This window comes from Bradyrhizobium sp. LjRoot220 (assembly GCF_964252915.1).
Lineage (GTDB): Bacteria > Pseudomonadota > Alphaproteobacteria > Rhizobiales > Xanthobacteraceae > Bradyrhizobium.
Map to the genome: position 1 here is coordinate 566,219 of NZ_CAXUPS020000003.1, position 224,378 is coordinate 790,596.

Sequence of the window (224,378 nt, forward strand, 5' to 3'; positions counted from 1 at the left end):
CCGAGGGCCGGCAGTCCTACGCGGTGCTGCTGTTCGCGCCGTCGACAAAGCCGTTCGACCTGTTCGACCAGGCGCGTAAGGGCAAGGTGAAGCTCTATGTCCGCCGCGTCTTCATTGCCGACGACGCTGATTTATTGCCGGCCTACCTGCGCTTCATCCGCGGCGTGATCGACAGCGAGGACCTGCCGCTCAATATTTCGCGCGAGATGCTGCAGAACAATCCGCAGCTCGCGCAGATCCGCAAGGCCGTCACCAGCCGCGTTGTCACCGAGCTGGAAAACCTCGGCGACAAGGAGCCGGAGGCATTCGCAAAGATCTGGGATTCGTTCGGGCCCGTGATCAAGGAAGGCATCTGGGAAGATTTCGAGCGGCGCGAGAAGCTGCTGGCGCTGTCGCGCTTCACCACCACGACGGGCGAGAAGCGTTCGCTGAAGCAATATGTCGAAGCCCTCAAGCCGAACCAGACCGAGATCTATTACCTCACCGGCGACAGCATCGAGCGCCTGAAGTCCAACCCAAAACTCGAATCCGCGTCGGCTCGCGGCATCGAGGTGCTGCTGCTGACCGATCCGGTCGATGCGTTCTGGACCGCGGCGCCGCTCGATTTCGGCGGCAAGCCGCTGAAGTCGCTGAGCCAGGGCGATATCGATTTCGGGCTGATCCCGCTGCTGGACGAGAAGGCCGACGGCAAAAAGGAAGAGAGCGCCACCGACGAGGCCGCGACCATCGCCGTCATCAAGGACACGCTCGGCGAACGCGTCTCCGACGTGCGGGCCTCGCAGCGGCTGACGTCGAGCGCGTCGTGCCTGGTGGCCGGCGGCGACGGCCGCGACCGCCAGCTCGAGCGGTTGCTGGCGATGCAGAACCAGGGCGCGGTCACCAAACCGGTCCTCGAGATCAATCTGCGCCATCCATTGGTGGCGGCAATCGCCGGGGCCAAGGACGCGGCTGCGGATTTGTCGTTCCTGCTGCTGGAGCAGGCGCAGATCCTCGATGGCGAGCTGCCGGAAGACCCGGCGGCGTTTGCCAGCAGGCTCAACCAGTTGGTGCTGCGGGGCGTCAAACTGTAGCAGCAGCGAACCCGAATGCGGGGCAGGCCGTAGCTGTTACATGGCTTCGGAAAACGGGGTAACTTGCATCGCAATGGCCACGCCCGAGGGCACCGACATCTTCTACGGCGGCATTCCGGTCTTTCGCGGCTTCACTAGCCTGATGGACCCGTCGCTGTATTCTCCGTTGCCGGACGATTGGTCCATCGGTGTCGCCGACATCGTGGAATCGACCAAGGCGATCGCCAACCAGCGCTACAAGGCGGTCAACATGGCCGGCGCCGCCGTGATCGCCGCCGTCACCAATGCGCTGGATGGACGTGAGTTTCCGTTTGTGTTCGGCGGCGATGGCGCGAGCTTCGCGGTGGCGCCCGCCGATCTCGCCCGCGCGCGCGCCGCGCTGGCGGCGACCGCGACCTGGGTGAGGGACGACCTTGATCTCGCAATGCGGGTGGCGCTGGTGCCGGTGAAAGCCGTACGGGCGCAGGGCCTCGACGTCCGCGTCGCGCGTTTCGGGCCGTCGCCCAATTTGTCCCTTGCGATGTTTTCCGGCGGCGGGCTCGGCTGGGCGGACGCGGCGATGAAGCGCGGCGAGTTTGCTGTAGCCGCGGCGGCGTCCGGCGAGCAGCCTGATTTGTCCGGCCTGTCGTGCCGCTTTGAGGAGATTCCGTCCACCCGCGGCCTTATTCTTTCCGTGCTGGTGGTGCCGGCAAAGGGCGCCGATCCCTTCGCCTTCCGTAAAGCCATCGAGGACATCATCGACCTCGTCGAGCGAAGTCCCGATGCCGGACGGCCGGTGCCTGCGGGCGGCCCCGAGATTCGTTTTCCGCCGGCGGGCATCGAATACGAGGCGCGTGCCGCGCGACGCGGGTCGTTGTTGCGGCGACGCGGCTCCGCGCTGGCCATCGCGCTGTGGGCCTATGTCGTGCTGCGCTTCGGCATCAAGGTCGGCAATTTCGTTCCCAAAACCTACATGCAGCAGGTGGTGGAGAATTCCGACTTCCGCAAATATGACGACGGCTTGCGCATGATCCTCGATTGCACGCCCGAACTCGAGCAGGCGCTGACGCAGCGGCTGGCGCTGTCGGCCTCAAGCGGCATCGTGCGCTACGGCCTGCACCGGCAGGACGCGGCGATGATGACCTGTTTCACGCCGTCAGTGATGCGCAGCGACCATGTGCACTTCATCGACGGCGCCCGCGGCGGCTATGCTTCGGCGGCCACCGCGTTGAAGGCCATGGCGGCGTAGGTGTTCTCATTCCTCATGGTGAGGAGGCACACTTGCGTCGTCTCCGGACGATGCTTCGCATCGCCGGGCGAACCATGAGAGCCCCGATGCGGCCATCCTTCGAGACGCGGCGAAGTCGCCGCACCTCAGGATGAGGGAAAAACCGCTCAGTGCCCGACCCTGGTCCAGGTCTCGCCGCCGCAGAACGCGCCCATGCAGCCCTCGACCCGCAGCGTGTCCGGTCCGGTGACCGAAACGTTGCTTGCGTAGGTGCTGCCGTCGTCGGCGTTGTAGATCTGGCCCGACCATTTGCCGGGGCCGGCGGCGTGCATGCCGCTGAACAGCGGCAGCCCGATCATCGGGCGTTTTGCCAGCGCCGGATTGGGGTTCTTGTCGTCGACCTGCGGCTTGCCGGTGGCGGGATCGACCGGCTGTTTCAATCCGACGATGACGCCGCAAATACCGCCGCCGCATTTGGTGACGCGGACGCGGGCGTCGCCTGCCTGCGTCAGCCAGATGCCACCGGGCTCGCCGGCGCCTTGCGCACGTGCGGAGGGCGCGGCCAGCAATGCCGCGAGAAGCGCAACGATGAACCCCGTCTTGCAGGCCATGAATCATTCCCCGGAAAAATCAGGCGCCTGCATAGCAATAAATCAGATTTGTGCAACGCCGGATCGCGCCGCGCGGAGGCTCATTTGCCCCAGCGCGTGAAGCGAATGAAGAGCATGGTGGAGAGGCCGAACACCACCATCGCGGCGCCGACCAGCGCGAACAAGGTCCAGGTTGGCGCGCCGGATGACGCCAGCCACCAGCCGCCAAGTCCCACCAGCAACAGCCGGATGGTCCCGGCCATGACAGGGCCGCCGACTTTCGCCGCGCCCTGCGAAGCGAAATAGAGGCACACGCCGGTGCCGAAGAAGCCGAACGCCGGACCGGCCCAGGCCAGGTAAGACGAGGCAGCAGCGGTCACGCCGGGATCATTGGTGAACAGCGAGATCCAGAGCACCGGCTTGACCGCGACGACCAGGCCGATCAGTCCGACGGTCAGGCCTGCCGCGGCGCCCGCGGTCCAGGCCACCTGGCGCGCCCGCGCCACGAGGCCGGCGCCGACAGCCATGCCGACCATCGGCACCGAGGCAACGCCGAACGCGAAGGCAAGCGGGACCAGCAGGAATTCCAGCCGCGAACCCATGCCGTAACCGGCCAGCGTCTCGGTGCCGAGGCCGGCCACGATTTTGGTGAAGATCAGGATGGTCAGCACGGTTTGCAGCGGCGACAGGCAGGAGACCGCGCCGACCTTGAGGATATCGACGAACATGCCGCGCTCGAATCGGAAGGCGGCGAAATTCAGCTTGAGCCGGCTGCGGCCGCTGGCGAGGTACCACGCCAGGAATATTGCCCCCAACGTGAACGCGGCGAGTTGGCCCGCGGCGACCCCGGGCATGCCGAGTTTCGGCAGGCCGAATAGTCCAAGACCAAGGCCGCCGCCGACCGCGACCTGTACGATCGCGACGGCGATCAGCACGGCTGAAGGGATGCGCATGTCGCCGGTGCCGCGCACCACCGAGGCCAGCGTGTTGACCAGCCAGATCGATATCGCGCCGGAGAACAGCACTTGCGAATACTGCATCGCCTGTTCGAGCACGCCGCCGCGGCCGCCGAGAAACGAATAGAACTGCCGGCCGAGCGTCAGCATCATCACGGTGAAGAATAACCCAGCGCAGGTGCCGATCATCGCCGCATGCAGCGTCAGTGTTGCGGCGCGCTCGCGATCGCCGGCGCCGAGCGCGCGGCTGATGGCGGACGAAACGCCGCCGCCCATCGCGCCCGCCGACATCATCTGCGTCAGCATCACGAACGGAAACACCAGCGCGATCCCGGCCAGCGGCTCGGTGCCGAGCCGGCCGATATAGGAGGTCTCGGCGACCGCCACCAAAGCGGTGCCGAACATCGCGATCGCGTTGGGGAGCGTGAGCTTGAGCAGCGTCGGCAGGATCGGCGAGGTCAAGAGGTTGTTGACCGGGGCGGTCAGCACGGCTGCGGGGCGCGCGTCAATCGGAGCGTCAATGGTCATTGCGTCACCGGTTCGTCGGCCACGAGATATATCGGGGCCGATATATTACGGTTGACATATTATTGCGCGGGCCCGGCGCAAGCCACCCATCGCCGCGCAGGGGTCACCATGGCAGGCCGCATAGGTCGATGATGCCGTCGCGCGGAGCGCGGGTGAAGTCGAACACGAACGGTGCCATCGCCTCGAAGCGGATGCGTCCTTCCGGCTGCTCGGCATGGATCTCGCCGGTGAAGGGATGCCAGCCGCGTGCCTGGTAGAAGGCATAATTGTGCGGCTCGCAGAACAGCAGCGCGAACTTGATCGCTTCATGGTCGCGCATGGTCTGGACCGCAGCGCCGAGCGCGACGCTGGCAAGCCCTTGTCCCCGGCAATCCTCGCGGGTCCCAACCCCGCCGATACCGCCGATATCGACCTTGCGTCCGTTCCATGTGACGGTGCGGAAGTAGATGCCGACATGGCAGGCAAGGCCAGGTTTTGACGATTCCTCTGGCGCCTCGATCAGCACACGCAAATCGGCCTGGGCCCATTTGACGTTACGCCATGACACTTTTTCCATGAGTTCGGGCGGCCAGACCGCATCCATCAGCGGTTTGACCCGCGGCCATGAAGCGTCCGCGTTCAGAACGTCGATCTCGATGCTCATTTTTTTACCCCGTGAAGCCGTATGTCCCCCGTCATACGCTGGACGCGCAGCATCGTTACCGAAGAACCCGCCCGCTTTATCAAATTGCGGTGTTTAAGCGCGATGGAACCTTCTATAAGGGTTCCCGTTAGACCACGTCTCCCATCATTTTCGGACATCACCCCATGACCTTCACGCTATCCGATCTTCCCTATGCCCATGACGCCCTTGCCCCCTATATGTCCAAGGAAACGCTGGAATTTCACCACGACAAGCATCACCAGGCTTACGTGACCAACGGCAACAACGCGATCAAGGGGACCGAATTCGAAGGCAAGTCCCTCGAGGAGATCGTCAAGGCTTCGTTCGGCAAGAACCCGGCCGTGTTCAACAATGCCGGCCAGCACTACAACCATCTGCATTTCTGGAACTGGATGAAGCCCAATGGCGGCGGCAGCAAGCTGCCCGGCCGTCTGGAAAAGAAGATCACCGAGGACCTCGGCGGGCTCGACAAGTTCAAGACCGATTTTGCCGCCGCCGGCGTCGGCCAGTTCGGCTCCGGCTGGTGCTGGTTGTCGGTCAAGAACGGCAAGCTCGAAATCTCCAAGACACCGAACGGCGAAAGCCCGCTGGTTCATGGCGCAACCCCGATCCTCGGCTGCGACGTCTGGGAGCATTCCTACTACATCGACTATCGCAACCGCCGCCCGGACTATCTGAAGGCGTTCGTCGATAGCCTCGTGAACTGGGAATATGTCGACCAGCTGTTCGGCAAGGCTTGATGCTCTGTTTGTCATTCCGGGGCGATGCAATGCATCGAACCCGGAATCTCGAGATTCCGGGTCTGGTCCTTCGGACCATCCCGGAATGACGTAAAACAAATTTCAAGGGCGGCAGTGCAAACTGCCGTCCTTATCTTTTGCACTTGCCTATGGCCATCCTTGCAGCCGTCGCAGGCTTGCGGCACAACGGCTTACCGGGTGATTTCGCGATGTGGAAAATGCGGCGATGAGCTATTTGCTGGTCTTCTTCGGCGGCGGCCTCGGCGCGTCGTTGCGCCACCTCGTCAATCTCACCTGCGCCCGCGCCATCGGCACCGGATTTCCCTGGGGCACCTTCATCATCAACATATCAGGATCGACCGTGATGGGGCTGATCGCGGGCTATCTCGCCTTCAAAGGCGGGGCCTCGCAGCCGTGGCGGCTGTTCGTGATGACGGGCATTCTCGGCGGCTACACCACCTTTTCCGCGTTCTCCCTCGATACCGCGCTGCTCTACGAACGCGGCGAGCTTGGCCTGGCGGCGGCTTACGTCCTTGGCTCGGTCGTGCTCTCGATTGCCGGCCTGTTTGCCGGCCTGGCGCTGGTGCGCCATCTGACCTGAGCAAAGCGTGATGGCCCGGCATGGCCATCCCCGGGAGGCGCATGGATAGCGCCGTTGTTCCGTTTGCGTGAGGCACCAGCCGGGACTAAGCAGGGTTGAGACGTAACACCTGCAGATCACTTGCCGATTCATTGCATTGTCAGAACCTCCATTGAAACAGCCGCCGCCGGCCGACGATAGCGCGGAGGCCGAAGCGGCGCCGCGGCGCAAGCGCAAGCCGGTCGGCTGGTCGATGATCTTCATCGCCGTGCTGGTCGCGGTCAGCGCCACGCTGGTCTATCGCCGTGACGGGCTCGACGGCGTGCTGAAAATTCTCACTCATGATCTCGCGCTGTTCGGCGAGATCCTGCCGCGCGTGCTGGCCGGCTGCCTGCTCGGCGCCTTTATCGCCGAAATTCTGCCGCATGAAAAAGTGTCGCGCTCGCTCGGGCCGAACTCGGGCCTGAAGGGATTGCTGATCGGCACGGCGTTCGGCGCCATCCTGCCGGGCGGGCCGTTCACCGCCTATCCGGTGGCGGCGGCGCTTCTCACGGTCGGCGCGGATTTCGGCGCCACCATCGCCATGGTCGTGAGCTGGACGCTGATCGGCTATGGCCGCGCGGTCGCTTGGGAATTGCCAATCCTCGGCACCGATTTCACGCTGTGGCGCATCGTGATTTCGCTGCCGATCCCGGTCCTGGCCGGCGCGCTCGGGCGCTTCGTCTATGTGCGGATGTACCCGAAGGGCGAGCCGACATGAAGGGCGAGCCGTCGTGACGCTGAGTGCGCTCATCATCGACATCAGCCTGTGGGGCTCCGTGCTGGTGCTCGGCTTCATCGCGTTCCGGCGCGGCCGCGTCGTAGTTGTTTCGGCGGCGCGCGAAGGCGCGATGGATTTCCTCAACATCGTGCCGCGCATCGCGCTCGGCGTGATCGGTTCCGGCTTTATCGCCGCGGTCATTCCCCCTGAAGTCATCACCGGCTGGCTGGGCCCGGATTCCGGCTGGCTCGGCGTCCTGACCGCCGTGATCGCGGGCGGGTTGACGCCGGGAGGGCCGGTGGTCGGCTTTTCGATCGCCGCGGTGGCGTTGAAGGTCGGCGGCGGTTCGCCGCAAGTGATCGCCTATGTCGTCGCCTGGGCGCTGTTCGCCTTCCAGCGCATGATCCTGTGGGAAATCCCGTTCATGCCGGCGCGTTTCGTCTGGTTCCGGGCCGCGGTGTCGGTGCCGTTTCCGTTCCTGGCGGCGGCGCTCGCCATGGCGATCGGGAAGCCTTGAAGCAGGGCGCTTCGGTGGACTCAGGAAATGTTATAATATAACATCTTTGGATGCCTCACGCCCATTCCCACGACCATGCACAACCCCATGCCCACAGCCATGGGCACGCCCACAGCCACGACCCCTCGATGCCGCATCCGGCGCAGCCGGCGCCGTGGTCGATCTTGCGCATGACGGTGGCGGCGCGGCTTGGCGCGGCGCTGGCGGTCAGCGCCTGTCTTTGGGTGGTCGTGCTGGTGGCGATGAGGTGAGCATGGCGGTTCAGGACAAAGCGCAGGTAAAATTCAGTAACGTCACGCTCGGCTACGACCGGCATCCGGCGGTGCATCACCTCAACCTCGAGGTCGCCAAGGGTGCGCTGGTCGCGGTGATCGGGCCGAACGGCGCCGGCAAGTCGACGCTGTTTCGCGGACTGGCCGGCATCCTCAAGCCGCTCTCCGGTTCGATCTCGCTGGGCGGGCTGGACAGCAAGGATATCGCCTATCTGCCGCAGACCGCCGACATCGACCGCAGCTTTCCAATTTCGGTGTTCGATTTCGTCGGCACCGGGCTGTGGCGGTCTACCGGTTTTTTCGGCGGCATGGGCAAGGCCGAGCGCGGCAGGATTTTGGCGGCGCTTGCCGCCGTCGGCCTCAACGGTTTTGAAAATCGCCCGATCGGCACGCTGTCCGGCGGACAGATGCAGCGCATGCTCTTTGCGCGGGTGCTGTTGCAGGATGCGCGCCTGATCGTGCTGGACGAGCCGTTCAACGCCATCGACGCCAAAACTTCCGCGGACCTGATCGCGCTGGTCAAGCGCTGGCATGGTGAAGGGCGCACCGTGCTGGCGGCGCTGCACGATTTGGAAATGGTGCGTAACCATTTCCCCGAAACGCTGCTGCTGGCACGTGGCCCGGTGGACTGGGGCGCGACCGCGCAGGTGCTGACCCCGGAAAACCTGCTGGTGGCGATGAAGATGTGCGAAGCCTTCGACGACCGGGCCACCGCCTGCGCCGCAGACGCGCCGTCGCGCGCGGCCTGACTGCAATGCTCCATGACGCGCTGATCGCGCCTTTCACCGAATTCGAGTTCATGCGCCGCGCACTGGCGGCCGTGATCGCGCTGTCGCTCGGGGCGGCGCCGATCGGCGTGTTCCTGATGCTGCGGCGGATGAGCCTGGTCGGCGACGCCATGGCGCATGCGATCTTGCCCGGGGCAGCGATCGGTTTCCTGGTCTCGGGCCTCAATCTGTTCGCGATGACGACCGGCGGCCTGATCGCAGGCTTTACCGTCGCAATCCTGGCCGGTGTAGTGGCGCGCACCACCGAGCTGAAGGAAGACGCCTCGTTGGCGACGTTCTATCTGGTGTCGCTCGCGCTCGGCGTCACCATCGTTTCCATTAAAGGTACCAATATCGACCTGCTGCACGTGCTGTTCGGCAACATCCTGGCGATGGACGACCAGACCCTGCTGGTGATCGCCTTCAACGCCACCATCTCGCTGCTGGTGCTGGCGGTGATCTATCGCCCGCTGGTGATCGAATGCGTCGATCCGGTGTTCCTGCGCACCGTGAGCCGCGCCGGCGCCCCGGCGCATCTGGCGTTCCTGGCGTTGGTCGTGATCAACCTCGTCAATGGTTTTCACGCGCTCGGAACCCTGTTGGGCGTCGGGCTGATGATCCTGCCCGCGGGCATCGCGCGGTTCTGGTCGCGCGACATCACCGGCATGATCTGTATCGCGGTGGCCAGCGCCATGGTCTCGGGCTATGCCGGGCTGGTATTGTCGTTCCAGACCAAAATTCCCTCCGGCCCTGCGATCATTCTGGTGGCAGCGGGGATTTATGTGGTGTCCGTGCTGTTCGGCAATGTCAGCGGCCTGGTCCGGCAGATGTTCCCCGGCCGGCATCTCGAGGCATAGCGATGCAGCGATTGTTCGGGCTCATCTGTCTGGTGCTGATCGCGACGGCCGTTCCAGCGAGCGCGCAGGAGCGCCTTAAAACTATCGCCAGCTTTTCCATCCTCGGCGATTTCGTCCGCAACGTCGGCGGCGACCGCGTCAGCGTCACGACGCTGGTCGGTGCGGACGGCGACGCGCATGTCTATTCGCCTACTCCGGCCGATGCGAAACGGATTGCCGATGCCAAATTGATTTTCATCAATGGCCTTGGTTTCGAGGGCTGGCTGCCGCGGCTGGTCAAGTCGGCCGGCGGCAAAGTGACCATCGTGACCGCGACGGCGGGCATCGCGCCGCTGAAGCTTGGCTCGCATGCCGACCCACACGCCTGGCAGTCGGTCTCCAACGCAAAAATCTATATCGGTAATATCCGCGACGCCCTTGTGGCCGCCGATCCCGCCTCAGCCCAAAGCTTTCGCGCCAATGCGGAGGCCTATCTGGCGAAACTCGACATCCTGGACCGCGAGGCGCGCGAAGCCATCGCAAAGCTCCCGCAAGGCCGCCGCAAGGTGATTTCGACCCACGACGCCTTCGGCTATTTCGCCGCCGCCTACGGCGTCGAATTCATTGCGCCGGTTGGCGTGTCCACCGAATCCGAGGCCAGCGCCCGCGATATTGCGGGTATTATCACCCAGATCAGGTCAGCCAAGATCCCCGCGGTTTTTCTGGAAAATATGAGCGATCCGCGCCTGATCCGCCGAATCTCGGCCGAGACCGGCGCCAGGATCGGCGGGACCCTTTATTCGGACAGTTTGACGGCTGAAAAGGGCGATGCCCCCACTTACATTGACATGGTCAGGCACAATATAAAGGCGCTGACCAGCGCGCTTGGCGATTAGGTCAGGGGCCACCCTGCCGTCCAGCGCGCCAGCATGATCCGGAAAAGTGGATACCGGTTTTCCGGAAGATCATGCTCCACTAAATAATTGCGCGTCCTGTCAGGACGCGCAATATTTCTGCCCGGAGTGATTATGTCTGATTTGACCGCCCAAAAAATTCCAGTGACCGTGCTGACGGGTTATCTCGGCGCCGGCAAGACCACGCTGCTCAACCGTATCCTGTCGGAAAACCACGGCAAGAAGTACGCCGTCATCGTCAACGAATTCGGCGAGATCGGAATCGACAACGACCTGATCATCGGTGCCGATGAAGAAGTGTTCGAGATGAACAATGGCTGCATCTGCTGCACCGTGCGCGGCGACCTCGTGCGCATCCTCGACGGCTTGATGAAGCGAAAAGGCAAGTTCGACGCCATCATCGTCGAGACCACGGGCCTCGCGGATCCGGCGCCGGTGGCGCAGACCTTCTTTGTCGACGAGGATGTGCAGAAGAACGCGCGGCTTGATGCCGTCGTGACCGTGGCCGACGCCAAATGGCTGAGCGACCGGCTGAAGGACGCCCCGGAAGCCAAGAACCAGATCGCATTCGCCGACGTCATCGTGCTCAACAAGACCGATCTGGTCTCCAGGGCCGAACTCGCCGAAGTCGAGGCCCGCATCCGCGGCATCAATCCTTACGCAAAACTGCACCGCACCGAGCGCTGCAAGGTGGCGCTGTCGGACGTGCTGGAGCGCGGCGCGTTCGATCTCGATCGCATCCTGGAGATCGAGCCGGAATTCCTCGATGCCGGCGACGGCCATGACCACCACCATGATCACGATCATCACCACGGCCATGACCATCACCATGATCACAGCCACAGCCACAGCCATGCCGGGCTGAAGCATTACCACGACGAGGAGATGCAGTCGCTGTCGCTGCGATCGGACAAGCCGCTCGATCCCAACAAATTCATGCCGTGGTTGCAGAACCTCGTCGCTTCCGAGGGGCAGAAGATCCTGCGCTCCAAGGGAATCCTCTCCTTCACCGACGACGACGACCGCTACGTGTTCCAGGGCGTCCACATGATGCTCGAGGGCGATCATCAGCGTAAGTGGAAGGATGACGAACGCCGCGAGAGCCGCCTTGTCTTCATCGGTCGCGAATTGCCGGAGCAGATGATCCGCGACGGTTTTGAGAGCTGTATCACCACGTGATGAAACAGTTTGATCCGGGCGAAGGCCCCTCTATCGCTTCGATCACCGACAAGGTGCGGCCGCTTGCGGTCGGCATGCCGGTATCGTCCGTGTATTTTCTCGGCGAGACCGCGGTCTTTGTCGGTGCCGAGGAGAGTGCGGCGATCGTGGACGCCGCGGGCGAGATTTCGCGGGTCGAGATCCATGGCGGTGCGGTGCTGTGCGCGGCGTCCGATGGCGCGCGAGTCGTCAGCGGGGGCGACGACGGCAAGCTGGTCGCGCTCAACGCCAAGGGCGAGGTCGATGTACTCGCGACCGACGCAAAGCGGCGCTGGATCGATAATGTCGCGTTGCATCCGGATGGCGCGGTGGCGTGGTCGGCCGGCAAGACCTCGTATGTCCGCAGCAAGGGCGAGGAGAAATCCTTCGACATGCCCTCGACCGTTGGCGGACTGGCGTTCGCGCCAAAGGGCCTGCGGCTGGCGGTCGCGCATTACAACGGCGTGACGCTGTGGTTTCCCAATATGGCGGCGAAGCCGGAGTTTCTGGAATGGGCCGGCTCGCATCTTTCCGTCACCTTCAGCCCGGACAACAGGTTTCTGGTGACCGGGATGCACGAGCCGGCGCTGCATGGCTGGCGGCTCGCCGATAACAGACACATGCGCATGAGCGGCTATCCCGGCCGCGTCCGCTCGATGTCGTGGAGCGCCGGCGGCAAGGCGCTGGCGACCTCGGGCGCCGACACCGTGATCATGTGGCCATTCGCCAGCAAGGACGGGCCGATGGGCAAGGAGCCGGCGATGCTGGCGCCGCTGCAGGCGCGCGTCTCCGCGGTCAGCTGTCATCCGAAGCACGATATCCTGGCCGCCGGCTACAGCGACGGTTGCGTGCTGATGGTGCGGATCGAGGATGGCGCGGAGATCCTGGTGCGCCGGCGGGGCAACGCCGCCGTTTCGGCGCTGGCCTGGAGCCCCAAGGGATCGCTGCTCGCCTTCGCGACCGAAGACGGCGACGCCGGCTTGGTGGAGTGGTAGGCGCTGTCCTCCCTCGCCCCGCTCTTCGCGGGGTCGAGACGAGCGAAGCTCGCTCTTAGAGGGTTGGGGTGAGGGGCTCTATCCGCTAATACCGGCATCAATTGATAGACCTGTACCCCTCACCCGGATTGCTTCGCAATCCGACCTCTCCCCGCAAGCGGGGCGAGGTTGGCTGAACGCCGGCACCGATTCATTTCAAGGTCGTCAAGCGCTAGGCCACCCTACTTCGCTTTCCTGCCCGCTTTGACGTAGGCCTCGATGTGGTCAAACGTCTTGCCGGCCGGTTCGAGATTTTCAAAGGCCGAAGCGGCCTTGCTCATGCTCTCAGCGGTTTTATCGCGATCCTTCGGATCGGGCTTGAAGACGGCGAGCATGGTGAGCGCCGTCATGTAATTTCCGAACGCCGCTTGCTCGGCCGCGAGCAGGTTTTTCAGGCGAGGATCATTCGCAAAAAAACCGGTGAACGTCTTCTTGATGCCGTCGTCGGTTGATGCCAGCGACTGCAATGCCCAGAATGCGCTCGACAATGTCAGCACGCGAAAGAATTTGGCGGGTTCGGTTTTGCACTGATATTTGTCGCAGGCCATCTTGGCCATTACGTTGTCCCGGCCTTCTGCGGTCATATTGGGTCCGAACTTGCTCTTCATGAATCCCATGCGCATGGCAATGCCCGCCATGTCGTCATCTGCGCTGACGAAGTTGGCAAGAATTCTTTCAATGAAGCTGGTGTCGCCCGACGCCATATACGCGCCGATCAGAAGATCATTGTCGGCGGCATTCGACGACGGCCGCACCACGGCAAGTTTTGCGGGTTGGTTCTTTTCGATTTTCTGCAGCGTGGCTGCGATCTGGTTTTCCTCGGCAAATTTCTGCGCGTCTTCCGTGAGGCCGGCGCCGTAGAGCGCCACCAGCTTCACCGATTTGACGTATGAGGAGGCTTCAAGCTGCAAGATGCGCTGCTTTTCCGCGGGCGACGTGCTGAAGATCTGCGCCAGGAATCCAATGACACTGGGATCGGCGTTTGGGCCGGCTCGCATTTGCGACAATACGTTGTCGACGCAAGCGGGCTGCTTGGTGCGGTAATAGCCGGTCATGCAGTTCTGGTCGGCGGCGGCGGGCGCGCATTGAATGCAAAGCAGCCCGATCGCGGCATAAAGCAATCTCTTCATCACACTTCCCGATAAATTACCTGAATATGTTCAGTCCATTACTGCATCCAGCGTCATTGCCCTCAGCGCCAGGGATCGTTGCTCGCTTCGGAGCCGGCGCCCGTTAGTCGCCGGAACGGGCCAACTCGTTCAGGCCGTGATAGATTCGTCACTTCTCTGCCCTAGAGAAGTGACATGCGCTTCCTGACCACCTTCCAGATCGCCGATTTCCTCGACACCCTGGTCAGCCTGACCGCGGCATTCATTCTGGGCACCCTGATCGGCGCCGAGCGGCAATACCGGCAGCGCACCGCGGGCCTGCGCACCAATGTGCTGGTTGCCGTCGGCGCGGCCGCCTTCGTCGATCTTGCGATGCATCTGAAGGCTGCCGAAGGCGCGGTCCATGTGATCGCCTATGTCGTCTCGGGGATCGGCTTCCTCGGCGCCGGCGTCATCATGAAGGAGGGCATGAACGTCCGCGGCCTGAACACCGCGGCGACGCTGTGGGGATCGGCCGCGGTCGGAGCCTGCGCCGGCGCCGACTTGGTTGCCTAGGCGGCGGCGCTGACCGTGTTCGTGGTCGCCGGCAACACCTTGCTGCGTCCGCTGGTGAACGCCATCAACCGTATTCCGATCGACGAGCGCTCGTCGGAGGCGACCTATTACTTCAAACTTGCGGTCACCGCGGAGGCATTGCCTGACATGCGCGACCATCTGGTCGAGCGGCTGGAGCATGCAAAGTATCCGGTCGCTGAAATCAACGTGGTCGAGCATGGCGACGACCTGCTGGAGATCGTCGCAACTCTGGTCTCCACCGCGATCGATCCCAACGAACTGAACGCGGTCGTGACCGATCTGCAGCGACAGCCCGGCGTTCGCCACGCCACCTGGGAAGTCTCGACCAAGGATTAGTACGGACCTTTCCCCCGGGGTTCGTCCGGTTCCACACCCGCGGTGCCCGGAACAATCCTTCGTGCCGGCCGTTGATATCGCGAACAATTTTTCGCGGTGAACGATATGTCGGCCGATCTTAGCAAGCGCAGTTACCGGATCGATTTTATCATCGCGGCCGCGCTGGTCACGACCGGGCTCGTCATTTCAGGCGTGTCTGTGATGGAACTGCGCTCGCGCAGTTCGCAGCAACTGGCGCAGGCGACCCAGCCGCTGCAGTCGACGCCGGGGGCGGAAACCAAACAGGAGGCGCCCGCCGCCAAACCGGCCGCGCCCGCCGAGCCGACGACCACCGGCACCCGGCCGCCCGATGTTCCGCCGCAGCCGGCGCGGCCTGACCCCGAAGCGCAGAAGTCCGGCGCCCAGCCCGTGCTGCCGCCGGCGCCAGCGGAAAAGACCGCGCCGCCGATCAAGGAAAGGTAGTTATTTGTATTCCGGGATGCGCCGCTTGGCGCAGACCCGGAATCCATACTCACGATCGTGATTGTGGATTCCGGACTCGCGCTTCTCGCGCCCCTGAAGGACGCACGAGTTTTCACTCCACTTGCCGGTTTTACAGTCTCGCCTGCGTCATCCCGCTGCTCCATACTCGCATGATCCGCGCGACAGCGCCGGCGACAGATGGGGCAGGCCATGAAGATCGACGACGTCAGGCGAACCGCATATTCCATGCCGCTGACCAACCCGTCGTTCCCGCCGGGGCCCTATCGTTTCTTCAACCGCGAATATTTCATCATCACCTACCGGACCGATCCCGAAGCCCTCGCCGCCGTGGTGCCGGAGCCGCTCGAAATCGCCGAGCCGTTGGTCAAGTACGAATTCATCCGCATGCCCGATTCGACCGGCTTCGGCGACTACACCGAAACCGGGCAGGTAATCCCGGTCCGCTTCAAGGGCGAGGAGGGCGCCTACGTCCACTCGATGTATCTGGACGACGAAGGGCCGATCGCGGGCGGACGCGAATTGTGGGGTTTTCCGAAGAAGCTGGCGTCGCCGAAGATCGCCGTCGAGAGCGACGTGCTGGTCGGCACGCTGCATTACGGCTCGGTGCTCTGCGCCTCCGCCACCATGGGCTACAAGCATCGCCAGGTCGATCATGACGCGGTGCTGAAGGCGATGCAGGCGCCGAACTTCATGCTCAAGATCATTCCGCATGTCGATGGCAGCCCGCGCATTTGCGAACTGGTGCGGTATTGTCTCGAGGACATCACGCTGAAAGAAGCCTGGAGCGGCCCCGCAGCCCTCGGGCTGTTCCCGCATGCCCTCGCCGACGTGGCGCGGCTGCCGGTGCGCGAGGTGGTCTCCGCGCTGCATTGCAAGGCGGATCTCACGCTCGGGCTTGGCACGGTGGCGTTCGATTATCTGGCGAAATGAAGCGCCGGGCGCTTGCCGCTCAGTAAGCGCCCTTGAGCGAGCACGACGTCGAGCAGGTCGTCATCACGCCGCGCTGGCAGGCGAGGCACACGGCGACGCACTGCTTCATGTCCTTGGGATTGTACGAGCTGTAGAGCTTGCGGGCGCAGTTATCGATCGAGCCGGTGATGTCGTTGTTGTTGTCGGGTTTGCACCCGGCCAAAACGACCGCCGATAGCATGATTGCGATAATGGCACGCATGTCCATCGCTCCACCGAGGACGCTGCTGCGAAGAGACGCAGGGCGGCTCAAGGCCCTCGCAAAAGAGGTACCTTTCAGGATGGCCCGATTTCATTAAACGAGCGTTACGTTGGCCGGAGCCCCCTGATGCTGCAACGCAGCAAGGGACGGGAACCAATATCGAAAACAACTCATGCAAAGAATGAACGCGCCCCGGCCCGCAGAACTCCCAACCGCTCGCGTGGGGGCCGCGGTCCAACCTGAACCTCAGCGCACCAGAACGTTCCGGAACTGCCAGGGATCGCTCGTGTCGATGTCTTCCGGGAACAGGCCCGGCCGGTCCGTGAGCGGGGTCCAGTCGGTGTAATAGCCCTTCACTGGCCCGAGATACGGCATCTGGATTTCCAGCAGACGATCGAAATCCATCTCGTCGGCTTCGACGATGCCTTCGTTCGGGTTTTCCAGCGCCCACACCATGCCGCCGAGCACGGCGGAGGTCACTTGCAGGCCGGTGGCGTTCTGATAGGGCGCGAGTTGGCGGGTCTCTTCGATGGAGAGCTGCGAGCCGTACCAGTAGGCATTGTTGTCATGGCCGAATAGCAGCACGCCGAGTTCGTCGATGCCATCGACGATTTCGTTCTCATCGAGGATGTGGTGCTTTTCCTGCATCTTCGCCGCGCGGCCGAACATTTCATGCAGCGATAGCACTGCATCGTCAGCCGGATGATAGCCATAGTGGCAGGTCGGCCGATAGATCGCCGTGCCCGATGCGTCGCGCACGGTGAAGTAATCGGCGATCGAGATCGACTCGTTGTGGGTAACGAGGAAGCCATACTGCGCGCCGCGGGTCGGGCACCAGGTGCGCACGCGCGTGTTGGCGCCGGGCTGCATCAGATAGATGGCGGCGCCGCAGCCGGCCTGGTGGGTACGTGCATTCTCGGGCATCCATTTTTCATGGGTGCCCCAGCCGAGTTCGGACGGCTGCACGCCTTCCGACAGGAAACCTTCCACCGACCAGGTGTTGACGAATACGTCCGGCTCTTTCGGCGACTTGGAGCGCTGGGTGTCGCGTTCGGCGATGTGGATGCCCTTGATGCCAGCCTGCCGCATCAAGTCCGCCCATTCGGCTTTGGTCTTCGGCTTGGGGGCATTGAGCTTCAGATCAGCGGCGACATCGAGCAGCGCCTGCTTGACGAAAAACGAGACCATGCCGGGATTGGCGCCACAGCAGGAGACGGCCGTCGTCGAGCCCGCCGGGCGCGCCTTCTTGGCGGCCAGCGTCGCTTCGCGAAGCGCGTAGTTGGAGCGCGCTTCCGGACCTTTCGAAGCATCGAAATAGAAGCCGAGCCAGGGCTCGTTGACGGTATCGATGTAAAGCGCGCCGAGTTCGTTGCAGAGCTCCATGATGTCGGTAGAGCCGGTATCGACCGAGAGATTGACGCAAAAACCCTGGCCGCCGCCTTCCGTGAGCAGCGGGGTCAGCAGTTCGCGGTAATTGTCCCTGGTCACGCCCTGCTGGATGAATCTGACATTGTGCTTTTCGCAATGTGCCTTGCGGCCTTCGTCCTTGGGATCGATCACGGTGACGCGCGACTTGTCGTAATCGAGATGCCGCTCGATCAGCGGCAGCGTGCCTTTGCCGATGGAGCCGAAGCCGACCATGACGATGGGACCGGTAATCTTCGCGTAGATCTGCGAGGCGGGGCTCATGGGATGGTTTCTCCGAAAAGTACTGGCGGGCAAATGGTGAGGGTGAATCAAGCGGTACGGCGCTTGGCGGTCACTTCGATCTCGATCTTCATCTCGGGCTTGTAGAGGCCGGCGACCACCAGAAGCGTCGCGGCCGGGCGGATGTCGCCGAGAACTTCGCCGCAGACTGCGAAATGGGCGTCCGCGTCCTTGACGTCGGTGATGTAGTAGGTCGCGCGGACGATGTCGGCCATCGCGAAACCGCCTTCTTTCAAGGCGGCCTCGATGGTCTTGAAGCAGTTCCGTGACTGGCTCGTGACATCGGCCGGCATCGTCATGGTGGTGTAGTCATAGCCGGTGGTGCCGGCGACAAAGGCGAAATCGCCGTCGATCACGGCGCGGCTATAGCCGGCGGTCTTCTCGAACGGCGAACCGGTGGAAATCAGACGGCGGGGCATCAGGACCTCGATTTTCAGCTTGATCCGGACAAGCGGGATTGGCGCGGTTTAAGGGCTTTTCGCCAGCCCACGCAACCCCTCTGGGCGACGGCTCAAGCCGCGTGCGGCACGGCCTGCGGCGCCTTGTTGGCGCGCGCTTTTGCCTTGTGCAGCGGCGCGCCGGTCGCCGCGATCATGCCCCGGGCGCCGCCCAGCGCGCCCTCCCGCAGCTCGAGGCCGAGCAGGCGGTCGCGCTCGAACGGGCCGGGCAGCGACAGCTCGCCGGTCTTCAGGTTCGAGAACCCGAACCTGATATAATAGGGCGCGTCGCCGAGCAGGATCACCGCGCCATGGCCGCGTTGTTTTGCGATCATCAGCGCCTGTTCCATCAGCGCCGCGCCGACGCCGAACTTGCGGCTGTCGGCGTCGACCGCGAGCGGCCCGAGCATCAGCGCGGGCACGCTCCCGGCGTTGACGTGCCACAACCGCACGGTGCCCACCAGTTTCCCTCGTGCCACGGCCGACAAGGCAAGGCCTTCGGCGGGCGCACGTCCGTCGCGCAGGCGCTGGCAGGTGCGGTTAAGGCGATTTGCGCCAAAGCAGGCATCCAGCAGCGCTTCACGCGCGACGACGTCCGAAGCCCGCTCCGCACGGATCGCGAACGGAGCAGCGTCGGGGGTGAGGGCAGCAGTGGTCTTCCGCAAAGCAGTCATGGCACGTCAGTCCTCACTCCAGCGGCAAATCACGCCGCGGAGCGTTGTCTAAAAAATTGGATGTATGGAAAAAGCCGGCGCACCGGCTTCCGCTCTATCGCTCCCTCTCCCGCGCTTACGGGGGAGGGCGGGGAGGGGGTGCTTCCGCAGGCACCGATGCCAGCGGAGAGAGCCCCCACCCGGCGCACGCGGCTACCTCAGATGTGGTAGGTCCGCAGCGGCGGGATGCCGTTGAACGCCACCGACGAGTAGGTCGACGTATAGGCGCCGGTGCCTTCGATCAGCAGCTTGTCGCCGATCTCGAGCGTCACCGGGAGCGGATACGGCAGCTTCTCGTACAAGACGTCGGCGCTGTCGCAGGTGGGCCCCGCGAGCACGCACGGCGTCATCTCCGCACCGTCATGCGGGGTGCGGATGGCGTAACGGATCGACTCGTCCATCGTCTCGGCGAGACCGCCGAACTTGCCGATGTCGAGGTACACCCAGCGCACCTCGTCCTCGTCGCTCTTCTTGGAGATCAGAACGACTTCGGTCTCGATGATGCCGGCATTTCCGACCATGCCGCGTCCCGGCTCGATGATGGTTTCCGGGATCTGGTTGCCGAAATGCTTGCGCAGCGCACGGAAGATCGACCGGCCGTATTGCAGGACCGGAGGAACGTCCTTGAGGTACTTGGTCGGGAATCCGCCGCCCATGTTGACCATGGAGAGGTTGATCCCGCGCTCGGCGCAGTCACGGAACACCGACGAGGCCATCGACAGGGCCCGGTCCCACGCCTTCACCTTGCGCTGCTGCGAGCCGACATGGAACGAGATGCCGCACGGCTCCAGGCCCAGACGCTTGGCGAGGTCGAGCACGTCGACCGCCATCTCCGGGTCGCAGCCGAACTTGCGCGACAGCGGCCATTCGGCGCCTGCGCAATCATAGAGGATGCGGCAGAACACCTTGGCGCCGGGCGCGGCACGGGCGACTTTCTCGACCTCGGCGGCGCAGTCGACCGCGAACAGGCGAATGCCGAGCGCGAAGGCCCGCGCGATGTCGCGCTCCTTCTTGATCGTGTTGCCATAGGAGACGCGGTCCGGCGTCGCACCGGCGGCCAGCGCCATTTCGATTTCGGCGACCGTTGCGGTGTCGAAGCACGAGCCCATCGAGGCCAGCAGCGACAGCACCTCCGGCGACGGGTTCGCCTTCACCGCGTAGAACACGCGGCTGTCCGGCAAGGCCTTCGCGAAGGTCTGGTAGTTGTCGCGCACGACTTCGAGGTCGACGACGAGGCACGGCTCGGTGTCGTGGCCCTCGCTGCGGCGGTTGCGCAGGAATTCCTGAATACGTTCGGTCATAGCACCCTCCAAACGGCCCAGCGACGGGACCCGTTCAAATGTAAATCTCGGCCATAAGTGCTTCGGCGCAGTCGCACGATGGAGACGCGACTGGGCCTTGGACTCAGACCGAATTGTGCTGCCGTGGATTGGTTGGGAAAATTTCCCGCCCGCACACCTGGCAATGAAGGACAAGCCTTTTCAGTAGCCCGCGCCGGCGTTGGAATGCCGGTAGAGACCAAAAAAGCCCGATCCGTCGTTGCTTTAAGTCGCGTCCCCCGTTGAGAGCGGGGTGCGCCGGTTCGCCTCCGGCTGCCAGTCACGGTTGCAAAGGATGCAGAGACCTTCAACGGCATCTCTTGAGAGAGATGCTGGCCTCTCAGGTTTTCACCTAAGCGACCCTCGGTTCTTCATCCCTTGGCGGCTGTCCGGCCTCTTGTCCGGATACCTACCGACTGACACACGACCACAGGCACGTGCGAAATTGGGCAAGGCTGGAAATAAGGCTTTTGATTCTGCTTCGCAACATTTTTTTTAGGCTGGGGACAAATTTCCGCGCGCGTCCTTACAAAAGCGTTTTCGGCACGCGCTGGCGACGTCAAGAGACGCGCCGGCGTCGCCAAACATGAACGGCTGTTAAGATTTTTCGGAGGAATTACGAAGCGGTGCTGCGTGAAGTGCGATCGCGAAAGCGCCTGTGCCGCAGCGGTTTCTTGAGCGCGCTGATCAGTGACGTTTCCAGAACGGCTCGATGCGCTGCGCCCCGCGGACGAAGCCGACCATGATCACGACGCCGATGCCGAACAGCACCGCCTGCAGGATGTGCGCGCCGGTGTCGGAGAGTCCGAGCAGGATCGCGAGCGCCCAGCCGCCGGCAAAGGCCGCGCCGAACACCTCGGCGCCGATCAGGATCGCCGCCGAGATGACGGTGATGACACTCTGCCAGACGATCTCGCGCTTGGCGGAGGAGGGCTGCATGCTCATGAAAAAAGGTCCTGTTGACGGACGCAATCTCTCCGAAAAGGTCCCCACTATCAAGCTTAAAAGGCCCAAAAAGGCCTTATGGCGTGATATAGATTGACGCATCTATTCAAGGCGAAAACGGGATTTGTGATGTCGGAAACCCAGCAAAATGCGACCCCTCCAGCAGGCGAGGCAAATCCGCTGCTCCGGGCGTGGCAAACGCCGTTCGAGACGCCGCCCTTTGCCGAAATTCTCCCGGAGCACTTCCTGCCGGCGTTCGAGCAGGCCTTTGCCGATCACGCCGCCGAGATCGCGGCGATCACCCATGATCCCTCGACGCCGGACTTTGCCAACACCATCACGGCGCTGGAGCGCTCCGGCAAGCTGCTCTCGAAAGTCTCCGCGGTGTTTTACGATCTGGTGTCGGCGCACTCCAACCCGGCGATCCTGGAGATCGACAAGGAAGTGTCGCCGCGGATGGCGCGGCACTGGAATCCGATCATGATGAACGCGGTGCTGTTCGGCCGCATCGCCCTGCTGCATCACAATCGCGCCACACTTGGCCTGACGGGCGAGGAGATGCGGCTCCTGGAGCGAACCTACACCAACTTCCACCGCGCCGGCGCCGGCCTCGACGAAGCCGCCAAGGCGCGCCGGGCCGAGATCAACGAGCGGCTGGCCGAGCTCGGCACGTCGTTCAGCCACCATCTGCTCGGCGACGAGCAGGACTGGTTCATGGAGCTCGGCGAGGACGACCGTGGCGGCCTGCCCGAGGCGTTCGTCGCCGCCGCCAAGGCCGCCGCCGAGGCGCGCGGGATGGCCGGCAAGGCGATCGTGACGCTGTCGCGGTCTTCCGTGGAGCCGTTCCTGAAGAGCTCCGATCGCCGCGACCTGCGCGAGAAGGTGTTCCGGGCCTTCACCGCGCGCGGCGACAACGGCAACGCCAATGACAACAACGCCACCCTCGTGGAGATCCTCAGCCTTCGCGAGGAGGCCGCGAGGATCATGGGCTACCCGACCTATGCGGCCTACCGCCTGGAGGATTCCATGGCCAAGACGCCCGAGGCGGTGCGCAGCCTGCTGGAGCGGGTCTGGAAACCGGCGCGGGCCCGGGCGCTCGCCGACCGCGACGCGCTGCAGTCGATGATCGCAGCAGAGGGCGGCAATTTCGCGCTGGCGCCGTGGGACTGGCGCTACTACGCCGAAAAGCTGCGCCAGGTCCGCGCCAATTTCGACGACGCGGCGATCAAGCCGTATCTGGTTCTCGACCACATGATCGACGCCGCGTTCGACTGCGCCACCCGGCTGTTCGGCGTCACCTTCACCGAACGCAAGGATGTGCCGGTCTGGCACCCGGACGTCCGGGTCTGGGAGGTCAAGGGCCGCGACGGCAAGCACAAGGCGCTGTTCTACGGCGACTACTTCGCCCGGCCGTCAAAGCGCTCTGGCGCCTGGATGACCTCGCTGCGCGACCAGCAGAAGCTCGACGGCGAGATCGCCCCGCTGGTGATCAATGTCTGCAATTTCGCCAAGGGCGCCGACGGTGAGCCGTCGCTGCTGTCGCCGGACGACGCGCGGACCCTGTTCCACGAGTTCGGCCACGGCCTGCACGGCATGCTGTCCAACGTGAACTACCCCTCGCTGTCGGGCACCTCCGTGTTCACCGATTTCGTCGAGCTGCCCTCGCAGCTCTACGAGCACTGGCAGGAGCAGCCGCAGGTGCTGCGGCAGTTCGCCCGGCACTACCAGACCGGGGAGCCGCTGCCCGACGAGTTGCTCCAGCGCTTCCTCGCCGCGCGGAAATTCAACCAGGGCTTTGCTACCGTGGAGTTCGTTTCCTCGGCGCTGATCGACCTGGAATTCCACACCCAGCCGGCCTCGGCCAGCCGCGACGTCGGCGCGTTCGAGAAGGCCGAGCTGGAGAAAATCGGAATGCCCGCCGAGATCGCGCTGCGCCACCGGCCCACGCAATTCGGCCACATCTTCTCCGGCGATCATTATGCCTCGGGTTATTACAGCTACATGTGGTCGGAGGTGATGGACGCCGATGCGTTCGGCGCCTTCGAGGAGGCCGGCGACATCTTCGATCCCGCCACCGCCAAACGCCTGCACGACGACATCTATTCGTCGGGCGGCTCGCGCGACCCTGAAGATGCCTATGTCGCCTTCCGCGGCAGGGAGCCGGAGCCCGACGCGCTGCTGCGCCGGCGCGGTCTGCTTGAAACGCCAGAGGCCGCCTGAGTTCCTCGTCGTCCCTGCCTGGTGCGCAATTGCGCACCGGCGCAGGGACCCATAACCACTGATGTTCGTTGTAAAGGAACGCCTTTGCCACACTGCCAAAACGAGACGACACGGCGTATGGGTCCCTGCGTTCGCAGGGACGACCTCATGCGTGTACTATTCGGCTTCCTCGGCTTGATCGTCGCGTCGCTGCTCGGCGCGGCCCCCGCAGTGGCCCATCCGCATGTCTGGATCACCGCCAAGAGCGAGGTGGTCTATGCCGCCGACGGCACGATCTCGGGCGTGCGCCACGCCTGGACCTTTGACGACATGTTCTCGACCTACGCGCTGCAGGGCGTCGCGACCAAGACCAAGGGCGTCTACAGCCGCGAGGAACTGGCGCCGCTGGCGCAGACCAACGTCGAGTCGCTCAAGGAGTTCGGCTTCTTCACCTTCGCCAAGGCCGACGGCAAGAAGGAGAAGTTCGTCGATCCGGTCGACTACTACCTCGAATTCAAGGACGACGCGCTGACGCTGCATTTCATGCTGCCCGCCAAGGCGCCGTTCAAGGCCAGGCAGACCGCGCTCGAAGTGTTCGATCCGGCGTTCTTCATCGACTTCAAGTTCGACGAGAAGGACCCGATCAAGCTGGTCGGCGCGCCTGCCCAATGCAAGCTGCAGTTCCAGCGACCCAATGACGGCACCGCCAACGCCCAGCGGCTCAACGAAAACAATTTCATGAACGGCGACAATTCCAACTACGGCGCGATGTACGCCAACAAGATCCTGGTGGATTGCCCGTGAGGCCGGGCACAAGCGTTGCCCACGCGCTCCTGATCGGGATTGTCGCGCTCGCCGCCATTGTCGCGGTCGACGGCGCCCTGCATGCGCTGTTGGCGCAAAACCCGTTCGGCGGGCCGCGGCCGGCCCAAGCGCCCGAGCCGCAAGTCGGCGGCATCGTCGGCTGGCTATTGGCAAAACAATCGGAATTCTACCGCGAGATGTCGGCGACCATCCGTGCCGCCAAGTCCGACGGCTCGGCGGTCTGGACGCTGCTCGCGATCTCCTTTGCCTACGGTGTCTTTCACGCCGCCGGCCCCGGCCACGGCAAGGCGGTGATTTCGTCCTATCTGGTCGCCAACCAGGAAACCGCGCGGCGCGGCATCGTGCTGTCGTTTGCATCCGCGATGCTGCAGGCGCTGGTCGCGGTGCTGATCGTCGGGATTTTCGCCTGGCTGCTCAACGCCACCGCCAAGACCATGTGCGGGACCGAGAAGGCGATCGAGATCGTAAGCTACGCCCTGATTGCAGCGTTCGGCGCCCGGCTGGTCTGGACCAAGGGCGGCGGTTTTATGCGCGCGCTGCAGGCCAAGCCCGCCCTCGCGCCCGCGATGGCGGTCGCGCATCACGATCACGGTCACCACCACCATGGCCATGATCGGCATGACCACGCCCATGGCCATGGTCACCACGATCATGGTCATCACGGCCACGATCACCACGACGGCCACGTCCATGACGAGCACTGCGGCCACTCCCATGGCCCGACGCCGGACCAGCTCGCCGGGCCCGGTGGCTGGCAGCGCGGCTTAGGGGCGATCTTCGCAGTCGGCCTGCGGCCCTGTTCGGGCGCGATCCTGGTGCTCGTGTTCGCGCTGGCGCAGGGGCTGTTCTGGGCCGGCATCGCCGCGACCTTCGTGATGGGGCTCGGCACCGCGATCACAGTCGCGACCATCGCCGTCGTCGCGGTGTCCGCGCGAGGCCTCGCGCAGCGCCTCAGCTCGGGCCGCGAGGGCGGCGGCGCGCTTGTTATGCGCGGCATCGAATTCGGCGCCGCGGGACTGGTGCTGCTGTTCGGCCTAGGCCTGCTGTTCGGCTATCTCGCGGCAGAGCGGGTGACGTGTTTGTGAGCTTATGACGGCGGCGGCTTCAATCGGTGTACGGGGTCCGGATCGCTTCGTGATCGCCGAAATCGAAAGACGTGGAACCAGCCGCCCGGATTTGCTACAATATTGCTATGGAACGCGATGAAGCCATTAGCCGGTTGCGGCAACACGAAGCCGATTTGAAGCGGCTTGGCGTCGAACATCTTTACATGTTCGGCTCGACGGCGCGTGGCGAGGCTAATCACGATTCCGACGTGGACCTCTTTTTCGACTATCAAAGGGGTAAGCTCGGCGTATACGAACTGATGGACGTGAAAGAATACGCCGCCAGTATTCTCGGCCGGAAGACGGATATCATGACGCGCGATAGCCTGCACAAGGCGCTGCGGGAAGCGATAGAAGCAACAGCCGTCCGCGTGTTTTAATGGTAGCACGTTCGCTCATCCCCCGTTTGACGGATATCATCGAGGCGATCGAACGCGTCAATGGCGTATTGGCGGATGTGTCGCTCGAAGCATTCGAAAACGATTGGCAGCGACAATGGCTTGTCGAGCGCGGTGTTGAGATAATTTCCGAAGCCAGTCGTCATCTTACGGATGACCTGAAGGCGCCCAATCCGGAAATCCCATGGCAGAAAGTTGCGGGAATCGGCAACGTGCTGCGCCACGACTACGAGAGTATCGCCGCACCCGTCCTGTGGAAGCTGGTGCAAGCTGATTTACCAGTATTGGAAAAAGCCTGCCGCTCTGAGCTCGCCGCGGAAGCGCGGCGTCTTTCCGGGAAATGAATCAATGTCACGCGAGCAGTTCTGGTTCTTCCACCCGTTTCGGGTGCGCTATTCCGAGATCGACGGTCAGGGCGTTGTCTTCAACTCGCACTACCTGACGTACTTCGATACGACCATCACCGAGTATTTCCGCGCGCTCGGCTATGACCAATACGCCGATTCCAGGCATACCGGCATCGACTTCCACATCGTCAAATCGCTGATCGAATACAAGGCGCCGGTGCTGTTCGACTGGGAGCTCGACGTCGGCGCGCGGGTGGCGCGGATCGGCAATTCAAGTCTTGCATTCGAACTTGCGATCTTTCGCAAGGGCGGCAATGAGGCGCTGGTGACCGGCGAGGCCGTCTGGGTCTATACCGATCAAAAATCCCATCGTCCGGTCCCGATCCCGAAATCGATGCGGGACCTGATCGCAACGCGCGAGCGGCATCTGGTTTAGAAGGAATTGAAGACGATGATCGCGATCGCCAGGATGAGCAGAACCCACCATATCTGGACCGCGATGGCGGCGGTGCCGAGGACGGCCGCGATGCCTGCCAGCAGTCTCTCTTCTTTCATGATGACCGCGACGACCGCAAGCGTGATGGCAAGCACGCCCAGCGAGGCGGCTGTCATTGAAAGCACCTCGTTCCAGGTTGCCTGGCCGACGAGGACGGCAAGATAAGTCCCCGGCAACAAATGCGTCAGCGCCGAGACCAGCAGCGCCACCAGCCCGACAAGGCTTCCGATGACGCCGAGGCGGCGGGATTGTTTGACAGTATCCATCGCATGAAAACTCTGTGCGCCCCCGGGAGTGGGTAACGCGCTATGCAGCCTTGGTGCGATCCGGCCACTTCAAGGTTCAATGTGAACGAAACGCCTTGGCCCCGATGGGACCGCATCCGGTCAATGCGGCCACAGCCTGTGGCTGCGACAAAATAGCCCGACGGGCAAATCATTTTGATTTTCGGAAATTGTGTCAAGCCCAAGAATAAAAAATATTTCGCTTTTACGGAAGGTAGACTCAGGGGCATATATTGGCCATCCCGTCCTAGTCAGAAGGGCGTCGGCCGTGGTCACGGACGTTGGACGGGGTTGCGGTGGACGTGACGGTGCCCTTGACCAAAGGCGCCGAAGCGTACGGCAAAGACGTGTGGTCCTGACGTCGCGGTGCTGGCGTCAATGCACCTGGAGGCAATAGCTTCCGGGGCGCTACGGAGGCAAAAGAGCCGTTCTCCGGGGAGAGCTCGTTATAAGCCGTAAAGCCATTGCGCAGGGAAGGCCGGGTGTTCTCCGCTGGACCTGTATGCTCGTGTGCATTTTTTCTATGCAAACCGCACACGGGACCGCGGGTGCAGCGCGCACCCGGTCTTCCCTGCGCCCTCTTGTTGAGAGGGCGGGAAGTTTCCAGCAAACCTCGGGCGCGATGCGTCGCGAGATCGCGAACACACATTCAACTGTCATCGCCCGGCTTGACCGGGCGACCCAGTATCCAGAGACGCCGATGATTGAACCGACAGGCCGCGGCGTACTGGATCCCCCGCTTTCGCGGAGGATGACAGCGGTGGATGGGTTTCCTGATGCGCAATTTGCGCATCTGAGTTCGCAAGGACGACGAGAGGCTTTGCCTACCCCGGCAAATATCCCTTCACCGCCGGCAGGAAGAAGATCGCAACGTTGATCGCAAAGCCGAGGTTCCACAGGATTGATCGCAGCGTCGGGCGATCACCAAGATATGTGAAAACGTAGGCAATTCGCACGATCAGGAACAGCATGGCCAGCTCATTGACCAGATTTTGCGGGGCGCCTCGAAATTCGGCCAACAGAATGGCGGCCGCGAAGAAGGGAAAGCTTTCGATGCCGTTGATGTGTGCGCCGAGCGCGCGTGCCCGAAGCGGGTCCTGGAAGAATGCGGGATCACGCGGCTTTGAATTGTCGAAGGTGCGACCCGCCGCGGCCTTAAAGGGTGCAATGGTCAGCAAGTAGAGCATCACCGCCCCAAATATACACCATTCGGCAATCGTCATGGCACCCTCCACGCACGCACTACCCGACAGTACCGAACCGGCCGTTATCTTGACAAGGATGCTGCAACGCGCGAAGCCACGGAAATCATGTCGAAAGTCGTTCCCATAGGAAGCACGAGGCCTGCTTCGGAGGCAAAGCCGGAGCGCGTCGGCGTGTTGCTGGTCAATCTCGGCACGCCCGATACGGCCGACACCCGCGGCGTGCGGGTCTACCTCAAGGAATTCCTCTCCGACCCGCGCGTGATCGAGGACCAGGGGCTGCGCTGGCAGCTGATCCTCAACGGCATCATCCTGCGCATCCGTCCCCGCCGCAAGGCGCGCGACTACCGCAAGATCTGGAACGTCGCAAACAACGAATCGCCGCTGAAGACGATCACACGCGCACAGGCCGAAAAGCTGGCCGAGGCGATCGCGGACCATGAGCATGTCGTGGTCGACTGGGCGATGCGTTACGGCAATCCATCAATTCGCTCGCGCATCGATGCACTGACCGCGCAGGGCTGCGACCGTCTGCTGGTGGTGCCGCTTTATCCGCAATATTCCGCGGCGACCTCGGCCACCGTGTGCGACGAGGTTTTCCGCGTGCTGGCCGGCATGCGCGCGCAGCCGATCTTGCGCGTGACGCCGCCTTACTATGACGACCCAGACTACATCGATGCGCTGGCGGTCTCGATCTCTGCGCATCTGGCGACCTTGCCGTTCCAGCCTGAATTGATCGTCGCCTCGTTTCACGGCATGCCGCAAAAGTATGTCGACAAGGGCGACCCCTACCAGGCGCAGTGCGTCGCAACAACGGACGCGTTGAGGAAGCGGATGGGGCTTGATGCGACCAAACTGCTCCTTACATTTCAATCGCGCTTCGGCTTCGACGAGTGGCTGCAGCCCTATACCGACAAGACTATCGCGCGGCTCGCGAAGGATGGTGTCAAGCGCATCGCCGTGGTGACCCCGGGCTTCTCCGCCGATTGCCTGGAGACGTTGGAAGAGATCGCGCAGGAAAACGCCGAGATTTTCAAGCACAATGGCGGCGAGCAATTCGCGGCGATCCCCTGCCTCAACGACTCCGAGCCCGGCATGGACGTGATCCGCCAGCTGGTGTTGCGCGAGCTTCAGGGCTGGATCTAAGAACCGCTGGATTTGCGAGCGACAGGATCTGGTATTCCCCCATTCGGTCGTCAACCATCTGGCGGCTGTCAAACGGCTCCCTACGTAATCAGTGCTTGAGAACAGCCGGGCTGAACCGGCGGTGCCGCCGGGCAGACATACGGAAGACCGCGTCCGGCAACGGCTCTTGCCGGTTTTGGAGGGAATTTATGACTGGTTTCGATATTTTCGCGATTGCCCTTTTGCTGCTCGTCATTGTCACCCTGTTCGCCGGCGTCAAGACCGTGCCGCAGGGTTTTGACTGGACCATCGAACGGTTCGGCAAATACACCCGCACGCTGGCGCCGGGGTTGAACATCATCGTTCCCTATTTCGACCGCGTCGGCCGCAAGGTGAACATGATGGAGCAGGTGATCAACATTCCCGAGCAGGAAGTCATCACCAAGGACAACGCCACCGTGACGGTCGACGGCGTCGCGTTCTATCAGGTGTTCGACGCCGCCAAGGCCAGCTACGAAGTCTCGGACCTCAACAACGCGATCATCGTGCTGACCATGACCAACATCCGCTCGGTGATGGGCGCGATGGATCTCGATCAGGTGTTGTCGCACCGCGACGAGATCAACGAGCGGCTGCTGCGCGTGGTCGATGCCGCGGTGTCGCCATGGGGCCTCAAGGTCAACCGCATCGAGATCAAGGACATCGTGCCGCCGGCCGACCTTGTGGAAGCGATGGGCCGGCAGATGAAGGCCGAGCGCGTCAAGCGCGCCGACATTCTGCAGGCGGAGGGCCAGCGGCAGTCGGAAATCCTGCGCGCGGAAGGCGCAAAACAAGGCCAGATCCTGCAGGCCGAAGGCCGCAAGGAAGCCGCGTTCCGCGACGCCGAGGCGCGCGAACGTTCCGCGGAAGCCGAAGCCAGGGCGACCCAGATGGTGTCGGACGCGATTTCCAAGGGCGACGTTGCCGCGCTGAATTACTTTATCGCGGATAAATACATCAAGGCGTTCGGCCAATTGGCTGAATCGCCGAACCAGAAGATCCTGATGTTACCGATCGAGGCCACCAGCATTTTGGGCTCGCTCGCCGGCATCGGCGAGATCGCCAAGGCCACGTTCGGTGACGCCGCGACCGCGGCAGCAGCCGCGCGGCGTGGCTCGGTGCCGAACACCGGTCCGACGCCGCCGCCACCGCCGCCGCCACCGTTCTCGCCGCAGCGGTAGAGTTCGTTTGATGACTGGGGCACTGGCGCATGTGAGTCACCCTCTCCCGCTTGCGGGGGAGGGTGCCGAGCAAAGCGAGGCGGGTGGGGGCTCTCTCCACGAGTCGTATCGCGGAGAGAGCCCCCACCCCGACCCTCCCCCGCAAGTGCGGGAGAGGGGGCCTACCGCCGTTGCGTTGTCGAGTTCGACTTAAAAGACAGAGGTCGTGTCATGGCCGATATATTTGCTTCCCTGGGCACCTGGAACTGGCTGATCTTCGGCTTCATCCTGATGGCGCTGGAGTTGCTGGCGCCGGGTGTCTTCCTGTTCTGGCTCGGGCTTTCCTCGCTGCTGGTCGGGCTGGTGTCGTTTGCGATCAATCCGTCCTGGCAGGCGCAGCTCCTGATGTTCGCGGTGTTCGCCGCCGCCGCGGTGCCGGCATGGCGGCATTTTGCCAGGAGCGCCGGCAGTAGCAGCCAGAGCAACCCGTTCCTCAACCGGCGGACCGAAGCCATGATCGGCCGCGAGTTCACGCTGGAAAAGCCGATCGTCGGCGGCACCGGCACGGTGCGGATCGACGACACCATCTGGCGCGTCGCTGGCCCCGATGCGCCGGCCGGCAGCCGCGTCAAGGTCGTGCAAGTCGACGGTGCCAGCCTGACGGTGGCGGCGGCTTGAATCGGTCGTTCGATTCAGTCTTGCATGTGCTTGCTCCACCGCTCGGCAAAGCGGTGCAGCGGAAGGAAGGTCTCGATCAGCTCCAGGCCGAGCCCGGTCAGGCTATAGCCGTCGCCCGGCAGCAGGTCGATCAGCCCGGCCGCGCGCAACTCGGTCAATCGGGTCTGCATCACAGTCGGCGAGGCCTCGTCGCAGGCGGTACGCAGGGCGCGAGAGGTCAGCGGTCCCTCGCGCAGCTCCCACAGGATGCGCAACGTCCAGCGCCGGCCCAACAGGTCGAGCAGCGCCATGATCGGCCGGCCGGTCCGGGAACCGCGGACCGCGCGTTTCTTCATGGCAGGGCGCTGTTTCGGCATCGGAAAGCCTCTTGCGGATTGCTACATAAAGCGTAGCGTTGCTACGATTATTGTAGCACAGGATGAACCGATGCCACAGCCCGCGCCCCGCATCGCGCCGTTGCAGCCGCCTTATCCACCCGAGATTCAAGGTCAATTCGACCGCATCATGCGCGGCGCGCCGCCGCTGGCGCTGTTCCGGGTGATGGCGGGCCACGCCCGCGCCTGGGAGAAATTCCGCGCCGGCAGCCTGCTGGACCGCGGTCCCCTGAGCTTGAGGGAACGCGAGATCGTGATCGACCGCACCTGCGCGCGGACCGGTTGCGAATACGAATGGGGCGTGCATATCGCGGCGTTCGCGGAGGCCGCCCAGCTGACCGACGAACAGGTCCGCGCCACCGTGCTCGGCGATGCCAGCGCCACCTGCTGGTCGGCGGCCGAGCAGGCGCTGATCGCAGCGGTCGACGCGCTGCACGAGCGCGCCACGCTTGGCGAGGCCGAGTTCAAGGCGCTGTCAGCGCATTATGAAGATGCGAAGATACTCGAAATCATCCAGCTCTGCGGATTCTATCGCACGGTGTCATACCTGGCGAATGCGCTGGCGCTGCCGCTGGAGCAGACGGCGGCACGATTCCCGAGGTGAGCACTCGGAATCGTAGGGTGGGCAAAGCGCAGCGTGCCCACCATTCACGGCGATGATCTGGATGGATGGTGGGCACGGCGCAAGCGCGCCTTTGCCCACCCTACGAACTGACGTCATTGCGAGGGAAGCGAAGCAATCCATCGTGCAGCATAAGGAAAGAATGGATTGTTTCGTCGCTTCGCTCCCTTGCACAAACGCTTCGCGTTTGTTGCAGGCAATGACGGGGAGGGAGTTGGGATTACGCCACGCCCGCGCGGAGCAAATCATGCAGATGCACGATGCCGACGGGCTTGTTGGCGTCGGTGACGATCAGCGCGGTGATCTTCGACGAATTGAGGATCTCCAGCGCCTCGCCCGCGAGCAGGTCGCGGCCGATGGTCTTGGGATTCTTGGTCATCACCTCGTCGACAACAGCCGTCATCAGATCGGGCCGCATGTGGCGGCGCAGATCGCCGTCGGTGACGATGCCGACGATATGTCCGCGGTGATCGGTGATGCCGACGCAGCCAAAACCCTTCGACGTCATCTCGACCAGCGCGTCCGACATCTGGGTGCCGAGCGGCTTCAGCGGCACGGCGTCGCCGGCATGCATGAGGTCGCGGGTGTATTTCAAGAGCGCGCCGAGCTTGCCGCCGGGATGCAGCACGCTGAAATCGACCGAGGTGAAGCCGCGGCCTTCCAGCAGCGCGATCGCCAGCGCGTCGCCGAGCGCCAGCATCATCAGCGAGGAGGTGGTCGGCGCCAGATTATGCGGGCAGGCCTCGCGCGCCTTCGGCAGTGTCAGCGCGATGTCGGCGGCCTTGCTCAGGGTGGATTCCCGGTCCGCGGTCATCGCGATCAGGGCAATGCCAAAGCGCGTGGCATAGGTGATGAGATTCCTCATCTCCGGCTGCTCGCCGGACCATGACAGCGCCAGGATGACGTCGTCGGCGGTGATCATGCCGAGATCGCCGTGGCTGGCTTCCGCGGCATGGACGAAGAATGCCGGTGTGCCGGTGGAAGCAAATGTTGCCGCGACCTTGCGGCCGATATGGCCCGACTTGCCGAGCCCGGTCACGATCAGCCGGCCCTTGGCGTTGCCGATGCGATCGACGGCCGTCATGAACGGCGCACGGAGATCGGATTGCAGCGCTGCGGTGATGGCGGCGATGCCGCCGGCCTCGGCATCGAGCGTGCGCAGGGCCGATTCGATGGCGGCATTGGCGTGGTCGGTGCCGGTTGAATTTGCCATCAGCGGTTTCGGATTGGCCATGTCTCAAGTCCAGGGAGTGAGGGGCACAGCCCCGGACCCCTCCTTAGCATGGCCCATCCGGCGATGCGACGCGGGCGGCCGGCTCTCAACGGGTCATTAACCATAATTGTTTTAACTCCATTAACGACGTTTTCCCCGCGCGCTCGGAATGCGTCGAATAAGTAGCTGACGTTGTTGGAGTATTTTCATCGTGATGGCAGGTCCAGTAAGGGGCCGAAGCAGGCGCGCGACAATGTTCCGCGCGGCTTTGCCATGCCTTGCGCTGATCGCCCTGACCGGGACCACCGCGCAGGCCCAGACCGTCACGCCTGACCTGTTCAGCCCGACCCGCAGCAGCCAGCTGATGCCGACGGATTCGCCGTTGCGCCGGACCAGTGCCGAGGCCAACGACAAGACCGGCGATGCCGCCAACGAGGCCCGGCTTCGCGACAAGGAAAAGCCTGCGCCCTCGCGCATCGGGGCGATCCCGCGCTATGGCCTGCCCGCCGCCAGCGGCGCCTCGAGCTCCGGTTATGACTCGCTGAACCGCAAGCTTCAGAAGCCGAAATATTATCCGGGCCAAGCCAGGCCGAAGCCGGCGCCGGGACCCGGCAGCCGGCCGCCGCCGATGTCGAACACGCCGCTGCGGCTTTCGATTCCACCGTCGCAGACCGCCAACAAGGCGCCGATCCCGCCTGCGATGGCCGGCACGGTGGTGGGTCAACCCGCGCGCAAGCGGCTCAAGATCGACGACGATCCGTTCGGCGCGGTCGGCGATTATGCCGGCAGCTTCCTGATCAAATCGGCGGTCGAACTGCGCGGTGGCTACGACACCAATCCCGGCCGAACGGTCGTGCCGCGAGGCTCACCATTTTATGTCATCGCGCCGGAATTCGTCGCCTTCTCCGACTGGGAGCGACACGCGCTGGTGGCCGATCTCAAGGGCTCCTTCACCGGCTACGCCAATACCTTCCCGCCGGTGGACGGCGTGGTGTCGTCGGCGCCGACCAATGTCGATCGTCCGAATTTCAACGGCCATGTCGATGGCCGTCTCGATGTCTCGCGCGACACGCGGCTGCTTGGACAGGCCCGGCTGCTCGTCGCCACCGACAATCCGGGCAGCCCCAATATTCAAGCCGGCCTCGCCAGATTTCCCGTCTACGCGACATTCGGCGGGACCTTTGGCCTGGATCAGAATTTCAATCGGCTGCAGCTTTCCGCCGGCGCATCGGTCGACCGCACGGTCTACCAGAACTCGCAGCTGACCGACGGCACGTCGACCACCAATGACGACCGCAACTACAATCAGTTCGGCGGTGTCGGGCGTGTCAGCTACGACCTGATACCGGGCCTGAAGCCATTCGGCGAGATCGAAGGCAGTGTCCGCTCGCATGACCTGCTGGTCGATCGCAGCGGCTATCAGCGCAATTCCAGCGGCGGATCGGTGCGGGCCGGCACCACCTTCGAATTCTCGCGGATCTTGACCGGCGAACTCGCGGTCGGCTGGGCGGCGCGCACCTACGAGGATCCGCGGTTGCTGCCGCTGCAGGGACTGCTGACGTCGGCTTCGCTGGTGTGGGTCGCCACGCCGCTGACCACGGCGAAGTTCTTTGCCACCACGACGATCAACGAGACCACCGTGCCCGGCGTCTCCGGCGTGCTGACGCGTACCTACATCGCGGAGGTCGATCACGATTTCCGTCGCTGGCTGACCGGCATCGGCAAATTCACCTGGGGCACGCAGGCCTACCAGGGCGATGACCGTTTCGACCGGTTCTATTCGCTTTCCGGCGAGCTGATCTACAAGATGAACCGCAATTTGTGGGTCACCGGCACACTGCGCCGCGACTGGCTGGATTCCAATCAGCCCGGCAACAGCACCGCCGCAACGATCGTCATGCTCGGCGTGCGCCTGCAGCATTGATCACGTATGCGCTGCGGTCTCCGCTTCCCGTCGGGATCCACCTTTACCGCCAAAGCGTGTGGCGCAGTCGAGACCCATCAAGCAGGAGCGCTCTTCGTCGTGTCGGATTCATGACGCCTCCCTGCGACATACTGTCAATCCGACATTTGATCAGGGTATGGCTTGACCCGGGAGGCAACGCGGCCCAATCGTGCTCGTCTCACTGAAGGGAGATTCAATGGCTTACAGCAAACCTGGGCACCGCTCCGTTTTATCGCGTACGTTGGCCGCGTTGATTTTGACCGGCATTTACTGCTTCAGCATCATCGGCGTGTCGACGCTGCTGGTCGGAGCATCGAGCACGTCGGCGTTCGCGCGCGGCGAGGGACGTGGCGGCGGAGGCCGAGGCCGAGGTTCCAGCCGCGGCGGCCGTGGCCGCGGTCACTACCACGGTCACCGCGGGCGCGGCTATGGTTACGGCCGTGGCCGTGGGTATGGCTATGGCGGCGGCTATGGCTATGGCAGCGGTTACTCCGCCTGCTATTATGTTGCCGGCGTTCGGGTCTGTCCGTAACACCGACATTCCGCAGGACTGAGAATTGCAAGAATGGTGCAGCGTGCGCGGGCGCGCTGCACCATTTTTGTTTTCGTGTCGTTCAATTGCAGCTGGCTCCGCCTAGCGCGGCAGCGTGGTCGTCCCCATCAGATACTGGTCGATGGCACGGGCGCAGAGGCGGCCTTCGCGGATCGCCCACACGACAAGCGATTGGCCGCGGCGCATGTCGCCGGCGGAGAACACGTTCGGCACTGACGTCTGGTAGTCGGTCAGGTTGGCGCGGACGTTGCCGCGCTGATCGAGATCGACGCCGAGTGTCTTCAGCATGCCGTCATGGACCGGATGCACGAAGCCCATCGCCAGCAGCACCAGCTGCGCGTCGAGTTCGAATTCGGTGCCGGCGATCGGCTGGAATTTGTCGTTGACCTGCACGCAATGCAGCCTCTGCACCTTGCCGTCGACGCCTGAGAATTTCTGCGTCAGCACCGCAAACTCGCGCTTGGCGCCCTCGGCCTGGCTCGACGAGGTCCGCATCTTCAACGGCCAGTTCGGCCAGCTCAGGCCCTTGTCTTCGTGCTCGGGCGGCGCCTGCATGATTTCGAGTTGGGTCACGGACTTCGCACCCTGCCGGAATGAGGTGCCGATGCAGTCCGAACCGGTATCGCCGCCGCCGATCACGACCACATGCTTGCCGCCGGCGAGGATGTCCTTGACGTCTCCGAGCGGCTCGGACGAGACGCGGCGGTTTTGTTGCGGCAGGAAATCCATCGCGAAGTGGATGCCGTCGAGGTCGCGACCCGGAATCGGCAGATCGCGGCCGGCCTCGGCGCCGCCGGTCAGCGCCACCGCGTCATATTGCCGGTGCAACTCGCGCGGATCAATCGCGCCCGGTGCAGAGCCGCCGACATGGACGCCGTAATGAAAGGTCACGCCCTCGGCTTCCATCTGCGCCACGCGGCGATCGATGATGTGCTTTTCCATCTTGAAATCGGGAATGCCATAGCGCAGCAGGCCGCCGGCCTTGGCGAACTTCTCGTAGACATGGACGTCATGGCCGACGCGCGCGAGCTGCTGCGCGGCGGCAAGGCCCGCAGGTCCCGAACCGATGATCGCGACCTTCTTGCCGGTCCTGGCGGCGGCGATTTCCGGCTTCACCCAGCCATTGTCCCAGGCGCGGTCGACGATCGCGCATTCGATGGTCTTGATGGTGACCGGATTGTCGTCGATGTTGAGCGTGCAGGAGGCCTCGCACGGCGCCGGACAGATGCGGCCGGTGAACTCCGGAAAATTGTTGGTCGAATGCAGGTTGCGCGAGGCTTCCTGCCAGTTGTCCTGATAGACGAGGTCGTTGAAGTCGGGGATCTGGTTGTTGACCGGGCAGCCCGGCGTGCCCGGCTGAACCGAACCGGTGCCGTGGCAATAGGGAATGCCGCAATTCATGCACCGCGCGGCCTGGTCGCGGGTGTCTTTCTCACTCAGGGGAATGACGAATTCGCGATAGTGCTTCACGCGCTCGGCGACCGGCGTGTACTTGCGTTCGTTCCGGTCGATCTCGAGAAAACCTGTGATCTTGCCCATTAAACCCAACGTTCCTGCAACCTGCTATCCACTCGTTCCGCCGTCATCCCTGCATAACGGCTTCACCGTTATTGCTGGAGGTGCGCGCCCTTGCGCGCCTCGAAGGATGAGCAGCAAGCACCTGTTCCTGTCATCCTTCGAGGCTCGCCTAAGAGGGCTCGCACCTCAGGATGACGTCTGCCTCAGTAAGCCCCGATCGCGATTTTCGGCTCGGCGTCCGCGTGAGCCTTCAATTCCTTCAGCGCGCGGCGGTATTCCACCGGCATCACCTTGCGGAATTTCAAAATATAGCTCTTCCAGTTCGCCAGAATCTCGTCAGCCTTCTTCGAACCGGTCAGCTTGGCGTGGCGCGTGATCAGGACGTGCAGCCGCTCGACGTCGGAGTTGAGCAGGTTCTCGAACACATCGACCCTGCCATGGGCCTCGAGATCGCCGGCGTGGTGATAGGTGTTCTGGTTGATCATCTCTTCCGAGAGAACGGGCTCCAGTTCGACCATCGCCATGTTGCACAGCTTGGCGAAGTCGCCGGCCTCGTCCAGCACATAGGCGATGCCGCCCGACATGCCGGCCGCGAAGTTGCGCCCGGTCTTGCCGAGCACCACGACGATGCCGCCGGTCATGTATTCGCAGCAATGGTCGCCGGCGCCCTCGACGACCGCGATCGCGCCGGAGTTGCGTACCGCGAAGCGTTCACCGGCGATGCCGCGGAAATAGCATTCGCCTTCGATCGCGCCGTACATCACGGTGTTGCCGACGATGATGGATTCTTCCGGCACGATGCCGGAATTGCGCGGCGGCTTGACGATGATGCGTCCGCCGGACAGGCCCTTGCCGACATAGTCGTTGCCTTCGCCTTCGAGTTCGAAGGTGACGCCGCGTGCCAGCCACGCGCCGAACGCCTGGCCCGCGGTGCCCTTGAGGCTGACATGGATAGTATCGAGCGGCAGGCCGTTATGGCCGTAGATCTTGGCCAGCGTACCCGACAGCATCGCACCGGCGCTGCGGTCGGTGTTGTTGATCTCTTCCTCGATCTTGACCGGCGCGCCGCGGTCGATCGCGGCTTGCGCCTTCTCGATCAGGCGGCGGTCGAGCACGGCTTCGAGATGATGGTTCTGCTTTTCGGAATGATAGATCTTCTGGCCCGGCAGTTCCTTCTGGCGCACGAACAGCTTCGAGAAATCGAGGCCCTTGGCCTTCCAGTGCGCGACCAGCGTCGACTGGTCGAGCATCTGGGTCTGGCCGACCATCTCGTTGAAGGTGCGGTAGCCGAGTTGGGCCATGATCTCGCGGACTTCCTCGGCGACGAAGAAGAAATAGTTGATGACGTGCTCGGGCTGGCCGGTGAAGCGCTTGCGCAATACCGGATCCTGCGTCGCGACGCCGACCGGGCAGGTGTTGAGATGACACTTGCGCATCATGATGCAGCCGGCGGCAATCAGGGGGGCGGTGGCAAAGCCGAACTCGTCGGCGCCCAAAAGCGCGCCGATCACGACGTCGCGTCCGGTGCGGAAGCCGCCGTCGACCTGGACCACGATGCGGCTGCGCAGCCGCTCGCGCACCAGCGTCTGGTGGGTTTCGGCAAGGCCGATTTCCCATGGGCTGCCGGCATGCTTGATCGAGGTCAGCGGCGAGGCGCCGGTGCCGCCCTCGAAACCTGCGATGGTGACATGGTCGGCGCGCGCCTTGGCGACACCCGCGGCCACCGTGCCGACGCCGATTTCGGAAACCAGCTTGACCGAGACCTGGCCGTCCGGATTGACGTTCTTGAGGTCGTAGATCAGCTGCGCCAGATCCTCGATCGAATAGATGTCGTGATGCGGCGGCGGCGAGATCAGGCCGACGCCGGGGGTCGAATGCCGGACCCGCGCGATCACGGCGTCGACCTTGTGGCCGGGCAATTGTCCGCCTTCGCCGGGCTTGGCGCCCTGCGCCATCTTGATCTGCATCATATCGGAGTTGACGAGATATTCCGTCGTCACGCCGAAGCGGCCCGAGGCGACCTGCTTGATCGCCGAGCGCATCGAATCGCCGTTCGGCAGCGGCTTGAAGCGATCGGCCTCTTCGCCGCCTTCGCCGGTGTTGGACTTGCCGCCGATCCGGTTCATCGCGATCGCCAGCGTGGTATGCGCCTCGCGCGAGATCGAGCCAAAACTCATCGCGCCGGTGGCGAAACGCTTGACGATGTCCTTGGCGGGCTCGACCTGGTCGAGCTTGATCGGCTTGCGCTTCTCGTCCTCGGCGGTCTTGATCCGGAACAGTCCGCGCAGCGTCAGCAGCCGCTCGGATTGCTCGTTGAGGATTTTGGCGAACCCCTTGTAGCGCTCCAGCGAGTTGCCGCGCGCGGCGTGCTGCAGCATCGAGACCGATTCCGCGGTCCAGGCGTGGTCCTCGCCGCGGGTGCGGTAAGCATATTCGCCGCCGACATCGAGCGCGGTCTTGTAGACCTGCGCGTCGCCGAACGCCTCGCCGTGACGGCGGCAGGTTTCCTCGGCGATTTCGGCCAGGCCGACGCCTTCGACGCGGGTATGCGTGCCGGCGAAATACTTGGCGACAAACTCCGCCTTCAGTCCGACCGCGTCGAAAATCTGCGCGCCGCAATAGGACTGGTAGGTCGAGATGCCCATCTTGGACATCACCTTCAACAGGCCCTTGCCGATCGACTTGATGTAGCGCTTGACGATCTCGTAATCGTCGAGCGAACCCGGCAGGCGGTCCTTCATCGCGATGATGGTTTCGAACGCCAAATACGGGTTGATCGCTTCGGCGCCGTAGCCGGCCAGGCACGCAAAGTGATGCACTTCGCGCGGTTCGCCGGATTCCACCACGAGGCCGACCGAGGTGCGCAGGCCGGTGCGGATCAGATGGTGATGCACGGCGGCGCAGGCCAGCAGCGAGGGAATCGGAATCCGGTCCGAGCCGGCCATACGGTCGGACAGGATGATGATGTTGACGCCCTCGCGCACCGCGCCTTCGGCGCGCGCGCAGAGTTCGTCGAGCACCTGTTCGAGGCCCGCCGCGCCGAAGCCGGCATGGAAGGTGGTGTCGAGCGTGCGCGACTTGAAATGGCTGTCGGCGACATCGGAGATCGAGCGGATCTTTTCCAGATCCGCGTCGGTCAGAATCGGCTGGCGCACTTCCAGCCGCTTGGTCGAGGCGAGGCCCTGCAGGTCGAACAGGTTCGGCCGCGGCCCGATGATCGAGACCAGGCTCATTACCAGTTCTTCGCGGATCGGATCGATCGGCGGGTTGGTGACCTGGGCGAAGTTCTGCTTGAAGTAGGTGAACAGCGGCTTCGGCCGGTCCGACAGCGCCGAGATCGGCGTGTCGTTGCCCATCGATCCCGCGGCCTCTTCGCCGGTCGAGGCCATCGGCGTCATCAGGATGGTGACGTCTTCCTGGCTGTAGCCGAACGCCTGCTGGCGGTCGAGCAGCGGCAGGTTGGAGCGCATGCCCTTGCTGGCAGCCTCGGGCAAATCCTCGAGCTGGATCTGGGTGCGATGCAGCCAGTCGCTGTAGGGATGACTCTTGGCCAGATCAGCCTTGATCTCGTCGTCGGGAATGAGCCGGCCCTGTTCGAGGTCGACCAGCAGCATCTTGCCAGGCTGCAGCCGCCACTTGGTGATGATCTCTTCCTCGGGAATCTTGAGCACGCCCATTTCGGACGCCATCACGATGCGGTCGTCCTTGGTGACGAGATAGCGCGCCGGCCGCAGGCCGTTGCGGTCGAGCGTGGCGCCGATCTGGCGGCCGTCGGTGAAAGCGATCGCAGCGGGGCCGTCCCACGGCTCCATCATCGCGGCGTGATATTCGTAGAAGGCGCGGCGCGTCTCATCCATCAGGGGATTGCCGGCCCAGGCTTCCGGAATCATCATCATCACGGCGTGCGGCAGCGAGTAGCCACCCTGCACCAGGAATTCGAGCGCGTTGTCGAAACAGGCGGTGTCGCTCTGGCCCTCATAGGAAATCGGCCACAGCCGCGAGATGTCCTTGCCGTACAATTCGGAATGCAGCGACGCCTGGCGCGCCGCCATCCAGTTGACGTTGCCGCGCAGCGTGTTGATTTCGCCGTTGTGGGCCACCATCCGGTAAGGATGCGCCAGCGACCAGGCCGGGAAGGTGTTGGTGGAGAAGCGCTGATGCACCAGCGCCAGCGCGCTCTCGAAATCCGCCTCATGCAGATCGGGATAATACTTGCCGAGCTGGTCGGCGAGGAACATGCCCTTGTAGATCACGGTCCGGCACGACATCGAGACCGGGTAATAGCCGGCAAGCCCGCGGTCGCGGCGCTGATAGATCGCCTGCGAGATCGACTTGCGCAGGATATACAGCCGGCGCTCGAAATCATCCTCGGTCTTGGTCGCGCCGTTGCGGCCGATGAACACCTGCATGCAGGCGGGCTCGGTCGGCTTGACGGTTTCGCCGAGCGAGGAATTGTCGGTCGGCACGTCGCGCCAGCCGAGCAGCAGCAGGCCTTCTTCCTTGATCTGTTCGGCGATGATGCTCTGGATCACTTTGCGCCACGCCGTCTCCTTCGGTAGGAACAGCGCGCCGATGGCGTATTCGCCCGGCTTCGGCAGCTTGAAGCCGATCTCGGCGGCCTTGCGCGCGAAGAAGGCGTGCGGGATCTGCACCAGGATGCCGGCACCGTCGCCGGCGCGCGGGTCGGCACCGACAGCGCCACGATGTTCGAGGTTGCAAAGAATGTTGATCGCGTCATCGACGATCTGGTGCGATTTCCTCCCCTTGATGTTGGCGATGAAGCCGACGCCGCAGGAATCCTTTTCGAGGCTGGGATCGTAAAGTCCCTCGGCCGGCGGACGCCAGCTGAACTCGCGCTGCGGTTCTTCATGCGAAGGCTCTGAATGCAAATGCTCTGAATGCAAATGCGCGGCGTCTTCCGGTTTCGAGATAGCGGTCGCCGACAGCATTTCTGTCACGATGTTTTGGCGCTCGAATTCCGACCCGCTCATCTTAGTCCTCTCAATCAGGTCAAGGGCCTTAACCGTCACCGGCGCACCTTGGGCGCTTGCGGCACCCACCGGGCCACCGCTCGTCCGCCGCGAGCCGAAATTTTCTAAAGTCAGGCCAGGGCGTTCAACGTCCCCTGAGGAACGGCCTTGCCTGTTACTTGCCTGGAGCCCAAAGCCGCCAGACTTTCGTTGCAATCCCTGTGCCGGGAATGCCCCACAATTGAGACAGTGATGCTGTCCTAACTCCCGACCATGCCAAATTTTTCTGTATCACACAAGCGCGTGAAAGTCCCGGCCCGCATGGCTGATCCGTGCCTGTCGGCGTCGAAATTGGGCCGCCCGGCTTGCCGAAACAGACTGCCCCGGATTTAGGGCAAACACGCCGCGATCCGGCCCAAGGACCGCCGGATTTCACAATGAAGTTCGGTTCCGGGCGGCCGGCAAGAGAGCGAACACGCTCCGGGGCAGGGGCTAACAGGAGCGACGGATGATGAAGTTCTTCACAGGATGGGTTTTCGCGGCCGGGCTTACGCTGGCCACGACGGCCGTGCAGGCGCAGGTACCGGCGCCCTACGAGGCCGGACGCTCGCCATACTATTCGGTGTCCGATATCGGCGACCCCTATTACCCGCCGCCGCGTTATGCGCCGCCTGCGCAATACCCCGGGTTTGCGCCGCCGGCACACGACCCCGGGTTTGCGCCACGGGCGCAGTATCCCGGGCCGCGCTACGGCTACGGGCAGGCGCCGATGCTGCTGCCGCCGACCGAGGTCTACACGGTGCTGCGCGAGAGCGGGTTTTCGCCGCTCGGCATCCCGCAGCAACGCGGTCTGGTTTACACGATTTCGGTGATCGACCGCGGCGGCGACGACGGCCGCCTGATCATCGACGCGCGCACCGGCCGGATCATCCGCTTCATACCGGCGCACCGGATCGGCGATAATTTCAACGACGATCTGACCATGAATTACGGCCCTCCCGGACCGCTGCCGCCGACCCACGTCCGGGGCGCGCCGCGGCCGTCGAAGCCGGCCCCGCAGGTCGCGAGCCGCACCGTGCCGGTGCCGAAGCCGAGCCCGCTCGCCACCGCCAGGCCGGCCACTCCTGAGCCTGCGGCCAAGGCTGTGGCCGCCAGGCCGGCTGCCGTCGCGCCCGCGGCCAAGCCTGCAGCCCCGACGGAACCGGTTCAGCAGCCAACGGTTCAGCCAGCACCGGTCCAGCAAGCACCGGTTCAGCAATCAGCGGCGGCTCAGCCGAAATCGGCTGAAGCGCAAACGCCGCCGCCCGCGGCCCCGACGACAGGTGCGGTCCAGGCCCACCCCGCGCCGCCGATCGCCCCGACCCAGGACATGCCGACGATGCAGGGGCTGGAGTAGGGACAGCCGTCATTCCGGGGCGAGGCGCAGCCTCGAGCCCGGAATCCATTTCAAAGCTTGCGCCGCGGCTCAACGGATTCCCCGATGCGCAATTGCGCATCTGAGGTCTGCGCCAAGGGGCGCATCCCGGAATGACGAAGGGGGAGCGACAAAACAGCCCCGCAATTACTCCTACTCCTTGCGGCCCGCAGCCGCCAGGATCAGGTCGGCGATCTCTTTTGGATGCGACACCAGCGACAGATGGCCGGCGTTGAGTTCGACCGTGGTCGCATTCATGCGCCTGGCGAGAAACCGCTCGAGGTCGGGATTGATGGTCTGGTCCTGTCTGGAGACCGCATACCATGATGGCTTGGAGCGCCACGCGGCCACCGTGGTTCGCCCGGCAAAGAGGGAAACCGCGGTCGGCTCCTGCACCGCGTAGAGCACCTCGGCCTTTTTCGGCTCCACGCCGTTGGCGAAATATTTCAGGAACGAATCTTCCGACAATTTGGTGAAGCCGTCATGCTCGCGAATGCCGGCGCGCACCGGCCCGGCCGGGAATTTACCGGAGAGGGCGACGAAATCCTCGCCCGCATCCGGACCGCGCGCGGCGACATAGACCAGCGCCGATACTTTCGGATCGGTGCCGGTCTCGCTGATCACGGTGCCGCCCCAGGAATGCGCGACCAGCACGGTCGGCCCGTCCTGCATCGCCAGCGCGCGGCGGGTCGCGGCAACGGAATCGGCCAGCGACGTCAGCGGATTCTGCACCGCGGTGACCTTCAGGCCGGCCGCCTGCAGATAGGGAATGACTTCCGACCAGCTCGAGCCATCCGCCCACGCCCCGTGCACCAGCACCACATTGCGCGCCACCGGCGTGGCCGTCTTGGCCTGCGCCGGGAGTGTGCCAAGCGATCCCGCAAATGCCGCGACCGCAAGTGCCGTTACCAACTGAACCATCCTCATCGAACCAACTCCGTGATCTCCTTGCGAGCGTGATGCGCTGCCCTTGAGGGGAGTTTCGGCTCGGGGGCGTGCCACGTTACAGCGCTCACGGCACTGTGACGCTGCGAGCGCGCGAAAAAAACGCCCCGGTTTCCCGGGGCGTTTTGCATTCAGCCAATATCTGCTGAAAGCCTGATCGCGTCAGGCTGCGACAGCCGCGCTGTCGACGACCTTCGGGGTCGGCGAGCCGTTGCTGATCGGAATGCTGCGCGGCTTCTTGGCCTCGGGAATCTCGCGCACGAGATCGACGTGGAGCAGACCGTTCTCGAGCGAGGCGTTCTTGACCTGCACGAAATCGGCAAGCTGGAAGGCACGCTCGAAGGCACGCGCGGCGATGCCGCGGTACAGCACCTCGGATTTGTCCTGGGCGTTCTCGTTGGCTGATTTCTCGCCCTTGATCGTCAGCGTGTTTTCCTTGGCGACGATCGAAAGCTCGCCTTGCGAGAAGCCGGAGACCGCGACGCTGATGCGGTAGGCGTTCTCACCGGTGCGCTCGATGTTGTAGGGCGGATATCCCGGGCTGCCGTCCGACGCGGCCTGATCGAGCAGGCTGAAGAAGCGGTCGAAGCCGACGGTGGAACGATAAAACGGCGTGAGATCGTAGGTACGCATAGGGTAGTCCTCCATTGAGCGACTGTTTCAATTAACCCGCCCGCCATCGGGCCGGGCTTTCATCGATGTGCAGCCTTGTGTCTTGAACCCAGAACGCAGTGCGTTTCGATTCCGAAACACTGGTAGCGGCCTGCACAGAAGTGATATGGGAGGGGCTGAACATCGTTCAAGAGGGGCCAAAACAGGTCCCTTTTTTGCTACCCCCGCCTTGATTTTCAGTCCCCTTCACCTAGCCGGTTCCCCCCATGACGCTGGTCTCGATCCCCGCCAATCCGGTCCCGGAGGATGTCGTCAGCGGCACCATCAAGACGCCTGACGGCGCCGAATTGCGCTTTGCGCGCTGGGCGCCGCCGGCGGGCCGCAAGGGCACGGTCTGCGTCTTCACCGGCCGTAGCGAGCAGATCGAAAAATATTTCGAGACGGTGCGCGATCTGCGCGATCGCGGCTTTGCGGTGGCGATGATCGACTGGCGCGGCCAGGGTCATTCCTCGCGGCGCCTGCGCGATCCACGCAAGGGCTATGTCCGTGATTTCTCCGATTTCGAAATCGATGTCGAAACCTTCGTGCAGCAGGTGGTGCTGCCGGATTGCCCGCCGCCCTATTTCGCGCTGGCGCATTCGATGGGCGGCGCCGTCCTGCTGCGGGTCGCGCATGCCGGCAAGCGCTGGTTCGACCGCATGGTGCTGTCGGCGCCGATGATCGATCTGCCGGGACACCGGACCTCCTTTGCGGCACGCGCAATGTTGCGGGTGCTGCGGCTCGCGGGGCAGGGCGGCCGTTACGTGCCGGGCGGCAGCGACGCGCTGACCGGCACCGAGTCCTTCATCAACAATCCCTTCACCAGCGATCCGGTGCGCTTTGCCCGCAACGCCGCGATCCTGGAGGAAGATCCGACGCTTGGCATCGGCTCGCCGACGGTCGCCTGGGCCGACACGGCGTTTCGCGCGATGCACGGCTTTCGGGCCTCGAACTACCCGTCCGAAATCCGCCAGCCGATCCTGATGCTGGCCGCCAGCAACGACAGCATCGTCTCGACCGCGGCGATCGAGGAATTCGCCTATCATCTGCGCGCCGGTTCGCACCTGGTGATTGCCGGATCCAAGCACGAGATCCTGCAGGAGCAGGACCGCTACCGCAGCCAATTCTGGGCCGCATTCGACGCCTTCGTGCCGGGCACGCCGCTGTTCAAGTAACAGCGTTTTCGAGCGAAAGCCTGCCTCCGCGCTCGATTACCAATCGTGGTATGAAAGGCTCAAATCTCGGTCATGACCGTCTAGCTCGCTCGGAGGAATCATGCTGGCGATCGGGGAGGCAGTTTCATGCGCCTGTTGATCCTAGGCGGGAGCCAGTTCCTTGGGCGCGCGATTGCTGCGCATGCTTGCGCTGCCGGTCATGACGTGACGTGCGCTGCACGGGGGCTCGCGGGTCCGATTGCGTCCGGCGCCAGCTTTGTTGCCATCGACCGCGACGTTTCAAATGGTCTTGAGCCACTTGCGCGCCTGGCGTTCGATGCTGTCGTGGATGTATCGCGTCATCCGGGCCAGGTGCGCCGCGCGGTCGCCGCGCTCAAGCGGCAGGCCGGGCATTGGACCTTCGTCTCGACAGTGAGCGTTTATGCGGACAATCGCACTCCCGGGCAGCGGGCGGACACGGCCCCATTGCGGGCGCCCACCGCCCCGGAGGTCGAACATAGCAGTGACGAAACCTATGGTGCTGCCAAAGTCGCGTGCGAGCAGGCCGTGGGTGAAGACGCTTTCATTTGCAGGGCGGGTCTTATTGTCGGTCCGGAGGATCCGACGGGTCGCTTCACTTATTGGCCAGCGCGGCTTGCCCGGGGAGGCGAAGTGCTGGCGCCCGGAAGTCCGGAGGATGCCGTTCAGTTCATTGACGTGCGCGACCTCGCCCAATGGATCGTTCATGCCGCGCAAGCCCGCCTGACTGGTATCTATGACGGAATTGGGCCAACGCGCAGCCGCGGCGAGTTGCTGGCCGAGTGCGCGGCGGCGCTGGATTCATCCTGTACGTTTACATGGGTCAATCGTGCCTTCCTGGAGGAGCACGACGTCAAGCGTTGGGCAGGCCCTCGATCGTTGCCGTTGTGGCTGCCTTTGCCGGACTTTGCTGGCTTTGCCACCCGCGACACGACGCCGGCGCGCAATGCCGGCCTCAACTTGCGGGCTCTTTCAGAGACCGCGCGTGACACGCTTGGCTGGTTGCGTACGACCAACGGTCCCGTCGTCGGTTTAACCGTCGATGAAGAAAAGGAAGTGCTTGCCGCATGGCATGCGAGGGGCCGGCATCCTGCCGGCCAATGACGACATGATCAATCTGTGTGACTGCACGGCCTAAATCGCGATGAAGTTAAGTAGAATCGGTGGGGCCGCAGATTCGCTGTACCTCTCCCGCTTGCGGGGGAGGTCGCCACGCTCGAAGAGCGCGGCGGGTGGGGGCTCTCTACACACGATGACTCGCGGGGACACCCCCACCCCAGCCCTCCCCCGCAAGCGGGAGAGGGAGCGCACCTGCTTCGCGGCTCGCAATCAGACCTAAACTTATCACGCTTTAGCTACGTGGCGCGGGCAGCCGGTCGGTGATGCGGCTGGGAAACTTGCAGTCGACAAACAAAGTGCGGACTTCGGCGACGCTGAGATAGCGCGCCTCGCCCTCGCCCTTGCCGAGAATGTCGAGCAGGACCGGCCATTCGCCCTTCATCATGATCGGATAGGTCCAGCGCGCCGCGTCGCCGGCGCGCTTCAAATTATCCGCCATGTAGGCCTCGATCTGCCTGGCGTTCAGTCCAGGCTCGGTGCCGCCATCGGGATTGGGGTATTCCTGGCCGAAACTCGCAAAACGGTCGATCTGCTCTTGATGTACATGACCTTCGGCGTCGAGGATGCGTGAGCCGGCGCCGTGCTTGTCGAGCGGGCCGTTGCGCAATTCGTCGAGCACCGCGCCGGACGTCGCGCTCCTCAAGGGGTGGCCGTTCGCGATCATCGCAATGCCGTAGGTGAGCACCTTCGCCCGGATCAAACCCATTCCGGTTTTGCCGGTCGCCAGCCCGATGTCTTCGGTCAGCGTGCCGAGCGGCACGATGTGGCCATCGACATAACCGTTCGCGACCAGTGCGCGCAGGAACGGGCAGGGATTATTCGGCGAGACGGCGATCTGCGCAGGCGGTGCTTGGTCTGGCATGGATCCAAATCCTAAATGGCAGCGAGTATGAAAAAGGCAATCGCCCTTTGTCTGAAGGGGAGCGGATTCGAAAAGTGAATCCGTCGGTGGCACACTACTTCAGGATGCGTCGAGTTTTCGCCGGATTCGAAGCCGTGTCAACCAAAGGCCGAAGACGCGCCTGCCGGGATGACAATTCGACGCAAACGACGCCTGTTCAGGAATCCGCGGCAAGCTTCGGCGAAGACTCGACGAGCGTCAATTTGGCGGAGGGAACGCCGGCCTTCACCAGCCCGTCACGGTAATGGGCGATGTCATCTGATTTTTTCCAATGGAAATTGCTCAAATGCCGTTCAACGGTGAGGTTCGGATAGTTGTGCAGCAGGACTTCGGTGGCGTTGGCTGCTTCCTCGGCGCGCCCGAGCTGGGCGAGCGCCGCCGCGCGGATCGCGAGCGCCTGAAGATGATTGGGATTGAGATATAGTTGCTCGCGCGCCCAGGACAGCGACGCGTCGTATTGCCCGACGAGATAATGGCTGAACGCGTTGACGCCGGCCCATTGATAGCGCGGGTCGGAGTTGCCGCGCTGTGCCGCCATTGAAATCAGCTCGATCGCCTTGCGGTGTTCGCCGGTGTAGAAATAGCAAAAGCCGAGCACGCCGCGGGCGCCCATGTCGTAGGGGTTGAGCCCGACCGCCCGGTTCGCGGCATCCATCGCAACCTCGTAATGTCCTTCCAGGGCGTGCAGATAGGCGACGATCTGGAAGGCAAAGGACGAGCGCGGATCGAGCCGGACGCTGCTCTCGGCGAGATCCATCGCCGTGGTCCACAATTCGCGCGTGCTCTTGATCCATCCGAACTGGATGCTCTGCATCATGATGGTGGCGAGATAGGCCCGCGCAATCGACAGCGTCGGGTCGAGCACGATCGCTTCCTTGAACAGGCCGATCGAGGTTTCGAAATCGGCTTTGGTCTGCAGGTAGTAATGGGAAAGCCCCTTCAGGAAGCGGTCCCACGCCGTAATGTCGTTCGACGACGGCCGCGGCGGGGCGGATGCCTCGGCCCGGTAGATCTCGGCCGCCACCGCCGCCGACAGGCTGGTAGTGATCTCGTCCTGCATCGCGAACAGGTCGCCCATGTCGCGGTCGTAGCGGCCGGTCCATAATTGCTCGCCGGTCTCCGGCGCGATCAATTCGGCGGTGACGCGGATCTTGCTGCCGGCGCGGCGCACCGAACCCTGGACCAGGTAGCTCGCGTCGATCTCGCGCGCGATCAGCCGCGTGCTCACATTCTTGCCCTTGAAGGAGAATGTGGAGTTGCGGCTCAGCACCCGGTAGAACGATTGCAGCGACAGCGCGTGAATCAGGTCCTCGGTGAGGCCGTCGGAAAAATATTCGTCGGCGCTCTCGCTCAAATTGGTAAACGGCAGCACGCCGACGATCGCGGTCCGGTACTGGGCCGGAAGATTCGCAGTGTCCTTGGCCTCACGGCCGCGGGTGTCGGCGCCTGCGGGCTCCCAGGTCCAGACGCTGACCGGTTCTTCGATGTTCTTGAAGCGGTGCGGACCGGCATCGACCAGCGGGATGCTGAGGCGCTTGCCGGCCTCGCCATAGGCCTTGCCCGACACCGCCACGCCGCCGGGGGCGGCCACCGATTCCAGCCGGACGGCGATGTTGACGTCGTCGCCGAACACCTCGTCCTCGTCGGCCATGACGTCACCCATATGGATGCCCATACGGAATTGCATCACGCGCTCGGCGGGCAAATGGTGGTTTCGTTCGGCCATCATCATCTGCATCGCGACCGCGGCCTCGATGGCGCCGACGATGCTGGGAAACTCCAGCAGGAAGCCATCGCCGGTGTTCTTCACCAGGCGGCCGCCGTGATTGAGGATGATCGGGTAGATTGCGGTCCGGTGCGCCTTGAAGGTGGCATGCGTGCCCGCCTCGTCGGCCCCCATCATGCGGGAATAGCCGGCGACATCAGCGCAAACGATGGCGGCTAGCCGTCTTTCCATGTCTTCCTAAAACTCCCGCGTTTGCATACCACTATGTGGTCGGCCAAGCGATTCCAATGATAATAAAATACGGTGTATCCGGCAGAAGGCCGATCCAGAAGTGATAGTAACGCAATCCAATTAGGATCGGCATGCGCTGGGTCAACGGATACTCGCAAGGGAACTGGTCAAAATCATGGGCGAAATGCTCGGCATAAACGAACTCTGGTTGTTCATCCTCTCCGGGTTGCTGCTCAACGTCACGCCGGGGCCGGACACCGCCTATATCATCGGCCGCAGCATCCAGTTGGGCTGGCGCGGCGGGGTGGTTGCCACGGTCGGGATCACCTGCGGCTGCCTGGTTCACGTATTTGGTGCTGCGATCGGGCTGTCGGCGCTGTTGATGACGTCATCGGCTGCATTCGCGGTCGTTAAGCTGGTTGGAGCAGTCTATCTGCTCATCACGGGCGTTCAGATGCTGCTGGCGCGTCCGCAGCCGGTCGTGGACGTCACCGTGCCGGGCGGTGCCATCCCCCTTCGCCGCGTGTTCTGGCAGGGGGCCCTGACCAACGTCCTCAATCCGAAGGTGGCGCTGTTTTTCCTGGCGTTCCTGCCGCAATTCGTCGCGGCTGATTCGTCGCACAAGACGCTGGCTTTCGTGGTTCTTGGCCTGATCTTCATCTCAGGCGGCGTGCTTTGGTGCCTTGGCGTCGCGGCTTTTGCGGCGAAAGCCGCCTCGCGTATCCGGCACTCCCAGGGCGTGATGGTCTGGATCAACCGGGTGCTCGGCGGGATGTTCGTCTATCTCGGCATTCGCGTGGCGATGCTGCAGACCCGCTGAGCTACCTCGTTTGGGTGATAGCGTTTTCGAGCGAAGTGGTACCGGTTCGCGCCAGGAAAACGCGTCAAAACAAAAAGCTAGAACCCGGTTCAGATGCAATCAGAACCAGGTTCTAGCCGTGAATTTTCAAAAACCCGCCAAGGGCAAGATAGAGCCCGAGCAAAATCATCGCGATCAGGAACCAGCGGCGGAACACTTCCGGCTGCATCCGCGTCCGCACCGCCTGGCCGATGAACATGCCGGCAAAGGACGCCGCCATCGCCACCGCGCCCGGCAGCGCCGTCGCGGCCGTCAGCAGGCCCGCCGCGGTGATGTTGAAGGCGAGCGCCACGGTGGCGACCGTGAAGAACACGCCGAGCGCCTGCACCAGTTCGTCCTTCTGCATGCCGATCGCCTGCATGAACGGCATCGACGGGATGACCTGAACGCCGGTCGCGGCCGAGATCACGCCGGTGACAAGGCCGACGATGCCGCCGATCCACGGCTCGTCGCGGCGCGCGACCTTGAAGCTGAATTTGCACAGGCCCACGATGGCGTAGATCACCAGCAGCACGCCGAGGATGACGGTGCCATAGGCCGCGTAGGGCCCGGTCAGTAATCCGCCATTGAGCCAGATGCCGATCACGGTGCCGACCATCAGCGGCCACAGCCGCCGCATGATGTCGCGCAAATAGGGGCCGCCAAAGGTCTGCCAGATATTGGTGACGATCGCCGGAACGATCACGATCGCGATCGCCTGACCGGGCGCCATCGTCAGCGCGAGCAGGCCCATCGACACCGTCGGCAGCCCGAGCCCGATGACCCCCTTGATGAAACCGGCGAGCAGGAACGCGGCCGCGATGAGAATGAGCATGGAATCGATCATGCGGCGACATTGACCGATCGCGCCATCAGGCACAATCTGGAGATTACGGAGACAGCATTCGGTTTGAACGAAGGCAGGCTTCACAAACAACCTCATCCTGAGGAGCCGCCAAGCGGCGTCTCGAAGGATGGGCCACGGGCCACATGGTTCGAGACGGCGCTGAAGAAGCGCCTCCTCACCATGAGGGTCGAGGAAACAATGATGCGCTTCGATCTGGTCGATCTACAGCTCTTCATCGCGGTGGCCGAGACGCGCAGCATCACCAATGGCGCGAATCGGGTTCACCTGGCGCTGGCCTCGGCGAGCGCGCGGATCAAGCATCTGGAAGCCGCACTCGGCGTTTCGCTGCTTGAGCGCGGCCGGCGCGGCGTCGAGCTGACGCCGGCCGGCGAAAGCCTGCTCGATCATGCCCGCATCGTCATGCACAATGTGGAGGCGATGCGCGGCGATCTCGCCGCGTTCTCGCGCGGCGTCAAGGCCACCGTCCGCTTTCTCGCCAATACTTCGGGCCTGTCGGAATATCTGCCGAAGGCGCTGGCCGCGTTCCTTAGCCAGCATCCGCATATCTCGATCGACGTCGAGGAGCGCGAAAGCGCCGACATCGCGCGCGCCATCGCCAGCGGCGCCGCCGATCTCGGACTCGCCGCCGAACACGCGCTGCCCGACGGCATCGAGCGGATTCCCTACAGCGAAGACCGCCTGGTGCTGGTCACCGCGCGCCAGGATGAGCTTTCGAACCGGCGACAGGTCGATTTCCGCGAGGTGGTGGAGCGGGATTTCGTTGGCCTGATCACCTCGAGCGCGCTGCACGCCCATGTCACCGGCCACGCCGCGCGGCTTGGCGCGCGCTTGCGGTTTCGCGCCCGGCTGAACAATTTCGATGCGATCGGACAAATGGTCTCTGCCGGCATCGGCGTTGCCGTGATGCCTGAAGTGGCGGCCAAGCGCTGCGCGCGGTCGATGAAAATCAATGTGGTCAAGATCAGGGATCCCTGGGCCAACCGCAGGCTTGCGATTTGCGCCCGCAGCTTCAAGGCGCTGCCGAAACCGGCGCAGCAGCTGGTCGAGCATTTGCGCAAGATGGCGCCGAAGGGTAGGCCTTTTGATTGACGCGTTTTCTTTACGCGAACCGGTACCCGATTCGCTCGAAAACGCTATGGTGGAGAAGACAGCAATGCTCAAGGTCTGGGGACGCCGCAGTTCGTTCAACGTCCAGAAAGTCATGTGGCTGATCGGCGAGCTCGACCTTGGCCATGAGCATATCGACGCCGGCGGTTCGGCCGGCGGGCTCGATGCGCCGGCATTTCTCGCGATGAATCCGCATGGCCGCGTTCCCGTGATCAGGGACGGCGAGGCCGTGGTGTGGGAATCGCACGCCATTCTCAGATATCTGGCCGCGCGCCACGGCGCTTCGCGCTTCTGGTCCGACGATCCCGCCGCGCGTGCCAATGTCGACGGCTGGATGGACTGGTCGCAAACCGCGCTGCAGCCGGATTTCCTGGGTGGCGTGTTCTGGGGATTTTACCGGACGCCGGAAGGCAAGCGGAACTGGCCGGCGATCAAAGCCGCGCTGGCGCGTTGTGCCAAACATTTCGGCAAACTGGATCGCTTGCTGGAGGGGCGCAGCTTCCTGCTCGGCGAGACCTTGTCGCTCGCCGACATCACCGCCGGGACGTCGCTGTATCGTTACTTCGAACTGGAAATCGACCGCCCGCCCTTGCCGCAGGTCGAGCGCTGGTACTGCACGCTGCAAGGGTGCGACGCGTATCGGACCCACGTCATGATCCCGTTCGGCGAATTGTTCGGACGGCTCGATTACTGAGGGTCTGTGCTCATAAGCTAAATCGAGCTTGGCCATCGCGGTCTGCTGGCAGCGAAGGCGGAATGGTGAGCTGGATTTCCGGACATGCGCGTCGTTTAACTCGATGCGACCGAGCATCCCGGGACCGTGCAAGAGCACAAGATCATGTCCGCGCCCGGAATCGTCATCGACGGTGAACTGGCTTATACTGGGAGCGTCGGCGAGACTGTCCACCAAACTGAAGGAGAGTCCGATGAAATCGCTTTTGCTGCTTACAGCGAGCGGTCCGCTGCTCATTCTCACGTCGCACGAGTCCTTGCACGATCCGAAGCTCCTCGAGGAGCTTAGGCACAAAGGGATTGGCAAGTTCGTCGCCTTTGAGGTTCCAGTGTCGCTCGCCAGGCAGCGCTACGGCGGGCATTTTCAAGCTGTCGAAAGCGGTCTGCACGAGACCGATGATTTGAGAGTGCTCGACTTCAACGGCCAGCGGGTCTTTCAGCTCTTTCGTTTCGATGAACTCGGTGCGCCGATCCTTCAAGAACAGCTGTGATCTGGTTTTGTCTTGAAGCATGATCCGAAGGCAGCCTGGGACTTTCCAGTCCGAGCAATCGCAAGAACGCGTGTTGCGAGCCCGGGCTTTAGTCGAGGTCGGCACGAAAACCGTTCGAATTTCGGCTGGTGATCTATGAATAGCTGTGGAGCTTAATGCTTCAGAGAGGGACGGCTCGCGCTCGCCAAGCCGCGCTTTCGTTGGTTACGATCGACGTAATCCAGCACGCCGCTGCAGTTCTGAGCGTCACCTCAACGAGCGCTGAAGGTGAGGCCGGCGCGCTCCGTCAGACGCTTGCGCAACGCCGGACCCATCAGCGCGCCCGGCGTCCAGGTGCCGCCCTCGCCCTGCACGTCGCGCACGAGGCAGAGAGCGCTCTCGGCGATCATCTTGCTGGTCGAGCCGTAGCCCGGATCGCGATCGCCCGTGACTACCGCCTCGACCCGTCCGCCATCCGGCAGCTCGCCCAGGAAGAGGATGTCGTAGAAGCCCTTTTCGCGCTCTTCCTGAGTCGGGCCTGCGCCGGGTTTGAGACCGCCGGTCGCGACCAAGGAAACCATCGTGGCGAACGTCTCCGTCGTCACGCGAGCGAGTTCCCCTAATCCCGGCGCGACCATCATCTCGTCGTAAACGAAGTCCGTGCCGTAGGGATGACCCAACAGCAAATTCGTGCGGTGCACGTTCTTGGTGTTGATCGGCGCCATGGGGAACGGCACGAGCCACACGTTCATGCGCGGGTCGTATTCGGGGATGAGGCCCGACGGCTGAGGCGGCCCGGTGAACCCCGGCGTCAACGCGAAGGGATCGGTCAGCAGCCGCATCAGGGCCGGGTCGCGCGCGGCGGCGGCCAACGTCGCCCTGGCGCTCGCCGCGGTGCCGCCAGACATGCCACCTTTCACGTTGCGCAGGCGGGCTTTGACCCGCCGCGCCGGGCGTCCGAATTTCTCGCGCGCCTTTTCCTGCAACGTGAGCACGCCGAGATCGAACGGGATGGAATCGAAGCCGCAGGAGAAGACGATGCGCGCGCCGGTCCGTTTCGCCTCTTCGTGATGGGCGTCGATCATGCGCCGCATCCAGGCCGGTTCGCCGCACAGATCAACATAGGCCGTGCCTGTGGCCGCGCAGGCCGCCACAAGCTCGGGACCATGGAGCTGATAAGGCCCGACCGTCGTGATGATCACGGCCGCACGCTCGCACATCGAACGCAGGCTGGCCGGCTCGGCGGCATCCGCCTTAACCAAAGGCAAATCGTCTGGTGCGCCGATGTCGGCGCGCACCTTCTGGAGCTTGTCGATCGAGCGTCCCGCGATCGCCCAGGACGGAGCATCGTCGCCGCGATAGGACTTCGCCAGATATTCGGCGATGAGACGGCCAGTGTAACCCGTCGCGCCGTAGACGATGAGGTCGAGGTTCCGCTTCATGACGTTGGTCCTCCTCGAGACCCGGAAGAGCTATCTTCAGATCACTTCGCCGTCTCCAACCGGGCGTCCTTGATCACCTTCGCCCACTTCCTGGTTTCAGAGTCGATGAAGCCGCGGAAATGTTCCGGCGTGTTGCCGGCGACCGTGAGGCCCTGATCGGCGAGCTGTGCCTTGATGGCGGGATCGGCCATCGCCTCGTTGGCGCTGCGGTTCAACTCGGCGATGATTTTCTCCGGCGTTCCCGCCGGCGCGATCATGCCGTACCAGTTTTCGATCAACAGATCCGGCATGCCGACTTCGGCTGTGGTCGGCACCTCGGGCGCGGTCGGCGCGCGCGTGGGCGCGCCCAGCGCAATCGGGCGCAAGGCGCCCGCTTTGATGTGCGGCAGGATCACCGGCAGATCGAGGAACGTCATCTGCACCTGCTGGCCGAGCAGATCGTTGATGGCCGGCGCCGCGCCGCGATAGGGCACATGAACGATGTCGAGCTTTGCGGTCAGCTTGAACAGTTCACCGGCCAGATGCGGCAGGCCGCCGACGCCGGCGGAGGCAAAATTGAGCTTGCCGGGCTGCGCCCTGGCGAGCGCGATGAGTTCGGCCATGTTGCTCGCGGGAACGTTGCTCGCAACCACCAGCATTTCCGGCACGGTCACAACAAGCGTCACCGGAGCAAGGTCCTTGCGCACGTCGTAGGGAGTTTTTTCCATGGAAGGGTTGATGACGAGCGAACTGGCGCTGGTGATGCCGATGGTGTGGCCGTCCGGCGCGGCCTTCGCGACCGCGTCGGTGCCGAGCACCCCGGCCTGTCCGCTGCGGTTTTCGATCACGATCGGCTGCTTGACCAGTTCCGACATGCGCTGGCCGACCACGCGGGCGATGATGTCGTTCGGCCCGCCCGGCGGGAACGGCACGATCAGTTTGATCGGCTTGGTCGGAAAATCCTGCGCCGTACCGGCGGCGGGCAACAGCAGAAGCGACAATGCGGCCGCCAGCGCGCCCCAAATCCTCATGCAAGCCTCCCTGCGCAGATGTCTGAGCGTCTGTCGCGTTGAGCCGGTATAGCAGATTTTTTCGTCCGACGTTACGTCATGGCGTCGGTCAAGGCAGCAGTTCGTCGGTGGCCGCGAGCTGGACGGGTTTTCGGGAGATGAGATTGCACCAGACCCAATGATGGTGGCGCTTGACGCTGACCGCGTCGAGATGAGGGCGGTCGCTCAAGGTGTGGGCATCGGTCACCACGACAACGTTGTGGTGGTTGGAGACGGCGGATCGGACGGTCGCGTCGACGCACAGATCGGTGGCCCAGCCGGTTACCAGCACGCGATCCGGCGCGATCCTGCCGAGCCGCGCCTGCAGCTCGGCGCCGGCGAAGGGATCGTTCATGTGCTTCTGAACGACGACATCGGCGGGATCACGCACCAGTTCGGGAAGCAGCTCCCAGCCCGGCGTTTGCGGCTCGAAATCGTCGCCGGTGTCGCCGCAATGTTGAATGAAAATGACGATGCCGGACTGCGCGCGCACGCTGGCGGCGAGGCGGTTGATGCGGTCGATGACGGCGGGCAGATCGTGCTTGGGGTCGCCCTTGAGCAGCCCGACCTGCATGTCCACGATCAGCAGTGCGTCCATGCGGTGCCTTCGGTGGCCTGGAGCAGGATCCCCGGGCAAACCCTTGGTGCTTAGACCCTTGGCGCCCGACGATCCCGTCGAAACAAGAATGCGCTAGCTGTTGAGTAGTTTCATCGCCGCCTCGTGCACGCGGGCGTCGCCGGCGGCGATGATGCGGCCGCCGCTCTGGGCGGGCTTGCCGTCCCAGGTGGTGACGATGCCGCCGGCGCCGGTGATGATCGGAATCAGGGCCGCGATGTCATAGGGCTTCAGCTCGGTCTCGACCACGAGGTCGAGATGACCGGCCGCCAGCATGCAGTAGGAATAGCAATCGCCGCCATAGCGCGTCAGCTTCACCGCCTCCTCGACCCGGCCGAAGGCGGCGCGGTCGGCGGCGTTCATCAGCAGCGGGCTGGTGGTGTAGGAGGTCGCTTCCTTCAGCGAGGCGCAGCGCCGCACCGACAGCTTGCGCTCGCCGGAGGGGCCGGAATAGTGCGCCGAGCCGCTGTCGCCGGAAAAGCGCTCGCCGATATAAGGCTGGTGCATCATCCCGAACACCGGCGTGCCCCGGTGCATCAGCGCGATCAGCGTGCCCCAGATCGGAAACCCCGCGATGAAGGATTTGGTGCCGTCGATGGGATCGAGCACCCAGACATATTCGGCGTCCTCGCGCTCGCTGCCGAATTCCTCGCCGACGATGCCGTGCTGGGGAAAGTTGCCCTTGATCAACCGGCGCATCACCGCTTCGGCGGCGCGATCGGCTTCGGTGACGGGATCGAAATCCTTGGCGCTCTTGTTGTCGATGGAAAGCGAGGTGCGAAAGAACGGCAGGATGGTTTCGCCGGAGGCGGTGGCAAGGCGGCCGATAAAGGCTGTGAAATCGATGACCGTCACGGCTGGTCCTTGAACGAGGGGAAGGGTGTTGAAAACCTGGCCCTCTTGCCTAGCTCAATCCTGCGATGGGCGCACGATTAACGGAGCGTTATTCCCATCAGATCGAATCAGCGGGCCGTTTGCTGCTTTCGTATCGGGTTCGTTTAGGCATGCATTTTTGGTGACACCGCTATTCACAAGGTCGAGATTTGTGAATTGTGGCCGCTTCGTAACACCGGGTTCCCACGGATTTTTTCCCGTAAGCTACTGAATATACATAATAAAAAATAATTTAACTGACCTGTTGCATAACCGCCAGTCTGGCCGGGATTACGCCGGGAAAATTTCGAAAGCCCTTGCGTTTTGTGCAGCGCGGCCGCATATTGTTGCGGTGCGGTAGGGCCTCGCCCTATCGCTGCCCTCCTTGGGCGTTTCCTCCCTAGACTTGGGCCGCTTGTTCATTCAAGCGGCCCTTTTTTCTTGCCGTCGTCATTCTCCGATGCGCAATCGCGCATCGGAGAATGACGACTTACTCCGCCGCGGCCTGGAACGGGCCGAGGTCGCCGAGCGGCACCGCGGCGAGTGCGTCGGCCAGTGCGGCGAAATCGGCTGCCACCTGGGCAAAGCGCGGTGAACGCTCGCGGCGGCGTTCATCCATGTAGATCGCGCGGTTGAGTTCGAGCTGCACGGTGTGCAATCCGCTCGCCGGGTTGCCGTAATGCTCGGTGATGAATCCGCCGGCATAGGGCTTGTTGCGGCCGATCGAGTAACCGAGCCCGCCCATGACTTCCTCGACGATTTCGGGCAACAGCGCGGCGCAACTGGTGCCGTAGCGGTCGCCGATCACGATGTCGGGCCGCCGCGGCTCGTCGCGCGATACGCCGATCGAGGGCATCGAGTGGCAGTCGACCAGGATCACGGTGCCGAAGGCCTGATGCGCCTTGTTGATCAGCCGCCGCAGTGCGCGGTGGTAGGGCTTGTAGAGCGCCTCGACCCGGCCCAGCGCCTCATCGACATTGAGTCGCTCGCGGTAAATCTCCTGCCCGTCGCCGACCACGCGCGGGATGGTGCCGAGACCGCCGGCGACCCGCATCGAGCGGGTATTGGCAAAGCTCGGCAGCCGGCCGGTGAACATGCGCGGATCGAGCTCATAGGGCTCGCGGTTGACGTCGACATAGGAGCGGGGGAAGTTGACCCGCACCGTCGGAAAGCCGCGATCGCTCAAATCGGCGATCAGTTCGTCCATGAACGAATCCTCGGAGCGGCGCAATGCTGCCAGATCGATCCGGGACGCGTTGAGGAATTCCGGCGGATAGACCGAGCCGGAATGCGGGGAATTGAAGATGATCGGCGCCCGCCAGGTGGCCGGCTCCACGATCTCGAACGGGGGCGACAGTTCGCCATCAAACTGGGTCATCGTCGGGCGCCGTCCCTTGGATCCGTGCTTCCCAGGCAGTCGATCAAGACAATCGATGGAGCAACCGATTCTGCCGGAAAACCAGAGATTTTATCAGGAGGCATTGTCGGTAATCGCAATCATTCTGCCAAGTGAAAAAAGCCGCAAAGCTGCCGGAACACATCTTAAATGCGGAAAACGCCTGCCTTGATTGATCTATGGCGCGTTCCGGTACAGAACTAGCGCCGCGCTCCGCGACCCCCACACTGCAGCCTTTCACCCGATCTTTACCGTCTGTCGGGCTTAGTGTGCGGACTGACCCTCCAAGCCGGATTCGACGACAGAACGCCATGCACAAAATCCTCCTCGCCGAAGACGACAACGACATGCGCCGTTTCCTGGTCAAGGCGCTGGAAAACGCCGGATTTCAGGTCTCGCCCCATGACAACGGCCTGTCGGCCTATCAGCGGCTGCGCGAGGAGCCGTTCGAGATGCTGCTCACCGATATCGTGATGCCCGAAATGGACGGTATCGAGCTGGCGCGCCGCGCCTCGGAACTCGATCCTGACATCAAGATCATGTTCATCACCGGCTTTGCGGCCGTTGCCCTCAATTCCGATTCGGAGGCCCCGAAAAACGCCAAGGTGCTGTCCAAACCGGTCCATCTTCGCGAATTGGTCAGCGAAGTGAACAAGATGCTGGCGGCCTGATTCGCCTCTATTATTCCCTCCAAGCATCCTTGCCGGGGCGCTTTGGAGCCGATATACGGACCCCACCCAAACGATCAAAGCTGGAGCGGGATACGGTCATCCCATTCCAGGGCGCGTAGCTCAGCGGGAGAGCACTACCTTGACATGGTAGGGGTCACAGGTTCGATCCCTGTCGCGCCCACCAGCCTTCGCTCGCTTCGCGAGCTACGGCTAGGCAAGCCGGAACGTACCCTATCGTAGCGAAGCGAGCGAAGGCTGCCACGCCGAAGCCGCTTGGCGTAGGCGGGCCTGTCGCCGCGAGCTAGGCCAAATTCTTCACTACCGCTGCCACTGCCGCGCCGACCAGCATGGCGCTGAGCGCGCTGCGGGTGACGGCGGCCACGATGGCGGCGGCCGCGACAGCAAGCCAGACCCGCGGCGCCGCGGCCAGCGTCGCCGGAACGACGATCGAAATCAGCACCGATACCGCCATGTATTTGAGGAAGGCCTCGATGCGCGGCGTGATTTTGACGTAGGACATGATCCAGACGCCGCCGACCCGCGTTGCCATCGTGATCAATGCGAGAACGAGGACGGCGGCAATCGCCGCAACGGTATCAACCATGGCGCCAGGTTCCGACGATCCCGCCGGCCAGGGCGCCCGCGATGATGTGCCAGCCCGGCGGCAGAACATAGGTCCCGATCACGGCGACCGCGGCGGCCGCGAGGCACGGAAACAGGTCTTTGGCCCCCTTCCATTGGCCGACAACGACGGCCGCGAAATACGTCACCATGACCGCATCGAAGCCGAAGCGCGTGAGATCGCCGAGAAATGAGCCCGCAAGGGCGCCGACCGCGGTGCTGGCGGTCCAGATCAGCCACATCGCCGCGCCGCTGCCGAACAGAACGCCGGCGTCGATTTCTCCCCGCTCGCGCGCCGACATGGCATAGGCGAAGCTGGCGTCGCTGAGCCACAGCAGCGCCGCCAGCCGTCGCATGATCGGAATCTGCAACAGCCACGGCGCGAGCGCCGCGCCTAACAGAATGTGCCGCGCGTTGACGGCCAGTACCGTGAGCGCGAGCGTCGCCAGCGGCAACGGCGCATACCAGAGGTCCAAGAGCGCAAACTGCGAAGCGCCCGCACAGATCGCGATGCTCATCAGGACGCTGACTTCGGGCGGGATGCCTTTGGCGGAAGCGGCGACGCCAAACGCGATCCCGAACGGGATGACGAACATGGCGATGGGCGCGATTTCGACGCAGCCACGCCAAACGCCTTTCGCGGTGAAGCACGGACGTTGTGCCTTGTCGTTTACCGTTGCTTGTTCCGCCATGCGGCCATTTGAAAGCGAAGCGCCGGTTTGGTCAATTGGGTGGGCGCATCCGTTACACTTGAGCCAGACTCTTGCGTAGTTGACGCAGGTCGTTGGATAGAGTTTCGACAAGCTGCTCCAAACTGGCTCGAACAACTCCCAAGTTTTCTCTGGACGGCTTGTTACCGGTAACAAGATTCCCGACGGCGATCTCCCGTGGCCTCAAGCTGCTCGTTTGAATCTTCATGAGAGCTTGTCGAACTCCATCAGGGTTAGTCAGCTCTCGAATTTGGCCGCCTAGTTCCGGGCGCAGAGTCGCATCGAACGAGATCACCGCGGACGACGCATCTCTAACGATCGTCAGGAGACCTGCAGCTTCAGATTGCACCGATCTCCAGTTGGCATCGCTAGGATCTCGCTGGTAAGCGTCCATCGCTGGAAACAATCCCAAGCTCTTCTTGCTCAAGACCAGTGCAAGCTTTCCGCTAACGCGATCAATTGTCTCCAGCGACAATGCCTTGGCTTCATCGCGCGTAAGATTGCACTTTGTGGTTATCGCCGGAGGGCTCTCAACATAAACGGGCGCGCAACTGGCGGTGATCTTGGATGCGTGGATTTTGTAAGCGGATTTGAAGGCGAGATAAGATGTATCGCTACGATTGCTCGGCTTTGCAATCGAAATGTGGTCAGCGATTACCGGGTCCAAACGCTCAGTGCAAAGATTCGTCGCGCTCGAGATGTTGACAACCATTTTGACGAAAGTTGGTTGTGTCTCGTAAGCGCAAAACGATGGAATTCTCAAACCGGCGGCGAGCCAGTTGCTTTGCAGAGTGGCCAAGTAGCTAGTCGAAGCCGCATCCATCGGTTTCATGTCGAACAGCGACGGATTGGTTGAAAACAACCCCGCAAGCCCAACCAGATCGGACCCGGTCGTTGGGGTCGACAAAAACGTGATGAATTTCGTCTTTGCCGCAACCGCACGGTACTTCAGCAAGTAGGCTCTGACGACAAGGCCGCCCATGCTGTGTGTGACGAACATAATCTCCGCGTGAGACGGAATATCATCGGAATCAAAAACAAGCCGTGCATTATCCGTGATCTGGTCGATGGAAAAATTTCCACCCCGGAACTGCGACGGATAGTCATAAACATAAATATCAGAAGCATCGAACGTTGCGTCGCCTTTAAGCAGCTCCGGCCAATACGCCCCATTGCTGTTCTTCCAGGTCGATGCTGCATTTCCCAGTATGCCGTGTACAAAAACGATAACTGATTTGGCTCCAGGAGTGCGCCGGATGTATTGGGACTCCGCGGAGGCGAAATCTGCGGCTAGCAAGACGAAGGCAAGGGCAAGTAACGCCGCAATTCTATTGAACATATAGACCCCCCGACGAATGCGATCACTATCGTTGTGCTCAAAATTCTAAAGTAGCTTGCAATTAAAGCAGGCCGTCCTCCCGCCGTCCATTAGATTGTTCGATTCTATGCAAGCATCTTCCGCGTGTGATTGGCGTTGACGCTGGGGGCGCCGGGTAGCGCGCGCGATGTACCCGTCACGCCATAACCAAACGTCAATGCCGGGCCGAGCGTGATGCCGGCGCCGGGAGAATTGCCGCCCATGATGCTCGCCATGTCATTGTCGATAGCGTAGAGACCCGCGATCGGCTGGCTGTCGGCATCGAGCCCGTGCACGTTCGCATCGGTCCTAATGCCGGGCAGAGGTTCCGAGATCGCCGATCACTCTGATCGCATAGAACGTCCTTGAGCGGCGCGATGTCGGGATTGCGAGCCGTTCACGGGCTCTGCAAATCCAGCAGCGCGCCGAGAACGGCCGGCGAATGGAGGACGGCAAATTTCTCGCGCGGGCTGAGGAATCCGGCCGCCTCATCGAAGCTTTCGGCATCCTCGATTTTGGCGCGCGCAATCGCAAGATGCGGATCGACCTCGCCCCGATTCCGCAGCCCCGGACCGGACAGATTATTGAAATGCGCCTCGCGCAGGCCGGCGTTGCCGCGAAGTTCGAGCAGCGGGCAGGAAATCTGCCGGTGCGAGGCGTTGGCGAGTTCGTTGGCCCGCAGCAAGACCTGCGGCGGCGAGGTCTCCTCTGGCGTCCTGAACAGGCTGGAAGCCGTCCCTGCGCTTGCCGAGGAAGACAGCGTGGCAAGCGGAATGGCGAGCAACAGGCCGAGAATGACCGGCATCATCCACAGCAGCAGCGGCAAAGACACCACATAGGCGCTGACCGCCATGGCGACGCCAAACAGCGTCGGAACCGAATATTTGCGAAGCGTGTCTTCGCGCGACACCGCGCCGTCGTCGCGGCGCTGAACCTGCCACCCCGCGTCGCGCCCCAGCAGAATCCCTCCGACCGCAGACGACTGGAAGATCATCATGACAGGCGCGGTCAGGCCCGACAGCAATGTCTCGGCCAAGATACCGGCAAGGACGCGAAAGCCGCCGCCGAACTTTCTTCGCTCGTCGCCATGGGTGAGCATGACGATCCAGGCGAGCAGTTTGGGCAGGATCAGCATGCCCATCGTCGCAACGAAGACCCAGGCCGCCAGGATCGGGTCTTGCGCGGGCCAGGTCGGGAACAGCGAAAACCCCTTCGGAAAATACTCGGGCCTGACAAACTGTGCCTGCAAGGAGACCAGGATTCCCAGGACCAGAAAAATGAACCAGAGCGGTGCGGTCAGGTAGGATCCGATCCCGGTCAAGAGATGCAGCCGCGAGACCCAGTGCAGGCCGCGCGCCGGAAGCAGTGCCAGGTGTTGCAGGTTGCCCTGACACCATCGCCGGTCGCGGGCGGCGAAATCCAGCAGCGACGGCGGGCATTCCTCGTAGCTGCCGCGCAGCGTGGGCGCCATATGAATCGCCCAGCCGCCACGCCGCATGAACGCAGCTTCGATGAAATCATGGCTGAGGATATGCCCGCCGAACGGCTTGCGGCCCTTCAATTCGGGAAGTGCGGCGTACCGGGCAAACGCGCGGACCCGGATGATGGCGTTGTGTCCCCAGTAGTTGCCTTCCGAGCCGTGCCACCAGGCAATGCCGGCGGCGATCAGCGGACCGTACAGCCGCCCGGCAAATTGCTGCCAGCGCGCAAACAAGGTGCGGGCGTTGACCACGATCGGCAGTGTCTGGATCAGCGCTACGTGTTGATGCTGTTCCATCGCGGCGACCAGCCGCACGATGCTGTCTCCGGTCATCAGGCTGTCGGCATCGAGGATGAGCATGCATTCATAGTTGGAGCCAAACCGCTTGACCCAGTCTTCGATGTTGCCGGATTTGCGTGCGGTGTTTTGCGGACGGTGACGATAGAAAATTCTGACGTCTTGCCCCAGTTCGCGCCGAAGTCGAAGGAAACACGCTTCTTCGGCGATCCAGACGGCGGGATCGGTCGTGTCACTCAGAACAAACCAGTCGAACCTTGCAGCGCATCCGGTTTCCTCGACCGATTCGCAGATGGCGCGCAGCCGGGCCAGGACGCGATAGGGGTCCTCGTTATAGGTGGGCAGCAACAATGCAGTCCGGCTTTCGATCGCCGGCAGGGCCGCCGCGGAATCGATGCCGAGTTTGTCCTTGCTTCGAAACAGCAGCACGAAGAAGCCGGCAATGGCCGACGTGAAGGAAAAGGCGATCCATGCGAACAACAGCACGAACAGCACGAGGATGATCCACTCCAGGATCGTCACGCCTCCGACCTGGAGCACCTGGTACATTTCGTAGCAGCCCGCCAGGGTCAGCAAGACGGTGCCGGCAAGGATGCATGCGCGCCTGGGCCAGGCGGTTGCGAATTCCGAAGCCTGAATTTGCGGTTGGCGCGCCCGCAGCGGCTGGACCGCCATTTCCATTGGCGATTCCAGGGGAAGGAATTGATTCTGGTGAGGATCGCCGCGCCAGGACGATCCGTGGACTTTCCCTACGGTGTCCATCGATATACCCAGATTTCCGATACCGCCTCGTTCTCCTGCATCAGCGACGCGCGTAGTTCGACGGGATTCTTCTCCTTCAGGAGTTCGAAACTCAAACGCCAGCCGCCGGTCATTGGATTCGGCTGGGTGACGATGTTCTGGATCTTGGCCTTCTCTGCGCTCACAACGCCGCGCAGGATCTTTGGATCGATGGACTTCAACCGGTCGCCGATCACATCCAGCACGAACAGCGTGGCGTTATCGCCTCTCGCGCCGATGCCGGATCGGGAAAATCGCGCCAGCGCGGTCGGCTTCGGGACGTCAGGTCCCCAGTTCAGCCGATAGGTGTAGGTGTGCTCGCCCTTGGCTTGCAGGGCCGCCTTGGGCTGCCAGAAGCTGGCAATATTGTCGTGAATTTCTTCCTTGGTCGGAATTTCAATCAGCTTGACCGCACCTTCGCCCCAGTTGCCAATCGGCTCCGCCCATAGACTTGGCCGGCGCTCGAAACTGGATTCGAGGTCCTGGAAGGCGCGAAAGTCCCTTTGACGCTGCATCAACCCGAAGCCATGCGGGTTGAGGTCGGCGAAGGCGCTGATCTGAAGATCCTTCGGGTTATGAAGCGGCCGCCACAGCTCCTCGCCGCGGCCGTTGGACACGAACAGCCCATCGGAATCATGGACCGACGGACGGAAGTCGTCGACGTCCCTGCGGTCGTTCGGTCCGAAAAAGAACATGCTCGTCATCGGCATCAGGCCGGCGCGCTCCAGATCTACGCGGGGATAGATCGCCATTTCCACGTCGAACACGGTGGTATCGCCGGGCCGGATGGTGAAGCGGTAGGCTGCCGCCGCGCTCTCGCTGTCGAGCAGGGCGTGCACCACGATGGATTTGGCGTTGGCTGCCGGCTTCTCGATCCAGAACGCCTTGAATGCGGGAAACTCCTCGCCCTTGGCTTCGCCGGTGTTGATCGCAAGCCCCCGGGCCGACAGCCCATACAGTTGGCCCTTGGCGACGGCCCGGAAGTAGCTCGCGCCGAGAAAGACGCACACCTCGTCGTAATAGTCTGGTTTGTTGATCGGGGCATGAAGCCGAAAGCCGGCAAAGCCGAGATCGACGCCGGCGCCGGGCGGCGGCAGGTCGCCGAATGAAAAGAGATCGGGTTGATAGGGGAATTTCGTCGCCTGGCCGTTCTTCACTTCAAAGATGTCGACCCGGTTGGTATAAAAAAATCCGCGATGAAAGAACTGCGCCTCGAACGGCAGCTTTTCGCCGCGCCACAGCGCGCGGTCCGGCGAAAACCGTATCGCCCGGTAACGGTCGTAGTTCAGGTCCTTCAGATTATCCGGCAGTTTATTGTCGGGCGCCTTGAACGCCTTGCCGGCCAGATCACGCGCCATTTGCCGCACGACGGCGCGGTCGAACGGCGCCGGCTGCGCGCGAGCGGAGGCCACCAGTCGTGGCGCTGCGATGGATACGAGCGGCAGTGCGGATGCTGCAAGAAAATGTCTGCGATTCAACGGAATGGTCCCCGCGGTTATTGACCGTGACCATCGCCAACGCAATGCAGCAACATGGGTTCCTACTGCAGGAACTTGATTGCTATTTATTCCTGCATCGCCTGGAATTTAAGCACCTGCCGCAGCTCGCTCGCGAATGCTAGTTGGCCAATGTGTGGCTTATTCGAGTGACCACGTGGTCCCATTGCCGCTTTTCCGCGGCGGGATAATTGATCATGACGCAATTCATAGTGCGGGCCGACCGGTTGCAGCGGTTGTACCAAATTCGTTCGTTGCGGATGCTGGACACCACGAAGAAGTTCGGCGTCACCCTTTTGTAGATGATGCCGGGCGGCGGATTCTTCTTCGCCAGAAAAATTGCGGGCGAGTCGTTCTCGGGATTTGCAACCGATTGGACGGTCAAATCAGCGCGGCGATCGTCAGTAAAGAAGCGCCGCCCGGTTCCGCCATCCGGCAGTTCGGCATCCCCAGTGAAAATCGTCACGGGAATTTCGACATTGGTCCCGGTGCTCGGGATTACATATCTCTGCCACTCGGCGCTGGCCGCAACGACCGTCGCCGGCGCCAGGCTGATAACGAGGACAGCGAGCAGCCGAAACATACCCACGCGGAATCTCCCGTTGGATCGACACAATCGCATTCGATCCGCATTCGTTCCATGACAGATGGCGTTTTTACCTGAAGGGCCTCGCCTCGGCGCACGGCGCCAGTCCCGGCTGGCTCAAGCTTGCCCCGCGATGTGCCTCCCCGCGATATACCCAAACGTCAGCGCCGGTCCCAGCGTAATCCCGGCGCCGGGATAATTGCCGCCCATGATGCTGGCCATGTCGTTGCCGACGGCATAAAGGCCCACGATCGGCTGGCCGTCGGCACCGAGCGCCTGCGCGTTGGCGTCGGTCCTGATGCCCGCATAGGTGCCGAGATCGCCGATCACCATCTTGATCGCATAGAACGGCCCGTCCTTGATCGGCGCGATGCAGGGATTGGGGCCGTGCAGCGCGTCGCCCTGGTAGCGGTTGTAGGCGCGCGAGCCTTTTCCGAATGCCGGGTCCTGCCCGTCGGCGGCGAATTTGTTGAATTCGGCGACTGTCGCTTCGAGTCCCTTGGGGTCGATGCCCGCTTGCGCCGCGAGTTCCGTCAGCGTCGCGCCGCGCTTGAGATAGCCGGTGCGCAGATGATGGCCGAGCGGCATCGGAAACGGCGGCACGCATCCGAGGCCATATTTGCGCAACGCGCGGTGATCGCACAGCAGGAACGCCGTGATCTCCTCGCCGGGCTTTGCCACTCTCATCATGTCCTGCACGAAGTCGTGGTAGGAATTGCCTTCATTGGCAAAGCGCACGCCGTCGCGCGTTACCGCGATCACGCCGGGCTTGGCGCGGTCGATGAAATGCGGCATCACGCCCTTGCTGCCGTCCTTGCGCGTGGTGATCGAGACCGGCACCCAGGCCGCGGCATTCGGCAGCGAGTCCTCGGCGCGGCCGCCGGCGGCTTCCGCCAGCCGCAAGCCGTCGCCGGTGTTGCCGGTCGGGCCAGGCGAATAATGCTCATGGCCGGTCGGCGCATGCGGGAACATCGCCTTGCGCCTTGCCACATCATGCGGATAGCCACCGCAGGCGAGGATCACACCGCGCTTTGCATTGATGCTGACCTTGCGTCCGTCACGCTCGACGATGGCGCCGCGCACCGTGCCGTTTTCGGTGATCAGTTCGCGCACCGGCGACGCCAGCCATAACGGGATCTTCAGGTCGAACGCCGATTTGGCGAGACGCCCGGCCAGCGCATTGCCGTTGGTGAGGTTCATGCCGCGGCCATGGCGGATCACGTCGACCAGATGCTTCGACAGCCGTTTGGCGACAAACAGCGCCGAGGTCAGCGATTTCGTCGCGCGCATGAAATGGACGATCTCCTTGCCGGAGCCCAGCATCATACCGAACACGGTGAGTTCGGGCAGGGGACTACCGATATCCTTGAGATGCTCGCCGAGTTCACGGCCGTCGAACGGCCGCGTCACCATCGAGCGGCCGCCCTGCGTGCCGCCGGGCGCCTCGGCGTGATAATCCGGAAAGGTCAGCGGCATGTCGAAACGCACCGCGGTTTTGCTGATGAAGAAATCCACCGCCTCGGGACCGGCGGCGAGGAACGCGTCGACGCGGGCAGCATCGTAAGAATTGCCGGCTTCATGCCGCAGATAGGTCCGCGCCTGCTCGGGGCTTTCGACGATGCCCCAGTTGCGCGCCAGCGAGGTGCCGGGGATCCACAGCCAGCCGCCGGAGCGCGCGGTGGTGCCGCCAAAGCGCGGCTCCTTCTCGACGACCAGCACCTTGAGCCCTTGATGCCCCGCGGTGACCGCCGCCGACAGGCCGGCACAGCCCGAGCCCACCACCAGCACGTCGCATTCGTGGTTTTCTTGTTCGTTGCCGCCCGCCACGCGATCTCCCCGTTTTCTTGTTCTGGGGCGGACATTGGATGGGGATCGATTTGTCTGTCAATCGCGCTGGCCGCGCACGCGGCGTCGATGCGCTTCCCGGACAGGGCAGCCATCCAGCCAGCGACCACCCAATTCAAAACCCAAGCTTGCTGGTGACATCAGCTGAATTATAGTATATCTATTATAAATGGATCGCCACGGTTGTCGTTCTGGCTGGTAGCGGATGGTACTAACGGACACGCCGCTGGAATTTGTCGGGTCGTCGAGAGACGACCTGTCCAATTTCCCGGACGATGTTAAGCGATGTATTGGCCTCGCGCTAAGAACGGCCCAGAAGGGCGGCAAACACCCTGATGCGAAGCCCCTGAAAGGGTTTAAGGGGGCCGGTGTTCTCGAGATCATATCTGATTTCGACGGCAACACTTTCAGGGCGGTCTACACTGTCAGATTGCGCGGCATCATTTATGTGCTCCACGCCTTTCAAAAGAAATCTCGCAAGGGAATCAAGACACCCCTGAACGAGATCGCAAAGATCAATTCAAGACTCAAGGACGCTGTAGCGCTGCACCAAACCGCCATGGAGGGCAAAGATGAAAAAACCAGTCAGCACAAAAAGCAGCGGTAACGTCTTTGCGGACATTGGTCTTCCGGACGCCGACGTCAGCCTCCTAAAGGCCGACCTGGTTATCAGCATTGCCGGCCTCATCAAGGAAAAGGGGCTGACGCAAGCTCAGGCCGCCAAATTGATGGGACTGGCGCAACCCGACGTTTCGAAACTCATGCGGGGACACTTTGCAGGCTTCTCCTATGAACGTATTTTCGGGTTTCTCACCGCCTTGGGCGAAAATGTCACGATCCGGGTGAGGGAAGCCAAGACCAAGAAGCAGGCGCGCGTGGAACTGGAATTGGGCTAGTTGGAGGTCGATCTCGGCCGGCAGCCAGCCGCGTGATCGGCACCGTGCTCTATTTTGCGAACGGGTTCTGCCAGCCTCCGCGACCCGCCGGCGCGCGCGGGGGATAGGCCGCCTCGAGATAGCCCAGCACCACGGCGCGATCCTTGTCATCCAGCGGCGGCATGTTGTGACGGCGGATCATGAGGTTGATCGACTCGTCCCACTGCGCGCGCGTCATGCCTTGCTGGGCCACGAGCTTGAAACCATGGCAGGCGGTGCAGGCATAGAAGGTCTCGTCGCGGCCGGGCCCGGGGCTAAATTCCTCCGGGCTTTCGTCACGCGGCGTGAAGGCGGTTTGGGCGATCGCCGGCGCCGTCCACAGCAGGGCGGCGATCGCTATTGCCATCGATCGCAGCATCAGCCCACCAGCACCGCGATCCGGTGCATGGCGTTGCCGCCATAGCCTTGCGGATTCCAGAAGCCGGCCTGGTGCGGCTGCATCGCTCCTTTTGAATCGGTCGCGCGGGTCCAGATTTCAAAATAGCCATCGGACGCCAGCTTCACGTTCGCGGTCCAGCGCTGCCAGTCATATTTGTTTTTCGGCTTCTCCAGCTTGGCCCGCTGCCAGCTCGCCCCGAAGTCGGTCGAGATATCGATCTGCTTGACCGTAAGATCGCCGGCCCACGACGCGCCGCGCAGTTTCAGCTCCTTCGTTCCCGCCGCAAACTTTGCGCCGTTCGCCGGGCTGGTGATGATCGAGCGAACCGGCATCGATTCCAGGATCCGGAAATTCGACGGATCGCCCTTGTCGCCCGGGATCATCGGCTTGATCGCGAGGCGATAGGAAAACTCGGTCATTCCCGGCCCGTCATGCTCCCTGTCGCGGATGGTGATGCGCGTCAGCCATTTTTGCGATGCCGAGCCGGCCCAGCCCGGCACGATCAGGCGCACCGGCCCGCCATGAATATTCGGCAGCGGCTGGCCGTTCATGCCCCACACGATCAGCGTGTTCGGATCCATCGCCTTTTCGATGCGCACGCCGCGCGAGATGGTCGGCTTGCTGGCGTCGCCGGACAGATGCAGGTCGGCGGCATAATGCGCGGTGTATTTCGCGCCTGGCTTCAGCCCCGCGCTCTTCAGCACGTCAGCCAGCGGCACGCCGGTCCATTCGGCGCAGCCGACGCCGCCATTGGTCCACTGATTGCCACGCGCCGGCGGCGAGAACGCCGCGCGGCCGTTGCCGCCGCACTCCAGCACCATGCGCCGCGTCACCGCCTTGTATTTCGATTTCAACTCGCCGAGCGTGATCTCGATCTTGTTGTTGACCTCGCCGTCAACAGTGATCTTCCAGGCGGCCGGATTTTTCGTCTCTTCGGGGATCTGCCCGTTGTTGCGGATGTAGAACTTCTCGATCGGGGTGGTGTCGTCGTCGAGCAGGCTTTCCGGCGTCTCCGCAACCAACGGCCGGTCGCCGAGCACAACGAGCCCGGCATTTTTGCCAGGAAATTTCAGATATTGCGGTCCCTTCGCGGGTGCGGCCGCGGGCGCGCCTTGGGCATAGGCGGCGGCAATGCCGGCGCCGCTGCCGGAAATGCCGAGGGTGACCCCGAAGGCAGCAAGACCCGTCGTACCCAGGAACCTGCGTCGGTCGATCTGCATGCTGTTCTCGCTACTGGCGGCCTTCCGCTCCGTATGCGCCATAACGTTTCTCCCCGGTCGCTGTTTCCTGCGGGTTCAGCCGGATCTTTCCCGGCCCCGCTTGACGCCGAGTATTTGCGCTTTGCCGCCATGCCGCAAGACCGCGGAAATCCGCGCATCGCAGCGCGTCAAAATCTGCTCCTATCCGGTCGCGGAGGAACGCGGCAAAGAACTGGCCAAAGGTCTTGAAGACCTCGAGAAGGGCCCCTATGTGGCCGAGACCTTTCCGGTCCATGTCGAGGACAGCTACGTCGTCATCATCATCGAGACCTGAACCGTCCCAACATTTTTTCCCGACCCCACCCGAAGGAAACATCCCATGACGCACGCCATCCGTTTTCACGCAACCGGCGGTCCCGAAGTCCTACGCTGGGAGGAAGTCCAGGTCGGCAAGCCCGGTCCGGGCGAGGCGCGTATCCGCCACACCGCGGTCGGTTTGAACTTCGTCGACATCTACAACCGTTCGGGGGTCTATCCCGTGCAATTGCCGAGCGGGCTCGGCAGCGAGGGCGCCGGCGTGGTCGAGGAAGTCGGCAGCGGGGTCACCGATCTGAAGCCGGGGGATCGCGTCGCCTACGGCGCCTCGCCGCTCGGCGCCTATTCCGAGGCGCGGCTGATTCCGGCCGATCGGCTGCTGAAGCTGCCCGATGGCATCGATGACAAGACCGCGGCCGCGATGATGCTGAAAGGCCTGACGACGCAATATTTGATCCGCCAGACCTATCGCGTCAAATCCGGCGACACCATTTTGTTGCATGCCGCCGCCGGCGGCGTCGGCCTGATCCTCGGCCAGTGGGCCAGGCATCTCGGCGCCACCGTGATCGGCACCGTCGGCAGCGAGGAAAAGGCAAAACTCGCGCAAGCCCATGGTTGCGCCCACACGATTATTTATACCAAGGAAGATTTCGTCAAACGCGTCGACGAAATCACCGGTGGCGCCAAGGTGCCGGTGGTCTACGATTCCGTCGGCAAGGACACGTTCCTGAAATCGCTCGATTGCCTGGCGCCGCTTGGGGTCGCCGCGCTGTTCGGCGCGTCCTCCGGCGCGGTCGAACCGCTCAACCTCGGCCTGCTGGCGGCGAAGGGATCGCTCTACGTCACCCGTCCGACGCTGTTCACCTACGCCGCCAAGCGCGAGAATCTCGTCGCGATGGCCAACGAATTGTTCGAGGTGGTGAAATCAGGCGCGGTCAAGATCGAAGTGCACCAGACCTATCCGCTCAAGGACGCAGCGAAAGCCCACGCCGATCTCGCCGCGCGCAAGACCACGGGATCGACGGTGTTGACGGTGTGAGGAGCGCGTAGGGTGGGCAAAGGCGCACTTGCGCCGTGCCCACCATCTATCCGCATTGCTGTCCGGAGTGGTGGGCACGCTATCGCTTTGCCCACCCTACGATTCGATACAATTTTACTAAAATCCGACTTCACGTCCGCACCGCCCCTCAATGCCTCCTGTGTATCTCTGGTCGCGAGAGCTCAGGGGGCTGAGATGACGGATTTCTGGATCGTTGGTGGCTTGATGTCGGGGGCGTTCGTCTCGCCGCTGTATTTTCTCGTCATGCGGTGGTTGACCAAATCGCAGCGGATCATTTTCTTTGTCCTGATCGGCGCGCTTCTGCTGGCGATTTCAGCGCAGATCTACAACCGTTCGATCGCGGGACATTATTTGTCGCTGGCTGAAATCCTGGCGATGTTCCGGCCGCTCTCGTTCCTTGCGCTCACGCTGGGCTGGTTCGTGTGCGGTTTCTTCCATGCGCTGGCTTGGCTTGGCCGGGCGTGGCCGCCGCCACTGGCGCTGCCGGCATCGTTGCGAGACTAGCTCAGCCCCTTCACCATCGCCCGCACAATAACCGCGATCTCCGCGCGCAACGCCTCGACCGGCACCGCGATCAGCTTCTGTTCGAGGCCGAGCAGCACCATGCCGTGCACGGCGGAAAAAAGACTGCGCGCGGTGACGCCGAGTTCTGCGGCCGATCGTGACGGCAGCAATGCCGCGAGCGGTTGGAAGATGTGTCGGAACAGATCCATCTGCTCGCTGACCGCCCATTCCGGTATCGGTTTGCCCGGCGTCATGCGGTGTTCGAACAGCGCGCGCCAGAGTTCGAGATTTTCGGCGGCGAAATCGCAATAGGCCACGGCAATGCGCACCAGTTTTTCGGTCGGCGAGGGGGGACCAGCGCTCTCTGCCTCGTCAAGCGCCGCATCGAGCCTTCGTAGCGTGCGCGATCCCACCAGCAGCACCAGTTCGTCCATATCCTCGACCAGATTATAGACCGCGCCGTTGGCGCAGCCGATTTCCCGGGCCAATTCCCGCGTCTTCAGGGCCGCCAATCCGCCCGCGGAAATGCTCCGTTCCGCCGCCAGGATCAAATCTTCTCGTAATTTGGCTCGTCTTTCCAATGTCTTAGACATTCTTCACCTTTTTTTATGAGCGATGCTCAAATATTTCTTGAACGTTGCTCACGCTGGTGCTACTAACGTTCATGAGCAACGCTCATAACACAGGGAGTTACCAATGTTCAAAACTGTTTTGACGCTCTTCCGGGGTAGCGTGGCTGCAGCCGGAGAAGAACTTGAAGACCGCAGCGCGCTTCTGATCCTCGACCAGCAGATGCGCGACGCGGCAACCGCCGTCGAGCGCTCCAAGCGCACGCTGGCGCTGGCGATCGCGCAGGACCAGCAGGAAGGCCGCCGGCTCGACGCCACCAACGCCCGCATCGCCGATCTCGAAGTCCGCGCCACCGCGGCGCTCGAGGGCGGCCGTGAGGATCTCGCCCGCGAAGCGGCGCAGCAGATCGCCAATCTCGAAGCCGACCGCGACGCCGCGATGACCGCGCGCACGCTGTTTGCCTCGGAGATCACGCGCCTGAAGCGCCAGGTCTCGGGCGCCGAAGCGCGCATCACCGATCTCGATCGCGGCCGTCGTCTGGCCCGCGCCTCAGAAGCGGTGCGCGCCCTGCGCCGCGGCGGTGTCGAAGCGGCGCGCCCCTACGAAGCCACGCTGCCCGAAGCGGAACGGACGCTGAAGCGTTTGCGCGAACGGCAGATCGAAGCCCAGGCCGCCGACGAAGCCCTGATCGAACTCGATACCGCGTCAGGACCGCTGGCGACCGCCGAAAAGCTCGCCGAACAGGGTTTTGGACCACGCCTGAAATCAACCGCGGACGACGTGCTCGCGCGGCTGAACGCCAAACGCACGCAAACGACCTGAACTGACTTTTTGAACCAAGCCCAATCAAACTTAGTTCTGTAACACCCAAACTTCAAACATCCACACAGGAGACTATCATGAACCAGAATGTCCAACCCCACAGTTCCGCCTGGGTCACCTTTACCTACGTTTCGTTCGCTGCCTCCACCTTCATGGTCGCCGTCGGCCTGTTCTATCTGCCGATCGATCTCTGGATGAAGGGCTATCTCACGATGGGCATCATCATGATGGTGCAGTGCTGCGTCACCCTGACCAAGACGGTCCGCGACATGCACGAGAGCGGCAAGCTGGTGAACCGCATCGAGGACGCCAAGGCCGAGCGGCTGCTGATGGAGGTTTCAAAGGCCGCGTAAACCTGTGGCGCGTGCTGGCGAAGGCGGGCGGCGGATGTTTCGGCATCCGCCGCCCGCTTCTCCCGAGGCGCGCTCCAGCCAATCAATGGCCGCGTTGGAGCGCACCCCGCGCGAACTCCACGCTACAAGGCAAGAGAAAGGTAAGGACGATGCGTATGTCTTCCGAGAATCCTCTCGAAAATGATGACGTTCGCGGCGTGCCGGCACGGGCCGATCCACCCTCGCTGCGACGGGCACTCGTGTTCCTGTTGCTGGGTCCGATCCTCGGAGTTCTCGTCGCCTTGTCACCCGACGTTGCGAGCGGGGGACTTAACGCCTGGCTCGTGCTCATCGGCAAGCAGGTGTTTGTCATCGGGCTGCTGGTATCGGCAATCACCGGGCTCGTCGACGGCATCCTGTCCCGCACCTTGTCGATCTTCTTGCGGGCGCCCCTGATCGCGCTCGTCGGCGCGGTGGCCGCCGTTGGTCTGCCGGCCGCCCTGCTTGGACCGCTGCCGCAGGAGATGTCGATGTGGCTTGCGATCGGCGGCGCACAATGCATGGGTGTGTGCTCACTGATGTCGCACGAATATGGCCGTAGCCGTCTGCAATGAAGGGCTGACTTCGATGAAACGCGCGCTTGTATTCCTGCTGCTCGGTCCGGCATTGACGGTTCTCGCTACCTGGGTCGCGGTTGGAATGCCTCTTGAAAGTTTCGCCGCAAGCATCGCGGTGCTGTTGTTTCTCTTCACCTCTCCGGTAATGGGCATCGTCGGGCTGCTTGATGGGTACCTGGCTCGATCGCTCCCGATTCTGCTGAGGGTGCCCCTGACGGCACTGGTCGGCGCGACGGCGGCCGCTATCCTGCCGGCCGCTATCCTTGGACCGATGCCGCAAGACCTGTCGATGTATTTCGGGCTCGGCGGTGCGCTCTGCGCCGGCGTATGCTCGCTGCTCGCACACGACTATCGCGCCCAGGAGGCCCGGCCCGGCGACATCAGCGGTTCCCCGTCATGAATCATTTGACGTGGCCGCAATGCATCATTTACCCTGCCGCAACCTGAGGCTGCCTCGCTCACGGCTCCTTAACTGGCGCGGGCGCAGAAATCCCCGGCGGACAGTCCGCAACGGATTCGCGATCATGTAACCGGGTCAGAGACCGGTCTTTCATTTTAGCCGTTATCAGCAGGATGGCGCCATGAACCAGAATGTCCAACACAGCAGTGCCTGGGTCACCTTCACCTACGTCTCGTTCGGCGCCTCGGCCTTCATGGTCGCCGTCGGCGTCTACTTCCTCCCCGTCGATCTCTGGATCAAGGGCTATCTGACGATGGGCATCCTGATGCTGGTGCAGTGCTGCGTCACCCTGACCAAGACCGTGCGCGACATGCACGAGAGCACCCGGATGGTCAACCGCATCGAGGACGCCAAGGCCGAGCGCCTGCTGATGGAAGTTTCCAAGACCCCGTAAATAACAAGACCTCCTAACAGGTCTGCGTAACCTGTGGCGCGGGCTGGCGAAGGCAGACGGCGGGTGCTTCGGCATCCGCCGTTTGCTTGCCTTGCCGGATGTCTGCCTTGCTGGATGTTTGACGCCGCCAACACATCGTTTACCCTGCCGCAACCGCGACGTGCCGCGCTCATGGCTCCTTAACGGGCCCGGCGCACAAATCCGGATCGGGTGCGGGCAGGTGGCATGACGTCTTTGTGGAGCGGCAATTCGGCGATCCGTCATGGTTTTGGACAGGTCCGCGCTGCAGCCGGGCGCCTGCGCAGCTATGGCGCGTTTTGGCTGAAGGCGTTTTCGCAGGAAGCCATCGACCTCACCCTGCGCACCCATGCCGGATTGCAGACGCGGATCGTCGAAAGCCCGGGCCTGTCGCTGCCGCAGCAGGACCTCGACCAACTCGTTGCGGATCTGCGCACCGTTGCCGGCAAAACCCTGCCGGCCGGCAGTCTCACCTACGGCATCTTTTCCGGCGAGCGCGAACGGCTGTCGCGCGCCATCGTCACGCTGATCCGCGAGGAAGCCACCGGCCGCCCGATCGCCTTCAACGCGCTGTCGGTGATGTCGGTCGAGCTCGACGGCGAGCAGCAGCAAGTCACCCACCTCGGCCTCGTCATGGTCGACCCCGAGGTGCAGGGGCAGGGGCTGTCCTGGGTGCTCTATGGCCTGACCACGCTGGTGCTGTTCGCCCGCGACGGTTTTCGTCCCAAATGGATCTCGAACGTGACGCAGGTGCCGGCGGTGTTCGGCATGGTCTGCGACACCTTTTCGGATGTGTATCCATCCCCCGATGCTAGAGCGTTTTCCAGCGAAGTGGACACCGGTTCGCGTCAAGAAAACGCGTCAAATCAAAAATCTAGCGCGCGGCAGAGCTTTGCCCATCTGCAGCTGGCGCGCGGCATCATGCGGCAGCATCGGGCGGTGTTCGGCGTCGGCGACGAAGCCGGCTTCGACGAGGGCCGCTTCGTCATCACCGACGCCTATACCGGCGGATCCGACGCGCTGAAGAAAACATACGACGCTGCGCCAAAACATCGCGACGAACGCTACAACGCGTTCTGCCTGCGCGAACTCGACTACAGCAGGGGCGACGATGTGCTGCAGCTCGGCCGCATCGATCTCGCCGGCGCGCGGCGCTATCTGCAGCGCGAGGTGCCGGCCGGCTCGATGCCGGCGCTGCTGGCGGCCTCCGCGGTGCTGGCGCTGCAACGGCTGGTGCTCCCCGTGATGCACTGGCTGGACGATACGCGCGCGTTCGGCACCTTGCGGCCGCGGTCAGGGAACGGGCGATGACTGAAATGTCCCCTGGCGTGATCGCCGATTCCATCGTCAATCTCTGCGGCGCGCTCGGGCTTGGCGTCGCGATGTTCGCGCTCTATCGGCGTGATCCCCGGAGCCCGCTGACCCAGCGGCTGCTCTTGCTGCTCGGCGTGGTCGCGCTGTTGTTTTTGGCGCGCGGCGTCGCGTGGTGGAGCGGCAGCGCCGTGCTCGATCGGCTCTCGCTGATTCCGGCGGCGCTGCTGCCGCTCGGTGCGCTGATTGTCACCGAAGGCATTTTGCGGCGTCATGCGCCGCGCGCGGCCAAGATCGCGGCGCTGGCGGGCGCGGTCGTGATCGGCGTTGGCGGCTTGTTCGGGCTGGAGAGCTACACGACGCCTTACGCGATCATGCTGGCGCTGTTTCAGCTCGCGGGATTTGCCGTTTGCGCGTGGCTGCTGGCGACGCGGGACCGCGACTCGCTGCTGGCCTCGGAGAATCGCAGCATCGGCCGGCTCGCGGCCGGGACGCTGATCGTGATCCCCTTCGTCGTCACCGATTACCAGGCGCTGACGCCTTTTATGCCGGTCCGGCTTGGTGCGCTCGGCGCGCTGCTGGTGGTCACCGCCGTGCTGATCGCCGGGGGCGGCAGCGAGACGCGGCGGCAGGGCATCTTGATGACGGCGCTGCGGCTGGTGAGTTCCGCGTTGTTAGGGGCGGCTGCCGCATGCGTTTCGCCCGATGTCGATGCCGCGCAAATCATGCGCTTTTGCGCGATCGCAATTGCCGGCGTGCTGACCATCGGCCTGATGACCGACACCCTGCGCGCGTTGTTCGAATCCGAGGCCCCCGGGGTTTTGAATTCCGTCGCCGCGTCCGCGGCCCGTACCCGCGATGAACTGATCGCGGAACTGGCGCGCCATCCGATGTTCGAAAGCGCGCGGCGCCTTCGCGAAAGCGATCTGGCCGCCTACGATCCGCCATTGTTGCGGAACCTGCTGTCGACGCGCCGGGTGCTCCGCCGTTCCGAGGCGCCATGGGGGCTTGCCGCGTCGGATCCCGCGGTCGAGCGGCTGGTGTCGCTGATGAAGGCCGGCAACGCCACGCATGTGATCATTTTGTCGCATGAACCGGTCGACCTGCTGGTGCTGGCCGTTCCCGTCATATCAGCCGATCCGGCCACGGAAACCGCGCTGGCGCTGGTGCGGCGCATCCTCGCATTGACGCCGGAAGCGGCGTGACTGGCGACATCGAAATGTGTTAGGTGCCTTGCGACAGAGCGCGGCGGACGCTTTTCATGACAAGGTGCGGCTGATGGATAAGCAAGCGATGCGCGAGGAGGCCGAGCGCCTGATCCGCGAGACCATGGAAAAGAGAAATCTGACGATCAAGCAGGGCAACACGCGGATCGAGACAACTTGCGGCAAATGCGGCGCGCCCAATCGCCTGCAGGCCGAAAAGGGTGCGACCCGCGTCAAATTCGCCTGCAAGCAATGCGGCCACAAGCAAGAGACGCTGTAGGCCGTCATTCTTTCCTGACAGCGCGAAGGCTCCGCTGGGCAAGCCGGCCGTTCCGACCAATTCACAGTGCATTCGCTCGTATTGCTCAGAACAGGCCCGGCAGCAGCATGGCGACCCGTTCGCGATACTTGCGATATTCCTCGCCGAAGAAAGCGACCAGGTCGCGCTCTTCCAGCCAGATGCCGACGAAGATGTAGGCCGTCGTCACTGATGCGAACAGCAAGTGCCCCACCGTCATGACCGGCGTTGACCAGAACGCGATGATAAAGCCGAGATAGATGGGATGCCGGACCAGGCGATACAGCCCCGGCGTCCTGAACTTGACGGGCGCAGCCATGCGTCCGGCGAAATGCGTCACCACCTGCGTCAATCCGAACAGCTCGAAATGGCTGATCAGGAATGTGCTGTAGAGCACGATAAGCCAGCCCATAAAGCCGATCGCGATTACGACGCCGGCGAAAACCGGCCCTTCGATGTTCCAGACCACCGTCGGCATCGGCTGCCATTGCCAGAATAGCAAGATCAGGCTGAGGCTCGCCAGCAGGACGTAGGTAGAGCGCTCGATCGCCGGTGAGGCGAAGCGCGCGAACAGCCTTTTGAAACCCTGCCGCCCATTCCGCTGTGTTGAACGGCGAAGATCGACATCAGCACCAGGTTGATCAACAATGCTGTCGACAGCGAAGATGTCGAACCGGTGTTGATGGTCTTGGGTACGACCAATCGCGAGACGAAGCCGAACGCGTACAGGAAAGTGCCGAGAAAAATAAGATAAGCGAGGCCGCCGTAACAGAGGGCGAGCAGTCGCATTGCAAAGGAAGGGATGGCGGCAGGCGCAGCTGTTTGCATCGTAGTCGACATCTTCAGTCTCCTTGAAATATACGGTTGCTTGGAAATTACTTCGTTCAGGCCTGTTCAGGCGGCGCGCTTAAACCTTGCTGCCGCCAGGACCTGGTCGATCGGGCCGCAATAGATGCGCGTGCTGTTCAGTCGGCGTTGATCAAACTCCCGCTGCGCGAATGACGCGGCCTGCTGCTCATGGCGGGCGATCGAGGCCGCAACCCGGCCGTTGAGGAATCGCCGCAGGCGCGCTGCCAGGACGAAGATCTTCCTCAGCAGAGTTGGCGCCGTCGACCGCTGGAACGACGCAGGCAGCCGCATCGCATGATGTTGGCCGCGGTGCCGTGCGGCAACGGACCGTCTGGCGGAAGGTCCGGATGGGTGGAAATCAGATGAGCCGATCATGGTGGCATCTCCGGTTGAATGATCATTGACCCCTCTGTAAGTTGAGATGCTTCCTCACGCTTGGCGGACTCCTTCAGGAGAGGTTGGTTTTTCCTCCGCCAGAGGTTGATTTCGATCTGCATCGATAATGATTGTGGCGTGGCCTCAATCGAGGTGGTAATGAAATACCGTTTTTCCAATTTCGAGATCGACCTTGGCCAGCACGAGTTGCGCCGCGAGGGTGTGTCCGTCCATATCGAGCCTCAGGTCTTCGACGTCATTGTTCATCTCGTGCGCAACCATGACCGGGTCGTCAGCAAGGATGAGTTGATCGACACAGTCTGGAATGGCCGGGCGATTTCCGAAGCCGCGTTCTCCAGTCGCATCAATGGCGCAAGGCGCGTGCTTGGCGACAACGGAACAGATCAGCTCTTTATCAAAACCTTGCACCGGCGTGGCTTCCGGTTCGTCGGCGATGTTCAGGCGGTCGCAGCGTCGGATGCCGATGCGGTCCGGCTTGTACCTGACGACACCGCGGCGGCGAGCGTCGCTCCCGCGCGGGTCTCGATTGCCACCGACATATCTCACCTCGACGATGTCGTCTCGGAAGCCGTGAAGGCGGAAGCTATCACGCGATCGTCGATTGCCGTGCTGCCGTTCGGGAACATGTCGAATGACCCGGAGAACGACTATTTCAGCTACGGCTTGACGGAAGACATCATCCGCCTGCTGGCCCGCAATCGTTGGCTTTCCGTGATCTCGCGCCACTCGACGATCGGATTCGGGGGACGCGTGGTCGACGCCCGTGAAGTCGGTGCCCAGCTCGGCGTGAGTTATGTGATGTCCGGCAGCGTTCGCAAGAGTCGCGACATGGTCAGGATCACGGCGGAACTGGCCCGGGCGGCGGACGGAAAACAACTTTGGTCCGACAAGTACGATTTCCAGCTCGAAAATATCTTCGACATCCAGGAGGAGATGGCAAGGCAGATCGCCGCCACGATCGAACCCGAACTGTCGAAGTTGGAGCAGCAGCTGGCCGCCCGCAAGGCGCCGGAAAACCTCGACGCCTGGGATTGCTACCAGCGAGGCTTGTGGAATCTATGGCGATTTACCACGCCGGGGTTTGACCAGGCCGAGGCCTATTTTCAGCGCGCGCTTGAAGCAGATCCGGATTTCGCCCGCGGCCACGGCGCGCTCGCCTATGTCAATGTGCAGCGCTCGCTGTATGACGATCCAAAGGTTCGCCCGGCGCGGCTGGAAACGGCGTTGCGCCAGGCGCGGGCCGCCGTGGCGCTCGACGACCTCGATTGTTTTTGTCAATGCGCGCTCGGGCGCGCGCTATGCCTGACCCGTCAGAATGACGAAGCGCTCGCGGCCATCGACCTGTCGCTGGAACTCAATCCAAGCTTTGCCCAGGGATATTTTGCGCAAGGATTCAATCTGCTGTGGTACGGGCGCGAGCTCGAAGCGGAAACCCTGCTCGATCGAGCGACCATACTCAGTCCGCGCGACAGCCACCTATGGAGTTTCCACCACGTGCGCTCCTGGGCGCATTTTTCGCTCGGTGAGTACGACATCGCCGCCGAGTTTGCCCGCAGGGCAACCCGGCAGCCGAATGTCACGTATCGGGCGTTTGCTACACTGGCGGCCTCGCTCGGCCGTCTCGGCGAGAAGGCGCAGGCCGAAGCGGTGGCCGCCGAATTGCTGCAACGCAAGCCGGGCTACAAAACCGATACCGCGCGGCAGGAGCTCTTCTTCTGCAATGATCAGGGCTTCGTCGACCGGTTCACCGCAGGCCTGCGTGTCGCCGGCATATCCGGCGGCTAAGGCAGGGGCTCTCGACTATTTCACCCGCAGCCTGAGCGGAATGACCTGCCGGTCCGAGCAAGTCATGGTGCCGTTATAGCTATCGGACAATGGCCCGCTCGCCGTGCATTCGGTGCCCGGCAGTGACAATGTCGCGTTCAATTGCGACGAGGCCGAGATCTGCAGGCGCATCTCGCCCTTCTTCTCCACCGGGCCGTCCTGCGTGCACAGGCCGACATGTTTCAACACGAGCGGGCCGCGGTAGTCCTTGATGCGGCCGGATGCGGTTTCGGTGACGGTGGCGGTCACCTCCCATTCTCCGAGAAAGCCGGAGTTGCCGGTCACCTCGAGCGCGCGCGCCGGTGACAGCGCCGCCGTGACGCCCAGCATGACCGCCAGACCAAATGATTTCACAGCCTGCTCCCGTGCGAGTTGGCCCCTCATCTTTATCATTGATGGCTTGGTCAGGTAAGCGCTCAAAAAATCGCAGAGTTCGATGGGTTGAGCCCTTCGCGAAACCCATCCTTTCGTAACCCGCAAGCGATGGGTATCGCTTCGCTCCACCCATCGCATTGCCGCAATGATAGTCGGGTGCGACCAATTGACCCGACGGGCAAATCACTTCCGTTTGTCAGAAATCGTGTCAAGCCCCAAAATAAAAAATATTTCGCTTTTCCAGAATGGTAAATCAGAGTATATCCCTAGCCATCCCGTCCTACTCAGAAGGGCGTCGGCCGTCGTCACGGACGTTGGACGGGTTGCGGTGGACGCTGATGTTGCGATTGACGATCGTGACAAAAGCGTACGGTGAAGACGTGTGGTCCTGACGTCGCGGTGCTGGCGTCAATGCACCTGGAGGCAATAGCTCCCAGGGCGCTACGGAGGCAAAAGAGCCGTTCTCCGGGGAGAGCACGTTATAAGCCGTAAAGCCATTGCGCAGGGAAGGCCGGGTGTTCACCGCTGCCCTGTATGCTCGTGTGCATTTTGTTTTGTGCATATCGCACACGAGACCGCGGGTGCAGCGCGCACCCGGTCTTCCCTGCGCCCTCTTATGAGAGGGCGGGAAGTTTCCAGCAAGCCTCGGGCGCGATGCACCGCGAGAATGCGAAACTGCGTTTTGAATGATGGTGCAACAACAAACACCGCCGTCGTCCCTGCGAACGAACGCAGGGACCCATACGCCGCGGCCTATCGGTGAGAACGTTGGCGTTAGAGACCTTGTTCAACAATGACTGCCGCGGAGTATGGGTCCCCCAATGCGCAATTGCGCATCTGAGCTCAAGGCCGGGACGACGCCCAGTTATATCACTCCCCCTTCACAAACCGCGCAAACGCCGCCGCATGATCCGGATGCCAGCGCGACAATGCCGGGCGGTTTTCGACGATGTCGCCGGCGGCCCACAGCATGCGCCGCTCGTCGAGTTGCCGCGGCACGTCGTTGTCAGGGCAGAGGATGTAGAAATCGCCGGCATCGATGCGTCCGATCATGAAATCGACGGTCTGCTCCGGCGTCCAGGCTCCAGCAGGCTTCTCAGCTCGGCCGCGTGCAGTGAGGCCGGTGAAGACGTGACCGGGAATCAACAGATGCGCGCTGATCTGGCAGCCGTCGGTGTTGCGCAGCTCGTGTTGCAGCGCCTCGGTGAGCGCTTTCACGCCGGCCTTGGAGACATTGTAGGCGGGATTGCCGGGCGGCGTTGTAATACCTTGCTTGGAGCCGGTGTTGATGATGAGCCCGGGCCGTCCGCGTTCGATCATGTACGGCGCAAACACCTGCGTGCCGTGGATGATGCCCCAGAGATTGACGTTGAGAATCCGTTGCCAGTTCTCCAGCGGGCCAAAGCTGTTGCTGTCGGGGCCGATGCCGGCATTGTTCATCAGGATGTCGGTGCCGCCGAACCGCTTCTGCACGGCGGCTTCGAGTTTGGCGACGTCCTCGAACCTGGCGACATCGACCTCGGCGGTCATCAGATCGGCGTCGCTTTTGGCGACCGACGACAGTTTCATGGCGGCCTCAGCCAGCCTGCTGGCGCCGATATCGGCAATGCAGACCTTCATGCCGAGGCCGGCGAACCGCATCGCGGCCGCAAGCCCGATGCCGGACGCGCCTCCGGTGATCACGGCGACATGATTGCCGGACATGGCGGGATGGGGCATGCAGACTTCCTCCGGACACAAATCGGGCTACACTATCGGGGCAAATCTTCATCAGGACAATATGCGGTATCGATCACGCACGAACCGGCATGGCAGGTCTTCATTTCCGCGGCGCACCGGGCGGCTCGTTCCGCTTTACGGTCCGGTTCGACGTTGTAGTTATCTAGATATAACGGTATCACGCATCACAACAATGCCTATCGATCCAAGGGAGTAAACACATGGCTGTATCACAACCAGTTCCGATCACGCGCCATCCTTATGCGGATGGCACCTACAAGAAGATGCTGATCGACGGCAAATGGGTCGATGCGGCTTCCGGCAAGAAGTTCGAGACCCATAACCCCGCGACCGGCGAGTTGCTGGCAACGGTCGCCGAAGGCGACGCCGAGGACATCAACCGCGCGGTCGCGGCCGCCCGCCGTGCCTTCGAGGGGCCATGGAGCAAGGTCAAGCCGTTCGAACGACAGAACCTGCTTTTGAAGCTCGCCGATCTCGTCGAGCAGAACTTTGAGGAATTGTCGCAGCTCGATACGCTCGACATGGGCGCGCCGATCAGCCGCACCCGCGGCAACCGGCTGCGCGTGCTCGGCATGCTCAGGTATTATGCCGGCCAGGCCACCGCGCTGCACGGCGAGACCATCGAGAACTCGCTGCCCGGCGACATCTTCTCCTACACGCTGAAGGAGCCGGTCGGTGTCGTCGGCGCGATCATTCCCTGGAACGGTCCGCTCAGCGCCAGCGTCTGGAAGATTGGTCCGGCGATTGCGACCGGCTGCACCGTGATTCTGAAGCCGGCCGAGGAATCGCCGCTGACCTCGCTGCGGCTCGCCGAACTCTGCATGGAGGCCGGCATTCCGCCCGGCGTCGTCAACGTGGTGCCGGGCTATGGCGAGACCGCGGGTGCGGCGCTGTCCTCGCATTCCGGCGTCGACAAGATCGCCTTCACCGGCTCGCACGTCACCGGGCAAGCCATCGTCAAGGCCTCGGCCGGCAACCTCAAGCGCGTATCGCTCGAACTCGGCGGCAAATCGCCCGACATCGTGTTCGCCGACGCCGATCTTGACGCGGCGGTGCCGGGAGCAGCGATGGCGGTATTCGCCAATTCCGGCCAGATCTGCAGCGCGGGCACGCGGCTGTTCGTCGAGCACAAGATCTATGACGAGTTCGTCGGCCGCGTCGCCGAATTCGGCAAGAAGCTGCAGGTCGGCAACGGCCTCGATCCGAACACCCAGATCGGACCCCTGGTGTCGGCGGAGCAGATGAAGCGCGTCTCCAGCTATCTCTCGATCGGCCAGAAGGAGGGCGCCAAGGCGTTGACCGGCGGTGCGCCGCTGACCGAGGGGGCGCTGTCGAAGGGTTATTTCGTGGCGCCGACCGTGTTCGCCAACGTGCAGGACAATATGCGGATCGCGCAGGAGGAAATCTTCGGCCCGGTGATCTCGGCGATCTCCTTCAAGGACACCGACGAGCTGATCGCGCGCGCCAACGCCACGACGTTTGGATTGGGCAGCGGTGTCTGGACCAGCAATGTCAGCAAGGCGCATCAAGTTGCGAAATCGCTGCGCGCGGGTTCGGTCTGGGTCAATTGCTACCAGGCGATGGACCCCGCGGTGCCGTTCGGCGGCTACAAGATGAGCGGCTACGGCCGTGAGTCAGGCAAGCAGCACCTGGAAGAGTATCTCAACGTCAAGGCGGTCTGGATCAAGACGGGTTAGGGGTTACGTCGTCCCGGCCTTGAGCCGGGACCCATACGCCGCGGCCCATCGGTGAGATCGCCGACGTTAGATGCCTTGCACAACAACGAAGGTCACGGAGTATGGGTCCCGGCTCAAGGCCGGGACGACGGCCGCGGCGAACTGCTCTCACCCCGCCCGCTTCTTCTTCCGCCCGATCTCGGTCCGCAGCGCCTGCAGCTCCTTGCGCGCTGCACTCGCGGCGTTGCGCTCGATCTTGCGGTAGCGCCTGACCAGCGAGACGCCGAACGCTGTCAGCACCGCGCCGCCGCCATGCTTGCCGCCGGTCCGCCGTTCGACGGCGGCCTGCCGGCAGATGCGGTTGATCTCGTCGACCAGATCCCACGCCCGCTTGTACGACATCTCCATCGCGCGGCCCGCGGCCGAAATCGAGCCGCAGGTGTGGATGTTCTCCAGCAGCTGGATCTTGCCCGGTCCGATCCGGGCTTCCGCACCAAGATCAATGCGAACGCTGAGGGAGGGAAGCGAGGTAACGCTCGGTTTCGGCATGAATGCTTGCTCACTATACGGTTTCGAGCGGGCTATCGCATCGCTTCAAACAAAAGCCGCTCCAGTCTTTTACGGGCAAGCGGAACCGGTTACATACTCGTATGAATACGGAGAACTTGGAGTTCCAGACCGGCATGAATTATCCATCGTTGTTTTCGCCGCTGCAGATCGGTCCCTACCAACTCAAACATCGTCTCGCCCTGGCGCCGCTGACCCGGATGCGGGCGGAAAAGCCCGGCCTCGCGCCGCGGCCGCTGAATGCGGAATATTACGCCCAGCGCGCGACGCCGGGCGGCTTGCTGATCGCCGAGGCCTCGCCGGTGACGGCGACGGGTTTTGGCAGCCCAGGTGTTCCCGGTATCTATACCGAGCAGCAGATCGCCGGCTGGCGGAAAGTCGTCGATGCCGTTCATGCCAGGGGCGGCGTGATCTTCCTGCAGCTCTGGCATGTCGGCCGCGTCTCGCATTCCTCGTTCCAGCCCGGCGGCGTGCTGCCGGTCGCGCCATCGGCGGTCGCGATCCCGCCCGATCTGAAGACCGGGACGGCCGACGGCAAGGCCGTGGCCTACGAGACGCCGCGCGCGCTCGAGACATCGGAGATTCCCGGCGTGGTCGATGCCTACCGGCAGGCGGCGAAGAATGCGCTTGCCGCCGGCTTCGACGGCGTCGAGATCCACGGCGCCAACGGCTATCTGATCGAGCAGTTTTTGCAGTCACACACCAATCTGCGCACCGATCAGTATGGCGGCTCCATTGAGAACCGCACGCGCTTCCTGATGGAAGTGACCGAGGCCGTGGTCGAGGTCTGGGGCGCCAGCCGCGTCGGCCTGCGGCTGTCACCCTATGGCGTCGCCAATGGCAGCGGCGAGCCCGATCCGATGCCGCTCTATACCCATGTCGTGCAATCGCTCAATCCGCTCGGGCTGGCTTATCTGCATTTCATAGAACCGCGCTCCAGCGGCGCCGGCCGCGCCGAGGTCAACCATCAGAACGTGCCCTCGGCCATGGTGCTGTTTCGCCCGATCTGGAAAGGCGTGCTGATATCAGCCGGCGGCTTCACCGGTGAGACCGCGAACGCCGCGATCGCCGACGGCCATGCCGACGCGATCGCGTTCGGTCGGATCTTCATTTCCAATCCGGACCTGCCGCGCCGCCTGCAACGCGGCTTCCCGCTGACGCCCTATAACCGCGCGACCTTCTATGGCGGCGACGTCGCCGGCTACACCGACTACCCCGCGCACGACGAGTTGGCGCAGGCATAACACCCCGCCGTCATTGCGAGCGAAGCGAAGCAATCCATCGCGCCGCGTAAAGAAAGAATGGATTGCTTCGTCGCGAACGCTCCTCGCAATGACGAAATGAGGACCGAACATGTTTCCGGAAGAGGAAGAAACGGAAAAGAAGAAGACGAAGCCGGTGGCGGTGGGCAAACCCGCCGCCGGCCAATGCCTGTGCGGCAAAGTCTGTTTCGATATCGACGTGCCCGCGCGCTGGGCCTGGCACGATCACACCTCGGCGAGCCGGCGCGCGCATGGCGCGGCCTACGCGACCTATGTCGGAAGCTGGCGCAAGCGCTTCCGCATCACCAAGGGCAAGACCTCGATCACGCGCTACGAGGACGAGGCGACGAAAACCGTGCGCAGCTTCTGTACCAGCTGCGGCACGCCGATCGCCTACGAACGCCCGCGTTCGCCGCACATGGTCAACATTCCCCGCGCGCTGTTCACAGGCCGCACCGGCCGCCAGCCGCTCTATCACATCGCGATCGAGGAACTGCAGGAATGGGCCTACACCGGCGAACCGCTGGTGCCATTGAAAGGCTATCCCGGCGTGGTCTGGCAGCGCTCGAAAAAGAAGAAACGGACTGATCGCGAGGGGATGTTTTGATTTTGCACGCTCTCCTCCCACGCAGGGCAGCCATGACCGCGCTCCATTTGATCTCATCATTGCCGATCGTCATGATGGCTTGATCCCGCCGGCCAATGAGCCGCGGGCAGGAGGAAAAATGAAAAATCGCATCACCGGGCGCTCGGCCTTTCTCGCGCTGCTGAAAGACGAGGGCATCACGCATCTGTTCGGCAATCCCGGCACCACCGAACTGCCGATCATGCATGCGCTGAAGGATCATCCTGATCTCACCTATGTGATGGCGATGCAGGAGAGCCTGGTGGTCGCGATCGCCGATGGTTACAGCCGCGCCTCCGGCAAGCTCGTCGCCTGCAACGTCCACGTCGCGCCCGGCCTTGGCAATGCGATGGGTTCGCTGTTCAACGCGAGTTTCACCGGCACGCCGATGATCCTGACCGCGGGCCAGCAGGAGCAGGGCCACGGTCTGATGGAGCCGGTGCTGTATGGGCCGCTGGTGCAGATGGCGGAGCCGCTGGTGAAATGGGCCGTCGAGGTGACGCGGCTGGAGGATCTGCCGCGCATCGTGCGCCGTGCCGCCAAAATTGCGATGACGCCGCCGACCGGGCCGGTGTTCATTTCGCTGCCGGGCGACATCCTCAACGCCGAAGCCGGCGTCGAACTCGGCCGCTCGACCCGCGTCGATACCCGCGTCAAACCGTCCGACGAAGCGCTCGGGGCGCTGGTCGCGCGCATCCTGAAGGCCGAGCGGCCGGTCATCATCACCGGCGACGAAATCGTCAAGAGCGACGCGTTGAAGGAAGCCGCGCAGTTCGCGGAGACGATCGGCGCACCCGCCTATCAGTGCTCGACGCCATACGGCGCGCATTTCCTGTCGGAAAGCCCGTGCTTCATGGGCGCGCTGTCGCGCCTGCAGAAGCAGGTCCGCGAGGTGCTGTCGCCCTACGACCTGATGATTGTGCTCGGCGCCGATCCGCTGCGGATGTCGGTCTACAGCGAGGTCGATCCGCTGCCCGACGGGCTTGGCATCGTGCAGATCGGCCTGGTCGACTGGGATCTTGCCAAGAATTACGGCGCCGAGATCGCGCTGAAGGCCGACGTCAAGGAAACCCTGCGCGCGCTGCTGCCGGCGCTGAAGGCGGCCGGCGGCGGCGCACTCGAGACGCGTGCCAAGCAGGGCGTGGCCGCGCTGGCGGCAACGAACTGGAACGCGAAACGGAAGCCACTGATCGAACAGATTTCGAAGGCCAGCACCAAATCGCCGATCGATCCGGATTGGCTGGCGCTGCAAGTGGTCGAGGCGATGCCTGACAATGCGATCCTGGTCGACGAAGGATTGACGTCGTCGCGGCAGATCCTGGCGCTGCGGCCGCATCGCGATCGCTACGGCTATCACGCGCTGGCCTCCGGCGGCATCGGCTGGGGACTGCCGGCCTCCGTCGGCGTCAGCCTCGCCAATCCGGAGCGGCCGGTGGTGTGTTATTCCGGCGACGGCAGCTCGATGTATTCGATCCAGTCGCTGTGGACCGCGGCCAACCACAAGCTGCCGCTGACCTTCGTCATCGTCAACAATGGCGGCTACCGCATCATCAAGCAGCGCCTGCTCGCCTTCCACGGCGACGATCATTATGTCGGCATGGATTTCGTCGATCCGCCGGTCGATTTCACCGGCATCGCCAAATCGCTCGGGCTGGAAGCCGCGCGCGTCACCGATCCCGGCCAGTTGAAGTCGGTGCTGTCGTCGGCGTTCAGCCGCCCGGGCGCCAAGCTGATCGAGGTGGTGGTGAACAATTCGGTGAATTGACGCTTGTCATTCCGGGGCGCGCGAAGCGCGAACCCGGAATCTCGAGATTCCGGGTCTGGTGCAAGCGCACCATCCCGGAATGACGGAGACTATTTACTCCGCCGCCCGCGCACCCGGCCGATACCGGCTCGCCGGATGCCCCGCCGTCAGCCTTGCGCGCCCCGCGCCGAACAGCTTCTCGCGCAGCGTACCCTCGGCATACGCGCTCTTGTATCGCCCGCGCCGCGTCAATTCCGGCACCAGCATGTCGGCGATATCCTCGAAGTCGCCGGGCGAGGTTGCGAAGGCGACGTTAAGGCCGTCGACATCGGTCTGCTCGAACCAGGCCTCGATATCGTCGGCGACTTTCTCGGGCGTGCCGACCACGACGGGGCCGGCGCCGCCGATGCCGACGTGCTCGACGACTTCGCGTACGGTCCAGACCCGGTCCGGATCGGCGCGGGTGACGTTGTCCAGGGCAGTACGGCCGGCGTCGTTCTGGACGTGGCGGACCTGCTGGTCGAGGTCGTAGCTGGAAAAATCGACGCCGGTCCAACCCGACATCAGCGCCAGCGCGCCTTCGGGATTGATGTGCTTGCGGTAGTCGGCGTATTTCGCCCTTGCCTCCGCCTCGGTGCGCCCGAGGATGATCGTCATCATGCTGAACATCAAGATCTCAGCCGGGTTGCGGCCGATCTCGCGTGCCAGCGCGCGGATCGCGGCGACGCGCGGCCCGATGATCTTGGCCGACGGGCCCGACATGAACACGCATTCGGCGTGCTTCGCCGCGAACTGCCGCCCGCGCGGCGAGGTGCCGGCCTGGTACAGCACCGGCGTGCGCTGCGGCGATGGCTCGCTCAGATGAATGGCATTGAGCCGGTAATGATTACCCTCATGCGCGATCGGATGCACCTTCGAAGGGTCGGCGAAAATGCCGCGCGCCCGGTCGCGCAGCACCGCGGCGTCTTCCCAACTGCCTTCCCAGAGCTTGTAGACCAGCTCCATATATTCATCGGCGACATCGTAGCGGTCGTCATGCGCGGTCTGCTTGTCCCTGCCGGCGCCGCGCGCGGCACTGTCGAGATAACCGGTCACCACGTTCCAGCCGATCCGTCCCTCGGTGAGATGGTCGAGCGTCGACATCCGCCGCGCGAAGGGGTAGGGCGGCTCGAACGACAAATTGCTCGTCACGCCGAAGCCGAGATGCCTGGTCACCGCCGCCATCGCCGGGATCAGCATCAGAGGTTCGTTCGCCGGAGTCTGCGTCGCATTGCGCAGGGCCGCATCCGGGCTACCACCGAACACGTCATAGACGCCGAGCACGTCGGCGAGGAACAGGCCGTCGAACCGGCCGCGCTCCAGCGTCCTGGCCAGGTCGAGCCAATAGGGCAGGCGATTATAATCAAGGGTACGGTCGCGCGGATGGGTCCACAGCCCCGGCGATTGATGCGCCACGCAGTTCATGGCAAAGGCGTTGAGCCGGATCTGCTTGTTCATGATGGTGGAACCTTGGTATTCCCGGATACGCCGCCCGGTCGGGTGCCGGGCTGTTGGCGGAAATTGTTGCATACCATGAGGCATAGCAAGTCCCCATTCGGCCCGACCCATGCTACTTCCAGTAGATAGATTGTTTCGATACGCTGACCAGTGATACGTTCGCGAACGCAAAAGGGAAAGAGCATGACGACAAGAGCCGACGCGATCGAAAATGTCCGTCAGCAATTTCATTCCGGCGAATTTCTCGCCGAGCTCAACCGCCGGGTCGGTTTTCAGACGCAAAGCCAGGAACCGTTGCCCGGCGATCCCTTGCGCGCCTATCTCGTGGAGGGGCTGCAGCCTGCATTCGAAGAGCTCGGGTTTTCCACGCGTGTGATCGAGTCGCCGATCGGCAAGGGCCCATATCTGCTGGCGGACTATCGAGAGGATCCGTCGTTGTTGACGCTTCTCTCCTACGGCCACGGCGACGTCGTGGGCGGCATGGTCGGTGAATGGCGCGACAATCTCAATCCCTGGCAAACCACGACCAAGGGCGATCGCGTCTACGGCCGAGGCACCGCCGACAACAAGGGGCAGCACAGCATCAACATGGCGGCGCTGCGCGCCGTCCGTGAAGCCCGCGGCGGCAAGCTCGGTTTCAATGCCAAGTTCATCATCGAGACCAGCGAGGAGATCGGCTCGCCGGATTTGGCTGAGGTCTGCGAGTCGCTGCACGATGAACTCAAGGCAGACTTGTTGCTCGCGTCCGACGGCCCGCGGCTTTCTGCGGATCGACCGACCATCTTCCTTGGCTGCCGTGGCGGCGTGCGAATCCATCTCGACGTCAATTTGCGCGAAGGCGGCAATCATTCCGGCAATTGGGGCGGCCTGCTCGCCAACCCCGCCACCATCCTGGCCAACGCCATCGCAGCATTGGTCGATCACAGGGGGCGGATGAAGCTGGATGTGATGAAGCCGCCGCGCATCTCGAACCAGATCCGCGTAGCGCTCGCCGATGTCGAGGTCGAGCCCACGGCGGACGAGCCGCAGGTTTCCGAGAACTGGGGCGAGGATGGCCTGTCGGCCGCCGAACGGGTCTATGCCTGGAACACGCTCGAAGTGCTGGCGATGTCATCGGGCAATATCGAGCAGCCGGCAAACGCGATACCGGGGGTGGCCCGCGCCGTGCTGCAGCTTCGCTTCGTGGTCGGCACGGAATATGAAAAGGTGGTCGACGCTGTCAGGACCTATCTGCACGCCAATGGCTTCTCCATGGTCGACGTCAGCGGGCAGCAGAGGTTCGGCGCTTCACGTACCGACTTCGACAGCCCGTGGGTCAGCTGGGCGGCGAACTCGATCCGGCAGACCACCGGCAAGGCGCCGGCGATTCTGCCGAACATCGGCGGCTCGCTGCCCAACGGCGTCTTTGCCGAAGGGCTTGGCCTGCCGACGATCTGGATTCCGCACTCCTATCCCGGCTGCTCGCAGCACGCACCGGATGAACACATTCTCTTGCCGGTCACTGAGGAGGCGCTGGCGATCATGGCAGGCCTGTTCTGGGATCTCGGCGAGATGCCGCGTAAATCGTGATGCCGGCAATGGTTCGTGTGACGGAATAAGAACAATGCTGCGGCGCGAAATCGTCGTTTCACGCTACAAAATTCAGCTCAACGTATCGCCATGCGAAATAATTCCCTGTCGTCCGCGCGCCGCGTTCTCTAGGATCAGGCAAGCGCGATGCAAGGGAAGGGCGGCATGAACGCGACCTCGCCAAAGAAGAAGCCAGCGCTGTCCGTCGTCGGGCAGCCGGCCAATTTCAACGCCATCCAGAAGGTCTGCGCGATCCTGCGCGTGCTGGCGCAGAACGCGCCGCTGCGGCTCACCGAGATCGCGGACGCCACCTCGCTGAACAAGGCGACGGCGCTGCGCATCCTCGGCTCGCTGATCGAGGAAGGCTTTGTCAGTCGCGTGACCGGGGCAAAAACCTACGAACTCGGCCAGGAGGCGCGGGTGATGGCGGTCAGCGCGCGCCGCACCGTCGACATCGCCGAACTGGCGCAGCCGAGCCTGCTGCGGTTGTCCGAGCGATCCGCCGATACCGCGTTATTGTCGGTGCGCAGCGGCGTCGAGGCGCTGTACCTGGCGCGTTCCGTCGGCAGCCATCCATTGCAGCCCAACTATTTGCAGATCGGCAGCCGGCGGCCGCTCGGCGTCGGCGCCGGCAGCCTCGCGCTGATGGTGTGGCTGCCGGATGCCGAGATCGACGCCATCATCGAAATCATCATGCCGCGGCTGGCGAAATCGCCGCGCATCACGCCAAAATACCTGCGCGAGCGAATCGTCGCGGCGCGCAAGCACGGCCATACCGTGCAGATCGACGTCGCGCTTCCCGGCATGGGCGGGGTCGGCGTGCCGATCCGCGATGACGCCGGTCAGGTGATCGCAGCGCTGAGCGTCGGCGCCTCCAGCGACCGGATCAGGCGGCGCGAAACCGAGCTTGCGGAGATGCTGAAGAAGGAAGCGCTGATTTTGACGCGGGCGATGGCGCAGCCGGCGAAACCGGGTGCGCTGAAGATGATCAAGGCGAGCTAGCTGCGCGCTTAAGGGATCAAACCCCTTCATCCAGCGCGACCAGCTCGCGCTTCTTGCGCAGCGACGGCAGCAGCGGTCCGATCAGCAGCAGCACGGCCAGCGCCAGGCAGGCGGCCGAGATTGGCCGGGTTACGAAGGTCATCAGGTCGCCCTGCGAAAGGATCAACGACTTGCGCAGGTTGTTTTCCAGCATGGGCCCGAGCACGAAGGCCAGCACCAGCGGCGCCGGCTCGTAGCCGAGCTTGCGCATGAAATAGCCGATCACGCCGAACGCGATCATGACGTAGACGTCGAACACGTTGTTGCTGGAGCAATAGACGCCGATGATCGTGAACAGGATGATCAGCGGGAACAGGATGTTGTAGGGCAGCTTCAGCAGCTGAACCCACATGCCGATCAGCGGCAGATTGAGCACCAGCAGCATTACGTTGCCGATATACATGCTGGCGACGATGCCCCAGAACAGGCCGGGATTCTGGGTGATCAGCAGCGGGCCCGGCTGCACTCCGTGGATGACGAACGCCCCCAGCAACAACGCCATCACCACGTTTGGCGGGATGCCCAGCGTCATCAGTGGAATGAAGGCGCCGCCGGCTGCGGCGTTGTTGGCGGCTTCGGGTCCCGCCACGCCTTCGATCGCGCCATGACCAAAACGCTCCGGCGTTTTCGACAGCCGCTTCTCCAGCGCGTAGGATGCAAACGACGAGATCACGGCGCCGCCGCCCGGCAGGATGCCGAGGAAGAATCCGAGAACGGTTCCGCGTGCGACCGGCCCGGTGCTGGCCTTCCAGTCTTCCTTGCTCGGAAGCAGCTGCGTGATCTTGGCGTTGATGATGTCGCGCTTGATGATCTGCTCGGTATTGAGCAGCACCTCGGCGACGCCAAACAGGCCCATCACCACGGGGACGAGGCCGATGCCATCGATCAATTCAAGGCGGCCGAAGGTCAGGCGCGGCTGGGCGGTGATGCTGTCGAGCCCGATCAGGCCAAGCACGATGCCGATGCAGGCCATCAGCAGCGCCTTCGCCATCGATCCCTGGGTGAGGAAGGTCAGCACCACGAGGCCCAGCGCCATCAGGCTGAAATAGTCGGCCGGCCCGAACGCGATTGCGACGCTCGCGAGTGACGGCGCCACCAGCATCAAGGCGATCAGCGCGAAGGTGCCGGCGATGAAGGAGCCGAACGCGGAGATGCCAAGCGCGGGCCCGGCGCGGCCTTGCTTCGCCATCTGGTGGCCGTCGATGCAGGTGACGACGGAAGCCGCCTCGCCGGGGATGTTGACCAGGATCGACGTCGTCGAGCCGCCATACATCGAGCCGTAATAGATGCCGGCCATCATGATGATGCCGGATTCCGGCGTTCCCGACAGCGTGACCGGCAATAACAGCGACATCGCCGAGATAGGGCCGATGCCGGGCAGCACGCCGACCAGCGTGCCGATGAAGACGCCGATGAAGCAATAGACGAGGTTGATCGGCAACAGGGCGATGCCGAAACCGTGCGCGACGTTGATGAGCGTATCCATATCGCGTTCAACCGATTTCAAAGATGCCCGAAGGCAGCTGGATCAAAAGCAAACGTTTCAGAATCCACCACATGCCGAGTGGCGCGAGCACCGCTATCGGGATCGCCAGCGACCAGCGTACCGGATCGATCAGGCGGAGCAGCAGCACCATCAAGGGGATCGACGACAGCAGGAAGCCGAACGTATCGAGCGAGAAGGCGAATGCGGTGAGGCTGGCGATGACGATCAACGGCTTGGTCCAGCGCGCATTCTGCCAGCGCGAGCCGAAAGTGGGGCCGCCTTCGGTGAGCGATGCAATGATGATCGACGCCGCGAACAGGCACATCAGGATGCCGGTGTAGAACAGCACGTAGCCGGAGCCGGGATCGTTGATGGTGCCCAGTTTCAGCTTGAGCCCGGAACGGATGACGAAAAGCCCGAGCCCGAGCCCGATCAGCCCGCCCCATAGTTCGGAATTGTTGAGGCGGAGTTTGACGTTGCTGTCATTGCTCATGGATTTCTCTCGATCGTTTCCCGGACGCGGCGCAGCACCATAAGCGCGTTTACGCGTGCCTTCGACACGCCATGCTGATGCGCAGCAGAGCCCGGGTCCAGTTGCGGCAATATGAGTCCCGGCTCTGCGGAGCGGTACTTCGCACCGCTCCGCGTCCGGGACACGAGATGGTCAGTTCTACTTCTTCGCCAGTCCCAGCGTTTCGATCACCTTGCGTTCGGACTCGGTGACCTCGACGACGAACTTCCTGTAGTCCTCGGTGTTCTTGTAGTTCGGAACCATGTCGTATTTGGCAAGCGTCGCGATCACGGCGGGATCATCGAGCGCCTTCTTGAAGGCATCGTGCAGCTTGGCGACGATCTTCGGGTCCATGCCCTTCGGTCCGGCGATGCCGAACGGCGAGTCATAGACCATGGGATAGCCAAGCTCCTTCAGTGTCGGCACGTTGGGGAAATTCGGCGAGCGCGTGGAGGTCCACACCATCAGCAGCCGCAGCTTGCCGGCGTCGACCAGTGGACGCCACCCGGTCGAATCCGCCTGCAGCATGGTGTGCTGGCCGAGTACCGCAGCGTTGGTTTCCGCGCCGCCCTTGAACGGCACCTGCGTCAGCTTGATGCCGGCGAGTGTTGCGATCTGTTCCATCCCGATATGCAGCGACGTGCCGGCGCCGGGGGTCGCGTAGGTTATCTTGCCGGGATTCTGCTTGGCGAAGTCGACAACGTCCTTCCAGGTCTTGAACGGCGATTCGGCGCTGGTGGTGACGCCAAAGGTGTAGCCGGTGAGGTGAATGATGTAGCTGAAATCCTTGGCCGGATCCCACGACACCTCCTGCATCAGCGGCAGGCGGAAAACGGTGATCGGCAACTGCCCGATGGTGTAGCCATCCGGCTTGGCGGCCGCGGCCATGGTGGCGGGGCCGACCGTTCCGCTGCCGCCTGCCTTGTTGTCGATCGCGATCGGCTGGCCGAGAACCTTCGATGCGCTTTCGGCGATCGCTCTCATCGTGAGGTCGGTCGATCCGCCGGCCGGCCACGGCACGATCAGGGTGATCGGCTTGGTGGGATATTCCTGCGCGCCCGCGGCGGCGGATATCAGCATGCCAACGGCGGCGACAGCGAACATCAAACGGCTACGTCTGGACATCTCGAACTCTCCCTTGCGGCCCCATTGAAAGCGAGACCTCCATATTTTTCTTCGATACCGGCAATCTTCCCTGAAAACGCAGCAGAAGAAAAGCGCGTTGACCGCGCTAACGCACGCAATGGGCTCAGCATTCGGCTGGAATGGACGTCTGCGACAATTGGCCTGCCGCGGCATCCCGAGAGGCGGAATTTGCCGGAACGTCGTATGCCCGAAGCGTGGTCGTCCGGCATCAAAGCCCGTGCCGCCAACCTTGCGACCAGAGGATGTCAGGGCCATCATGTGACCCGCCCGGCGGCTTCATGCCGCGCGGTGCAGGGCGAAGGCGCCGCCCTCAACTGCCGGCGGTCTGCGATCGATCATCTCCGCCGTCAGCCGCGCGCTGCCGCAGGCAAGCGTCCAGCCGAGCATGCCGTGGCCTGAGTTGATGAACAGTCCATCCAGCGGCGACCAGCCGATGATCGGCCGGCTGTCGGGCGTCATCGGGCGAAGTCCGCACCAGGGCTGGACGTCATCGCTCGCGTCGATGCCGAGCAATTCGGCTGAAGCACGGCGCAGTGTGTCGATGCGCCCGACGTCGATCCGTGCATCGTCACTCTCGAGATCGGCGATGCCCGCGACCCTTATCGTCGTCCGTTCGCCGGAGGCGAGCGGCGCGAACACCAGCTTGCGTTCCATATCGGTGACGCTGTGGCGCAGCGCAGACGCCTCGTCGGGCGGTGTCAGCGTGATGCTGTAGCCCTTGAGCGGATAGATCGGCAGATAAAATCCGCACGCGCGCGCAAACGCACGCGACGCCGCGCCCATGCACAGCACGAAGCGGTCCGCCTGCACACGTCCCTTCGTGGTCTCGACCGCGCAGAGGCGGCCGCCGGATCTGACCGGCCCAACCACCGGCGCGCCCAGCAGCCATTCGACGTTGCTTCGCTGTTTCATGCGGGCGGTAAGCGCGGCGCAAAACGCCGCACAGTCGCCGACCTGCTCGGAGGCCGTGTAAATCCCGCCCGCGAGTTCGCGCACGCCAAGTCTGAGCGCCGGCTCCAATGTCAGGCACTCGGCCGGCGTCAGGACCTGTTGCTCATCATCACGGGCGCCGGTCCGGGCTATCGCGCTTCGCGCCGCGTCGAATTCCCTCCTGGTCCGGAACACGACGAGCTTGCCGGCGGTCCTCAATCCGAACGCGAGCCCAAGGGCCCCTGAGAGCTGCGCCAATTCGCTCCGGCTCAGGGCGGCGAGCGCAAGCTGGGCGGCAATGGTCTCTTGCACGGCGGCCGAGCGGCAGGCGAGCAGGAAACGCGCGCCCCACGCGACCAAGGCCGGATCGAGGCCGGGGCGAATCCGAACCGGAGAACCCTTCGACATCAACAGCGACGGCAGCTTCAGCAGCATCGCCGGCGAGGCCAGCGGCGCCACGAAGGCGTAACTGAGCTGGCCGCCATTCGCGGCGCTGGCGTCCGCGCCGGTAGAAACGTTGCGGTCGACGACCGTAACATCGTGTCCGGCTTCGGCGAGGCGCCATGCGGTCGTGAGGCCGATGACGCCGGCGCCGAGCACACAGATTTTCATTTCGATGTCTCTTTTTGAAACGGCCGCCCGACCAAAACGTAACTTGACCGGAACGGATGGGAGGACATGAACGGCGCCAGACTAGGCCGCCCGCTCGCCGCCACTGATGCGAAGGTCGCATAATGCAAAACTTGCATCATCGGCCGCCGCGTAGCACGCTGGCGATGGTTTGGTGGTTTGGGCGGGTTGCGGGCCGGGTTATGACAGGGCGCCGATTGATCGGGATGGGCCATCCGGCGACGGCCGGGCGCCGTGATGCAAAGCTTGCATTGGTCAAGGCGCATGCCGATTGGCTAGGTTCCGCGCATGGGGGACCACATTCTTGACCAGCAACGCGCGCCTGACGCTGTTCGCTGCCTCGTGCTGCCGGCAAAGGCGCAGCCGGGCGGCGCGACTGCGCCACGCGCGGGGGCAAGGTACGTGATGGAGTTGCGCTGGCTGCAGGATTTTCTGATGGTGGCCGAGACCGGCAACTTTACGCGGGCTGCCGAGCGGCGAAATACCTCGCAGGCCGCGTTCAGCCGCCGGATCAAATCGCTGGAAGCCTGGCTCGGCTTCGACCTGATCGACCGCAGCGTCTATCCGACGCAACTGACGCCCCAGGGCGAACGTTTTCGCGAACATGCCGGTGAGTTGCTGCGGCAGATGCTGGACGCACGCGTGGAGCTTGGCGGCAAGCCGGTTCGGCGTCAGGAACACATCCGGATCGCGTTGCCGTTTGCGATGGCGACTTCCCGTCTGCCGCATTGGTGGCAGTTGTGGTCGCAGGAACGGCGCCTGAGCTGTTCGGTCGTGGTGGGCAATATCCACGACCTCGTCACCTCGCTGGTCTCGAACAATGTCGACCTGATGATCTGCTACCACCAGGCCCAGCAGCCGATCCATCTCGATCCGGACCGCTATGAGCGTGCGATCCTCGGCACCGAATTCCTGCGGCCCTATGCCAGCCAGGCGCTGGTGACCAAAGGAGGCGCGTCGCTGCCCGGCCGGCCGACACATCCGGTGCCGCTTCTGATGTACTCGCCGGGCGTCTATTTCGCGCGCCTGGTCGATCTCATCCTGGAGAATGCCCCGGTTTCCGGCGCCCGGGTGATCGAAAGCGACATGTCCGACGTGCTGTGCGAAATGGCGCTCGCCGGCCGCGGCGTCGCCTGGCTTCCCGAGAGCACCGTGGCGGCGTCCGGCCGCAAGGGGCTGACGGCGGTCGGCGGTGACAAATGGGCGCTGCCTTTGTCAATGGTTGCCTTTAGAGATAGGACGAATAGCCAGCGGTCGCTAAATCTGTTTTGGTCCGAGTTGTGCAGGTATGGTACTGGGCAGGCTGGGGGCGGCCACGAAAGGTCTATCCCGAGATCGACGGCCAAATCACCTTCCAGGTCGTCGAGGTCGGGTCGATGAGGAATCTCAAACCCATAAGAGGGAGAAGTCACGTGAAACACCGTCATATTATCGGCTGTCTGCTGGCCAGCGCGTTGTGCGCCACGCCGGCGATGGCCCAGGAACTCACCGGAACGTTGAAGAACATCAAGGCGACCGGCGCCATCACGCTCGGCTTCCGGGATTCGTCGATTCCGTTCTCGTACCTCGATGACAGCCAGAAGCCGATCGGCTACGCCATGGACATCTGCCACAAGATCGTCGATGCCGTGAAGAAGGAGCTCAAGCTCGACAAGCTCGAGGTCAAGCTCAATCCGGTGACGTCATCGACCCGCATTCCGCTGCTGGCCAACGGCACCATCGATCTGGAATGCGGCTCGACCACCAACAACGTCGAGCGCCAGAAGCAGATTGCCTACACCAACACCCACTTCCTGACCGCCAGCCGCTACGTCTCGAAGAAGTCGAGCAAGATCAACTCGATCGACGATCTCAAGGGCAAGGCGGTGGTTTCGACATCGGGCACCACCAACATCAAGCAGCTGACCGAAGCCAATGCGGAGAAAAAGCTCGGCGCCAACATCATTCCGGCCAAGGACCACGCCGAAGCCTTCCTGATGGTGGAAACCGACCGTGCCGTGGCGTTCGTGATGGACGACATCCTGCTGGCGAGTCTGGTCGCTGGCTCGAAAGCGCCGGGCGATTATGTGATCTCGAAGGACGCGTTCTCCAAGCCGGAGCCCTACGGGATCATGCTGCGCAAGGACGACCCGGCCTTCAAGAAGGTGGTCGATGCCGCGACCGCGGCGCTCTACACCAGCGGCGAGGGCCAAAAGATCTACGACAAATGGTTTACCCAGAAGATTCCGCCGAAGGGTCTGAACCTGAACTCGCCGATCAGCGCGGAGCTGAAAAACCAGTTCGCCAAGCCGTCGGACTCGCCGGACCCGGATTCCTATAAATAGTCAAACGGGTGCTCCTGCCCATGCAATGGCCCAACCATTGCATGGGTACGTTTCGGCGACGCAGCGGACGGTAGGGCTTCGTGAATTACAATTGGAACTGGAGCATCTTCTTCGACCCGGCCCCGGGCGGGACCGGCACCTATTTCCATATGCTGCTGTCGGGACTGTGGCTTACCATCCAGACCGGGATATTCGCCTGGATCATCGCGTTGATATTCGGCTCGGTTGTCGGCGTATTGCGATCGCTGCCGTCGAAGACCGCCTACTGGATCGGCTTCGCCTGGGTCGAATTCTTCCGCAACATGCCGCTTCTGGTGCAGCTGTTCCTCTGGTTCTTCGTGTTGCCCGAACTGCTGCCGCGGAGCTGGGGACTGTGGCTGAAGCAGATGCCCAATGCGCCGTTCTACACGGCGGCGATCGGGATCGGACTGTTCATGTCGGCGCGCGTCGCCGTGCAACTGGCCGCCGGCATCGCCTCGCTGCCGCGCGGGCAAAAGCAGGCCGCGACCGCGCTCGGGCTGACGACGTTGCAGGGCTATCGCTACGTGCTGCTGCCGATTGCGTTCCGGATCATCATGCCGCCGCTGACCTCGGAGTTTCTCAATACCATCAAGAACACCGCGGTCGCGATCACCATCGGCCTGATCGAACTGACCGGCCAGGCACGCTCGATGCAGGAATTCTCGTTCCAGGTGTTCGAGGCTTTCACCGCCGCGACCGTGATGTATCTGTTGATCAACATCGTCGTCGTCACCGGCATGCGCTTCCTCGAACGCAGCCTGGCGATCCCCGGCTACATCACGGGGAAATAGCAGCATGTTCGCCACTTTCGATTTTGACGTCATCCGCCGTTCGCTCGGCTACCTGTTTCTCGACGGCATGGCGTTTACGCTGACCTTGACCGGGCTCGCTGCCCTCGGCGGGATCATCTTCGGCACGCTGATCGCGCTGATGCGGCTGTCCGGCTTCAAAGTGCTGGGCCGGATCGCCGGGCTTTACGTCGACTTCATGCGGTCCTTGCCGCTGGTGCTGGTGATCTTCTGGTTCTATTTCCTGGTGCCCTATGTCGGGCAATGGCTGACCGGCGCGTCGCGCCCGATCAGCGTCGGCGCCTTCACCTCCGCGCTCGTCACCTTCATCATGTTCGAAGCGGCGTATTTTTCCGAGATCATGCGCGCCGGCATCCAGTCGATCTCCAAGGGCCAGCCTGCCGCGGCCAATGCGCTCGGCCTGACCTATTCCCAGACCATGCGCTACGTGGTGCTGCCGCAGGCCTTCCGCAACATGTTGCCGGTGCTGCTGACCCAGACCATCGTGCTGTTCCAGGACACTTCGCTGGTTTACGTGCTGTCGATGCCGGACTTCCTCGGCGCGGCGAGCAAGGTCGCGCAGCGCGACGGCCGGCTGGTCGAGATGTATCTGTTCGCGGCAGTGGTCTATTTCACGATCTCCTGCGCCGCCTCGTTCGGTGTCCGGCGCCTGCAGGCGCGTATCAGTATTGTCCGCTAGGGAACGCGCATGATCGAAATCAATCACGTCAGTAAATGGTACGGGCCGACCTTCCAGGCGCTGAAGGATTGCACGACCAAGGTCGCCAAGGGCGAAGTGGTTGTCGTGTGCGGCCCGTCAGGCTCGGGCAAATCGACGCTGATCAAATGCGTGAACGCGCTGGAGCCGATTCAGGAAGGCGAGATCATCCTCGACGGCATCAAGGTCAACGATCCCAAAACCGACCTGCCGAAGCTGCGCGCCCGCGTCGGCATGGTGTTCCAGCACTTTGAATTATTCCCGCATCTGAAGATCATCGAGAATCTGTGCCTGGCGCAGGAGAAAGTGCTGGGCCGGTCGCATGACGAGGCGATGGCCAAGGGCACCAAGCTGCTCGACCGCGTCGGACTAAAGGACCATGCAAGGAAATACCCGGCCGAACTGTCCGGCGGACAGCAGCAGCGCGTGGCGATCGCGCGCGCGCTGGCGATGGACCCGATTGCGATGCTGTTCGACGAGCCGACCTCGGCGCTCGATCCCGAAATGATCAGCGAAGTGCTTGACGTGATGGTCGATCTCGCGCGCGAGGGCATGACCATGATGGTGGTGAGCCACGAGATGGGCTTTGCCCGCAAGGTGGCGCATCGCGTGATCTTCATGGACCAGGGCGAGATCGTCGAGGATGCGCTGAAGGAAGATTTCTTCGGCAAGCCGCGCAGCGACCGCGCGCAGAAATTCCTGTCGAAGATTCTGTCGCATTAAGTCTCTGCCGTCATTCCCCGATGCGCAATTGCGCATCTGAGGGCTCGCGCCAAACGGCGCGCCCCGGAATGACGGCACGGGTTTCCCGGCTTTAACAATTTGCCTATAAGAGTCCCAAACACTGCTTCGCCCCTCAGGAGACTTCGCTTGGAACAGATCGCTTACGTCAACGGTTCATTCGTGCCCATGGCTGACGCCAAGGTGTCGATTCTCGACCGCGGATTTCTGTTTGCCGACGGCATCTACGAAGTCGCCGCGGTGCTGGACGGCAAACTGATCGACAATGCCTCGCATCTGGCGCGGCTGGAGCGTTCGGTCGGCGAGATCGAACTGGCGCTGCCGGAGACCGTTGCCCGGATCGAGGAAATCCAGAAGGAACTGGTGACGCGCAACAATCTCGTCAACGGCATGGTCTATCTGGAAGTGACGCGCGGCGCCGATACCGGCCGCGATTTTGCGTTTCCCAAAAACGTCAAGCCGACGCTGATCATGTTCACCTCCGTCAAGGACATCATCAACGCGCCGTCGGCCAAGACCGGCATCGCCGTTATCACGGTGCCCGATCTGCGCTGGAGCCGCCGCGACATCAAGAGCGTGGCGCTGCTGGCGCAAGTGCTGGCAAAACAGGCGGCAGCCGTTGCCGGCGCCGGCGAGGCCTGGATGATCGAGGACGGCAAGGTCACCGAGGGCGGCTCGTCCTCGGCGTTCATCCTGACGCAGGACGATGTGCTGGTGACGCGGCAGAACGGCAGCGAAATTCTGCCGGGCTGCACCCGCAAGGCGGTGGTCAAACTCGCCGAAGAGCGCCAGCTTCGGGTCGAGGAGCGGGCGTTTACGGTGGAAGAGGCGCTGGCCGCCAAGGAAGCCTTCATCACCAGCGCCACCGTGTTCGTGCAGGCGGTGGTATCGATCGACGGCAAGCAAGTCGCGAATGGCAAGCCCGGGCCGATGACCAATCGCCTGCGCGAAATCTATGTCGAGTTCGCCAGGGCGACCGCGGTTTAACTCGTTCCTCGCCAAGGGTTGCGCGACCGCAGGCTTTGCAGCGCCGGAACCGTCGTCGCGTAGGGGAACCCGGCCCGCTTTACGTATGCTTATCCGCCACAAACCGGTTGCGCAGGGTACCGATACCGGTGATGTCGATCTCGACCACATCGCCGGCCTTCAGATCCGGCGAGGCGCCGTCGGTGCCCATCCAGATCACGTCGCCCGGCCACAGCGTGAAGTATTTCGTCAGTTCGACGATGAACGGCACGATGCCGAAGATCATCTCGTTGGTGCGGAAGCGGCCGGTCTCCTTGCCGTTGACCCTGATCGCGGTTTCCATCTTGTCGAGATCGACTTCGGTTTCGATCCAGGGGCCCATCGGCTTGAAGGTGTCGGCGTTCTTGGATCGCCACAGCGAGCGATCGGCCTTCTGCCAGCTTCGTTCGCTGACGTCGTTGCCGATGGTGTAGCCGAACACGCAGGACATCGCATTGGCTTCGGTCAGATGTTTTGCCTTTTTGCCGATGACGACGACGAGTTCGCCCTCGTAATGGATTTTCTCGGTCGCAGTCGCCGGGATGACCACGTCCTCGTCATGGGCAATCAGCGCGTTCTGGGCGCGGTAGCCGATTTCGGGACGGTCCGGCACGTTGGGGACGGTGCCGGCCTTGTCGGCGGCTTCCGTGAGGTGCTTGAGATAATTCAGGCCGACGCAATAGAACGTGCGCGGGATCAGCGGCAGTTCGACCTTCACCTCCCTGAGCGAATGGGATTGTGCGCTGCGCTGCCACTCGCCGAACGGATCGCCGCTGACGGCGACGACCCTGTCGCCCTCGACGAGGCCCCAACAGGTGTTTCCGGCGGCGGTGAATTTGAGCCAACGCATGGTCGCTTCCTCGTTCTTGTTCGTTCGTGTTCTTTTATTCGGCCGCGGCTTGCGGCGGAGTTTTCCACGCGCCGGCAGCGGGACGCCGCAGGCCCAGATTTTCCCGCAGCGTCTTGCCGGCATAGTCCTTATGAAACAGCCCGCGGCGCTGCAGCTCAGGTACCACATGCCCGACGAAGTCGGCGTAGGAGCCGGGCACGATGGTGGCGGCGATGACAAAGCCGTCGCAGCCGCGCTCGACGAACATCTCCTCTAGCTTGTCCGCGATTTCCTTCGGGCCGCCGACGATCGCGTCCTGCACCTGGCCGCGGCCGGAGAAGGTGACGAAGTCGCGCGCGCTGGGATTGGTCTTGCCTGAATTCCTGAGCACGCCGTCGCGAATGCCCAGGATGCCCTGCATGCTCTTGAGCTCCTCCGTTGTCAGCGGCTCGTCGAGCGGCTTGGAGGCGAAGTCGTAGTTCAGCGCTTCGGCGAGCAGCGACAGCGCATCGATCTGCAGCGGCAGCTTGTTGATGAGCGCCATCTTGTCCTCGGCCTCGCTCTTGGTCGCGCCGCAGACCGGTGTGGTGAGGTTGCAGAGCAACATCTGATCGGGATCGCGGCCGGCCTTCGCCGCCTCGTTGCGGACCGCCGCATAGCCCTCCTTGGCGGCGGCCACGTTGCGCGCGGCGGTGAAAATCACCTCGCCCCATCTTCCCGCAAAGCGCTGGCCGCGGCCGGACGCGCCGGCCTGGATGATGACGGGATGGCCCTGCGCCGAGCGCGGCACGGTGAACGGCCCGCGCGATTTGAAGAACGCGCCCTTGTGGTCGAGCCGCTTGACCTTGGCCGGATCGGCGAAGCGGCCGCTGTTCTTGTCCAGGATCAGCGAGCCATCTTCCCAGGTGTCCCAATGGCCGAGCACGACTGCCATGAATTCGTCGGCGCGGTCGTAGCGGTAATCATGTTCGAGATGCGCATCCTTGCCCATGTTGTGCGCCTCGCCGTCATTGAGCGAGGTGACAACGTTCCACCCGGCGCGCCCGCCCGTCATCAAATCGAGGGTGGCGAAGCGGCGCGCGACGTCGAACGGCTCGAAATAGGTGGTCGAGCAGGTCGACGCCAATCCAAGTTTTTCGGTGACCATGCCCATCGTGGTCAGCACGATCAGCGGATCCATCTTCACGCAGCGGATGCCGTATTCGACGGTGTGGGCGTGGTCGTTACCGTAGCGGTCGGGCATCGCCAGCCGATCGTCGAAGAACGCCATGTGGAATTTTCCGGCTTCCAGGATCCGGGCGATCTCCTGGTAATAGTCAGCCGACATCGAATCGTCGCGCGATTCCGGGTGTCGCCAGGAACTCGGCAAATTGGTGCAGTTCTGTGCCTGCAGGAAGCCGACCATCGCCATTTGCCGTGTCATATCGTTCTCCCTGTATCGGCCAAGCCCGGCTTCATGTCAGATCGAGTTCGACCGCAAGCTTGTACTCGCCGGCCAGTGCGCGCAATTTGTCCCAGGTCGCGTCCTCAATTTCGATGCCGGAAATCCTGCGCTGCTGCTCGCGGATATATTCGACCTCGCCGGGATAGAACACGCCGGTGGAGCCCTCGGACGTTGGCGTCTGTTTCAGATAGCGCGCGAACTCGGCGACTTCCTTTTTGAAATCCTTCAGCGGCCGGAACGCCGCGACGTTGAACACCGCCATGAAGCATCCGTCATTGTGACGCCCGGTCGGCTCGACGCCGAAGCCGAGCCCGGTGAGCAGCCCGCACAGCACCTCGACCATCGCGGCAAGGCCGCTGCCCTTGTAGCCCTCGCTGCCACCGAGCGGCAGCAGCGCGCCGCCCTTCTTGTATTCCCTGGGGTCGGTGGTGTGCCGTCCCTCACTGTCGACGATCCACCCCTTCGGGATTTCCTCGTTGCGCGACACGGCCAGCGCGATCTTGCCGGCGGCCACCGCCGAGGTCGCCATATCCAGATAAAACGGTGCGTCGAGGTCGGACGGCACCGCAATCGAGATCGGGTTGGTGCCGAGCCGCGCCTCGCGGCCGCCGAACGGCGCCACGATCTTCGGCGAGCGGCCGGAGTCGGCGGTCGCAATGCCGATCATGCCCTCCTGCATCGCCATCAGGGGATAGGTGGCAAGCCGCCCGACATGGCTCTGGCGAAACACCGTGCAGGCGGCGACATTGGCGATCTTGGCCTTCTCGATCGTCAGCGCCATAGCCTTGGCGTTGACGTGAAATCCAAAGCCCCAATGGCCGTCGATCACGGTCGTGGTCGGCGATTCCTGCACGATGGTCCAGTTCGCGCCAGGTACGATATGGCCGGCCTTGATGCGGTCGATGTAGGTCGGGATCGCGATGATGCCGTGCGAATCGTGGCCGGCGAGGTTGGCGTTGACGCAGCCGACGGCCACGGCTGTGGCCTCTTCGTCCGATGCGCCGGCAGCCCTGAGCAATGCCGTGCCGATGCGTGTGAGACGGTCGGCTTGGATGATCGGCATGGGGTTTCCTCATCGAATGCCCGCGAGCAGCGGATCTTGCTTGTTGTTGCCGATGACATGGTCTCAAAGCGGTGGGGGGAGAGCAAGGGGCAGAATATCCGTACCGGGCATGCCCGGAAGACGGCCTCGCGCCAGATTTCATCTGACGAAAATAGGTTGTTGCCCGCGCAGGGAATCCTTGCCGGGCGTATCCCCGCCTTCATGGCTGACAAATCGTAAAACCAACCGTGTTTCTTCGGAGGTCCAGCTTCCGATGTTGGTCGGGCATTTACTCTAAATCGGAACTTCCAGCCGCCAATAACGACCATTTAGGCGTCTGGGGCGCATAAATCCCGCGGGAGCAGGTCCGTGGCCTGCTGGGAGCTCGAGAGCCGTGAAGACCAGTATCGCGCGTACATTTGCGGCGTTGAATGCGACCAACGAAGCGATTCTGTACGCGAAATCGCCGGAAGAACTGTACGCGAAGGTCTGCGAAGCCGCGTTCTCAGTCGGCGACTTCCTGGCCGTGGCGGTTTTCCTGCTGGAACCGGAAACCAATCTTCTGCGTTTCGCGGCCGGCTGCGGCGATGACGTACCCCGCCTGCGCAGCATCGACATTTCGGTCGTAGCCGGTACGCCCGAGGGATCCGGAGTTGCCGGACAAGCCTTCCGCGACGGGCGAATATGCGTCAGCAATGATTTCCTGAACGAGCCGCGCTCGCTGGCCTGGCGCGAGGGTGCCAAGGCCAATCAGGTGGGCGCCGCGGCGGCGCTACCGCTGACCTGCAATGGCGAGAGCGTCGGCGTGTTGCTCGTTTCGCGGCGCGAGGCGCACTCAATCGACGGGCAACTCGTCTCGATGCTGGAGCGCGTGTCGGCAAACATCTCATTTGCACTCGACAACTTCGACCATGAGGCCGCGCGCAAGAACGGCGAGCGCACCATGCGGCGGTTGAACCGGATGTTCGGCGCCATCAGCGCGACCAACGAAGCGATCCTGCGCGCCAAGACCGAACAGGAGCTCTACCAGCGGGTTTGCGATGCCGCGGTCTACAGCGGAAAGTCGATCGCAACGGTGGTCCTGCTGTCGGAGCCGGGTTCGATCTGGCTGAAGCCTGCGGCCGGCGCCGGCGAGAGCCTCGACCCGCTTACCCGGACGCGGTTCTCGATCGATGCCGACAATCAGTACGGCAAAGGGGTTGCCGGTCAGGCGTTCCGGACGCAGCGGCCTTGCATCGACCACGACATCGTGCAGGGCGGTCCGTGGCAGCAGCCGGGACGCGAGGCCGGCGTCGTCGCCAGCGTCGCCGTTCCGCTGATCAAGGCCGGACAGAGCGCCGGCGTCGTGATCTTCTTTGTCGGCAAGGCATGGGCGGCGGACGAGGAGATCATCGCGCTGCTGGCCCGGATCGCGGAGAACGTCTCCTTCGCGCTCGACAATTTCGAGCGCGCGGCTGCAAAGGCGAAAGCCGACGAACAGAAAGACCGGTTGACGCGGATGTTCGCCGCCCTTAGCGCGACCAATGAAGCGATCATGCGGGCGAGGTCGCGCACCGAAATGTTCGACCTGGTATGCGCGGCCGCCGCACAGGGTGGCAGGTTCAATTCGACGAGCATCCTCCTCGTCGGGCCCGACAGCGACTTCTTCAATCTCGTTGCCGCGGCCGGCCCGACAGCGGACAACGCCCGCCGTCTGAAGGTCTCAATCAGCGAGGCCGTTCCGGAGGGGCGCGGGGTCTGCGGGACGGCGTTCCGTTCGCGGCAGGCCTGCATCAATAACGACTTCCTGGCGGGCCCGCGCAACGATGCGTTCGATCATGTCATTAAGCATGATGGCGCAAGGTCGGGCGCCGCGTTTCCGCTTGTGGTCGACGATCGGATCGTCGGCGTGATGCTCTTCATTTCCTCCCAGCCAGAGACGTTTACCGCGGAGTTTGCCGAACTGCTGCAACGGCTGGCCGACAATGTGTCTTTTGCGCTCGAAAGCTTCGACCGCGCCGACGCAAAGGCGAACACCGAGCAACAGAAAGAGCGCTTGACGCGAATGTTCGCGGCGCTTGGCGCCACCAACGAAGCGATCATGCGGGCCAAGTCCAGAACCGAGCTGTTCGAACTGGTCTGCGAGGCCGCGACCGTTGGCGGCAATTTCACCTCAACGGCAATCGTGCTGGAGCGGCCCGGAGCCGAATTTCTGGAGAATGTCGCATCGGCCGGACCCGATCGAACGCGGGCCGGCAGGGTGAAATTGTCGACCGATGCCGGGAGGCCCGAAGGCCAGGGCATCACTGGCACCGCGTTCCGTTCCGGGCAGCCCTGCATCAGCAACGACTATCTGGGTGAATTCGGCGCCACCGCGCATTTCTACAAGGTGGTTCGAGACAGCGGGACCCGATCGGGCGCGGCATTGCCGCTGCTGAAGAATGGCAAAGCCATCGGCGTTATTGTGTTCCTCTCCAGCGAACTTGGCGCGTTCAGCCCTGAACTGATCGCTCTGTTGCGGCGCCTTGCAGAGAATATCTCGTTCGCCCTCGATAATTTCGATCGTGCCGACGAGAAGGCGAAGAGCGAGCACCAGAAGGACAGCCTGACACGCATGCTCGCGGCGCTCAGCGCGACCAATGAGGCGATTGTTCGGGCAGGATCACGCGACGAACTGTATCAACTGGTTTGCGAGGCGGCGGCGACCGGCGGCGGGTTCACCTCCACCACCATCGCGCTGGCCAAGACCGGCAGCGATTTTATGGAAATCGTAGCCGGCGCCGGTCCGACCGGCCAGAGCGCGCGTCAGGTCACCCTGTCGGTCAGTGAAGCGGAGCCGACGGGGCGCGGCGTATGCGGCATCACGTTCCGCACGGGCCAGGCCTGCATCTTCAACGACTATCTTGCCGATCCGCGGGCTGTGGCCTTCCACGAGAAGGCCCGCAGGGACGGCTCCAGGTCAGGTGCGGGGTTTCCGCTGTTCGTGCGCGGGCGGGTGGTCGGCGTTATGCTCTACGTTTCGCTCGAAAAAGACGCGTTCACGCCCGAATTTGCCGAACTGCTGCAGCGGCTCGCCGACAATGTGTCATTCGCGCTGGAGACCTTCGAGCGCGCCGATGAGAAGGCAAGGATGGAGGCCCAGAAGGAGAGCCTGACGCGCATGCTGGCGGCGCTCAGCGCGACCAACGAAGCGATCGTGCGGGCGACGACCCGCGGCGAGTTGTTCGAACTGGTGTGCCAGGCGACAGCCGACGGCGGCAAGTTCACGGCGACCACCATCGCGCTGACACGGCCCGACAGCGATTATCTCGAGATCGTCGCCACCGCCGGGCCGACCGCCGACAGCGCGCGCGAAGTGAGAATGTCGGTCAATGAGGCGCATCCGGAAGGGCAAGGGTGCACCGGGGTTGCGATCCGCTCCGGGCGGGCATGTTTCATCAATGATTATCTCGCCGATCCCCGCAGCCGGGCGTTTCACGTCCGGGCTCGAAGGGACAGCGCCAAAGCCGGCGCGTCCTTCCCGTTGATCGTGCGCGGCCGGGTGGTCGGCGTCCTCATTTTAATCGCCATCGAGAGGAATACGTTCACGCCCGAGTTCTCCGAATTGCTGCAGCGGCTCACCGACAATGTGTCGTTCGCGCTGGAGAATTTCGATCGCGCTGACGAGAAGACGCGGGCAGACGAGCGGATCGAGTACCTGGCTTCGCACGACAGTCTGACCAAGCTGCCGAACCGCGAGATGTTCAACGGGCTGCTGCGCCGGGCCATCGATGCCGCGGAGCGCTATCGGCGATCATTTGCGGTGCTGTTCATCGATCTCGACAGGTTCAAGGTCATCAACGACTCGCTGGGCCATGACGCCGGCGACATGCTGCTGGTGGAAATCGGCGGCAGGCTGCGCAACGCGTTGCGTTCGAGCGATGTGGTGGCGCGGCTCGGCGGCGACGAATTCGTCGTCATCCTGGAAGAAGCCGCCGAACGCCATGAGGTCGAGCGCATCGCCGGCGAGCTGTTGTCCGTGCTGGGCCAGCCCTTGCAGCTCAGCGGGCATGAGTGCCACACCACGGCCTCGATCGGCATCGCGATGTATCCGTCCGACGGCGCCGACATGCAGACGCTGACCAAGAATGCCGACATGGCGATGTATCTTGCCAAGGAGGACGGCAAGAACGGCTTCCGCTTCTTCACGCGGGAGATCAAGGTGCAGTCGATCGAGCGCCTGACGCTGGAGAGCGCCTTGCGCCGGGCACTGGAACGCGACCAGTTCTCGCTGCACTACCAGCCGAAGGTCGACATGGCGAGCGGCCAGATCACCGGCGTCGAGGCGCTGTTGCGCTGGAACCATCCCGAACTCGGCCTGGTGTCGCCGGGGCAATTCATTCCGCTGGCGGAAGAGACCGGGCTGATCGTGCCGATCGGCCGCTGGGTGCTCACCGAAGCCTGCGCGCAAAACATGGCCTGGCAACGCCGCGGCCTGCGGCCGGTGACGATGGCAGTCAATTTGTCGCCGCGCCAGTTCGCCGATGACAATCTGTTGCATGATGTCGACGAGGCGTTGCTGGCAAGCGGCATGTCGCCGGTGCTGCTGCAGCTCGAAGTCACCGAAAGCATGGTGATGCGCAACGTGACGCGGGCGATCAAGGTGCTCGACGCGGTCCAGAGCCGCGGTATCCGCCTTGCGATCGACGATTTCGGCACCGGCTATTCATCGATGTCGCTGATGAAGCAATTCCCGATCGACACCATCAAGATAGATCGTTCCTTCGTCCGCGATTTGCCAAACGATTCCGAGGACCAGGCCATCGCGCAGGCGATCATCAGCATGGGCAAGGCGCTGGGCATGACCGTCATCGCCGAAGGCGTCGAGACCATCGAGCAGCAGACATTCCTGCGCAATCACGCCTGCGACGAAATGCAGGGCTTCCTGTTCTCAAAGCCGCTGCCGCCGCGGCAAATGGCCGACATGCTTCGGAGCGAGCCGCAGCTTGCCTCGCCGCCGCTGCAACCTGAAGCCGGCGATGCCGGCGAATCGGCCTCGCCCTCAAGGCTGAAAAGCACTGTCGTCTGACGGCTGCGCATGCAAATCGCGCACGTCGGAATCGGTAGACTTCACCTTGCGCGAAAAGTCATACGGCCAGGGCTGGATGACCTGGCCTGCCATTGAATGGAACAGGACGCCCGCGCCATCGGCGTAAGTCGCGCCCTCGGGCAGGCCCAATCGGGCGCTCCAGCGCACCGGTAGTTCCAGGGCGATACCCCGCACCTCGACCGCCGGACCCCACCACCACGCCGGAGCGGGCGGCCGATCGTCCTCGGCGAGTGCCTGCCATCGCCCAAATTCGACGACCACGCGCTCGAATTGCAGTTTTGCCGCCGGATGCATCGGGGGGTCCTGTTCCCGGCCGATGATAACTTCATCCGCCGCCAGCGCAATGCCGATCAGAGCGTCACTGCCTGCCGTGCTGCCAGTGCGATGTCACGTCCGCGCCTGACTTATTGAGGTGAACGTGCTGGTCGACATGATCGACCCAATCAACCGGAATGAAGTGATGGTGCTGGCCGTCCGGCGAACTCTGCTTGGTCAGCTTGATCTTGTCGGCTCCCTCGAGGTGATCGACCTTTCCGACGGTTTTCTTGTCGGACGAGATGACATCCATGTGTTCCTTGATCTGTGAAGCGACGGCCATGTTGCGTCTCCCTTGAGTGGTCCTCATTGGAACGCGTCGGCGCTGGAAAGGTTTCTGATGCTTGTGGCTGTTGAACGAAATGTGCCCGGCAAGCGTCAACCATTCAGTAACCATAGGCCCCCAAATCCGTGATTCCCGGGGAGTTGGGCATCACTTCCACGAAATTAATCGTTGGAAATGTCGCTGCCGTTTCACGCGTTGTCGCAGCGGTCGATCGCGGGCTTGATCTGTTTATCTTAACGGCGAAGCGTTGTTTGAAGCGTTCGAGCGATCATCTATTATGTCGATCTCATCGGCATCGATCTCGATCGCCGAGTCGCACAGGACATCATGACGGGAAGTGGCGTGACCAAGAGCGTAGCATTGATGACCCCGACCTATCGTGGCGACCTCGAGCGCTTCGAATTGCTTTGCGAGAGCGTCGATCGGTTCGTCAGCGGATACGAACGGCATTACGTCATCGTCAATGACGATGACGTGCCGTTCTTTGCCCGGTTCGAGAATAGCCGTCGCATCGTGCTGCCAAGCTCGCGTTTCCTGCCGTCCTGGCTAAGGGCGTTGCCGCCTTTTATCTCGCGCAAGGGGCGCAGGACGTGGTGGTCGTTCCGGTCGGGCCCGCTCCATGGCTGGCATATCCAGCAGCTGCTCAAGATCGCGGGCGCGCTGCAGTTGCCCCATCAGCGCTATTGCATCGTCGATTCCGATAACGTGTTCTTTCGTCCGTTCGATGTGGCGGCCTACGCCGGCGCGGACCTGACCCCGCTCTACGTCGATCGTCTGGCGATCCCCGTCGATAAGCCGTTGCATCCGGTCTGGGTCCGGAACAGCGATCGCCTTTTGGGCGGAGGTCCCACCGCGTTCCCGGCCGACGACTATATCGGCAACGTCCTCGTCTGGGACAAAGCGACGTTGCGCGACATGACTGCGACGATCGAAGCCGTCACTGGAATGCCGTGGGCGGTGGCGCTCGGCAAGACGCGCTCGTTCTCCGAATACATTCTCTATGGCTACTTTGTGAACCAGTCGCCAACCCACCGGGCGACGCATCGGCTGACCACGCAAAGCCTGGCAACGCCCTACTGGTTTCCTGATCAGTTGGACGAAAAGGCGCTGCTCGCCATGGTCGACGAGTCACCGCCCGAGGTCGTCGCACTCTGCATCGAGTCGTTCTCTGCTACCCCGGTATCGCTCATTCGAAAGGCTGCCGGTTTGTCGGATAGCGACGCGCCGCTGCAGCCGCAAGGTTCCGCTTCGACGCAGGGCGCGAATGCGGTCGTGTCCAGGGAAGCCGTCTGAGGCCGGTCCGCACGTCTGTACAAACTCACCCGTTTTTGCGTGGGTGAGTTTTCTGATGCCAGGCCCAGGCGGTGCGGATGATGGTGGCAAGGTCGGAATAAACGGGGCGGAAATTCAGCGTTGCGTGCGCGGCCGAAGCGTCCGCCACCAAAAAGGTCGGGTCGCCGGCGCGGCGCGGCTTGACGACATGCGGGACTTCGCGCCCGGCCTCGGCCGCGATCGCCGCGAGGATCTCCCGCACCGAAAATCCCTGGCCGGTGCCGAGATTGAACACGCCGCCGGAATGCCCCGTCAGCAACAGTTTCAGCGCCAGCACATGGGCGGCGGCAAGGTCGGTGACGTGGATGTAGTCGCGGATCGCGGTGCCGTCCGGCGTCGGATAGTCGTCGCCGAATACCGCGAAGTCCGGCACGTGTCCCTGCAGCGCCATCATCGCGCGGGGAATGAGATGGGTTTCCACCTCGCGCTGCTCGCCGATGCCGCCGGCGGGATCGGCGCCGCTGGCGTTGAAATAGCGCAGTGCGAACGATCCAAGTCCATACGCGCCGCGATAATCGGCCAGTACCCGCTCGATCATCCATTTCGAAGCGCCATAGGGATTGATCGGCACGCAGGGGTAGTTTTCGGGTAGCGCCTTGCTGTCGGCATTGCCGTAGACGGCACCGGTCGACGAGAACACCAGACGGTTGCAGCCGGCCTCGCGCATCGCATCCAGCAGCGCCAGCGTGCCGGCGAGGTTGTTGACGTAGTATTTCCTGGGATCGACCACGGATTCGCCGACCAGGCTGGACGCGGCGAAGTGCATCACCGCGACGATGTTATGCTCGGCGAAGGCGCGCGCCAGCGTGGTCTTGTCGGCGATATCGCCGGTAACCAGCGCGCCCGCGACGAAGCTGTGGTGGCCGGTCGAGAAATTGTCGTAGCAGACCGGGAGATAGCCGGCCGCGTCCAGCGCCCGGCAGCAATGCGAGCCGATATATCCGGCGCCGCCGGTGACCAGTATGGCCGGACGATCGCCGGCAGGACTGGCGCCCATCAGTCCCGGGTCCGGTCGGTGACCGAGGGCCGGCTCTTGTTGAACAGCAGATAGAGCGCGCGCGGATTGGTGGTAAGATAGCGCCAGAACAGCCGGCGCGGTTCAAGCCAGATGCGCCAGGCCCATTCGAGCCCGGCCACCTGCATCCAATGCGGTGCGCGTGTCCGGCTGCCCGACAGAAAGTTGAACAATCCGCCGGAAGTCTTGATCACGCCGACGTTGCACAGGCGCGAGGTGTATTCCTCAACGAAGGCCTGCTCATAGGGAACGCCGAGCGCAAGCCAGAGGTAATCGGGCGCCAGCGCGTTGATTTCGTCGACCTTGGCCCGCAGCGCGTCGCCGCGGAAGAAGCCGTGCGAATGCCCGACGAGCTTCAGGTCCGGATAGAGCTTGCGAACGTTGGCCACGGCGGCGGCGTTCTCCCTCTCGTCGGCGCCGAACATGTAGAAGCTCAATCCGGCCGCCTGCGCCTTGCGGGCAACGACATGGAACAGGTCGGTGGTCGCGACGCGCTCGGGGAGCGGCGTCGACGATTTCAACCGCGACACCGTCACCAGCGGCTGGCCGTCGGCATTGATCAGGTCAGCGGCGCGAAACAGCCGGTCCGTCATCGGCTCGGTGGAGCAGCGCGCCAGCACCTCGCCATTGGCCGAGGTCAGATAGAGCGGGCGCGTGAGCCGGCGTTGCGGGAACACCATTTCGATCATGAAGTCCGCGGTCTGCTCGAGATCGAGCACGGCCAGCCGCAGCCCGCCCAGTGTGATTCGGGGCACGCCGGCAGTAGCGGCTCTCCCGAGGGGATTTAAGCGACGCTCACGCATACTGTTTGTCTCGCTGCCGGTTGACGGCCGTGGGGTTGAGTTCGTTGATGACGACACCGACCAGCTTGCGTTCGGTCTCGCCGAGCGCGGTGATGATGTCTTCCATGCTGTCGTTGATGTCGAGCTTGACGGGCAGGATCGCGATCAACCCATCGGTGGCGTCGAACAGCGCGTGGTCGGCCGGGCTCCACGGCATGGCGGGCCCGTCGAGCACCACCAGATCGTAGTCGCCCGAGCTGCGTGCCTGCGCGATTGTCTTGCGGATGGCCTCGCTTGCCTTGGTGTCCGAGGCCTTGACGGCCGGCAGGATCGAAATCCCGTTCGCAGTCTTGATGGTGCGCGCGGCCTTGACGGCAATATTGAGCCAGCCGAGGCGGCCGGTCTCTTGCTTGCCCAGGTGAGCCACCTTGTTCGACAGCGCATAGGTCTTTTGATCGGCGTCGATCAGCAGCACCCTGGCGCCGTCGCGGGCGGCCGAGAGCGCGACGTTGAGCGCGGCGATGCTGCGGTCCTCGGCACCGCCGGCGCCGATCACCGCCATGACCGGCGCGGTGTCTTTGGCCGCGCGCGCTGCCAGCGCGGTTCGAATGTCGCGCATGGTGTTGAGGAACGCCATCAGCGGGAAGCCGGCGCGCAGCGTCGGCCAGCCGAGCCGGCTGACATCGGGCGTGCCGCCGGTCGTCAGGATTCCGCCGAGCGTGCGCACCACGTCCGATTCCTGCAGCCGCGTGATCGACGGCTTCGCAATCAGGCTGACGGCGGGCTGTGGCCGGGCCTGCGGGCCCGGCGACTGTCTTGCAGCCGTGGCTCGCCGTTCCGTGACGGATTCAGCCGATGGATTGACCGGTGTGTTGGGGCGAACCGGGTTGGCGCCCGGCGCCAGCTGATCCACGGCGATGATCCAGGCGGCCGCGGCGGCCGCGCCGAGTACAAAGCCGATCATCGCGATCAGGCTCATGCCGGGCGGGAAGGTGCGGCGCTGCGGCACGGTGGCGTCGCCGATGATGCGGGCGCTCGACGTGTTCAAGGTTTCCTGCTCTTCGGTCTCGCGCGAGCGCTTGAGGAACGATTGATAGACGTCGCGGCTGGCTTCCACGTCGCGTTCGAGTTCGCGCAAGCGCACCGCGGCCTGGCTCATCTGAACGCTCTCGCGCTTTTGGGTGTCGAGCGCCTTGTTCAGCGAGGCCTCGTAATCCCGGGCGCGGGTCAGGTCGTTCTTTGCCGCCTGCAGAAAGCGGTCGGTTTCCTCGCCGATGGTCCGGCGCAGATCCTCGACCTGCTTTTCCATCTGGCGCAAGGCGGGATGGCGCGGTCCGAGCTCGCTCTGCAACTCGGCCTGACGCTTCCTGGCTTCGGCATACTGCGAACGCAGATTGGCGATAGTCGGCGATTGCAGCGCCTCGGGAATGGCGCCGGCGTCCGCCGTCGTCTTGCGGCTGGCTGCGATCTGATCGTATTTGGCCTGCGCATCGAGGGTCAGCGCCCGCGCCGCGGCGAGGCGCTGGTTGCTGGCGGAGAGCTGCTGGTCGCTGATCAGCGTGTCCTGCGTGCCGACGAAATTGTTCTGCGCCTTGTAGACCGCAAGCGTGTTCTCGGCGTTGCGCAGCCGTTCCTGCAATTCCGACAGCCGGCTGGACAGATCGCTGGTGGCGCGGCGGACCCGCGCGGCCTGCGATTGCGTGGTTTCGGTCAGATAGGCCTTGGCGATCGCATTCGAGAGCATCGCCGCTTTCACCGGGTCGATCGACCAGACGTCGATGTCGACGATGAAGGTCTTGTCGATCTTCTTCACGTTGATGTGGCGGATCAGGGCTTCCAGCGTCGCCATCTGAATGAGCTTGCGTTGCTCGGCGGTCGGACGCAGATCGATTCCGAACAGGCCCAGCAGCGTTCCGAACAGGCTCTTGCCGTCGTCGCCGCCGAACTCCGGATCTTTTTCCAGATTGGTCTCGCGGATCACCTGCAGCAGCACGTTGTTCGAGGTGATCACGCGCGCCTGGCTTTCGACCACCATCGCCAGGCCGGACAGGTCCGGGGCCCGCGGCGTCAGTTCGCGATCGACCAGCTGCAATTCGCGGGGATCGACGTAGAGCTGGGCTGTTGCGGTGTATTTCGGTGTCAGGCTCTTGCCGATCGCCACCGCGATGCAGGCGCAGAGCAGCGCCGCTGAGGCGATCGCGATCTTTCGCCGCCACAGCAACTGGACCAGATCAAGCAGGCTGAAGCCAGCCGATGCCGACATTGCGGCGGGTCTGGGATCAGGTTTGGCCTGATTTATCGGCTCGTCATAGATAAGCATCGACCCCAGCTTCCATTCGAACTGCCGCACACATCGGCTGAGGGGTTACTCTTCGCTTTACGCCACGCGCGCGGGACTTCGACGCGGAAACAACGCAACAGGGAAAATTAACCATACTCATTGAGGGACTATTCACCGAAATGGCAAACAAAGCGTTTAAGCGCGGGCGCATTGCAACGCCTCCGCCATGGTCAAAGCCGGGATCTTCCGGCGGGCCGCCGCCGCGAGGGCATGGTTGAGCAGGGCTGGCGAGCAGCCCCAGCGGCTCGGCTGTTCGGCAACGTCGTGGCCATAGAAAATTAACCATCCGTTATTGGTTTCGGCCTCGTCGAACAGGCGCTCGATCCCGGCGCGATCCATCTGGCCGTCGATCAGCGGCACGGCGCGAAGGAACTGCAGGTCGACAGCGCCGCTGTTGACGCCCGGCAGGATGCTGCGGCAGGTCTGGAACTGGTCCTTGAGCTGGTGTTTCCGCCCGAACGATCCGTAGCCGTAGGGATATGCGAAGGTGTCGGTCTCGATCGAGGCGTCCAGCGCGCGGAAGTACCCGCGATTGCGCATGATCTCATTGGCAAGCGAGGCCACATCGAGATCGCTGGCACGCAGGTGCGAGAACGTATGACAGCCGATCTCGTGGCCGCGGCGATGCAGCGAGAGGACGTCGTCAGCATCGCCGGTCGGCCATTCCGGCGTTTCGGCGCCGACCAGGCCACCCGACACGTAGAAGGTGCCGCGCGCGCCGTGCGCCTCGAGCAGATCCGCGCCGGTCGTCGCGGCGCTTTTCGGCAGGTCGTCAAAGGTAAAGCTGACCATCGGCGTGGCATTGCGCATCTGGAAAGGATCGGCGTGCAGATGCATCGCCAGCCCGTGGCTGACCTTCGCGCGTGCCTCGGACAGCATCGTGTACATCTTCAGTGCTTTCGCAAAATCACGTGATAGTCGCCATGCCGTACGTCGGTTTTGCCCGGCATGAAGAAGTTCATGACCCTGGCGGCGGCATCGATCAGGGCCGCGAACACCGGCTTGCGCCGGCGCATCTCCGGATAGCGCGGGCTCTCATACTGCTTGCGATAGATCATCTGCAGGCCGTGCCTGTCGGCGAAGGCTTCCAGGTTCGCCAGCGTGACCAGCGGATGAAAATGGGTCGGGAACGGCGCGCAGCCCGGCTGGCCGGCGTTCTTGTCGCCGCGCACATGGCGGTAGAACCAGACGTGGAACCAGTGCGGCGAATATTTGGTGACGACGCCGGACAGCGACCGCGGATTCGGCGCGCCGATCAGGATCAATCCGTTGTCCTTTAATGAATGGCAGAAGCCAAGCAGCGCCGCTTCCACGTCGGGCACGTGCTCGATCACGTTGTAGCAGATCACGAGATCGACGCTGCCGGGCGCGAAGCGATAGGTCTGGATGTCGCCGAGGATCGTCTGCTGCGCGTAATCGTTGTTGCGGATCTGGTCTTCGTCGATATCGACCACGGTGACGTGGGCGCGCTTCAGCACGCTGAGCGGCAGGAAGCTGGTCGAGCCTCCGCCGGCCTCATAGATCTTGAGGTCGGTGGCGGGCAGTTTCGCCTCGAGAATGCTGTGAACGGTCAGCAGGCTCTGCCGGGCCTCGCCGGGCGGCAGTTCGAGCAGCGACTGCGGATGCAGCGCGGCCGGCCTGTCGGCGGCGTCAGTGAAAGCCGAATGAATGGGATCGAGGGCAAATGTCTTGGTCATTCGTTCTTATCCGTTGATGTCTGCGAATTTGGCCCGGAACAGCGCGAAGCCGGTTTTCAGGCGGCTGCGAATACGGGAGATGTTGAACAACCAGCACAGGGTCGCATAGGTGATCAGCCCGGCGCTGGCCAGCACGGCGCAGGCGGTGAGATCGGCGACATGCAGGTTTCTGTCGAGTGTCGCGACTGTCAGCGCCATGACCAGACCGGCGATCATGACCAGTGCCAGCCGGCCGAGCGGCAGCGGGACCTTGAATGCAAAGCGGCTGAGGATCAGCGCACCGGCGAATCCGACGACGTCGGCGCCGAGCCGCGCCCAGGCCGCGCCGACCGTGCCGTAATGGCTGACCAGGACGTAGGACAGGATCACGTTGGCCGCGATGATCGAAGCGGTGTTGATCAGATAGAAGGAGTTGCGCCCGGAGAGCAGGAAGCTTGCGTGCAGGTATTGCTGGGTCAGGATCTGGAAGACCACGGCCACGGCGATGATCGGCATGGTCTGCGCCGCCAGCTCGCGGAAATCCGGCCCGAGAATGATGCTGGCGACATGGGTGGAAATCACCGCAAAGCCGAGGCAGGCCGGCAGCGTGATGCTGAGCAGCAGCTCGGCGCAATCGGAAAGGTGCGAGCGCACCGCCGCGTCGCCCTTGCTGGCATGAATCTGGATCGCCATCGGAAAGAACGCCGCGGCGGCGGCCATGGCCGGCATCATCAGCGTCTGCCGGACCAGGTCGAGCGCGGCGACATATTTGCCGGCGTCCGCCGCGCCGACCAGATTGGCGATCATGAAGCGATCGGTGACGCTGGAGATCGCAAGCAAGGTAAGCGAGAGGGTGAGGGGCAGGCCGGTCTTCGCCAGCGCCGCAAGGCCGCTGCCGTCGAATTTGATTTTGGTGCCGCGCCAGGCGGTTCGCGACTGCACCAGCACCGCAAGCAGGTAGGCGAGCGCCGACGACAACAGCAGCAGGAAGCCGGACGGGCTGACCAGCGCCACGATCATGCCGAGGCCGAGCACGGCGACGGCGCGGACCAGCGTGGCCTTCATGACCGAGAGCGCCATCAGCCGGGCGCGAACCAGGTCCTGGGTCAGTTCGAACAGGCCGATCGCGACCGAAAGCACGACCGCCGCCAGCGCCGCATGCGTATCCAGTCCAACCAGCCGCCCAAGGACGTAGGCGATCGGCGCGGTGAGACAGCAGATCAGGTAGCCCGAGATGACGCGGCCGCGCACATCGGTGCCGTCGTCCCGGGCGTGCCCGCTCAGAATGAGATTGCGAAACCAGCCGACGAGGAAAACGCTGATCACGGACGCAAAGCCGATGCCCAGCAGATAGACGCCATAATCATGCGGCGAGAACAGCCGTGTGAAAATGAACACGCTCAATAGCCCCAGCAATGCCGAGAGGATATTGGCGGTCAGATTGATGCTGGCTTGTCCGATCAGCATGGCGCTGCGAGCCCCGCGGGTTCGTCGCCAGCGGCAACGCGCCCGAGCATGGCGCCGTGCGCCATCGGGTTCATCGCGCAAGTCTCGCTGACGATATCGTTCAAGGCCGTGCTCCTTCGGGACGCAGAATCCCTTTGGCGGTCAATGAGCAAGATCGATGCCGGAGAGGTCGATGTATCGAACCGGCGGTCTGCAGTGGTTAATTTTGCGTGGGCGTTTACCATCGCGCGCCGGTTAACCGCGCGAAGTAACCATGCTGAAAGCGCGAAACGGGCGCGGCGCGGGCTGATACGAAGTTTGCCCGGATATTGCACAGCACGATTCCGCATCGCCGATGCTCTTCGGCATGAGTGTTTGCCTATGACAGATCGCTCGCGAATCCCGTCTGATTTCCCAGCGCCCGGCGAGGACGCCGCGGCGTTAACCCGTTTCGGCACACCTGAGCTGTCAGGGGTGTCCGCTTTTGAAACGGTGAAGGCCGGTCGCGGTTGCGGCCGCATCGCGAGGCCTCGGCAATGAAGTACCGTGCGGATATTGACGGCCTGCGGGCTCTCGCCGTTGTTCCGGTGGTTCTTTACCATGTCGGCGTACCCGGCTTCGCGGGCGGCTTCGTCGGCGTGGACATCTTCTTTGTCATCTCGGGTTATCTGATCTGCGTCATGATCGATGCGGATATCCGCGACGGGTCGTTCTCGCTCGGAAATTTCTACAAGCGCCGGATCCTGCGCATCCTGCCGGCGCTGTTCGTGATGTTCCTGGTCACGAGCATCTTTGCCTATGTCTATTTTCTTCCGGCCGAACTGATCGGCTATTCGAAGAGCCTTGCCAGCGCTATCGGCTCGGTTTCCAATGCCTATTTTGCGCAGACCGCCGGATACTTCGATGCCCCGGCCGAAACCAAACCTCTGCTGCATACCTGGTCGCTCAGCGTCGAGGAGCAGTTCTACGTCATCGCGCCGTTGTTGATGCTTCTTGTCTATCGCCGGCTGCCGAAGCTCGCCAAACCGTTGTTCGCGGTGGTCGCTGCGCTCTCGCTTGCGGCAGCAATCGCCATGAGCACGAGGAATCTTACCTTTACGTTCTATCTGACGCCTTTCCGTGCCTGGGAACTGGCACTCGGTGCGATGCTGGCGGTCAAGTTCATCCCGGCACCGCGAACCCTGTTCTGGAAGAACATGTGCGGCGGAGCCGGATTGTTGCTGCTGTTCGGTGTGATCCTGCTCGGATCGTCCACGGCGCCGCTTCTGCTGATGACGTCGCTCGCCTGCCTCGGCGCGGCGCTGGTGATCGCTTCCAGCGAGAATGGGGGATCGATGGCCGGACGGCTGCTGTCGCTGCCACCTTTGGTCGCCATCGGGCTGATATCCTATTCGCTCTATTTGTGGCACTGGCCGCTGATCGTGTTCCAGCGCACCGATCTGCTGTTCGGCGCGGAATCGGCAGCGTCGACCAAACTGACGTTGATCGCGCTGTCGGTGGGGCTCGCCTATCTGTCGTGGAAGCTGGTCGAGCTGCCGTTCCGTTCGATGGCGCGGGGGACATCGAAGGGCGCCGTCTTCGGTGCCGCATCGGCCGCCATCGGCTCGACCTTTGCGCTATGCGCAGGGGTGCTCGTCGTGAGCGGCGCGCCATATCGCTTTCCACAACGCGTCGTGGAGATCGGTTCTTATCTCGCCTACGATTCGTCGGCGGCGTTCCGGACCGGACGCTGCTTCATATCGGCCAACCGCCAGCGCTTCGACGCCGAGACCTGCCTGAAACCGGATCCGGCGCGGCCGAACTATCTGCTCATTGGCGACAGCCATGCCGCGCACCTCTGGTCCGGGCTGTCCATCGCGATGCCGCAGGTAAACATCATGCAGGCAACCGCCAGCGAATGCCGCCCGGCTGTTCCGGCGGTGGCGCGGGGAGAAACGAAAGCCTGTCGCGATCTGATGGAACTGGCCTTCAACGACTTCCTCGCCAACAACCGGGTCGACAAGGTCATCCTCTCCGCATCATGGAAGGATGATGACCTGCCGCACCTGTCTGCGACACTGGATATCCTGAAGTCCAGGAGGATTGACGTCACCGTGCTTGGGCCGATCGTCGAATATGATTCCCCGCTGCCACGGCTCCTGATCGACGGGATTCTGCGCGACCGTCCTTCCTTTGCCAGCACAAGGCGCACGCGCGGCATTCGGGAGCGCGATCTCGCCATGAGCGATTTGGTAAGGGCGCGCGGCGCGACCTATTCATCGGTCTACGAGGCGGTCTGCCGGGACGATCGTTGCGATGAGTTCGTGGAAGCCGATATTCCGATCCAATTCGACGCAGGACATCTCACCGACAAAGGTGCAGCCGAGGTCGGCCGAAGGCTATCGCCTGCCTTCGGCAACAAATTGACGAGGACGACCGATGTTTCGAACTGAACGTACCGTGCCGCGCCGCCGGGTTGGCCTCAGGCGGCTGTTTTTGTTTCTGCTGGCTTTTGTGTTGAGCCTGCTGTTGCTCGCGCGCGTCGACAGCAACGCCGCCCCGCGTGTCAACTCCAGTCCTGTCGGTTCAAGTCCTGCGAAATTTGCCGGCGCGTTCGTCGATTGGGGTCCCGTTGGGCGCGAGCGCACCCTGCAGGCCTGGGAAAAGTGGTTGAAGCAGCCGCCATCGTCGGTGGTGGGCGTTGATTTCTACGGCCAGGCGAACTGGGAAGACTTCCACAAGCTTACCTGGGTTCCCGGCATTTGGAAAAAGCTGAACCCGTCGCGGAACGTCGTCTGGTCGGTGCCGCTGACGGTGCCGGGGACGCCGCTCGCCGACGTCGCCAACGGCCTTCACGACGCCGACTTCGAGGCGGCGGCCCGTGCCATCGCCGATGCGCAGCCAAGGGCGATCATCCGTCTCGGCTGGGAGATGAACCTGGCCCAGATGGCCTGGTTCGCCAAGGACCATGAGGCCGATTACATCGCGGCGTTCCGGCGCGTGGTCGGGATCTTCCGGCGCCATTCCAGCGCGTTCAAATATGATTGGTGTCCGGGATGGGGAACCCAGGACACGCCGGCGGACCGGGCCTATCCGGGCGATGATGTCGTCGACTACATCGGACTGGACGTCTACGATTTCAAACTCGAGGGTACGCCGGAGGAGCGCTGGAACACCTTTTATCTGAAGGCGCCGTTCGGCCTGGAATGGCACCGCGACTTTGCCGCCAGGCATGGCAAGCCGATGAGCTATCCCGAATGGGGCGTCGGCAATTTCGGCGACAACCCGTACTTCATTCAGAAGATGCACGACTGGCTGGTGAAGAACCGGGACAATGTCGTCTACGCCGCCTATTTCGACGTCGACGGATTGTGGCCGACGCAGATCTCCAACGGCCAGTTTCCCAAATCCCAGGAGCTGTTCAGGAAGCGCTTCAGCCGCTGAGTCCGGTTGTGACCCGGATTTAATTCAAATTTAACCCCGTCGATTAACCGTCGGGAACAATTCGGCGCTGCCGAGCATGCTGTCGGACCGCAAATTGCAGCAATGCTTTGTATTGTCTGGATCCTAGCGAGCACCATGCGCCAGAGCTTGACCGGATTGCCCACGATGGAAACCGCTGACACCATGCCGAACGCTGCCCGCGCCCTGGCGGCGATCTCGCCGGACCTCGATCCTTTTTCGATCGGGATCGTGGTCTGCATTCCCTGCTTTCGCCGGCCGCGGCATCTGCGGCAGACGCTGGAATCGCTGGCCAGCCAGCGTACCAGCCATCGCTTTGCGGTGGTCATGGTCGAGAACGATGCGTTGCGGAGCGAGAGCGTTCCGGTTGCGACGGAATTCCTGGCATCGAACAAGTTCCCCGGTCTCTGCGTGGTCGAGCCGCGCCAAGGCAATTGCCATGCGATCAACGCGGCGTTCGAGACGGCGCTGGCAACCTTCCCCGCGGCGACAAGCTTCCTGATGATCGACGATGACGAAATTGCCTCGCCGGACTGGCTGGAACGCATGATATCGACGGCCGAAGCCACCGGGGCCGACATCGTCGGCGGGCCGGTCATGCCCGACTTCGACGACGCGCAAAAGCGCGGGCTGCGTCGTCACCCGGCCTTTGCGCCGGCCTATGACACCTCGGGGCCGGTTCCGGTGATCTATGGCTGCGGCAATTGCCTGATCAGGCGCTCGGTGTTCGAGCGTGTCGACGCCCCGGCATTCGACCTGCGTTTCAATTTCCTCGGCGGCGGCGACACTGATTTCTTCTACCGCTGCCTGCGGCTGGGCATGCGGTTTCACTGGGTAGCGGAAGCCACCATCAGCGAGACGGTGCCGCCGAGCCGGACCAGGCTGAGCTGGCTGATCAGCCGCGGCTTGCGGATCGGCGCGATCAATTATCACGTCCAGCGCAAGGCGACGCCGACGCTCTGGTTGCGCGCCAGGCTGACGCTCAAATTGCTGGCGGCGTTTCCCTTGTCGTTTCTCCACGCCGCACGGGCGGCCTTGACGGAGCGCGACCGGATCATTGCGATGCATCCGATGACGGTGGCAATCGGCAGCGTGCTGGCCGCCATCGGCATCGAACCGCAACCCTACAAGGCCTCGAAGATCACGTGAGCCAACTCGCCATCACGTCTCAGTTTCGCATCGTCGCAGCAGGGGTCTGGCGGCAACAAGTGCCGGACGTGGTCCGCTGCGCCGCGTTCATCGGAGCGTTGGTGCTGGCATGGATTTCGTTGCGGCCGTTCGCCGACCTCGGCGAAGTGCAGATCGGTGAAGTCAGCACCGGCAATGAGGCGCCGACCTATCTGGTGTTCGGCGGCCTCGCGGTGCTGATGATTGCGCTCGCGGCGCGTAACAGTATGCAGGGGTTGGCAACATTGCTGACGCCGTCATTCCTGCTGTTCGGCGCATGGATCTGTGTCACGGTGCTCTTGTCGGTCGACCCCGGCACGTCGATGCGGCGGTTTGTTCTGACGGCGTGCGTCATCGCTGTGACGTCGAGCATGCTGCTGCTGCCGAAATCGAAAACTGAATTGATGCGGTTGCTCAGCATCGCGGCGCTGATCCTGCTCGCTGTCTGCTACCTCGGCATCCTGCTGGCGCCGCACCTCTCGATCCATCAGGTAACCGATCCGCAGGAGCCGCTGCTGGCCGGCGACTGGCGCGGTGCGTTCGGTCACAAGAACGTCGCCGCGGGCGTGATGGCGATGCTGCTGTTCCTCGGCATCTACATCGCGCGGTCCGGCGCACTCTTCTCCGGCGCGGCCATTATCGGCCTCAGTTCGCTGTTTCTGTTTCATGCCGCCGGCAAGAGTTCGCTCACCCTGTGCTTCGCCGTGCTGCTGCTGACCTCGCTGACCTCAGTGGTTCGCTCGTTCCGGGTGCGGGCGGTGCTGCTGCTGACGCCGCTGCTGTTGCTGAACATGCTCAGCGTCGGCACCGTCATGAGCGACGGCCTGGCTGCGATCGCCAAGCTGCTGCCGCTGGACGCGACCTTCACCGGCCGTACCGACATCTGGAATTTTGCGCTGGACGCGCTGCGGCAGCGGTTGGCCACCGGCTATGGCTTCGTGGCCTTTTGGGGCAGCAAGGCGTTTGAGGAATTGCCCGCCGGCAAGGAGTGGGCCGCGTTCGCGGCGCACAGCCACAACGGCTATCTCGATACCGCGCTTGGCATGGGCCTGCCGGGGCTGATTCTGCTCATCGTGGTGCTGGTGATCGCGCCGCTGCGGAATTTTCACCAAGCCGATCTCGGCGGCAATAACGGTCCGCTGGCGATGGCGCTGCTGCGCATCTGGCTGTTCGGACTTTATCTGTCGGCGATGGAGAGCTTCTTCCTCGACCGCGCCGATCCCTTGTGGTTCACCTTCCTGGTCGCGGTGTTCGGCCTGCACTATCTGGCGCGGTTTCGCGTCCGGGCGTGAGGGGGCTCAAAGCTGCGCGCGAACCGCGTTCGCGGCGTCCTGCCACCACCCATCGAAGTCGAACGCTGTTTGCACGGGCGGCCGTTTCAGCGCGAAAACGATCCGATCGGCGTAGGCGTCCGCGTCCGATCCCCGCGGCACCAGCACGATGGCGCCGCGATCGATCAATTGCTTGAAGCGCACATGATGGTCGAACTCGTCAGGCAGCGCGGGGCCGGTCACGATCAGCGGCCGGCCGGCCTGCACGCAGGCCAGAACGCTGGAGCGGCGCGCGGTGAGGCCTTCATCGAGCGGATAGCAAAACGCGTCGACCGCGCCGAACAGCCCGAACACCTCGTGATCGGAGGCGACGAAGCCGGATACAATCACGTCATCGGCGATCCCGAGTTCGGTGGCGCGGGCATGAAATTCCTGCTCGACATTGTCGGTGCCGCGGATGAACGAGCCGACATAGACGATCAGCGGCCGCAGCCCGCGCTGCTTCAGGATCGCACCGATCTCCAGCAGCGCATTGGGTTGCTTGGCTGGATAGATCGAACCGAAATGGCCGATTACCAGCCGCCCATCCTGCCTTGCTGCTGCGAGGCGCTGACGCAACTCCGAATCCGCAATCCCCGCCGGCGCCTCTATGTTCGGCGGCAGCGGCGCCAGCACGGATTTTTTCGCGGTCCAGCCGACCAGGGGATCCTCGGTCAGTTCGCGCCGCACCAGCGGCGAGAACATCACAATGGTATTGGCGAGCAGCAGCGCCGGGATATAGGTGATCCGGCGCAGCCAGTGCAGCCCGGCCCATTCGTGCTGAATCAGGACAATTTTGCGCCGCCGCAGCCGCGTCATGGCCATCGCCAGCAGCGGCGCAAACATCACGCGCTTCCAGGCAACGATCGGAAAGTTGCACACAACGCTTTGGGCCGAGCCGACGGCACGCCAGATTTCGGTGAATGATCCTTCGGATCGCGTCAGGGTTAACGTCGTGCAACTCCCGGGCTCGGCCTTCTCGACTGTCTCGCCCAGCAATCGCGTGAATTGCCCGACGCCGCACTGCATTTGCGCTCCCGCGCCGAGAAACAGCGCGCGATATGGAGGTTTTGAAGCCATCGTGGGGTCGCCGCTGCCTTCTCGGTTATGCCAGCGTTAGCCATACATCTCAGACATTATCGTCCGGTAAGCGGGTGCGACACCGCTGCGGCATCCTTCTTGCCAATTGGAGCGTGAAGGTCATCCGGCCGTCTCATAACGGGACATCGGACGACCGGCGGCGTGGCAGCCATCTGAGATTTCGGGACAGCGTGTGCAAGACGCAGCCCGGAATGGGACGTCATCCCGGCAGAAAAAAATTGTAAGTTAAATGGAGTTTGGACGATGGCAGCAGATCGCATTTTCAGCAGTTGGGACGATAGCCATTCGGTGCTGTGGGGGCACGCACCCATCCGGCTTGCGCACAACATGCACAAGTCGCCGCTGTTCTCGATGGAGCGCCTTGCTGAATTGATCGAGCACTATCCGCGCGAGCACTACAGCCTGATGCAGACCGGCGTGAAAGACGGCAAGCGGATCTGGCGGCAGGGCGACATCGGCAATTTCCGCGGCCATCAGGTCATCGACGCGATTTCCAGGGGCGACCTTTGGCTCAATCTGCGCATGGTTTCGGACATCGACTCCCGATACAGCGACATACTGGCCGAGATGTTCGCCGAAATCGGCGAGAAGGTCCCGCACTTCGCGTTGCCGCACCAGTATAACGCCGGCATTCTGATCTCGGCGCCGAACGCACAGGTTCACTACCACGCCGATCTTCCCGGCCAGAGCCTGATTCAAATCGTCGGCCGCAAGCGCGTCCATATCTATCCGTCGAACCCTCCCTTCGTGACGCCGAAGAACCTCGAGGATATCCAGCTGTTCGAGCTCGAACTCGATATGCCCTATCACGAATGGTACGATCGCTATGCGACCGTGCTCGATCTCGAGCCCGGGCAAATGCTGAACTGGCCGCTGAACGCGCCGCATCGCGTCGACAATCTCGGCACCGTCAACATCTCCATGACGGTGGGTTACGAGAACGAAGAGATCAGGCGGACCCGGATCGTCAATCTGGCCAACGGCCTGCTGCGCAATCGCTTCGGATATACGCCCAAGAGCCGCGCGCTCAAGGGTCCGTCGTTCTGGGGCAAGGCGGTGATGCAGAAGGCGCTGCGCAACACGTCCTGGGTCAAGCGAGAGCGCAAGGCGCGCAACGAGATCGAATTCCGGCTCGACCACGACCATCCCGAGCAGGTGGTCGATCTTTCCAAGGATCTTTCCAAGGCGGCATGAAGGCGGCTTGATCGTGACGACACTGACGAACGACGCAGCACGGCACGTGGCCCGAAACCGCACGTCGCAGGTTGCGGCGTTCTCCGTGGAGTTCGACAATTGGGATAGCGTCGCAGGCGGCTGGGCCGCTGCGTATCGTCTCGGACAGGCGACCATTTTCCAGCACGAAAAATGGCTCGCGGCCTGGTATGGCGCGTTCGCCGGACAGCCCGGTATCGAGCCGCTGGTCGCAACGGTCAGGGATCGCGTGACGGGGGAGATCGCACTGCTGCTGCCGCTGATCAGGCGCAAGCTGAAGCGCGTCTGCGTGGTGGAATTCGCCGACCTCGAGCTGACCGACTACAACGCGCCGCTGCTCGGTCCGGCCGCGCCGCGTGAACCGAAGGCGGCGGCCGTCTTGTGGCGCGACTTGCGGCGGGCATTGCGCCGGCTGCCTGGCGGCGCGGATCTCATTCGCTTCAAGAAAATGCCGCTCGATCTGCCGGGCGGCTCCAATCCGCTGGCGATGCTTGATGGTGCCGGACCGTGCGCGCTGAACGGAAATCTCGTCACCACAGGCGAGGATTTCGACCAATACAAGCGCTCGCTCAAGCGCGACGTTCGCCGGGTTCTCGAACGGAGCTGGCGCGCGTTTACGGCGTATCCCGGTGCCGCCTTCAGGATTGCAGGCGAACAGGACGAAGCCCTGCGCGTTCTTGCTGCCCTCGATGCGCAACAGAGCGCCCGCATGCAACATCTCGGGGTAAACTTCGTTCTCGACGACGGGGCCCATGCCGATTTTTACCAAAGCCTCGTGCGTAATGGCGTCGGCGACGGCTATGCCGTGGTGTCGACGCTGACTGTCGGCGAGGAAATCGTCGCGACCTTGCTCGGCGTTCGCAGCGGCCCGCGCTATGTCATGGTGCGGGTCAGCAACGCCGGCGACAAATGGTCGGGTTGTTCGCCGGGCCGGCTGGTCATCGAACGTACCATGGCAGCCTTGCACAAGGACGGCGTGCGCGAGTTCGACTTCAGCGTCGGCGAATACGACTATAAGCGCCGCTTTGGCGTGATGCATCTGCCGCTGGTCGACATCGGCTCCGCGCTGAGCCTGCGCGGATTGCCCTACGCATGGCGCGACCGCGCCGTGCGCGAACTGCGCAACTATCCGAAGCTCACCGCCTATTTGAAGCGGGGGCTCGCCAAACCCTGGTCCCGCGAAGAGAACTGACGATCTGTGGCCGAGACGACACGGTCGTGCAAAACTGTCACACACGGCAGGATTGTGTGGGTGTTCTTCCTGTGTTCGCAAGAGTTCATGATCGCCTTTGCGGCAGCGGCGTATGCTGGTGATCGGGTCAGGGGCTACAGCTGAATACCTCCGTGGGGAGTGCCGACATGCCAGCCTATATCCACCATCACGACGAGATCGAGCCGGCTTTCGTCATTTGTCCAAGCTGCGTCGGGCTGCCGATGTTTGTCAGGGACGTCGAGCCGCATTGGAGCATGGCGAAGATCGACTTCACCTACGAATGCGCCGACTGCGGCGCCGAAGTTCGGCAAACGGTCGTGAAGCCGCAGCTTCAGCACTAAAGTTTGGTTCGTAGGGTGGGCAAAGACGCACTTGCGCCGTGCACACCACTATGTGCGACGCCGGAAGTTGGTGGGCACGCTTGCGCTTTGCCCACCCTACGGATCGGGCCAGCGGCCAGCCTTCCCTCATCACGCCGACCTCGCGATTTGCTGCATTCCAGGCAGCGCCTTTTGCCCATCCTTGCGGAGCTTCCTGCGGGCGACAGTCTCGAATACGATCAAGCGTCGCAATGCCGGAAGTTCATCATGGAAGACCGATCGGAAAATCTGCATTCGTTCTATGCCAGCCTCGTCTGCGCCGCGGCCAAGGTCAGCGATTCACGGATTGAACAGGCGTTTCGCGCGGTCAAGCGCGAACCGTTCGTGGGGCCGGGGCCCTGGCTGATCACGCTCGGCGCACATGATTATGTGAAGACCCCGAATGATGATCCGGCGTTCATCTATCAGAATGCGCTGGTCGCGCTGGACAGCGCGCAGCACCTCAATATCGGAATGCCCAGTGCTCATGCCTACTGGCTCGGGGCCTGCGACTTGAAGGAAGGCGAGACCGTCGTGCAGGTCGGCGTGGGCACGGGATATTATACGGCTATCCTCGCACAACTCGTCGGGCCGCGCGGACAGGTGCACGCCTACGAGATCGACGAAAGCCTGGCGGATCGCGCGCGCGAAAATCTGAAAAGCCTGCCGCAGGCCAATGTTCAGGCCAGGTCGGGCATTTCGCCGGACTTGCCAAAAGCGGATCTGATCTACGTTTGTGCCGGTGCGGCCCAACCAGCCAAGGTGTGGCTCGATGCGTTGCGTCCCGGAGGCCGGCTGTTGTTTCCGCTTGCGCCCGCGGGCGTGCATGGCGGGATGCTGTTAGTCAAACAATCCGATCGGCAGGCGATTTGGCCGGCGAAGTTCTTTGGCCGGGCGCAGTTCATCGGCTGCGTCGGTCTTCAGGACGAGGATGCCGGCCACCGTCTGACGGAAGCGTTTCTCCGCGGCTGGGACCGCGTGCGGTCTCTTCGGCGCGATAACGCCGTCGATGATAGCTGCTGGTTTGCGGGCGATGGCTGGTGGCTTTCGACGGCAGAGGCCGGCACCGCGGGCGAGGATTGATCGTACCTAAACCTGCCGCACCACGCCCGGCTTGCCCGGATCGCATTCCAGCGCATCGCGATCCCAGTTCGCTGAAATCGCCGCGGCTTCGTACGTGCTCTGCAGGAAATCGAGCAGCGCCTGGTCGGGATCGTCGGCCGTGCGCACGGCATCATAGGGCAGGATGAATTCGCCGAGCGCCTCACTGAAGAAGGCTGAGGTCGGCCGCACCTTGGCGGCGCGGAAGCCCGCAGGCTCGGGGTAGGCGTAGGAATAAAACGCGGGATAGTCCACCGCGCCGGAGCCCGGCCAGAAGCCGGCGCTGCTCTCCTCATGCGAATAGGCTTCATGGGCGACCGCGTCGGGCAAATTGGGTACGCCGCCGGGATGGCGCGGCGCGCGCCGGCCGGAGAAACGCGTCACCGCCAAATCAAAACTGCCCCAGAAGAAATGCACCGGGCTGGCCTTGCCGAGGAAGCCGGTGCGGAATTGCTTGAAGACGCGATCGCAGTTCACGAGGATTTGCAGGAAGCGCGTGATCGCGCCGCGATCGTAGCTGGCGTGCACAGTGTCCTGCGAAAACCGGATCGGTTCCGGCAATTCGTTCGGCATCTCATCGATGGGTGCGGCAATACCGAGTTCCGCCAGCGCGGCCATTGTGGCGGCGTAGAACCCGGCGACAGATTGTCCCGCGAGCGCGAACTGCCGCTGCGCGCCATCGCTGGTCGACACGCGCAAGGCATGATCGATGAAATCGAAATCGATCTGGAATGTTCGTGCACCATCCGGTATCGGCGACGTAGTCAAGCCGCGTGGGGTGACATAAAGCGCCACGTGCCAGGAGTGATTCAGCCATGGCGCCTTGGTCAGCCGGATTTTGCCGACGATCTGGGTCCAGAGGTGCAGCGTCGCATAGCTGTCACGCCACGCCGCGGTCGGCAATTCCGGCCACGGGCCTTGCGAAAAGTTGTTCATGCCTGAACCCTGTTTCGATGAAAGCAGCTGACGGATTTCGTATCACGAAATCCGTAACCGGATTTCACGATTTGGTGCATTCCGGGCAGCGCCGCTGACCGCGTGAGGCGCGGTAGAGGCTGCGGCACCACCAGCGCCGTGCAATCGCCTGCAGCGGACGGCGCACCAGCTGAGCCATAAAGAGAAATTCGACCATAGCTAATCCATCGTCCCCGATGGATAGATGGGACGGTACTCCCCAAAGAGAATGCCGCCCCCAATCACATCAGCCATGCAGTTTTTTCGCGGTCTCCGCGATCGCGCGTCCTTGATAGCGCGCGCCGGCGAGCTCGTTGTCGCTCGGCTGGCGGCTGCCGTCGCCGCCGGTGATCGTGCTGGCGCCATAGGGTGAGCCGCCGGTGACTTCATCGAGCTTCATCTGGCCGGCAAAGCCGTAGTTGAGGCCGACGATCGTCATGCCAAAATGCAGGAGGTTGGTGATAACAGAAAACAGCGTGGTCTCCTGGCCGCCATGCTGCGTGGCGGTCGAGGTGAAGGCGCCGCCGACCTTGCCGTGCAACGCGCCCTTGGCCCAAAGGCCGCCGGCCTGGTCGAGGAAATTCGCCATCTGCGACGCCATCCGGCCGAAGCGGGTGCCGGTGCCGATGATGATGGCGTCGTAATCGGCGAGCTCCTCGATCCTGGTGACAGGCGCGGCCTGATCGACCTTGTAATGTGACGCCCTGGCGACCTCGGCGGGTACCAGTTCGGGCACGCGCTTGATGTCGACGGTGGCGCCGGCTTCGCGCGCGCCCGCGGCGACGGCATTCGCCATCGCCTCGATGTGACCGTAGGCGGAATAATAGAGCACGAGTATTTTGGGCATTGTGGGTCTCCTTTGAAGTTGAAAATACAGGATCGTCATGGCCGGGCTTGTCCCGGCCATCCACGTCCTTGGTTTTGAAGGGAAGTCGTGGATGCCCGGCACAAGGCCGGGCATGACGAGTTGTGACTAAGCCGCGTCGACCAGCACCAGTTCGCTATCCTCCAGCGCCGTAATCGTCAGCCTGGTCTCATCCCGGATCGCCACGCCATCGCGGGCGTTGACGCGCACGCCGTTGACTTCGACGCTGCCGGCCGCCGGCACCAGGTAGAGATGCCGCGCCTTGCTTGCCTCGTATTCCGCGCTCTCGCCCGCCTTCAGCGTGGTGGCGAGTACGCGGGCGTCGGCGCGGATCGGCAAGGCGTCCTTGTCGCCGGCAATGCCGCTGGCGATGGTGACGAGCTTGCCGGAGCGATCCGACTTCGGAAACGGTTTGGCGCCCCAGGTCGGATGGCCGCCTTTGGTGGTCGGCTCGATCCAGATCTGGAAAATCCGCGTGTTGGTCGGCTCCAGATTGTACTCGGCGTGACGAATGCCGGATCCGGCGCTCATCACCTGCACGTCGCCGGCTTCGGTGCGACCCTCGTTGCCGAGTGAATCCTGATGGGTGATCGCGCCTTCGCGGACATAGGTGATGATTTCCATGTTGGCGTGGGGATGGGCGGGAAAGCCGGTGTTCGGGGCGATCTCGTCATCGTTCCACACCCGCAAGCTACCATGACCCATATTGTCGGGATCATAATGGCTGCCGAACGAGAAGTGATGTTTTGCCTTCAGCCAGCCGTGGTCGGCGCCGCCGAGTTTTGCAAAGGGTCTGAGTTCGATCATTGCAATATTCCTTTTCAATTTTGTGTGGGCGGCCGGGCGCGACTCGCCCGGCCTCGTCGGGGTGGATGAGTGATCAGGCGCCGAAGCCGCCATCGACATTGAGCACGGTGCCGGTCACGAACGACGCTTCCGGGCTGGTGAGAAACACGACACCGGCCGCGATCTCTTCGGCGGTGCCGTAGCGTTGCAGGGCGTGCTGGGTGCGCTGGGCTTCGGCGGCCTCGCCGCCATCCTTCGGGTTCATGTCGGTGTCGATCGAACCGGGCTGCAGCACGTTGACGGTGATGCCGCGCGGTCCGAGATCGCGCGACGCGCCCTTGCTGTAGCCGACGATCGCCGCCTTGGTGGCGGCGTAGTCGGCAAGGCCCGGGAACGAGGCGCGGGTCGCAATGCCCGAGCCGATCGTGACGATGCGGCCGCCTTCGCCCATCAGCTTCGAGGCGGTGCGGATCGCGGTGACGACGCCATGGACATTGATCGCGTCCTGGCGGGCCAGTGCCGCGGTATCGGCGTTGGCATCATCGACCGTCGCGCTGACGGCGACGCCGGCGTTGTTGACGAGGATGTCGAGCCGGCCGAAATGTTTCGCGACGTCGTTCACGAGCTGCTCGACTTCATCAGATGAAGCCTGGTCGGCCTTGAAGGCGCGGGCTTCGACGCCCCTGGCCTTCAACTCCTTCACGACGGCTTCGGCCTTGTCAGGGGAGGCGACATAGCTGATGGCGACATTGGCGCCCTGATCCGCGAGCGCCCGGGCGCTGGCCGCGCCGATGCCGCGCGAACCGCCGGTGACGAGGGCAACCTTGCCTGAAAGTTTCTTGGTCATTGGATTTCTCCATTGCTTGAATTCCGATGACCATTGGATATGCGTCCCGCCTTGGTATAGAAATAGAAACTATGGAAACTCATTGTTTCTATATATGATATAATGCGAGTTGCCGGAATCCGGATGTCCGGATCGCGCAAACCCGGAAATCGGCCAATTTGACCGAACCACAGGGCAGGCTGGCCAGACTGATGCCAAGTCCCTCGGGCGCGAGGCACCGGGGCGAGGTCAGGGCCCCATCGTTCGGCGCCGTATCGAGGAGTTTGGTGAATGAACGCCGTTCGTCGCGGAGTACTGGGATTCATGGGAGCGCTGCTGATGGCCGGGCCGTCCGATGCTGGCGGCCAGAAAGCGGCCTCGTCCGGTCAGGATGCCGCCGCTAAAGCGCGGCGAGCATCCGTGAAGCCCCGTCACGTCCTTTGCTTCCTTGGCGGTGCGAACGGCCTGGCTCGTTTATCGGACGCCGCCTCATCGGCGATCCGCGATTTCGCTACCGGTTTTGCCGTCGATCACACCTATTCGCAGGACAAGTCGGATCCGCGCATGAGCCGCTCGTTCGGGGTCTCCTGGGATCGCGTGCATCCCAATGCCCGTCTGGGCGCCGATGAGGACGCCGTGGAAAATCACCAATCGGTGCTCTACGTGCTGGGCCCGCCCATGACGTCGGAAACCGCCATTGTCGTTTCCACCGGTGCCCTGATGCTGGTTCACCAGGTCGTCAAGGCGGGGGCGACCGCCGTCAAGGGCGAGAGCGCCGGTGTCGCGCACGGCCTCACCAGGTGGAACGAACTCATCCTTCAGGCCAGTGCGGCGCTGAAATCCGATGACGATTTCGCGTTGCGCCGCGCGTGCCGCCTGGCATTCGCCAAACGGCCGCTGGCCTCGGACGATTATCTGGAAAGCGTCGGTTTTCACCTCACGGGGTTGCCGGAAGTGTTCGTGCCGAAGTTCCACGGCAGCGAACGCGAAGCCGTCGCGGCCATGGATGCGGTCGCCGACGAGATCGCGCGGCACGGACTGGAGGCGACGCTCAAGTCGCGCCGCGCAACGCTCTCCTTCGAGTCGGATTACGCCGAAGCTGACTTCAAATTCAATCCCTATGGTATCGTGAAGCTCGCATCCTGACGTCGGGCGAGGCCCGATTTAATCTGATCCTACAGGCGGGCCGAATGGCGAAACTTCCGGATTTCGAAGCGCTTGCGATCTTTGCAAAGGTCGTGGAGTTGCGCTCGTTCGCGGCGACCGCAACCGAGCTCGCGCTGTCCAAGGCCACGGTATCGAAGGCGGTGAGCCGGCTCGAACAACGGCTCGGCGCGCGGCTGTTCAACCGCACCTCGCGGCGGCTCGCGCTGACCGATGCCGGACAAAAGCTGGCCGAGCGCGCGACGCAGCTATTGGCCGACGGCGAGGCGGCCGAGAACGAGGCGTTGTCGCAATCGATGGCGCCGCGCGGGCTGGTGCGGTTCGCGGTGCCGATGACGTTCGGCATCAAGGCGGTGGCGCCGCTGTTGCCGGAATTCCTCGCGCGATATCCGGAAGTCTCGATCGATCTGCATCTCAGCGACGCCACGGTGGACCTAATCGGCGAGGGATTTGACGCCGGCCTGCGCATCGCGCGGCTGCCGGATTCCTCGCTGATCGCGCGGCGGCTCTGCGCCATGCCGCGCTACACGGTGGCCGCTCCCTCCTATCTCAAACGCCACGGCCGGCCGACGCACCCAATGCATCTCGCCCAGCACAAATGCTTCGGCTACACTTATCTGTCGACGCAAGGCGTCTGGCACTACACCAACGCATCAGGCGAACAGGCCAGCGTGCGCCCGGCGGGCCAGCTGCGCGTCAACAATGGCGAGGCGGTTCTGCCGTCGGTCATTGCCGGCCTCGGCATTGCCGATCTGCCCGATTTCATCGTCGGCGACGCCATCGCCTCCGGCAAGCTCGAAGTGGTCTTGAAGGGCTGGAAGCAGCCGGAAAGCGCGGTGCATCTGGTAACCCCGCCCGGCGGCCCGCGCCCCGCCCGCGTCGAGGTGCTGGCGGAGTTTTTGCTGCAGCATTTTGCCAAGGGGAAGAAGAAGGCTTCGTAGGGTGGGCAAAGCGACTTGTCCGCCGCAGCTCGAAGAGCGAAGGCGGAAGCGTGCCCACCATCTCACACATGATATGGTTCGCCATGTCTCAATACCGTCGAGCCAAAGGCAGCGTCTTTTTCTTCACGGTCGTTCTCGCCGACCGGTCGAGCAATCTGCTTGTGGAGCAAGTCTCGTCTTCGGAAGGTCTATCGGACTGCGATGGAACGCCGGCCGTTTGACACAGTCGCGATTTGCATCTTGCCGGATCACATTCACGCCGTTTGGGCGCTGCCGGAAGGCGATACTGATTTCGCGACCCGCTGGAGTCTGATCAAGAGCGGCTTTTCGCGAGGTCTCGAAGCGCAACCACGATCGGAAAGCAAGATTCTCAAACGCGAAAAAGGCATCTGGCAACGGCGCTATTGGGAACACGCGATCCGCGATGACGCGGATCTCGAGAGGCATATCGATTACATCCATTACAATCCGGCGAAGCATGGGCATGTCACACGCGTCGCTGATTGGCCGCACAGCAGTTTTCATCGATATGTTGAGCGCGGCGAACTGGCGGCGGATTGGGGTGGAGACGTGAAGGAAATCCGAGGAGCGTTCGGAGAATAGATGGTGGGCACGCTTCCGCCTTCGCTCTTCGAGCTATGGCGGACAAGTCGCTTTGCCCACCCTACGATTTCGGGCTAGGCTACCCCCAATAACCAAAACAAACTCCGGGGGAAATGCCAATGAACCGACGCGAACTCCTGAAAGCCGCTGCCGTGCTGCCGCTGGCGCAAACCGCGCTCTCGCATGCGGCGTTTGCGCAAGGCGCCTATCCCTCGCGCAACATCACCATGATCGTGCCGTTTCCGCCGGGCGGCCAGGCTGATCTGGCGGCGCGGCCGGTGGCGCAGGCGCTTGAAAAAATCCTCGGCAAGCCCGTGCTGGTCGACAACCGCGCCGGCGGCGGCGGCGGGTCGGTCGGCAATGCGGCGGCGGCGCGCGCCGAGCCTGACGGCTATACGTTGCTGATGACGCTGTCGTCGCTGGCGGTGCTGCCGGAGGCCGACCGGCTGTTCGACCGGCCGGTGGCCTATGAAGTATCGCAGTTTGCGCCGGTCGCGCGCGTGCTCGCAGATCCCACGCTGCTCGCGGTCCCGGCCTCGGCGCCGTGGAAGACGCTGCAGGATTTCGTCGATGACGCCAAAAAACGCCCCGGCCAGATTCCCTACGGCTCGTCGGGCCCCTATGGCACGCTGCATGTGGCGATGGAAATGTTTGCCGCGAGCGCCGGCATCAAATTGCTGCACGTGCCGTTCCGCGGCGCCGCACCGGCGTTGACCGCATTGCTCAGCGGCACCGTACAGGCGGTGGCCTCGGCGCCGGGCACGCTGAAGCAGCAGGTCGATGACGGCAAGATGCGCGTGCTGGCGAACTGGGGCGCGGCGCGGATCGCCAGCTTCCCCGATCTGCCGACTTTCCAGGAGCTCGGCTACAAGGACGTCGAGTTCTACATCTGGGCGGGATTGTTCGCGCCGAGCGCGCTGCCGGCGCCGATCATGACGCAGTTGCGCAACGCGATGGCGCAGGCGGTGAAGGCGCCCGAAGTGATCAAGACCTTCGAGACCGCGGGCAGCCCGGTCGCCTACATGGACGCACCGGAGTTCGCAAAATTCGTTGCCGACGACAGCGCGCGGCTGGTTGCCGCCGTGAAGAAGATCGGCAAGGTGGAGTAGGGGTTTGGCTCAGAAGGCGCTGCGGATGGCGCCCCGCAGCGTGTGCCGGTCGAATCCGGCTGCGAACGCGCCCTCGTAGGAGGCCTTGAACGACGTCGTGGCCGTAAGGTCCCACCTTGCCTCGATGCCGGTGAGCGCTGTGGTGCGGGCGCGTCCGACGCCGGTGATCGCAAATTGAATTCCCGGCGCGCCTTCGAAGGCCGCTGTCATGGCTGGCGCATTGCCGGAAAACTCATGGCGCGCGCCGAGCGTGACGCCGAATTGCGCTGCAAGGCCATTGGCCATCACGGTCTGGTGCATCAAGCGCAGACCCGCGGTGCCGAACAACGCATCGAAGCCGCCGGCTTGTACGATCTGGTTCACACCGGGTGCGCCGGTTTCGCTAAAGCCGTTCTGCCGCGTCGCGTACCAGTCGAGGTTGGCAAAGGGTTCGGCCTTGAGGTCGCCGAACTGGAACGGGCGCGCAATCCCGACCGTGGCGGCAAACGTGTTGGCATGGGACCGGCCGGTGGCGGTCTCTCCCAGGAATGCGACCGTGCGCGAAGATTCGAGCGCCGCGAAGGAATAGCTGATGGCCGATGCGAGGTTGAATCCGTAGCTTTCGCCGCGCGCGTAAAAACCGCCGTGGCCGGCATTGGCCTCGATGCTGTCGGCGCGGCCCGCCATCCGCAGCTTGCCGCTCGAGGCGCCGACCGCAAGGCCCGCGGCGAAGTCTGCGGTGTGCCACAGATCGACGCCGAGCGCCGCGCCGCCGACGCTTGCACTCGTGCCGAAGGCGATGTCTGTCGCGGCCGCCTTGACCCAGTTGCCGTAGCCGCCAACCCACACGGTCTGTGCTGGCGCGATGCGTCGCAGCCCGAGCGCCTTGCCAATCGGGTCCGTTGGCTGCGGCGCGTAGGAGGAAGCCGATGCACGAAAGGTCTCGCCGCGCGACTGGGTACCGGCGTTCCACATGAAATTCTGGAAGGCTCCGGCTTGATCGATGGTGAACCGGCGGCCATCGGCGTGAATTTGCCCGGCGAGATCGTCGAAACCGGCCTTGATGCCCGGCGCGTTGAGCGCGGCGAGCGTGTTGATGGCGGTGGAGAGTGGCTCGGACACGCCACCTGGCTGGGCCGTGTCGAGCGCGCCGGCCACGGCGGCCTGGTTCGGGGTCAAACCAGACACCGACAGCGTGCCGAAGCCTGCGATCTGCTGCAGCATGAAATACGCATTGTTGGCGTCGTAGCTGAGCTGCCCTGAAACCAGCGGCGCGGTCAGCGGCGCCAGTGATGCGAAGGTGCCGGTGACGCCGCCGGCCGCGGAGACGATCGTGTATTGCGTGTTGGCAAGAAAGCCCGTGCCGAGTGGCACGATCTGCACGGTGCCGCCATGGAGGGTCGCCGTGCCGGTCGCCGCGATCTTGTCGGATTGTCCGGCGGCGTTGATTTCGACGTGGTAGGTCGAGCCGGCATTGAAGGTGACATTGCCGTTGACGTTGGTGGTGCCGATTGAATTGCCGGGCGCGACCGTAGCGCCATTGTTGACGACGAGACCGCCGACCGTACCGGTGCCGCCGAGATAGCCGCCATTGACGGTGACGATGGACGGCAAGGTGCCGTTCACGATCAGGCCGCCGGCATCCACCGTCGTCGCGCCGTTGAAAGTGGTATTGCCGGTCAGTGTCCAGACCGAGGTGCCGGTTTTCCGCAGCAATTCGAACTCGTCATATTGCAGGCCGGCGCCGAGATTGCCGAGATTGAACGTGGCGCTTCCGGTCCCGCCAAATCCCAGGGTGTCAGTGCCGGTGCCGCCAAATACAAGTCCGGTGATGGCCGATCCTGGCGCCAGCGTGAGCGAGTCCGCGCCACCCGACAAATTTATCGCGGTGCCGCCGCCGCCCGTGATCGTGCCCGAATTGAAGACGGTGTCGACGCCGGTCGATCCCGTGATTCCCGCAGCGACGGTCCCGGAAATCGTACCGGAATTGTTGATCGTATTGCCGCCGGCGTTGAAAAAAATGCCATCAAAGCCGATGACGGATCCGCCAGCGAGCACATTGATTGAATTTGAAGTCGATGTCCCGACAACAACCACACCTTGCGCGCTGACGGCGTTAGCGAACGCAGTGCCGCCGATGTTGACGGTGTTGTTGTTGGAATCGACAACGCCAACGGCAACCGAGCCGACGCTGGTGACCGTGACAAGCCCTCCGGCTGCAATCGTTATCGTGTTGTTGGCGGAGCCACTGGTGATTAGCACTCCATCGCTGTTGGCGTGCTGAATCGTTCCCTGATCATTGACATTCACCTGCGATGAGGAAGTATTTGCCAACCTGACCGCCGTAAAGGCGGCTGGCATAAGCGAAGCCGGGGTGCCTCCCGTGCCGATATCGACCGTGACATTGGTCTTGCCCGTAGCGTTGATGTTGTCGGTGTTGCCCAGGCCCGTGCAGGTCGCCACATCGTTGGAGTCGAGTGCGCCGATGGTGCCGGTGCCGGCCACCGTGCAGGCGGCGCGCGCCGGGCCGGGCGGCAGCGCGAGCAGTCCCCCGAGTACGAGCGGCGCCAGCGCGGTGGTGACGAGCAGCCTGTTGCGCAAGATATTCGGCATGGCGGCGTTTTGGGCGCGGGCCTGTATTCCAGTCGGCATCGGCAGTTCCTTCGTTGCAGTATCTGAACTGCTAGCGGGAACGTCGCGACGCTTCTTGGAGCTGTGCGAAACGCGTTATGGCCAAGGGCGCAGGACGCCAGTTCGTGCCGGCCTGTTGCAGCGCTGCCACGGACGGCCGGGCTGGCGGCGCGACGCGTTGCCGCACCGAATGGACTGCGGCGCAAGATTAAATGGCCTGACGCGCAATTGCGTTTGAGGACGTTGCGCCGGGCCGCCAAGCCGATATTGGTGTTCCTTTACACGAGCCTGGGAGACGCGCGCTTATGGCGGCCGACAACCAATCGAACCGCGGCGGGCCGCGTCTGGGTTATACCGGCGACCCGGATGGGCCGGCCTATGACATGTGGCGTGAGGAGTTTTGCCGCCGTGTGATGTGCGGCGATGTCGCGCCACTCGCGACAGGACCCGTGCGATGCGACGTGACCGCGCTGCCGCTGCCCGGACTTATGATGTCGGGCGCCGCAGGTTCGCCGATGCAGTTTGTTGCGACCGGTGCCGATCGCGACAATGCGCTCGCCTTCGTGCTGGCCACGGCCGCGCCGATGCGCATCACGGTGGGCGGCCGGTCGGTCGACCTTGAACCGATGGGTGTCGGCCTTGCCGATGCGGCCCATCAGGGGGCCGACGTCTCCCAACTGACCGAAGGCCGATTTCAGTCGCTTTTCATCGATCGTCGGACGCTGCTCGCCTATTGTCCCGATGCCGAAGATCGCATCGCGCGCCCGCTCGGGCACAACCCCGCGCTCGCGGCGATGCTGCGCCAGTATTATGACCTCGCGGTTCAGCATGCGCCGGGTCTCGACGCGCTGGCGCGGAGTGCCGTTTCGCAGCATCTCCTCGACCTGGTGGTCCTGATGCTGGGAACTCGCGGCGATAAGACTGAACTCGCGAAAGACCGCGGCCTTGCGGCGGCTCGCCTGGAAGCGATCAAGGCCGACATTCTGGCGCGCCTCGGCGACGGCAGCCTCACGCTTGCCGAGCTCGCGCAGCGCCACCGCATGAGCCCGCGCACCATTCAGTTGCTGTTCGAGCGAAGCGGCGCCACCTTTTCGGAATTCGTTCTGGAGCAGCGGCTGCTGCGTGCAGCGCGGCTGCTGCGTGATCCGCGGCACGGTAGGGGCAAGATAAGCGACATCGCCTATCTCGCCGGCTTCAACGATGTCTCGTATTTCCACCGATCGTTTCGCCGGCGTTTTGGCATCACGCCTCTGGACGCGAAAATGCGTCGCTCAGAAAAAGAGTAGCGGGGCTGTTGTTGCGTCCTGCCCTGCATATGGCGATGCTCGTCATTCAGACGAGGCGCCATGACGAGCGCTCCGCGAGGCGCCAGCGGTGAAGAAGATCGGCAAGGTGGAGTAGGGAACTCCATTCACATTTTTTTGTCCGTTTGAACGTCGCTTGGCCGCATTCATTGGAGAGTTTTGGAGTGGTGCGAGTCCGGGATTGTCAGGCCTGGAACCCGCACGCCAACTCCACTCGAATGAAAGGACCGGACATGAAACGAGCGGATCTGGCCGCGCCACGCATTGTGCTCAGACCTGTGGTGCTCAGTCTTGCCCTCGCGATCGGAAGCGTTGGCGCCCTGCAATCAACAGCGTCCGCCCAGGAGTATCGGGGAACCTGGGAGCAGCAGATGGCCTGCACGCCTGACGTATGGCGGTTGTGCAGCGATCAGGTTCCGGATGTCAGCCGGATCGTGGCGTGCTTGCGGACCAACACGCCGCAGCTCTCCAACAATTGCCGCGCGGTGTTCGAATCGCAGGCGAATGCGCAACAGCCATCGGCCGGCCGGGTGCAGCAACAGCAGGTCGCGCCGCGCGGCCGTGCGGCGGCACAACCGGTACAGCCGCAGCCACTGCAGCCGCGACCCTATCAGCGACCCTATCAAGAGGATGACGAATAGGCCGTAGCTTCCTGTGGCGGCTTGACTTCGCAGACATCGACCCATTCGGCGGAGGTCAGTTCCGCCATCCGCGCCGGTGTGATGCGCACCGCGCTGTGGGTTGAGCCCGCGGCGGGAACGACGATATCGAACGCCTTCAGCGACACATCGCAATACACCGGCAGCGGCGTCTTCAACCCGAACGGACAGACGCCGCCGACTTCATGGCCGGTAATCTCGGCGACCTCGTCGAGCCCGAGCATTTTGGGCTTGCCGCCGAACTGCGCCTTCACCTTCCTGTTGTCCATCCGCGAGGTGCCGGCCGCCACGATCAAGACCACGCGCTCGCCGATCCGCAACGACAGCGTCTTGGCGATCCGCGCCGGCTCGACGCCGTAAGCCTCGGCCGCGAGCGCGACCGTTGCCGAACTCATGGTGGATTCAATCACCGGGATTTCAGGCGCCTTCTCGGCGAAGAAGGCGCGAACGGATTCAAGACTCATGGGGTCAGGACTTTCGGGCAGCGACAAGGTCGGGCAATTCGGCGAGCGCGTGGATGCGGTAGTCGGGCTCGAGCCCGAGTTCATCCATCTGGGTGCGGATCGCCTTGAACATCGTGAGCGGCGGGACGAGATCGGTCTTCGCGCAGGCCTGCGCCATCGCCTCCGGCGTCACCCGTTCGATCCAGGCGACATTGAGCCCGAACGCCTTGGCGCCGCAGGCGTCCCACGGGTTCGCGGAGATGAACAGGACCTCGTGCGGCGGGATGTGAAGCGTGCTTTCGATCAAGGCGTAGGCATCCGGGCTCGGTTTGAATATTTTGTTGGCGTCGACGCTGATGGTGGCATCGAGCACGCGGTCGAGGCCAGAGTTCTTCACCAGCGCGCCCAGCATGTCAGGGCTGCCGTTGGAGAGAATGGCGAGCTTCTTGTCCCGCATTGCCGCCAGCGAGGCAAGCGCATCGGGATAGAGATCGAGATGCAGATACTTGTCCATGATCTCAGCGAAATCAGCCTCGTCGTAGTTCAGGCCGAGGCAGCGCAGCGTGTAGACCAGCGACTGCCGCGTCACATCGGAAAAATCCTCGTAGCGCCGCATCAGCGAGCGCAGCCAGGTATATTCCAGCTGCTTGATCCGCCACACCTGCGTGATGATGTCGCCGTAGCCGGGAAACGCTTGTTCGGTGACTGATGCCACCGACTGGATATCGTAGAGCGTGCCATAGGCATCGAACACGACGGCTTTGATGGTCACGGCATCACCTGTTGGCAGGAAACTGACTTCCGGATTGTATAGATGGCAGTGTCGAAATTATCCACCCTGCGGGCAACTCGCATTTTACCGGAGCCATGCGCTCATGGCAGGTCGAAGGCCATAATGGTGCGCGTCTTGCCGAGGTACCCGACTTCCTCAATCGGCCGCCAGGCACGCGAAGCGTAATAGCTTGGCAGCGTACCCGATGTGTAAAGATAGATGCGCCGAAAGCCGAGCTTTGCGGCATGGTCGATGACAGCGTGGATGAGTGCACTTCCAGCCCCGCTTCCGCGCTCTGAGTCGACAACAAACAACGGTGCTAGCCAGGGCGAAAGCTCGGGGCGGATCGTCATTTCGCTGGTCAGCAGATTGACCGATCCGACGAGCGCGTCGCCGTGCCGGGCTACCAGAACTGTTGGAAGCTCGGCCGTGTGGACGGTCTTGCGAAGAAATTGCTCATAGTCGGGAAGAGAGTCGAAGCCGGTCAACGGGCCCCATAACTCGAACTGGAGTTTGGCGATCGACGCTGCAAAATTCGATTCGTCGGTGAGGCGTTCGATGTTGAGCGTGGTTATTTTCATTGTGCATGACGGTCTCAGGAATGAGCCGAGTCGTCAAACCGGAAATGCATCGCATTCTCTTGGTTACGGTCCGGAAACATTGTGTGAGATGACGGAAAAGATGTTCTCGTGTCATCGATGATCGGGGGCGGAGGATCCTCTTGAGCGATGCGATGACAAGCGTGCCACCGGGCGCCTGCGCGTGGTAAAGGAGAAAAAGCTGTCTGCGGTTTGAACAGGACCGCTCGGATGACTTACTCTCTCCTGCCAATCGTTGCGTCGAGGAATTCGCGGAGCGCGACGACCGATTGGTCTGTTGCCGACTGGTTGAATTCGAGATGGTGCCCCGAAAGCTTGGGCGGTGTCGCGGGATTGGGTGCGTCGAAGCCGTGATGGGCGTCGGGATAGACGATGAGTTTGATCGGCGCGCCCAGATCCTTCTGTCTTGATATCCCCCAGGCGTCGCGGCCGTCCACCATGTTGCGACACTCTTCGGCCGGTGTCACGGTATCGCGCTCGCCGATCAGGATCAGGGTCGGCACCGTCATGCGGCCCTTGAAACTGCGACACGGCGGATAGAACGCGATGGCGGCATGAAACTTGTTGGGCGATGCCTGTTCCAGGAAGCCGTGTTCGACGGAGGCAAGCGCCACCCGGCCGCCGCTCGCAAAACCCAGCACCGCAATGCGCGCAGGATCGACTGATGGGTGGCGCGCCAAAAACGCCAGGGCCCGATAGGCATCCAGGATCAGATTCTGCGGGGGATTTTCGCCGCAACTCTTCAGACCGCGCGGGCCCAGGCTGTCCACCGTGAGCGTCACATGGCCCCAGGAGGCGATCCGCTTGCCCCAGCGCTGGTCCAGCCGTGCCCAATCTCCGCGGCAAGAATGCAGCAGGACGACGGCGGGCGAGGGGCCTGCGCCAACGGGCTGCCGCAGGTAACCCTGCAGCGGGTGCGAACTGGCGAGCGGGCTCTCGATTTCGACCGCGATCGGCGGCGCTTCAGCCGCAAGGCATGGATCGATGCCTGGAGCGATGCTTGCCGTCGAGATCGCGGCGAACAGGACAACGATTTTGGCGAGTTGGGTCACTGGCCACCATCTCATCAACCATCCGCCAACGACCGGACGCCTCCTTTATATACCCAAAATCTTCCGCGCGTTGGCCTTCAAAACCTTGGGCCGGATCTCGTCACGGATTTCGAGTTTTGCAAAGTCCGCCAGCCAGCGATCCGGCGTGATGACAGGCCAGTCCGAGCCGAACAGCATCTTGTCCTGCAGGATCGAGTTGATGTAGCGCACCAGGATCGGCGGGAAATATTTCGGCGACCAGCCGGACAGGTCGATATAGACGTTCGGCTTGTGGGTCGCGACCGACAGCGCCTCTTCCTGCCAGGGGAACGACGGATGGGCGAGGATGATCTTCAGGTCGGGAAAATCCGCCGCGACGTCGTCCATGTACATCGGGTTGGAATATTTTAAGCGCATGCCCATGCCGCCGGGCATGCCGCTGCCGACACCGGTCTGGCCGGTGTGGAACAGCGCGATCGCGCCGCCCTCGTTGATCGCCTCGTAAAGCGGATAGGCCATGCGGTCGTTGGCGTAGAAGCCCTGCATGGTCGGGTGGAATTTGAAGCCGCGGACGCCGTATTCCTCGATCAGCTTCTTCGCCTCACGCACACCGAGCTTGCCCTTGTGGGGATCGATGCTGACGAAGGGGATCAGGACGTCGAGATGGTCGGAGGCGACTTCCAGCATCTCGTAATTGTTGTAGCGGCGAAAGCCGGTCTCGCGTTCGGCGTCGACCGGGAAGATCACGGCCGCGATCTTCTTCGACCGGTAATACGCCGCGGTTTCCGGCACGGTCGGCGGATGCTTGTGCGGCGACTTGAAATAGTCGGCCATCTGCGCCTGGAAATCGTCATAGCCGTCGTCGCCATGCATGCCGCAGGGCTCTTCGGCATGGGTGTGGATGTCGATCGCCACGACGTCGTCGATATTGGGCAGCGTGAGCTTGGCCATTTTGGGGTTCCCGGTGGCTTGATTTTTCGGTCCGGAAAATTGATTATACTATATAACAAATTCCGCAAGGCGGCAGATCAAAGATCGCGGAAAAACAGGGAGGATGGCATGGCGCCGGGGCAAGCCTTCGAGACCGATTTCTGGAAAGACGCCAATCTGCGCAAAGCCTGGGACGACATCGTACCGGGCGAGCCGCGCGCGACCATCCCCTACACGCTGACCAAAGAGGCGATCGAGCTGTACTGCAGATCGGTCGGCGAGGATCACCCGATCTATTTCGACGAGGCCTATGCCAAGACCACCCGCTATGGCGGGCTGATCGCGCCGCCCTCGATCCATATCCTGTTGATGTTCTCCTGCACGCCGGCGGATGACTGGATGCGCTCGCCCGGCACCGTCAACGCCGGGCAATCCTGGAGCTACAACATTCCGGCGCGGCCGAACGACGTCATCCGCCTCGAGGCCCGCGCACTCGACAAATTCATCAAGCGCGAGCGGCTGTTCGTGGTGCACGACAACGTCTTCTTCAACCAGCGTGGCGACGTGATCTGTTCCGGCCGCGGCTGGACCATCCGGCCCGAATGAGCGGAGAGGGATCATGACCAGCTTTGAAAACCTGAATGCCGGCGACAGCATCGACGGGCCGAAATTCGCGGTGTCGCGCGAATCGATCCGGCTGTTTTGCGACGCCTCGCTCGACTACAACCCGCTGCATCTCGACGACGACTACATGAAGGGCAATTTCGGCAAGACCAATTTCGGCGGCATCATCATGCACGGCATGAACAATTTCGGGCTGATTTCCCGAATGATCACCGACTGGGCCTTGCCGGCCGGCGCCATCCATCGCCGGCTGGAAACGCGCTGGGTCAAGCCGGTGAAACCCGGCGACACCATCCAGCCGGCCGGAATCATCAAGTCGAAGCAGGTGACGAAAAACTCGCGCTGGGTGCTGATCGACGTCATGGTGCGCAACCAGAACGACGAGAAAGTCGCGACCGGGGAGGCGATGGTCGAGTTTCCGAACTAGGTGAGATTAGGCATGAGCCCATAAATCTGCCGAACGGGCGGCGCCCGCAATGCGTTGGAAGCGGACAATCGCGCTGGCGTTCAGCATGTCTGCCTTATGTGCCATTAGCAGACGTGTCCGATGCGGCCGGGCGACGTGGGATGCAGATGCTTGTGTCCGGGAGACGCTAAGCAGACTATCAACATTATGTGGACTGTGCGCGATTCTGGTTGGAAGCAGCATCGGAAGCTTCGTGGGGCAGGGACGAAGATGAATCCGCTCAACCGTTTCCCGCAAGTCGATAGGTGGCTACACAAGAAAATCGTGCGTCAGATGGCGCTCGGTGCCTTTTGCGTGATCAACGGCGTTTTGCTCCGCGCGTGAAAGGCAAACCAGGTCTGCTTCCTGGATCGGGGCCAGTCCGTCACGTCCGACAGTGTGCAGGCCATGTTCTGTCGAATCCGGTCCGTGGCCCACATGTAGCTCAAAGACATCTGAAGCTTTGGAGGCTCCCATCTCCTTCTTGAAATGGAACGAATCTCCAAACGCCGGCGCAGCTGCCGTTTCTAGCTGACCGGCGTCATCGGCAGGTTGGTCCTTGCCTCCAGCGTTCAGGCTCGATCCAGAATGCAGGTTGTTAGCAGCGTTTTCGGGCACCGCGTGCAAGTCCCGCTGCGATTGGCCGCGATTGGCCTCGTTCTCCGGTGTCGCGTCATGCTTGGCATGCTGCTGGGCAGCTGCGGAGCCGTCTTCATCAGCGTGCAAATCGCGCTGCGATTGCCCATGATTGGAATCGTGTCCCGGTGGATCGTTCTTGGCATCCTGCCTGGCAGCTGCGGAGCCGTCTCCATCAGCGTGCAAATCACGTTGCGATTGCCCATGATTGGAATCGTGTCCCGGTGGATCGTTCCTGGCATCCTGCTGGGCAGCTGCGGAGCCGTCTCCCTCAGCGTGCAAATCGCGTTGCGATTGCCCACGATTGGAATCGTCTCCCGGTGGATCGTTCCTGGCATCCTGCTGGGCAGCTGCGGAGCCGTCTTCAGACGCGTGTAAATCGCGCTGCGATTGCCCATGATTGGAATCGTGTCCCGGTGGATCGTTCTTGGCATCCTGCTGGGCAGCTGCGGAGCCGTCTCCATCAGCGTGTAAATCGCGCTGCGATTGCCCATGATTGGAATCGTGTCCCGGTGGATCGTTCTTGGCATCCTGCTGGGCAGCTGCGGAGCCGTCTCCATCAGCGTGAAAATCACGTTGCGATTGCCCACGATTGGAATCGTCTCCCGCGCTCGCCTGTATTGTGCCATGCTCGGCATCCGGCGACGCGTCGGTTGCGGTGGTCTCTCCCAAACCGCCATGATCGATTAGAGCGTTGATGGACCCTGATCCTCCGTGAGGATAGTTATCGCTTCCTCCGTGAGGATAGTTGCCGTTGCCGTTGCCGTTGCCGTTGGCGCTATCCTGCCCCGCGTCTGCATCAAAAATCTGAAGTTCATAGTCCCCTCGGGCGACGGTATCACCTCGGGTAGTCCCGAGGGCAAATGGCCGATCGTCTATTCCGGGATCTAGCAAGGCCGAGTAGTCGGAACCATCGAAGTTCGCATCGGCGCTGCCAGGGATATTGACGGTTACCAATTCCTTGGTGGCGCTTGCGGTAGCTGATGGGAAGACGTCGGGTAAGCTATCACGAAGATCCAATGCTCGGGCGGCGCTGTAGATAGTATCGATCACGTAAATCCAGACTGCGGCCGCCACCATCATGAAAGTGCCATAGCTGGCCGAGCTCGGCCTTGCAAAGTTGAATGCCGCCCACCCGAACGTACTGCCGGTAATGTCGCCACCGAAATCGACGAGTTTACCAGTCGATATCGACGTGCCCGTTGCGCCATTGGCGGCGCCGCGGGCTTTGATCACGGCTCTAGGCGTGGTGCCAGAAGCACCGGCCGATTCTTTGGGGCCGTTGATGATGATAGTTACCACCTCGGCGGTGCCGTCTGCGGCCATTACCGTGAAAGTGTCGGTCACCGTATGGCCGGCGTTGACTGCGCTCGCGCTCGCGGCCTGGTCGTCGTCTATCGCTGCGAAAATCAGAGCTGCAAGCGCACCGATCCCGCCGTACCGCTGCGACAGGGCGAGCGCTGCGAGTGCCGTCCGGTTGTTGATGCCAAGTTTCTGGAAAATGTGATTGAGGTGCACCTTGATGGTACCTGGGGAGACGTTCAGTTGGCGCGCAACCGCTTTGTTCGACAAGCCTTGGGCGACCAGAAGGGTGATCTTGCGCTCCTGGTCTGTCAGCACCGCCAGCACATTTTCACTAACCGACGCATTTTCGTCCGTGCCGGCCGGCGGCCGATGCGGCGGTGGTGCCACTAGCCTCAGGGATTGCATCAAGGTTTCGGGCCTCTCGCGCATCGAAATCGCACTGCAAGCACCGGCCGCGATTGCGGCGGCGAGATCGCCACGTGCGACGGAAGCGGTAAAGAAGACCAGCCGGGTGGGAAGATTTTCGGCATTGACGATGGCGAGCATTTCAGATGCCGTCACGTCCGAAAATCCGTCTTCTACAAGCACGACATCGGGTGTTAGATTGCGAACGGCTTTGAGGCAGCTGGCACCGTCGAGGCAGGACGCAACCACCTCGAAGTCGGTCTGCGCCGCAAACAGGGACGCAAAACCCTGCAGAACAATCGGACGTCGATCGGCTACCACCAGTCGGATGCGACGCATGAGCGCCCCCCTCGCCGGCATCTAGCTTTATCCCCGCCCAAGCAACCCGTCAAAGGTATCCATGCACGGGCGTGCACTTTTAGAGGCAGCGCAGTAACGCACAATACCGCTCATTGTTCCGGGGGCGTAACTGCGCGGCCAACCGCTCGCCATTGACAGGCCACTGAAGGAATGGCGTCCGCAGCGGCTAAATCCCACATGGGATGAAAGGCAATATCGCTCAACGCGGAATCCACGTCCGCCAAGGGGCATGTTCGGAAGCCAGCGCTCGCTTTGACGAAGTCCGCTCCGCCTCTGTGAACGGAAATCATCAGCTCGGTGGCCTTGGTCCGAAAGGTGCAGTGGGATCAGGCCGTGAACCCGCAAATGAGGTCGCCACCTCGATCCACAGTCCACCTATTGCTATTTGCCAAGTCGCGAAAACGGGAGATGCAGAATGGCACATCATCAAAGGGCCGTTGCCGCAGCGGTGGCGATCAACACTGCCATCTTTGTGGTGGAGGGTGTTGCTGGCTATCAGGCATCGAGCCTGAGCCTCCTGATGGACGGCGTGCACAACCTGTCGGACGAGTTGGCTCTGGTCTGCCTTTATGCAGCGTTCCTCGTCACCAGAGGTCCTTCGCAACGGCTGTTGAGAGCCGGCAATCTCTTTAACTCGGTCGGGCTGATAGCGGTCAGCGGACTGCTGTTGTGGCAGGCCGGGGAGCGCCTGTTCAATCCAGTGCCGGTTCAGGGCGTCGTTCCGATTGTCGTGGGCCTCGCGGCTGCTGCCGCCAATTGGAGCGTGGCCCGGTTACTGCTGGAGCCCAGCCAGAACAACGCTGCCATCCGGCTCGCCTATATCCACAATCTTGGCGACGTATGGGTATCCCTTGCCCCGGTGGCCGCAGGCTTGCTGCTGCTGATGACCGGTTATCCCGTCTTCGATCCGATCATCGCGGGAGCCGTTGCATCGTGGATCATTTTCACGACGAGTCGGGAGGTTCTCGAATCGCACGATGAACTGATGTGGCCGGAGAAAATCGTCTGCTGCCATACCGACCATGATCAACCGGTCGTGACGCCACATTCAAACTGAGAAACGACGAGGATCTCGACCGCTTTCCGCACGAATGATCTCCGGGCGAGCGAATGGAAGTTCTTCAGGGCGGTTGCTGCACCCAAGCGCCGCGAGCGCATCGGAAAGGTCTGTCCGGGTGATCTGCTCGAGCGGCTTGTCGATCGTGACGGCCTCGGCCGGCCGTCTCGGATGCATGATGAGCACGATGGTTCGGGCGCCGCCGCAAATCGAATCGCCGCAATCGGCTTCGCTGATGGTGACCAGCGTTTCATCATCGGCGTCGATGGCCGCCCTAGCATGGGCTTTCAACTCACGCACTGCGTTCCATAGGTGAATCGGCTTCTTCGGGAAGAAAACAACGTTCATGTCCTGCGCCGGGCTCCGAGGGGATAGTGTTATGTTATAACATTGCGCCTTGGAGTCAACCCGCCGACGGTACGCGCTGCGCGTGGTTGGCTTTCCGAAACTATTCCACACTTGGCTGCGTTGGGGTGGCATCGCTGGGCAGCCCCGCGCTTCGCAAGGAATATTGCCAATGGCCACATGTCACGAAAAGCACCACGCCAATCACACCCATAAGCACGGCCCGGGTTGCGGGCACACGGCGGTTCGTCATGACGGCCATCTGGATTATCTTCACGACGGCCATCTCCACCATATGCACGAAGATCACGTGGACGAGCATGTCATCGCGGTCGACTCGACAAATCCCGAGCAATGCACGCCCCAAGTCCACTGCGCACATGCGCACGGTCCAAACTGCGGACATGAAGCGGTGCCGCATGGTGATCATGTCGACTATCTCGTCGACGGCCGGCTGCACCATCCGCATGGAGATCATTGCGATGATCACGGGCCCGTGCAGCTGGCCTGAGGGGCGGTGAAGCCCGGCGACACCATTCAGCCGACCGGAATCATCAAGGCGAAGCAGGTGACCAGGAACTCGCGCTGGGTGCTGATCGACGTCATGGTGCGCAACCAGAACGACGAGAAGGTCGCGACCGGCGAGGCGCCGCCGGATCATTTTCTCCTCGCTCACGTCTTCCCTTTGCCGAAGGGGCAGGAGCAGGCACCGCGACCGGGTTGTGGATTGGAATCTGTGCTGGCGCGGAATTGTTGCGGACGTGACGGCATACACAAAAAGAAAGGCCGCCCGCGTTGGCGCAAGCGGCCCAAGTCTAGGGAGGAAACGCCCAAGGAGGGCAGCGATAGCGCGAGGGCGCTACCGCACCCACTAGCTAAGATGATCGCGATCGGCGGCTCAATTGGACGTAGGTAGACGTCGGGTATCTCAACGGGTAGCAGAACGATACGAAGGTTTATGGCGCTCGCCCTTAAAGCCGATCACTTCCGCAAGGGGTCATTTTCGGAAGCCAGACTCGCGTTGACGAAGTCCGCTCCGCCCCCTGTGAACGGAAATCATCAGGCCGGTGGCCTTGGTCCGAAAGGTGCCAGGAGGTGACATCGCAGGCTAGGCTGGGCATTAAAGAGGGAGCACCAACTGAAGACGGGCTTTGGGCAGCATGAAGCTTCTGACGACAATCCTTACAGCGAGCACATATCAATGTCGGCGTTCTCCGCGACGGCTCAAACGATAACTTTCGAGCTTAACGGCACGCGCTTATACCTACCGAAGGCATGGACGATCAATGTGGTCGGCGGGCGCCCGTCCAGCAGGCGGGTCTCCCAGACTGAGCGGCGTCGGGGCTTAAGGAGACCGTTGAATGTCCGATTTGGGTCAAAAGGCGACATCAGCCGACGACCGCGCTAGGGTCCGCTTTGCCCCCGACAATGGACATCGACCACTGCCGGATCGATGTCCGTTAGGTGATGAGGAGACTTTCGAAGCCCGGCATTTTCAGTCGATCACCCGTGTCGCCCGTGCCAACATGATTGGCGGGATTTGAAGACCGAGCGCCCGCGCCGTTTTGAGATTAAATACTAGATCAAACGTCGTTGGCTCCTGAACCGGAATATTCTCAGGCTTTTCACCTTCGAGAATTTTCTTCACGAGCGGGGCCGCGTCCCGCGCGACCGTTGTCCAATTTGCTCCATAGGACATCAGAAGCCCGGCTTCAGGATAAGCATCAGCCTGACTGATCACTGGCAGCTTTTCTGCAATGGCTAATTCTGTAATTCGCCGTAATACGAAGACATGCCACACACTGGCACCGAGTATCGCCGCGCCAAACTGGCTCGCCTTTGAAAATGCTTCTTCAAGACCCTCTGGACTGCCGCATTCGAACGACTCAAATGACAGTCCGAGCTGGTTTGCTGCTTTTCGCGTATCCTCTAGCTCTGGTTGGGTGGCAAATTGAAATGCGGGGCTCGGGTCTCGGATCATTGCCACGCTCGACAACGCGGGAATGGTATCCCTGAGCAGTTCCACGCGCTTCGCGGCAAGATAGGCGGTGACGTGCGCGATCCCTGTGACATTTCCCCCGGGACGATTGAGGCTCGACACAAGGCCTGATCCCACCGGATTTGGGTTGTACACAAAAACAATGGGAATGGTGCTTGTTGCCCTTCGAAGCGCCAGGGCTGGCGGGATGGTTACCCCGATCAAAACGTCGCACTTCAACTCAACCAGTTGCTTTGCCAACAAATCAATGTTTTCGGAATTTTTGTCGAAGAACCGGTCCTCGAAAATTATGCTACCCTCGCCAAATCCAATAGCTTTGAAACCGTCTCGCAGCGGCCTATAGTACGGATGGGTCTCGGCACTTGCCCCCTGCCAGAGTACGCCAATCCTAGGAATTTTTTTCGGCTGCTGCGCCCGCGCGGTCATGGGTAACATCGCCGCACCACCGATTAGGCCCATAAACTCACGCCGCTTCATTCGACCCTCGCACGGTAACGCCTATAGCGAGCATATGACCACACAAGACCGCTATCAAACTAGAGGTGAAAAATGACCGCTTTGGGTCAAAACGCGGCATTGGCCGGTGCTCGGACGTAGTCTGCTTTGCCTTTAGGAACGGACATCAGGCGACCATTGCGGCATGTCCGTTTCGTGCCAATAACGGACTTGTCCCAACTGCCAACAAGAGGGCGGCAACGCTTCACACACGTGCGAGAGCTAAGAGTCATACCGGGAATGGGACTTCGCCTCTAACGTGGGCCGGGAGTATACGGCTTGGACATTGCCGGAACACCATGGCCTCATGGCTCGCCAAGCACGTCGGCGGCCCAAGCCCGGTCGAACTTGGCGTTAGCCTCCCGCTGGACATTGCGCACGCTCGCCACGTCCGCCGCATCGTATTCGCAGACCATACGCAGCCGGTCGGCGGACCAGTAGCTGCGGATCCAACGGACGTTGTAGAGGTCGAGGCAGGGCCCCATTCGAGCCTCGACCGCACTCAATTCCTCCTGGGTGAACGGCGTTTCGAAATTCCGCTCAACAATAACGCGGGGCATGGGGTTTCTCCTGTTGTTCGAATTCAACCTGCCGGCTTGGCGTGGGAACCGCCGTTGGAATCGCCCGGACGGGCTTGCGATGCGAGTAACGCCGCCCGCGCCCTGACGCTGAGGTCATCCCGGCCTGACGCCGCCTCGTTGTCCTGTGCCGAAGCCGTTTCGCCGGCCGGAGCGAGCAATGCCCGCGCAATTGCGATCTCGCTATGCCTCCGCATGACCAAGGCAACCGTCAAGGCTTCGCTGGCGCACAGGCGCGCCTGGCTGGTGCGCCCCGCCTGGCGGTAGAGCTGCGCCGCGCTATTGAGCGCGTAAGCCAGGTAAGATTTATCATCCACCGCACGGAGCCGCGTCAGCGCGCTGGCCAGCGCATCGTCGGCAGAAGCCTCCTCTGTGGCCAGTCCGGCCAGCGCCCGCAACATCTTGACGAATGGCGTTTCATCGTCGCCCAGCCGCGCCGCAACCGTTTCCAGCTCCGCGCAATGGGCGTGCATGTCGGCATATCGGCCCCGCTCCCGCTCGAGCATCGCGAGCCAGGTCAGGCATTTGTATTCGCGCCAGCGATCCTTGTCCCGGCGCGCCAGATCAAGTGCACGCCCCAGCGAAGAGACAGCGTGATCCTCATTGCCGTCCCACCGCTCCAGGAGACCGCGAGCCCAGTACAGTTCACACAGCTCAAGACGGATGTGCCCGGCGATCGCGCTGGCCTCGGCGATCAGCGCGCGCGAACGCCCGATCTCAGTCTCCAGTTCGAGCAGGCAACGGGCGGTGTTCGCGAGCTGACGCGCTCGCGTCGTATCGTCGGCGGCGCGGCCGGCTTCGGCGGCGCGCAGCGTACTTGTCTCCGCCTGCTGAACGTCGCCGGCTTCCTGATGCAGCACGGAAAGCAGGTAGTGGCCGGTCGCGGCCGCGGTTTGAAGGCCGAGCGCTTCGGCGTCGCTTGTCGCCTCGGCAATCGTGTCCGCCAGCGGCGGGAGCGGCCGAAGGCCAGGACCGGTCGCGCCAAGTACACGTATCCGAAGCATGGCGATGCGGAGTTCCAGCCTGGCTGGACCCTGCGCAAGCCGCTCGGCATGACGGAGACCCCGTTCGGCGAAGCTGACCGCTTCCGCATTGGCGAACAGCCGCAGCGCGCGTTCACCTGCAAGTCTGCACGCGTGCGCTGCCATATCGTCATCCTCGGCAAGTGCGGCATGATGAGCAATGTCCGCTGCGAAGGCGCCGTCGCGCCCGGTGCCGGCATCCAGGGCGCGCGCAATTCGCCGGTGCAGCAGCTTTCGCCGCGGCTGCGAGAGCGCACGATAAGCCGTCTGGCGGACGAGATCGTGCGTGAAGTCGTAAGCATCGCCGCCGACCGGCCGGATCAGCCCGCGCCGCTCCAATTCGCCAAGGGCCGTGAGAAGCTCGGTATCATCAAGACGCGCAGATCGCGCAAGGTCGTCGGGCGTGAAGGCGCGGCCATGGGCTGCCGCCCAGACCAGCGTCTCGCGTATTCCTTCCGCAAGCGGCGCGAGTTGGCCGGCGATCAGGGCTTCGACGGTCCGACCGGGACCCGCGTCCCCACGGCGGTGCGCACGGGCGAGCTCCAGACTGAACAGCGGGTTGCCGCCGCTTTCGGCAAAGATCCTGGCCGCGTCGAGTGACGGGTCGACCTGCCGGACGAGCTGCGCCGTTTCCGCTTCGCTCATGGCCGCAAGCTCGATCTCTCTCAGCCGCCCGTCGCGGGCCAGCGAACGCAATACGCGCGACGCGGCGCTATTGTCTTCGATCTCTCCCGCTCGCGCCGCACACACGATCAGCAGGCCGGAGGTGGTATCGATATGGCGCGCGACGTAGTGAAGGAGCGAGGACGAGCCCTCGTCGGCCCATTGCAGATCGTCGAGGATGACGGCCGCAGGTCGCATCGACACAACCTGCCGCAGCAGGCTGAGGACCGCGTCGAGCAGCCGGGTTCGATCTCCGGCTTCCGCCACCGTGCCCATTTCGGGAAGCAGCAAGCCCAGATCAGCCGGCAGCCCGTCGCGCGGGCTTTCGCGCAGGATCTCACGGATAACATCGATCCATACGCCATAGGGTCGCGCAGCTTCGGCTTCAAAGGCGCGCGCTGCAAAGGCGCGCCCCCCGGCAGAGGTGAGGCGCTCGCCAATATGGGCAAGAACGCGGCTCTTGCCGATACCCGGCTCGCCGGTCACCAGCACCACATCCGGCCTGTCAGTCCGCATCGCCACGATCTGATCGATCAGCGCCCGCTCTGCTTCGCGGCCGACAAAGGCGGAGGAGGGCGGAGGCCCTGGCATTGGAGGGATACCCGAAGCGCGCGCGGGCCGTTTCGCGGTGACGCTGGCTGATGCAATGGGGCGCAGAGTTTGCCGGGCTTCTTCCAGTTCGGCCGAAGGACGCACGCCGAGCTCGGCTTCGAGAACCCGGCTTGCATGTTCGTAATGACCAAGCGCCTCCTTGTTTCTGCCCTCGCGGACCAGCAGCCGGATAACCGCCGCGTGACCTCGCTCGGACAGCGGGTCGGCCGCCGTAAGGGCGCGCGCATAGGCCAGCGCGTCCGCAGGATGGCCTTGAAGCCGTTCGACGAGACTGCTGAGCACCGCGAGGTGCAGACGGCTCACGGCTTCGCGCTCTGCCATGCACCATTCCTGGTAGCGATAGCAGAGCGGCAAATCGAGGCCGTCGAGAAATTCGCCGGCACCGAACAGAGCGGCTGCCTCTTTCAATGCGGCGATGGGCGCGGCAGAGACATCATTACCCAGCAGCGATCGCACCCGCTGGATATCAATGACGGCATTGCCGGGTTCGATGCCGACCCGTTCGCGGTCCGCCGTCAGCCGTATTCCCTTCTCGTCATCGAGTACTGCCCGAATCTTGCTCAGGCTCCAGCGCAGTTCGGCGCGCGGATCGTCGGGTCCATCCCAGAGCAGATCGCAAAGACGTTCGCGGCGATGCGGCTGTCCGGTGGCGATGAGATAGCCGAGTAGCGCGCGCGTCTTGCGCGAGGCCGGTAACGCCCCGGAACGCCCATCGCAGCCAACGAGCTGCAGCTCGCCGAGCAGGCGTATTCCGGGCGGGCTTGGGTCTTTCATGCTCCTCAAACCTCGATCGCCGTCTTGCGCAGCTCCCATGCCGGCTCCCACGCGGGCTCCCACGGACAGCGGCCATCCTAGCGTTCACCACGAAACTGCGAAATCGGCCATATCGACGCTCGAAGACATTGGTGGGACCGGAATGAAGCCCGGTGAGCATGTCACGCCCTCGACACCGAAACCTAAGGAGACTTCGCCATGACAACGACAACCGCTGTAAAATCGTTTGATCCCGCCAAGTATAAGGAAACCACCCGCGAGCAATGGCAGTCCGCCGCCCAAGCCTGGAACGACTGGGGTCCGCTGCTGCGTGCCTGGCTCGGGCCGGCAACCGAGACCATGCTCGACATGGCCGCGATCGAACCTGGCCACCGGGTACTCGACGTGGCAGCCGGCGCGGGCGACCAGACGTTGCAGGCCGCGACGCGCGTCGGACCCGCCGGCCGGGTGCTTGCCACCGACATTTCCCCGAATATCCTGGCCTTCGCCGAAGCGAACGCACGCAATGCCGGGCTTGGCAATGTCGAAACCAAGGTGCTGGACGGCGAGGAGCTGGACGTGCCGGAAGGCGCGTTCGACGCGGTCATCTCGCGCGTTGGCCTGATCTACTTTCCGGATCAGCAAAAGGCCTTGGCCGGCATGAAACGTTCGCTGAAGCCTGGCGGCCGCGTCGCCGCCATCGTCTACAGCACAGCCGAAAACAACAAATTCTTCTCGATTCCCGTTTCGATTATCCGCCGTCGCGCCAATCTGCCTCCGCCTGTTCCGGGACAACCCGGCCCCTTCAGCCTCGGCGGCCCCGGCGTGCTGGAGGAATGTTTCCGCAAGGCCGGCTTCCGCGATGTTCACAGCAGGACCATCGCGGCGCCCGTTCGCACGAAGACCGCCGCCGAATGCGTTCGCTTTGAGAAGGAATCGTTCGGCGCGCTGCATCAGATGCTCGCCGGCCTCGACGAAGCCGGCCGCGAAGCGGCGTGGCGCGAAATCGAGCAGGAACTTGGCGCCTTCGAGGGGAAGGCTGGTTTCGACGGCCCCTGCGAGATGGTTGTCGCCGTCGCCGTCAAATAGGCAGTGAAAAGGAGATCGACATGCCTGCAAGAATCGCTGTCATCCGGAAGCCGCCGGCATCAACAATTTCGGGCTGATCTCGTGGATCCGGCCGGCGCCATCCACCGCCGGCTGGAAACGCGCTGGGTCAAGCCGGTGAAGCCCGGCGACATCATCCAGCCGACCGGGATCATCAAATCGAAGCAGGTCACGAAAACCTCGCGCTGGGTAATGATCGACGTCATGGTGCGCAACCAGAACGACGAGAAGGTCGCGACCGGCGAGACGATGGTCGAGTTTCCGAACTAGGGCAGGGTGAGATTGTGGCGTGAGCGGCTTGCGAGGTCCGCTATGCTCTGGAAGCAGACAATCGCGCTGGCGTTCAACATGTCTGCTTTGTCACAGAGGACATGGGATCACATCGACAAATGAAAGAGGCCGCCAACTGAGGCGGCCTCTTGCTGGGTGGACCGACTGTCTCAAGGCAATCAGACACCATTGTGGTTGGGGCCGCAGTCGCCATTGCCGGCGGCGGGCAAGGTGGTCACCCGAGCCGCTTTAGCGACCATATCGCCCGCGTAACGGGCTGCGAAATTCACAATATCTACCAAGATTAAACCGCCCGATACCAACATGAGTTCATCCTGGGGAAGTTCACGAATTTCGGAGGTGTTCTCTGCGTTGCGCATTTCAGTCTCCCTGCTTGAAAAGGAGCGGACCATCCGCTCCATCCCAGAGACTTTGGCGCATCACTCTTTCCTGCCGCTGTGATCCTAGTCACTTATCGCTGGCTTCCCCGTAGTTCTACCTAGACGTTAGTGCATCATTAACTAAACGCTCTCGGAATGTTCCTCGCCCGAAAAGGGACCACTCCTAAAATTGTAATAGGACCACTAACCATTTAGCGGGATGGAAAGGGGCCAGTACCACCCCGCCCTTAGGAACGGATCGTTACCTTGGACCAATTCAGGAACATGGCCATCGTTGGCCGCAAGTCCGTTTTGGGTCATTCGATACAGGGGTGAACCAGCCGCAGGTCTGGCCATGTCTGCTATACCGCCGAAAGCGGAAATAAAGTTAGAGCATTAACGGCGCTATATGGCCCGTGACGACGGACCATTTTGTCTCGCGCCCCGGCGGCATCATTAATGCACGGCATGAACAATTTCGGGCCGATCTCGCGGATGCTGACCGACTGGGCCTACCGGTGAAGCCCGGCGACACCATCCAGCCGACGGGCATCGTCAAGTCGAAGCAGGTGACCAAGAACTCACGCTGGTGCTGATCGACGCATGGTGCGTAGCTAGGCCGGCGAAAAGGTCGCGACCGGCGAGGCGATGGTCGAGTTTTCGAATTAGCGCGGAATGAGATCAGGCCGTGAACACATAAATCTGCCGGGCATGCGAGGCCGCTATGCAAGGCGACATGTGAGGACCAAAGCCAACGCCGCCGTCCAAGTGGACAGCGGCGCTAACAGAGAACAGAAGTCCTGAGAATCGGAATTGGAGCGCTATTTCTTCTTCATTCCAGAGTCGCGCTGATTTTTCTCGTAAAGTGCGCGGTCGGCGGCGCTAACTGGGGCCCCCATGAACGGTCCTGGGCTGGTCGTGCTTGTGGCGGCGGCCGCGGGGGCAGAGGCTTTCGGCTTCGCTTTCTTGGCCAAAGCGGGCGATGCAGAGACAGCGATGATAGCAAGGCCAACAAGGATGGCTTTTGTCATGTTCAGCTCCCTAGACTAAGACACGCAGCAATTCCAACACATAGCCCGGATCAAGGTCAAGAACCAGGTCCTGCCGCGCCTCCGCTCGGGTGAGCGGCATTGCCCCTTCCGGATTCACCGGGCTGTGGCGGCTGAATAGATCATGATGGAATTCCTTGTTGTCGTAGTTGGGTCTTGCCGGTGCCGTCAGGCCGAGGCTGCAATTTCCGAAGCGAAGTTGCAATAGGAGCGCAGCGGACGGCTCAGAAGCGCGCTCCTGTGGTTAGAGCCACTCTGATGCAAAGACGAAAAGCGAAGACGCTAGGTCGCGATGAACGTAAGCAGTTCGGCGTTGACGAGGTCGGCATGGGTCGTGCACATGCCGTGCGGCAGCTTCTCGTGGATTTTGAGCGTGCTGCCCCTCACCAGCTTCGCCGACAGGGGTGCAGAGTCGGCAACGGGCACGATCTGATCGTCATCACCATGCACGATGAGCGTAGGCACGGTGATGCTCTTCAGGTCCCCGCTAAAGTCCGTCTCCGAGAACGCTTTGATGCAGTCGTAGTGCGCCTTGGCGCTGCCCATCATGCCCTGGCGCCACCAATTCCAGATGACCGCCTGCGATGCCTTGGCGCCCGGGCGGTTGTAGCCGTAAAATGGACCGCTCGCGAAATCGAGATAGAACTGTGACCTGTTGGCGGCGAGCTGCTGGCGCAAGCCGTCGAACACTTCGATTGGCAAGCCGCCTGGATTGGCTTCCGTCTTTAGCATCAGCGGCGGCACGGCGCCGATCAGGACCAGCTTGGCCACGCGGCCCCTGCCATGCCGCGCGACGTAGCGCGTAGCCTCGCCGCCGCCGGTGGAATGGCCGACATGAATGGCGTTGCGCAGATCGAGATGCTCGACGACCGCGGCGACGTCGGCTGCGTAGTGATCCATGTCGTGGCCATCGCTCACCTGGCTTGAGCGACCGTGACCGCGGCGATCATGGGCGATGACGCGATAGCCCTTGCCGACGAAGAAGAGCATCTGCGTCTCCCAGTCGTCGGAGCTCAGCGGCCAGCCGTGGTGAAAGACGATGGGCTGGCCGGATTTCGGTCCCCAGTCCTTGTAGAAGATCTGTACGCCATCCTTGGTGGTGACGGAGGTCATGGGATCAGTCCTTTGAGAGGGGAATGTCGAAGAGTCCTGTTCCTTGCCTGTCGCCGAAGAGGAGCGGACGGTGAGCGAAGTCGCGTAAATGAGCGCGCTTGCGAGCACTTTCCGGCGCGAAGTAGTTGCAAGCTGGCTGATAGATTTGTTCCTGACCATTTTCTTGTCTTCCCTGGTATTGGCGAATGCTCCATGATGTCTTAGCGAACCAGTCCTGCGGCTGCGCCAGCGCGATTGCTGTCATCGCCGAGGGATTGCTTTTACCGAAAGCGTCGTCGCCAATCGCTCGGGGTTTCTCCGGTCAGCTTCCTGAACGCCGCGGCGAACGCGGTTTGCGAGGCATAGCCGAGCTCCGCCGCCACCGACACGACCGACGTATCGGTGTCGCGCAGCATGTTCATGGCCTGCTCGAGCCGGTGTTGGCGCAACCAGGCGTGAGGCGAAAGCCCGGTGCTTTCCTTGAAGGCACGGCAGAAGTGGAAGCGTGACAGGCCGGCATCGGACGCCAGCGCAGCGAGAGAAACGTCCGCATCGCTGTCCGAGCGCAGGCGTTCGATGGCGCGGCGCAGTGCTATGGGCGAGAGGCCGCCCATGGTCGGCTGGAAAGTGGTTGGCGAGCCGGTGTGCGCAGCGAGCAGGCGCGTGGCCAGAAGATCCGTCAGCTGCTGCCTGAACAGGGCGTCCAGGGCTTCGCTGCCCTCAAGCGCATCCGCGGCACTTAGGAGTAATCGAGATGTAATGAGATCGGGATGTCCCGTTCTTTCCAGCAGATCGCTGGGAGTGGCCGTGTCGGCTTCGCCGGCAACACGCTCGAGCGTTCTGTGCGGAAGGTAGAGTTGAACGACATGCATCGGCTGGTGAATGTCCCACCGGGACGTCGAGCCGGCTGGAATGACTGTCACAACGCCGGGACGCGCCGTCGTAATCGCTGCTGATTTACCGGTGCGCCGCTCCAGCCGCTGTAAGCCGGCAGGATAAGTCATAATGACGTGATCAGCCATCGGCTCGACGATGTCGTGCAGGGGATCATGCTTCCAATAGGCGATCGCGCCGCTGGACGGATCGGAAGCCATGCGAAGTGGCGAGGTCTTGAGCACGCGGGCCATCTCCACATCGGCAGGACGCCGGTCGGCGACCGGCAAATCGCGCTGGTGCGCCTCGGAAGTGTCCGCCTGATTCTCGTGGGAAAGATCGCGCAAGATTGCTTTGCAGCTCATGGACCCGTTCTCGCCGTTGAGGGGCATTTCGTTTGAGCGTTCGGCGCGCGTTCTAGGCGCGATACAGGTCCGGCGTCTTTCTCAAAGCCGCCATGCTTTGCCCGATCCTGCTGTAAGGCGCCGCCAAGTGCCCGCGTGCGACCAAAGTCGGAATCAGCGCAGCGAACGGTCGCTGCTTGCTGCTGTCGAAAGCGGCAATCGACGCGTGGTGACGCTTTTGTAAGCGGAATGAATGGACAACAGCGCTGACGCTCATGAGCAACGATCAAGCTTGGCATCACGAAACTGACATGGCGCCATTCCACGAGGAAACTGGACGATCGCGCGCCAATCCTCGATACTGGGATATGACTTCGCGGGGGTGCCGATGAACGGCCGTGTCTAAGTCCGCTATATCCTGGTGAAGAAATCGATCTCTATGACACAGACTGGCGCTTACGGTCAGAACCTCGGGCAGTTCTTGCGCCTGGAGCAGGCACCCCCCTCGCTGATCACGCGTTCATTGCGCAGCGCCGAACTCGCGGTTACCGAAACCCGGAATGATGCCCCTGTGCCCGGTCTTTCCGGTTCGCTGGCCCCAGAGGATGCCTTCCTCGTCAGCCTGAAGCTGCACGATTACCCGGACTGCGAACTCTGGGAGCACGGCAAGTATGTGATGAAGGCCGATGTCCCCGCGGGCACAACCTATTTGTACGATCTCAAGAATGATCCGCGCTACGTGATCGACAAGCCGTTTCACTCCCTGTACTTCTACCTTCCGCGCTCCGCGCTCGACAGTATCGCCGATCAGTCCCGCGCGCCGCGCGTTGGTGAACTGGATTGCCGGCTCGGTGTCGCCCATGATGATGCGGTAGTTCGTCATATCGGCGCGTCGCTGCAGGATGGGCTGTTGCGGCCGAACGAAGCCAACCAGCTGTTTGTCGATCACATGATGCTCGCGCTGACCGCGCACGTCGCCCAGACATATGGCGGAATGCGGCGCGTCGCCGAGACGAATCGCGGTGGTCTTGCCCCATGGCAGGTGAAGCGGGCCTGCGAAAAGCTGGAGTCCGATCTCAGCGGCAAGTTTACGCTTGAGCAAATCGCGACCGAGTTTGACCTCTCGGTCAGCCATTTCTCGCGCGCGTTTCGGGTTTCCACCGGCCTGCCGCCGCACCAATGGCTGCTTCGCCAGCGCGTGAAGGCGGCGAAGCAGTTGATGACCGTCCGCGACCTGCCGCTGTCCGAAATTGCGATATCGGTCGGCTTTGCCAATCAAAGCCACTTTACGCGGGTGTTCTCCGCCTCGGTCGGCGTCAGCCCCGCAGCGTGGCGGCGCGAAACCCAGGGCGCGCCGGCAGGCGAAACCTGATCTTCCGCCTAGCGGCACCTTGTCTGTGAGATATCATAGGCTGCCCGCCGTGCCGCGAACATCTCGTCGGGCGGATGACCGATACCTTCGGCAAGATTGGCCGGATTGAAGAGGGCCTCGTCACAAGCCTCGCTTGGTTCAACGCCGGTGACCACGATCGTTCCCAGTCGCAAAGCTTCGCGCGCATCTTCGTCGGGCCATCGGATGGTGACATCCATGACGGGGTCGCCGGGACGGTCGAGCAGGGCCATCACGCTGAATCTGAGATCGCGGGCCGCGATCCGGGAGTCGAGGTCGCTTTGCAGGAGATCGGTGGCATTCGCGGTGGCTTGGTTCGCGGCGTGGCTGCCTTCTTCGCCGACCGGCATGACTTTGAACTTGATGAACCGTGTCTCGCCCTTTGAATTCGTCGCGGGAAATGCATGCACTCCCCAATAGGTCGTGCCGGCAAGGCTTGCAGGCAACGGATGCGCGGCGATGTAGTCCGCTTGATGCCGCGTTTCAGGATTGCTGGCCGAGAATGCCGCGACCTTGTTCCGATTCGGCTTGCCGTCCGGTCCGGGAATGCGTGCGCGAAGGAAGGCCAACATCTGATCGAGCGTCCTTGCAAAATGAATCGGGACGCTTTGCGTCAAAACCTCCGAGCGCTGGCCGTTGCTGCCGAGCCGGAAGCTGAAGCCGCGCAATAACGGTATATTGATGTTGTCGCCGTCTGCGGAGAACCGCGCCAGCACGCGCGACGGCTTGGTGAAGCTTTGGGATTTCGTGATCTCCTTCGCCAGATCTGATGGCGCGTAGGTGCCGCGCACGCATCGGCCCTGGGCAAAGCTCGCGCGTGCCCTGGGCTGAGTATCGGCAATGGCCTTCAGCGCGTCGACGACAGATGCTGGCGTGGCAGCGCCGTTAGGAAACTTGGACAGGGCGGCCCCTTTGGTTCGAACGTTGGAGCCAGTTTTTGAAGCAGAATAGGCCCGCAGTCTTTCCGAAAGCGTCCATCCTTGTCCAATCCTGCTGCAAAGTTCGTGACGGTAGCCCCGCTGCGCTTGTTGCAGTCCCCCGGTCTCGCTTTGATCCTCCGTGGCGCAAACACGCAGGTTCCCTTCCGTTATTGCCAAGAGCGCGGGTTGTTTCTATTAGTGAGAAGGCTGGTGGGCCCCGGCAAATCCCGGAATCGAGCTGCGAGTGAACGAGGTCCAGTGCCTGATCCCTACACTCGGCGCACCGCCCCTCCATCGACCGGGATCGCCGCACCATTGATATAGCGGGCGAGCGGCGAGGCGAGAAAAGCCACGAGATGCCCAATGTCGTGAGGCTCACCGAAGTAGCCAGCGGGAATGTTCTGCTTGATGAACTCGACCCTGGATTGCTCCGTTGGATGAAGCTTTTGAATCTGGGCCGAGTTGATGCGACCGGGAGCGATCGTGTTCACAGTGATACCATGTGCGCCGAGTTCGGAGGATAGTGTTCGGGACCAGCTGACAAGAGCTGCTTTGGCGGGCGCCGCGCCGTTGAGCTTTGGCGTAACCAGTGCGCCGGATATACTGACGATCCGACCCCAGTTTCGAGCTTTCATCCCGGGCACGATGAGATCGGTTAGTCGCCGTGCTGCGAGGAAATTGAGTGTGAGTGCCTCGTCCCAGAACGCATCGTCTGCTTCGCCTGTGACGGGCCTCGCACCACCGGCGTTGTTGACGAGAATATCGACGCGCCCGCCAAGAGCCGCCAAGGCCTTGGCTGCGATCTGAGCGGAGCCGCCTTTCGCACAAACGTCCCCGACCACGATCGCCGGACGACCACCGGAACAAGAGGCCAGGCGTTCGGCCACTTGCTCCAGCGCCGCCGCTGTGCGCCCGCTGATCGCCACATGCACGCCGGCATCTGCAAGCGCCGCCGCGATCCCGCTGCCGATACCGCCACTTGCAGCCGTGATGAGGGCAGTCTTGCCTTCGAGGCCAAGTTTCATCGGATCAACTCCATGCGTGGATGACGCAGCTTCGCCACATGAGCTGTGTTGACGTCCATATCCAGGGACACGAGACATTAACCTCCGCCCGGTAGTCTGCAACCTCCGCCCGGTAGTCCGCCCCGCGCTGGAGAGTTGCGTATGGATATCACGACCATGGTCAGCGGCATTCTCGCCGCTCAGGATGAGAATAAGCAGCTGCAAATCGCGACCGCCGTCCTGAGATCCAGCGCTAAGGCGGAGAAAATCGCGGCCGAGACGGGTTCGGCCGAGCAGGCCTCGCTTGCCGATCCTGGCCCCGGCGTCGGCGACAATCTCGACGTTACCGCCTAATCCAATTGTCGGATTTTTTTGGCCGGCACGCGCCAACAGCCGTTTGGCAGGGCAATGACCGGTAAGTTGGGCAATGTTAAAGTCATGCCGGTGATTTGCCCGACGCGTCAAACGTTTTTTCGTTTGGCAAAACATCAACGCCGGCAACCACTTGCTTTCTTTGCATGGGGTTGTTTTCGATAATTTTGGTTGGCAGCAACCGCGCCTGGCGTCTACTCGGCCGGCACGCCCGTCGATCCCCGCGTCGTCAGCTTGCTGCCCGCCGCCTGCCTGGCGAGATGCGCGCTCGGCGGCACCACGTCGGTCGCCAATCCCAGCCACGCCAAAAAGCGGATGGTGAGCCAGGTGTTGTCCATCTCCCACCAGCGGTGGCCGTGACGCGCCGAGCGCGGATCGGCGTGGTGGTTGTTGTGCCAGCCCTCGCCGTTGGAGATCAGGCCGACGATCATGTTGTTGCGGCTGTCCTCGTCGGTCTCATAGTTGCGGTAGCCCCAGACATGCGTCACCGAATTGACGGCCCAGGTGATGTGCCAGACTAGCACCGTGCGCACGAAGACACCGAACAGCAGGATGCTCAGCCCGGTCTGCGTTGCATCGGCCGGCGTCGCGCCAAACAGCCAGGCCACCGCGAAGCCGGCGGCGAAGAACAGCGGCATCTGGATGAGGTTGATCCAGATCAGCCAGTTATGGCGCTCCAGCGCCACATAGAATCGGTCGCGCAAAATATCCTTGGCGTAGCGCTCATAGATCCCGAGCCGCGACAGCTCCGGCTGATGCACCAGGATCCAGCCGATATGGGCCCAGAAGAAACTGGCCAACGGGCTGTGCGGGTCCGGCTGCTGGTCGGCGAATTGATGATGCCGGCGATGGATCGCGACCCAGCGCGCCGGGGTTTCCTGCAGGCAGGACATCGCGATGACCACCATCGCATGCTCCAGCCATTTCGGGCATCGCAAGCCGCGGTGGGTGAGCAGCCGGTGGTAGCAAAGGTTGATGCCGAACAGCCCGCACAGATGCGTGCCGACGATCGCGACGATCAGGCCGCTCCAGCTGAAATAGCCCGGCAGCACCGCCAGCAGCGCGAAGGCATGGTAGGCGCCGATCCCGAGAATATAGGGCCAGTTGAGCTGATACGGCAGCACGCCGGCCGGCAGCAGCAGCCGGGCGCTTGCGGGCAAGTTAATGGGCTTGTCAGGGCTCAGTACCGCAGTCTTGACGGTCGGCCGGGGAGCGGTCGGCATAGGGAAGTCAGTTCCATGCTGCGGGGAGGGCGTCATCGCCGACGCCAGGGTGCGATTCCTCTTATACGGTTCACAGCTGTGCCGGGGTCGAAATTCTGAGGCTAAATGACGCTGTACCCCGAGAAAAAATGGCTGGAGAATCAGCCAAGTAGCTGCCCCGCAAGGCAGATTGGCCGGATTTGCCTGACTTGATTGACATTCTCCCCCGCGATGGCTTAGAAATCGCCCCGTCCCGGGCGGTTTGGCCGCTGGCGGGGTAAATCTCATTTTGCCACTTTCGGGTAGTGCAGGTTCGGCCTCCATCACGGCCTTTCAACGCATCAGGATTGTCCCATGAAGGTCCGTAACTCGCTGAAATCGTTGCGCGGTCGCCACCGCAACAACCGTCTGGTCCGCCGCAAGGGCCGGGTTTACGTGATCAACAAGGTGCAGCGCCGCTTCAAGGCCCGTCAGGGCTGAGGCCGGCTTTCAGCCTTCGATTTCGTCTCGCGATTTCTTCTCGCGATTTCGCCTCGCTTCACGGGTCTTTGACGACGTGCTGCTTTGCAGCGCGATGTTGTGCGTCTAGACTTGCCCCATGGCTTTGAGATTCCTGCAACCCCGCACCTGCCGGATCGCGATCCTTGTCGCCGCGGTCATGACGGCCGTGCCGGTGGTGGCGTTTGCGCAGAACGATCCGCGCGTCATCCCGCCGCCCAAAAGCCAGAAGAAGTTGCCGGAAGCGCCGAGCAAGCTGCCGAACGTCGGCGCCGATCGGACGCGCGGTCTCGACTTCCTGTTCGGTGCGCTGAAGGCCGCGCCCGACGAGGCCAGCGCCAAGCATGTCGAGGCGCGGATCTGGGCGCTGTGGATGCAGACCCCGAGTGACACCGCAGCGCTGTTGATGGTGCGCGCCAAGGCGGCGATGGAAGCGCAGAAGGCCGATGTCGCGCTGAAGCTGCTGGATGCCGTGGTCAAGCTGCGACCGGATTATGTCGAGGCCTGGAATCGGCGGGCGACGCTCTATTACCTGAAGAACGACTACGTCCATTCGCTCGAGGACATCCGGCAGGTGCTGGTGCGCGAACCCCGCCATTTCGGCGCGCTGGCCGGGCTTGGCATGATCATGCAGGACCTCGGCGAGGAAAAGCGCGCGCTGGAAGCGTTCCGCAAGGCGCTCGCCGTCAACCCGCACCTCGAAAAGGTGCCGGAGCTGGTCAAGACGCTGACCGAAAAGGTCGAAGGCCGCGATATCTGATTCAATCATAATCGATGGGCTGTGGCGCGGTTAACCCTGAATCCCGTCAGGCCCGCACGTATTCTTCCAACGCATTATTATCGATTATCGGCTGTCAGCTCAGGGAGCGAAGCCATGAAATCATTGCTGCTGTCCGGCGCGATGATCCTCGCAGCCGGCACCACGGCTTTCGCAGCCGATTATTGGGTGGTCGGCAATCGCGCGACCAGCAAATGCGAGATCGTCACCAGCAATCCCGTCATCGATGCGCAGGTCGGCGGCAATATCTGGTTCGGGAGCGGACCCTATCAGTCGCTCGACGATGCCAAGCTCGCACGCTCGACCATCAGCGCCTGCCCGAAGGAAGAGCCAACTTCCGCCGAAGCGGCGGGCAAGGACAAATAGAGCGTTTTCAAGCGAGGTGGATACCGGTTCGCGTGAAGAAACCCGTCAACACGGCAATCTAGTGCAGCGCGTTGCTGCCGCGGGCCATGCCATCCAGGCCGACTGCGGCGTAGAACTGCGCCAATTCCGCCTCCAATTGCTCATTGACCAGCAGCAACGCCTTCAGCGCGCCGCGGATGTCGCCATTGCAGGTCGCTACGATCTGGTCGATGGCCGCTTCGCTGGTGTCGGAAATCATGGATGGTCCTCCGATAGTACTGTGGAACAACATTCTGGTCTCCGCCCGCGTTCCTGTGGATTTTGGGTAAAAGTCCGGGGCATCGACCAGGCCCGATCAGACACGTCGGCACATGGCGAAAGTGTTAGCGTGACTGTATAAAAAGTCCGATGACGCCAGTATGACCCCGCTATCCACAGGTCGGGCGGATTGTGGAAAACTTCCGAAACTTGCGCCCATTCCGGCCGTATCACGTTGGTGGCAAAGATCATTCGGACATTTTCAATGATGGTAGCGATTGTCGTGGCGGCGCTGGCGATCCTGGCGCTGGTCACGCAGGCCGGAGTTTGGCTGGCGCAGCGGGCCCATCCCGCTCAGGGCAAGATGGTCGAGGTTGCCGGCGCGGCCCTTCATATTGTCGATATCGGTCCGCGCGACCCGGCCAGCCCTCCGATCGTGATGCTGCATGGCGCAAGTTCGAATCTCGAGGTGATGCGGCAGCCGGTGGGTGAACGTCTTGCGAAAAGCCATCGCGTGATCCTGATCGATCGTCCCGGCCACGGCTGGAGCTCCCGCGCCAATCTTGCGGACTCAACGCCAGAAATTCAGGGACGGATGATCGACGAGGCGCTGGCCAAGCTCGGTGTCGGCCGTGCGATCTTCGTGGTGCATTCCTGGTCGGGCGCGCTCGGCGCGCGCATGGCGCTGGATTATCCGGAGCGCGTCGCCGGCATGGTGATGCTGGCGCCGGTGGCCTATCCGTGGCCGGGCGGCGTCGGACGCTACAACAGGATCGTTGCAACCCCGGTGATCGGCCCGCTGCTGGCCTACACGATCACGCTGCCGCTGGGCACGCTTCTCATCGGATCAGGCGTCCACGGCGTGTTCCTGCCGCAATCGGTCCCGGATGGATACGTCGAAAACACCGCAAGCTCGCTGCTGCTGCGGCCGCGCGAGTTTCTCGCCAATGCGCGCGATCTGGTGACGCTGAAGGCGGCCGTCGCCGAGCAGGCGCCGCGCTATGCCGCGATCAAGGCGCCGATCACGATCATCACCGGCGATATCGACAAGACGGTATCGACCAACATCCATTCGCGGCCGCTGGCGGCTACCGCGCCCAACGCCAAACTGATCGTGCTGCCCGGGCTCGGCCACATGGTGCAGAACGCGGTGCCTGATCTCGTGGTCTCCGAGATCGAAGCGATGATCGGCGCAATGGCGCAAAGCACCGCGGCCGCCGCCAATTAGGATATCAACGGCGGCGGTTACTCGGTCTTGCGGTTACTTGGTCTTGCCGTCCTTGTCGTATTGCGCGAGGAACGCCCAGAGGTCGCCCGCCTCTTTCTCGTTCTTGATACCAGCGAACACCATCTTGGTGGCGGGAATTTTCGCCTTCGGATCCTTGATGTATTCGAGGAATACATCCTTGCTCCAGGTAATGCCGGAATTCTTGTTGGCCTCCGAATAGGAGTAGCCCTCCACCGTGCCGGACTTGCGGCCCTCGAGCCCGTTCAGCACCGGGCCCACCTTGTTCTTGGCGCCTTCGCCGATCGCATGGCAGGCCATGCACTTGTTGAACGAGGATTTTCCGGCGGTGACGTCCTGCGCCAGCGCGCCCGACATGGCAGCCAATGAGGTGACGACAACCAGCGTACTCAAGATCGGTGTTTTCATGTGGTGCTCTTCATCTCTTCCCTGATAGAGGTTGATTTGCTTTTTGGCAGGCCCGTTCCGATTGGACAAGCCACGAAACTTTGACAGGTTCCGGCATTGCGGGCTTGCCCGAGAGAGAACTCACCGTTCTCTGGGGAAGGCAATCCGACTTTGTGGTGGCCTACCCAAGAGCGCCCAGACGTGCTTGATTTGTCGCGACAAATCGATAATCGCGCCAGGCCCTGGAGGAAACGCATGGCCATTATGATGCCGGCTTCCGATCAGGCCGTTCTGGATCGCCGTGACGCCATTGTGGCCGCCTTGCGTGCGATCGTGCCGGGCGAGGGCGTGATCGACAGCGCGGCCGAAATGCTGCCTTACGAGTCCGACGGCCTGATGGCCTATCGCCAGCCGCCGATGGTCGTGGTGCTGCCCGACTCCACGGAGCAGGTCTCCAAAGTGCTGAAATATTGCTTCGAGCAGGGCATCAAGGTGGTGCCGCGCGGCTCCGGCACTTCGCTGTCGGGCGGCGCGCTGCCGCTCGCCGACGGCGTGCTGCTCGGCCTCGGCAAATTCAAGCGTATCCGCGAGATCGATTTCGATAACCGGGTCGTCGTGACCGAGCCCGGCGTCACCAATCTGGCGATCAGCCAGGCGGTGGCGCATGCCGGCTTCTACTACGCACCCGATCCGTCGTCGCAGATCGCCTGCTCGATCGGCGGCAACGTCGCGGAGAACTCCGGCGGCGTACATTGCCTGAAATACGGCATGACCACCAACAACGTGCTGGGCTGCGAAATCGTGCTGATGTCAGGCGAAATCTTGCGCATCGGCGGCAAGTCGGCCGAGAACGCAGGCTACGACCTGATGGGCATCATCACCGGCTCCGAAGGCCTGCTCGGCGTCATCACCGAGATCACGGTGCGGATCCTGCAGAAGCCCGAAACCGCCCGCGCGCTCATGGTCGGTTTTGCGGAGGTCGAGGCCGCCGGCGAATGCGTCGCGCGCATCATCGGCGCCGGCATCATTCCGGGCGGCATGGAGATGATGGACAAGCCGGCGATCCACGCCGCCGAAGCCTTCGTCCACGCCGGCTATCCGCTCGACGTCGAGGCGCTCCTGATCATCGAGCTCGATGGACCCGGCGTCGAGGTCGACGAACTGATCGGACGCGTCGAGGCCATCGCGAAAGGCTGCGGCTCCACCACGCTGCAGATTTCCACTTCGGAAGCCGAGCGCAATCTGTTCTGGGCCGGCCGCAAGGCGGCGTTTCCGGCGGTGGGGCGGATTTCGCCGGATTATCTCTGCATGGACGGCACCATTCCGCGCGGCGCGCTGCCCAAGGCCCTGGCGCGGATCCGCGACCTCTCGGCCAAATACGATCTGCGGGTCGCCAACGTGTTTCACGCCGGCGACGGCAATCTGCATCCCTTGATCCTCTACGATGCCAACCAGCCCGGCGAGATGGAGCGGGCCGAGGCGTTCGGCGCCGACATCCTGCGCTGCTGCGTCGAGCTTGGCGGCGTGCTCACCGGCGAGCACGGCGTCGGCATCGAGAAACGCGATCTGATGGGCGAAATGTTCAGCGAGATCGACCTCAGCCAGCAGCAGCGGCTGAAATGCGCGTTCGACGCCCAGGGCCTGCTCAATCCCGGCAAGGTGTTTCCGACCCTGCACCGCTGCGCCGAACTCGGCCGCGTGCACGTGCACGGCGGCAGACTGGCGTTTCCCGAATTGCCGCGGTTCTGAAAAATGAGGCTCGCCCATTTTTCGGTCGTCATACCCCGCGCAGGCGGGGTATCCAGTATTCCGCGCCGTCGGTGCTTATCCGCGGCGCCTGCGATTACTGGATCGTCCGCCGGAGCCTGTCATCGGGCTCGCCGGAGGCGAGACCCGGTGGCGGACGATGACAACAAGAAGCAGATGTAGGCACGTGGACACCCTCAAAGTACGTGACGCCAAGGACGTCGAGCAGGTGGTGCGGGCGGCGATCGCCAGCGAACAGCCGCTGGAGATCGTCGGCCATGGCTCAAGGCGCCTGATCGGCCAGCCGATGGCAACCAATGCGCTGCTTGAGCTGTCGGCGCTGAATGCGGTTACCGCCTATGAGCCGAACGAGCTGATCATCACGGTGCAGGCCGGCGCGCCGCTGGCCGATGTGCAGTCGCTGATCGACTCCAAGAATCAGCAATTCGCGTTCGAGCCGATGGACACCTCGGCGCTGCTCGGCGTCGCCGGCGCCGGCACCATCGGCGGCATGATCGGCGCAGGTCTGGCCGGTCCGCGCCGCATCAGGGCCGGCGGCGCCCGCGACCACCTGTTGGGGGCGCATGCGGTGTCCGGCTTCGGCGACAGTTTCAAAACCGGCGGGCGGGTGGTGAAGAACGTCACCGGTTACGATCTCTGCAAGTTGCTGGCGGGATCGTGGGGCACACTGGCGGTCATGACCGAAGTGACGTTGAAGGTAATGCCCAAGCCCGAGAGCGAGCGCACGCTGGTGCTGCGCGGGCTCGACGATCTCACCGCCAACCGGGCGATGACGGCGGCGCTGGGTTCGCCCTACGACGTGTCGGGCGCGTCGCATCTGCCGTATCAGGCGTTCCGGCCCGCGGCCGGCGCACTGGCCGAACTCGGTGCGCCCGGCCAGGCAGTCACCCTGCTGCGGCTGGAAGGCATCGCGGCTTCCGTTGCCGACCGCGCCAATTCGCTCGGCAAGATACTGACGCCGTTTAGCGCCGCGGAAATCCTGCAAGACGCGACCTCTGCCGCGATCTGGAGTTCGATCCGCGACGTCCACCCGTTTGCGGCCCATGGCGCGCTGGGGGCGTGGCCGGTGTGGCGGATCGTCTGTCCGCCGGCTTCCGGCGGCGTGCTCGGGCAGCAGCTTTCGCGCGACACCGGCGGCGAGGTGATCTACGATTGGGGCGGCGGGCTGATCTGGGCGGCGTTGCCGCCCAAGCCGGACGCGCAGGCGGCACTGCTGCGTGCGCGCGTCGATGCCGCCGGCGGCCACGCCATGCTGGTCCGGGCGTCCGAACTGGTGCGGCGCAATGTCGAGGTGTTCCATCCGCAATCCGGCGGCGTGGCCGCCTTGAGCGAACGCGTGCGCCTGAGCTTCGATCCCAAGAATATCCTCAACCGGGGCCGCTTGCTGCGGGCGGTCGCGCCATGAAAACCGAATTCTCACTCGCCCAACTGGCCGATCCTGACATCGCCGAAGCCGACAAGATCCTGCGCGCCTGCGTGCATTGCGGGTTCTGCACCGCGACCTGTCCGACGTATGTGCTGCTCGGCGACGAACTCGATAGCCCGCGTGGCCGGATCTATCTCATCAAGGAGATGCTGGAGAAGGACCGCCCGCCGACCAAGGAGGTGGTCAAGCATATCGACCGCTGCCTGTCCTGCCTCGCCTGCATGACGACCTGCCCGTCGGGTGTGAACTACATGCACCTGGTCGATCAGGCGCGGGTCAGGATCGAGCGGGATTATTCCAGGCCGCTACCGGAGCGGGCCTTGCGCGCGGTGCTGGCCTTCGTGCTGCCGCGGCCTGGCTTGTTCCGCGCCAGCATGATCATGGCGCGGCTGGGCCGGCCGCTCGCGGCCTTGCTGCCGACGCCGAACAAGGCCTCGGCGACGCCCGGCCTGCTGCGGCGGATCAAGGCAATGCTGGCGCTGGCGCCCGGGAGCCTGCCGGCGCCGGGACCTGCCGCCGGCAGTGTTTTCCCGGCCATTGGCGGCAAGCGCGGGCGGGTCGCGCTGCTGCAGGGCTGTGCCCAGCAGGTGCTGGCGCCGCGCATCAACCAGGCCGCCATCAACCTCCTGACACGCCACGGCATCGAGGTGGTGCTGGTCAAGGACGAGCAATGCTGCGGCGCGCTCACCCATCACCTCGGGCAGGACCGCGACGCACTGGCGCGCGCCCGTGGCAACGTCACGGCCTGGCTGAGGGAAGCGGAACAAGGTGGCCTCGACGCCATCCTGGTGACGGCGTCGGGCTGCGGCACGGTCATCAAGGACTATGGTTTCATGCTGCGCGAAGACCGCGAATTCCACGGCCCCGCTGCGCGAATATCCGCGCTGGCAAAGGATATCACCGAGTATCTCGCAGGCATCGATCTGCATCCATCGAGCCAGCAAGGCGACGTCACCATCGCGTATCACTCGGCTTGTTCACTGCAGCACGGACAGAAAATCACGCACGCTCCGAAAGAATTGCTTTCCAAGAATGGATTCGTGGTGAAAGATGTACCCGAGAGCCATTTGTGTTGCGGTTCGGCGGGGACCTACAACATTCTCCAGCCCGACATTGCGAGCAGATTGCGCGATCGAAAGGTCGCCAATATTGCGACAGTCAAACCGGACATGATCGCTGCGGGCAATATTGGGTGCATGGTGCAAATTGCCGGCGGTACGTCAGTTCCTGTGGTGCACACGATTGAGCTTCTCGATTGGGCGACAGGAGGTCCAAAGCCTGAATTGAAGGGGCCTGGACTGACAAGGCCAGGATTGAATTGATCGATCGGCCGACTATTCGAAGCGCTCGACCTGATACGTAGCAGCGGCAACAGGAGGATCACGATGGCTAAAGCGAAGAAGAGCAAGAAAAGCAAGAAGGCCAAAAGGGCCAAGAAGGCAGTAGCGGCAAAGAAGAAAACCGCGAAGAAGTCGTCGAAGAAAGCCGCCAAGAAGTCGGCAAAGAAATCTGCCAAGAAGTCTTCGAAGGCTGCAAAGAAATCCGCCAAGAAGGCGGCGCCCAAGAAGGCTGCCAAGAAAGCTGCCAAGGCTGCCGCCAAGAAGAGCCCGGCGAAGAAAAAGAAAGCCGCTGCCAAGCCTGCCGCTACCAAGCCGGCAGCCCCGGTGGCGGCTCCGGCGCCAGAGCCCGAACCGGCGCCCGCGCCGAGCTGGGCAACTCCGAGTTCGGAGTCGTCCACCCCGTCCTGGGGATCCGACGGCGGCGATCAGCGCTAGGTCGCCCCCGGCGCATCGAAGACGGTCTATCGGAAAGCCGCAGCGTCCACCGCTGCGGCTTTTTCGTGAGGTCCATCGGACCGGCTGGACCACGGATTTTTACGGAGGCAGTTGATTCGGCCGCCATTCGGCAAACTTGCAACTGACCCGCTGCTTGCCGGTCTCGGATGTCTCCTGCCGGACACGAAAGCCGCCAAAATTGTTGTTGGAATGCAACACCCGCCGACAACATTTTTCGAAACAGTCAGAACGCCTAAAAAGGCGGCAGATGATTGTCTTTTTTGCTTCACGCCCATGACGGCGCGGACCAGATTGCATCGGTTAGAGAATTTGGCTGCAGTCGGTTATCGCTCGCCCTGGGGGGCCACCGGAACGGGACTGTTCTAGAACGGTGATTGGGGATCGTCATGAAGAAACTGGCTTTGTTAGCAACGACGCTGGCAATGGTATCGGGTTCGGCTCTCGCGGCAGACTTGCGTGTCAAGGCCGTCAAGGCCCCGCCGCCGGTCGCGTTCGATCCCTGGGATATCGCCTTCGGCGCCTCGCTCGCCAGCAACTACGTCTTCCGCGGTATCACCCAGTCCAACCACAAGCCCTCGGTCTCGGCCTACTTCGAGCCGCGTTACAACGTCACCAAGGACCTGCAGCTCTATGTCGGCGCGGCCGGTGCGAGCATTTCGTTCCCCAACCGCGCGGCTGCTGAAATCGACATCTACGGCGGTATCCGCCCGACCTTCGGCATGTTCGCCTTCGACTTCGGTGTGTGGGGTTATCTCTATCCGGGCGGGCAGTGCTTTAACTCCGCCGCGATTCCCGGTTCGGGCATTCCTGGATCGGACGCGAGCTGCGCCGCCAGCCCGTTCGGCAATTCCGATCCCGTCACCGGCGGCCTTCCGATCAACGGCAACTTCGCCAAGAAGAACGCCAGCTTTTATGAAGGCTTTGCCAAGGTCAACATCACCCTCAACGACCAGTTCTCGGTTGGCCTGAACGAATACTACTCGCCGAACTTCCTGAACCTCGGTGCCTGGGGCAACTACGCGTCGATCACCGGCAAGTGGACCGCGCCCGCCACCACCTTCGGCGCCAGCGGCGTCGGCATGTATATCTCCGGCGAATTCGGCCGCCAGTGGCTCGGAACTTCGGATTCCTTCTACGGCACGGCCATCGCGAGCCCGCTCGGCGGCGGACCGTTCCCGGCAGGTATTCCGGAGCCAAGCTACAACACCTGGAACATCGGCATCGGCTTCACCTACAAGGTCTTCACGCTGGATCTGCGCTACTCCGACACCAATCTTTCCAAGGGCGATTGCAACGCGTTCACCAGCGATCACACCGCCCGCTTCGACGGCAGCTTCACGCCCATCAACCCGGGTGGCTTCGGCTCCGGCTGGTGCGGTGCGACCGGTATCGCCAAGCTCTCGGCTGACCTGACTGCGATGACCAATCTCAAGTAGGGTCTTCTCGAAGACCTTGCTTTCCAAGGTCCATTCTTCCAAGTCCTTGGGGGCGGCAGAGCAATCTGCCGCCCCTTTGCTTTGTGCGGCACCTGTCGCGTTTCGAGCGAGCCGGGGAGCGATCCGATCTCATCCGGCCGTTGCCGCGCTGCTGACCGCGCTCGCCTATACTTGGCCCCGCAGGGTCCGTCGGCAACGCCGCCTGTGATCAGACCGGTGCGGGTTTTACGCCGACCGCTTCGCGCAACGTGAACCGGTCGCCGTCGCGGACCATCGCGACATGGCGTTGATGGAAGGCGTCGAGCGTCGAGCGGTGGCCGATCGAGACGATGGTGGTTTGCGGCAGTTTCGCGCCGAGCAGATCGTACAGCGCGGCTTCCGAGGGTTCGTCGAGCGAGGCGGTCGCCTCGTCGAGGAACAGGTATTGCGGCGCGTGCAACAGCGCGCGCGCCACCCCGAGGCGCTGCTGCTCGCCAAGCGAGAGCATCCGGTTCCAGTGCGCTTGCTCCGGTAGCCGCTCTGCCAGCTTGGGCAGGCCGACCAGGGTGAGCGCTTCCCTGACCCGATCGGCGCTGAAGGATTTGGCTTCGCCTGGATAGGCGATCACCTCATGCAGCGATCCGATCGGGAAGTAGGGCCGCTGCGGCAACATCATGACAGACGCGCCGGCCGGAATGGCGATCGAGCCGCTGCCGAACGGCCAGATGCCGGCGATGGCACGAAACAAAGTCGACTTGCCGGAGCCCGACGGGCCGGTGAGCAGCGTACGCTCGCCGCTGCGCAGGCTTAAGCCATCGGCCGAGACCAGTGGCGTGCCGTTGGGCAGGCGCAACGTGAGCTGGCGCAGGTCGATCGCCGTGCCGCCCTGGGATGCAACGACGCCGATCGATTCGCTCGATTTCTCCAGCGCCGCGGCACTCGCGATCGCCGCTTCAAACCCGTCGAGACGGGCGACGATGGCGCGCCAGTCGGCGAGCGTGCGGTAGATCGTCACGAAGATCGACAACGCCGACTGCACGCTGCCGAAGGCGGACGCTGTCTGGGTCAGGCCGCCAAGCTGGACCTTTTTTTCGAAGAAGGCCGGTGCCACCAGGATGTATGGAAAGATCACCGCGGCCTGCGAATAGCTCGCGGTGAACGCGGTCAGCCGCTTGGTCCGGCTCATGATGCCGTACCAGTTCTCGATGACATGGTGGAAACGCGCCCACAGCCCCAGGCGCTCTGCGTGCTCGCCCTGCAGCAGCGCGATCTGTTCGGAGTTCTCCCGTGCCCGAACCAGGTTGAAGCGGAAGTCGGCCTCGAATTGCTGCTGCTTGAAATCAAGCCGCACCAATGGCGAGCCGATCCATTGCGTCAGCGCCGTGCCAAGGACGGCATAGATCAGCGCGGCCCAGACCAGGTAGCCCGGGATGGCGTACTCCTGGCCGAACAGGTGCAGGGGTGCCACTGCCGACAGCCCCCACAGGATGATGACAAAGGAAAACAGCGTCACCACCGAATTCAAAAGACTGAGCCCGATATCCAGCGTCCGCTCGACGAACAGTCTGACGTCGTCGGCGAGCCGCTGGTCCGGATTGTCGGCCGCATCGCCCTGCAACTGCATGCGGTAGTGATTTGCACCGTGCATCCATTCGCCGAGATAGTGCCGGGTCAGCCAGCGCCGCCAGCGAATCTGCAGCCATTGATTGAGGTAGAGCTGGTAGACGGCGAGCACGACGGCGCAACTCGCCAGCACACAAAAGACGCCGATCTCCCGGACGAAGACCTCCCAATTGTAATCCTGCAGCGCGTTGAAGAAGCGATTCTGCCACTGGTTCACCAGAACGTCGATCGCGACCAGCGCCAGCTGGATCGTGATGACAGCAGCCAGCAGCGCGCGGCCGGCCCATTTGTCCTCGGAACGGAAATAGGGAGCGGCGATTCGCCATACGGTCGCGAGCGTCGCGCGGATGTTCTTCACAGATGGTGGTCTCCGGGAGTGGCCTTAAAGGCCTGAAAGAAAAGCAGGAATGAGGACTTAGACGAAAGTAGTTAGTTTCGCGGCCTGCGGCGGCTTGTCGCGGCCTTCGCGCCGACCCTAGCATGGCGGTCAGGGCGCGGGGCGGGTGACCTCTGGACTTCGCGAGGTTGTGAGCGGCTTCCCGTTGAGGGGCCGATCCGGAACCGATTTCGCGCAATCCCAAGATCGTTTCCCGCATTTGTCAGGCACGCCGGACCGTCCACACGGCCGGGTGCTCAATAATAATCCCGGAGAATCCGAACATGTGGGATCAGATCTATAATCCGCTGAACAACGCGACATTGTCGACGCTTGCCGCCGCCGTGCCGGTGGTCACGCTGCTGCTGTTGATCGCCAGCGGCAGGGTCAAGGCGCACATCGCGGCCATTATTGCGTTGATCGTCGCCAACATCGTCACCATTGCCATCTACCACATGCCCGCCGGCATGTCGGTTCGGGCATCGCTGCTCGGCGTGGTGGTCGGCTTCTTCCCGATCGGCTGGATCGTCCTCAACGTCATTTTCCTTTACCGCATTACGGTCGAGACCGGCCGCTTCGAATTGTTGAAGCGCGCCATCGGCGGGGTCACCAACGACCGTCGCCTGCAATTGCTGCTGATCGCGTTCGCCTTCGGCGCATTTTTCGAGGGCGCATCCGGCTTCGGCACGCCGGTCGCGATCACCGGCGCGGTCCTGATCGGGCTCGGCTTTTCGCCGTTGGCAGCCTCCGGCCTGTCGCTGATTGCCAACACCGCGCCTGTCGCCTATGGCGCGCTGGGCACGCCGATCCAGGGGCTGGCCTCGGTCACCGGGCTCGATCCCTACATCCTCGGCGCGATGGTCGGCCGCCAATTGCCGCTGTTCTCGCTGATCGTGCCGTTCTGGGTGGTGTGGGCCTTTGCCGGCTGGAAGGGCATGAAGGAGGTATGGCCGGCCATTCTGGTCACCGGCGTCTCGTTCGCGGTCCCGCAATTCGTGATCTCGAACTTTATCAACCCCTGGATCGTCGACATCGGCGCTTCGCTGATCTCGATGGGATGTTTGATCCTGTTCCTGAAAGTGTGGCAGCCGAGGGAGCTTTGGCTGTCGCCTGCGCTGCGCGGCAACGATGAGTCGGCGGCGACCATGACGACGCCGAGGCCGATGGACAAGACGCCGCTCACGCCAAGCGAATTGTGGAGCGCGCTGCTGCCGTGGATCATCGTCTGTGTGGTGATGCTGATCTGGGGCAGTGGCGGATTCAAGAACTGGGCGAACGCCAACTTCGTCTGGAAATATCAGGTCCCCGAACTGCACAATCTGATCAACAAGGTGCCCCCGGTCGCCGCCAGGCCGACACCCGAAGCCGCGGTGTTCGACTTCACCTATCTGTCGTTCACCGGCACCGGCATGCTGATCGCGGCGATCATCTCCGGATTCCTGATGAGCTTTTCGCCCGCGAGGATGCTTGCGGAGTACGGCCGCACCATCAAGCTGTGCGCGATCTCGCTGATCACGATCTCGGCGATGCTGGCGATCGGCACGCTGACGCGGCTGTCCGGCGTCGACGCCACGCTCGGTCTGGCGTTTGCCGCGACCGGCGTGCTCTATCCCTTCTTCGGCACCTTGCTCGGCTGGCTGGGCGTGGCGCTGACGGGGTCGGATACCGCCTCCAACGTGCTGTTCGGCAATCTGCAGAAGATCACGTCCGAGCAGCTCGGCCTGTCGCCGATCCTGATGGCGGCCGCCAATTCTTCCGGCGGCGTGATGGGCAAGATGATCGACGCGCAATCGATCGTCGTCGCCTCGACGGCGACCAACTGGTACGGCCACGAAGGCTCGATCCTTCGCTACGTGTTCCTGCATTCGATCGTGCTGGCGTGTCTGGTCGGCGTGCTGGTGACGCTGCAGGCTTACGTCTACCCGTTCACGTTGATGGTCCTGCAGTAAGGCGCAACCGAAGGCCCGGCCAATGATATCAGCGGCGCGGCCCGCGGGATCTTCTCGTCGGCGCGGCGGCTTGTGCGTCGGTCGATCAACTGTGTGCGCCAGCTCACATTCGGCCGATGCGGCCTGCGGTAGTTACGGGATAGCCGAAGCAGATCCCCTGCTACCATGGGGCTTCGCAGGATGCAGTTGTAGCTCAGTTGGTTAGAGCGCCTGTCTGTGGAACAGGAGGTCGGTGGTTCGAACCCACCCAACTGTACCAACCGTTCAAGCCGGTCAAATCAGCTTCATCGCGACGTGCTTGTGCTCGGTCCTCCATCGGGCCGAACCAAGCTGTTTCGAAGACCGGAATTTTCAACGCAACCAACGGCGCGAGTGAATAGTGAAACGCCTCACCATCGTGAGCTTCACTTGCGAAGAATTTGGGCGACCCTCACTCCCTTCATGAACGCGCGGACACCTGAACATCCGTTCAGAAATTTTCCATGAACTATGTGGATGAAGCGCGCGTCAGACAGTCATGCAAACGATGCGACACGCTGACACGATCGACGACGGAACGAGTTTGACGCGCGTCATTGTGGCGCACTCGATCTGCATGCGCTGTCTTTATCGCATTTCATTGCGGATTCGCTTGCAGGACCGCGCGTTCAATATGACGTGACCTCTTCTCCGTGTTTCAGCTCACGTTCAGCCGACGACGACGATCATAGGGTTCGCGCTATCGGAGCAGATCCCCTGCTACCAGAACCCAAGGAGCTACCATGTCGTTTCGTAAAGCAATCCTCTCCGCGGTCGCCGCAACCGTCGTGTTGGCTGCGAGCCTCTCCGCAAGCAGCGCTGCGCCGCTGGCGCCCACCTCGATCTCCCAGGAGAGCGAAGTGATTCAGGTAGGGTGGCGTCACGGCCATCATCACCACGGCCATCACCATCATGGTCATCACCATCACCGCCATCACTGGCATTGGGGTTGGCACCACGGCCATCATCATCATGGCCATCACCATCATCATCACGGCCATCATCACGGTCACCACCACCACCACGGTCACCATCACCACTAACGACGAAAAGCCGGCCGACGGTGTCGGCCGGCTTACCACCTCGGCTGGATCGTAATCGATCCACCCTGCTCACGCACCTTCCGACACCTTTCGGCAATCGAACCTCTGGAGAAATCACAATGAAGAAATTTCTACTGGTTACTGCGCTGCTGTCTTCGTCCGCCAGCGCTTGGGCGCACGATCACCATGGCGCAAATGGCGGCAGGGTCCAGGATGCGGGCGCGTATCATGTCGAGCTGGTTTCGAAATCCGAAAAGGTCGATCTCTACATCAGCGATGCGAACCAAAAGCCGATCGCGGCAACCGGGTTCAAGGCCATCGGCGTCTTTGTCGTGAATGGCAAAGCCCAGCGCATTGCGCTGGAACCGGCCGGGAGCGCGCGGCTTTCCGGAACCGCCAGCGATGCGCTGTCCGCACAGCCAAAGGGGGTGGTGCAACTGACCTCGCCCGATGGAAAAACCGTCCAGGCCAAATTCAACTGAGGGGGCGTCCCTGAACGGATGCCGACCGTAATAGTGTTCAGCTTCGGGATCGAATATACGCTGGGTCGGACCAGCGCCCGGTTCATCGAAGCCTCGTGAACCATTGCTGGCCTGAAAGTGACTGAAAGATGGAATGGCTCGGCAGTACGCGTTAGCCATCTTTAACCGAAGCTAGGCAGCGCCGAGAGCCCTGTGATATCGTGAGCTTGATGAACGCGAGCCGAAAAATATGGCAGTTTATTTGTGCGGTGATCGCCTTGATCGCCGTGCAATTTGCGCCTGCATTGGCCCGCACCCATACCGACCAGGGGCACCGGCCACATCTTCACGTTCATCATCATGCGGTGCCTCATGGCATGATTGCGGTTGATGCGCCGGTGGCGCATCACTTCACCAAAGCTGCCTTCACCAAAGCTGCCTTCACCAAAGCTGCCTTCACCGAGGCAGCCTTCGCCAAGGCTGCCTTCGTCAAGCCTAACGGTTCGGTCCTGTACGAGCTTTTCCTGACCGCAGATCAATCGTCTGGCTCCGCACCGATCGATTTGGACGGATGCGTGGACGGTTGTTGCGGGGCCGGCTTGGGATGCTGCGGCGGCGCCGCTTTGGCCGCAACCTCGCAATGTGTGCATCCCGAGATCCATTCGCACCGCCTTGATTTCAGCGGTGCGGTACTTGCTGCGGGCATAGAACCCGCAAGCCTCCGAAAACCCCCTCGATCGCTCGCCTGAGCAACGATATCGCGGCGGCGCAATGTGCCGGCCGCGTGAGCGAACACGCTTCTTCTCAGGTGAGTCATTCAGATGTCCTTTTTATTCCGTGCCGCGCGCTGCGTGGCGGCTATGTCATTCCTGCTCACGGCAGCACCGGTGCTGGCGCACGATGGTCACGATCACGGCGCGCCCGCGCCGGCGCCGACCGGCAGTTTTGCGCCGCGTGCCGAGGCCGCCTCGGAAGCGCACGAACTGGTTGCGATTGCACGTGACGGCGTACTCGCCATCTATCTCGACCGGTTCGCCACCAACGAGCCGGTGGATGGCGCGGAAATCCAAGTCGAAACGCCCGCCGGCCCGCAGAAGGCCGAAGCCAAGCCGGGCGAGCCCTATCGCCTCGAGGCGCCCTGGTCCAGCAAGCCGGGCGCTTACGACCTGATCTTCACGGTCGCAAGGGGCGGCGATGTCGATGTGTTGCCCGCCCGGCTTGTGATTCCGGATGTTCCAGGGGCTAAGGCCGGACCGACATCGTGGTTCTCGACTTCCGCCATCGCGGGGGAGGTTGGTTATCACTTCAATCACGACGGCCCGGCGCTGTTTTTCGCTATCCTGACAGGGCTTGCGGCCGGGATTGGCGCCATGGCGCTGGTACGGCTGCGGCGCAGGGCGGCATTGGTTGTCGTCGCCGGCGCGGTTGTGCTGTTCAACAACCCATCCCGCTCCCACGACGGCCACGATCACGGTGCGCCGGCCGCGCCGATGCAATCGGTTCGCGACCAGGCGCAGCGTCTGCCTGACGGTGGCGTGTTCGTGCCAAAGAGCACGCAACGCATTCTCGCGCTCCGCACCGTGATGACCGAATCTGGCGCGCACCCGCGTGCCATCGAGCTGCCGGGCCGGATTATTCCCGACCCGAACGCCAGCGGATTCGTGCAGGCTTCGGTGGGCGGCCGCCTGTCGGCGCCGTCGGGCGGATTTCCGAGGCTGGGGACGCCGGTCAAGAAGGGCGACATCCTTGCTTATGTCGAGCCGCCGATGCAGGCCATCGACGTCTCGGACATGCGCCAGCGCCAGGGCGAACTCGACCAGCAAATCTCCATCGTGGAACGCCGGCTCGCCCGCTATGAAACGCTGGTGCCGAGCGGCGCCATTGCCCGCTCCCAGCTCGAAGACACGAGGTCGGAGCTGCAAGGGTTGAAAGACCGCCGCGGATCGCTCGACCGGTCGCGCCGCGAGCCCGAAGCGCTGATGGCTCCGGTCGACGGGGTCATCGCCGAAGGCACGCCGGTGGCCGGACAGATCGCCCAGTCCAACGCGGTGATTTTCCATATCATCGATCCGACCCGTCTGTGGGTCGAAGCCCGCAGCTTCGATGCGCTGGCGGGCGTCCGCAGCGCGACCGCCAGTTTCGGGACCGATCGCATCGTTACGCTCACCTACAAGGGCTCCGGCTTTGCGGACCGCAATCAATCCATTCCGGTTCAGTTCGCCATTCAGGGCGACCATTCCGGGCTTCGCGCCGGGCAGTTTGTCACTGTCCTTGCTACCACCAACGAGGAAAAGGTCGGCCTTGCGGTGCCGCGGGCCAGCCTGGTACGCAACGCCAACGGCCAGGAAGTCGTCTACGAACACGTCACGGCCGAACGTTTTGAACAGCGTCCGGTACGGGTGGAGTCGCTCGACGGCGACCGCGTGTTCATCGCCACCGGCCTCGCCGGAGGCAAGCGCCTGGTCGTGCAGGGCGCCGAACTGCTCGACCAAGTGCGCTGAGGAGCCGGACAGATGTTTCGCTTCCTCGTCACACAGTCGCTGCGCAACAGCCTGCTGGTCATCGCGGCTGCGCTGGTCCTGGTGCTGCTCGGCATCTTCAGCGCCAGCCGGCTGCCGGTGGACGTGTTCCCCGACCTGAACAAGCCGACGGTCACGATCATGACCGAGTCGGAGGGGCTCGCGCCTCCCGAAGTCGAACAGCTCGTCAGTTTCCCGATCGAAACCCAGATGAACGGTGTTCCCGGCGTGACGCGGGTCCGCTCGGTTTCCGGAATCGGTCTTTCGATCGTCTACGTCGAATTCGACTGGGGTACCGATATCTATCGTAACCGGCAGCAGATCGCCGAGCGCCTCAACCTGATCCGAACCCAGTTGCCGCCCAACACCTTTCCGCAATTGGGGCCGATCAACTCGATCATGGGCCAGGTGCTGCTGGTCGCGGTGACCAGCGAGCGGGCTTCGGCGATGGAAGTCCGCGAGACCGCGGACTTCGTGGTGCGGCCGCGGTTGTTGTCGATCCCTGGTGTCGCGCAGGTGATTCCGATGGGGGGCGAGGTCCGGCAATACCGCATCTCGCCCAATCCGCCGGCGCTGCGCAGCCTCGGCGTCACCTACGAGCAGGTCGAACTGGCCTTGAATCAGTTCGGCGTCAATACCGGCGGCGGATTCACCGATCAGCATGCCCGCGAATATCTGATCCGCAATATCGGGCGGACCACCAATCTGGACGACCTTCGCAGCGTGGTGGTGGCGCAGGTCAATGGCGGGCCGGTCTATCTGAAGCAGGTTGCTACCGTCGAGTTCGCGCCCAAGGTCAAGCGTGGCGACGCCGGTTATATGGGCAAGCCCGCCGTCGTCGTCTCGGTCGAGAAGCAGCCCAACGTCGATACGATCCGGCTGACGCGCGAGATCGAACAGGCCCTCAAGGAGATCACGGCCTCGCTGCCGCCGGGCATGAAGGCCGACCAGATCATCTTCCGTCAGGCCAATTTCATCGAAACCTCGATCGGCAATGTCGAGCGTGTCCTGCTTGAGGCCGGCGCGGTCGTCGCCATTGTGCTGTTTCTGTTCCTGATGAACTGGCGGACCACGGCGATCTCGCTGGCCGCGATCCCGGTATCGATCCTGACCACCGCGGTCGTGTTCTATTTTGCCGGTCTGTCCATCAACACGATGACCCTTGGCGGCATCGCCATCGCCATTGGCGAGCTGGTCGATGACGCCGTCGTCGACGTCGAGAACATTTTTCGGCGCTTGCGCGAAAATCGGGCATTGGAGCATCCCCGCCCGGCCTTCGACGTCGTCGTATCGGCATCCCAGGAAGTCCGCTCCGGCATTGTCTACGCGACCGCGATCATCGTTCTGGTGTTCGTGCCGCTGTTCGCGCTGTCGGGAATCGAAGGCCGGCTGTTTGCGCCGCTGGGTCAGGCCTACATCATCTCCATTCTCGCCAGCCTTGCGGTCTCCATCACCCTGACCCCGGTGATGGCGTACCACATGCTGCCGCACCTCAAGCGGCTCGACCATGGCGACAGCGCGCTGGTAGCGATGCTCAAGCGCGCCAACGCCGCACTGCTGGAACGGGTGTTCCACCATCAGCGCGCCCTGATGGCTGCCGCACTCGCGGCGGTGGTGATGGCGGCCGCTTCCGCATTCTATCTTCCCCGCGCATTCCTGCCGCCGTTCAACGAAGGCACCTTCACCATCAACATGCTCTTCAATCCGGGAATTTCGCTCGCCGAGTCCCATCGCGTCGGATTGATTGCGGAACGTCTCATCCTTGAAGTGCCCGAGGTCAAGACGGTCGGCCGGCGAACCGGGCGGGCGGAGCTCGATGAACATGCCGAAGGCGTCCATTCGTCGGACCTCGAGGTCAATCTCAAGCCATCGAAACGGCCGAAGACCGAAATCGTCGCGGATATCCGGGCCCGGCTCGCCGTGCTTCCGGCTTCGATCAATGTCGGCCAGCCGATTTCGCACCGGCTCGACCATCTGCTGTCGGGCGTTCGGGCCGAGATTGCACTGAAGATCTTCGGCGACGATCTGAATAGCTTGCGTGCGACCGCTGAAATGCTCCGCGGCAAGCTTGCGGAGATTCCAGGTCTCACCGACCTGCAGGTTGAAAAGCAGGTGCTGATTCCGCAGCTGGAAATCCGTGTCGATTACGGCCGCGCCGCACTCTATGGCGTGCAGCCGGCCGCCGTGATCGAGCAGCTCAGCCGGCTCTCCAATGGCCGCGTCATCTCGCGGGTGGTGGACGGCTATCGGCGGTTCGACGTCACGATGCGGCTACCGGACCGGCTCCGCACCACGCAAACCCTGGGCGACCTCTTGATCGAAACGCCGGCCGGATGGATTCCCGCGCGGCAGATCGCCGACGTCAAGGAGACCGAAGGCCCCAACCAGATCCTCCGCGAGAACGGCCGCCGCCGCGTGGTGGTGCTGGCGAACGCCAACGGGAAGGCCGACATGACCGACATCGTCGCAGCGATCCGAAAGGTGACCGCTTCGACGCGGCTCCCCGAGGGCTTTTACGTTCGCCTGGAGGGTACGTTCCAGGCCCAGGAAGAAGCGAGCCGAACCATCGCCGTCCTGTCGCTGCTGTCGCTGTTGCTGGTGTTCGCCATTCTCTACAGCCGCTACCGCTCCACCGTGCTTGCCTTCATCATCATGGGCAACGTTCCGCTGGCGCTGATCGGCTCGGTCGCCGCCCTTTGGCTGGCAGGACAACCGCTCTCGGTAGCGTCGATGGTCGGATTTGTCACGCTGACCGGCATCGCGGTTCGCAACGGTATTTTGAAAATCAGCCATTACATCAATCTGGCGCTGAAGGAAGGAATGCCGTTCGGGCACGATCTCGTGGTTCGCGGCAGCGTCGAGCGGCTGACGCCGGTCTTGATGACGGCGATGTCGGCCGGCGTAGCCCTGGTGCCGCTGCTGATCGACGCGGCAACGCCCGGCAAGGAAATTCTGCATCCGGTGGCGGTGACGATTTTCGGTGGCCTGCTCAGCGCGACGCTGCTCGACACGCTGCTGACGCCGGTACTGTTCCTTCGTTATGGCAAGGCTCCGCTGGAGCGGCTGCGACGAGGTGCCGACGGGCGTACGGAGACCGCCGCGGCAAAATCAGCCGCCGAAGCTTATTGATACCGACATCCGGAGAACGACCGTGAAGATGAAATTTCTGCTTGTTATTGTCCTGTTGTGCTGGTCCGCTGGCGCGTCGGCGCACGACCAGAAGGGAACGCATGGCGGGTGGATCGAGCATACCGGCTCGTACCATGTCGAACTGGTATCGAAATCCGGCAAGCTCGAACTGTTCGTCAGCGACGAGAACCGGAAATCGATCCCGGCGACAGGATTCAAGGCGATCGCAATCCTCGTTGTCGACGGCAAATCCCAGCGAATCCTGCTGGAGCCTGCCGGGAGCGGGCTGCTTTCCGGCACCGCGAGCGTCGCATTGCCGGCCAAGCCAAAGGGTGTCGTCCAACTGACCTGGCCGGATGGAAAGACAGCGCAGGTAAAATTCGACTGAGCGGGTTGCGAAGCAGGGCCCGAATCGACCGACCAGATTCCCACGGCACGGGGATTTTTCGTCGGTGCGGCATTTTGCGCATCGACCGATCGGGGATAGCAAACCGGTCCGAACCGGACGGGCCTGGAGCCGCGTTCCGATTGAATCGGAACGCGGCTCCAGATTCTTGATTTGACGCGTTTTCTTAACGCGAACCGGTATCCACTTCGCTGGAAAACGCTCTAGCCAATGACATACTTGTTGAATAGAACGCGCGATATCGGGCGTCAGAGTATTTTGAGAGGTTGAATGATTTCATTCGCGCGCATGGTGAAGCTCACAGGTCTGGCTTCGTTCCTGCTGGTTTCCGCCGCTCCCAATGCTGCTCAGGCACAGGCCGACAACGGCTTTCCGTTCGGCATGGAAATGACCATGGATGTGCCGCCGCAGCCCGGCTCCAAGCGGATACCCAATCTGGAAATCGGTGACCGCGGCGAAGTGGTGCTCGAACTCTGGTGCAAGGGCGGCAAGGGTCAGTTCTCGGTGGCAGGCAACACCGTGATCTTTGTTCCTGGCGCGATGGAGAACCGCAATTGTCCAGCCAATCGCGCCCAGGCCGATGACGATCTGATTGCTGCTCTGACCGATGCCGCGACATGGAAGCGGCAGGGCGATGCGATCTCGTTCATCGGCAGCAAGACGCTTCGCTTCAGGCTGAACACGAACTAGGCTGTGAGCCCGGGCGTCCATCGGTGAGATGCACAGGCGGCTTCAGAATGAGGCCGCCTGCCTTTTCGCGAACGCCGCTATCAGCGGCCGAAGAAGGAGAAAACCTTCGGCGGCAGCGGCTGCGGATTGAGAGCGACCCAGTCGAGCCTGGAGGTGAACTGGCGCTGAAGTCCGCTCACGATGATGATGCCGCCGGCAACGCGGTCGAGTTCATCAGAAGTCAAGGCTTCGGCTTTGACGGGAGCTGAATTGGTCATGGCTGTCTTCCCTGGTTAGTTGCAGCACTGCGCTGCGACGAACGGGACATTGCCTTCTCCGACCCGACTTTGTTTGTGATCTAGGTCACGCAGGCCGAGGCGGTGGCCTCGTCCACACCTTCGTCCCGGCTTCAGGCCTCCTTTCCATAGCGTTTAAGCGACGCCTTGAGGATGCCAAGCATTTCGTCCCGGATGGGATCGCGGGTGCCACGGGTCCAGGCGGCGGCGAGCGGCAACCGGTTCATATCTGACCCCGCGAGCGGAACATATCGAACGCCACGCGCCGCCATGCGCGAGGTCCATCGCGGCACGATGGCAACGCCAAGTTCGGCGGCGACGAGATTCACGATGGTCTGCTTTTCATTGGCAATCTGGACCACGCGCGCCGGCAGTCCGGCCTCGGCAAACAGTTTCATGGTCAGATCGTGGCTGTGCGGGCGCGAACGCCGCTCCGGCACGATCAGCGGCTGTTCGGCAAGATCGGCCACGGTTACCCGTTTTCTCGACGCGAGGGGATGATGATCTGACACGGCGACGACGGCCGTCTCATGCAGCAGAAACAGAAATTCAAGCCGCCTGTCGGGCTTTTCCGGAGGCCGCACCAGGGCAAGGTCGAGCCGGCCGGAGATCAGCGCCGGCAGCAGCCGGATCGTTTTGTCTTCCGTCAATTTCACCGTGACATCCGGCCGCTGTTCGCGAAAATCGGAAAGCAGCATCGGCAGCAGTCCTGCCGCCGCGCTATCGATCGCGCCGACGCGAATCGTCGTGCCCTGCTTGCGGCCGCGCGCCTGGAATTTGACGGCCAGATTGTCTGCCTGCGCCAGCAACGTGCGGGCCTCCTTGAGCAGGACGACGCCATCATCGGTCAGCGTGACGCTGCGCGTCGTTCGCGTCATCAGCCTTGTGCCGAGATCGTCTTCGAGCAGCCGGATGTAGCGCCCGAGCGCGGAGGGCAGCATTTCCAGGCGTTGGGCGGCGCGCCCAAAATGCAGTTCCTCGGCCGCTGCGACGAAACAGCGAAGCTGGTGCAATTCCATACCCTCGTCCTCCTCAGCGCTGATTATATCAAATATTTGTATAATCATATGCCGATTGAAGCGGCCTGGCACTTGGCCGTACCTTGGCCTCAGCTTGGCCGGAAGCGCTGAGATCAGCCAACCAACGAATTCCAGAGGGAGCGACCCAATGCCGTTCAATCGTCGCACGATCCTTTCCGGCGCCATCGCGGCCGCTTCGCTATGGGCGTCCCACACCGCGATGGCGCAGACCGCCTTTCCGGCCAAACCGATCACCATCATCGTTCCGGCCGCGGCGGGAGGGCCGACCGACACGGTCGCCCGCCTCATTGCGGAATCGATGGGCCGGTCCCTTGGTCAGACCATCCTGGTCGAGAATGTCGGCGGCGCCGGTGGAACGCTCGGCATGGCGCGCGTGTCGAAGTCGGCCGCTGACGGCTATACGCTCGCGATCTGGCACATCGCGCACGCGACCGCGCCCGCGCTTTATGACTCCCTCAAATATGATGTCGTCAACGATTTCGACCACCTCGGCCGCATCACCGATGTGCCGATGACCCTGGTGTCGAAGCCTACACTGGCTGCCAACAATGTAACCGAGTACGTGGCGTGGATTCGCGCCAATGGCGACAAGGCGGTCTACGGACATGCCGGCATCGGCTCGGCCTCGCATCTGTGCATGCTGATGCTGATGAAGGAGCTTGGCGTGCAGATGAACGGGATTCCCTATCGCGGCACCGGGCCGGCCATGAACGACCTGCTCAGCGGCCAGTTCGACGTGATGTGCGACCAGACCACCAATACCACCAACCAGATCAAGGAAGGCAAGATCAAGGGCTTTGCCGTCACGACCAAAGCCAAGGTCTCATCCTTGCCTGACCTGCCGACGCTGGATAGCGGCGCCGTCAAGGGGTTTGAGGTCTCGGCCTGGCACGCTTTGTGGGCCCCGAAGGGACTGCCGAAAGAGGCCACCGACAAGCTGGTCGCCGCGCTTCAGGCGGCCCTGAAGGACCCCAAGGTGATCGAGCGGTTTGCCAATCTCGGCACCGAGCCGGTGCAGGCCGATCTGGCGACACCGGCGGCGCTCAAGGCGCATCTGACAGCCGAGGTGCCGCGCTGGGGCGCCGTCATCAAGGCTGCAGGGGCCAAAGGAAACTAAGATCGAAATTGACACGCAACTGAACTCCCGTCACCGCCGGCCGCTTTCCCAGCGGTGGCAGGCAACTACTCGCAATCCGGAGACCAATCGATGAAGACGTACGCCATAGCAGCGATCCCGGGCGACGGGATCGGCACCGAAGTCGTTGCCGCGGGCGTCGAGGTGCTGCACGCGCTGGCGCAGCGCGACGGCAATTTCAGATTCAAGGTCGATCATTTTGAATGGGGGTCTGAATACTACAAGAAGCACGGCATCATGATGCCGCAGGATGGCCGCGACCAGATCAGGAATCACGACGCGATTCTGTTCGGCTCGGCCGGCGCGCCCGACGTGCCTGACCATATCACGCTGTGGGGCCTGCGGCTGGCCATCTGCCAGCCGTTCGATCAATACGCCAATGTTCGTCCGACGCGGATCCTGCCCGGCATCACCAGCCCGCTGCGCAACGTGCACGGCAAGGAACTCGACTGGGTTATCGTTCGCGAAAACTCGGAAGGCGAATATGCCGGGGTCGGCGGGCGCGTCCACAGGGGCCTGCCGCTCGAAGTCGCAACCGACGTATCGATCCTGACCCGTGCCGGCGTCGAGCGCATCATGCGGTTCGCGTTCAAGCTCGCGCAATCGCGGCCGCGCAAGCTGCTCACCGTGGTGACCAAATCCAACGCCCAGCGCCATGCCATGGTGATGTGGGACGAGATCGCAGTCGAGATCGCGGCCGAGTTCAAGGACGTCACCTGGGACAAGATGCTGGTCGACGCGATGACCATGCGCATGGTCATGAAACCGGAAACCATCGATACCGTGGTGGCGACCAATCTGCATGCCGACGTGCTGTCGGATCTCGCGGCCGCGCTCGCCGGCTCGCTCGGCATCGCGCCGACCGCCAACCTCAATCCGGAGCGGACCTATCCATCGATGTTCGAGCCGATCCACGGCTCGGCCTTCGACATCATCGGCAAAGGCATCGCCAACCCCGTCGGTACGTTCTGGTCATCCGTGATGATGCTGGAACATCTCGGCGAGCCGGCGGCCGCGACGCGGTTGATGCAGGCGGTCGAGCGTGTCACCGCCGACCCCCGCTTTCACACGCCGGACCTCGGTGGCAAGGCCCGGACAGACGAGGTCACGGCCGCGGTCGTCGCCTCCATCCACGGGGCCAACGACTGAGATCGCGCAATCCGTCAAAGCGGTACTGAATGAAGAAAGGGCGACCTTGCGGCCGCCCTTTGCATTTCAGGTCCGCAGAGTTCATCAGGTAATACGAACCGCACCGGTCGATTGTCCGTACTTGTTGTGGCCGACAATGTACCAGTGGCCTCCCATTTGGTAGTACGTAGCCTTGCCACCGGTGACGGCTTCGAGTTCGTGGTCGGCAAGTGCGCGCGTGTCGAGGGTATCGGCATTCTGGATCTCGGTGTTCATGACTGTGTCTCCCTTTTGCTCCGGGCGGCGCGACCATCGCGTCGCTGTCCGGTGAGGAGACAATGCCTGCTGCCGCGCCGGCGCGCTGTTCCCCAGGTGACAGGCTGGGGAGATATGGAGCGAGGCGCTGCCGGGAGATTCCGGCTACGTGGAATCCAAACATCGGGGGCCCTATCGCGTCATCCTGAGGTGCGCGCTCTTGCGCGCCTCGAAGGATGAGAAGCGCCCGTGGCCCCATCCTTCGAGGCTCGCTCCGCTCGCACCTCAGGATGACGTGTGCTGACTCAGTTCAAAATCATCATGCTCTAGCTAGCGAGAAGCCAACGCTATTCCACCTTCAGCCCGAGCTGGTGCACGAGCTTGCTCCACTTCTTTTCTTCCCGGTCGATGTCGTCGGCGTATTCGGCCGGAGTCGAGGCCAGGGGATCGCCGCCTTCGAGACGGATGCGTTTTTGCACCTCCGGATCGCTAACCAATTTGCGCAGCTCGGCGCTGAGGATTTCGACGATTTCCGGCGGCGTGCCTGCCGGCGCCAGCAGCCCGTAATGCAGCACGGCTTCGAAGCCGGGCATCCCTGACTCGTCGAAGGTCGGCACGTCGGGCAATTGCGAGAAGCGCTGCTTGCTGGTGACGGCGATGGCGCGCAACTGGCCGGCCGCGATATTGCCGAGCGCCGGCGGCAGCACGCCGAAGGCCATCGGCACATGGCCGCCGAGCAGGTCGTTCATCACGGGCGCCGTGCCCTTGTAGGGAATGATGGCGGCATCGATACCGGCTTCGGCCTTGAACAGCTCCGCGCACATGTAGCTGCCGGTGCCGACCGGCGAGGTGCCGATATTGAGTTTGCCCGGCTCCTTCTTGGCGAACGCGATCACATCAGCGATCGTTTTGGCGGCAAACGACGGATGGGCGAGCAGCGCCACCGGCATCGACGCGACAAGACCGATCGGCGCAAAATCCTTGCGCGGGTCCATGCCGAGCTTGGTGTAGAGACTGGGATTGATCGACAGCGTCCCGGTGTGGCCGAGCAACAGCGTGTAGCCGTCAGGCGCGGCGCGCGCGACCGCGCGGGTGCCGATCGTGCCTCCGCCGCCGCCGCGGTTGTCGACGGTCACGGTCTGGCGGAATGCGTCGGACAGTTTTTGCGCCACCACGCGGGCCATGGCGTCGACGCCGCCGCCGGCCGGGTAGGGGACGACGAGCGTGATACCGCGCGCCGGAAAATCAGCGGCGCCTGCGACCGTACCTGCCACGAGCGGACCGAAGAAAGCGGCTGCCGATGCAACAGCGATGGCGGCGTTCATGACGCCGCGGCGACGCGAGAGCTTAATCACCAGATTGCCTCCCTCCAGGCGACGTCGATCTACGTTCTTATGGGCGGCCACATTTCACTTCAAGGCCAACCTTGAACTGCCCGTCAAGGCCGCATAGGCTCGGTGACTGGAAACGCCTGCCGGGCAATTAACAACAAGAGGGATACCCCCCAGTCGATGAGCTCCGCGTTGCGGCGCCCTTTTGCCCACCGCCGGGGCCTGATCATCGTCGCGACCTTGGCCACGGCCTATGTCGCCAGCCATTTTTTCCGCGCCGCCAACGTCACCATTGGCCTCGACCTGATGCGCGACCTCGCCATCGGACCGGAAGCGTTGGGGGCGCTGACGGGCGCTTTCTTCTTCGGCTTCTCCGCGATGCAGATCCCCTGCGGTCTCCTGTTCGACCATTTCGGCCCGCGGCGTACCGTGGCTTGCATGCTGATCCTCGCCACGATCGGCGCTGCGATCTTCACGCTGGCGCCGACCTGGCCGATCCTGCTCACCGGCCGCGTGCTGATGGGCGCTGGCTTCGGGGTCATGCTGATCGGCAGCATGGTGGTGATCTCGCGCTGGTTTCCGCCGGATCGTTTTTCGACACTCACCGCCATGGTGCTGTCGATCGGGCTGCTCGGCAATCTCTTCGCCACCACGCCGCTGGCATGGGCCTCGGAGGCCGTCGGCTGGCGCGCCGTGTTCGGCGCCGTCGGCGTCTTCATCGCGCTCGCCACCATCGCGGTGTGGATCGTGGTACGCGATGCGCCGCCCGGCCATCCGTTTCTCGACCGTACCCCGGAGGCGCCACGCCAGATGCTGCAGGGCCTGATCGAGGTGCTGGGTAACCCCCGCCTGCGGCCGATCCTGGCGATGAACTTTTGCAATTATGCCTGCACCTTCACCGTGCAGGGCCTGTGGGGCGGTTCGTTCCTGCGCGAGGTCCATGGCATGAGCGCGATCGAGGCTGGCAATGTGCTGCTGGCAGCCGTGATCACCTACCAGCTCGGCATCGTCGTCTTCGGCCCGCTGGACCGCGTGCTCGACACGCGCAAATGGATCGCGATCGGCGGCACATTGGGGACCATCTCCATGCTCGCCACGCTGGCGCTCGCGTCGCGACCGCCGGTCTGGGTGCCCATCGGCGCCATTGTCGCCATCGGCTTCTTCAGCGCCTCCAGCACCATGGTGATGACGCATGGCCGCGGCATCTTTCCGGACCGGCTGATCGGGCGCGGCATTGCGACCATCAACACCGCCGTGATGCTTGGCGTCGCCTGCATGCAGACCTTGTCGGGCATCATCGTTGGCGGGTTCGAGCCGCTCGCCGACGGCGCCCGCTCCGAGACCGCCTACCGCGCGCTGTTCGGCGTGCTCACCGTGGTGTTGATATCTGCGGTTGCGATCTACAGCCGCTCGCAGGATGTCAGGCCCAGCGACGAGATGCGCGCCCGGGCGGCGGCGTGAACCAATCGCCTTGCTTCCTGCGCCTCACTCTTCCGTAGCGTCGGGCAATTCGGCGAGCCGGGGAATCAGCCGGACTTCGATGTTGGCTTCCTTCAGCATCTGGCCCGAGATGGTGAAATCCTCGGCCCAGTTCGAGTTGGGCCGGTCCGGCGCGTAGGCGACGAGCCCCGTGATGCCGCATTGGATGATGGCCTTGGTGCACTCCACGCAAGGAAACCAGGGCACGTAGATCGTGCAATCCTTGAGTGCGACCCCAATGCGGGCCGCATTGAAGATCGCATTCTGTTCGGCGTGGCAGCTCCAGATATATTTGGCGCCGGTGATGCGGGAATGGCGCTCCTCGAGGTCGTCGCGAACGCCGCGCGGCAGCCCGTTGAAGCCGGTCGAGCGGATTTCGTGATCCGGCCCGACAATCACGGCGCCGACCCGGCGCCCTTTCTCGATACTCCAGGTCGCCAGATGATGCGCCATGAGCATGAACCGCTCATCCCATTTTGGATCGTGCAATATCGTTTCCTCAAAAATCAGTGTGGTCCATGCGCCGGCTTTTTCCTGCATCAAGCATAGCGAAACAATAAGAGATCAACATCCTGTTAATGGGTTACGATCCGGCCAAACGCCTGATTAATTTACGCCGGCGATCGTCGCTTATGACGCCAGAACTGCTTACGTTATGGGCAAGCCTGCAGCCCACGCGCATGGATACGCCTATTCTTCGTCCGCGCCCGGCGCCGGCCTCAGCATGAAATGCCCGAACGCCGAGGCGATCGGCTTGGTGCGGTCGTCCTGCCAGGCCTGCGCCTCGAAGGCTACGACACGGCGGCCCTGCTTGACGATCGAGACGTTGGCGTAACTGTCCAGCGCGCGGCCGGAGCGCAAATAGTTGATGGTGAGGCCGATCGGCTTCGGCAGTGAGACGCCGAGTTCGCGCGTCACGCCCACGATCGCGGCCGTTTCGAGAAAGGCGCCGGTCATGCCGCCGTGGATCGCGGGCAGGATCGGGTTGCCGATGATTTTTTGCGAGAACGGCATCACCAGCGTGCCGTCCTCACCGACGCGGATGCCGAGACAGCGCGCGAACGGACTTTGCGCAAAGGGACTGGCCGGATCCTCGGGTGCTTCAAGCGTCGGCAGCACGCGATCCTCATACGATCGGCCCAGCAGCATATTGGTGCGGTTGGCGCCGACCATGAAGCAGGCCGTCGCGGTGGCGACCGGATCGTCCTCGGTCTCCTGATAGGCGGTCGCGCGCACGAAGGCGATGGAGCGGGTGACGCGGAAGCAGATCGCATGCGCCCTGATGTCGAGGCCTGGCGTTGCCGGCTTCAAATAGTCGATGCGCAAATCGAGCGTTGCGATCGCGCTGGTCCCGTCGAGCGCGAGCTGGACCGCCATGCCGCAGCTTTCGTCGAGCATGGCGGTGACGACGCCGCCATGAAGAACGCCGGTCCCGGTGTCGCCGACGAAGACCGGGCGGTAGGGCAGGCTCGACCAGGCTTCGCCGGGCGCGGCGCGGTCGAGCCGAAGCCCACTGATGTGCCCATAAACCGAGCGGTGGATTTTGATGGCGTCAGCCAGTTCGTCAAACGGCAGCGACGTATCGATTTCAGGTGTCTCGGACATGCCGATGTTTTAGACCATATTGTCGTGCAAACAAAACACGGCTCAGCGGCGGCTCAGCCGTTGGTCGCGTGCACTTTGGGCGTTTGTCCCGAGTTCCACTTGCCATCGAGCGCGCGCTCGATCTGTGCGGCCAGCTGCAGCAGCAGCCCGTCATTGGCCTGCCTGGCCTGGGCCTGGATGCCGAGCGGCAGGCCGTGCTCATGTTGCGCCATCGGCAGCGAGATCGCGGGAATCCCGCACAGGTTGGCGAGCGGCGTGAAGGCGAAGTTGCGCCACAGATTGCCGAACCAGTCCAGCACCGACGGATTGTCGGAGATGGTCAGATATTCCGTGGTGCCGACCTTCGGCGTCGGCAGCGCGGTGATCGGCGTCAGGATGATGTCCCACTCCTCGAAGAACGCGCCGAAGCCGCGCGAGGTCGTGTTGAAGACCGCCTGCATGCGCGCCCGCTCCGCGAATGTCGTGTGCCGGCCGGCTTCCCAGATCCGGATATTGACCGGCTCGATCAGCTCCGCCGGCGGCCGCTCCAGCCCGCGCGCGGCGAGCATGTTGCCGATCACCACGGCAAAATTGCTGATGTAGCAAATGGTCTGGGCCTCGAAGGCGGCGCGATAGTCGATCGCGGGCAACGCGTACTCCACATGATGGCCGAGGCCTTCGAGAAATCGCCCGGCTTTTTCCAGCTCCGACGCGATCTGCGGCGTCGCTTTGTAGTCGCCCCATTGGTGCGAGAGCGCGATTTTGAGCCGCCCCGGATCGCGCTTGATCAACTCCTGATAAGGCTCCGGCGCGGTCCAGAACGGCATCAATTCGCCGGGCGCGGGACCGCGGCAGGCATCGACGAAGGCGGCGGTATCGCGCACGGTGCGCGACTGGCAGCCCTGGATCGACACCAGCCCGGTCAAGTCAGACGCATGCGGCGCCAGCGAGAACACGCCGCGCGAAACCTTGAGGCCGATGTTGCCGTTGACGCCCGCCGGAATGCGGATCGAACCGCCGCCGTCGGTGGCATGCGCGATCGGCACCGCACCCGCCGCGACCATCGCGGCGCTGCCGGCCGACGATCCGCAGGTGGTGTAGTCGGTATTCCACGGGTTGCGCGTGACGTAGACGGCGGGATTATCCGCCGAACTGCAAACGCCGAACTCCGGCGTGGTGGTGCGCCCGATCAGGTTGAGCCCGGCCTGGCGCATCTTCGCGGTCAGGAAGGTATCCGATGCGGCGCGATTGCCGCGCATCAGCAGCGAGCCCATTTCCTGCAGCCGCCCCTGCATGGTCGGGCCGAGATCCTTCATCAGGAACGGCAGGCCGGCAAACGGCCCCGCCAGATTGGCGCCGGCCTTGGCGGGATCGGCGACCGCGTCCTCGAACACCTCGACCACGGCAGACAGCGCCGGATCGACCTTTGCGATCGCCGCGGCCGCCTGGCTGGCCAATTCCTGTGCGGTCAGTTCGCCCTTCCTGACACGCTCCGCCAGCGCCACGCCGTCGTGCTGCGCCCATTCGTTCCAGTTCATCGGCAAAGTCATGCGGTCGATTTCCTTATCTGCGGAACCAACTTTAGGTTCGCAGCCTGCCAAGTCAATCAAATGGCGGATTACGCTTTCGGCGCGCGGTGGCCCGCAGCGTGAACCGCTCTGGCCTCTGAAGACACTAAGGGCGAAGAACCGTGACGGAGGCATATGTGATGAAGGCCATGAAAGCATCGATCTGCGTTGCGGTCACCGCGCTGGCCCTGAGCCTGTCAGTCATCGTGCCATCCTGCGCCGGGCAGGATGAGGCAAGCCGTCTCAACCAGGAATCCAAGGAACTCTATCGGGTCGGAAAGTACGCGGCGGCGCTTCCGCTGGCCCAGCGGTTGCTGGCCATTCGCGAGAAGGAGTTTGGTCCCGATGATGCGATGGTCGCAATGCCGCTGAATGACCTGGGCACGATCCACTACAATCTGGGTCAATTCGCCGTTGCCGAGCCGCTGTACAAGCGATCCCTGGCCATCAGGGAGAAGACGCTCGGTCCAAATCACGCCGAGGTTGCAGCCGTGCTGAATAATCTCGGCGAACTCTACCGCGCGGTAGAGCGTCTTGCCGAGGCGGAGCCGCTCCTCAAGCGGTCGATCGCCATTCGCGAGAAAACGGTCGGTCCTGACGATCCGGACATCGTGCTGGCGCTGAGCAACCTGGCCGCTCTCTATAGCAACCAGCGTCGATACGACCAGGCCGAATCGCTGTTCAAGCGCGGGCTGGCCATCCTCGAGAAGGCGCACGGTCCGGGCGATCCGAACGCCACGGTCTTGATGAGTAACCTGGCCGATGTCTACACCAACCGGCATCGTTATGCCGATGCCGAGCGGCTGCTCAAGCGGTCGGTGGCTGTGACCGAGAAAGCGTTCGGTCCCGACCATCCCGACGTTGCGCACGCGCTGAACAATCTGGCTGCCGTTTATGCGCGGCGGGGCCGTAACGCCGATGCCGAGCGGTTTTACAAGCGGTCAGTGACCACCTTCGAAAAGACGCTCGGCCCGAACCATCCGGACCTTGCGGGTGTCCTGGAAAACCTGGCCGGTCTCTACAAGGATCAGGGCCGCTACGCCGATGCCAGGGAGCTTCTCAAGCGGTCGATGGCCATTCGTGCGAAGGCAGGGTCGCCTGCCTGAATAATTTGGCCGCAGCGACAGCCGGATGGGTCTCGTTGGAATGTGCTCCGAACGGCGTGCGCGATACGAGACTATTTGGAGCGACCCGATCGACGCGGTTGAATTCCTTCGGAAGAAGACAGACTCTGAACCAGCAATTGCGCCGGCAGGCTCAGGCCTTTCTCACGCATTAAAACGACGAACTGCCGCTTGGCCCATTTGTCGGTCAGGGGAATCACCTTGAGCCCCAGCGCCTGCTGAATCGCGCTCGCCTCCTCGGCGGGTACAATCGCCACTGCCAACTGGGCCGCCACGATCCGGCAAGCGGCGTCCACGGTCGAGACCTGGATGCGGTAGCGCATCTGCTTGCCGGCGGCGGCCGCAGCACTGCGCTGGGTCGTCTGCATGATGCTGCGAGCGGCGATGTCGACATGCTCGTAGTCAATGGTGTCGACAAAGGAGACCGAACGTTTTCTCGCCAATGGATGGGCGGGATGGACGACGACCGCAAGATGGTCGCGGTGGTAGGGCAAGGTCCGCAGGCCGCGCATGTCGACGGCGTCCCAGCACACGCCGATATCGGCGCGCCCTTCCTCGACGCCGCGCACCACTTCCCAGATTTCGCGCTCCTCCAGGCTGACGCGTACGTCGAGATAGCGTTGCGCGAACCGGCTGATATCTTCCGGCAGGAATTGCGCCACCGCCGATTTACTGCCGAAGACACGCACGTGACCTTGCACTCCCTCGGCAAACGCTCCCAGTTCTGCCTGCATGCGGTCGAGCAATTGCAGCGATTCCCGCGCATAGCGGCACAGCACCTCCCCCGCCGCCGTCACCGCAACGCCGCGCCTGCCGCGTTCGAGCAAGGCGACGCCTGCGGCTTCCTCCATCTGGCTGATGCGCTTGCTCACCGCGGACGGCACGATCGCCTCGCGCCGGGCGGCGACAGCGATGTTGCGTTCCTCGCAGACCGCGATGAACAGCCGCAACGAAACCGGATCGAAATTTCGCATGACCTGTCCTGCCGTCGGATTTCAGGCATCTTATATGGGAATAGCTGAAGTGAAAATATACCAATTCTGAGATGGCTGATATTCCTCTACATTGCCTGGAGCAAAGAATGATCCTGGGAGATGTTTCATGCGTGCGGTTGTGTGTGCTTCGTTGCTGTTCCTGACGGCGTCTGCGGCGATCGCCCAGGATTACCCCAAGCGCCCCATCACCATGATCGTGCCTTTTGCCGCCGGAGGCCCTACCGACACCGTGGCGCGCGTGACGGCCGAGAACATGGGCCGTCTGCTCGGGCAGCAGGTGATTGTCGAGAACGTCGCCGGCGCGGGCGGCACGCTGGGCAGCAATCGGGTCGTCCGTGCCGAGCCTGACGGCTATACGCTGCTACTTCATCATCTCGGACTGGCCACAGCCGTCACGCTGTATCGGAAGCTTCCGTTCGATCCGACCACCGACCTGAAGCCGGTCGGCGTCGTGTCCGATGCCAACATGGCCATCATTGCGCGCCCGGACTACGCCCCGAATACGCTGGCCGAAGTCATTGCAGACATCAAGGCTAGAGGCGATTACGTCACCTTCGCGCATTCGGGCCTGGGTGCGGCGTCGCAGCTTTGCGGCATGCTGTTCATGGCGGCTGTTCAGAAGCAGATGAATGTCGTTCCATTCCGCGGAGGCGGCCCGGTTCTTCAGGCGCTGATGGGGAAGCAGATAGATCTTGGCTGCGAACAGGCCACGACCGCCGCGCCGCTGGTTCAGGCCAACAGCGTGAAGTCTTACGCCGTCACCAGCGCAAGGCGGCTGCCATCGATGCCTAACGTACCCACCGCGGCCGAGGCCGGCCTGACTGGCATGGAGATCAGCGTTTGGCACGGTATCTATGTGCCGGCGAAAACGCCCGATCCTGTCGTGCAGGTGCTAACCAAAGCCCTGGCCGAAGCGCTCAAAAGTCCGGCGCTGGCCAGCAGGTTCGCGGATATCGCGACCGATCCGACGCCGGACAAGGCAACGCCGCAAATCCTTCGTGAAACGCTGAAGAGCGAGATTGACCGCTGGCGTCCGATGATCACCGCAGCCGGCCAATACGCCGATTAAGCTTCCGCCCTCCATCCTCCGATACGGACATCCTTCTCATGCGCATTGTCGACATCCGGGAGCGTACCGCTCCGATATCTTCTCCCATCGCCAACGCCTTCATCGACTTTTCGAAGATGACGCTGAGTCTGGTTGCCGTGGTCACCGACGTCATCCGCGATGGCCGGCCGGTCATCGGCTACGGTTTCAACTCGAACGGTCGCTACGGGCAGGGAGGGTTGATCCGCGAGCGTTTCGCGCCGCGCGTGCTGACGGCTGCGCCGGACAGCCTGCTTGACGAAGCTGGCCTTCTGGATCCCGGCAAAATCTGGGCGGCCATGTTCACCAACGAGAAGCCGGGCGGCCATGGCGAGCGTTCGGTCGCCATCGGGACGATCGATATGGCGGTGTGGGACGCCGTCGCCAAGATTGCGGGCAAGCCGCTGTTTCGACTCCTGGCGGAACGCGCCAACGTGCAGGCCAACCCGCGTGTCTTCGTCTATGCGGCCGGCGGTTACTACTATCCAGGCAAGGGCCTCGAAGGCCTGGCAGCGGAGATGCAAGGATATCTCGACCGCGGCTACACGGTCGTGAAGATGAAGATCGGCGGTGCGCCGCTGGCTGACGACTGCAAGCGCATCGAAACCGTTTTGAAAATGCTGCCTGCGGGCTGCAAGCTCGCCGTCGACGCCAACGGCCGCTTCGATCTCGATACGGCGGTGGCTTATGCGAAGGCGCTGCGCCAATACGATCTGTTCTGGTACGAGGAAGCCGGCGATCCGCTGGATTATGAGCTGCAAGCGAAGCTGGCCGAGCACTACCCCGGCCCGATGGCCACCGGCGAAAACCTGTTCTCGATGCAGGATGCCCGCAACCTGATCCGCTACGGCGGCATGCGGCCCGATCGGGACTGGCTGCAGTTCGACTGCGCGCTGAGCTACGGGCTGGTCGAGTATTTGCGCACGCTGGAAATGTTGAAGAGCTACGGCTGGTCGTGGAGCCGCTGCATTCCACACGGCGGACACCAAATGTCGCTCAACATCGCAGCGGGGCTCGGGCTCGGCGGTAATGAATCATATCCCGATCTGTTCCAACCGTATGGCGGATTCCCCGATGGGGTACGGGTGGAAGCCGGGCATATCACCATGCCGGAGCTTCCAGGCATCGGCTTCGAAGGCAAGTCCGACCTGATTACCGAAATGCGAAGCCTAGCGTCGTAAGGAGCCCCGCGAAATATGGAGCCCGCGCCCTTGGTCCGCTTCGGGTCAAACTTAGAAGTCCACCTGCTCAACCCGGAGGTCGGCTTTGCCTCAATGACGGAAGTTGTCAGACAAGCCTGTCAGGTCCGAAAAGTGCCAGAAGCGGTCATCATCCGCGCCCGACTGATGCCCTATATTGACCAAGATATTTACCTGATAGCACGGCCTCTGCGGCTATTTGCTCCCGCCGCGCGGGACCGAATGGAGCTAAGGTGACGGATTATTCAAGACCGGTAGGGATCTCTCGACTGTGTCTACGGGCCTTATCGAGCGTCATCTCGCTGCGATCGTCGCCGCCGACGTGGTGGGTTACTCGCGTCTGATGGGCGTGAACGAGAAAGGCACGTTGGCGGCGTTGAAAGCACATCGCCTGGCGCTGATCGATCCACTTATTGCCGCTCACAAGGGACACATCGTTAAGACCACTGGGGACGGCTTATTGCTTTCGTTCCCGTCGATTGTGGAAGCGGTCTCCTGTGCCGTGGCGATACAGAGCGGAATGGCACGGCGCAACAAGAACATTGCTGCCGACGTCCGCATTGAATTCCGCATCGGGGTCAATCTCGGAGACGTCATTGTCGAGAAAGGCGACGTGTTCGGCGATGGGGTCAACATCGCGGCACGGCTGGAGCAGATTGCGCCGCCGGGTGGTATCTGCCTGTCCGAAGATGCATACCGACAAGTACGGGGTAAGCTGGAAATTCCCATCACCGACGCCGGGGAGCAGAAACTTAAGAACATTTCGAACCCTATCAGGGTGTATCGCATCGAGCCGTCCGTGGCGGCAGCGGTCGAACCGGCAGCGTCGCTCGCTCAACCGAGACGACGATCGTTGGTGTGGGCATCGGTGGGGGTGGCGATAACGGCCGCGATCGCTTTAGCGGTGATCACATGGTTCAGTTTGTCTCGCGCGCCACACGATGTATCGCAGAGTGCCGACCCGGCAAAACCGATCGCGTCGAGCGCGATGCCGGTCATTGCCGTGCTGCCCTTTGCCAATCAAACCGGCGACGAAGGCCAGGAGTATTTCGCCGACGGTGTAACCGAGGAAATCATCAGCGCTCTCGGCCGTTTCAACACGTTGCGGGTGATCGGACGAAATGCCGTATTGCCCTATAAGAAGCGGCCGGCCACGCGTGAAGAGATCGTTTCCGAGCTGGGCGCGAACTATCTGGTTGGGGGAAGTGTGAGGCGCTCGGGTACACGCGTGCGTATTGCTGCGGAATTGACCGAATCACGAGTCGGCACAGTGATGTGGACCAATCATTTCGACGGCGAGCTCGCCGATATTTTCGAGTTTCAGGACTCGATCGCCCGCCGGATCGCGGGCACCCTTGCCGCCAATGTCGCGCTAATCGAAGGCCGGCGGCAGCTCGATCAACCGAGGCCCAATCCGACGGCCTTTGATCTGGTTTTGCGTGCGAGGGCGATCGGCCATGGAAGTTCGCGGACCACGAACCGCCAGTTTCGCGAGCTGATCACGAAGGCGATAGAGTTGGACCCGAATTATGCTGCGGCACGGGCCCTGCTGGCGGAAGCGCTCTTCTCGATGGCGGTTCTGGGCTGGACGGAATTCCCCGATCAGGAGCTCGCGCGAGGCGCGGCAGAAGCACGCAAAGCGATCACGCTGGCCCCCAACGAGCCCGACGGTTATCGTGCACTCGGCTATATTCTTCTTGCGCGCACCGAATACGATCAAGCGAAGGACGCGCTGAAGCGGGCGATTGAAATCAACCCGAGCGACGCCCACGCCCTGGCGGTATGGGGGTCAGTGCAGTCCTTCTCGGGCGAGGTCGGCGGAGCGACCGAATCGCTCCAGCTTGCCCTCAAGCTCGATCCCATGCTCGAACCGAAACTCGTGTTCGATCTGGCGGTCGCCTATTATCTCGCGCGTCGCCACGAGGATGCGCTCCGCATCGCCGAGCGCGGCCTTGCGCGCTATCCCGATTTTCCCATGTTCAATGTCCCGGCTGCTGCGGCTGCTGCCCAACTCGGTCGCATGGAGCAAGCCGCGCGCTATGTCGAGGTGCTCCGCCGCCGCGTGCCATTTCTCGATTTGGACAAGCTGGGCTCGCGCTTCAAAGACCCTTCTCATCCCGAGTATTTGCGGGAGGGGCTGAAAGCGGCCGGCTTGTAGCCCGGCTATTGCGATTGGCTCGCGCCACGCATGTAGTCCGGCAGCGGTGGAGTCGGCAAGCTTGAAACCCTCGGCCAGTTCTCGTCGGCCCGGCTTTTCATGCCCGCATCTTTGCTCATCAGACCGGGACCGATCGGCCTTCCGAACAGATAAAGGCGGCCGTCGACCACAAGCCACCATTCCGGATTCCCGTACACCTTCTCGCCTCTCGCCACCGACGCGGCGCACCAGTTGTTGTATTGCGGCAGATAGCGATCGGGGTCGGCCTTGAACAGGGCGAGATGCTGGGCGGATGCAAATCGGTAAACCGCTCCGTCCCAATCGTACTGATATTGCGGGTCGCCGACGATCGGACGCTCGTCAGTGAAATAGGCCACCGGGTCATAGCCTTTAAGAGCAATACGGGACTCGCCAGCCTGCGTAACCGCGTTCCACCCGAAAAAAATCGCCGCGGCAAGGCCTGCCAGCATCAAGGATTTTCTGAGCTTCATTGCTGCTCCCTTTCCCTGTACCGCTCCCAATTTTAGCACACGGCTGAAACGCGGAATAGCCTTTTAAAGGACCGAACCTACTGCACAGCCGCCTGCGCTGCCGCCGCGCCGGGTAGGCACAACTGACCTGCGACGCCATCAATTATTGTTAGCTGCGGTGGTTTGAATACACGCGATGGCGGTTGAAACGCATTTGGATCCTTCCCGGCCCAAGGTCGTGGTGAACTACGACTTCCGCTTCGGGTCAAACTGAGAAGTCCACCTGCTCGACCCGGAGGTCGGCTTTGCGCTCAAGAACGGAAGTTGTCAGACAAGTCTGTCAGGTCCGAAAAGTGCCAGGAACGGAAATGGAGCGACTTTGCTCACGTACCGGCGTAGAGAGACAAGTTAGCGAATTTGCAACCTTTACATGTGACGTCTAGCGTTTGCTTTGGGGCCAGAGCCGCTTGCGATGACGCATAAGCTAAGAAATTGTCTTATCGTCATCGTCGCGGTCGTTATTGCTAACTATGCACCTCTGCTAAATCGGCATGCCGAACAAGACAATTGCAATTTTGGGCCGGTGTCGAATGCCGAATATCGTGCTTATCTAGCTCGCGCTAAGGCGCTGCTACCGTTTCCGACACCATCGCTATTGCTGGCCGACGAAGCCTTTGCCCTAAAGCTTGATGATTTGTTTGATAGCTTGAGCCGAGGCGAAACAAACGCCTACTCACGGCTCGCGATCATGCACGCCACGCTTCGGGCAGTCGGCGCAGAATACCGGAACACGAACGGCACTCACATCGACCGCGGTGCATCCGACCCCTACGTCAAAGCCGCGAGCAGCGACCCAACAATCTCCCCAGCAATCTCCTTCAACTACGCGCTGGATGTTAATAGGCTTTGGATGTTTATGCCTTGGCCACGCGAGCCTGGATCATCGGGAGCCTCGCTGGCCCGCGCTACAGGAAAGCACTGGGTCCGTTGTATCCGGAAAGTACAGGAGGCATCCGTTTCATCGTGTGGGGTCCCACCATACTGAATTCGATATCTGGCGATGCAATTAGGTCTGTGGGCTCATGTCCTCCGATACCTGCTTCGCATTTAGCTGAGGGCTTTTCTATGCGAGCTGAATAGAGAACTCATTTCCATAGGCGGTAGCGCGTTCTGGGTCGAGTGCCAAAGACCAAACGGTGCTGTCATTTCCGCTTTGGGTCATTTTCGGAAGTTGGTCTTCATGACAGGGATGTCCGTTCTACCCTCGGGAACAGACATCGACGCCATGTCGGCAGGTCCGAAAAGCGCCAGCTATCAAAGCAATCGTAGTCCGTTTCTACATGCCGTATTTGAGACGTCACAACGTTTGTGGATGACTTGGTCTATCCGAAAGCGGCCGCCTTGGACGCTTGAAGTCCATGTCTCCAAGACCCGTGTGCGGCGTGCGCAGCCTCGCGTGCAAGCACAATCTTGAGGTTCGGGTCGCGACAAATCAGCCCGACGGGCAAATCACTTCTGATTGTCGTAAATCGTGTCAAGCCCCAAAATAAAAAATATTTCGCCTTTCCAGAAATGAAAACCGGTTTATATCTTCGCCTATCCCGTCCCGCCAGAGGGGCGTATCATGATCGTCACGATCGTTGGGACGGGTCGCGGTGGACGCTGGTAGTGCCGATAACGAACGGCACGAGAGCGTACGGCAAAGGCGTGTGGTCCTGACGTCGCGGTGCTGGCGTCAATGCACCTGGAGGCAACTGCTTCTCAGGGCGCAACGGAGGCAAAAGAGCCGTTCTCCGGGGAGAGCTCGCTATAAGCCGTAAAGCCATTGCGCAGGGAATGTCGGATGTTCTCCGCTGCCCTGTATGCTCGTGTGCACTTTATTTTGTGCAAACCGCACACGAGATCGCGGGTGCAGCGCGCATCCGGCATTCCCTGCGCCCTCTGGATTGAGAGGGCGCTGAATTTCAGCAAGCCTCGGGCAGATCGTGCCGCGAGAACGCGAAGGTGCGTCCCCGTCATCCTGAGGTGCGAGCCCCTTCGGCGAGCCTCGAAGGATGAATCGGCCACAGGCCGGGCCGTCGTCCTTCGAGGCGCGCAAGAGCGCGCACCTCAGGATGACGGATTTGAGATCAGGCGTGCGGCCAGATTGCTTCGCTTCGCTCGCAATGACGACTTGGCGCGTTTCACTCCTCGCACAAGATTATGTCGGCGCAGGCATCAACCCGGATTCACTGCATGCTGTCGGCAATCTTCTCCGCCGTCATCAGGACCGGAAAATTGGTGTTGGCGCAGGGCACAACGGGGAAGATCGAGGCGTCGACCACGCGCAGGCCCTGCACGCCCCTGACGCGGCCTTGGGCATCGACCACCGCCATTGGATCGTTGTCCCGGCCCATGCGGCAGGAGCACGAGGCGTGCCACACGCCGATGGTGGCCTTGCGCACAAAGGCCTCCAGCGCCTCGTCGTCATTGATCACGTCGTCGAACGTAAAACCTTCGACCACGAAATTGTCGATCATGTAATGGCGCAGCGCTGCCGGACCGTCCATCAAGGCGGCGGCGATCGAGGTAAGGATCCTGTTCGTGGTATTGACGACGCCGATCTTGCGCACGCGGTCGGTATAGGAGGCCGGGAACGGCTTGTCGGTGACCGCGCGAACGGATTCGCTCATTTGAATCGCCGCCATTTTACGAAAGCCACTCATCAGGCGGTCGAGGTCGCGCCGGTCGGACAACAGGTTGAACTCGACGATCGGTTCGGCGGCCGGATCGCGCGAGGCGAGTTTGATCTGTCCGGTCTCGGAATAGGTCTTGTTGACGAACGTCAGGGCCGAGCCGATTTGCGCGCCGACCGCATGCCAGGCCGATTTGCTGAGCACCACGACGAACATGTCGCCCTTCGGCACGCCGGGCAGGCCGGACGAATAGCGCAAGCCGACCTGCATGTGACGCCGGGTATGCTCGTTCATGCGCGCGCCGCGGCGGACGAAGGACGACAGCGAAATCGAGGGATGGTCCATCAGGCGCTGGCCGACGCCTTCGAGCCCCATCAGGACGGGAATGCCCATGTCCTTGAGGTGACCGACCGGGCCGATGCCGGCGCGCAGCAGATGCGCCGGCGAATGGATGGCGCCGCTGGAGAGAATGACCTCGCGGCCGCGGAATTCCTGCTCACGGCCGTCGACGACAGCCTTCACGCCGACGCACTGCGTGCCCTCGAACAGCAATTCCTTAACCCGCGTGTTGGTGGAGATCGTGAGGTTGGCGCGCTTGCGGGTTTCGCGGTCGAGATAGCCCATCGCGGCCGAGACGCGTTGCTCGGCCTGGTTGGAATGCGTCACGGGAAAATAGCCGTCGACGAACTCGCCGTTCTGGTCCGGCAGGAATTGATGACCAGCCTGCTGGAAGGCTTCCGCGAATGCCTGCGAATGCCGCGTCCAGTGCTCCTTCGGGATCCGGCGGACCGGGATACGGCCGTCCTTGCCGTGGAACGGTCCGTCGAAATCAAGGTCGCGCTCGACTTTCTTGAAGTACGGCAGCACGTCCTTCCAGCTCCATCCGGTGGCGCCCCGCGCGTCCCATTCATCGTAGTCGGTCGGTGCGCCGCGGTTGGCCATCTGGCCGTTGATCGACGAGCCGCCGCCCAGCACGCGCGCCTGCTCATATTTGCGCAGTGGCGGACGCCCCTCGTTGGGATTGTTGTGGCTGACGATTTGCGTCGTGACCTTGAGCTCGGTCCAGTGGAAGCGCGGATCGAAATAGGCCGTGCCTGGATAGCTATCCCTGATCTCGGCCGGCTCGTTGCCGGGCGGGGTGTCCTGGCCGGCCTCGCACAGCAGAACCTTGCTCGCGCTTTTCGCCGACAGCCGATGCGCCATCACAGAACCTGCCGAACCGCCGCCTACGATGATCGTGTCATACACTTGGCATTCCCTCTGTTTTTGGTCTTGTTGTTGATCTTGTTGTTGCCGGCAAGCTAGCGCAGCTCCGGTTTGGGGTCACCTCGGCCCGGTCAGCCCTCGCGCAAAATCATGTCGGCGCAGACACCGGCAGATTGCACGACGCCGGTGTAGCCGCCGAAGCCGGCATAGGCGGATGCCAGGTAAAACCCGGATACCGCCGTGCGCGGCGAGCGGAACGGATTGCTCCAGATCGTGGGCGGCGGGGTCGGCGCGAAGCCGTAAACCGCGCCGTCGGGCGCGTTGAGATATTGCCGCACCGACAGCGCGCTGTTGAACGAGGACGCGACGACGGCCTCGCCAAGCCCCGGATAAATCGAGGAGAGATAGCGCACGATCGCCTCCTGCCAGCGTCCGCGCTTCTCGCGATAGGCGTCCATGTCGGAGGCGTCCCAGTTCGACAGCAGATCGGGGCCGAGCACCGACAGCACATAGGGCGGCGCCGGCACGCCGGAATCGATCGCGGCATAATCCACCACCGACATCGGCGGCATGCGCTCGCCGGGCTCTTCCGCCATCAGCGCGGCGCCTTGCGCGTAGTCGGTCAACCGCTGCATCCAGGGCGGCAGCAATTGCGTGGAGTAGGCGGCGATGCCGAATTCGCGCGGCGGCTTGTTCAGCCCCAGTGTCAGCGCGAACAGCGACGCCGAGGGCGCCTGCCGGGCGTAACCCTGGCTCAATTGTTCGGCGGCATCGGCCTGCATCAGGGGTTCGAGCGCCGCGGGCGCGGCGTTGCCGATGATCCGCGTGCATTGCACGTTGATGGGATCGCTGCCGTCCTTGGCGGTGTGGGTGATGGACTTGGTGTCATCGCCGAGCGCAATGGCGCTGACGGCGCGGCGCACCAGCACTTCGCCGCCGGCCACCTTGATGGCGCGCGCCAGCGCGCTGGAGAGCCGCTGCGAGCCGCCCTGCACGTAGCGGCCGCCGCTCTGCAGATAGCTGCCCTGCGCCATCGCGAAATAGATCCACCACAAGGTGGTCGGGTCGTCGTGGAAATAGGACAGGTTGGCGGCGAGGGCGCATTTGACGGCTTCGTTGTCGCCGAATACGCGGTCGAGCTTTTTCGAAAGCGACAACGGCCAGTCGCGCACGATCGGGATCAGGCCGGACAGCGCGCGCAACGCCTGCCGCGGATGTTTCAGCGCCGCCCTGCCTTGCGAGATCGTGGCCATCGCCGAGGCGATCTGCGCCATCTCGCCGAGCAACTGCTCGATGCCGCGGCGGGCCTCCGGGAAGCGCTCGATCAGGGCGTGCCGTGCCGCGTCGAAATCATCGGGCATCAGGAACGGCTGATCAAGCGGGCCGCCGCGCGCCTGGTAAAACGCGCCGGATGGAATCCATTTGACGGCGTCGATCACGCCGGCACGGGTCAGCACGTCATGCTTGGGGTCGCGCGGGTCGTGCGGGTCGCTGGTCTCGTGCAGCGATCCCTCGACAAACAGCTCGCCGGATTTGTAGCTCGACGCCGCACCGCCGACCGAATTGCTGCGCTCGACCACCAGCACCTTGCGGCCGGCGCGCGCCAGGATCGCTCCGGCGGTGAGGCCGCCAAGGCCGGCGCCGACAATCACGACATCATAGCGCGCCATTCAGCGTGGACCCCGAACCCGTTGCACGGACCGGTGTTCTTTGCCGCTTGGCTGCAGCATGTCAAATGCGCTGACCGCATGGCGCAGTGCGTGGGAAGCCGTCCAAAGCATCACATGAGGAGCGGCTGCAAACAGCTATTTCCAGGCCGCCTTGTCGATGTCCCAGCGCTGGGCCTTGAATTCCCTGGCGAGCCCGTCGACCGACCCATTGTCATCCTCCGGCTCGCCGCCTTCCTCCTCGCCGCTGGCGCCTTCGGAAAGCTGCAGCTTGGGACCCGTGCCTTCATCGGCGGTCGTTGTCACCGGGTTCGAGATCCACAGCATCAGCCGGTCCGATGCGCCGGGTTTATCGGGCGAGACCAGCGCGTTGACCTCGACGGTCTCGGTGAGGCCGAGCGCCGGATAGATCTGGCTCGGCCGCTTGAGGGTCAGCGTCAGCTTTCCGGTGTTGGCGTTCCATGCCTTACCTGCCGCCTTGGCCGCGAGCGTCTTCGACAGCACATTGGAGACGGTGGTCGCGATCTTGTCCTTGTTGACCTTGTCGCCATCGCGCCAGTCGGCCGCGGCAAAGCGGATGGTGCGATCCATCTCGAAGCTGCCGGTGGTCCAGCCCGCGGCGACCACGCCTGGCGTCGACCTGGCCTTGGCGATCAGCGCCGTGGACCGCTCCGGATCGGCGGTGAGGTTGATGGTCTGCTCGCCCGCGCGCAGCGCGTCGCAGGAAATGTTGAGGCTGTTCAGGCCGACCTCGACGGCCTCGCCCTTCAGGCTTTTCAGGAAATCCAGCGCGGCATCCAGCTTGATCCGCACGCCGATCGATTCCGGCGACACCTCGGTAAAGTCCTTCGGCGCCGGCGTGATGCCGTCATCGGTGCTCTGGTTGTCCAAAAATTCCTTCTCGCTCAGATCGGAATTGTCGGTCGAGGTCACTTCCGTCACGGTCTGGCCGATGGTGATCCGGCCGCGGAATTCGAAGCTGTCGCCCGTGGGCCTGCGCGCGAGGTTGACGGTGACCGGCAGCTTGTCGGCGAGGCTCTGCGTCGAGCCGCTCAAGTTCTGGCCAGCGACGGCGAGGTTGGCGACAAAGCGGTCCTTGCGGTCGGAGCCCTTCTCGACGGGGTAGCAGACGTCGAGCACGGCCGCGGTGACGGTGCTGCCCTGGCGGGTCTCCTTGAGGACGACGTCGGCGTTGCCGTTCATCAAGCCGTCGATCGCGGTGAAGTACCTGAACTCGGTGCCGCCGGGCGCCGGTGCCGCCTTGGAGGGGAGCTTCATCTGGGCGAGCGCGAGGTCCGGGGAGGCCGTCACCAGACCGAACAGACAGAGCACGAGTGCGCGCATGGGAATTCCTCAAGGCAGAGAATCAGCGTCGTCGTAGGTAACAACCTCCCGGTCATTTCGCCAAAAAAAGAAGGCCGCCCGGAGGCGGCCTTCGAATTTTGCCGTCGGCAGCAAGACTGGGCGTTAGAAGCCCATGCCGCCCATTCCACCCATGCCGCCGCCACCGCCGGGCATCGCCGGGGCCGGCTCCTTCGGCAGTTCGGCGACCATGGCTTCGGTGGTCACCAGGAGGCCGGCGACGGAGGAAGCGTCCTGCAGGGCGGCGCGCACCACCTTGGCCGGGTCGATGATGCCCTTGTCGACCATGTCGACATATTGCTCGGTCTGGGCGTCGAAGCCGAAGGTCTCCGACTTGTTCTCGAGGATCCTGCCGACCACGATCGAGCCCTCGACGCCGGCATTCTCCGAGATCTGGCGAACCGGAGCTTCCAGCGCCTTCAGCACGATGTTGATACCGGCCTGAACGTCGGAATTGTCGTGCTGGATGCGGCCGACCGCCTTCTTGGCGCGCAGCAGCGCCACGCCGCCGCCCGGCACGACGCCTTCCTGCACGGCCGCCCGGGTCGCGTTGAGCGCGTCCTCGACGCGGTCCTTCTTTTCCTTGACCTCGATCTCGGTCGCACCGCCGACGCGGATCACCGCGACGCCGCCGGCGAGCTTGGCCAGACGCTCCTGCAGCTTCTCGCGGTCGTAGTCCGAGGTGGTCTCCTCGATCTGCGCCTTGATCTGGCCGACACGGGCTTCGATCGCGGGCTTCTTGCCGGCGCCGTTGACGATGGTGGTGTTCTCCTTGTCGATCACCACCTTCTTGGCGCGGCCGAGCATGCTGACGGTGACGCTTTCCAGCTTCATGCCGAGTTCATCGGAGATCAGCTGACCGCCGGTCAGGATCGCGATGTCCTCCATCATCGCCTTGCGGCGATCGCCAAAGCCGGGCGCCTTGACGGCGGCAACCTTCAGTCCACCGCGCAGGCGATTCACCACCAGCGTGGCCAGCGCCTCGCCCTCGACGTCTTCGGCGATGATCAAAAGAGGACGGCCGGACTGCACCACGGCTTCGAGCACCGGCAGCATCGCCTGCAGGCCGGTGAGCTTCTTCTCGTGCAGCAGCACGTAGACGTCCTCGAGTTCGGCGGTCATCTTCTCGGCATTGGTGATGAAGTAGGGCGACAGATAGCCGCGGTCGAACTTCATGCCCTCGACGATGTCGACTTCGGTCTCGAGCGACTTGTTTTCCTCGACGGTGATGACGCCTTCATTGCCGACCTTCTGCATCGCCTGCGCGATCATCTTGCCGATGGCGGCATCGCCATTGGCCGAGATGGTGCCGATCTGGGCGACTTCGGCGGAGGAGGCGACCGGCTTGGCGCGCTTCTGGATGTCCTTGACCACGGCTGTCACCGCGATGTCGATGCCGCGCTTCAGATCCATCGGGTTCATGCCGGCCGCAACCGACTTGGCGCCTTCGCGCACGATGGCCTGGGCGAGCACGGTCGCGGTGGTGGTGCCGTCACCGGCGGTGTCGTTGGTCTTGGAGGCGACCTCGCGCAGCATCTGCGCGCCCATGTTCTCGAACTTGTCCTCGAGTTCGATCTCCTTGGCGACGGTGACGCCGTCCTTGGTGATGCGGGGGGCGCCGAAGCTCTTGTCGATCACGACATTGCGGCCCTTCGGGCCGAGCGTGACCTTGACGGCGTTGGCGAGGATGTCGACGCCGCGCAGCATGCGATCGCGGGCGTCTCCGGCGAATTTAACGTCTTTGGCAGCCATTGGATTTACTCCTGGAAATGATGGGCGCGGCGCCTGCCGCGTTGTTAACTCGTCATTGCCGGGCTTGACCCGGCAATCCATCGCCTACGCAAGACTCTTCCGAAGCGGATGGATGCCCGGGTCAAGCCCGGGCATGACAGTGGAGGTGCGGCGGCAGTTTGGGATGCTTAAACCAGCACGCCCATGATGTCGGATTCCTTCATGATCAGGAGCTCCTCGCCGTCGAGCTTGACCTCGGTGCCCGACCATTTGCCGAACAGCACGCGGTCGCCGACCTTGAGGTCGATCGGGATCAGCTTGCCGGCTTCGTCCCGGCCGCCCGGGCCGACGGCGGTGATTTCGCCCTGCGAGGGCTTTTCCTTGGCGCTGTCCGGAATGATGATGCCGCCCTTGGTCTTCTCTTCGGCGTCGATACGCTTGACCACGACACGGTCATGCAGGGGACGGAATTTGGATTTGGCCATCAGGTTTCCTCTTGGAAGCTTGGTTTCACGTCTGGTTGCCATTAAAATGGCTGATAATACCGGGTATTCGACACCGTCCCGGGCGGGACGGCCAAATTTCTCTGGCAATCCTTGCCTTAGCAATCGTCGTATTTGAGTGCTAATTCCGGGGGAATATGACTTGGCGCCGATCCTGTCAAGCAAGGGCGTTAAGGCCCAAAAAAGGTTAAGGCCTTGGTGAGGCCAATATAGGATGCTCGTTGAGAAACCAAATCGGGGCGATGACGTAATTTGATGGACGTCATTGCTCCGGCAGGCGTTTTACGGTTGGCTGCAGGACGGGTGCGGCCAACAATTGTTTGGGGGAATGCGATGATCGGGTCCGGTAATGCGCGCGTGGTTGCCAATCTGGCGATCGCCTCGGCGCTCACGATATTCCTGGGGGCCTGCAGCAGCATGAGCCTGCCGTCGCTGTCGTCAAGTTCCGCGCCCCCGCCCGAGCCAGGCGTAGCCCCCGACATGCCGGCGACCATCCGCTCCGATGAGATCGTCGGCCGCTGGGGTCTTGCCTCCTACCAGAACCCGACCGACCGCGCCCGCACCGAAAAAATGGCGCGCGATCAGTGCAGGCAGCCTTATGTGATCACCGCAGGCACGTCCGGGGGCGTGGTCATGCATCTGGCCGACCAGGCGACCCCGCAGGAGTTGCGGCTCAAAGGCTCGCCGAGCGGCAAGAATTACATCGGCCCGGTCGGACCGACTCCGGGCGAGCAGGACCGCGAAATCGTCTCGTTCGATGGCCGTGTTTTGGTGACCCGCTTCGTCGACAAGGATGCCGGGGTCCGTTACGGCAACATGGTCTACGTCCGCTGTGCGCCCCGCGCCTGAACGGATAAAGCCTTAACCTCATCCGTAATAAAAAACGCCGGCTTCGCGCCGGCGTTTTCGCATTCTCGGTATGGCGCCCGCGGCGGGCTCGCTCAATCCTAGTCGAACAGCGCGTCGATGTCGTCCTGCGAGGCATGGCCGACGTCGCCGTCGGATTTCGGGCCGTTGAGCAGCTTGGCGTCGCCTTCACGGGTATCGACGATCGGGGTCGCGTGCGCACGGAGCGCGTCGACGCCACCCCAGATGTCCATCATCACGTTGATGTGGTTTTCGATGAACTTCATCGTGGTCATCACCCTGTTGATGCGCTGACCGGTGAGATCCTGGAAGTTGCAGGCTTCGAAAATCGAGATGACGCGTTCCTGGATTTCCTCGCTGAGCAGCTTCTGCTGGTCCGGTGAGGTGTTCTTGGACAGCGCGGTCGCCGCCTGGTCGATCGCTTCGGTGGCTTCCAGAATCTGCTGCGTGGCCTGTTCAGTGCCGCCGACGACGGCGCCGAGTTCGCCATTGACCTTGGCCATTTCGCCGCCGTCAAAACTCTTGCCGTGCAGCGTCGCGATTTCGCGCTTGGTGCGGTTGATGGCGTCATGAATGAGATCGAGTTCGACCTTGAGCTTTTCGCACTGCTCGATCTGGGCGCGGTAGGTTTCCAGAAGCGTGTGGGCTTCGGCAACCTCGCGTGCGACCGACGCCTCGGCGGACTCGGTCACCGCGGAGCGGCCGGGGCCGGCGGCCATCTGGGCCCGGAGCGAGCGCAGCTCGGCCATGATCTCGCGGTGCATCGGACCGATGTCACCGCCTTCAGCAGCGGCGGACGCCGGCATTGGCACATCGCCCAAAATGGCCTGTTCGATACGAAAACGTTTGCGACTAACCGACATGATGAATTCCCACCCCTTCACTCCGTGATGTGTTTTAGGCAGATGCGATTTAACGTGAGGTTCACGAGGGGAACGCATCGCGGCGTAGTATTCCGCAACGCGCACACCAGGGATTAACCATGCGTGCCCGGCGTTCACCCAAAATAAACGCTACCGGACAAATCAGCGCGCGATCGGCGACGTGGTGAATCGAAACGCCGTTGCTGTTTACCAAAGCGAGGTGGTTTTGACCCTTTATTGACCACGTGCAACGGCGCGGCTTGGGCGTCGGCAAGCACTAACAGTGACGAAACAGTACAGAGTACGTCGATGTTCAGAAAAATGTCTCTCGCGCTCCTTGCGGGCGTGTCGTGCCTTGGCTTCTCCGATTCCGCCTTTGCGATCGACGCCTCCTCGTTCGCCGAACCCACCGTGATTTACGCCAATCGGCCCGCGCGGCCTGCGCCGGTGCGCACCGCCTACGCCGAACGTTCGCAAATGGGCGGCGGCTTCATTGAGTTCCTGTTCGGCGATGGTCCGCCGCAGGGCGGCCGTTATCAGCAACAACCGGCCTATCAGCAACAACCCGATTACCAGCCGGGCTACGGATATGGCGGAGGGCGCGGGGTGCTGCCGCCGATGGATCCGCAACAATCGATGCGCCAGCAGCAGGAAGAAGCGATCGACCCGGCACAGCGGCCGCTCGATCCGAAATACAACAAGCAGCTCGTCGACTACGCCGGCAAGGAAAGCGCCGGCACCATCGTCGTCGATACGCCCAACAAATTCCTGTTCCTGGTGCAGGGCGACGGCAAGGCATTGCGTTACGGTATCGGCGTCGGCCGGCCCGGCTTCACCTGGTCCGGCGTCAAGACGATCTCGGCGAAGAAGGAATGGCCGGCCTGGACGCCGCCGCCGGAAATGCTGGCCCGTCGTCCGGACCTGCCGCGGCACATGGAAGGCGGTCCGCAAAATCCGCTCGGCGCGCGCGCGATGTATCTGGGATCGACGCTCTACCGCATCCACGGCTCCAACGAGCCATGGACCATCGGCACCAACGTATCGTCCGGCTGCATCCGCATGCGCAATGAAGACGTGATCGATCTCTACGGCCGCGTCGGCGTCGGCGCCAGGGTCGTGGTTATCTAAATTTAAACCCGCAAACAAATGGCCGCTCGATCGAGCGGCCGCTTTTTTGTGCGCTCGCCGGTGAGGCTGAACCGTTGCCTTTTGTGCCGTTGACACGCAGCCGGTCGAATTCTGGTCAGCCCCGCGGACTGGTGCCCAAGCAAGAGCGCCCGATCAGGGCTCTGCCGATCACCTGAGAAGATTTTTTGATTCCGCACCGATGATTTCTGCCCACCTGCGCTGTCTTGATAATGGATAATGGGTGCGTCTGGATGGTCCAGCGGCCCTGATAGCGAGGTGGCCCGTGGGATTGTTACAAGGTCAGAATGTCGTTGTCGTCGGAGGCAGCCGGGGTGTCGGCCGCTCAATCGTCGAAGCCGCCTTCAGCGAGGAGGCGACCGTTCTTGCCGTCGCGCGCGGAGCAGCAACCTTGGCGCAGCTCTCCAATGAGACGCCCGGCGTGAAAACCCTTGCGGTCGATGCGACGAAGGACTCCGCGCCCGATGCGGTTTTCGACGCCATGAAGCCGGACGTTCTGGTGATCAGCGCAGGTGCTCTTGCCCCCTCCGCGCCCATCCATGAACTGGGCTGGGAGGCGTTCTCCGCAAACTGGGAAACGGACGTCAAGGCGTCATTCCTGTTTTGCAAAGCCGCGCTCCGACGTCCGCTCAAGCCGGAAACCCGGATCGTTCTGATCTCCAGTGGCGCGGCCTGGAGCGGAGGGCCACCGTTCGCCGGCGGCTATGGGGCCGCAAAACGCGCGCAGATGTTCCTGGCCGGTCATTGCCAGAAGGAATCGGATCGGCTTGGGCTGGGCCTGCGTTTCATGGCGCTCGCACCCACCCGCTTGATGCAGGGCACTGGCGTGGGCGAGGCCGGCCTCGACGGCTATGCGGCCTATACGGGCATCCATCCCGCGGACTTCCTCGCAGGCATGACCGACATGCACACGCCGGTCGATGTGGCACGGGCGATGATCGCACTCGCCACAGGGAAACTGGAAGGGATTGCCTTCGTGATGAGTGGGAGCGCACTTGCGCCGGCCGCCTGAGGCGCGCGTAATGCAAACCAGACTCAGAACTACAAAACCCGCATGACAGACGCTCAAACACCTCTCGAGACAGCACGCCAGCAGGGCCAGCCGATCCTCGATCAGCTGGCCTTCGAGAAGTTTGCGTCGGCCCACCGCCGGGAGCTCAAGCTCCATTGTTACCGGATGATGGGCTCGCTGCACGACGCGGACGACCTTGTTCAGGACACCTTTCTCCGGGCTTGGCGCGGGAGGTCGGAATTCGACGGACGAGGCTCGGTTCGCGGTTGGCTCTACGCGATCGCCACCAACAATTGCCTCAACGCACTTAAGGCCAGATCAAGGGCGCATCGCATTCTCCAGCAGCCCGGACGGCCACCCTCCCATGGGCCGGCCACAGGCGGGGCGGCGGCTGAGCTTACCTGGCTGGAGCCTTACCCGGACGCGGAGCTTCCGGGCCTCGTTGACGGCGACCCCGGTCCCGAAGCGCAGTATGAGAGCCGCGAAGCTGTGCAACTCGCCTTCGTCGCTGCGATCCAGCTTCTGCCGCCCAAGCAGCGGGCCGCCCTGCTGCTTTCCGATGTCCTGGGGTGGCCGGCTGTCGAGACGGCGCGATTGCTGGGTGCGTCGACGGCTTCGATCAACAGCGCATTGCAGCGGGCTCGCGCAACCCTCGCGGCGCGCTATCCTCAGGGACGTCCCATCCGTCGATCGCAGCCCAATCCCGAAGAGGGCCTGCTGCTCGCACGTTACATGCAGGCCTGGCAGGCTGCCGATCTCGACGCCTTCATCGAACTCCTGCGGGAAGACGCCACCTATCGCATGCCGCCTTGGCGGGAATGGTATCAGGGACGGCGGGCGATCCGGGGTTTGTTCGAGAACGTCTGGCCCAATTTTGCGGGCTTCCGTACGGTGGCCATCGGGGCCAACGCCCAGCCCGCGGTCGGGGTCTACGCGCGCACCCATCAGGATCCGGCCTGGCGAGCCCACTCCCTGCACGTTATCGAACCTGCTGAAGGCGGAATCGCTTCCCTGACGGTTTATGTGCCGCCGCTTGGGCCCAGCTTGTTTGCTGCCTTCGGCCTGCCGCCAGTCCCGTAGGTCTCGCGTTGTTCAGGCTTAGTCGTCGCCGCCGCCGTCACCATCGAAGCCGTCGGAATCATGATCCATGTCGTCATAATTGTCGTCGTTCGCGTTGTCGAAGTATCCGCTGCGTGAACTGTCGCCGCCTTCGTTGTTGTCCAACAGACCTGTGCGCGAACTTCCGGACGA

General features: G+C 62.9%; 212 protein-coding genes, 2 tRNA genes and 5 pseudogenes (2 of these 219 running past the window's edge). 116 read left to right on the forward strand and 103 right to left on the reverse strand.

Annotated elements, in window-relative coordinates; all coding sequences use genetic code 11:
- Together htpG and ACSQ84_RS16795 are read left to right on the forward strand one after the other, a co-directional pair.
- Window positions 1-1,070 carry the 3' portion of a molecular chaperone HtpG gene (htpG, locus tag ACSQ84_RS16790; RefSeq protein ID WP_436213101.1) on the forward strand. Its footprint begins 799 nt before the window's first position, so only the last 1,070 of its 1,869 coding nucleotides appear in the window; the start codon falls outside the window, past its left edge; the stop codon is at window positions 1,068-1,070.
- A 73-nt stretch (window positions 1,071-1,143) separates the two neighbouring features.
- Window positions 1,144-2,298 (forward strand): DUF3095 domain-containing protein, encoded by a 1,155-nt coding sequence (locus tag ACSQ84_RS16795; RefSeq protein ID WP_436212792.1) that lies wholly within the window; start codon window positions 1,144-1,146, stop codon window positions 2,296-2,298.
- A 146-nt stretch (window positions 2,299-2,444) separates the two neighbouring features.
- Here the strand turns inward: ACSQ84_RS16795 and ACSQ84_RS16800 are convergent, their stop codons facing one another.
- From ACSQ84_RS16800 to ACSQ84_RS16810, 3 genes are all read right to left on the reverse strand, one after another.
- Window positions 2,445-2,888, reverse strand: coding sequence for a DUF2147 domain-containing protein (locus ACSQ84_RS16800; protein WP_436212793.1), 444 nt, complete (start codon window positions 2,886-2,888; stop codon window positions 2,445-2,447).
- An 80-nt stretch (window positions 2,889-2,968) separates the two neighbouring features.
- Entirely contained in the window at window positions 2,969-4,351 is a 1,383-nt protein-coding gene (locus ACSQ84_RS16805) for an MATE family efflux transporter (RefSeq protein ID WP_436212794.1), read from the reverse strand.
- 103 nt (window positions 4,352-4,454) lie between these two features.
- A complete protein-coding gene (locus tag ACSQ84_RS16810; RefSeq protein ID WP_436212795.1) occupies window positions 4,455-4,994 on the reverse strand; it encodes a GNAT family N-acetyltransferase in 540 nt (179 codons plus the stop codon).
- Between the two features lie 164 nt (window positions 4,995-5,158).
- Here ACSQ84_RS16810 and ACSQ84_RS16815 point away from each other — a divergent pair, with 164 nt between their 5' ends.
- From ACSQ84_RS16815 to ACSQ84_RS16860, 10 genes are all read left to right on the forward strand, one after another.
- Window positions 5,159-5,755 (forward strand): superoxide dismutase, encoded by a 597-nt coding sequence (locus ACSQ84_RS16815; protein ID WP_436212796.1) that lies wholly within the window; start codon window positions 5,159-5,161, stop codon window positions 5,753-5,755.
- Window positions 5,756-5,981: 226 nt separating this feature from the next.
- Entirely contained in the window at window positions 5,982-6,356 is a 375-nt protein-coding gene (crcB, locus tag ACSQ84_RS16820; RefSeq protein ID WP_436212797.1) for a fluoride efflux transporter CrcB, read from the forward strand.
- A gap of 136 nt (window positions 6,357-6,492) precedes the next feature.
- A complete protein-coding gene (locus ACSQ84_RS16825) occupies window positions 6,493-7,095 on the forward strand; it encodes a permease (protein ID WP_436212798.1) in 603 nt (200 codons plus the stop codon).
- A 19-nt stretch (window positions 7,096-7,114) separates the two neighbouring features.
- A complete protein-coding gene (locus tag ACSQ84_RS16830) occupies window positions 7,115-7,612 on the forward strand; it encodes a hypothetical protein (RefSeq protein WP_436213102.1) in 498 nt (165 codons plus the stop codon).
- A 50-nt stretch (window positions 7,613-7,662) separates the two neighbouring features.
- Window positions 7,663-7,863, forward strand: a complete 201-nt coding sequence (locus ACSQ84_RS16835; protein WP_436212799.1) for a hypothetical protein — start codon at window positions 7,663-7,665, stop codon at window positions 7,861-7,863.
- Window positions 7,864-7,865: 2 nt separating this feature from the next.
- Window positions 7,866-8,633, forward strand: a complete 768-nt coding sequence (locus tag ACSQ84_RS16840; protein ID WP_436212800.1) for a metal ABC transporter ATP-binding protein — start codon at window positions 7,866-7,868, stop codon at window positions 8,631-8,633.
- Between the two features lie 5 nt (window positions 8,634-8,638).
- The gene (locus ACSQ84_RS16845) at window positions 8,639-9,508 is read left to right on the forward strand and encodes a metal ABC transporter permease (RefSeq protein ID WP_436212801.1); all 870 of its coding nucleotides are present in this window, start codon (window positions 8,639-8,641) and stop codon (window positions 9,506-9,508) included.
- Window positions 9,509-9,510: 2 nt separating this feature from the next.
- A complete protein-coding gene (locus tag ACSQ84_RS16850; protein WP_436212802.1) occupies window positions 9,511-10,383 on the forward strand; it encodes a metal ABC transporter substrate-binding protein in 873 nt (290 codons plus the stop codon).
- A 132-nt stretch (window positions 10,384-10,515) separates the two neighbouring features.
- Complete coding sequence (locus ACSQ84_RS16855) at window positions 10,516-11,580, forward strand: CobW family GTP-binding protein (RefSeq protein ID WP_436212803.1); 1,065 nt, start codon at window positions 10,516-10,518, stop codon at window positions 11,578-11,580.
- Entirely contained in the window at window positions 11,580-12,593 is a 1,014-nt protein-coding gene (locus ACSQ84_RS16860; protein WP_436212804.1) for a WD40 repeat domain-containing protein, read from the forward strand. The genes ACSQ84_RS16855 and ACSQ84_RS16860 overlap by 1 nt, the downstream gene beginning before the upstream one ends.
- Before the next feature lie 221 nt (window positions 12,594-12,814).
- Here the strand turns inward: ACSQ84_RS16860 and ACSQ84_RS16865 are convergent, their stop codons facing one another.
- Entirely contained in the window at window positions 12,815-13,762 is a 948-nt protein-coding gene (locus ACSQ84_RS16865; RefSeq protein ID WP_436212805.1) for a hypothetical protein, read from the reverse strand.
- A gap of 174 nt (window positions 13,763-13,936) precedes the next feature.
- Here ACSQ84_RS16865 and ACSQ84_RS16870 point away from each other — a divergent pair.
- The 3 genes and pseudogenes from ACSQ84_RS16870 (at window position 13,937) to ACSQ84_RS16880 (ending at window position 16,066) form a co-directional block, all read left to right on the forward strand.
- Window positions 13,937-14,653 (forward strand): annotated as a pseudogene (locus ACSQ84_RS16870) (MgtC/SapB family protein).
- Between the two features lie 105 nt (window positions 14,654-14,758).
- Window positions 14,759-15,115 (forward strand): hypothetical protein, encoded by a 357-nt coding sequence (locus ACSQ84_RS16875; protein ID WP_436212806.1) that lies wholly within the window; start codon window positions 14,759-14,761, stop codon window positions 15,113-15,115.
- A gap of 210 nt (window positions 15,116-15,325) precedes the next feature.
- Window positions 15,326-16,066 (forward strand): acetoacetate decarboxylase, encoded by a 741-nt coding sequence (locus ACSQ84_RS16880; RefSeq protein WP_436212807.1) that lies wholly within the window; start codon window positions 15,326-15,328, stop codon window positions 16,064-16,066.
- A 19-nt stretch (window positions 16,067-16,085) separates the two neighbouring features.
- On the opposite strand, the gene ACSQ84_RS16885 is transcribed toward ACSQ84_RS16880, so the two are convergent.
- The 6 genes from ACSQ84_RS16885 to ACSQ84_RS16910 all read right to left on the reverse strand — a co-directional run bounded on the left by ACSQ84_RS16885 (window position 16,086) and on the right by ACSQ84_RS16910 (window position 21,428).
- Entirely contained in the window at window positions 16,086-16,307 is a 222-nt protein-coding gene (locus ACSQ84_RS16885) for a hypothetical protein (RefSeq protein WP_436212808.1), read from the reverse strand.
- A gap of 246 nt (window positions 16,308-16,553) precedes the next feature.
- The gene (locus ACSQ84_RS16890; protein WP_436212809.1) at window positions 16,554-17,996 is read right to left on the reverse strand and encodes a homospermidine synthase; all 1,443 of its coding nucleotides are present in this window, start codon (window positions 17,994-17,996) and stop codon (window positions 16,554-16,556) included.
- A gap of 47 nt (window positions 17,997-18,043) precedes the next feature.
- On the reverse strand, window positions 18,044-18,433 hold the full coding sequence (locus tag ACSQ84_RS16895; protein WP_436212810.1) for a RidA family protein: 390 nt from the start codon (window positions 18,431-18,433) through the stop codon (window positions 18,044-18,046).
- A gap of 92 nt (window positions 18,434-18,525) precedes the next feature.
- Complete coding sequence (locus ACSQ84_RS16900; protein WP_436212811.1) at window positions 18,526-19,125, reverse strand: GNAT family N-acetyltransferase; 600 nt, start codon at window positions 19,123-19,125, stop codon at window positions 18,526-18,528.
- A 197-nt stretch (window positions 19,126-19,322) separates the two neighbouring features.
- A complete protein-coding gene (locus ACSQ84_RS16905; protein WP_436212812.1) occupies window positions 19,323-20,465 on the reverse strand; it encodes a type III PLP-dependent enzyme in 1,143 nt (380 codons plus the stop codon).
- A gap of 705 nt (window positions 20,466-21,170) precedes the next feature.
- Window positions 21,171-21,428, reverse strand: coding sequence for a hypothetical protein (locus ACSQ84_RS16910; protein WP_436212813.1), 258 nt, complete (start codon window positions 21,426-21,428; stop codon window positions 21,171-21,173).
- Between the two features lie 129 nt (window positions 21,429-21,557).
- Between ACSQ84_RS16910 and ACSQ84_RS16915 the strand changes: the two genes are divergently transcribed.
- The 6 genes from ACSQ84_RS16915 to ACSQ84_RS16940 all read left to right on the forward strand — a co-directional run bounded on the left by ACSQ84_RS16915 (window position 21,558) and on the right by ACSQ84_RS16940 (window position 26,739).
- Window positions 21,558-23,648, forward strand: a complete 2,091-nt coding sequence (locus tag ACSQ84_RS16915) for a M3 family metallopeptidase (protein ID WP_436212814.1) — start codon at window positions 21,558-21,560, stop codon at window positions 23,646-23,648.
- 147 nt (window positions 23,649-23,795) lie between these two features.
- Window positions 23,796-24,431 carry a DUF1007 family protein gene (locus tag ACSQ84_RS16920; protein ID WP_436212815.1) on the forward strand — a complete coding sequence of 212 codons (636 nt, stop codon included), beginning with the start codon at window positions 23,796-23,798 and terminating at the stop codon, window positions 24,429-24,431.
- The gene (locus ACSQ84_RS16925) at window positions 24,422-25,537 is read left to right on the forward strand and encodes a nickel/cobalt transporter (RefSeq protein WP_436212816.1); all 1,116 of its coding nucleotides are present in this window, start codon (window positions 24,422-24,424) and stop codon (window positions 25,535-25,537) included. Before ACSQ84_RS16920 ends, ACSQ84_RS16925 begins: the two co-directional genes overlap by 10 nt.
- A 107-nt stretch (window positions 25,538-25,644) precedes the next feature.
- Window positions 25,645-25,938 carry a nucleotidyltransferase family protein gene (locus tag ACSQ84_RS16930; RefSeq protein ID WP_436212817.1) on the forward strand — a complete coding sequence of 98 codons (294 nt, stop codon included), beginning with the start codon at window positions 25,645-25,647 and terminating at the stop codon, window positions 25,936-25,938.
- A 26-nt stretch (window positions 25,939-25,964) separates the two neighbouring features.
- A complete protein-coding gene (locus ACSQ84_RS16935; protein ID WP_436212818.1) occupies window positions 25,965-26,300 on the forward strand; it encodes a HepT-like ribonuclease domain-containing protein in 336 nt (111 codons plus the stop codon).
- Between the two features lie 4 nt (window positions 26,301-26,304).
- Complete coding sequence (locus ACSQ84_RS16940; protein ID WP_436212819.1) at window positions 26,305-26,739, forward strand: acyl-CoA thioesterase; 435 nt, start codon at window positions 26,305-26,307, stop codon at window positions 26,737-26,739.
- On the opposite strand, the gene ACSQ84_RS16945 is transcribed toward ACSQ84_RS16940, so the two are convergent.
- Complete coding sequence (locus tag ACSQ84_RS16945) at window positions 26,736-27,065, reverse strand: hypothetical protein (protein ID WP_436212820.1); 330 nt, start codon at window positions 27,063-27,065, stop codon at window positions 26,736-26,738. The genes ACSQ84_RS16940 and ACSQ84_RS16945 overlap by 4 nt on opposite strands.
- Window positions 27,066-27,907: 842 nt before the next feature.
- Window positions 27,908-28,306: an MAPEG family protein gene (locus ACSQ84_RS16950; RefSeq protein WP_436212821.1), complete on the reverse strand. Its 399-nt coding sequence runs from the start codon at window positions 28,304-28,306 to the stop codon at window positions 27,908-27,910.
- Between the two features lie 87 nt (window positions 28,307-28,393).
- Here ACSQ84_RS16950 and hemH point away from each other — a divergent pair, with 87 nt between their 5' ends.
- The 3 genes from hemH (at window position 28,394) to ACSQ84_RS16965 (ending at window position 31,287) form a co-directional block, all read left to right on the forward strand.
- Complete coding sequence (gene hemH / locus ACSQ84_RS16955) at window positions 28,394-29,431, forward strand: ferrochelatase (RefSeq protein WP_436212822.1); 1,038 nt, start codon at window positions 28,394-28,396, stop codon at window positions 29,429-29,431.
- 188 nt (window positions 29,432-29,619) lie between these two features.
- Window positions 29,620-30,630, forward strand: a complete 1,011-nt coding sequence (locus ACSQ84_RS16960; protein ID WP_436212823.1) for an SPFH domain-containing protein — start codon at window positions 29,620-29,622, stop codon at window positions 30,628-30,630.
- Window positions 30,631-30,840: 210 nt separating this feature from the next.
- Window positions 30,841-31,287, forward strand: a complete 447-nt coding sequence (locus ACSQ84_RS16965) for an NfeD family protein (protein ID WP_436212824.1) — start codon at window positions 30,841-30,843, stop codon at window positions 31,285-31,287.
- Window positions 31,288-31,301: 14 nt separating this feature from the next.
- Here the strand turns inward: ACSQ84_RS16965 and ACSQ84_RS16970 are convergent, their stop codons facing one another.
- Window positions 31,302-31,643, reverse strand: coding sequence for a winged helix-turn-helix transcriptional regulator (locus tag ACSQ84_RS16970; protein WP_436212825.1), 342 nt, complete (start codon window positions 31,641-31,643; stop codon window positions 31,302-31,304).
- A gap of 70 nt (window positions 31,644-31,713) precedes the next feature.
- Between ACSQ84_RS16970 and ACSQ84_RS16975 the strand changes: the two genes are divergently transcribed.
- Complete coding sequence (locus ACSQ84_RS16975; protein ID WP_436212826.1) at window positions 31,714-32,265, forward strand: carboxymuconolactone decarboxylase family protein; 552 nt, start codon at window positions 31,714-31,716, stop codon at window positions 32,263-32,265.
- Window positions 32,266-32,503: 238 nt separating this feature from the next.
- On the opposite strand, the gene ACSQ84_RS16980 is transcribed toward ACSQ84_RS16975, so the two are convergent.
- Window positions 32,504-33,517 carry a KpsF/GutQ family sugar-phosphate isomerase gene (locus ACSQ84_RS16980; protein ID WP_436212827.1) on the reverse strand — a complete coding sequence of 338 codons (1,014 nt, stop codon included), beginning with the start codon at window positions 33,515-33,517 and terminating at the stop codon, window positions 32,504-32,506.
- 232 nt (window positions 33,518-33,749) lie between these two features.
- On the opposite strand from ACSQ84_RS16980, the gene ACSQ84_RS16985 reads away from it, so the two are divergent.
- Together ACSQ84_RS16985 and ACSQ84_RS16990 are read left to right on the forward strand one after the other, a co-directional pair.
- Window positions 33,750-35,420 (forward strand): outer membrane beta-barrel protein, encoded by a 1,671-nt coding sequence (locus ACSQ84_RS16985; RefSeq protein WP_436212828.1) that lies wholly within the window; start codon window positions 33,750-33,752, stop codon window positions 35,418-35,420.
- Window positions 35,421-35,637: 217 nt separating this feature from the next.
- The gene (locus tag ACSQ84_RS16990; protein ID WP_436212829.1) at window positions 35,638-35,973 is read left to right on the forward strand and encodes a hypothetical protein; all 336 of its coding nucleotides are present in this window, start codon (window positions 35,638-35,640) and stop codon (window positions 35,971-35,973) included.
- A 102-nt stretch (window positions 35,974-36,075) separates the two neighbouring features.
- Here the strand turns inward: ACSQ84_RS16990 and ACSQ84_RS16995 are convergent, their stop codons facing one another.
- Both ACSQ84_RS16995 and gltB read right to left on the reverse strand, forming a co-directional pair.
- Entirely contained in the window at window positions 36,076-37,533 is a 1,458-nt protein-coding gene (locus ACSQ84_RS16995) for a glutamate synthase subunit beta (RefSeq protein WP_436212830.1), read from the reverse strand.
- Between the two features lie 182 nt (window positions 37,534-37,715).
- The gene (gene gltB / locus ACSQ84_RS17000; RefSeq protein ID WP_436212831.1) at window positions 37,716-42,503 is read right to left on the reverse strand and encodes a glutamate synthase large subunit; all 4,788 of its coding nucleotides are present in this window, start codon (window positions 42,501-42,503) and stop codon (window positions 37,716-37,718) included.
- A 490-nt stretch (window positions 42,504-42,993) separates the two neighbouring features.
- Here gltB and ACSQ84_RS17005 point away from each other — a divergent pair, with 490 nt between their 5' ends.
- Window positions 42,994-43,878 (forward strand): hypothetical protein, encoded by an 885-nt coding sequence (locus tag ACSQ84_RS17005; RefSeq protein ID WP_436212832.1) that lies wholly within the window; start codon window positions 42,994-42,996, stop codon window positions 43,876-43,878.
- 171 nt (window positions 43,879-44,049) lie between these two features.
- On the opposite strand, the gene ACSQ84_RS17010 is transcribed toward ACSQ84_RS17005, so the two are convergent.
- Both ACSQ84_RS17010 and ACSQ84_RS17015 read right to left on the reverse strand, forming a co-directional pair.
- Window positions 44,050-44,823: an alpha/beta fold hydrolase gene (locus ACSQ84_RS17010; RefSeq protein WP_436212833.1), complete on the reverse strand. Its 774-nt coding sequence runs from the start codon at window positions 44,821-44,823 to the stop codon at window positions 44,050-44,052.
- A 180-nt stretch (window positions 44,824-45,003) separates the two neighbouring features.
- A complete protein-coding gene (locus ACSQ84_RS17015) occupies window positions 45,004-45,474 on the reverse strand; it encodes an Hsp20 family protein (protein ID WP_436212834.1) in 471 nt (156 codons plus the stop codon).
- 245 nt (window positions 45,475-45,719) lie between these two features.
- Here ACSQ84_RS17015 and ACSQ84_RS17020 point away from each other — a divergent pair, with 245 nt between their 5' ends.
- Window positions 45,720-46,667, forward strand: coding sequence for an alpha/beta fold hydrolase (locus ACSQ84_RS17020; RefSeq protein ID WP_436212835.1), 948 nt, complete (start codon window positions 45,720-45,722; stop codon window positions 46,665-46,667).
- 126 nt (window positions 46,668-46,793) lie between these two features.
- The gene (locus tag ACSQ84_RS17025) at window positions 46,794-47,789 is read left to right on the forward strand and encodes an NAD-dependent epimerase/dehydratase family protein (protein ID WP_436212836.1); all 996 of its coding nucleotides are present in this window, start codon (window positions 46,794-46,796) and stop codon (window positions 47,787-47,789) included.
- 259 nt (window positions 47,790-48,048) lie between these two features.
- On the opposite strand, the pseudogene ACSQ84_RS17030 reads toward ACSQ84_RS17025, so the two are convergent.
- Both ACSQ84_RS17030 and ACSQ84_RS17035 read right to left on the reverse strand, forming a co-directional pair.
- Window positions 48,049-48,666 (reverse strand): annotated as a pseudogene (locus tag ACSQ84_RS17030) (di-heme-cytochrome C peroxidase); the annotation flags it as partial.
- Between the two features lie 196 nt (window positions 48,667-48,862).
- Window positions 48,863-50,662 (reverse strand): adenylate/guanylate cyclase domain-containing protein, encoded by a 1,800-nt coding sequence (locus tag ACSQ84_RS17035; protein ID WP_436212837.1) that lies wholly within the window; start codon window positions 50,660-50,662, stop codon window positions 48,863-48,865.
- A 184-nt stretch (window positions 50,663-50,846) separates the two neighbouring features.
- Here ACSQ84_RS17035 and ACSQ84_RS17040 point away from each other — a divergent pair, with 184 nt between their 5' ends.
- Window positions 50,847-51,482, forward strand: a complete 636-nt coding sequence (locus ACSQ84_RS17040; protein ID WP_436213103.1) for a LysE family translocator — start codon at window positions 50,847-50,849, stop codon at window positions 51,480-51,482.
- A gap of 112 nt (window positions 51,483-51,594) precedes the next feature.
- On the opposite strand, the gene ACSQ84_RS17045 is transcribed toward ACSQ84_RS17040, so the two are convergent.
- The gene (locus ACSQ84_RS17045) at window positions 51,595-52,347 is read right to left on the reverse strand and encodes a sulfite exporter TauE/SafE family protein (RefSeq protein WP_436212838.1); all 753 of its coding nucleotides are present in this window, start codon (window positions 52,345-52,347) and stop codon (window positions 51,595-51,597) included.
- A 201-nt stretch (window positions 52,348-52,548) separates the two neighbouring features.
- Here ACSQ84_RS17045 and ACSQ84_RS17050 point away from each other — a divergent pair, with 201 nt between their 5' ends.
- The 3 genes from ACSQ84_RS17050 to ACSQ84_RS17060 all read left to right on the forward strand — a co-directional run bounded on the left by ACSQ84_RS17050 (window position 52,549) and on the right by ACSQ84_RS17060 (window position 54,698).
- Entirely contained in the window at window positions 52,549-53,457 is a 909-nt protein-coding gene (locus tag ACSQ84_RS17050; RefSeq protein ID WP_436212839.1) for a LysR substrate-binding domain-containing protein, read from the forward strand.
- Window positions 53,458-53,521: 64 nt separating this feature from the next.
- Entirely contained in the window at window positions 53,522-54,169 is a 648-nt protein-coding gene (locus ACSQ84_RS17055; protein ID WP_436212840.1) for a glutathione S-transferase family protein, read from the forward strand.
- A gap of 232 nt (window positions 54,170-54,401) precedes the next feature.
- Window positions 54,402-54,698 (forward strand): cytosolic protein, encoded by a 297-nt coding sequence (locus tag ACSQ84_RS17060; RefSeq protein WP_436212841.1) that lies wholly within the window; start codon window positions 54,402-54,404, stop codon window positions 54,696-54,698.
- Between the two features lie 251 nt (window positions 54,699-54,949).
- Here the strand turns inward: ACSQ84_RS17060 and ACSQ84_RS17065 are convergent, their stop codons facing one another.
- The 5 genes from ACSQ84_RS17065 to ACSQ84_RS17085 all read right to left on the reverse strand — a co-directional run bounded on the left by ACSQ84_RS17065 (window position 54,950) and on the right by ACSQ84_RS17085 (window position 60,014).
- The gene (locus tag ACSQ84_RS17065; protein ID WP_436212842.1) at window positions 54,950-56,119 is read right to left on the reverse strand and encodes a saccharopine dehydrogenase family protein; all 1,170 of its coding nucleotides are present in this window, start codon (window positions 56,117-56,119) and stop codon (window positions 54,950-54,952) included.
- A 41-nt stretch (window positions 56,120-56,160) separates the two neighbouring features.
- Window positions 56,161-57,129, reverse strand: a complete 969-nt coding sequence (locus ACSQ84_RS17070; RefSeq protein WP_436212843.1) for a tripartite tricarboxylate transporter substrate binding protein — start codon at window positions 57,127-57,129, stop codon at window positions 56,161-56,163.
- A gap of 88 nt (window positions 57,130-57,217) precedes the next feature.
- On the reverse strand, window positions 57,218-57,745 hold the full coding sequence (locus ACSQ84_RS17075) for an isochorismatase family protein (RefSeq protein ID WP_436212844.1): 528 nt from the start codon (window positions 57,743-57,745) through the stop codon (window positions 57,218-57,220).
- Between the two features lie 93 nt (window positions 57,746-57,838).
- Window positions 57,839-58,618 (reverse strand): histidinol-phosphatase, encoded by a 780-nt coding sequence (hisN, locus tag ACSQ84_RS17080; protein WP_436212845.1) that lies wholly within the window; start codon window positions 58,616-58,618, stop codon window positions 57,839-57,841.
- Between the two features lie 508 nt (window positions 58,619-59,126).
- Window positions 59,127-60,014, reverse strand: a complete 888-nt coding sequence (locus ACSQ84_RS17085; RefSeq protein ID WP_436212846.1) for an N-formylglutamate amidohydrolase — start codon at window positions 60,012-60,014, stop codon at window positions 59,127-59,129.
- Between the two features lie 329 nt (window positions 60,015-60,343).
- On the opposite strand from ACSQ84_RS17085, the gene cpdR reads away from it, so the two are divergent.
- Window positions 60,344-60,703, forward strand: coding sequence for a cell cycle two-component system response regulator CpdR (gene cpdR, locus ACSQ84_RS17090; RefSeq protein ID WP_079542506.1), 360 nt, complete (start codon window positions 60,344-60,346; stop codon window positions 60,701-60,703).
- A 109-nt stretch (window positions 60,704-60,812) separates the two neighbouring features.
- A tRNA-Val gene (locus tag ACSQ84_RS17095) sits at window positions 60,813-60,887 on the forward strand.
- Window positions 60,888-61,004: 117 nt separating this feature from the next.
- On the opposite strand, the gene ACSQ84_RS17100 is transcribed toward ACSQ84_RS17095, so the two are convergent.
- The 8 genes and pseudogenes from ACSQ84_RS17100 to ACSQ84_RS17135 all read right to left on the reverse strand — a co-directional run bounded on the left by ACSQ84_RS17100 (window position 61,005) and on the right by ACSQ84_RS17135 (window position 69,857).
- A complete protein-coding gene (locus ACSQ84_RS17100; protein ID WP_436212847.1) occupies window positions 61,005-61,307 on the reverse strand; it encodes an AzlD family protein in 303 nt (100 codons plus the stop codon).
- Window positions 61,300-62,016, reverse strand: coding sequence for an AzlC family ABC transporter permease (locus ACSQ84_RS17105; protein WP_436212848.1), 717 nt, complete (start codon window positions 62,014-62,016; stop codon window positions 61,300-61,302). The genes ACSQ84_RS17100 and ACSQ84_RS17105 overlap by 8 nt, the downstream gene beginning before the upstream one ends.
- Before the next feature lie 52 nt (window positions 62,017-62,068).
- Window positions 62,069-63,373 carry an esterase/lipase family protein gene (locus ACSQ84_RS17110; RefSeq protein WP_436212849.1) on the reverse strand — a complete coding sequence of 435 codons (1,305 nt, stop codon included), beginning with the start codon at window positions 63,371-63,373 and terminating at the stop codon, window positions 62,069-62,071.
- A 104-nt stretch (window positions 63,374-63,477) separates the two neighbouring features.
- Window positions 63,478-63,751, reverse strand: a pseudogene (locus ACSQ84_RS17115) (FAD-binding protein); the annotation flags it as partial.
- A 37-nt stretch (window positions 63,752-63,788) separates the two neighbouring features.
- Window positions 63,789-65,930 (reverse strand): glucans biosynthesis glucosyltransferase MdoH, encoded by a 2,142-nt coding sequence (gene mdoH / locus ACSQ84_RS17120; RefSeq protein WP_436212850.1) that lies wholly within the window; start codon window positions 65,928-65,930, stop codon window positions 63,789-63,791.
- The gene (locus ACSQ84_RS17125) at window positions 65,918-67,426 is read right to left on the reverse strand and encodes a glucan biosynthesis protein G (RefSeq protein ID WP_436212851.1); all 1,509 of its coding nucleotides are present in this window, start codon (window positions 67,424-67,426) and stop codon (window positions 65,918-65,920) included. The genes mdoH and ACSQ84_RS17125 overlap by 13 nt, the downstream gene beginning before the upstream one ends.
- A gap of 139 nt (window positions 67,427-67,565) precedes the next feature.
- Window positions 67,566-68,027, reverse strand: a complete 462-nt coding sequence (locus ACSQ84_RS17130; RefSeq protein WP_436213104.1) for a hypothetical protein — start codon at window positions 68,025-68,027, stop codon at window positions 67,566-67,568.
- Between the two features lie 120 nt (window positions 68,028-68,147).
- The gene (locus tag ACSQ84_RS17135; RefSeq protein ID WP_436212852.1) at window positions 68,148-69,857 is read right to left on the reverse strand and encodes an FAD-dependent oxidoreductase; all 1,710 of its coding nucleotides are present in this window, start codon (window positions 69,855-69,857) and stop codon (window positions 68,148-68,150) included.
- Window positions 69,858-70,080: 223 nt separating this feature from the next.
- Here ACSQ84_RS17135 and ACSQ84_RS17140 point away from each other — a divergent pair, with 223 nt between their 5' ends.
- Together ACSQ84_RS17140 and ACSQ84_RS17145 are read left to right on the forward strand one after the other, a co-directional pair.
- A complete protein-coding gene (locus tag ACSQ84_RS17140; RefSeq protein WP_436212853.1) occupies window positions 70,081-70,482 on the forward strand; it encodes a type II toxin-antitoxin system RelE/ParE family toxin in 402 nt (133 codons plus the stop codon).
- Window positions 70,448-70,771: a helix-turn-helix domain-containing protein gene (locus ACSQ84_RS17145; RefSeq protein ID WP_436212854.1), complete on the forward strand. Its 324-nt coding sequence runs from the start codon at window positions 70,448-70,450 to the stop codon at window positions 70,769-70,771. The genes ACSQ84_RS17140 and ACSQ84_RS17145 overlap by 35 nt, the downstream gene beginning before the upstream one ends.
- Before the next feature lie 49 nt (window positions 70,772-70,820).
- Here the strand turns inward: ACSQ84_RS17145 and ACSQ84_RS17150 are convergent, their stop codons facing one another.
- Complete coding sequence (locus ACSQ84_RS17150; RefSeq protein ID WP_436212855.1) at window positions 70,821-71,156, reverse strand: hypothetical protein; 336 nt, start codon at window positions 71,154-71,156, stop codon at window positions 70,821-70,823.
- 11 nt (window positions 71,157-71,167) lie between these two features.
- The gene (locus ACSQ84_RS17155; protein ID WP_436212856.1) at window positions 71,168-72,409 is read right to left on the reverse strand and encodes a sulfite oxidase; all 1,242 of its coding nucleotides are present in this window, start codon (window positions 72,407-72,409) and stop codon (window positions 71,168-71,170) included.
- Window positions 72,410-72,509: 100 nt separating this feature from the next.
- On the opposite strand from ACSQ84_RS17155, the gene ACSQ84_RS17160 reads away from it, so the two are divergent.
- The 3 genes from ACSQ84_RS17160 (at window position 72,510) to ACSQ84_RS17170 (ending at window position 74,267) form a co-directional block, all read left to right on the forward strand.
- Complete coding sequence (locus tag ACSQ84_RS17160) at window positions 72,510-72,722, forward strand: hypothetical protein (protein ID WP_436212857.1); 213 nt, start codon at window positions 72,510-72,512, stop codon at window positions 72,720-72,722.
- Window positions 72,723-72,767: 45 nt separating this feature from the next.
- Entirely contained in the window at window positions 72,768-73,742 is a 975-nt protein-coding gene (locus ACSQ84_RS17165) for a quinone oxidoreductase family protein (protein WP_436212858.1), read from the forward strand.
- A gap of 195 nt (window positions 73,743-73,937) precedes the next feature.
- Window positions 73,938-74,267: a hypothetical protein gene (locus tag ACSQ84_RS17170; RefSeq protein ID WP_436212859.1), complete on the forward strand. Its 330-nt coding sequence runs from the start codon at window positions 73,938-73,940 to the stop codon at window positions 74,265-74,267.
- On the opposite strand, the gene ACSQ84_RS17175 is transcribed toward ACSQ84_RS17170, so the two are convergent.
- Entirely contained in the window at window positions 74,264-74,860 is a 597-nt protein-coding gene (locus ACSQ84_RS17175; protein WP_436212860.1) for a TetR/AcrR family transcriptional regulator, read from the reverse strand. The genes ACSQ84_RS17170 and ACSQ84_RS17175 overlap by 4 nt on opposite strands.
- Before the next feature lie 103 nt (window positions 74,861-74,963).
- Between ACSQ84_RS17175 and ACSQ84_RS17180 the strand changes: the two genes are divergently transcribed.
- The 8 genes from ACSQ84_RS17180 to ACSQ84_RS17215 all read left to right on the forward strand — a co-directional run bounded on the left by ACSQ84_RS17180 (window position 74,964) and on the right by ACSQ84_RS17215 (window position 80,276).
- Window positions 74,964-75,659 carry a PspA/IM30 family protein gene (locus tag ACSQ84_RS17180; RefSeq protein WP_436212861.1) on the forward strand — a complete coding sequence of 232 codons (696 nt, stop codon included), beginning with the start codon at window positions 74,964-74,966 and terminating at the stop codon, window positions 75,657-75,659.
- 77 nt (window positions 75,660-75,736) lie between these two features.
- The gene (locus ACSQ84_RS17185; RefSeq protein WP_436212862.1) at window positions 75,737-76,012 is read left to right on the forward strand and encodes a YiaA/YiaB family inner membrane protein; all 276 of its coding nucleotides are present in this window, start codon (window positions 75,737-75,739) and stop codon (window positions 76,010-76,012) included.
- 149 nt (window positions 76,013-76,161) lie between these two features.
- Window positions 76,162-76,605, forward strand: coding sequence for a hypothetical protein (locus ACSQ84_RS17190; RefSeq protein ID WP_436212863.1), 444 nt, complete (start codon window positions 76,162-76,164; stop codon window positions 76,603-76,605).
- Window positions 76,583-77,008 (forward strand): hypothetical protein, encoded by a 426-nt coding sequence (locus tag ACSQ84_RS17195; RefSeq protein WP_436212864.1) that lies wholly within the window; start codon window positions 76,583-76,585, stop codon window positions 77,006-77,008. Before ACSQ84_RS17190 ends, ACSQ84_RS17195 begins: the two co-directional genes overlap by 23 nt.
- Window positions 77,009-77,189: 181 nt before the next feature.
- On the forward strand, window positions 77,190-77,462 hold the full coding sequence (locus ACSQ84_RS17200) for a YiaA/YiaB family inner membrane protein (RefSeq protein ID WP_436212865.1): 273 nt from the start codon (window positions 77,190-77,192) through the stop codon (window positions 77,460-77,462).
- Window positions 77,463-77,687: 225 nt separating this feature from the next.
- A complete protein-coding gene (locus ACSQ84_RS17205; protein ID WP_436212866.1) occupies window positions 77,688-78,791 on the forward strand; it encodes a hypothetical protein in 1,104 nt (367 codons plus the stop codon).
- A 5-nt stretch (window positions 78,792-78,796) separates the two neighbouring features.
- Window positions 78,797-79,996 (forward strand): hypothetical protein, encoded by a 1,200-nt coding sequence (locus ACSQ84_RS17210; RefSeq protein WP_436213105.1) that lies wholly within the window; start codon window positions 78,797-78,799, stop codon window positions 79,994-79,996.
- Window positions 79,997-80,069: 73 nt separating this feature from the next.
- Window positions 80,070-80,276 (forward strand): hypothetical protein, encoded by a 207-nt coding sequence (locus ACSQ84_RS17215; RefSeq protein WP_192740350.1) that lies wholly within the window; start codon window positions 80,070-80,072, stop codon window positions 80,274-80,276.
- An 85-nt stretch (window positions 80,277-80,361) separates the two neighbouring features.
- Here the strand turns inward: ACSQ84_RS17215 and mddA are convergent.
- A pseudogene (gene mddA, locus ACSQ84_RS17220) lies at window positions 80,362-81,122 on the reverse strand (methanethiol S-methyltransferase).
- Window positions 81,123-81,188: 66 nt separating this feature from the next.
- Window positions 81,189-81,518 carry a hypothetical protein gene (locus ACSQ84_RS17225; protein ID WP_436212867.1) on the reverse strand — a complete coding sequence of 110 codons (330 nt, stop codon included), beginning with the start codon at window positions 81,516-81,518 and terminating at the stop codon, window positions 81,189-81,191.
- 159 nt (window positions 81,519-81,677) lie between these two features.
- On the opposite strand from ACSQ84_RS17225, the gene ACSQ84_RS17230 reads away from it, so the two are divergent.
- Window positions 81,678-83,324, forward strand: a complete 1,647-nt coding sequence (locus ACSQ84_RS17230) for a winged helix-turn-helix domain-containing tetratricopeptide repeat protein (RefSeq protein ID WP_436212868.1) — start codon at window positions 81,678-81,680, stop codon at window positions 83,322-83,324.
- Between the two features lie 15 nt (window positions 83,325-83,339).
- On the opposite strand, the gene ACSQ84_RS17235 is transcribed toward ACSQ84_RS17230, so the two are convergent.
- Window positions 83,340-83,717 carry a hypothetical protein gene (locus tag ACSQ84_RS17235; protein WP_436212869.1) on the reverse strand — a complete coding sequence of 126 codons (378 nt, stop codon included), beginning with the start codon at window positions 83,715-83,717 and terminating at the stop codon, window positions 83,340-83,342.
- Window positions 83,718-84,608: 891 nt separating this feature from the next.
- Window positions 84,609-85,457 carry an SDR family NAD(P)-dependent oxidoreductase gene (locus ACSQ84_RS17240; RefSeq protein ID WP_436212870.1) on the reverse strand — a complete coding sequence of 283 codons (849 nt, stop codon included), beginning with the start codon at window positions 85,455-85,457 and terminating at the stop codon, window positions 84,609-84,611.
- Window positions 85,458-85,678: 221 nt separating this feature from the next.
- Between ACSQ84_RS17240 and ACSQ84_RS17245 the strand changes: the two genes are divergently transcribed.
- Window positions 85,679-87,175, forward strand: coding sequence for an aldehyde dehydrogenase family protein (locus tag ACSQ84_RS17245; RefSeq protein ID WP_436212871.1), 1,497 nt, complete (start codon window positions 85,679-85,681; stop codon window positions 87,173-87,175).
- 147 nt (window positions 87,176-87,322) lie between these two features.
- Here the strand turns inward: ACSQ84_RS17245 and ACSQ84_RS17250 are convergent, their stop codons facing one another.
- Entirely contained in the window at window positions 87,323-87,703 is a 381-nt protein-coding gene (locus tag ACSQ84_RS17250; protein WP_436212872.1) for a winged helix-turn-helix domain-containing protein, read from the reverse strand.
- A 134-nt stretch (window positions 87,704-87,837) separates the two neighbouring features.
- On the opposite strand from ACSQ84_RS17250, the gene ACSQ84_RS17255 reads away from it, so the two are divergent.
- The 3 genes from ACSQ84_RS17255 (at window position 87,838) to ACSQ84_RS17265 (ending at window position 91,373) form a co-directional block, all read left to right on the forward strand.
- Window positions 87,838-88,965 carry an alkene reductase gene (locus ACSQ84_RS17255; RefSeq protein ID WP_436212873.1) on the forward strand — a complete coding sequence of 376 codons (1,128 nt, stop codon included), beginning with the start codon at window positions 87,838-87,840 and terminating at the stop codon, window positions 88,963-88,965.
- 109 nt (window positions 88,966-89,074) lie between these two features.
- The gene (locus ACSQ84_RS17260; protein WP_436212874.1) at window positions 89,075-89,590 is read left to right on the forward strand and encodes a GFA family protein; all 516 of its coding nucleotides are present in this window, start codon (window positions 89,075-89,077) and stop codon (window positions 89,588-89,590) included.
- A gap of 118 nt (window positions 89,591-89,708) precedes the next feature.
- On the forward strand, window positions 89,709-91,373 hold the full coding sequence (locus ACSQ84_RS17265; RefSeq protein ID WP_436212875.1) for a thiamine pyrophosphate-binding protein: 1,665 nt from the start codon (window positions 89,709-89,711) through the stop codon (window positions 91,371-91,373).
- A gap of 93 nt (window positions 91,374-91,466) precedes the next feature.
- Here the strand turns inward: ACSQ84_RS17265 and ACSQ84_RS17270 are convergent, their stop codons facing one another.
- Window positions 91,467-92,849: an LLM class flavin-dependent oxidoreductase gene (locus ACSQ84_RS17270; protein WP_436212876.1), complete on the reverse strand. Its 1,383-nt coding sequence runs from the start codon at window positions 92,847-92,849 to the stop codon at window positions 91,467-91,469.
- 183 nt (window positions 92,850-93,032) lie between these two features.
- On the opposite strand from ACSQ84_RS17270, the gene ACSQ84_RS17275 reads away from it, so the two are divergent.
- Together ACSQ84_RS17275 and ACSQ84_RS17280 are read left to right on the forward strand one after the other, a co-directional pair.
- Complete coding sequence (locus ACSQ84_RS17275; RefSeq protein ID WP_436212877.1) at window positions 93,033-94,418, forward strand: M20 family metallopeptidase; 1,386 nt, start codon at window positions 93,033-93,035, stop codon at window positions 94,416-94,418.
- Window positions 94,419-94,583: 165 nt separating this feature from the next.
- Window positions 94,584-95,420 carry an IclR family transcriptional regulator gene (locus ACSQ84_RS17280; protein ID WP_436212878.1) on the forward strand — a complete coding sequence of 279 codons (837 nt, stop codon included), beginning with the start codon at window positions 94,584-94,586 and terminating at the stop codon, window positions 95,418-95,420.
- Window positions 95,421-95,436: 16 nt separating this feature from the next.
- Here ACSQ84_RS17280 and ACSQ84_RS17285 read toward each other — a convergent pair whose 3' ends face one another.
- The 4 genes from ACSQ84_RS17285 to ACSQ84_RS17300 form a co-directional block, all read right to left on the reverse strand.
- Window positions 95,437-96,945, reverse strand: coding sequence for a tripartite tricarboxylate transporter permease (locus tag ACSQ84_RS17285; RefSeq protein WP_436212879.1), 1,509 nt, complete (start codon window positions 96,943-96,945; stop codon window positions 95,437-95,439).
- A 7-nt stretch (window positions 96,946-96,952) separates the two neighbouring features.
- Complete coding sequence (locus ACSQ84_RS17290) at window positions 96,953-97,438, reverse strand: tripartite tricarboxylate transporter TctB family protein (RefSeq protein ID WP_436212880.1); 486 nt, start codon at window positions 97,436-97,438, stop codon at window positions 96,953-96,955.
- Window positions 97,439-97,615: 177 nt separating this feature from the next.
- Window positions 97,616-98,581, reverse strand: a complete 966-nt coding sequence (locus ACSQ84_RS17295; protein ID WP_436212881.1) for a Bug family tripartite tricarboxylate transporter substrate binding protein — start codon at window positions 98,579-98,581, stop codon at window positions 97,616-97,618.
- Window positions 98,582-98,878: 297 nt separating this feature from the next.
- Window positions 98,879-100,144 carry a D-amino acid dehydrogenase gene (locus tag ACSQ84_RS17300; protein WP_436212882.1) on the reverse strand — a complete coding sequence of 422 codons (1,266 nt, stop codon included), beginning with the start codon at window positions 100,142-100,144 and terminating at the stop codon, window positions 98,879-98,881.
- A gap of 306 nt (window positions 100,145-100,450) precedes the next feature.
- On the opposite strand from ACSQ84_RS17300, the gene ACSQ84_RS17305 reads away from it, so the two are divergent.
- The 6 genes from ACSQ84_RS17305 (at window position 100,451) to ACSQ84_RS17330 (ending at window position 105,741) form a co-directional block, all read left to right on the forward strand.
- Window positions 100,451-101,542, forward strand: a complete 1,092-nt coding sequence (locus ACSQ84_RS17305; RefSeq protein ID WP_436212883.1) for a LysR family transcriptional regulator — start codon at window positions 100,451-100,453, stop codon at window positions 101,540-101,542.
- 92 nt (window positions 101,543-101,634) lie between these two features.
- Window positions 101,635-102,486 carry an amino acid ABC transporter substrate-binding protein gene (locus ACSQ84_RS17310; protein ID WP_436213106.1) on the forward strand — a complete coding sequence of 284 codons (852 nt, stop codon included), beginning with the start codon at window positions 101,635-101,637 and terminating at the stop codon, window positions 102,484-102,486.
- Window positions 102,487-102,566: 80 nt separating this feature from the next.
- A complete protein-coding gene (locus ACSQ84_RS17315) occupies window positions 102,567-103,298 on the forward strand; it encodes an amino acid ABC transporter permease (protein WP_436212884.1) in 732 nt (243 codons plus the stop codon).
- A gap of 4 nt (window positions 103,299-103,302) precedes the next feature.
- Window positions 103,303-103,995, forward strand: a complete 693-nt coding sequence (locus tag ACSQ84_RS17320) for an amino acid ABC transporter permease (RefSeq protein WP_436212885.1) — start codon at window positions 103,303-103,305, stop codon at window positions 103,993-103,995.
- A 9-nt stretch (window positions 103,996-104,004) separates the two neighbouring features.
- The gene (locus ACSQ84_RS17325) at window positions 104,005-104,736 is read left to right on the forward strand and encodes an amino acid ABC transporter ATP-binding protein (protein WP_436212886.1); all 732 of its coding nucleotides are present in this window, start codon (window positions 104,005-104,007) and stop codon (window positions 104,734-104,736) included.
- A 147-nt stretch (window positions 104,737-104,883) separates the two neighbouring features.
- Window positions 104,884-105,741, forward strand: a complete 858-nt coding sequence (locus tag ACSQ84_RS17330; protein WP_436212887.1) for a D-amino-acid transaminase — start codon at window positions 104,884-104,886, stop codon at window positions 105,739-105,741.
- Window positions 105,742-105,820: 79 nt separating this feature from the next.
- Here the strand turns inward: ACSQ84_RS17330 and ACSQ84_RS17335 are convergent, their stop codons facing one another.
- Genes ACSQ84_RS17335 through ACSQ84_RS17345 form a run of 3 tightly spaced genes read right to left on the reverse strand, consistent with a single transcriptional unit; the run spans window position 105,821 to window position 109,095 of the window.
- A complete protein-coding gene (locus ACSQ84_RS17335; protein ID WP_436212888.1) occupies window positions 105,821-106,609 on the reverse strand; it encodes a fumarylacetoacetate hydrolase family protein in 789 nt (262 codons plus the stop codon).
- Window positions 106,610-106,643: 34 nt separating this feature from the next.
- The gene (locus ACSQ84_RS17340) at window positions 106,644-108,011 is read right to left on the reverse strand and encodes an LLM class flavin-dependent oxidoreductase (RefSeq protein ID WP_436212889.1); all 1,368 of its coding nucleotides are present in this window, start codon (window positions 108,009-108,011) and stop codon (window positions 106,644-106,646) included.
- 31 nt (window positions 108,012-108,042) lie between these two features.
- Window positions 108,043-109,095, reverse strand: a complete 1,053-nt coding sequence (locus tag ACSQ84_RS17345) for an Ldh family oxidoreductase (RefSeq protein WP_436212890.1) — start codon at window positions 109,093-109,095, stop codon at window positions 108,043-108,045.
- 373 nt (window positions 109,096-109,468) lie between these two features.
- Between ACSQ84_RS17345 and ACSQ84_RS17350 the strand changes: the two genes are divergently transcribed.
- Window positions 109,469-114,121: a bifunctional diguanylate cyclase/phosphodiesterase gene (locus tag ACSQ84_RS17350; RefSeq protein WP_436212891.1), complete on the forward strand. Its 4,653-nt coding sequence runs from the start codon at window positions 109,469-109,471 to the stop codon at window positions 114,119-114,121.
- Here ACSQ84_RS17350 and ACSQ84_RS17355 read toward each other — a convergent pair.
- Complete coding sequence (locus tag ACSQ84_RS17355; protein WP_436212892.1) at window positions 114,095-114,436, reverse strand: hypothetical protein; 342 nt, start codon at window positions 114,434-114,436, stop codon at window positions 114,095-114,097. The genes ACSQ84_RS17350 and ACSQ84_RS17355 overlap by 27 nt on opposite strands.
- A 64-nt stretch (window positions 114,437-114,500) precedes the next feature.
- Window positions 114,501-114,740: a DUF2171 domain-containing protein gene (locus ACSQ84_RS17360; protein WP_436212893.1), complete on the reverse strand. Its 240-nt coding sequence runs from the start codon at window positions 114,738-114,740 to the stop codon at window positions 114,501-114,503.
- A 345-nt stretch (window positions 114,741-115,085) separates the two neighbouring features.
- On the opposite strand from ACSQ84_RS17360, the gene ACSQ84_RS17365 reads away from it, so the two are divergent.
- Complete coding sequence (locus ACSQ84_RS17365; protein ID WP_436212894.1) at window positions 115,086-116,036, forward strand: DUF6492 family protein; 951 nt, start codon at window positions 115,086-115,088, stop codon at window positions 116,034-116,036.
- A gap of 25 nt (window positions 116,037-116,061) precedes the next feature.
- Here the strand turns inward: ACSQ84_RS17365 and galE are convergent, their stop codons facing one another.
- The 6 genes from galE to ACSQ84_RS17395 form a co-directional block, all read right to left on the reverse strand.
- Complete coding sequence (galE, locus tag ACSQ84_RS17370; RefSeq protein WP_436212895.1) at window positions 116,062-117,072, reverse strand: UDP-glucose 4-epimerase GalE; 1,011 nt, start codon at window positions 117,070-117,072, stop codon at window positions 116,062-116,064.
- Entirely contained in the window at window positions 117,072-117,893 is an 822-nt protein-coding gene (locus tag ACSQ84_RS17375; RefSeq protein WP_436212896.1) for a WecB/TagA/CpsF family glycosyltransferase, read from the reverse strand. The genes galE and ACSQ84_RS17375 overlap by 1 nt, the downstream gene beginning before the upstream one ends.
- The gene (locus ACSQ84_RS17380) at window positions 117,886-120,192 is read right to left on the reverse strand and encodes an exopolysaccharide transport family protein (protein ID WP_436212897.1); all 2,307 of its coding nucleotides are present in this window, start codon (window positions 120,190-120,192) and stop codon (window positions 117,886-117,888) included. The genes ACSQ84_RS17375 and ACSQ84_RS17380 overlap by 8 nt, the downstream gene beginning before the upstream one ends.
- A 156-nt stretch (window positions 120,193-120,348) precedes the next feature.
- Window positions 120,349-121,092, reverse strand: coding sequence for a polysaccharide deacetylase family protein (locus tag ACSQ84_RS17385; protein ID WP_436212898.1), 744 nt, complete (start codon window positions 121,090-121,092; stop codon window positions 120,349-120,351).
- Window positions 121,093-121,103: 11 nt separating this feature from the next.
- On the reverse strand, window positions 121,104-121,910 hold the full coding sequence (locus ACSQ84_RS17390; RefSeq protein ID WP_436212899.1) for a class I SAM-dependent methyltransferase: 807 nt from the start codon (window positions 121,908-121,910) through the stop codon (window positions 121,104-121,106).
- A gap of 6 nt (window positions 121,911-121,916) precedes the next feature.
- Window positions 121,917-123,356: a lipopolysaccharide biosynthesis protein gene (locus ACSQ84_RS17395; RefSeq protein ID WP_436212900.1), complete on the reverse strand. Its 1,440-nt coding sequence runs from the start codon at window positions 123,354-123,356 to the stop codon at window positions 121,917-121,919.
- A 515-nt stretch (window positions 123,357-123,871) separates the two neighbouring features.
- Here ACSQ84_RS17395 and ACSQ84_RS17400 point away from each other — a divergent pair.
- The 4 genes from ACSQ84_RS17400 (at window position 123,872) to ACSQ84_RS17415 (ending at window position 129,235) form a co-directional block, all read left to right on the forward strand.
- The gene (locus ACSQ84_RS17400) at window positions 123,872-125,767 is read left to right on the forward strand and encodes an acyltransferase family protein (protein WP_436212901.1); all 1,896 of its coding nucleotides are present in this window, start codon (window positions 123,872-123,874) and stop codon (window positions 125,765-125,767) included.
- Window positions 125,754-126,758 carry a glycoside hydrolase family 26 protein gene (locus ACSQ84_RS17405; protein WP_436212902.1) on the forward strand — a complete coding sequence of 335 codons (1,005 nt, stop codon included), beginning with the start codon at window positions 125,754-125,756 and terminating at the stop codon, window positions 126,756-126,758. Before ACSQ84_RS17400 ends, ACSQ84_RS17405 begins: the two co-directional genes overlap by 14 nt.
- A gap of 147 nt (window positions 126,759-126,905) precedes the next feature.
- Window positions 126,906-127,925 carry a glycosyltransferase family 2 protein gene (locus ACSQ84_RS17410; protein WP_436213107.1) on the forward strand — a complete coding sequence of 340 codons (1,020 nt, stop codon included), beginning with the start codon at window positions 126,906-126,908 and terminating at the stop codon, window positions 127,923-127,925.
- Window positions 127,922-129,235: an O-antigen ligase family protein gene (locus ACSQ84_RS17415; protein WP_436212903.1), complete on the forward strand. Its 1,314-nt coding sequence runs from the start codon at window positions 127,922-127,924 to the stop codon at window positions 129,233-129,235. Before ACSQ84_RS17410 ends, ACSQ84_RS17415 begins: the two co-directional genes overlap by 4 nt.
- Before the next feature lie 6 nt (window positions 129,236-129,241).
- Here ACSQ84_RS17415 and ACSQ84_RS17420 read toward each other — a convergent pair whose 3' ends face one another.
- The gene (locus ACSQ84_RS17420; protein ID WP_436212904.1) at window positions 129,242-130,333 is read right to left on the reverse strand and encodes a glycosyltransferase; all 1,092 of its coding nucleotides are present in this window, start codon (window positions 130,331-130,333) and stop codon (window positions 129,242-129,244) included.
- A gap of 264 nt (window positions 130,334-130,597) precedes the next feature.
- On the opposite strand from ACSQ84_RS17420, the gene ACSQ84_RS17425 reads away from it, so the two are divergent.
- From ACSQ84_RS17425 to ACSQ84_RS17440, 4 genes are all read left to right on the forward strand, one after another.
- Window positions 130,598-131,548 carry a hypothetical protein gene (locus ACSQ84_RS17425; RefSeq protein WP_436212905.1) on the forward strand — a complete coding sequence of 317 codons (951 nt, stop codon included), beginning with the start codon at window positions 130,598-130,600 and terminating at the stop codon, window positions 131,546-131,548.
- 13 nt (window positions 131,549-131,561) lie between these two features.
- Window positions 131,562-132,758 carry a GNAT family N-acetyltransferase gene (locus tag ACSQ84_RS17430; RefSeq protein ID WP_436212906.1) on the forward strand — a complete coding sequence of 399 codons (1,197 nt, stop codon included), beginning with the start codon at window positions 131,562-131,564 and terminating at the stop codon, window positions 132,756-132,758.
- A 167-nt stretch (window positions 132,759-132,925) separates the two neighbouring features.
- Window positions 132,926-133,120 carry a hypothetical protein gene (locus tag ACSQ84_RS17435; RefSeq protein WP_436212907.1) on the forward strand — a complete coding sequence of 65 codons (195 nt, stop codon included), beginning with the start codon at window positions 132,926-132,928 and terminating at the stop codon, window positions 133,118-133,120.
- A 246-nt stretch (window positions 133,121-133,366) separates the two neighbouring features.
- The gene (locus tag ACSQ84_RS17440) at window positions 133,367-134,221 is read left to right on the forward strand and encodes a protein-L-isoaspartate O-methyltransferase family protein (protein ID WP_436213108.1); all 855 of its coding nucleotides are present in this window, start codon (window positions 133,367-133,369) and stop codon (window positions 134,219-134,221) included.
- A gap of 6 nt (window positions 134,222-134,227) precedes the next feature.
- Here the strand turns inward: ACSQ84_RS17440 and ACSQ84_RS17445 are convergent, their stop codons facing one another.
- From ACSQ84_RS17445 to ACSQ84_RS17460, 4 genes are all read right to left on the reverse strand, one after another.
- Window positions 134,228-135,175 carry a DUF5996 family protein gene (locus ACSQ84_RS17445; protein WP_436212908.1) on the reverse strand — a complete coding sequence of 316 codons (948 nt, stop codon included), beginning with the start codon at window positions 135,173-135,175 and terminating at the stop codon, window positions 134,228-134,230.
- 265 nt (window positions 135,176-135,440) lie between these two features.
- Window positions 135,441-136,040: an NAD(P)H:quinone oxidoreductase gene (gene wrbA / locus ACSQ84_RS17450; RefSeq protein WP_436212909.1), complete on the reverse strand. Its 600-nt coding sequence runs from the start codon at window positions 136,038-136,040 to the stop codon at window positions 135,441-135,443.
- Window positions 136,041-136,166: 126 nt separating this feature from the next.
- Window positions 136,167-136,865, reverse strand: a complete 699-nt coding sequence (locus tag ACSQ84_RS17455) for a pirin family protein (protein WP_436212910.1) — start codon at window positions 136,863-136,865, stop codon at window positions 136,167-136,169.
- Window positions 136,866-136,938: 73 nt separating this feature from the next.
- A complete protein-coding gene (locus tag ACSQ84_RS17460) occupies window positions 136,939-137,691 on the reverse strand; it encodes an SDR family NAD(P)-dependent oxidoreductase (protein ID WP_436212911.1) in 753 nt (250 codons plus the stop codon).
- 270 nt (window positions 137,692-137,961) lie between these two features.
- Here ACSQ84_RS17460 and ACSQ84_RS17465 point away from each other — a divergent pair, with 270 nt between their 5' ends.
- The 4 genes and pseudogenes from ACSQ84_RS17465 to ACSQ84_RS17480 all read left to right on the forward strand — a co-directional run bounded on the left by ACSQ84_RS17465 (window position 137,962) and on the right by ACSQ84_RS17480 (window position 141,487).
- A complete protein-coding gene (locus ACSQ84_RS17465) occupies window positions 137,962-138,816 on the forward strand; it encodes a hypothetical protein (RefSeq protein ID WP_436212912.1) in 855 nt (284 codons plus the stop codon).
- A 44-nt stretch (window positions 138,817-138,860) separates the two neighbouring features.
- The gene (locus ACSQ84_RS17470; RefSeq protein ID WP_436212913.1) at window positions 138,861-139,775 is read left to right on the forward strand and encodes a LysR family transcriptional regulator; all 915 of its coding nucleotides are present in this window, start codon (window positions 138,861-138,863) and stop codon (window positions 139,773-139,775) included.
- 83 nt (window positions 139,776-139,858) lie between these two features.
- A pseudogene (locus ACSQ84_RS17475) lies at window positions 139,859-140,378 on the forward strand (REP-associated tyrosine transposase).
- A gap of 119 nt (window positions 140,379-140,497) precedes the next feature.
- Window positions 140,498-141,487 (forward strand): Bug family tripartite tricarboxylate transporter substrate binding protein, encoded by a 990-nt coding sequence (locus ACSQ84_RS17480; RefSeq protein ID WP_436212914.1) that lies wholly within the window; start codon window positions 140,498-140,500, stop codon window positions 141,485-141,487.
- A gap of 9 nt (window positions 141,488-141,496) precedes the next feature.
- On the opposite strand, the gene ACSQ84_RS17485 is transcribed toward ACSQ84_RS17480, so the two are convergent.
- Window positions 141,497-144,118: an autotransporter outer membrane beta-barrel domain-containing protein gene (locus ACSQ84_RS17485; RefSeq protein WP_436212915.1), complete on the reverse strand. Its 2,622-nt coding sequence runs from the start codon at window positions 144,116-144,118 to the stop codon at window positions 141,497-141,499.
- 284 nt (window positions 144,119-144,402) lie between these two features.
- Between ACSQ84_RS17485 and ACSQ84_RS17490 the strand changes: the two genes are divergently transcribed.
- Together ACSQ84_RS17490 and ACSQ84_RS17495 are read left to right on the forward strand one after the other, a co-directional pair.
- Entirely contained in the window at window positions 144,403-145,383 is a 981-nt protein-coding gene (locus tag ACSQ84_RS17490; protein WP_436212916.1) for an AraC family transcriptional regulator, read from the forward strand.
- Between the two features lie 251 nt (window positions 145,384-145,634).
- Entirely contained in the window at window positions 145,635-146,042 is a 408-nt protein-coding gene (locus ACSQ84_RS17495) for a hypothetical protein (protein WP_436212917.1), read from the forward strand.
- Here the strand turns inward: ACSQ84_RS17495 and ACSQ84_RS17500 are convergent.
- The 5 genes from ACSQ84_RS17500 to ACSQ84_RS17520 form a co-directional block, all read right to left on the reverse strand.
- On the reverse strand, window positions 146,024-146,524 hold the full coding sequence (locus ACSQ84_RS17500) for a YbaK/EbsC family protein (protein ID WP_436212918.1): 501 nt from the start codon (window positions 146,522-146,524) through the stop codon (window positions 146,024-146,026). The two genes, ACSQ84_RS17495 and ACSQ84_RS17500, sit on opposite strands and share 19 nt — an antisense overlap.
- A gap of 4 nt (window positions 146,525-146,528) precedes the next feature.
- Entirely contained in the window at window positions 146,529-147,275 is a 747-nt protein-coding gene (locus ACSQ84_RS17505; RefSeq protein WP_436212919.1) for a haloacid dehalogenase type II, read from the reverse strand.
- Window positions 147,276-147,376: 101 nt separating this feature from the next.
- Window positions 147,377-147,856 carry a GNAT family N-acetyltransferase gene (locus ACSQ84_RS17510; RefSeq protein WP_436212920.1) on the reverse strand — a complete coding sequence of 160 codons (480 nt, stop codon included), beginning with the start codon at window positions 147,854-147,856 and terminating at the stop codon, window positions 147,377-147,379.
- Window positions 147,857-148,089: 233 nt separating this feature from the next.
- A complete protein-coding gene (locus ACSQ84_RS17515) occupies window positions 148,090-148,941 on the reverse strand; it encodes a dienelactone hydrolase family protein (RefSeq protein WP_436212921.1) in 852 nt (283 codons plus the stop codon).
- Between the two features lie 30 nt (window positions 148,942-148,971).
- Entirely contained in the window at window positions 148,972-149,856 is an 885-nt protein-coding gene (locus tag ACSQ84_RS17520; RefSeq protein WP_436212922.1) for an amidohydrolase family protein, read from the reverse strand.
- A gap of 108 nt (window positions 149,857-149,964) precedes the next feature.
- On the opposite strand from ACSQ84_RS17520, the gene ACSQ84_RS17525 reads away from it, so the two are divergent.
- Together ACSQ84_RS17525 and ACSQ84_RS17530 are read left to right on the forward strand one after the other, a co-directional pair.
- Window positions 149,965-150,441, forward strand: a complete 477-nt coding sequence (locus ACSQ84_RS17525; RefSeq protein ID WP_436212923.1) for a MaoC family dehydratase — start codon at window positions 149,965-149,967, stop codon at window positions 150,439-150,441.
- Window positions 150,442-150,451: 10 nt separating this feature from the next.
- Entirely contained in the window at window positions 150,452-150,886 is a 435-nt protein-coding gene (locus ACSQ84_RS17530; protein WP_436213109.1) for a MaoC family dehydratase, read from the forward strand.
- Between the two features lie 288 nt (window positions 150,887-151,174).
- Here the strand turns inward: ACSQ84_RS17530 and ACSQ84_RS17535 are convergent, their stop codons facing one another.
- Window positions 151,175-153,589 (reverse strand): LuxR C-terminal-related transcriptional regulator, encoded by a 2,415-nt coding sequence (locus tag ACSQ84_RS17535; RefSeq protein WP_436212924.1) that lies wholly within the window; start codon window positions 153,587-153,589, stop codon window positions 151,175-151,177.
- A gap of 436 nt (window positions 153,590-154,025) precedes the next feature.
- Here ACSQ84_RS17535 and ACSQ84_RS17540 point away from each other — a divergent pair, with 436 nt between their 5' ends.
- Entirely contained in the window at window positions 154,026-154,667 is a 642-nt protein-coding gene (locus ACSQ84_RS17540; protein ID WP_436212925.1) for a cation diffusion facilitator family transporter, read from the forward strand.
- On the opposite strand, the gene ACSQ84_RS17545 is transcribed toward ACSQ84_RS17540, so the two are convergent.
- From ACSQ84_RS17545 to ACSQ84_RS17565, 5 genes are all read right to left on the reverse strand, one after another.
- Window positions 154,659-155,015 (reverse strand): hypothetical protein, encoded by a 357-nt coding sequence (locus ACSQ84_RS17545; RefSeq protein ID WP_436212926.1) that lies wholly within the window; start codon window positions 155,013-155,015, stop codon window positions 154,659-154,661. The two genes, ACSQ84_RS17540 and ACSQ84_RS17545, sit on opposite strands and share 9 nt — an antisense overlap.
- A gap of 100 nt (window positions 155,016-155,115) precedes the next feature.
- The gene (locus ACSQ84_RS17550; RefSeq protein ID WP_436212927.1) at window positions 155,116-155,688 is read right to left on the reverse strand and encodes a hypothetical protein; all 573 of its coding nucleotides are present in this window, start codon (window positions 155,686-155,688) and stop codon (window positions 155,116-155,118) included.
- 819 nt (window positions 155,689-156,507) lie between these two features.
- Window positions 156,508-157,488 carry an ABC transporter substrate-binding protein gene (locus ACSQ84_RS17555; RefSeq protein ID WP_436212928.1) on the reverse strand — a complete coding sequence of 327 codons (981 nt, stop codon included), beginning with the start codon at window positions 157,486-157,488 and terminating at the stop codon, window positions 156,508-156,510.
- 323 nt (window positions 157,489-157,811) lie between these two features.
- On the reverse strand, window positions 157,812-158,066 hold the full coding sequence (locus tag ACSQ84_RS17560) for a nickel-binding protein (protein WP_436212929.1): 255 nt from the start codon (window positions 158,064-158,066) through the stop codon (window positions 157,812-157,814).
- Between the two features lie 23 nt (window positions 158,067-158,089).
- Window positions 158,090-161,155 (reverse strand): ATP-binding protein, encoded by a 3,066-nt coding sequence (locus ACSQ84_RS17565; protein ID WP_436212930.1) that lies wholly within the window; start codon window positions 161,153-161,155, stop codon window positions 158,090-158,092.
- A gap of 198 nt (window positions 161,156-161,353) precedes the next feature.
- Between ACSQ84_RS17565 and ACSQ84_RS17570 the strand changes: the two genes are divergently transcribed.
- Both ACSQ84_RS17570 and ACSQ84_RS17575 read left to right on the forward strand, forming a co-directional pair.
- Window positions 161,354-162,223 carry a class I SAM-dependent methyltransferase gene (locus ACSQ84_RS17570; RefSeq protein WP_436212931.1) on the forward strand — a complete coding sequence of 290 codons (870 nt, stop codon included), beginning with the start codon at window positions 161,354-161,356 and terminating at the stop codon, window positions 162,221-162,223.
- An 81-nt stretch (window positions 162,224-162,304) separates the two neighbouring features.
- On the forward strand, window positions 162,305-162,511 hold the full coding sequence (locus ACSQ84_RS17575; RefSeq protein WP_436212932.1) for a MaoC family dehydratase: 207 nt from the start codon (window positions 162,305-162,307) through the stop codon (window positions 162,509-162,511).
- A gap of 179 nt (window positions 162,512-162,690) precedes the next feature.
- Here ACSQ84_RS17575 and ACSQ84_RS17580 read toward each other — a convergent pair whose 3' ends face one another.
- A complete protein-coding gene (locus ACSQ84_RS17580; RefSeq protein WP_436212933.1) occupies window positions 162,691-162,891 on the reverse strand; it encodes a hypothetical protein in 201 nt (66 codons plus the stop codon).
- Window positions 162,892-163,307: 416 nt separating this feature from the next.
- Between ACSQ84_RS17580 and ACSQ84_RS17585 the strand changes: the two genes are divergently transcribed.
- On the forward strand, window positions 163,308-163,487 hold the full coding sequence (locus ACSQ84_RS17585) for a hypothetical protein (RefSeq protein ID WP_436212934.1): 180 nt from the start codon (window positions 163,308-163,310) through the stop codon (window positions 163,485-163,487).
- Window positions 163,488-163,712: 225 nt separating this feature from the next.
- Here the strand turns inward: ACSQ84_RS17585 and ACSQ84_RS17590 are convergent, their stop codons facing one another.
- From ACSQ84_RS17590 to ACSQ84_RS17610, 5 genes are all read right to left on the reverse strand, one after another.
- Window positions 163,713-163,922 carry a hypothetical protein gene (locus tag ACSQ84_RS17590; protein ID WP_436212935.1) on the reverse strand — a complete coding sequence of 70 codons (210 nt, stop codon included), beginning with the start codon at window positions 163,920-163,922 and terminating at the stop codon, window positions 163,713-163,715.
- Window positions 163,923-164,222: 300 nt separating this feature from the next.
- The gene (locus tag ACSQ84_RS17595; RefSeq protein WP_436212936.1) at window positions 164,223-165,053 is read right to left on the reverse strand and encodes an alpha/beta fold hydrolase; all 831 of its coding nucleotides are present in this window, start codon (window positions 165,051-165,053) and stop codon (window positions 164,223-164,225) included.
- 4 nt (window positions 165,054-165,057) lie between these two features.
- The gene (locus ACSQ84_RS17600; RefSeq protein ID WP_436212937.1) at window positions 165,058-165,297 is read right to left on the reverse strand and encodes a hypothetical protein; all 240 of its coding nucleotides are present in this window, start codon (window positions 165,295-165,297) and stop codon (window positions 165,058-165,060) included.
- Between the two features lie 16 nt (window positions 165,298-165,313).
- On the reverse strand, window positions 165,314-166,270 hold the full coding sequence (locus ACSQ84_RS17605; protein ID WP_436212938.1) for a helix-turn-helix transcriptional regulator: 957 nt from the start codon (window positions 166,268-166,270) through the stop codon (window positions 165,314-165,316).
- Between the two features lie 52 nt (window positions 166,271-166,322).
- Entirely contained in the window at window positions 166,323-166,526 is a 204-nt protein-coding gene (locus ACSQ84_RS17610) for a hypothetical protein (RefSeq protein WP_436212939.1), read from the reverse strand.
- A 162-nt stretch (window positions 166,527-166,688) separates the two neighbouring features.
- On the opposite strand from ACSQ84_RS17610, the gene ACSQ84_RS17615 reads away from it, so the two are divergent.
- On the forward strand, window positions 166,689-167,621 hold the full coding sequence (locus ACSQ84_RS17615; protein WP_436213110.1) for a helix-turn-helix domain-containing protein: 933 nt from the start codon (window positions 166,689-166,691) through the stop codon (window positions 167,619-167,621).
- Between the two features lie 8 nt (window positions 167,622-167,629).
- Here ACSQ84_RS17615 and ACSQ84_RS17620 read toward each other — a convergent pair whose 3' ends face one another.
- Complete coding sequence (locus tag ACSQ84_RS17620) at window positions 167,630-168,541, reverse strand: catalase (RefSeq protein ID WP_436213111.1); 912 nt, start codon at window positions 168,539-168,541, stop codon at window positions 167,630-167,632.
- Between the two features lie 287 nt (window positions 168,542-168,828).
- Window positions 168,829-169,584 carry an SDR family oxidoreductase gene (locus tag ACSQ84_RS17625; RefSeq protein WP_436212940.1) on the reverse strand — a complete coding sequence of 252 codons (756 nt, stop codon included), beginning with the start codon at window positions 169,582-169,584 and terminating at the stop codon, window positions 168,829-168,831.
- A 141-nt stretch (window positions 169,585-169,725) separates the two neighbouring features.
- On the opposite strand from ACSQ84_RS17625, the gene ACSQ84_RS17630 reads away from it, so the two are divergent.
- Window positions 169,726-169,917 (forward strand): hypothetical protein, encoded by a 192-nt coding sequence (locus ACSQ84_RS17630; protein WP_436212941.1) that lies wholly within the window; start codon window positions 169,726-169,728, stop codon window positions 169,915-169,917.
- Window positions 169,918-170,129: 212 nt separating this feature from the next.
- On the opposite strand, the gene ACSQ84_RS17635 is transcribed toward ACSQ84_RS17630, so the two are convergent.
- Window positions 170,130-171,158, reverse strand: coding sequence for an acyl-CoA desaturase (locus ACSQ84_RS17635; RefSeq protein WP_436212942.1), 1,029 nt, complete (start codon window positions 171,156-171,158; stop codon window positions 170,130-170,132).
- A gap of 333 nt (window positions 171,159-171,491) precedes the next feature.
- Between ACSQ84_RS17635 and ykgO the strand changes: the two genes are divergently transcribed.
- The 3 genes from ykgO (at window position 171,492) to ACSQ84_RS17650 (ending at window position 172,779) form a co-directional block, all read left to right on the forward strand.
- Complete coding sequence (gene ykgO, locus ACSQ84_RS17640; protein ID WP_002718645.1) at window positions 171,492-171,617, forward strand: type B 50S ribosomal protein L36; 126 nt, start codon at window positions 171,492-171,494, stop codon at window positions 171,615-171,617.
- A 118-nt stretch (window positions 171,618-171,735) separates the two neighbouring features.
- The gene (locus tag ACSQ84_RS17645) at window positions 171,736-172,395 is read left to right on the forward strand and encodes a tetratricopeptide repeat protein (RefSeq protein ID WP_436212943.1); all 660 of its coding nucleotides are present in this window, start codon (window positions 171,736-171,738) and stop codon (window positions 172,393-172,395) included.
- Between the two features lie 114 nt (window positions 172,396-172,509).
- A complete protein-coding gene (locus ACSQ84_RS17650; protein WP_436212944.1) occupies window positions 172,510-172,779 on the forward strand; it encodes a hypothetical protein in 270 nt (89 codons plus the stop codon).
- Window positions 172,780-172,837: 58 nt separating this feature from the next.
- Here ACSQ84_RS17650 and ACSQ84_RS17655 read toward each other — a convergent pair whose 3' ends face one another.
- Complete coding sequence (locus ACSQ84_RS17655; protein ID WP_436212945.1) at window positions 172,838-173,017, reverse strand: hypothetical protein; 180 nt, start codon at window positions 173,015-173,017, stop codon at window positions 172,838-172,840.
- Window positions 173,018-173,281: 264 nt separating this feature from the next.
- Here ACSQ84_RS17655 and ACSQ84_RS17660 point away from each other — a divergent pair, with 264 nt between their 5' ends.
- Entirely contained in the window at window positions 173,282-174,244 is a 963-nt protein-coding gene (locus ACSQ84_RS17660) for an alpha/beta fold hydrolase (protein WP_436212946.1), read from the forward strand.
- Between the two features lie 33 nt (window positions 174,245-174,277).
- Here ACSQ84_RS17660 and ACSQ84_RS17665 read toward each other — a convergent pair whose 3' ends face one another.
- Entirely contained in the window at window positions 174,278-174,670 is a 393-nt protein-coding gene (locus ACSQ84_RS17665) for a c-type cytochrome (protein WP_436212947.1), read from the reverse strand.
- 234 nt (window positions 174,671-174,904) lie between these two features.
- Here ACSQ84_RS17665 and ACSQ84_RS17670 point away from each other — a divergent pair, with 234 nt between their 5' ends.
- From ACSQ84_RS17670 to ACSQ84_RS17690, 5 genes are all read left to right on the forward strand, one after another.
- Window positions 174,905-176,398 (forward strand): FAD-linked oxidase C-terminal domain-containing protein, encoded by a 1,494-nt coding sequence (locus ACSQ84_RS17670; protein ID WP_436212948.1) that lies wholly within the window; start codon window positions 174,905-174,907, stop codon window positions 176,396-176,398.
- 184 nt (window positions 176,399-176,582) lie between these two features.
- Entirely contained in the window at window positions 176,583-177,821 is a 1,239-nt protein-coding gene (locus tag ACSQ84_RS17675) for an FAD-binding protein (protein ID WP_436212949.1), read from the forward strand.
- Complete coding sequence (gene glcF, locus ACSQ84_RS17680) at window positions 177,818-179,164, forward strand: glycolate oxidase subunit GlcF (protein ID WP_436212950.1); 1,347 nt, start codon at window positions 177,818-177,820, stop codon at window positions 179,162-179,164. The genes ACSQ84_RS17675 and glcF overlap by 4 nt, the downstream gene beginning before the upstream one ends.
- Window positions 179,165-179,227: 63 nt before the next feature.
- The gene (locus ACSQ84_RS17685) at window positions 179,228-179,617 is read left to right on the forward strand and encodes a hypothetical protein (RefSeq protein ID WP_436212951.1); all 390 of its coding nucleotides are present in this window, start codon (window positions 179,228-179,230) and stop codon (window positions 179,615-179,617) included.
- A gap of 407 nt (window positions 179,618-180,024) precedes the next feature.
- Complete coding sequence (locus ACSQ84_RS17690; protein ID WP_436212952.1) at window positions 180,025-181,074, forward strand: TorF family putative porin; 1,050 nt, start codon at window positions 180,025-180,027, stop codon at window positions 181,072-181,074.
- 208 nt (window positions 181,075-181,282) lie between these two features.
- Here ACSQ84_RS17690 and ACSQ84_RS17695 read toward each other — a convergent pair whose 3' ends face one another.
- Window positions 181,283-183,034 carry an ABC transporter ATP-binding protein/permease gene (locus tag ACSQ84_RS17695; RefSeq protein ID WP_436212953.1) on the reverse strand — a complete coding sequence of 584 codons (1,752 nt, stop codon included), beginning with the start codon at window positions 183,032-183,034 and terminating at the stop codon, window positions 181,283-181,285.
- A gap of 302 nt (window positions 183,035-183,336) precedes the next feature.
- On the opposite strand from ACSQ84_RS17695, the gene ACSQ84_RS17700 reads away from it, so the two are divergent.
- The 9 genes from ACSQ84_RS17700 to ACSQ84_RS17740 all read left to right on the forward strand — a co-directional run bounded on the left by ACSQ84_RS17700 (window position 183,337) and on the right by ACSQ84_RS17740 (window position 193,267).
- Window positions 183,337-185,001 carry an L-lactate permease gene (locus ACSQ84_RS17700; protein ID WP_436212954.1) on the forward strand — a complete coding sequence of 555 codons (1,665 nt, stop codon included), beginning with the start codon at window positions 183,337-183,339 and terminating at the stop codon, window positions 184,999-185,001.
- Window positions 185,002-185,183: 182 nt separating this feature from the next.
- Window positions 185,184-185,260 (forward strand) — tRNA-His (locus ACSQ84_RS17705).
- 671 nt (window positions 185,261-185,931) lie between these two features.
- Entirely contained in the window at window positions 185,932-186,117 is a 186-nt protein-coding gene (locus tag ACSQ84_RS17710) for a hypothetical protein (RefSeq protein WP_436212955.1), read from the forward strand.
- A 64-nt stretch (window positions 186,118-186,181) separates the two neighbouring features.
- On the forward strand, window positions 186,182-186,544 hold the full coding sequence (locus tag ACSQ84_RS17715) for a hypothetical protein (protein ID WP_436212956.1): 363 nt from the start codon (window positions 186,182-186,184) through the stop codon (window positions 186,542-186,544).
- Window positions 186,545-186,744: 200 nt separating this feature from the next.
- On the forward strand, window positions 186,745-187,272 hold the full coding sequence (locus ACSQ84_RS17720) for a hypothetical protein (RefSeq protein WP_436212957.1): 528 nt from the start codon (window positions 186,745-186,747) through the stop codon (window positions 187,270-187,272).
- A 72-nt stretch (window positions 187,273-187,344) separates the two neighbouring features.
- Complete coding sequence (locus ACSQ84_RS17725; RefSeq protein WP_436212958.1) at window positions 187,345-189,024, forward strand: efflux RND transporter periplasmic adaptor subunit; 1,680 nt, start codon at window positions 187,345-187,347, stop codon at window positions 189,022-189,024.
- 12 nt (window positions 189,025-189,036) lie between these two features.
- Window positions 189,037-192,171 (forward strand): efflux RND transporter permease subunit, encoded by a 3,135-nt coding sequence (locus ACSQ84_RS17730; protein WP_436212959.1) that lies wholly within the window; start codon window positions 189,037-189,039, stop codon window positions 192,169-192,171.
- 28 nt (window positions 192,172-192,199) lie between these two features.
- A complete protein-coding gene (locus ACSQ84_RS17735; RefSeq protein ID WP_436213112.1) occupies window positions 192,200-192,559 on the forward strand; it encodes a hypothetical protein in 360 nt (119 codons plus the stop codon).
- A gap of 288 nt (window positions 192,560-192,847) precedes the next feature.
- The gene (locus ACSQ84_RS17740; protein ID WP_436212960.1) at window positions 192,848-193,267 is read left to right on the forward strand and encodes an META domain-containing protein; all 420 of its coding nucleotides are present in this window, start codon (window positions 192,848-192,850) and stop codon (window positions 193,265-193,267) included.
- 80 nt (window positions 193,268-193,347) lie between these two features.
- Here ACSQ84_RS17740 and ACSQ84_RS17745 read toward each other — a convergent pair whose 3' ends face one another.
- Both ACSQ84_RS17745 and ACSQ84_RS17750 read right to left on the reverse strand, forming a co-directional pair.
- On the reverse strand, window positions 193,348-193,524 hold the full coding sequence (locus ACSQ84_RS17745) for a hypothetical protein (RefSeq protein ID WP_436212961.1): 177 nt from the start codon (window positions 193,522-193,524) through the stop codon (window positions 193,348-193,350).
- Window positions 193,525-193,655: 131 nt separating this feature from the next.
- Window positions 193,656-194,561, reverse strand: coding sequence for a LysR family transcriptional regulator (locus tag ACSQ84_RS17750; protein WP_436212962.1), 906 nt, complete (start codon window positions 194,559-194,561; stop codon window positions 193,656-193,658).
- 148 nt (window positions 194,562-194,709) lie between these two features.
- On the opposite strand from ACSQ84_RS17750, the gene ACSQ84_RS17755 reads away from it, so the two are divergent.
- Window positions 194,710-195,699 carry a tripartite tricarboxylate transporter substrate-binding protein gene (locus ACSQ84_RS17755; protein WP_436212963.1) on the forward strand — a complete coding sequence of 330 codons (990 nt, stop codon included), beginning with the start codon at window positions 194,710-194,712 and terminating at the stop codon, window positions 195,697-195,699.
- Window positions 195,700-195,789: 90 nt separating this feature from the next.
- Window positions 195,790-196,866, forward strand: a complete 1,077-nt coding sequence (locus ACSQ84_RS17760; protein ID WP_436212964.1) for a tartrate dehydrogenase — start codon at window positions 195,790-195,792, stop codon at window positions 196,864-196,866.
- Window positions 196,867-196,950: 84 nt separating this feature from the next.
- Here ACSQ84_RS17760 and ACSQ84_RS17765 read toward each other — a convergent pair whose 3' ends face one another.
- Window positions 196,951-197,121, reverse strand: a complete 171-nt coding sequence (locus ACSQ84_RS17765; RefSeq protein WP_436212965.1) for a hypothetical protein — start codon at window positions 197,119-197,121, stop codon at window positions 196,951-196,953.
- A 326-nt stretch (window positions 197,122-197,447) separates the two neighbouring features.
- Window positions 197,448-198,455, reverse strand: coding sequence for a Bug family tripartite tricarboxylate transporter substrate binding protein (locus tag ACSQ84_RS17770; RefSeq protein WP_436212966.1), 1,008 nt, complete (start codon window positions 198,453-198,455; stop codon window positions 197,448-197,450).
- Window positions 198,456-198,611: 156 nt separating this feature from the next.
- On the opposite strand from ACSQ84_RS17770, the gene ACSQ84_RS17775 reads away from it, so the two are divergent.
- Window positions 198,612-199,892 carry an MFS transporter gene (locus ACSQ84_RS17775; RefSeq protein WP_436212967.1) on the forward strand — a complete coding sequence of 427 codons (1,281 nt, stop codon included), beginning with the start codon at window positions 198,612-198,614 and terminating at the stop codon, window positions 199,890-199,892.
- Window positions 199,893-199,916: 24 nt separating this feature from the next.
- Here the strand turns inward: ACSQ84_RS17775 and ACSQ84_RS17780 are convergent, their stop codons facing one another.
- The 3 genes from ACSQ84_RS17780 to ACSQ84_RS17790 all read right to left on the reverse strand — a co-directional run bounded on the left by ACSQ84_RS17780 (window position 199,917) and on the right by ACSQ84_RS17790 (window position 203,044).
- On the reverse strand, window positions 199,917-200,399 hold the full coding sequence (locus tag ACSQ84_RS17780) for a deoxycytidylate deaminase (RefSeq protein WP_436212968.1): 483 nt from the start codon (window positions 200,397-200,399) through the stop codon (window positions 199,917-199,919).
- Between the two features lie 201 nt (window positions 200,400-200,600).
- Complete coding sequence (locus ACSQ84_RS17785; RefSeq protein ID WP_436212969.1) at window positions 200,601-201,515, reverse strand: PaaI family thioesterase; 915 nt, start codon at window positions 201,513-201,515, stop codon at window positions 200,601-200,603.
- Between the two features lie 53 nt (window positions 201,516-201,568).
- The gene (locus ACSQ84_RS17790; protein ID WP_436212970.1) at window positions 201,569-203,044 is read right to left on the reverse strand and encodes an amidase; all 1,476 of its coding nucleotides are present in this window, start codon (window positions 203,042-203,044) and stop codon (window positions 201,569-201,571) included.
- A gap of 167 nt (window positions 203,045-203,211) precedes the next feature.
- Between ACSQ84_RS17790 and ACSQ84_RS17795 the strand changes: the two genes are divergently transcribed.
- On the forward strand, window positions 203,212-204,168 hold the full coding sequence (locus ACSQ84_RS17795) for a tetratricopeptide repeat protein (protein WP_436212971.1): 957 nt from the start codon (window positions 203,212-203,214) through the stop codon (window positions 204,166-204,168).
- Between the two features lie 71 nt (window positions 204,169-204,239).
- Here the strand turns inward: ACSQ84_RS17795 and ACSQ84_RS17800 are convergent, their stop codons facing one another.
- Window positions 204,240-205,136, reverse strand: coding sequence for a LysR substrate-binding domain-containing protein (locus ACSQ84_RS17800; RefSeq protein WP_436212972.1), 897 nt, complete (start codon window positions 205,134-205,136; stop codon window positions 204,240-204,242).
- Between the two features lie 151 nt (window positions 205,137-205,287).
- On the opposite strand from ACSQ84_RS17800, the gene ACSQ84_RS17805 reads away from it, so the two are divergent.
- From ACSQ84_RS17805 to ACSQ84_RS17815, 3 genes are all read left to right on the forward strand, one after another.
- A complete protein-coding gene (locus ACSQ84_RS17805) occupies window positions 205,288-206,250 on the forward strand; it encodes a tripartite tricarboxylate transporter substrate-binding protein (RefSeq protein WP_436212973.1) in 963 nt (320 codons plus the stop codon).
- A gap of 38 nt (window positions 206,251-206,288) precedes the next feature.
- Window positions 206,289-207,449 (forward strand): mandelate racemase/muconate lactonizing enzyme family protein, encoded by a 1,161-nt coding sequence (locus ACSQ84_RS17810; RefSeq protein WP_436212974.1) that lies wholly within the window; start codon window positions 206,289-206,291, stop codon window positions 207,447-207,449.
- Window positions 207,450-207,738: 289 nt separating this feature from the next.
- Entirely contained in the window at window positions 207,739-209,625 is a 1,887-nt protein-coding gene (locus ACSQ84_RS17815) for an adenylate/guanylate cyclase domain-containing protein (RefSeq protein WP_436212975.1), read from the forward strand.
- Between the two features lie 5 nt (window positions 209,626-209,630).
- On the opposite strand, the gene ACSQ84_RS17820 is transcribed toward ACSQ84_RS17815, so the two are convergent.
- Complete coding sequence (locus ACSQ84_RS17820; RefSeq protein ID WP_436212976.1) at window positions 209,631-210,116, reverse strand: YHS domain-containing (seleno)protein; 486 nt, start codon at window positions 210,114-210,116, stop codon at window positions 209,631-209,633.
- Between the two features lie 451 nt (window positions 210,117-210,567).
- Between ACSQ84_RS17820 and ACSQ84_RS17825 the strand changes: the two genes are divergently transcribed.
- Window positions 210,568-211,140, forward strand: a complete 573-nt coding sequence (locus ACSQ84_RS17825) for a hypothetical protein (protein ID WP_436212977.1) — start codon at window positions 210,568-210,570, stop codon at window positions 211,138-211,140.
- Between the two features lie 1,183 nt (window positions 211,141-212,323).
- On the opposite strand, the gene ACSQ84_RS17830 is transcribed toward ACSQ84_RS17825, so the two are convergent.
- From ACSQ84_RS17830 to ACSQ84_RS17850, 5 genes are all read right to left on the reverse strand, one after another.
- Window positions 212,324-214,018, reverse strand: coding sequence for a GMC family oxidoreductase (locus ACSQ84_RS17830; protein WP_436212978.1), 1,695 nt, complete (start codon window positions 214,016-214,018; stop codon window positions 212,324-212,326).
- A gap of 89 nt (window positions 214,019-214,107) precedes the next feature.
- Complete coding sequence (locus ACSQ84_RS17835; protein WP_436212979.1) at window positions 214,108-215,646, reverse strand: phytoene desaturase family protein; 1,539 nt, start codon at window positions 215,644-215,646, stop codon at window positions 214,108-214,110.
- 135 nt (window positions 215,647-215,781) lie between these two features.
- Window positions 215,782-216,987: a hypothetical protein gene (locus ACSQ84_RS17840; RefSeq protein ID WP_436212980.1), complete on the reverse strand. Its 1,206-nt coding sequence runs from the start codon at window positions 216,985-216,987 to the stop codon at window positions 215,782-215,784.
- A gap of 123 nt (window positions 216,988-217,110) precedes the next feature.
- Window positions 217,111-218,757 (reverse strand): chaperonin GroEL, encoded by a 1,647-nt coding sequence (gene groL / locus ACSQ84_RS17845; RefSeq protein ID WP_436212981.1) that lies wholly within the window; start codon window positions 218,755-218,757, stop codon window positions 217,111-217,113.
- 167 nt (window positions 218,758-218,924) lie between these two features.
- Complete coding sequence (locus tag ACSQ84_RS17850) at window positions 218,925-219,221, reverse strand: co-chaperone GroES (protein ID WP_192738881.1); 297 nt, start codon at window positions 219,219-219,221, stop codon at window positions 218,925-218,927.
- A gap of 351 nt (window positions 219,222-219,572) precedes the next feature.
- Here ACSQ84_RS17850 and ACSQ84_RS17855 point away from each other — a divergent pair, with 351 nt between their 5' ends.
- On the forward strand, window positions 219,573-220,088 hold the full coding sequence (locus ACSQ84_RS17855) for a hypothetical protein (protein WP_436212982.1): 516 nt from the start codon (window positions 219,573-219,575) through the stop codon (window positions 220,086-220,088).
- 98 nt (window positions 220,089-220,186) lie between these two features.
- Here ACSQ84_RS17855 and ACSQ84_RS17860 read toward each other — a convergent pair whose 3' ends face one another.
- Entirely contained in the window at window positions 220,187-220,969 is a 783-nt protein-coding gene (locus ACSQ84_RS17860) for a protein phosphatase CheZ (protein WP_436212983.1), read from the reverse strand.
- A 309-nt stretch (window positions 220,970-221,278) separates the two neighbouring features.
- Between ACSQ84_RS17860 and ACSQ84_RS17865 the strand changes: the two genes are divergently transcribed.
- The 3 genes from ACSQ84_RS17865 (at window position 221,279) to ACSQ84_RS17875 (ending at window position 224,207) form a co-directional block, all read left to right on the forward strand.
- Window positions 221,279-222,097, forward strand: a complete 819-nt coding sequence (locus ACSQ84_RS17865) for a L,D-transpeptidase (RefSeq protein ID WP_436212984.1) — start codon at window positions 221,279-221,281, stop codon at window positions 222,095-222,097.
- 283 nt (window positions 222,098-222,380) lie between these two features.
- Window positions 222,381-223,127, forward strand: coding sequence for an SDR family NAD(P)-dependent oxidoreductase (locus tag ACSQ84_RS17870; protein ID WP_436213113.1), 747 nt, complete (start codon window positions 222,381-222,383; stop codon window positions 223,125-223,127).
- Window positions 223,128-223,169: 42 nt separating this feature from the next.
- Entirely contained in the window at window positions 223,170-224,207 is a 1,038-nt protein-coding gene (locus ACSQ84_RS17875; RefSeq protein WP_436212985.1) for an RNA polymerase subunit sigma-70, read from the forward strand.
- An 18-nt stretch (window positions 224,208-224,225) separates the two neighbouring features.
- Here the strand turns inward: ACSQ84_RS17875 and ACSQ84_RS17880 are convergent, their stop codons facing one another.
- Window positions 224,226-224,378: the final stretch of a DUF2076 domain-containing protein gene (locus tag ACSQ84_RS17880; RefSeq protein WP_436212986.1), read on the reverse strand. 690 nt of this gene lie beyond the right edge of the window; the window shows 153 of its 843 coding nt (coding positions 691-843); the start codon falls outside the window, past its right edge; the stop codon is at window positions 224,226-224,228.

Bases quoted from the DNA above. Each gene is read 5' to 3' on its own strand.
- ACSQ84_RS16795 (WP_436212792.1), top strand. From the start codon at position 1,144: ATGGCCACGCCCGAGGGCACCGACATCTTCTACGGCGGCATTCCGGTC.
- ACSQ84_RS16800 (WP_436212793.1), bottom strand. From the start codon at position 2,888: ATGGCCTGCAAGACGGGGTTCATCGTTGCGCTTCTCGCGGCATTGCTG.
- ACSQ84_RS16805 (WP_436212794.1), bottom strand. From the start codon at position 4,351: ATGACCATTGACGCTCCGATTGACGCGCGCCCCGCAGCCGTGCTGACC.
- ACSQ84_RS16810 (WP_436212795.1), bottom strand. From the start codon at position 4,994: ATGAGCATCGAGATCGACGTTCTGAACGCGGACGCTTCATGGCCGCGG.
- ACSQ84_RS16815 (WP_436212796.1), top strand. From the start codon at position 5,159: ATGACCTTCACGCTATCCGATCTTCCCTATGCCCATGACGCCCTTGCC.
- crcB (WP_436212797.1), top strand. From the start codon at position 5,982: ATGAGCTATTTGCTGGTCTTCTTCGGCGGCGGCCTCGGCGCGTCGTTG.
- ACSQ84_RS16835 (WP_436212799.1), top strand. From the start codon at position 7,663: ATGCCTCACGCCCATTCCCACGACCATGCACAACCCCATGCCCACAGC.
- ACSQ84_RS16840 (WP_436212800.1), top strand. From the start codon at position 7,866: ATGGCGGTTCAGGACAAAGCGCAGGTAAAATTCAGTAACGTCACGCTC.
- ACSQ84_RS16845 (WP_436212801.1), top strand. From the start codon at position 8,639: ATGCTCCATGACGCGCTGATCGCGCCTTTCACCGAATTCGAGTTCATG.
- ACSQ84_RS16850 (WP_436212802.1), top strand. From the start codon at position 9,511: ATGCAGCGATTGTTCGGGCTCATCTGTCTGGTGCTGATCGCGACGGCC.
- ACSQ84_RS16855 (WP_436212803.1), top strand. From the start codon at position 10,516: ATGTCTGATTTGACCGCCCAAAAAATTCCAGTGACCGTGCTGACGGGT.
- ACSQ84_RS16860 (WP_436212804.1), top strand. From the start codon at position 11,580: ATGAAACAGTTTGATCCGGGCGAAGGCCCCTCTATCGCTTCGATCACC.
- ACSQ84_RS16865 (WP_436212805.1), bottom strand. From the start codon at position 13,762: ATGAAGAGATTGCTTTATGCCGCGATCGGGCTGCTTTGCATTCAATGC.
- ACSQ84_RS16875 (WP_436212806.1), top strand. From the start codon at position 14,759: ATGTCGGCCGATCTTAGCAAGCGCAGTTACCGGATCGATTTTATCATC.
- ACSQ84_RS16880 (WP_436212807.1), top strand. From the start codon at position 15,326: ATGAAGATCGACGACGTCAGGCGAACCGCATATTCCATGCCGCTGACC.
- ACSQ84_RS16885 (WP_436212808.1), bottom strand. From the start codon at position 16,307: ATGCGTGCCATTATCGCAATCATGCTATCGGCGGTCGTTTTGGCCGGG.
- ACSQ84_RS16890 (WP_436212809.1), bottom strand. From the start codon at position 17,996: ATGAGCCCCGCCTCGCAGATCTACGCGAAGATTACCGGTCCCATCGTC.
- ACSQ84_RS16895 (WP_436212810.1), bottom strand. From the start codon at position 18,433: ATGCCCCGCCGTCTGATTTCCACCGGTTCGCCGTTCGAGAAGACCGCC.
- ACSQ84_RS16900 (WP_436212811.1), bottom strand. From the start codon at position 19,125: ATGACTGCTTTGCGGAAGACCACTGCTGCCCTCACCCCCGACGCTGCT.
- ACSQ84_RS16905 (WP_436212812.1), bottom strand. From the start codon at position 20,465: ATGACCGAACGTATTCAGGAATTCCTGCGCAACCGCCGCAGCGAGGGC.
- ACSQ84_RS16910 (WP_436212813.1), bottom strand. From the start codon at position 21,428: ATGAGCATGCAGCCCTCCTCCGCCAAGCGCGAGATCGTCTGGCAGAGT.
- ACSQ84_RS16915 (WP_436212814.1), top strand. From the start codon at position 21,558: ATGTCGGAAACCCAGCAAAATGCGACCCCTCCAGCAGGCGAGGCAAAT.
- ACSQ84_RS16920 (WP_436212815.1), top strand. From the start codon at position 23,796: ATGCGTGTACTATTCGGCTTCCTCGGCTTGATCGTCGCGTCGCTGCTC.
- ACSQ84_RS16930 (WP_436212817.1), top strand. From the start codon at position 25,645: ATGGAACGCGATGAAGCCATTAGCCGGTTGCGGCAACACGAAGCCGAT.
- ACSQ84_RS16940 (WP_436212819.1), top strand. From the start codon at position 26,305: ATGTCACGCGAGCAGTTCTGGTTCTTCCACCCGTTTCGGGTGCGCTAT.
- ACSQ84_RS16945 (WP_436212820.1), bottom strand. From the start codon at position 27,065: ATGGATACTGTCAAACAATCCCGCCGCCTCGGCGTCATCGGAAGCCTT.
- ACSQ84_RS16950 (WP_436212821.1), bottom strand. From the start codon at position 28,306: ATGACGATTGCCGAATGGTGTATATTTGGGGCGGTGATGCTCTACTTG.
- hemH (WP_436212822.1), top strand. From the start codon at position 28,394: ATGTCGAAAGTCGTTCCCATAGGAAGCACGAGGCCTGCTTCGGAGGCA.
- ACSQ84_RS16960 (WP_436212823.1), top strand. From the start codon at position 29,620: ATGACTGGTTTCGATATTTTCGCGATTGCCCTTTTGCTGCTCGTCATT.
- ACSQ84_RS16965 (WP_436212824.1), top strand. From the start codon at position 30,841: ATGGCCGATATATTTGCTTCCCTGGGCACCTGGAACTGGCTGATCTTC.
- ACSQ84_RS16970 (WP_436212825.1), bottom strand. From the start codon at position 31,643: ATGCCGAAACAGCGCCCTGCCATGAAGAAACGCGCGGTCCGCGGTTCC.
- ACSQ84_RS16975 (WP_436212826.1), top strand. From the start codon at position 31,714: ATGCCACAGCCCGCGCCCCGCATCGCGCCGTTGCAGCCGCCTTATCCA.
- ACSQ84_RS16980 (WP_436212827.1), bottom strand. From the start codon at position 33,517: ATGGCCAATCCGAAACCGCTGATGGCAAATTCAACCGGCACCGACCAC.
- ACSQ84_RS16985 (WP_436212828.1), top strand. From the start codon at position 33,750: ATGTTCCGCGCGGCTTTGCCATGCCTTGCGCTGATCGCCCTGACCGGG.
- ACSQ84_RS16990 (WP_436212829.1), top strand. From the start codon at position 35,638: ATGGCTTACAGCAAACCTGGGCACCGCTCCGTTTTATCGCGTACGTTG.
- ACSQ84_RS16995 (WP_436212830.1), bottom strand. From the start codon at position 37,533: ATGGGCAAGATCACAGGTTTTCTCGAGATCGACCGGAACGAACGCAAG.
- gltB (WP_436212831.1), bottom strand. From the start codon at position 42,503: ATGAGCGGGTCGGAATTCGAGCGCCAAAACATCGTGACAGAAATGCTG.
- ACSQ84_RS17005 (WP_436212832.1), top strand. From the start codon at position 42,994: ATGAAGTTCTTCACAGGATGGGTTTTCGCGGCCGGGCTTACGCTGGCC.
- ACSQ84_RS17010 (WP_436212833.1), bottom strand. From the start codon at position 44,823: ATGAGGATGGTTCAGTTGGTAACGGCACTTGCGGTCGCGGCATTTGCG.
- ACSQ84_RS17015 (WP_436212834.1), bottom strand. From the start codon at position 45,474: ATGCGTACCTACGATCTCACGCCGTTTTATCGTTCCACCGTCGGCTTC.
- ACSQ84_RS17020 (WP_436212835.1), top strand. From the start codon at position 45,720: ATGACGCTGGTCTCGATCCCCGCCAATCCGGTCCCGGAGGATGTCGTC.
- ACSQ84_RS17025 (WP_436212836.1), top strand. From the start codon at position 46,794: ATGCGCCTGTTGATCCTAGGCGGGAGCCAGTTCCTTGGGCGCGCGATT.
- ACSQ84_RS17035 (WP_436212837.1), bottom strand. From the start codon at position 50,662: ATGGAAAGACGGCTAGCCGCCATCGTTTGCGCTGATGTCGCCGGCTAT.
- ACSQ84_RS17040 (WP_436213103.1), top strand. From the start codon at position 50,847: ATGCTCGGCATAAACGAACTCTGGTTGTTCATCCTCTCCGGGTTGCTG.
- ACSQ84_RS17045 (WP_436212838.1), bottom strand. From the start codon at position 52,347: ATGATCGATTCCATGCTCATTCTCATCGCGGCCGCGTTCCTGCTCGCC.
- ACSQ84_RS17050 (WP_436212839.1), top strand. From the start codon at position 52,549: ATGCGCTTCGATCTGGTCGATCTACAGCTCTTCATCGCGGTGGCCGAG.
- ACSQ84_RS17055 (WP_436212840.1), top strand. From the start codon at position 53,522: ATGCTCAAGGTCTGGGGACGCCGCAGTTCGTTCAACGTCCAGAAAGTC.
- ACSQ84_RS17060 (WP_436212841.1), top strand. From the start codon at position 54,402: ATGAAATCGCTTTTGCTGCTTACAGCGAGCGGTCCGCTGCTCATTCTC.
- ACSQ84_RS17065 (WP_436212842.1), bottom strand. From the start codon at position 56,119: ATGAAGCGGAACCTCGACCTCATCGTCTACGGCGCGACGGGTTACACT.
- ACSQ84_RS17070 (WP_436212843.1), bottom strand. From the start codon at position 57,129: ATGAGGATTTGGGGCGCGCTGGCGGCCGCATTGTCGCTTCTGCTGTTG.
- ACSQ84_RS17075 (WP_436212844.1), bottom strand. From the start codon at position 57,745: ATGGACGCACTGCTGATCGTGGACATGCAGGTCGGGCTGCTCAAGGGC.
- ACSQ84_RS17085 (WP_436212846.1), bottom strand. From the start codon at position 60,014: ATGACCCAGTTTGATGGCGAACTGTCGCCCCCGTTCGAGATCGTGGAG.
- cpdR (WP_079542506.1), top strand. From the start codon at position 60,344: ATGCACAAAATCCTCCTCGCCGAAGACGACAACGACATGCGCCGTTTC.
- ACSQ84_RS17100 (WP_436212847.1), bottom strand. From the start codon at position 61,307: ATGGTTGATACCGTTGCGGCGATTGCCGCCGTCCTCGTTCTCGCATTG.
- ACSQ84_RS17105 (WP_436212848.1), bottom strand. From the start codon at position 62,016: ATGGCGGAACAAGCAACGGTAAACGACAAGGCACAACGTCCGTGCTTC.
- ACSQ84_RS17110 (WP_436212849.1), bottom strand. From the start codon at position 63,373: ATGTTCAATAGAATTGCGGCGTTACTTGCCCTTGCCTTCGTCTTGCTA.
- mdoH (WP_436212850.1), bottom strand. From the start codon at position 65,930: ATGGACACCGTAGGGAAAGTCCACGGATCGTCCTGGCGCGGCGATCCT.
- ACSQ84_RS17130 (WP_436213104.1), bottom strand. From the start codon at position 68,027: ATGTTTCGGCTGCTCGCTGTCCTCGTTATCAGCCTGGCGCCGGCGACG.
- ACSQ84_RS17140 (WP_436212853.1), top strand. From the start codon at position 70,081: ATGGTACTAACGGACACGCCGCTGGAATTTGTCGGGTCGTCGAGAGAC.
- ACSQ84_RS17145 (WP_436212854.1), top strand. From the start codon at position 70,448: ATGAAAAAACCAGTCAGCACAAAAAGCAGCGGTAACGTCTTTGCGGAC.
- ACSQ84_RS17150 (WP_436212855.1), bottom strand. From the start codon at position 71,156: ATGGCAATAGCGATCGCCGCCCTGCTGTGGACGGCGCCGGCGATCGCC.
- ACSQ84_RS17155 (WP_436212856.1), bottom strand. From the start codon at position 72,409: ATGCAGATCGACCGACGCAGGTTCCTGGGTACGACGGGTCTTGCTGCC.
- ACSQ84_RS17165 (WP_436212858.1), top strand. From the start codon at position 72,768: ATGACGCACGCCATCCGTTTTCACGCAACCGGCGGTCCCGAAGTCCTA.
- ACSQ84_RS17170 (WP_436212859.1), top strand. From the start codon at position 73,938: ATGACGGATTTCTGGATCGTTGGTGGCTTGATGTCGGGGGCGTTCGTC.
- ACSQ84_RS17175 (WP_436212860.1), bottom strand. From the start codon at position 74,860: ATGTCTAAGACATTGGAAAGACGAGCCAAATTACGAGAAGATTTGATC.
- ACSQ84_RS17180 (WP_436212861.1), top strand. From the start codon at position 74,964: ATGTTCAAAACTGTTTTGACGCTCTTCCGGGGTAGCGTGGCTGCAGCC.
- ACSQ84_RS17185 (WP_436212862.1), top strand. From the start codon at position 75,737: ATGAACCAGAATGTCCAACCCCACAGTTCCGCCTGGGTCACCTTTACC.
- ACSQ84_RS17190 (WP_436212863.1), top strand. From the start codon at position 76,162: ATGCGTATGTCTTCCGAGAATCCTCTCGAAAATGATGACGTTCGCGGC.
- ACSQ84_RS17195 (WP_436212864.1), top strand. From the start codon at position 76,583: ATGGCCGTAGCCGTCTGCAATGAAGGGCTGACTTCGATGAAACGCGCG.
- ACSQ84_RS17200 (WP_436212865.1), top strand. From the start codon at position 77,190: ATGAACCAGAATGTCCAACACAGCAGTGCCTGGGTCACCTTCACCTAC.
- ACSQ84_RS17205 (WP_436212866.1), top strand. From the start codon at position 77,688: ATGACGTCTTTGTGGAGCGGCAATTCGGCGATCCGTCATGGTTTTGGA.
- ACSQ84_RS17210 (WP_436213105.1), top strand. From the start codon at position 78,797: ATGTCCCCTGGCGTGATCGCCGATTCCATCGTCAATCTCTGCGGCGCG.
- ACSQ84_RS17215 (WP_192740350.1), top strand. From the start codon at position 80,070: ATGGATAAGCAAGCGATGCGCGAGGAGGCCGAGCGCCTGATCCGCGAG.
- ACSQ84_RS17225 (WP_436212867.1), bottom strand. From the start codon at position 81,518: ATGATCGGCTCATCTGATTTCCACCCATCCGGACCTTCCGCCAGACGG.
- ACSQ84_RS17230 (WP_436212868.1), top strand. From the start codon at position 81,678: ATGAAATACCGTTTTTCCAATTTCGAGATCGACCTTGGCCAGCACGAG.
- ACSQ84_RS17240 (WP_436212870.1), bottom strand. From the start codon at position 85,457: ATGCCCCATCCCGCCATGTCCGGCAATCATGTCGCCGTGATCACCGGA.
- ACSQ84_RS17245 (WP_436212871.1), top strand. From the start codon at position 85,679: ATGGCTGTATCACAACCAGTTCCGATCACGCGCCATCCTTATGCGGAT.
- ACSQ84_RS17250 (WP_436212872.1), bottom strand. From the start codon at position 87,703: ATGCCGAAACCGAGCGTTACCTCGCTTCCCTCCCTCAGCGTTCGCATT.
- ACSQ84_RS17255 (WP_436212873.1), top strand. From the start codon at position 87,838: ATGAATTATCCATCGTTGTTTTCGCCGCTGCAGATCGGTCCCTACCAA.
- ACSQ84_RS17260 (WP_436212874.1), top strand. From the start codon at position 89,075: ATGTTTCCGGAAGAGGAAGAAACGGAAAAGAAGAAGACGAAGCCGGTG.
- ACSQ84_RS17265 (WP_436212875.1), top strand. From the start codon at position 89,709: ATGAAAAATCGCATCACCGGGCGCTCGGCCTTTCTCGCGCTGCTGAAA.
- ACSQ84_RS17270 (WP_436212876.1), bottom strand. From the start codon at position 92,849: ATGAACAAGCAGATCCGGCTCAACGCCTTTGCCATGAACTGCGTGGCG.
- ACSQ84_RS17275 (WP_436212877.1), top strand. From the start codon at position 93,033: ATGACGACAAGAGCCGACGCGATCGAAAATGTCCGTCAGCAATTTCAT.
- ACSQ84_RS17280 (WP_436212878.1), top strand. From the start codon at position 94,584: ATGAACGCGACCTCGCCAAAGAAGAAGCCAGCGCTGTCCGTCGTCGGG.
- ACSQ84_RS17285 (WP_436212879.1), bottom strand. From the start codon at position 96,945: ATGGATACGCTCATCAACGTCGCGCACGGTTTCGGCATCGCCCTGTTG.
- ACSQ84_RS17290 (WP_436212880.1), bottom strand. From the start codon at position 97,438: ATGAGCAATGACAGCAACGTCAAACTCCGCCTCAACAATTCCGAACTA.
- ACSQ84_RS17295 (WP_436212881.1), bottom strand. From the start codon at position 98,581: ATGTCCAGACGTAGCCGTTTGATGTTCGCTGTCGCCGCCGTTGGCATG.
- ACSQ84_RS17300 (WP_436212882.1), bottom strand. From the start codon at position 100,144: ATGAAAATCTGTGTGCTCGGCGCCGGCGTCATCGGCCTCACGACCGCA.
- ACSQ84_RS17305 (WP_436212883.1), top strand. From the start codon at position 100,451: ATGGGGGACCACATTCTTGACCAGCAACGCGCGCCTGACGCTGTTCGC.
- ACSQ84_RS17310 (WP_436213106.1), top strand. From the start codon at position 101,635: ATGGCCCAGGAACTCACCGGAACGTTGAAGAACATCAAGGCGACCGGC.
- ACSQ84_RS17320 (WP_436212885.1), top strand. From the start codon at position 103,303: ATGTTCGCCACTTTCGATTTTGACGTCATCCGCCGTTCGCTCGGCTAC.
- ACSQ84_RS17325 (WP_436212886.1), top strand. From the start codon at position 104,005: ATGATCGAAATCAATCACGTCAGTAAATGGTACGGGCCGACCTTCCAG.
- ACSQ84_RS17335 (WP_436212888.1), bottom strand. From the start codon at position 106,609: ATGCGTTGGCTCAAATTCACCGCCGCCGGAAACACCTGTTGGGGCCTC.
- ACSQ84_RS17340 (WP_436212889.1), bottom strand. From the start codon at position 108,011: ATGACACGGCAAATGGCGATGGTCGGCTTCCTGCAGGCACAGAACTGC.
- ACSQ84_RS17345 (WP_436212890.1), bottom strand. From the start codon at position 109,095: ATGCCGATCATCCAAGCCGACCGTCTCACACGCATCGGCACGGCATTG.
- ACSQ84_RS17355 (WP_436212892.1), bottom strand. From the start codon at position 114,436: ATGCATCCGGCGGCAAAACTGCAATTCGAGCGCGTGGTCGTCGAATTT.
- ACSQ84_RS17360 (WP_436212893.1), bottom strand. From the start codon at position 114,740: ATGGCCGTCGCTTCACAGATCAAGGAACACATGGATGTCATCTCGTCC.
- galE (WP_436212895.1), bottom strand. From the start codon at position 117,072: ATGGGCGCCAGTCCTGCCGGCGATCGTCCGGCCATACTGGTCACCGGC.
- ACSQ84_RS17375 (WP_436212896.1), bottom strand. From the start codon at position 117,893: ATGCGTGAGCGTCGCTTAAATCCCCTCGGGAGAGCCGCTACTGCCGGC.
- ACSQ84_RS17380 (WP_436212897.1), bottom strand. From the start codon at position 120,192: ATGCTTATCTATGACGAGCCGATAAATCAGGCCAAACCTGATCCCAGA.
- ACSQ84_RS17385 (WP_436212898.1), bottom strand. From the start codon at position 121,092: ATGCTGTCCGAGGCACGCGCGAAGGTCAGCCACGGGCTGGCGATGCAT.
- ACSQ84_RS17390 (WP_436212899.1), bottom strand. From the start codon at position 121,910: ATGACCAAGACATTTGCCCTCGATCCCATTCATTCGGCTTTCACTGAC.
- ACSQ84_RS17395 (WP_436212900.1), bottom strand. From the start codon at position 123,356: ATGCTGATCGGACAAGCCAGCATCAATCTGACCGCCAATATCCTCTCG.
- ACSQ84_RS17400 (WP_436212901.1), top strand. From the start codon at position 123,872: ATGAAGTACCGTGCGGATATTGACGGCCTGCGGGCTCTCGCCGTTGTT.
- ACSQ84_RS17405 (WP_436212902.1), top strand. From the start codon at position 125,754: ATGTTTCGAACTGAACGTACCGTGCCGCGCCGCCGGGTTGGCCTCAGG.
- ACSQ84_RS17420 (WP_436212904.1), bottom strand. From the start codon at position 130,333: ATGGCTTCAAAACCTCCATATCGCGCGCTGTTTCTCGGCGCGGGAGCG.
- ACSQ84_RS17425 (WP_436212905.1), top strand. From the start codon at position 130,598: ATGGCAGCAGATCGCATTTTCAGCAGTTGGGACGATAGCCATTCGGTG.
- ACSQ84_RS17435 (WP_436212907.1), top strand. From the start codon at position 132,926: ATGCCAGCCTATATCCACCATCACGACGAGATCGAGCCGGCTTTCGTC.
- ACSQ84_RS17440 (WP_436213108.1), top strand. From the start codon at position 133,367: ATGGAAGACCGATCGGAAAATCTGCATTCGTTCTATGCCAGCCTCGTC.
- ACSQ84_RS17445 (WP_436212908.1), bottom strand. From the start codon at position 135,175: ATGAACAACTTTTCGCAAGGCCCGTGGCCGGAATTGCCGACCGCGGCG.
- wrbA (WP_436212909.1), bottom strand. From the start codon at position 136,040: ATGCCCAAAATACTCGTGCTCTATTATTCCGCCTACGGTCACATCGAG.
- ACSQ84_RS17455 (WP_436212910.1), bottom strand. From the start codon at position 136,865: ATGATCGAACTCAGACCCTTTGCAAAACTCGGCGGCGCCGACCACGGC.
- ACSQ84_RS17460 (WP_436212911.1), bottom strand. From the start codon at position 137,691: ATGACCAAGAAACTTTCAGGCAAGGTTGCCCTCGTCACCGGCGGTTCG.
- ACSQ84_RS17465 (WP_436212912.1), top strand. From the start codon at position 137,962: ATGAACGCCGTTCGTCGCGGAGTACTGGGATTCATGGGAGCGCTGCTG.
- ACSQ84_RS17470 (WP_436212913.1), top strand. From the start codon at position 138,861: ATGGCGAAACTTCCGGATTTCGAAGCGCTTGCGATCTTTGCAAAGGTC.
- ACSQ84_RS17480 (WP_436212914.1), top strand. From the start codon at position 140,498: ATGAACCGACGCGAACTCCTGAAAGCCGCTGCCGTGCTGCCGCTGGCG.
- ACSQ84_RS17485 (WP_436212915.1), bottom strand. From the start codon at position 144,118: ATGCCGACTGGAATACAGGCCCGCGCCCAAAACGCCGCCATGCCGAAT.
- ACSQ84_RS17490 (WP_436212916.1), top strand. From the start codon at position 144,403: ATGGCGGCCGACAACCAATCGAACCGCGGCGGGCCGCGTCTGGGTTAT.
- ACSQ84_RS17495 (WP_436212917.1), top strand. From the start codon at position 145,635: ATGAAACGAGCGGATCTGGCCGCGCCACGCATTGTGCTCAGACCTGTG.
- ACSQ84_RS17500 (WP_436212918.1), bottom strand. From the start codon at position 146,524: ATGAGTCTTGAATCCGTTCGCGCCTTCTTCGCCGAGAAGGCGCCTGAA.
- ACSQ84_RS17510 (WP_436212920.1), bottom strand. From the start codon at position 147,856: ATGAAAATAACCACGCTCAACATCGAACGCCTCACCGACGAATCGAAT.
- ACSQ84_RS17515 (WP_436212921.1), bottom strand. From the start codon at position 148,941: ATGAGATGGTGGCCAGTGACCCAACTCGCCAAAATCGTTGTCCTGTTC.
- ACSQ84_RS17520 (WP_436212922.1), bottom strand. From the start codon at position 149,856: ATGGCCAAGCTCACGCTGCCCAATATCGACGACGTCGTGGCGATCGAC.
- ACSQ84_RS17525 (WP_436212923.1), top strand. From the start codon at position 149,965: ATGGCGCCGGGGCAAGCCTTCGAGACCGATTTCTGGAAAGACGCCAAT.
- ACSQ84_RS17535 (WP_436212924.1), bottom strand. From the start codon at position 153,589: ATGCGTCGCATCCGACTGGTGGTAGCCGATCGACGTCCGATTGTTCTG.
- ACSQ84_RS17540 (WP_436212925.1), top strand. From the start codon at position 154,026: ATGGCACATCATCAAAGGGCCGTTGCCGCAGCGGTGGCGATCAACACT.
- ACSQ84_RS17545 (WP_436212926.1), bottom strand. From the start codon at position 155,015: ATGAACGTTGTTTTCTTCCCGAAGAAGCCGATTCACCTATGGAACGCA.
- ACSQ84_RS17555 (WP_436212928.1), bottom strand. From the start codon at position 157,488: ATGAAGCGGCGTGAGTTTATGGGCCTAATCGGTGGTGCGGCGATGTTA.
- ACSQ84_RS17560 (WP_436212929.1), bottom strand. From the start codon at position 158,066: ATGCCCCGCGTTATTGTTGAGCGGAATTTCGAAACGCCGTTCACCCAG.
- ACSQ84_RS17565 (WP_436212930.1), bottom strand. From the start codon at position 161,155: ATGAAAGACCCAAGCCCGCCCGGAATACGCCTGCTCGGCGAGCTGCAG.
- ACSQ84_RS17570 (WP_436212931.1), top strand. From the start codon at position 161,354: ATGACAACGACAACCGCTGTAAAATCGTTTGATCCCGCCAAGTATAAG.
- ACSQ84_RS17580 (WP_436212933.1), bottom strand. From the start codon at position 162,891: ATGCGCAACGCAGAGAACACCTCCGAAATTCGTGAACTTCCCCAGGAT.
- ACSQ84_RS17590 (WP_436212935.1), bottom strand. From the start codon at position 163,922: ATGACAAAAGCCATCCTTGTTGGCCTTGCTATCATCGCTGTCTCTGCA.
- ACSQ84_RS17595 (WP_436212936.1), bottom strand. From the start codon at position 165,053: ATGACCTCCGTCACCACCAAGGATGGCGTACAGATCTTCTACAAGGAC.
- ACSQ84_RS17600 (WP_436212937.1), bottom strand. From the start codon at position 165,297: ATGACAGCAATCGCGCTGGCGCAGCCGCAGGACTGGTTCGCTAAGACA.
- ACSQ84_RS17605 (WP_436212938.1), bottom strand. From the start codon at position 166,270: ATGAGCTGCAAAGCAATCTTGCGCGATCTTTCCCACGAGAATCAGGCG.
- ACSQ84_RS17610 (WP_436212939.1), bottom strand. From the start codon at position 166,526: ATGAGCGTCAGCGCTGTTGTCCATTCATTCCGCTTACAAAAGCGTCAC.
- ACSQ84_RS17615 (WP_436213110.1), top strand. From the start codon at position 166,689: ATGACACAGACTGGCGCTTACGGTCAGAACCTCGGGCAGTTCTTGCGC.
- ACSQ84_RS17625 (WP_436212940.1), bottom strand. From the start codon at position 169,584: ATGAAACTTGGCCTCGAAGGCAAGACTGCCCTCATCACGGCTGCAAGT.
- ACSQ84_RS17630 (WP_436212941.1), top strand. From the start codon at position 169,726: ATGGATATCACGACCATGGTCAGCGGCATTCTCGCCGCTCAGGATGAG.
- ACSQ84_RS17635 (WP_436212942.1), bottom strand. From the start codon at position 171,158: ATGCCGACCGCTCCCCGGCCGACCGTCAAGACTGCGGTACTGAGCCCT.
- ykgO (WP_002718645.1), top strand. From the start codon at position 171,492: ATGAAGGTCCGTAACTCGCTGAAATCGTTGCGCGGTCGCCACCGCAAC.
- ACSQ84_RS17645 (WP_436212943.1), top strand. From the start codon at position 171,736: ATGGCTTTGAGATTCCTGCAACCCCGCACCTGCCGGATCGCGATCCTT.
- ACSQ84_RS17650 (WP_436212944.1), top strand. From the start codon at position 172,510: ATGAAATCATTGCTGCTGTCCGGCGCGATGATCCTCGCAGCCGGCACC.
- ACSQ84_RS17655 (WP_436212945.1), bottom strand. From the start codon at position 173,017: ATGATTTCCGACACCAGCGAAGCGGCCATCGACCAGATCGTAGCGACC.
- ACSQ84_RS17660 (WP_436212946.1), top strand. From the start codon at position 173,282: ATGATGGTAGCGATTGTCGTGGCGGCGCTGGCGATCCTGGCGCTGGTC.
- ACSQ84_RS17665 (WP_436212947.1), bottom strand. From the start codon at position 174,670: ATGAAAACACCGATCTTGAGTACGCTGGTTGTCGTCACCTCATTGGCT.
- ACSQ84_RS17670 (WP_436212948.1), top strand. From the start codon at position 174,905: ATGGCCATTATGATGCCGGCTTCCGATCAGGCCGTTCTGGATCGCCGT.
- glcF (WP_436212950.1), top strand. From the start codon at position 177,818: ATGAAAACCGAATTCTCACTCGCCCAACTGGCCGATCCTGACATCGCC.
- ACSQ84_RS17685 (WP_436212951.1), top strand. From the start codon at position 179,228: ATGGCTAAAGCGAAGAAGAGCAAGAAAAGCAAGAAGGCCAAAAGGGCC.
- ACSQ84_RS17690 (WP_436212952.1), top strand. From the start codon at position 180,025: ATGAAGAAACTGGCTTTGTTAGCAACGACGCTGGCAATGGTATCGGGT.
- ACSQ84_RS17700 (WP_436212954.1), top strand. From the start codon at position 183,337: ATGTGGGATCAGATCTATAATCCGCTGAACAACGCGACATTGTCGACG.
- ACSQ84_RS17710 (WP_436212955.1), top strand. From the start codon at position 185,932: ATGGTCATCACCATCACCGCCATCACTGGCATTGGGGTTGGCACCACG.
- ACSQ84_RS17715 (WP_436212956.1), top strand. From the start codon at position 186,182: ATGAAGAAATTTCTACTGGTTACTGCGCTGCTGTCTTCGTCCGCCAGC.
- ACSQ84_RS17725 (WP_436212958.1), top strand. From the start codon at position 187,345: ATGTCCTTTTTATTCCGTGCCGCGCGCTGCGTGGCGGCTATGTCATTC.
- ACSQ84_RS17730 (WP_436212959.1), top strand. From the start codon at position 189,037: ATGTTTCGCTTCCTCGTCACACAGTCGCTGCGCAACAGCCTGCTGGTC.
- ACSQ84_RS17735 (WP_436213112.1), top strand. From the start codon at position 192,200: ATGAAATTTCTGCTTGTTATTGTCCTGTTGTGCTGGTCCGCTGGCGCG.
- ACSQ84_RS17740 (WP_436212960.1), top strand. From the start codon at position 192,848: ATGATTTCATTCGCGCGCATGGTGAAGCTCACAGGTCTGGCTTCGTTC.
- ACSQ84_RS17745 (WP_436212961.1), bottom strand. From the start codon at position 193,524: ATGACCAATTCAGCTCCCGTCAAAGCCGAAGCCTTGACTTCTGATGAA.
- ACSQ84_RS17750 (WP_436212962.1), bottom strand. From the start codon at position 194,561: ATGGAATTGCACCAGCTTCGCTGTTTCGTCGCAGCGGCCGAGGAACTG.
- ACSQ84_RS17755 (WP_436212963.1), top strand. From the start codon at position 194,710: ATGCCGTTCAATCGTCGCACGATCCTTTCCGGCGCCATCGCGGCCGCT.
- ACSQ84_RS17760 (WP_436212964.1), top strand. From the start codon at position 195,790: ATGAAGACGTACGCCATAGCAGCGATCCCGGGCGACGGGATCGGCACC.
- ACSQ84_RS17765 (WP_436212965.1), bottom strand. From the start codon at position 197,121: ATGAACACCGAGATCCAGAATGCCGATACCCTCGACACGCGCGCACTT.
- ACSQ84_RS17775 (WP_436212967.1), top strand. From the start codon at position 198,612: ATGAGCTCCGCGTTGCGGCGCCCTTTTGCCCACCGCCGGGGCCTGATC.
- ACSQ84_RS17785 (WP_436212969.1), bottom strand. From the start codon at position 201,515: ATGTCCGAGACACCTGAAATCGATACGTCGCTGCCGTTTGACGAACTG.
- ACSQ84_RS17790 (WP_436212970.1), bottom strand. From the start codon at position 203,044: ATGACTTTGCCGATGAACTGGAACGAATGGGCGCAGCACGACGGCGTG.
- ACSQ84_RS17795 (WP_436212971.1), top strand. From the start codon at position 203,212: ATGAAAGCATCGATCTGCGTTGCGGTCACCGCGCTGGCCCTGAGCCTG.
- ACSQ84_RS17805 (WP_436212973.1), top strand. From the start codon at position 205,288: ATGCGTGCGGTTGTGTGTGCTTCGTTGCTGTTCCTGACGGCGTCTGCG.
- ACSQ84_RS17810 (WP_436212974.1), top strand. From the start codon at position 206,289: ATGCGCATTGTCGACATCCGGGAGCGTACCGCTCCGATATCTTCTCCC.
- ACSQ84_RS17820 (WP_436212976.1), bottom strand. From the start codon at position 210,116: ATGAAGCTCAGAAAATCCTTGATGCTGGCAGGCCTTGCCGCGGCGATT.
- ACSQ84_RS17825 (WP_436212977.1), top strand. From the start codon at position 210,568: ATGACGCATAAGCTAAGAAATTGTCTTATCGTCATCGTCGCGGTCGTT.
- ACSQ84_RS17835 (WP_436212979.1), bottom strand. From the start codon at position 215,646: ATGGCGCGCTATGATGTCGTGATTGTCGGCGCCGGCCTTGGCGGCCTC.
- ACSQ84_RS17840 (WP_436212980.1), bottom strand. From the start codon at position 216,987: ATGCGCGCACTCGTGCTCTGTCTGTTCGGTCTGGTGACGGCCTCCCCG.
- groL (WP_436212981.1), bottom strand. From the start codon at position 218,757: ATGGCTGCCAAAGACGTTAAATTCGCCGGAGACGCCCGCGATCGCATG.
- ACSQ84_RS17850 (WP_192738881.1), bottom strand. From the start codon at position 219,221: ATGGCCAAATCCAAATTCCGTCCCCTGCATGACCGTGTCGTGGTCAAG.
- ACSQ84_RS17855 (WP_436212982.1), top strand. From the start codon at position 219,573: ATGATCGGGTCCGGTAATGCGCGCGTGGTTGCCAATCTGGCGATCGCC.
- ACSQ84_RS17860 (WP_436212983.1), bottom strand. From the start codon at position 220,969: ATGTCGGTTAGTCGCAAACGTTTTCGTATCGAACAGGCCATTTTGGGC.
- ACSQ84_RS17865 (WP_436212984.1), top strand. From the start codon at position 221,279: ATGTTCAGAAAAATGTCTCTCGCGCTCCTTGCGGGCGTGTCGTGCCTT.
- ACSQ84_RS17875 (WP_436212985.1), top strand. From the start codon at position 223,170: ATGACAGACGCTCAAACACCTCTCGAGACAGCACGCCAGCAGGGCCAG.